General features: G+C 48.4%; 163 protein-coding genes and 1 pseudogene (1 of these 164 only partly in view). 126 read left to right on the top strand and 38 right to left on the bottom strand.

Annotated features, from left to right (window positions below; genetic code table 11):
• The first annotated feature begins 352 nt into the window (after nt 1–352).
• The 7 genes from CVT49_01990 to CVT49_01960 all read left to right on the top strand — a co-directional run bounded on the left by CVT49_01990 (nt 353) and on the right by CVT49_01960 (nt 15,795).
• Nucleotides 353–3,130, top strand: a complete 2,778-nt coding sequence (locus tag CVT49_01990) for a hypothetical protein (protein PKK84949.1) — start codon at nt 353–355, stop codon at nt 3,128–3,130.
• Between the two features lie 436 nt (nt 3,131–3,566).
• Nucleotides 3,567–5,906 carry a hypothetical protein gene (locus CVT49_01985; GenBank protein ID PKK84948.1) on the top strand — a complete coding sequence of 780 codons (2,340 nt, stop codon included), beginning with the start codon at nt 3,567–3,569 and terminating at the stop codon, nt 5,904–5,906.
• A 243-nt stretch (nt 5,907–6,149) separates the two neighbouring features.
• Entirely contained in the window at nt 6,150–8,381 is a 2,232-nt protein-coding gene (locus tag CVT49_01980; GenBank protein PKK84947.1) for a hypothetical protein, read from the top strand.
• Nucleotides 8,382–8,495: 114 nt separating this feature from the next.
• Nucleotides 8,496–9,881 carry a tRNA (N6-isopentenyl adenosine(37)-C2)-methylthiotransferase MiaB gene (gene miaB, locus CVT49_01975; GenBank protein PKK84946.1) on the top strand — a complete coding sequence of 462 codons (1,386 nt, stop codon included), beginning with the start codon at nt 8,496–8,498 and terminating at the stop codon, nt 9,879–9,881.
• A gap of 4 nt (nt 9,882–9,885) precedes the next feature.
• Entirely contained in the window at nt 9,886–12,801 is a 2,916-nt protein-coding gene (locus CVT49_01970) for a hypothetical protein (protein ID PKK84945.1), read from the top strand.
• A 41-nt stretch (nt 12,802–12,842) separates the two neighbouring features.
• On the top strand, nt 12,843–14,192 hold the full coding sequence (locus CVT49_01965; GenBank protein ID PKK84944.1) for a hypothetical protein: 1,350 nt from the start codon (nt 12,843–12,845) through the stop codon (nt 14,190–14,192).
• Between the two features lie 121 nt (nt 14,193–14,313).
• Complete coding sequence (locus CVT49_01960; protein PKK84943.1) at nt 14,314–15,795, top strand: leucyl aminopeptidase; 1,482 nt, start codon at nt 14,314–14,316, stop codon at nt 15,793–15,795.
• Between the two features lie 67 nt (nt 15,796–15,862).
• On the opposite strand, the gene CVT49_01955 is transcribed toward CVT49_01960, so the two are convergent.
• The 5 genes from CVT49_01955 to CVT49_01935 all read right to left on the bottom strand — a co-directional run bounded on the left by CVT49_01955 (nt 15,863) and on the right by CVT49_01935 (nt 22,739).
• Nucleotides 15,863–16,873: a hypothetical protein gene (locus tag CVT49_01955; protein PKK84942.1), complete on the bottom strand. Its 1,011-nt coding sequence runs from the start codon at nt 16,871–16,873 to the stop codon at nt 15,863–15,865.
• A gap of 77 nt (nt 16,874–16,950) precedes the next feature.
• Complete coding sequence (locus CVT49_01950; GenBank protein ID PKK84941.1) at nt 16,951–17,802, bottom strand: hypothetical protein; 852 nt, start codon at nt 17,800–17,802, stop codon at nt 16,951–16,953.
• Between the two features lie 188 nt (nt 17,803–17,990).
• Nucleotides 17,991–21,620, bottom strand: a complete 3,630-nt coding sequence (gene nifJ / locus CVT49_01945; GenBank protein PKK84940.1) for a pyruvate:ferredoxin (flavodoxin) oxidoreductase — start codon at nt 21,618–21,620, stop codon at nt 17,991–17,993.
• Nucleotides 21,621–21,669: 49 nt separating this feature from the next.
• On the bottom strand, nt 21,670–22,224 hold the full coding sequence (locus CVT49_01940) for a dCTP deaminase (protein ID PKK84939.1): 555 nt from the start codon (nt 22,222–22,224) through the stop codon (nt 21,670–21,672).
• A gap of 83 nt (nt 22,225–22,307) precedes the next feature.
• Nucleotides 22,308–22,739 (bottom strand): Rrf2 family transcriptional regulator, encoded by a 432-nt coding sequence (locus CVT49_01935; protein PKK84938.1) that lies wholly within the window; start codon nt 22,737–22,739, stop codon nt 22,308–22,310.
• A 259-nt stretch (nt 22,740–22,998) separates the two neighbouring features.
• On the opposite strand from CVT49_01935, the gene CVT49_01930 reads away from it, so the two are divergent.
• The 6 genes from CVT49_01930 (at nt 22,999) to CVT49_01905 (ending at nt 32,571) form a co-directional block, all read left to right on the top strand.
• The gene (locus CVT49_01930; GenBank protein ID PKK84937.1) at nt 22,999–25,680 is read left to right on the top strand and encodes a hypothetical protein; all 2,682 of its coding nucleotides are present in this window, start codon (nt 22,999–23,001) and stop codon (nt 25,678–25,680) included.
• A gap of 29 nt (nt 25,681–25,709) precedes the next feature.
• Nucleotides 25,710–26,258, top strand: a complete 549-nt coding sequence (gene cobO / locus CVT49_01925; GenBank protein ID PKK84936.1) for a cob(I)yrinic acid a,c-diamide adenosyltransferase — start codon at nt 25,710–25,712, stop codon at nt 26,256–26,258.
• Nucleotides 26,255–27,139, top strand: coding sequence for an NAD-dependent dehydratase (locus CVT49_01920; protein ID PKK84935.1), 885 nt, complete (start codon nt 26,255–26,257; stop codon nt 27,137–27,139). The genes cobO and CVT49_01920 overlap by 4 nt, the downstream gene beginning before the upstream one ends.
• 3 nt (nt 27,140–27,142) lie before the next feature.
• Entirely contained in the window at nt 27,143–28,072 is a 930-nt protein-coding gene (gene trxB / locus CVT49_01915) for a thioredoxin-disulfide reductase (protein PKK84934.1), read from the top strand.
• A 489-nt stretch (nt 28,073–28,561) separates the two neighbouring features.
• Nucleotides 28,562–30,484, top strand: coding sequence for a hypothetical protein (locus tag CVT49_01910; GenBank protein ID PKK84933.1), 1,923 nt, complete (start codon nt 28,562–28,564; stop codon nt 30,482–30,484).
• Nucleotides 30,485–30,534: 50 nt separating this feature from the next.
• Entirely contained in the window at nt 30,535–32,571 is a 2,037-nt protein-coding gene (locus tag CVT49_01905; GenBank protein ID PKK84932.1) for a hypothetical protein, read from the top strand.
• Nucleotides 32,572–32,617: 46 nt separating this feature from the next.
• On the opposite strand, the gene CVT49_01900 is transcribed toward CVT49_01905, so the two are convergent.
• The 9 genes from CVT49_01900 to CVT49_01860 form a co-directional block, all read right to left on the bottom strand.
• Nucleotides 32,618–33,892, bottom strand: coding sequence for a type I citrate synthase (locus CVT49_01900; protein ID PKK84931.1), 1,275 nt, complete (start codon nt 33,890–33,892; stop codon nt 32,618–32,620).
• 211 nt (nt 33,893–34,103) lie between these two features.
• The gene (locus tag CVT49_01895; GenBank protein ID PKK84930.1) at nt 34,104–35,459 is read right to left on the bottom strand and encodes a glycolate oxidase subunit GlcD; all 1,356 of its coding nucleotides are present in this window, start codon (nt 35,457–35,459) and stop codon (nt 34,104–34,106) included.
• 5 nt (nt 35,460–35,464) lie between these two features.
• Nucleotides 35,465–35,752, bottom strand: coding sequence for an FmdB family transcriptional regulator (locus CVT49_01890; protein ID PKK84929.1), 288 nt, complete (start codon nt 35,750–35,752; stop codon nt 35,465–35,467).
• Nucleotides 35,753–35,835: 83 nt separating this feature from the next.
• Nucleotides 35,836–37,686 (bottom strand): hypothetical protein, encoded by a 1,851-nt coding sequence (locus CVT49_01885; GenBank protein ID PKK84928.1) that lies wholly within the window; start codon nt 37,684–37,686, stop codon nt 35,836–35,838.
• A 1-nt stretch (nt 37,687) separates the two neighbouring features.
• On the bottom strand, nt 37,688–38,113 hold the full coding sequence (locus CVT49_01880; protein ID PKK84927.1) for a nucleoside-diphosphate kinase: 426 nt from the start codon (nt 38,111–38,113) through the stop codon (nt 37,688–37,690).
• Nucleotides 38,114–38,124: 11 nt separating this feature from the next.
• A complete protein-coding gene (locus tag CVT49_01875; protein ID PKK84926.1) occupies nt 38,125–40,467 on the bottom strand; it encodes an aminotransferase class I and II in 2,343 nt (780 codons plus the stop codon).
• Between the two features lie 10 nt (nt 40,468–40,477).
• Nucleotides 40,478–41,884: a flotillin gene (locus CVT49_01870; protein PKK84925.1), complete on the bottom strand. Its 1,407-nt coding sequence runs from the start codon at nt 41,882–41,884 to the stop codon at nt 40,478–40,480.
• Between the two features lie 126 nt (nt 41,885–42,010).
• Nucleotides 42,011–43,003: a phosphate acetyltransferase gene (gene pta, locus CVT49_01865; GenBank protein ID PKK84958.1), complete on the bottom strand. Its 993-nt coding sequence runs from the start codon at nt 43,001–43,003 to the stop codon at nt 42,011–42,013.
• Between the two features lie 56 nt (nt 43,004–43,059).
• Nucleotides 43,060–44,164 (bottom strand): peptide chain release factor 2 gene (locus tag CVT49_01860; GenBank protein PKK84924.1). Its coding sequence is split into 2 segments (ribosomal slippage): nt 43,060–44,109 and nt 44,111–44,164, totalling 1,104 coding nucleotides; the frame shifts between segments, so codons are not numbered across the junction.
• 225 nt (nt 44,165–44,389) lie between these two features.
• Between CVT49_01860 and CVT49_01855 the strand changes: the two genes are divergently transcribed.
• The 16 genes from CVT49_01855 to CVT49_01780 all read left to right on the top strand — a co-directional run bounded on the left by CVT49_01855 (nt 44,390) and on the right by CVT49_01780 (nt 61,098).
• On the top strand, nt 44,390–45,025 hold the full coding sequence (locus CVT49_01855; GenBank protein ID PKK84923.1) for an MBL fold metallo-hydrolase: 636 nt from the start codon (nt 44,390–44,392) through the stop codon (nt 45,023–45,025).
• A gap of 6 nt (nt 45,026–45,031) precedes the next feature.
• Nucleotides 45,032–45,859: a hypothetical protein gene (locus CVT49_01850; GenBank protein ID PKK84922.1), complete on the top strand. Its 828-nt coding sequence runs from the start codon at nt 45,032–45,034 to the stop codon at nt 45,857–45,859.
• A gap of 8 nt (nt 45,860–45,867) precedes the next feature.
• Nucleotides 45,868–46,458 carry a 3-methyladenine DNA glycosylase gene (locus CVT49_01845; GenBank protein PKK84921.1) on the top strand — a complete coding sequence of 197 codons (591 nt, stop codon included), beginning with the start codon at nt 45,868–45,870 and terminating at the stop codon, nt 46,456–46,458.
• 31 nt (nt 46,459–46,489) lie between these two features.
• Nucleotides 46,490–47,767 (top strand): amino acid dehydrogenase, encoded by a 1,278-nt coding sequence (locus tag CVT49_01840; GenBank protein ID PKK84920.1) that lies wholly within the window; start codon nt 46,490–46,492, stop codon nt 47,765–47,767.
• A gap of 50 nt (nt 47,768–47,817) precedes the next feature.
• On the top strand, nt 47,818–48,417 hold the full coding sequence (locus CVT49_01835; GenBank protein ID PKK84957.1) for a site-2 protease family protein: 600 nt from the start codon (nt 47,818–47,820) through the stop codon (nt 48,415–48,417).
• Nucleotides 48,418–49,113, top strand: a complete 696-nt coding sequence (locus tag CVT49_01830) for a hypothetical protein (protein ID PKK84919.1) — start codon at nt 48,418–48,420, stop codon at nt 49,111–49,113.
• Between the two features lie 99 nt (nt 49,114–49,212).
• Nucleotides 49,213–51,162 carry an ABC transporter ATP-binding protein gene (locus tag CVT49_01825; protein ID PKK84918.1) on the top strand — a complete coding sequence of 650 codons (1,950 nt, stop codon included), beginning with the start codon at nt 49,213–49,215 and terminating at the stop codon, nt 51,160–51,162.
• A 15-nt stretch (nt 51,163–51,177) separates the two neighbouring features.
• Complete coding sequence (locus tag CVT49_01820; protein PKK84917.1) at nt 51,178–52,311, top strand: hypothetical protein; 1,134 nt, start codon at nt 51,178–51,180, stop codon at nt 52,309–52,311.
• 13 nt (nt 52,312–52,324) lie between these two features.
• On the top strand, nt 52,325–53,083 hold the full coding sequence (locus CVT49_01815) for a hypothetical protein (GenBank protein PKK84916.1): 759 nt from the start codon (nt 52,325–52,327) through the stop codon (nt 53,081–53,083).
• The gene (locus tag CVT49_01810; protein PKK84915.1) at nt 53,040–54,155 is read left to right on the top strand and encodes a hypothetical protein; all 1,116 of its coding nucleotides are present in this window, start codon (nt 53,040–53,042) and stop codon (nt 54,153–54,155) included. The genes CVT49_01815 and CVT49_01810 overlap by 44 nt, the downstream gene beginning before the upstream one ends.
• A gap of 19 nt (nt 54,156–54,174) precedes the next feature.
• Nucleotides 54,175–56,322 carry a (p)ppGpp synthetase gene (locus tag CVT49_01805; GenBank protein ID PKK84914.1) on the top strand — a complete coding sequence of 716 codons (2,148 nt, stop codon included), beginning with the start codon at nt 54,175–54,177 and terminating at the stop codon, nt 56,320–56,322.
• Nucleotides 56,319–57,773, top strand: a complete 1,455-nt coding sequence (locus CVT49_01800) for a hypothetical protein (GenBank protein ID PKK84913.1) — start codon at nt 56,319–56,321, stop codon at nt 57,771–57,773. The genes CVT49_01805 and CVT49_01800 overlap by 4 nt, the downstream gene beginning before the upstream one ends.
• Before the next feature lie 27 nt (nt 57,774–57,800).
• The gene (locus tag CVT49_01795) at nt 57,801–58,448 is read left to right on the top strand and encodes a hypothetical protein (GenBank protein ID PKK84912.1); all 648 of its coding nucleotides are present in this window, start codon (nt 57,801–57,803) and stop codon (nt 58,446–58,448) included.
• Nucleotides 58,449–58,518: 70 nt separating this feature from the next.
• Nucleotides 58,519–59,241 carry a hypothetical protein gene (locus CVT49_01790; GenBank protein ID PKK84911.1) on the top strand — a complete coding sequence of 241 codons (723 nt, stop codon included), beginning with the start codon at nt 58,519–58,521 and terminating at the stop codon, nt 59,239–59,241.
• Nucleotides 59,222–60,169, top strand: a complete 948-nt coding sequence (locus CVT49_01785) for a tyrosine recombinase XerD (protein PKK84910.1) — start codon at nt 59,222–59,224, stop codon at nt 60,167–60,169. The genes CVT49_01790 and CVT49_01785 overlap by 20 nt, the downstream gene beginning before the upstream one ends.
• A gap of 2 nt (nt 60,170–60,171) precedes the next feature.
• The gene (locus tag CVT49_01780) at nt 60,172–61,098 is read left to right on the top strand and encodes a hypothetical protein (GenBank protein ID PKK84909.1); all 927 of its coding nucleotides are present in this window, start codon (nt 60,172–60,174) and stop codon (nt 61,096–61,098) included.
• A 2-nt stretch (nt 61,099–61,100) separates the two neighbouring features.
• On the opposite strand, the gene CVT49_01775 is transcribed toward CVT49_01780, so the two are convergent.
• Together CVT49_01775 and CVT49_01770 are read right to left on the bottom strand one after the other, a co-directional pair.
• Nucleotides 61,101–63,245 carry a hypothetical protein gene (locus CVT49_01775; protein PKK84908.1) on the bottom strand — a complete coding sequence of 715 codons (2,145 nt, stop codon included), beginning with the start codon at nt 63,243–63,245 and terminating at the stop codon, nt 61,101–61,103.
• Nucleotides 63,242–65,218, bottom strand: a complete 1,977-nt coding sequence (locus CVT49_01770) for an oligopeptide transporter, OPT family (protein ID PKK84956.1) — start codon at nt 65,216–65,218, stop codon at nt 63,242–63,244. Before CVT49_01770 ends, CVT49_01775 begins: the two co-directional genes overlap by 4 nt.
• Before the next feature lie 562 nt (nt 65,219–65,780).
• Between CVT49_01770 and CVT49_01765 the strand changes: the two genes are divergently transcribed.
• Nucleotides 65,781–66,611 (top strand): hypothetical protein, encoded by an 831-nt coding sequence (locus CVT49_01765; protein PKK84907.1) that lies wholly within the window; start codon nt 65,781–65,783, stop codon nt 66,609–66,611.
• Nucleotides 66,612–66,967: 356 nt separating this feature from the next.
• Here CVT49_01765 and CVT49_01760 read toward each other — a convergent pair whose 3' ends face one another.
• Nucleotides 66,968–67,996: a hypothetical protein gene (locus tag CVT49_01760; GenBank protein PKK84906.1), complete on the bottom strand. Its 1,029-nt coding sequence runs from the start codon at nt 67,994–67,996 to the stop codon at nt 66,968–66,970.
• Between the two features lie 157 nt (nt 67,997–68,153).
• Here CVT49_01760 and CVT49_01755 point away from each other — a divergent pair, with 157 nt between their 5' ends.
• The 3 genes from CVT49_01755 to CVT49_01745 are packed head-to-tail and all read left to right on the top strand — an operon-like array spanning nt 68,154 to nt 70,654.
• Nucleotides 68,154–68,942 carry a transporter gene (locus tag CVT49_01755; GenBank protein ID PKK84905.1) on the top strand — a complete coding sequence of 263 codons (789 nt, stop codon included), beginning with the start codon at nt 68,154–68,156 and terminating at the stop codon, nt 68,940–68,942.
• Nucleotides 68,939–69,706 carry an ABC transporter ATP-binding protein gene (locus tag CVT49_01750; protein ID PKK84904.1) on the top strand — a complete coding sequence of 256 codons (768 nt, stop codon included), beginning with the start codon at nt 68,939–68,941 and terminating at the stop codon, nt 69,704–69,706. The genes CVT49_01755 and CVT49_01750 overlap by 4 nt, the downstream gene beginning before the upstream one ends.
• Before the next feature lie 12 nt (nt 69,707–69,718).
• Entirely contained in the window at nt 69,719–70,654 is a 936-nt protein-coding gene (locus CVT49_01745; protein PKK84903.1) for a hypothetical protein, read from the top strand.
• Nucleotides 70,655–70,775: 121 nt separating this feature from the next.
• Here CVT49_01745 and CVT49_01740 read toward each other — a convergent pair whose 3' ends face one another.
• Nucleotides 70,776–71,624 carry a hypothetical protein gene (locus CVT49_01740; protein ID PKK84902.1) on the bottom strand — a complete coding sequence of 283 codons (849 nt, stop codon included), beginning with the start codon at nt 71,622–71,624 and terminating at the stop codon, nt 70,776–70,778.
• Between the two features lie 266 nt (nt 71,625–71,890).
• Between CVT49_01740 and CVT49_01735 the strand changes: the two genes are divergently transcribed.
• From CVT49_01735 to CVT49_01695, 9 genes are all read left to right on the top strand, one after another.
• Complete coding sequence (locus tag CVT49_01735; protein ID PKK84901.1) at nt 71,891–74,146, top strand: NADP-dependent malic enzyme; 2,256 nt, start codon at nt 71,891–71,893, stop codon at nt 74,144–74,146.
• A 98-nt stretch (nt 74,147–74,244) separates the two neighbouring features.
• A complete protein-coding gene (locus CVT49_01730; GenBank protein PKK84900.1) occupies nt 74,245–75,180 on the top strand; it encodes a hypothetical protein in 936 nt (311 codons plus the stop codon).
• Between the two features lie 146 nt (nt 75,181–75,326).
• Nucleotides 75,327–75,539 carry a hypothetical protein gene (locus CVT49_01725; GenBank protein PKK84899.1) on the top strand — a complete coding sequence of 71 codons (213 nt, stop codon included), beginning with the start codon at nt 75,327–75,329 and terminating at the stop codon, nt 75,537–75,539.
• Complete coding sequence (locus tag CVT49_01720; protein ID PKK84898.1) at nt 75,536–77,389, top strand: biotin attachment protein; 1,854 nt, start codon at nt 75,536–75,538, stop codon at nt 77,387–77,389. Before CVT49_01725 ends, CVT49_01720 begins: the two co-directional genes overlap by 4 nt.
• Nucleotides 77,390–77,399: 10 nt before the next feature.
• Entirely contained in the window at nt 77,400–78,527 is a 1,128-nt protein-coding gene (locus CVT49_01715) for a hypothetical protein (GenBank protein PKK84897.1), read from the top strand.
• A 234-nt stretch (nt 78,528–78,761) separates the two neighbouring features.
• Nucleotides 78,762–79,607: a hypothetical protein gene (locus CVT49_01710; protein PKK84896.1), complete on the top strand. Its 846-nt coding sequence runs from the start codon at nt 78,762–78,764 to the stop codon at nt 79,605–79,607.
• A 69-nt stretch (nt 79,608–79,676) separates the two neighbouring features.
• Nucleotides 79,677–80,699: a hypothetical protein gene (locus tag CVT49_01705; GenBank protein PKK84895.1), complete on the top strand. Its 1,023-nt coding sequence runs from the start codon at nt 79,677–79,679 to the stop codon at nt 80,697–80,699.
• Nucleotides 80,700–80,799: 100 nt separating this feature from the next.
• Nucleotides 80,800–81,150, top strand: coding sequence for a cupin domain-containing protein (locus CVT49_01700; protein ID PKK84955.1), 351 nt, complete (start codon nt 80,800–80,802; stop codon nt 81,148–81,150).
• Between the two features lie 83 nt (nt 81,151–81,233).
• Nucleotides 81,234–81,971, top strand: a complete 738-nt coding sequence (locus CVT49_01695) for a hypothetical protein (protein PKK84894.1) — start codon at nt 81,234–81,236, stop codon at nt 81,969–81,971.
• 875 nt (nt 81,972–82,846) lie between these two features.
• On the opposite strand, the gene CVT49_01690 is transcribed toward CVT49_01695, so the two are convergent.
• From CVT49_01690 to deoC, 7 genes are all read right to left on the bottom strand, one after another.
• A complete protein-coding gene (locus CVT49_01690; GenBank protein ID PKK84893.1) occupies nt 82,847–83,179 on the bottom strand; it encodes a hypothetical protein in 333 nt (110 codons plus the stop codon).
• A gap of 238 nt (nt 83,180–83,417) precedes the next feature.
• Complete coding sequence (locus CVT49_01685; protein PKK84892.1) at nt 83,418–83,909, bottom strand: hypothetical protein; 492 nt, start codon at nt 83,907–83,909, stop codon at nt 83,418–83,420.
• Between the two features lie 123 nt (nt 83,910–84,032).
• Nucleotides 84,033–84,812, bottom strand: a complete 780-nt coding sequence (locus CVT49_01680; GenBank protein PKK84891.1) for a hypothetical protein — start codon at nt 84,810–84,812, stop codon at nt 84,033–84,035.
• A 6-nt stretch (nt 84,813–84,818) separates the two neighbouring features.
• Nucleotides 84,819–87,092, bottom strand: coding sequence for an ATP-dependent helicase (locus tag CVT49_01675; GenBank protein PKK84890.1), 2,274 nt, complete (start codon nt 87,090–87,092; stop codon nt 84,819–84,821).
• A gap of 6 nt (nt 87,093–87,098) precedes the next feature.
• Nucleotides 87,099–87,641 (bottom strand): hypothetical protein, encoded by a 543-nt coding sequence (locus tag CVT49_01670; GenBank protein PKK84889.1) that lies wholly within the window; start codon nt 87,639–87,641, stop codon nt 87,099–87,101.
• 3 nt (nt 87,642–87,644) lie between these two features.
• A complete protein-coding gene (locus tag CVT49_01665; protein PKK84888.1) occupies nt 87,645–87,842 on the bottom strand; it encodes a hypothetical protein in 198 nt (65 codons plus the stop codon).
• Between the two features lie 6 nt (nt 87,843–87,848).
• Complete coding sequence (deoC, locus tag CVT49_01660) at nt 87,849–88,523, bottom strand: deoxyribose-phosphate aldolase (protein ID PKK84887.1); 675 nt, start codon at nt 88,521–88,523, stop codon at nt 87,849–87,851.
• 364 nt (nt 88,524–88,887) lie between these two features.
• Here deoC and CVT49_01655 point away from each other — a divergent pair, with 364 nt between their 5' ends.
• On the top strand, nt 88,888–91,209 hold the full coding sequence (locus CVT49_01655) for a hypothetical protein (GenBank protein PKK84886.1): 2,322 nt from the start codon (nt 88,888–88,890) through the stop codon (nt 91,207–91,209).
• 234 nt (nt 91,210–91,443) lie between these two features.
• Here CVT49_01655 and CVT49_01650 read toward each other — a convergent pair whose 3' ends face one another.
• Genes CVT49_01650 through CVT49_01640 form a run of 3 tightly spaced genes read right to left on the bottom strand, consistent with a single transcriptional unit; the run spans nt 91,444 to nt 93,422 of the window.
• Nucleotides 91,444–92,265, bottom strand: coding sequence for a hypothetical protein (locus CVT49_01650; protein ID PKK84885.1), 822 nt, complete (start codon nt 92,263–92,265; stop codon nt 91,444–91,446).
• Nucleotides 92,266–92,281: 16 nt separating this feature from the next.
• On the bottom strand, nt 92,282–92,824 hold the full coding sequence (locus CVT49_01645) for a hypothetical protein (protein ID PKK84884.1): 543 nt from the start codon (nt 92,822–92,824) through the stop codon (nt 92,282–92,284).
• Between the two features lie 37 nt (nt 92,825–92,861).
• Nucleotides 92,862–93,422, bottom strand: coding sequence for a hypothetical protein (locus CVT49_01640; protein PKK84883.1), 561 nt, complete (start codon nt 93,420–93,422; stop codon nt 92,862–92,864).
• A 152-nt stretch (nt 93,423–93,574) separates the two neighbouring features.
• On the opposite strand from CVT49_01640, the gene CVT49_01635 reads away from it, so the two are divergent.
• The 9 genes from CVT49_01635 (at nt 93,575) to CVT49_01595 (ending at nt 102,294) form a co-directional block, all read left to right on the top strand.
• Nucleotides 93,575–94,936, top strand: a complete 1,362-nt coding sequence (locus CVT49_01635; protein ID PKK84882.1) for a hypothetical protein — start codon at nt 93,575–93,577, stop codon at nt 94,934–94,936.
• Between the two features lie 62 nt (nt 94,937–94,998).
• Complete coding sequence (locus CVT49_01630) at nt 94,999–95,883, top strand: YicC family protein (GenBank protein ID PKK84881.1); 885 nt, start codon at nt 94,999–95,001, stop codon at nt 95,881–95,883.
• 11 nt (nt 95,884–95,894) lie between these two features.
• Nucleotides 95,895–96,512, top strand: coding sequence for a guanylate kinase (locus CVT49_01625; protein PKK84880.1), 618 nt, complete (start codon nt 95,895–95,897; stop codon nt 96,510–96,512).
• 23 nt (nt 96,513–96,535) lie between these two features.
• The gene (gene rpoZ, locus CVT49_01620) at nt 96,536–96,775 is read left to right on the top strand and encodes a DNA-directed RNA polymerase subunit omega (GenBank protein PKK84879.1); all 240 of its coding nucleotides are present in this window, start codon (nt 96,536–96,538) and stop codon (nt 96,773–96,775) included.
• Between the two features lie 7 nt (nt 96,776–96,782).
• Nucleotides 96,783–99,029 carry a type I DNA topoisomerase gene (locus CVT49_01615; GenBank protein PKK84878.1) on the top strand — a complete coding sequence of 749 codons (2,247 nt, stop codon included), beginning with the start codon at nt 96,783–96,785 and terminating at the stop codon, nt 99,027–99,029.
• Between the two features lie 68 nt (nt 99,030–99,097).
• Entirely contained in the window at nt 99,098–99,988 is an 891-nt protein-coding gene (locus CVT49_01610) for a hypothetical protein (protein PKK84877.1), read from the top strand.
• A 15-nt stretch (nt 99,989–100,003) separates the two neighbouring features.
• A complete protein-coding gene (locus CVT49_01605) occupies nt 100,004–100,540 on the top strand; it encodes an HslU--HslV peptidase proteolytic subunit (GenBank protein PKK84876.1) in 537 nt (178 codons plus the stop codon).
• Complete coding sequence (locus CVT49_01600) at nt 100,537–101,901, top strand: HslU--HslV peptidase ATPase subunit (GenBank protein PKK84875.1); 1,365 nt, start codon at nt 100,537–100,539, stop codon at nt 101,899–101,901. The genes CVT49_01605 and CVT49_01600 overlap by 4 nt, the downstream gene beginning before the upstream one ends.
• 45 nt (nt 101,902–101,946) lie before the next feature.
• Nucleotides 101,947–102,294, top strand: coding sequence for a hypothetical protein (locus tag CVT49_01595; GenBank protein PKK84874.1), 348 nt, complete (start codon nt 101,947–101,949; stop codon nt 102,292–102,294).
• A gap of 103 nt (nt 102,295–102,397) precedes the next feature.
• On the opposite strand, the gene CVT49_01590 is transcribed toward CVT49_01595, so the two are convergent.
• Nucleotides 102,398–102,769, bottom strand: a complete 372-nt coding sequence (locus tag CVT49_01590) for a hypothetical protein (protein PKK84873.1) — start codon at nt 102,767–102,769, stop codon at nt 102,398–102,400.
• Nucleotides 102,770–103,032: 263 nt separating this feature from the next.
• Here CVT49_01590 and CVT49_01585 point away from each other — a divergent pair, with 263 nt between their 5' ends.
• Both CVT49_01585 and CVT49_01580 read left to right on the top strand, forming a co-directional pair.
• Complete coding sequence (locus CVT49_01585) at nt 103,033–103,683, top strand: hypothetical protein (GenBank protein ID PKK84954.1); 651 nt, start codon at nt 103,033–103,035, stop codon at nt 103,681–103,683.
• Nucleotides 103,684–103,938: 255 nt separating this feature from the next.
• Nucleotides 103,939–104,688, top strand: a complete 750-nt coding sequence (locus tag CVT49_01580) for a hypothetical protein (GenBank protein PKK84872.1) — start codon at nt 103,939–103,941, stop codon at nt 104,686–104,688.
• Nucleotides 104,689–104,810: 122 nt separating this feature from the next.
• Here CVT49_01580 and CVT49_01575 read toward each other — a convergent pair whose 3' ends face one another.
• The gene (locus CVT49_01575; GenBank protein PKK84871.1) at nt 104,811–105,260 is read right to left on the bottom strand and encodes a hypothetical protein; all 450 of its coding nucleotides are present in this window, start codon (nt 105,258–105,260) and stop codon (nt 104,811–104,813) included.
• A 226-nt stretch (nt 105,261–105,486) separates the two neighbouring features.
• On the opposite strand from CVT49_01575, the gene CVT49_01570 reads away from it, so the two are divergent.
• The 3 genes from CVT49_01570 (at nt 105,487) to CVT49_01560 (ending at nt 107,460) form a co-directional block, all read left to right on the top strand.
• The gene (locus CVT49_01570) at nt 105,487–106,326 is read left to right on the top strand and encodes a hypothetical protein (GenBank protein ID PKK84870.1); all 840 of its coding nucleotides are present in this window, start codon (nt 105,487–105,489) and stop codon (nt 106,324–106,326) included.
• A gap of 14 nt (nt 106,327–106,340) precedes the next feature.
• On the top strand, nt 106,341–107,126 hold the full coding sequence (locus CVT49_01565) for a hypothetical protein (GenBank protein PKK84869.1): 786 nt from the start codon (nt 106,341–106,343) through the stop codon (nt 107,124–107,126).
• 136 nt (nt 107,127–107,262) lie between these two features.
• Entirely contained in the window at nt 107,263–107,460 is a 198-nt protein-coding gene (locus CVT49_01560) for a hypothetical protein (protein PKK84868.1), read from the top strand.
• 78 nt (nt 107,461–107,538) lie between these two features.
• On the opposite strand, the gene CVT49_01555 is transcribed toward CVT49_01560, so the two are convergent.
• Nucleotides 107,539–108,129, bottom strand: a complete 591-nt coding sequence (locus CVT49_01555) for a hypothetical protein (protein PKK84867.1) — start codon at nt 108,127–108,129, stop codon at nt 107,539–107,541.
• Between the two features lie 179 nt (nt 108,130–108,308).
• Between CVT49_01555 and argF the strand changes: the two genes are divergently transcribed.
• From argF to CVT49_01515, 8 genes are all read left to right on the top strand, one after another.
• Nucleotides 108,309–109,211 carry an ornithine carbamoyltransferase gene (gene argF / locus CVT49_01550; protein PKK84866.1) on the top strand — a complete coding sequence of 301 codons (903 nt, stop codon included), beginning with the start codon at nt 108,309–108,311 and terminating at the stop codon, nt 109,209–109,211.
• A gap of 55 nt (nt 109,212–109,266) precedes the next feature.
• Nucleotides 109,267–110,133, top strand: a complete 867-nt coding sequence (locus CVT49_01545; GenBank protein ID PKK84865.1) for a hypothetical protein — start codon at nt 109,267–109,269, stop codon at nt 110,131–110,133.
• 90 nt (nt 110,134–110,223) lie between these two features.
• Nucleotides 110,224–110,658: a thioesterase gene (locus CVT49_01540; GenBank protein PKK84864.1), complete on the top strand. Its 435-nt coding sequence runs from the start codon at nt 110,224–110,226 to the stop codon at nt 110,656–110,658.
• 137 nt (nt 110,659–110,795) lie between these two features.
• Nucleotides 110,796–113,525: a hypothetical protein gene (locus CVT49_01535; protein PKK84863.1), complete on the top strand. Its 2,730-nt coding sequence runs from the start codon at nt 110,796–110,798 to the stop codon at nt 113,523–113,525.
• 7 nt (nt 113,526–113,532) lie between these two features.
• Nucleotides 113,533–114,642, top strand: coding sequence for a hypothetical protein (locus CVT49_01530; protein ID PKK84862.1), 1,110 nt, complete (start codon nt 113,533–113,535; stop codon nt 114,640–114,642).
• Between the two features lie 186 nt (nt 114,643–114,828).
• Nucleotides 114,829–115,635, top strand: a complete 807-nt coding sequence (locus CVT49_01525) for a hypothetical protein (protein ID PKK84861.1) — start codon at nt 114,829–114,831, stop codon at nt 115,633–115,635.
• Between the two features lie 47 nt (nt 115,636–115,682).
• A complete protein-coding gene (locus CVT49_01520; GenBank protein PKK84860.1) occupies nt 115,683–115,877 on the top strand; it encodes a ferredoxin in 195 nt (64 codons plus the stop codon).
• Nucleotides 115,867–117,045 carry a digeranylgeranylglycerophospholipid reductase gene (locus CVT49_01515; protein PKK84859.1) on the top strand — a complete coding sequence of 393 codons (1,179 nt, stop codon included), beginning with the start codon at nt 115,867–115,869 and terminating at the stop codon, nt 117,043–117,045. The genes CVT49_01520 and CVT49_01515 overlap by 11 nt, the downstream gene beginning before the upstream one ends.
• An 11-nt stretch (nt 117,046–117,056) precedes the next feature.
• Here CVT49_01515 and rpsT read toward each other — a convergent pair whose 3' ends face one another.
• Nucleotides 117,057–117,335 carry a 30S ribosomal protein S20 gene (gene rpsT, locus CVT49_01510; protein PKK84858.1) on the bottom strand — a complete coding sequence of 93 codons (279 nt, stop codon included), beginning with the start codon at nt 117,333–117,335 and terminating at the stop codon, nt 117,057–117,059.
• Nucleotides 117,336–117,379: 44 nt separating this feature from the next.
• Between rpsT and mviN the strand changes: the two genes are divergently transcribed.
• The 15 genes and pseudogenes from mviN to CVT49_01435 all read left to right on the top strand — a co-directional run bounded on the left by mviN (nt 117,380) and on the right by CVT49_01435 (nt 135,428).
• A complete protein-coding gene (gene mviN, locus CVT49_01505; GenBank protein PKK84857.1) occupies nt 117,380–118,942 on the top strand; it encodes a murein biosynthesis integral membrane protein MurJ in 1,563 nt (520 codons plus the stop codon).
• Nucleotides 118,943–118,961: 19 nt separating this feature from the next.
• Nucleotides 118,962–121,274 (top strand): hypothetical protein, encoded by a 2,313-nt coding sequence (locus CVT49_01500; GenBank protein PKK84856.1) that lies wholly within the window; start codon nt 118,962–118,964, stop codon nt 121,272–121,274.
• Between the two features lie 89 nt (nt 121,275–121,363).
• Nucleotides 121,364–122,572 (top strand): hypothetical protein, encoded by a 1,209-nt coding sequence (locus CVT49_01495; GenBank protein PKK84855.1) that lies wholly within the window; start codon nt 121,364–121,366, stop codon nt 122,570–122,572.
• Entirely contained in the window at nt 122,569–122,946 is a 378-nt protein-coding gene (locus CVT49_01490) for a hypothetical protein (protein ID PKK84854.1), read from the top strand. The genes CVT49_01495 and CVT49_01490 overlap by 4 nt, the downstream gene beginning before the upstream one ends.
• 113 nt (nt 122,947–123,059) lie before the next feature.
• Nucleotides 123,060–123,926 (top strand): hypothetical protein, encoded by an 867-nt coding sequence (locus CVT49_01485; protein ID PKK84853.1) that lies wholly within the window; start codon nt 123,060–123,062, stop codon nt 123,924–123,926.
• A gap of 11 nt (nt 123,927–123,937) precedes the next feature.
• Complete coding sequence (locus CVT49_01480; protein PKK84852.1) at nt 123,938–124,906, top strand: hypothetical protein; 969 nt, start codon at nt 123,938–123,940, stop codon at nt 124,904–124,906.
• Nucleotides 124,890–125,231 (top strand): hypothetical protein, encoded by a 342-nt coding sequence (locus CVT49_01475; protein ID PKK84851.1) that lies wholly within the window; start codon nt 124,890–124,892, stop codon nt 125,229–125,231. The genes CVT49_01480 and CVT49_01475 overlap by 17 nt, the downstream gene beginning before the upstream one ends.
• Before the next feature lie 11 nt (nt 125,232–125,242).
• Nucleotides 125,243–125,827, top strand: a pseudogene (locus CVT49_01470) (gliding-motility protein MglA).
• A 670-nt stretch (nt 125,828–126,497) separates the two neighbouring features.
• A complete protein-coding gene (locus tag CVT49_01465) occupies nt 126,498–126,986 on the top strand; it encodes a dynein regulation protein LC7 (GenBank protein PKK84850.1) in 489 nt (162 codons plus the stop codon).
• A gap of 68 nt (nt 126,987–127,054) precedes the next feature.
• Complete coding sequence (pilB, locus tag CVT49_01460) at nt 127,055–128,746, top strand: type IV-A pilus assembly ATPase PilB (GenBank protein PKK84849.1); 1,692 nt, start codon at nt 127,055–127,057, stop codon at nt 128,744–128,746.
• A gap of 158 nt (nt 128,747–128,904) precedes the next feature.
• On the top strand, nt 128,905–129,981 hold the full coding sequence (locus CVT49_01455; GenBank protein PKK84848.1) for a type IV pili twitching motility protein PilT: 1,077 nt from the start codon (nt 128,905–128,907) through the stop codon (nt 129,979–129,981).
• A gap of 24 nt (nt 129,982–130,005) precedes the next feature.
• A complete protein-coding gene (locus tag CVT49_01450) occupies nt 130,006–131,202 on the top strand; it encodes a pilus assembly protein PilC (protein ID PKK84847.1) in 1,197 nt (398 codons plus the stop codon).
• A gap of 29 nt (nt 131,203–131,231) precedes the next feature.
• Nucleotides 131,232–132,944, top strand: a complete 1,713-nt coding sequence (locus CVT49_01445) for a hypothetical protein (protein ID PKK84846.1) — start codon at nt 131,232–131,234, stop codon at nt 132,942–132,944.
• Between the two features lie 100 nt (nt 132,945–133,044).
• A complete protein-coding gene (locus tag CVT49_01440; GenBank protein ID PKK84845.1) occupies nt 133,045–134,799 on the top strand; it encodes a hypothetical protein in 1,755 nt (584 codons plus the stop codon).
• A 14-nt stretch (nt 134,800–134,813) separates the two neighbouring features.
• Nucleotides 134,814–135,428 (top strand): hypothetical protein, encoded by a 615-nt coding sequence (locus CVT49_01435; GenBank protein ID PKK84844.1) that lies wholly within the window; start codon nt 134,814–134,816, stop codon nt 135,426–135,428.
• A gap of 116 nt (nt 135,429–135,544) precedes the next feature.
• On the opposite strand, the gene CVT49_01430 is transcribed toward CVT49_01435, so the two are convergent.
• Nucleotides 135,545–136,129 (bottom strand): hypothetical protein, encoded by a 585-nt coding sequence (locus tag CVT49_01430; GenBank protein ID PKK84843.1) that lies wholly within the window; start codon nt 136,127–136,129, stop codon nt 135,545–135,547.
• A gap of 135 nt (nt 136,130–136,264) precedes the next feature.
• On the opposite strand from CVT49_01430, the gene CVT49_01425 reads away from it, so the two are divergent.
• The 8 genes from CVT49_01425 (at nt 136,265) to CVT49_01390 (ending at nt 143,748) form a co-directional block, all read left to right on the top strand.
• On the top strand, nt 136,265–137,296 hold the full coding sequence (locus CVT49_01425; GenBank protein PKK84953.1) for a low specificity L-threonine aldolase: 1,032 nt from the start codon (nt 136,265–136,267) through the stop codon (nt 137,294–137,296).
• A 60-nt stretch (nt 137,297–137,356) separates the two neighbouring features.
• Nucleotides 137,357–138,664, top strand: a complete 1,308-nt coding sequence (locus CVT49_01420) for a hypothetical protein (GenBank protein ID PKK84842.1) — start codon at nt 137,357–137,359, stop codon at nt 138,662–138,664.
• A 135-nt stretch (nt 138,665–138,799) separates the two neighbouring features.
• Entirely contained in the window at nt 138,800–139,510 is a 711-nt protein-coding gene (locus CVT49_01415; protein PKK84841.1) for a hypothetical protein, read from the top strand.
• Between the two features lie 21 nt (nt 139,511–139,531).
• Entirely contained in the window at nt 139,532–140,302 is a 771-nt protein-coding gene (locus CVT49_01410; GenBank protein PKK84840.1) for a hypothetical protein, read from the top strand.
• A 227-nt stretch (nt 140,303–140,529) separates the two neighbouring features.
• A complete protein-coding gene (locus CVT49_01405) occupies nt 140,530–140,904 on the top strand; it encodes a hypothetical protein (GenBank protein ID PKK84839.1) in 375 nt (124 codons plus the stop codon).
• A complete protein-coding gene (gene sdhC / locus CVT49_01400) occupies nt 140,901–141,317 on the top strand; it encodes a succinate dehydrogenase, cytochrome b556 subunit (GenBank protein PKK84838.1) in 417 nt (138 codons plus the stop codon). Before CVT49_01405 ends, sdhC begins: the two co-directional genes overlap by 4 nt.
• Nucleotides 141,317–143,023, top strand: coding sequence for a fumarate reductase (quinol) flavoprotein subunit (locus CVT49_01395; GenBank protein ID PKK84837.1), 1,707 nt, complete (start codon nt 141,317–141,319; stop codon nt 143,021–143,023). The genes sdhC and CVT49_01395 overlap by 1 nt, the downstream gene beginning before the upstream one ends.
• Nucleotides 143,024–143,025: 2 nt before the next feature.
• Entirely contained in the window at nt 143,026–143,748 is a 723-nt protein-coding gene (locus tag CVT49_01390) for a succinate dehydrogenase iron-sulfur subunit (protein PKK84836.1), read from the top strand.
• 530 nt (nt 143,749–144,278) lie between these two features.
• Here CVT49_01390 and CVT49_01385 read toward each other — a convergent pair.
• From CVT49_01385 to CVT49_01370, 4 genes are read right to left on the bottom strand one after another with little or no spacing between them, the layout of a single operon-like run.
• Nucleotides 144,279–145,949: a succinate dehydrogenase/fumarate reductase flavoprotein subunit gene (locus CVT49_01385; GenBank protein ID PKK84835.1), complete on the bottom strand. Its 1,671-nt coding sequence runs from the start codon at nt 145,947–145,949 to the stop codon at nt 144,279–144,281.
• Nucleotides 145,950–145,989: 40 nt separating this feature from the next.
• On the bottom strand, nt 145,990–146,754 hold the full coding sequence (locus CVT49_01380; GenBank protein ID PKK84834.1) for a 4Fe-4S ferredoxin: 765 nt from the start codon (nt 146,752–146,754) through the stop codon (nt 145,990–145,992).
• 41 nt (nt 146,755–146,795) lie between these two features.
• Nucleotides 146,796–147,677, bottom strand: coding sequence for a heterodisulfide reductase, subunit B (locus CVT49_01375; GenBank protein PKK84833.1), 882 nt, complete (start codon nt 147,675–147,677; stop codon nt 146,796–146,798).
• Between the two features lie 8 nt (nt 147,678–147,685).
• Nucleotides 147,686–148,093: a heterodisulfide reductase gene (locus tag CVT49_01370; protein ID PKK84832.1), complete on the bottom strand. Its 408-nt coding sequence runs from the start codon at nt 148,091–148,093 to the stop codon at nt 147,686–147,688.
• 195 nt (nt 148,094–148,288) lie between these two features.
• On the opposite strand from CVT49_01370, the gene CVT49_01365 reads away from it, so the two are divergent.
• The 7 genes from CVT49_01365 (at nt 148,289) to CVT49_01335 (ending at nt 154,128) form a co-directional block, all read left to right on the top strand.
• Nucleotides 148,289–148,480, top strand: coding sequence for a hypothetical protein (locus CVT49_01365; GenBank protein PKK84831.1), 192 nt, complete (start codon nt 148,289–148,291; stop codon nt 148,478–148,480).
• Nucleotides 148,481–148,591: 111 nt separating this feature from the next.
• On the top strand, nt 148,592–149,791 hold the full coding sequence (locus CVT49_01360; protein ID PKK84830.1) for an ADP-forming succinate--CoA ligase subunit beta: 1,200 nt from the start codon (nt 148,592–148,594) through the stop codon (nt 149,789–149,791).
• A complete protein-coding gene (locus tag CVT49_01355; protein PKK84829.1) occupies nt 149,791–150,657 on the top strand; it encodes a succinate--CoA ligase subunit alpha in 867 nt (288 codons plus the stop codon). The genes CVT49_01360 and CVT49_01355 overlap by 1 nt, the downstream gene beginning before the upstream one ends.
• A 621-nt stretch (nt 150,658–151,278) precedes the next feature.
• A complete protein-coding gene (locus CVT49_01350; GenBank protein ID PKK84828.1) occupies nt 151,279–151,752 on the top strand; it encodes a hypothetical protein in 474 nt (157 codons plus the stop codon).
• Between the two features lie 47 nt (nt 151,753–151,799).
• Nucleotides 151,800–152,429, top strand: a complete 630-nt coding sequence (locus tag CVT49_01345) for a hypothetical protein (protein ID PKK84827.1) — start codon at nt 151,800–151,802, stop codon at nt 152,427–152,429.
• Between the two features lie 95 nt (nt 152,430–152,524).
• Nucleotides 152,525–153,049, top strand: coding sequence for a hypothetical protein (locus tag CVT49_01340; GenBank protein PKK84826.1), 525 nt, complete (start codon nt 152,525–152,527; stop codon nt 153,047–153,049).
• Between the two features lie 143 nt (nt 153,050–153,192).
• A complete protein-coding gene (locus tag CVT49_01335; protein PKK84952.1) occupies nt 153,193–154,128 on the top strand; it encodes an alcohol dehydrogenase in 936 nt (311 codons plus the stop codon).
• A 9-nt stretch (nt 154,129–154,137) separates the two neighbouring features.
• Here CVT49_01335 and CVT49_01330 read toward each other — a convergent pair whose 3' ends face one another.
• Nucleotides 154,138–154,344 carry a hypothetical protein gene (locus tag CVT49_01330; protein PKK84825.1) on the bottom strand — a complete coding sequence of 69 codons (207 nt, stop codon included), beginning with the start codon at nt 154,342–154,344 and terminating at the stop codon, nt 154,138–154,140.
• Between the two features lie 156 nt (nt 154,345–154,500).
• Here CVT49_01330 and CVT49_01325 point away from each other — a divergent pair, with 156 nt between their 5' ends.
• From CVT49_01325 to corA, 31 genes are all read left to right on the top strand, one after another.
• Nucleotides 154,501–154,926 carry a GNAT family N-acetyltransferase gene (locus tag CVT49_01325; GenBank protein ID PKK84951.1) on the top strand — a complete coding sequence of 142 codons (426 nt, stop codon included), beginning with the start codon at nt 154,501–154,503 and terminating at the stop codon, nt 154,924–154,926.
• A gap of 7 nt (nt 154,927–154,933) precedes the next feature.
• Nucleotides 154,934–155,443: a nitroreductase family protein gene (locus CVT49_01320; protein PKK84824.1), complete on the top strand. Its 510-nt coding sequence runs from the start codon at nt 154,934–154,936 to the stop codon at nt 155,441–155,443.
• Nucleotides 155,444–155,610: 167 nt separating this feature from the next.
• Nucleotides 155,611–156,849 carry a hypothetical protein gene (locus CVT49_01315; GenBank protein ID PKK84823.1) on the top strand — a complete coding sequence of 413 codons (1,239 nt, stop codon included), beginning with the start codon at nt 155,611–155,613 and terminating at the stop codon, nt 156,847–156,849.
• A 138-nt stretch (nt 156,850–156,987) separates the two neighbouring features.
• On the top strand, nt 156,988–157,737 hold the full coding sequence (locus tag CVT49_01310) for a methyltransferase type 11 (GenBank protein PKK84822.1): 750 nt from the start codon (nt 156,988–156,990) through the stop codon (nt 157,735–157,737).
• 3 nt (nt 157,738–157,740) lie between these two features.
• Nucleotides 157,741–158,520, top strand: a complete 780-nt coding sequence (locus CVT49_01305; protein ID PKK84821.1) for a hypothetical protein — start codon at nt 157,741–157,743, stop codon at nt 158,518–158,520.
• A gap of 324 nt (nt 158,521–158,844) precedes the next feature.
• Nucleotides 158,845–159,603, top strand: a complete 759-nt coding sequence (locus tag CVT49_01300) for a hypothetical protein (protein ID PKK84820.1) — start codon at nt 158,845–158,847, stop codon at nt 159,601–159,603.
• Between the two features lie 219 nt (nt 159,604–159,822).
• Entirely contained in the window at nt 159,823–160,911 is a 1,089-nt protein-coding gene (locus CVT49_01295; GenBank protein ID PKK84819.1) for an asparagine amidohydrolase, read from the top strand.
• 54 nt (nt 160,912–160,965) lie between these two features.
• A complete protein-coding gene (locus CVT49_01290; protein ID PKK84818.1) occupies nt 160,966–162,375 on the top strand; it encodes a tyrosine phenol-lyase in 1,410 nt (469 codons plus the stop codon).
• 363 nt (nt 162,376–162,738) lie between these two features.
• On the top strand, nt 162,739–166,650 hold the full coding sequence (locus tag CVT49_01285) for a hypothetical protein (GenBank protein PKK84817.1): 3,912 nt from the start codon (nt 162,739–162,741) through the stop codon (nt 166,648–166,650).
• Nucleotides 166,651–166,671: 21 nt separating this feature from the next.
• The gene (locus CVT49_01280) at nt 166,672–169,515 is read left to right on the top strand and encodes a hypothetical protein (protein ID PKK84816.1); all 2,844 of its coding nucleotides are present in this window, start codon (nt 166,672–166,674) and stop codon (nt 169,513–169,515) included.
• Between the two features lie 27 nt (nt 169,516–169,542).
• Entirely contained in the window at nt 169,543–172,821 is a 3,279-nt protein-coding gene (locus tag CVT49_01275) for a hypothetical protein (GenBank protein PKK84815.1), read from the top strand.
• A 10-nt stretch (nt 172,822–172,831) separates the two neighbouring features.
• Nucleotides 172,832–173,650 carry a hypothetical protein gene (locus CVT49_01270; GenBank protein ID PKK84814.1) on the top strand — a complete coding sequence of 273 codons (819 nt, stop codon included), beginning with the start codon at nt 172,832–172,834 and terminating at the stop codon, nt 173,648–173,650.
• Nucleotide 173,651: 1 nt separating this feature from the next.
• Nucleotides 173,652–174,455 carry a hypothetical protein gene (locus CVT49_01265; protein PKK84813.1) on the top strand — a complete coding sequence of 268 codons (804 nt, stop codon included), beginning with the start codon at nt 173,652–173,654 and terminating at the stop codon, nt 174,453–174,455.
• Entirely contained in the window at nt 174,455–175,426 is a 972-nt protein-coding gene (locus tag CVT49_01260; GenBank protein PKK84812.1) for a hypothetical protein, read from the top strand. Before CVT49_01265 ends, CVT49_01260 begins: the two co-directional genes overlap by 1 nt.
• Nucleotides 175,426–178,686, top strand: a complete 3,261-nt coding sequence (locus tag CVT49_01255; GenBank protein PKK84811.1) for a hypothetical protein — start codon at nt 175,426–175,428, stop codon at nt 178,684–178,686. Before CVT49_01260 ends, CVT49_01255 begins: the two co-directional genes overlap by 1 nt.
• On the top strand, nt 178,673–180,316 hold the full coding sequence (locus tag CVT49_01250; GenBank protein ID PKK84810.1) for a hypothetical protein: 1,644 nt from the start codon (nt 178,673–178,675) through the stop codon (nt 180,314–180,316). The genes CVT49_01255 and CVT49_01250 overlap by 14 nt, the downstream gene beginning before the upstream one ends.
• Nucleotides 180,317–180,354: 38 nt before the next feature.
• Entirely contained in the window at nt 180,355–181,206 is an 852-nt protein-coding gene (locus CVT49_01245; GenBank protein ID PKK84809.1) for a hypothetical protein, read from the top strand.
• Nucleotides 181,207–181,325: 119 nt separating this feature from the next.
• Nucleotides 181,326–182,204: a hypothetical protein gene (locus CVT49_01240; GenBank protein ID PKK84808.1), complete on the top strand. Its 879-nt coding sequence runs from the start codon at nt 181,326–181,328 to the stop codon at nt 182,202–182,204.
• A 24-nt stretch (nt 182,205–182,228) separates the two neighbouring features.
• Complete coding sequence (locus CVT49_01235; GenBank protein PKK84807.1) at nt 182,229–183,218, top strand: ATPase; 990 nt, start codon at nt 182,229–182,231, stop codon at nt 183,216–183,218.
• A gap of 18 nt (nt 183,219–183,236) precedes the next feature.
• Entirely contained in the window at nt 183,237–184,112 is an 876-nt protein-coding gene (locus CVT49_01230) for a DUF58 domain-containing protein (protein PKK84806.1), read from the top strand.
• A gap of 13 nt (nt 184,113–184,125) precedes the next feature.
• The gene (locus CVT49_01225) at nt 184,126–185,052 is read left to right on the top strand and encodes a hypothetical protein (protein ID PKK84805.1); all 927 of its coding nucleotides are present in this window, start codon (nt 184,126–184,128) and stop codon (nt 185,050–185,052) included.
• 2 nt (nt 185,053–185,054) lie between these two features.
• Nucleotides 185,055–186,527 carry a hypothetical protein gene (locus tag CVT49_01220; protein ID PKK84804.1) on the top strand — a complete coding sequence of 491 codons (1,473 nt, stop codon included), beginning with the start codon at nt 185,055–185,057 and terminating at the stop codon, nt 186,525–186,527.
• Nucleotides 186,524–188,026 carry a hypothetical protein gene (locus CVT49_01215; GenBank protein ID PKK84803.1) on the top strand — a complete coding sequence of 501 codons (1,503 nt, stop codon included), beginning with the start codon at nt 186,524–186,526 and terminating at the stop codon, nt 188,024–188,026. The genes CVT49_01220 and CVT49_01215 overlap by 4 nt, the downstream gene beginning before the upstream one ends.
• Nucleotides 188,023–189,036 carry a hypothetical protein gene (locus CVT49_01210; GenBank protein PKK84802.1) on the top strand — a complete coding sequence of 338 codons (1,014 nt, stop codon included), beginning with the start codon at nt 188,023–188,025 and terminating at the stop codon, nt 189,034–189,036. The genes CVT49_01215 and CVT49_01210 overlap by 4 nt, the downstream gene beginning before the upstream one ends.
• On the top strand, nt 189,029–190,066 hold the full coding sequence (locus CVT49_01205) for an aerotolerance regulator BatA (GenBank protein ID PKK84801.1): 1,038 nt from the start codon (nt 189,029–189,031) through the stop codon (nt 190,064–190,066). The genes CVT49_01210 and CVT49_01205 overlap by 8 nt, the downstream gene beginning before the upstream one ends.
• 25 nt (nt 190,067–190,091) lie before the next feature.
• Nucleotides 190,092–191,111 (top strand): hypothetical protein, encoded by a 1,020-nt coding sequence (locus tag CVT49_01200; GenBank protein PKK84800.1) that lies wholly within the window; start codon nt 190,092–190,094, stop codon nt 191,109–191,111.
• A complete protein-coding gene (locus tag CVT49_01195; protein ID PKK84799.1) occupies nt 191,108–191,818 on the top strand; it encodes a hypothetical protein in 711 nt (236 codons plus the stop codon). Before CVT49_01200 ends, CVT49_01195 begins: the two co-directional genes overlap by 4 nt.
• Nucleotides 191,819–191,820: 2 nt before the next feature.
• Entirely contained in the window at nt 191,821–193,620 is a 1,800-nt protein-coding gene (locus CVT49_01190; protein PKK84798.1) for a hypothetical protein, read from the top strand.
• Nucleotides 193,571–194,371 carry a hypothetical protein gene (locus CVT49_01185; GenBank protein PKK84797.1) on the top strand — a complete coding sequence of 267 codons (801 nt, stop codon included), beginning with the start codon at nt 193,571–193,573 and terminating at the stop codon, nt 194,369–194,371. The genes CVT49_01190 and CVT49_01185 overlap by 50 nt, the downstream gene beginning before the upstream one ends.
• 99 nt (nt 194,372–194,470) lie before the next feature.
• Entirely contained in the window at nt 194,471–195,514 is a 1,044-nt protein-coding gene (locus CVT49_01180; protein PKK84796.1) for a hypothetical protein, read from the top strand.
• Nucleotides 195,514–195,889, top strand: partial view of a magnesium and cobalt transport protein CorA gene (gene corA / locus CVT49_01175; protein PKK84795.1) — the 5' portion only. 611 nt of this gene lie beyond the right edge of the window; 376 of the gene's 987 nt are visible here — the first part of the coding sequence; it begins with the start codon at nt 195,514–195,516; its stop codon lies off the right edge, out of view. The genes CVT49_01180 and corA overlap by 1 nt, the downstream gene beginning before the upstream one ends.

Genomic DNA, 195,889 nt, shown 5'->3' with positions numbered 1-195,889 from the left:
AACATCTGAACACCTCCTGTCCTTCGGGACTCAGGATGAGAAAGAATCATAATAATAGTATCCTTTCTCCGTGTCCACTAAATCGGGGGAACTTCAATAATTCCCATAAAATCTTGACAAAAGCGTTAAATTCCTTAAATTTAATTGTTGAGATTGATGTACATATTTACATACCCGTTCTCATATATATTCGAGGGCGATGTCTGCATTCTTTTTGAGGGCGAAATATTTTAATTTATTGATTTACTGCTAATGTCTTAATAATATAAATCCGAAGATTTTGGCCGGATTTTGTGTTCGGTGGAGCTGTGAATTTAATTGTTACAATAGTCAAGCGGAGAGGAATGGTCCCATGAAGAAAAGTATGTTGGTTTTGATTTTAGGATTAATCATTCTGTCATCCGGTGCGGCTCAGGCCAGTACTATTCGAGCAGAGGCTTCGCCTGAGGTTGCGCCCGGCTATATTTCTATCAACCAGCCATTCACCGTCGATATATATATGAATAATACAGATGACTGGGTTCTTGGTTACAGCATGCCGTTTGCTTTCTACAGCCCCGACGGCATTACTTCCGTCACCCACCGAAATGTGGGCGGTTTTGGCCCGTTCAGCTCCATCACTTTGAGCCCGGCATATCTGGGATATTGGGCCGTTTTAAACCAATGGACCGGATTCAGCTTTGACGGAAACCTGGCCGATACAATAAATCACACCGCCGTATCGATTGCCGGGTGGCCGAGTGGTTTGGGTGAACAGCTTAATATCCAGTTCGCCATGCAGATTAATCAGGTCGGAACTTTCTGTATCGATTCGGTCAGTATTCCCAATCAAATTCCCGCGGGCAAATTCGACTGGCTATTCGATTACCCGACTACTTTCAACGGTCCTTATTGCTGGCAGATAGTCAATTATGTCGATACCGATGCCGACGGCATCCTCGATTTCGAGGACAACTGCCCGCTTGTTCCTAATCCCGGGCAGGAAGATGCCGATGGTGACGGGTTGGGGGATGTCTGCGATGAATGCCCCAATGATCCCGATAATGATGCCGACGGCGACGGTGTTTGCGGTAATGTCGATAATTGTCCGACGACCTATAATCCGGGTCAGGAGGACAATGACGGCGACGGGCTGGGAAACGTCTGCGATGATTGCCCCAATGATCCCGATAATGATGCCGATGGCGACGGTGTCTGCGGCGATATCGATAACTGCCCCACATACAATCCGGATCAGGCCGATGCCGACTCCGACAATATCGGTGATATCTGTGACAATTGTCCTGATGCCGACAATTTCGATCAGGTCAACTCCGATGGCGACAGCTTCGGCGATGCCTGTGACAACTGCCCGTTTATAACTAATGAAGATCAGGCGGATATAGATGGGGATGGGGTCGGAGATATGTGCGACAACTGTCCCGATGTTTATAATCCGGACCAGGTTGACAGTGATGTCAACGGTGTCGGCGACGCCTGTGACACTATGAATCGTGTCTGGTATGTTAAAGCCGATGGCAGCGGTGATGCCCCGACCATTCAGGCGGCGGTCGACTCCTGTATCGACGGCGATACGGTGCTGGCGGCTGACGGGATCTTTGTCGGCGAAGGTAATTACAACATTGATTTTAACGGCAAAATGATTGTGGTCATGTCCGAAAATGGCCCCGAAAATACGATAATTGATTGTGCCGGCGCCAGGGACGGAGCCCGCCGCGGTTTTCTGTTCAGGAACGACGAAGGCGCCGGTTCGATACTGAACGGCTTTACCATCAAGAACGGTTTCGGGGTGGCGGATGCCGATATCAGCAGCGGCGACATTGCGGGCGGTTTGGTCGTATTGAATGCATCACCGACGATTTTAAACTGCATTTTTCTGGACAATGAAGTTTTTCCATCAAGCGGCATATCCGATGGTGGAGCCATGTATTGCTATATAAACGGAGCGATGACTATCTCGGGCTGTAAGTTTATCGGTAATAAGGCAAATATCGGCGGAGCGATTGAATTTGCAGGCGGTTCACTCCTGGTTGAGAATTGCGAATTTGTCGGTAATAATGCCGATAACGGCCCCGGCGGCGCGCTCTATGCGGAGAATACCGATGCTGAGATAAGGGGCTGCCTGTTCTATGGCAATACGGCCCGCTCCGGATCGGCCATCAATGCCCTCGGATCTTCGATTCGGCTGGATAATGTTACCATGGCATTTAATGCCGCCGACAGTGTCGGCGATCTTAATAGTGTGATATACGCTCTGATAAACTCTACACTTACGATCAACAACAGCATAATTGCCTATAATTCTCAATGCAAGGCAATCGAGTGCTTTGATATCAATATGGAGGATATCAATATCCACTGTTCGGATATATATGGCAATGAACTTGGTGACTGGAGCGGTTGCATCGTGGGAATGGATGCGGCCAATGATAACCTTTCGACCGACCCGATGTTCTGCGATACCATGTCTTATGATCTGCACGTCGATTATATGTCGCCATGTACCCCGACACTCAGTCCTTGCGGGCAGTTGATTGGCGCTCTGGGAGCCGGTTGCGGCATAAACCGAACGACTATTGAGCCCGAAATTATGTATGTCTTTTATGCCTATGCAATTGAAACGGCGAATGCGACGGTTTACCTGTCTGACCTTGGCGGCGGCTATACCGTCAACGATATCGATTTGAGCGGGCTGATGATTAATGATGTGATTATTCCTTATGATTTCGAAGTAATTCCGGCGGAAGGTGAATCCGGAGAAAAACTTAAGATGCGTTGTTCGCTGTCCGAATTTGTCGGGTACTATGGTCCGCTGTGGGATACGACCATACAGGAATTTACTCTGGCCTGGGCATTCAATGATGAAGTGGAGTCTTCTGCGACGGGTATCTTCAAAATGATCGGACACCGCTCCGGGGATGTCAATGCCGACGGCAATATCAATCTGGGTGATATCCTTTATTTGATTCAATTTTTGTATAACGGTGGTCCGGAACCGCTTCCGATGGTGCTTGCCGGCGATGTCAATACTACCGGCACGGTCAACATGAAAGATGTGACTTATCTGATAAATTTTCTGTATAAGGGAGGACCTGCTCCAACGGCACCGCTTCTTGATGCGGAACAATAGATTAACTGTGAGTAAATCATCGGGGACAGCGATCGGCTTGTGGCTGTCCCCGATGGGATTTGCCCATCATGTTGGTAAGAGCTATGATAACCCTCTTCTCATACAAAATTAACTTGACAGATTCCTGCCAAGAGGGGTATATTAATATCGGTATTAATAGTATTTTCAGTGGAAATACTGTATTTACTTAAAATAGTCTTTCGTCATTCTCCGTATCTGCTTAAAAGTAACGGGAGTAAAGGTGACAATCAAAGTATCTGCAATTGAATTGGCGGCAAAATGAGATTTCTTGGAATAATCAGCCGGTAATCTCTTTTGCAGAAAAATAAAATTATTATGGGCTAAGACGGGGCACTGTGTCGGCGGACGGATTTTATAAAAATATGAAATATAGTTTGTTGGGAACCAATAATTGCTTTACCCAAGGAGGGTGATTATGAAGCGTTATTTGCTGCTTCTTCCAATCCTTTTAATGATTTTGACAATTCAGAGCCAGGCTGCGGTTATCAGCGCCAAAGCCTCGCCGCTACTTCTCCCCGGACTGGTTGAAATCGGACAGCCATTTACCGTGGATATTTATATGAATAACAATGACGGCACCGAGCACCTTGGCTACAGTATGCCCTTCGTCTTTTACAGCCCCCAGGGCATAACCACCGTGACTCACAGGGATGTGGGTGGTTTGGGGCCATTTAACTCCATTACGATGTCACCATCTTTCCTGTCTTATTGGTCGGTTCTGAACCAATGGACCGGTTTCAATTTTGACGGTAATCTGGGTGATACTATTAATCATACGGCCGTATCGATTTCGGGATGGCCGTTTGGTCTGGGAGAGCAAAAAAACATTCAATTTGCCCTTCAGATCAATCAGGAGGGTATTTTCTGTATTGATTCCTGCAGTATTCCCAACCAGGTACCGCCGGGGAAATTTGACTGGCTTTTTGATTTTTCCACCACTTTCAACGGCCCTTACTGCTGGGAAATTGGAGTAATGCCGGAAGATCCCGAAATAAGTGTCGCTCCTGGAAGTTTTCTATTTGAAGGGACCGCCGGTCAATCAGCCCCCAGCGCTCAGCTTCTGCATATTACCAACACCGGCGTCGGAACCCTCAACTGGACGGCCGCCTGGAATTCATCGTGGGTGGGAATGTCACCCGCTTTTGGTACTGCACCTTCCAATGTTCAGGTGTTTGTTAATACCATCGGCCTTGGGGCGGGTAATTACTATGATACCATTACGGTCAGCGATCCCAATGCTACCAATAATCCGGTTCTGATCCCGATTCATCTGATATTATCCGAGCCGCCTGCAACCATTGACCTATCGCAGACATTTTTTAGTTTTAACGCCATTGTTGATTCCGCCAATCCCTCGGACCAGTATCTTACTGTGGACAACATCGGCGGGGGAACGCTTAACTGGACCGCCACCAAGAGCAAGAGCTGGCTGACATTGACCCCCAGCAGCGGGGTGGATTATGGCGTGATAACGCTGTCAGTGGATATAACCGGGCTTTCCTACGGTTTTTATTATGATACTGTTGTGGTTTCCGCGCCCGGGGCCACCAACACTCCGCAAAAGGCGGCGGTCAGACTTCAGGTTGCATCCAGTTTGCCGATTCTCGGCTTGAATCCCGGCTATATGTTCGTGGCGGTCGATTCCGATACGCCGGTCCCGGAAACCCGTTATTTTGAGGTTTACAATGGTGGCGCCGGAGCCATGAATTTTTACCTTGAGGAAAACTCACCACGGATTGCCTCTTTGACGCCCGATTCCGGAGCGGTGCCGCAATTGGTGGCGATTACTTTTGATTCAGTTTACTGCGGATTTTCGATGTCTTACACTGATACTATTTGGGCGTATTCTCTTGAGGCGCCCAATTCGCCGCAGATGCTGATTCTTGATTATCATTGTTATTCGGATCCGGCCAAAATTATTGTCAGCAAAGATACCATTAATGCCGCCCTTTATGAATGCGGGCAGGGAATGAATCCACCGCCGCCGCCGTTTTTCACGGTTTACAATGGCGGTTCCGTGCCTTTCACCTTCGATTTAAGCTGGAATTCCGACTGGCTCATACCAAGTGACACTTCCGCCCTGGCCCCGAAAATAATCACGCTGTCATTTGATTACAAAAACATGCTCCCGGGCGTCTATTATGATACTATTGTCATTTCGGCTTATAATGCCGTCAATACCCCGGAATCGCTGACGCTGACACTCACGATAAAAGAAACCGATATTGCCCCTCTGATTTACCTGAATCGTAATAACCTCAGTTTTTATGCGCAGGAAAACCGGGTGGGCCGGCAGTTCTTTGTCACTCTTAATAATGTCCATCCCGGATGCATGGACTGGTACATTCAGGAAGATATGCCCTGGATGGATTTTGGCATTGACGTCAAAGATGAGGAACAGGAAGAAGCCTATCCCTGGAATCTCAGATTGATGCCAAATGGTTATGGGATGACGTTTGGCTATTATAAGGATACTGCCCTTATAGTTTCCGATTCGGCCAGCAATTCGCCGTACCCGCTCGTACTCGATATAAGCATCTGGAAATTCTACGGTGATGCCGACTGGAACGGGTCATTGAATATTCTGGATATCGCCTATTTGATAAAATATCTTTATAAGGGCGGGTTGGAACCCAAACCAATGAAATCAGTGGGGGACTGCAATTGCGATCTGCTGGTCAACCTGATTGATATTACAATTTTGATAGACTATATCTATCATGACGGTCAGCCAATCTGCGGAAATCCTTATTAGACAATCTCTTGGATAAATCCAAAAAGGGCCGCCCACCGGGGCGGTCTTTTTTTGCGGTTGGAGAATTATATTTTCGCGAAAGGTTTTTTCCGGCCGTAATCCATATAAACATGGATATGAAATAGCCGATATTTATATAAGTCCTTGACGTATTGGAAAATAGGATTATTTTATGAATATACTGCGATGTACCGGCAGCATTTTATTGACCAAAACCGTGTAAATGGGAGTAAATGACACGTCATGAAAAGGAAGCTCACTATAATCGCCCTGTTTGTTACCTCACTTTTTTTGTGTTCCATCACCGCCCATAGTCTCGATAAGATGGATGAATCGATTGACTACAGCAAAATGACCCCATCGGAACTACATAAAATTATGGCTGAGATGAAGGCCGGAAATCTGGAAAAATCGCGCGCCTTTGCGGCGACCGCCGATAAGGCGATATCACTTTATAATCAGAACGACTATGATGTCGGATTTTATACCGTGGACATTACCGTTCATCTTTCGGATACCACGATTTCCGGCGATGTTCTGGTTGAAGCGACAGTTGTCGCCGCGTCGGTTGATACGGTTGAACTCGATTTTTATGCCAATCTGACAACGGATTCGGTTTACAATACGACCGGGCAATTGGGCTTTTCGCATTCAGGTACAAAACTGATTGTGGCACTTGATCGTACCTACAGCAATGGCGAAGTCTTTTCATTCTCCGTCGCCTATCATGGTCGTCCTACCGGATCCGGACTGGATGGTTTCTCCTTTGATTTCCGTAACAACCAGCCGGTGATAACGACACTGTCGGAGCCGATGTCGGCCCGAACCTGGTGGCCGTGTAAGGATCGACCCGATGATAAAGCCGATTCCATGGATATTTTTGTTACCTGTGATACCAACCTTTACTGTGCCTCCAACGGGACCCTGATCGATACGGTTCGCAACGGTGATGGAACCTGGACGTTTTCTTACCAGGAAAGGTATCCGATATCGACCTACCTTTTTTCGCTGGCTATCAGCAATTACGTTGTCTGGGAAGACTGGTACCATTATGGCGATAACGATTCCATGGTCATAGTCAATCATGTATATATGGACAGGTATTCTACCTCTCTTATCGGTTATGGAATCACACCGTATGCGATTGGTGTTTTTGCCGATTTGTTCGGAGAGTATCCATTTACGAACGAAAAATACGGTCATGCGAATTTCGAATGGGGCGGAGCGATGGAACATCAGACTGTTTCATCTATGAACGGGAGCAGTTTCGGGTTCACCGAGCCGGTTGTGGTCCATGAACTTTCGCACCAGTGGTGGGGCGATATGATCACCATCGATAACTGGCATGAAATCTGGCTCAACGAAGGTTTTGCCTCTTACTGCGAGGCGCTTTATTATGAGGTCAAAGACGGCAAGGCGGCCTATCACAGCTATATGAACGACATGTTCTATACATACGGCAGCTCCATTTATGTGGTCGATACGACTGATGTCTGGAATATTTTCAGTCGGCTGGTATATGACAAAGGCGCCTGGGTGTTACATATGCTGCGGCATATCGTCGGCGATTCGGTTTTCTTCGATTGCATGCGGGCGTATTATAACAGTGATTTTCAGTATGGCAATGCCACTACCGCCGGATTCCAGGACATCTGCGAGACGGTATCCGGGAAGGATCTTGACTACTTTTTTGAAGATTGGATATACGGAACTTATTTCCCGAAATACATGTGGTCCTTCCGGAGTGAATATGATCCCTCCGACGGCCGTTATTTTACGTACCTTCAACTCAGGCAGGGGCAAACCACCGCTCCCCTGGTATTCAGGATGCCGATCGATATTGTCTTTACCAATGCCACGGGATTGGATACGACGGTAATTTTCAATGACGTTCGTGACACCATTTACATCATGAAAAACGACCAGTTACCGACGAATGTTCAGCTTGATCCTGATTCATGGATACACCGTTATAGCTATAAATCCAACTGGACCTATCATTTGATACCGTTTCCGCTGGATACGGCGCAGCAGTTCATGCCATATCTTGATTCGGTTGTTGCCAAGGGCGGAACCGATCATCACTCCTACAAAATCACGGGCGGCGCCCTGCCGCTGGGGCTGACCCTGGACAGTTTGACAGGATTTATAACCGGAATGCCCACGCAGGCCGGAACCTTCAATTTCGACGTATATGCCAAAGATTTAATGAGTTCCTATAATGAAACCCGAACATACACTCTGGTAGTAGAAGCGAGCCCTTACATACCCGGAGACGCCGATAATAGCGGCAATGTGAACCTTCTGGATATTACATTTTTAATAAACTATCTCTATAAAGGCGGGGCGGCTCCGGCGATCCCGAATGCGGTCGATGCCGACGGCTCCTGCGCCATCAATTTGCTTGATGCTTCCTATTTGATAACCTACATGTACAGGGGTGGATCCGACCCGCTGCCGGGTTGTGTGGAATAACCTGATAAGCTCTGAATATATATGCGGAATCCGGTTTATGACTGACCGGATTCCGTTTTTATTTGGCGGGGAGGGCAAAAAGTCAGTAAAAATAAGGGTTGACGCCTTTTTAGCTTGATATTTGATTTGAAAAGATTAGAATTAAATGTATCTTATGACCAGGCTATTTTACCGGCCCCGGCTGGAATTTGTGAAAAATATATGAAGCAACGAAGCTATAAAATCGTGACTTTTGGCTGTCAGATGAACCTGGCCGACTCAGGGGTTCTGGGGGCGATCCTGGATTCGCGCGGTTACCTGAAGGCGGAGACGGAAGCGGAGGCCGATATAATTATTCTGAATACTTGTTCGGTTCGGGAAAAAGCCGAAATGCGTGTTCTTGGACGACTGGCCGAGCTTTCTCATTTCAAAGAGTCAACGGATAAGAAAATAGTCGTCGTCGGCTGCATGGCGCAGCGAATGGGCGACCAGCTTTCGGCCCGCGCGCCCTATGTCGATATTATTCTTGGAACCGATCGGATTTTTGATCTGCCCCGATATCTTGAAAATGGAACCGCCTTTCCCGCCGTCAACACCGCTACCGGGCTGGAGCGGATGGCCGATGTTATCCCATCGCGCGACAGCCGTTATGCGGCCTTCGTGACCATCTCGCGGGGTTGCGATAATTTTTGCACTTACTGCATAGTCCCGTATGTGCGCGGGCGCGAAAGATCATATCCGGTTTCTCATATCTTAAAGCAGGTCAGGGCGCTGGTTGATGATGGTGTTCTGGAAGTAACCCTATTGGGACAAAATGTGAATTCATATCGGGACGGCGAGAATGATTTCCCGTCTCTTCTCAAGACGGTTGTTTCGGAATCCGCATTGAAAAGAATCAGGTTTATGACATCGCACCCGAAAGATATGTCCGATCGGTTAATCGAGACAATCGGCTCGGAGCATAAAATGATGGCGCATGTGCACCTTCCGCTGCAGTCGGGGGCCAATCGTATTCTCAGGAAGATGGGGCGCGTCTATACTATCGAGCATTATATGTCGCTGGTTGATAAATTGCGAAAAGCCGTGCCGGATATATCCCTGACGACCGACCTTATTGTCGGTTTCCCGTCGGAAACGGATGCGGAGTACCGGATGACCCTCGAGGCGGTCAGGACCATCGGTTTTGATTCGGCATTTATGTTTCGCTATTCGGTCAGGGAAGGGACGAAGGCGGCCGGACTTCAGGATGATGTTCCCGAAGAGGAAAAAATCGACCGGCTGAACGGATTGATTAATCTGCAGAAAAATGTCGCCTTTGAGAAAAATCAGGAGGAGGTCGGTCGAATCAGGTCAGTGCTGATCGACGGCCATTCCCGGCGCTCCGAGAAAGTTCTTAAGGGTAAAACCGAAGGCAACAAGACGGTCCTTTTCGATGGAGATCCCGGTTTGATTGGGACCATCAGACAGGTCAGGATAAAATCCGCCGACAGCTGGACGCTGCACGGCGAATTGACGGAGTAGAGCAATGCTGAAAATGATAACCTCACTATTATATCCTGTCATTGCACTGCTTCTATCTGCATTTGTCGTATATCGACTGAAAATCGGGCGGGATAAAGAAAGCGGCGCGGCCGGATATGTTTATTCAGGATTGATTCTAATTTTTTTCTTTACCCTGATTAATTTGTTTCAGAGCCATCCCGAATACCCGGTCTGGTTTCTCAGTCCGGTTTACCTATGGATAGACCTCGGCAAATTCATTGTCCTGACGATGGGCGCTGTTTTGTTTGTAGTGGGTTTGGTTTTGCATTTCAATTACTGGGGGGAACGGGATATCGAGGTTTCCAACCACCTCGAGAAATTGAAACTGCTTGATAGTATTCAGCAGGACAGCCGTTATCCGTTCCCAATGACGGAACTGCTTGATCGGGTTCTCAAAGGTCTCCTGGGAGGACTGGAAGAGCAGGCCGGAGCGGTTTTCCTTCTCAATCGGGCACAACGAAAATTTTTACTGGTGACCGGATCCGGGCTCTCCAAAGAAGAGACGGCGCTGCTTGAATATTATCCCTATGGAAGGAATTTGGTCAGCCAGGCCATAGAAGATGAAACGGCCATGATCTCTTCCGATTTCCGCAGCCTGGGCGGAAAGGCCCAGCTTGCCGCCTCGCGTTTTCATTCGATTATTGTCGTGCCGCTGATTTCGGGTCGAAATAAACTTGGCGCGATTCTGTTTTTTTCTGAGGAAGAGAGACGTTATTCACGCGAGTTTATTTCCATTATCTCGCCGATTGCCGACTGGCTGGCCGAAAAAATCGAAGTCAGCATGCTGACCCGTGATTTGCGCAGGAGCCAGGAAACGCTTGATGCCAAAGAACATCAAATGGCGGGCCTTACGAAGAAACTTGAAAAGGTTTTCAAATCGGATGAAGATATAACTTCACCGGCGGATTTTGCCGAACGCTGCGTTGGTCTGGCTGGGGCCGATGAGGTCTGGCTGATTGGTCTGGCGAGGGGGAGATTGATTTTTCATGGCGGGACCGGAAACAGGGCCGATTTGTCGGACAACTTCAAGGCCGCCATGATCAGTTCGCTGTCACAAAGGAAGGCGGTTATTCTGAATCAGGAGGGTACCGATGATGAAGGGCATGCTTACATTGCCCGCGCCTCATTGCTGATACCGGCCGATTCACATGGGAATGCCCTGATGCTGCGAAATAATTCCGGGACTATTAAAATCGGCGGAGATGATTTAAGAGCGCTGGAAATTATCGCATCGGTCGGTGGAATTGTCGTGGCGAAGGCTTTATCCGGCGCGGCGGGAGTATCGAAAATAAAAGGTCTGAAATTAGTCTCCGAAATTCTGCAATTAAAAATCGATCGCTCCGAACCGGCCCGCAGCGTCATATCATTCATACCACAGGTGGCCGGAGTGCTGTCAGCCGATTCACTCTTAATGGTTTTTCAGCATTGCGATGATGGATATAAGGCTATTTACTGCAATGCTGCTAATGATATCTGGCGCGAAATTATTGTCGATAACGGCGAGGGCGCGGTCGGTCGGTCTGCGGCATTGCGAACCGATTTTGTCCAATTCGATACCGCCTCGGTCGCCGAGACGCTGTCCGGTTATCATGAGGAAAACCGGGGCCGGCTTAATAATCTTTTCGGTGAGCGCAAGGTTCCTTCATTTCATGGATGCTATCCGATAACAATCGGCGAGGATGTCGATCTGGTTATTGACCTGTATGGTTTTGGCGACAGGGGTATATCGGGCGGGGAAGAGCATCAACTGATTACCCTGCTGACCGGATTGCTGAATCTTCGCCTTGGAATATTGAAATCCTCGGAACCGAAACAGCTTCCGGAGACAACATCCGAAGGGACGGCATTATCGGCCGGCCGGCTCAACGAACTGAACAATGATCTTCTGGCGATCTCCGGTTATTGCCAGCTTGCGTCACAGGATCCGAATTTGACCGGAACGGCCGAGAGTTCTTTTAAGGCTATCATGGAATTAACCGAAAAAATGGCGGCGATGTTTAAGATGCTGGTGGCTATTCCGGGAACGGCCGATGATTTATCCCGGCGTCCGGTTAGTCTGAATCAGGTTATAAAAGATATTTTCCGACGAAATGCCATTTCCGGCAATTTGCATATGATTGAAGGACGGGCGTTTACGGCCCATTTAAACTTGAAAGAGGTTCCCGGGCTGGAAATCTCGTATAATGACGCCGTTAACCTTATTAATGAAATGTGCAAGTCTTTTGTCACCCATGTGGGCGATGACGAAGTGATTACTATTAGCATTTATAGTAATGATAGATTTGTCTTTTTGGATATATCGCGGCATCGCGAGAAATTCCCGCCGGTCGAACCGGTGGTTGGATTCGGAGTATATGGCCCGGCACAGAATTATGAAAGCCGATTCCCCGAAGCTGGCTTTTTGCGGCTGCTATCGGATCATTCCGGTGAGTTTGCCTTTGACCGCTACAGCAAGACGGCCTCATATTATTCCCTGAGACTGCCCCTGAAGGCGGTCAATGCCGAGACCGGGGTGGCTTCCGGTAAAGCCCTTTCAATTCTTGCCATTGATGATCAGTCGGTTATTCTTGATTTGCTTGCGGCCATGTGCCAATCTCTGGGCTATACGATTTACACCGCCCGAAATGGTCATGATGGTATTCGAATTTTTGAAACCAGGCGGCCCGACATTGTGATTTCCGACCTTGCCATGCCGGAAATTTCCGGCTGGGAGGTGGCCTCCCGGGTAAAGGCCATTTCGCCCGAAACACCTGTAATTATCATTACCGGATGGGGCGTCACGGTTGATGAGCAAAAAATGAAGCAGGTCGGTGTGGATTACCTGCTGCATAAGCCGTTTCGTCTGGAACAGCTTTCCCAATTGATATCAAAAGCCAAAATTTCCGGTATTAAAGGCTGATTCTCGCTATATAAAAGTCTCAAAAATCCGATTATCATTATATGAATCAAGATATTAATGATCAGCCTAAGACTATCGACGTCAGGCCCATCATTGAAACGGGCCGTGACCTTTTTGCTTTGCCTGATGCCGCTGTTAAAATTCTGCAGCTGTCGGAAAAGGATGAGGTCAGTCTTGATGTCCTGGCCAAACTTATCAGTCGCGATCCGGCCCTGGCCGGGCGCCTGCTGAAAATTTCCAACTCAGCTTCTTTCGGTCTGAATCGGAAGGTTACAAGCATCCAGCACGCGGTGGTAATTCTGGGTTTGACGGCGGTGAAATGCCTGGTGCTGTCGGCCGCGCTTTTTGATCCTTTTAAGATTTCCAATGTTCTGCGGCTGGATATCAAAGGATTTTACAGTAATATAATTTCCGTTGCCACGACCTGCCGGAAACTGGCCGAGGTATGCGGGTATAAAAATCCGGGAGATGCCTTCACCTGCGGTCTTCTTTATGAAATCGGGATGCTGTTTTTTATGCAAAACTATCCCAAACAGTATCGCATGGCCATGGATCGAGCCATGATATATGGTGATCTGGTTGAAGAAGAAAAAAGGACTTTTGGGGTATCTCATATGGAAGCCGGGCGCTTGATTGCGGCCCGGTGGAAACTTCCCGAAGAATTTATTTCCGCCATAGGTAATCATCACTCCTTCGGATTTCGCGATTCCGCGAAACTTGATGATATCGTCCGTCTGTCAGTGGCCCTGAGTCTGGATTATTCCGTCGGCCCTGAAATCAGCCTTGAAGAAAAAATTGCCAAAATCAGCAGTATTTCGGCACGTCTCGGTGTCTCCAATCAGCAGCTTGATGAAATCACCGTTGCCACCATTAAAGAGACCCTTGAATTCGCCCGGGCCCTCGATATCGATATTGGTGATTTTGACACCGTTCTCAGCCGGGCCAATCAGGAGATCTTCAAGACATACATGTCAATTCAGAAATTGTTCAAGGAACGACAGGAATTGACACGAAATATTTTGACAGAAGAGCGGCAACAGGGCATTCAGGAGGCCAAACAGGTGGCAATTTCGACCCTGTCGCATTATATCAACAAGGCTTCCATGATTATATTCGGCCAGTCGCAGGTTCTCAGAATGATGCTTGACAGCAGGAGCAAAGAAGATATTGTCGGCACTCTGCCGAAGTCGCTCGATATGGTCGATGATTCCGTAAAGAAGATAGTAGCGGTTCTCGAAGAGATATCCGAATTGAACATGCTCGATGATGTCGAATATTTTGAGCAGTCGAAGATCATAAATATCGATGATCGCATCCAGGAACGGTTGACCAAACTCGCCGAGATTCAGGCCAATGGCCATGTCGCCGAGCTCCGTCCTTCGACCAGATAATCTGACGGTACATTTCCCACAATATTCCATATAAATCTATTGTCTTTCGTCCGAAATGAGCTTATTCTCGTATATATGATTAATTAAAAATCACAAGTTTCAGTGATATTAAGGAGTATCGATGAAAATCTCTTTTTCCGTATCCGACTTTGTAGCGGCGAAGGGGAATGTTCTGGTCAAATTCTGCCACCAGGACGGTTTCGCCGAAGACAAGCTGCTGAGAATTATCAACGAAAAGCTGAAAAACGGCCTAAAAAATATTTTTGATTCCGGTGAATTCGAAGGGAAACTTAATCAGACAATTGTGCTTCATGCTGTCCCCGGAATTAAGGCCGAGAGAGTCGTTCTGGCCGGCTTGGGTAAAAAGGACAAGGTCAATCATGACAGTTATCGTCAGGCGGCCGGGACGCTGTCGCGGATTCCGGCTGTGAAAAAAGCGAAATCAGTGGCCTTTTATTTTGGCGACGGGGAAGATGGGAAAATTGCGACGGCGGTGGTGGAAGGATTTCTCCTGGGACGATTTGAAATCAATGATTATAAAACCGGAAATGATGATGGGGATGATAAGCTTGAAACCATTTTCTTCCACGGCACTGATCAAAATCAGGTTAAACTATTCAAGAAGGCTGTTACCGCCGGGCAAATAATCGCCGAGGGAGTTATCCTGGCGCGGCGTCTGGCTTCCATGCCGGGCAACAGCCTCCCCCCGGAGAAGTTTGCATCCGAGGCCCGCACTCAGGCCGGGCGGCATAAAATCAAAATTACCGTTCTTAATGAGAAGCAAATAAAAACGGAAAAGATGGGCGCCCTGCTGGCAGTGGCCCAGGGGTCGGCCGAACCGCCGAGGTTTGTCATAATGGAATATAAAGGCGGCAAAGCGTCGCAGAAGCCGATTGTAATTATCGGCAAAGGTGTGACCTTTGATTCCGGCGGCATATCGCTGAAACCGGTTCAGGATATGCATAAAATGAAGGGTGATATGCAGGGCGGAGCCATAATTCTTGGCACGATGGTAACCATTGCCCGCCTTGGTCTGCCCCTCAATGTGGTCGGATTAATACCGCTTGCTGAAAATATGCCGTCTTCAAGAGCCTTAAAGCCGGGTGATATTATTACCTCGCGCAAGGGCAAGACGATTGAAATTATCAGCACCGATGCCGAGGGCCGGTTAATCCTCGCTGATGCCCTTGATTATGCCAATAAGTTCAAGCCGCAGGCTGTGATTGATATTGCCACGCTGACCGGAGGAGCCCTGTATGTGCTTGGATACAGCGGCGCCCCCATTATGGGAAATGATACCCAATTGATGGCGGCCCTTAAAAAGGCATCCGAGGCAACCGCCGAGAGAGTTTGGGAAATGCCGATCTGGGATGATTTCCGTGATCGGATGAAATCGCCGATTGCCGATTTGAAAAATTCGGGCGGGAAGCCGGCGGCGACCATGACTGCCGGCGCCTTTCTGGAGAGCTTTACAGGCGATTGGCCCTGGGCGCATATAGATGTAGCCTCGGTTGATGATGAGTTGACCGGAAAGCCTTACATCCCGGTCGGGGCATCGGGCACCGGCCTCAGGCTGCTGGTCGCGCTGTTGGAACAATGGTAACTCAACGAAAAATGCCGACATTAAAAAACCCGCCTTGTGGCGGGTTTTTTTTATCAGAAGATCTATGTTATTTATTTTTCGACCAGGCCGGGGCCGAGTTCATACCCGGTCCGCTGAGTTGCTTAAGGTTGTTTCCGGTAATGTCAATCGCCCAAATGATGCCATCGGTGGTGGCAAAGGTAATCCAATTTGAATCGGGCGACCAGGACAGCGGATGCGTCTGAAGGTTTTTGCCGACGGTCGGTCTGAATACCTCATATTTTTCCTTGAAGTCGGGCGTCGTAATATAGATTCCCTGGGTTGTAATATCGGTTTCGACATAGGCAATCCATTTTCCATCCGGAGACCAGGCCGGTGCGGTGGCTCCCTTCATGAGCTGGATACTGGTTCCTAATTCTTTCGGTGAAAGGGAGGCCTTATTGACGGGCATGACCGTCAATCCCAGCTGATTGACGCCATTATATAATACTGCAACTATCTGATCATTGGGTCCGAGCGAGGGCATGGTCACGCCTATCTCGGCCTGATTATAATCTTTTCTATATATATTTAATTTATTTCCGATGGTGTCGGTCCACGCCAGCTGGTAATTCGGCAGTTCGGCATTGACCCTATTGGCACTGATATCCTGGGTGAATACAATCATGCTGCCATCACTATTCCATTCCGGGTGCCGCGCGCCCATTTCGGTGGTTACACGGTACCAGAAGTTGGTATTCTGCGCCCTGGCGGAATCCAGATAAGCTATGAAAACATCATATACCCGGTGCGTACCGCCCAGGCCATCCGGTCCCCGCAAATCGACTTTGCCCTGTCGGGTGAAGGCGATTCTCTTGCCGTCAGGAGCCCATGAGGGTCGTCCGTTGATATTTTCCGCGGTGACGACTTTGAATTGATTACTGCCGTCCCAATTCATCACCCAGAGGTCACCGTTGCTCACGTAAGCTATCCTGCCAAGCGGAACGCCGATCTTCCCGGCTTTTTCAGCCGGTAATTTTGCGGCATATCCCGATGTCGCCAATATCATCAGAAAGATTATCAAACCCAATGTCAGCGATAGTGCAATAAACTTCTTCAAGACATCTCCTTTACGGTATAATGATCTGACTTTTAAGCCAGAATAATATGCCAAATCACTCCAGTGTCAACCCCAAATTACCACTTGAAATATTTCTTGAATTCGATTTTGCCGCGCAAACCGGAAAAATCGAGCTCGACGCGGTCCTCAGGGTTGGAAGTATACGATAAGTATAACTCTTCATCAAAATCATTATACGAATGAACGTCACTGAAGTTCAAATAAAGATAATTGACGTTGGCGCTTAACAACATACCGAAAAAGCCGGTCGGGTAATCGGCGCCGACCCAGGCTGAAAAACCGGGTGAAGTTCCTTTGAGAGGCGCGACATTTGCTTCTTCATCGGAAGTGCTGAGATTAAAGGAACTGGCTCCGCTCCAGACTTCCCACTTGCTGAAATAAATGCCGCCGCCGCCACCGACGCGAACATTAAAACCGTTGACGATCCCTTCGTTATCCGGCGGATTAAGAAGATGATAATCAACGCCGCCGGTGATGCCATAGACCTGGACTTCCGAAATTAGCTCAAAATCGGTCTGTGTTCCCAATGGGGAAATACTGAAGGTGTAATCACCATTCCTGTTATCACCCATTTTCAGCCAATAATCAAAGCCCAACTGGAATGAGGTCTTTTTTGAAATCATCATTCCCATATTAGCGGAAAGTTCCTTGGAACGCCAGATGCCGGTCATCGGATTATCCGGCCCGACATTGACATTAACATAGTTGGAATAGACGTTGTAATCGCTGCTATTGGGCAGTTTGCCATAGGAAAAAGACAGCGAACCATAATAAATTTTGTGTTTGCGATCTTTTTCCATCTTTTTCAAATATTTGGAAATGATCTCATCTTCGGTCTGACCGAAGGCCGAAGCAGCAACTGTAATTGCAAACAATGCAATAAATACCGGAATCAGTTTTTTGAACATAGATCCTCCTTGGATAGTTAAACTGATTTACCCTGTATTTATCGGTCAGAATTGATGATTCTTTAAATTAATTATTTCCGATTATTCTCGCAATAACAAGAATTGCAAAGAGTTAAGTAAAATGCCGGGAAAATAAAAAAAGGCAGGATTCTGGTCCTGCCTTATGATTTCGATGTTGTTACGATTCTCTATTCGGATGTATTTTCGTAAATTTTACTGAAATCCAACTGGGACAACATCTTGTAGTAATTGTAGTGTCGATAGGCATCAGCCTGAGCCTGCTTTATAAGTCTCTCCGCGCGCTCCGGCATACTGGCCTTAAGCGTCCGGAAACGAACCTCGCCATAGGCATAATCGGCATAATCGATTGTCGGTGGTTTGGAATCAAGCTGCAGCGGGTTTTTTCCTTCTTTGACCAGATCGGGGTTGTAACGATAGAGGATCCAGTGTCCGGAATTGACCGCCTTTTTCTGCTCCTCAAGTCCGTGGGACATGTCAATTCCATGAGCAATACAATGTGAATAAGCAATAACAATCGAGGGGCCGTCAAAAGCTTCCGCTTCCATAAGCGCCTTTACAGCCTGGTTATGGCTGGCGCCCAAAGCAATCTGCGCAACATAGACATTACCATAGGACATAAGCATCATGCCAAGGTCCTTTTTCGGCAAGGGCCTTCCGGCTGCTGCAAATTTGGCCACGGCGCCCATCGGGGAGGATTTTGACATCTGACCGCCGGTATTCGAATAAACCTCGGTATCGAGAACCAGGACATTGACATTGCGTCCCGAAGCCATGACGTGATCCAGTCCGCCATATCCGATATCATAGGCCCATCCGTCACCCCCGAAAGCCCAGACGGATTTCTTAACAAGAAAATCAATAATGTCGAGCAACCGGGATGCTTCCGGAGTTGACATGGCTTTAATCTTGTTCTTTAGTTTCATGACTTTCTGACGCTGTTTTTCGATTCCTTCCTGGGTTGACTGGTCGGTTCCGGCGATTTCATCGAAATCGGCCGGGGCAAGTTTTTGCAGCAATTCCAAGGCATGGATATTCAGCCGATCGACAGCCAGCCGCATACCCATCGAGAATTCGGCCGCATCCTCAAAGAGTGAGTTGGACCAGGCCGGCCCGCGACCGTCGCCACGGAAGGTGTAGGGCGTCGTCGGCAGATTGCCGCCATAAATGGAGGAGCATCCGGTTGCATTGCCGATTAAGGCGCGGTCGCCGAATAATTGCGTAACCAGCTTGACGTAAGGAGTCTCACCGCAGCCGGCGCAGGCTCCAGAAAACTCGAAGAGTGGTTTGACCAACTGGCTGCCCTTGGTGGTGCCGATATTGTACAGCGCCGGGTCGGTCTCGGGAATCGAGAGGAAGAAGGCGAAGTTTTCGGCCTCCCGGGCGCGAAGCGGAATCTGAGGCATCATGTAGATGGCTTTGCGATCGCTCTTGTTTCCTTGTTCATCCTTACCGTAGGCCGGGCAGGCATTGACACAAAGGACACATCCGGTGCAATCTTCCGGGGCCACCTGAAGAGTATACTTCTTACCGGCAAACGGCTTTCCGGTAGCATCAAAGGATTTGAAAGTCCCGGGGGCTCCTTTGAGAGCATTCGCATCATATATTTTCATCCGAATGGCCGCATGCGGGCAAACTATGGAACAGATGCCGCATTGAATACAGGCCCTTTCATCCCAGACGGGGATCTCCACGGCAATATTTCGTTTTTCATATTGTGTGGTTCCGGTCACGAAAGTCCCGTCATCGGGCATGGCCGATACCGGCAGCGAATCACCCTTATTGGCAATAATAGTGGCGGTAACGTACTTCACGAAATCCGGCGCATGATCGGGAACGATGGGCGGTTTTTTGATTTTACTGGTGGCCTTGCCGGAGTATTTGACTTCATGTATGTTATTGAGGGCGCCGTCAACCGCGGCGAAATTCATCTTCACGACCTTTTCACCCTTGCTGCCGTATGTTTTGACAATGGCATCCTTAATGGCCTTGATCGCTTCATCACGGGGTAGAATATCGCTGATGACAAAGAAAGCGGTTTGCATGATCATATTAATGCGGGCACCCAACCCCAGTTCCTGGGCCAGCTTGATACCGTCGATAACATAGAACTTCAATTTTTTATCGATTATCTGCTGCTGAACTTCTACCGGCATCTTGTCCCAGACTTCATTCTCGTCAAAGGGGCTGTTCAACAGGAAGATGCCGCCTTCGATAATTCCTTCCAGCATGTCATATTTTTCGAGGAATGAAAAGTTGTGACAGGCGACAAATTTGGCCTTGCGAATCAAATACGGGCTGCGGATTTCATTTTTCCCGAAACGGAGATGCGAAACCGTCACCGCGCCGGCCTTTTTGGAATCATAGACGAAATAACCCTGTGTGTAATTGTCGGTGTAGTCGCCGATAATTTTGATTGAGTTCTTATTGGCGCCCACCGTGCCATCGGCTCCGAGACCATAGAAAAGTCCCCGGAAGACATCACTGCCCTCGATATCGAAAGAATAATCGACATCAAGCGACGTATTGGTAACGTCGTCGACAATGCCAACGGTGAAATGATTTTTCGGATCGGCCAGTTTAAGATTATCCAGCACGGCCTTGGCCATCGGCGGATTGAATTCTTTGGAACTGAGCCCATATCGGCCGCCTACGATAATCGGGTATTTGGTAAAGGGCGCGATACCAAGATGCATGGCCTCGTTAATAGCGGCCTGCACGTCGGTGTACAGTGGTTCGCCCACGGCGCCCGGTTCCTTGGTGCGGTCGAGGACGCCTATTTTCTTGACTGTTTTCGGCAGGGCCGTCATCAATCCCTCAATGGAGAAGGGGCGATAGAGACGAACTTTGATCAAACCTACTTTTTCACCCTTGCTCATCATGAATTTGACGGTCTCGTGCATTGTCTCGGCGCCGGAACCCATCATTATCACGACTCTATCCGCATCGGGAGCTCCGACATAATCAAAAAGATGATATTCGCGGCCGACAAGGCGGGCGAACTTATCCATATATTTCTGGACAATTCCGGGAGCCTTCAGATAATAATTATTGACCGTTTCCCTGGCCTGGAAGAAGACATCGGGATTTTGCGATGAGCCTTTGAGGGTCGGGTGATCGGGATTGAGAGCCCGCTCCCGATGCCGGGTCACGAATTTCTCCTCGATCATATTCTTTAAATCATCGGTGGTCAATTCTTCGATTTTCTGGACCTCATGAGATGTGCGGAAGCCATCGAAGAAATGAACGAACGGCACCTGAGATTCGAGTGTCGCGGCATGGGTGATGACGGCCATGTCCATAACTTCCTGGACGGAGCCGGATGCGAGCAGTCCGAAGCCGGTCGAGCGAACCGCCATGACATCGGAATGATCGCCGAAAATCGACAATGCATGGGTTGCCACCGAGCGGGCCGAAACATGAAAAACCACCGGGGTAATTTCGCCGGCGATCTTAAACATATTGGGAATCATCAAAAGCAGTCCCTGAGACGCCGTGAAGGTGGTTGTCAGGGAGCCGGCGGTGGCGGCTCCATGGACCGCACCGGCAGCGCCCGCTTCCGACTGCATCTCGACCACGTCGGGAATTGTGCCCCAGATATTGGTCTTGCCCGCTGCTGACCTGTCATCGGCCTCTTCACCCATAACAGAAGAGGGAGTGATAGGATAAATAGCGATCACTTCACTCAGGTTATGAGCGACGTAAGCGGCGGCGGTATTGCCGTCGGTATTGATCATATTTCTTTTGTTTTTCGATCCTGCTCCCGTTTTATTAACAGCAACATCTACTTGATCTGACATGGTAACTCTACTCCGAATAAATCTATTCTTTAATTAAATTATTTGCCTCTCATATAGTCTTTGGTAAGGTAATGCTTGTCTGTCCCTGGTATTTTCCTTTTTTGTCCTTATAGGATATCTGACAGATCTCATCGGCTCCCAGAAAAAGAATTTGCGCAATACCTTCATTAGCATAAATTTTGGCCGGAAGGGGGGTGGTGTTGGAAATCTCCAATGTTGCATAGCCTTCCCATTCGGGCTCAAAGGGCGTCACATTGACAATTATGCCGCAACGGGCATAAGTTGATTTGCCCAGACAGATGGTTATGACTTCTCGTGGTATCTTAAAATACTCCACAGTTCTGGCCAGGGCGAACGAATTTGGCGGAACCAAAATTGATTTGGCCTTGACGTCGATAAAGGATTCTTTGGAGAAGTTTTTGGGGTCGATGATAGCTGAGTTGGTATTGGTGAAGATTTTAAACTCGTCGGCGACCCTGATATCATAGCCATATGACGAAAGCCCGTAACTGATGCCTTTTCTGATTTGTTTTGCCGAGAACGGACGAATCATATCGTGTTTAAGGGCCATTTCCTTTATCCAGCGATCGGACTTAACAGGCATTCACAGTACTCCTTACTCTAAAAAACAGTTCCCTATTATACGTAAATATCCGTCTCAGGCAAACCATTTTTCCGCTTTAATCCTCAGCGCGCCTTTGCTGCCCGTTGATTCCTCTCCCAGCTAATCAGGTTGGCAAGAGTATAACTGCCGAACACCTCCAAGAGCTTTTCTTCGGCCTCCTCCAAAACGGGTCGAATGGGACAAAACTCGACTTTTTCGCAGCAGTCCCGGTCAGGAAGACATTTTATCAAGTGATATGGCCCCTGGATGGCCTCGACTACGTCCTTAATGGTAATAACCTCTGGGTCTTTGGCAAGAGAAAAACCACCCTTAACCCCCCGGTGAGATTTGACAATGCCAGTCTTGGTCAGGTTTTGAAAAATCTTGGCCAGGAATTTTTCCGGAACGTCGCGAATTTCCGCAATTTCGGACAAGGGCACAATCAGCCCTTCTTCCTGGCTGGCCAAATATATAACCCCGAGAATACCATACTCTTCGGCTCTCGTAAATTGCATATTATCACCTCGGGCGCTTATGTAAAAGTTTCTTACACATTATTCTCCAATGAACATAGTTATCCTAATCAAATAATTATAGACTCGAAATGTCATATTGTCAATAGAATTTGTTATTTTTTTCACAAAATAATAATCTTTTTTATTGGCGGACTTAAGGATTTGACGGTCGGAGTAAAATAGATATATTACATCTGTAAGTGAAAGCGTATTAAAATAATAATATGCATGGTGTAATGTAAAACGTGTACTGAATCGTATGGAATTCATAAAAAGTAACATAGGCCGGACCGCTTATGCCTCGGATGGCTCCATTTATGAATTGCGGCCGGCAGCAATCGTGTCGATTAAATCCGAGGATGATATCAGGGAGGCGATCGCATATGCCCGGCATAATAATCTCAGCGTTACTCCTCGGGGAGGGGGAACCGGGTTGGCCGGAGGCGCTCTGGGGGATGGACTGATACTCGATTTCGGGAATTTAAAGGATATTATTCAAATCGATCCCGACAGGAAATCGGTTCTTACGCAGGTAGGAATAATATATGATGAGTTGAATCTTGTGCTTGCCGATTATGGGCTCTTTTTCCCGCCTGATCCTTCATCAGGCGATTCCTGTCAGATCGGCGGCATGCTGGCCAATAATTCGTCCGGTCCTAGGTCGGTCAAATATGGCTTGACCTCACATTTTGTCGAGCAGCTTCAGGTCATCGATGCCACGGGCAAAAAGCAGGTTCTTCGAAAACTTCAAATAGGTTCGGAAGAACAAAAACGGTTTTTTGCCGAGGCGCCGGAATATGCCAGGGTATATGATTTGCTCAAAGACAATGCCGCCTTAATAAAGGCACGCTGGCCGCGTCTCAAGAAGAACTCAGCGGGATATAACTTGCTGCAGGTGGTCGAAAATTTCGATCATGGGATTTATGATTTACCGGCCCTGATTGTCGGGTCCGAAGGAACCCTGGCTGTCATTGCCGCCGCCGAATTGCGCCTGCTTCCCATTCCAAAAGATAAGCTTACGATACGGCTGTATTTTAAATCATTGGTCGATGCCGGGAAGGCCGTCGAGCCGATTCTGGCGGCGGGACCTTCGGGTTTGGAGATTGTCGATGGTGCGACTCTTGATCTTATCGGCCGTGACCGTTTCGACATTCCGCCAAATGCCGCCGCTTTGTTACTGGTTGAATTCGACGATGAAATTGCCGGCAGTAGAAACCATTTCAACAGTATTGCCGGCCGGCTCGATTTGGCGGCTCGGCCCGATTTTGCTTCCGATCCCGCGGCGATGGCATCCCTCTGGAAAGCGAGAAAGGCGATTGTCCCGACCCTTTATCGGCATCACCCCACCCGCCGGCCGATATCACTGGTTGAAGATGTCTCATTGCCGTCGAATGAGATACCATCATTTATTGAATATGTTACGGCCCTTTTTGCAAAACACGACCTGACATTTGGGATATTCGGGCATATTGGTGACGGCAATCTGCATATCAGGCCGCTTTTCGATTTCAATAAAAAAGACGAATTCGAGCTGGCTCAAAAAATTTATGACCAGGTTTATGACCGGGTTATCGCAGTGGGAGGTTCCAGCACGGCCGAGCATGCCGATGGAAGGCTTCGCGCGCCGATGGTCAGGAAGGTTTATGGCGATGCGATCTACTCGATTTTCATTCAGATAAAATCATTGCTTGATGCCGACAAAATATTGTCACCCGGTTCCGTACTGAGTGAAGCGCCATTTACCGATAGAATTGATTTCGAAAAAATCAAATCATTCTGTGCGGCGTGCGGCAAGTGCAACGGATATTGTCCGGCTTATGATCATTTCCGAAGAGAGGATTTGTCTCCGAGGGGATGGTTGAGGGTCATGAATCAATCGGGCGAAACACATCAAAATTTGAAAGCATATCTGCAGTACTGTTTAAACTGCAAGAATTGCGCCACCGTCTGTCCCGCCGGTGTCGATATCGCGGCGGAAATAATAAATTTCCGCTCACAGCAGCCGACCGCCCTGTCAAAAATGGCAGTGGCTTATGCCGACAATGAAGCGCTCCTGAATCTTTCGCTGCGGCTTGGTCGGTTGGCAGAGCCGCTTCTGAAAAGCGATCTTGGGAAATCTCTGCTTCAGTTATTCGGAAAGCCGATGTTCGGCATCGACCGCACCACCGGATTCCCGGCTATCGCCAGGAAGTCACTCCGAGAGCGCTGCGCCGACCGGCGCGCCGACACCGGCGACGTGGCCTTCTTCCATGGATGCGCCGACAATCTGCTTGAATCGGCCGTAGGAGAGGCGCTGTTCAGAGTTTTTGACAAGTTTGGCGTGTCGGTTTCGATTCCCGATCAGAAATGCTGCGGGCTGCCGTATGAGGTGTATGGTCACAGGAATAATCTTATTGAAAAGGCCCGTTATAATATCGACCATCTGAGTAATTTCAAAGCTATTATTACGGGATGTGCCTCATGTCTTTTGAAATTGATGGAATATGAAAAATTGTTCGATGAAAATGATACATATAGGAAAAAAGCCGCCGAGCTTGTCGGCAAATGCTTTGATATCAGTCAGTACATTAACAGGCTTGACCCTGATACGGCACTTTTCGACACCGGGAAGCGAATAAATGTAACCTATCACAATCCATGTCATCTTCGCGCCGCCGGATTGCACGGGGAGCCGGAAAAATTGTTGAAAAAATTCGATAATATTAATATCATACATCCCGGGCATGCCGATCGCTGCTGTGCCCAGGCCGGTTCGTATGGTTTCGTGCATTTCCAGGAATCAAAAATGATGTTCAGGAAAAAAAAGGATGAGTATCAAAAAATCGGAGCCGATTTTATTATGACTTCCTGTCCGGCCTGCCAGATGAAAATAAGAGCTGAAATGGACGGGAACATCCGGGTCGTTCATCCTGTTGAAATCCTTGCTGAAATGATAAAGTAATTATGGATCATTAACCCGGGAAGGGAAGAATGACTGAAAATAAAAGCAAAGATAAGGGCCTGTTGATTGTCTATACCGGCGACGGCAAGGGCAAGACGACTGCCGCGCTCGGCATGGCTATCCGGGCCGTCGGCTATGACTGGAAAGTCGCGATAGTGCAATTTATCAAGGGCAGCTGGAAATACGGCGAGATGGATGGTCTCAAGAGGCTGGCGCCCAATGTGGAATTGAGCATAATGGGTGAAGGCTTCGTAGGAATCCTCGATGACGATAAGCCGATCGAGCAGCACCGCGAAGCGGCCAGGAAAGCTTTTGATCTGGCGCTGGAAAAAATGGAATCGGGAAAATATGAGCTGGTCATACTCGATGAGATGAATGTGGCGGTGACGCTGGGATTGATTTCCAATGATGACTTGAAGGGGCTGGTGGCCCGGAAGCCGGAAAAGCTGCACCTGGTCATAACCGGCCGAGGGGCCAGGCCGTGGTTGATCGAGCAGGCCGATCTGGTGACGGAGATGAAAGAGATAAAACATCCCTTTAAGAAAGGGATACTGGCCCAGAGGGGTGTTGATTTTTGAAAATTGCGGTGACCGGCGCCTCAGGATTTATAGGCCGGAATCTCGTCGCGGAGCTTTCGGGGCGGGGACACAGCCTGCGCCTGCTCTCGCACCGCAGGCAGCCTGCCGCCGATTCCGGGCATTCGGTTGAGATTGTCGAAGCCAATGTTCACGATTCCGATTCTCTTTCGGAAGCTTTCAAGAATATCGAAGTTGTTTATCATCTGGTCGGTATAATTGCCGAGACGAGGCGGCTTACTTTCGACAAAACGGTGGTGGAGGGGACATATAATGTCGTTTCCGCCTGCAGAGAACAGGGTGTCAAGCGGTTGATTTATCTGTCGGCGGCCGGCGCCTCCGCCGACGCACGATCAAAATATCATCAGAGTAAATGGAAGGCGGAAGAGGCGGTCAGGAATTCCGGCCTGGATTACACCATTTTCCGTCCGTCGGTGGTGTTCGGCGAGGGGGATGGTTTTGTGGGCATGCTGGTCGGAATGATCGGCCGTTTTCCGCTGATACCGGTCATCGGCAATGGAAGATATGAACTGCAGCCGGTATATATAAATGATTTGACAAAAGTGATGTCGGACACGCTTGAAAACCGGCAGACTGTCAACCGGATATTTGAGATAGGCGGTCCCGAGGTCTTGGAATATCGGCAGATTATCACTATATTAAAAAGGGTCTTGAATAAACGGCGCGGAAGCTTATATTTACCGTTGTGGCTGATGAAAATTAATGCGGCCATACTGGAGAAAATAATGAAACCGGCACCTGTTACAAAAGATCAATTGATAATGCTGGAGGCCGGTAATAGGGCGGACAATAGCCGGTTGATTAAAATATTTGATATTAAACTTACTTCTTTTGAAGATGGTATAAGAAAATATATGAGGTAATCGATGGCTGAAAAGAACTATGATATTGTAATTGTCGGGGGCGGGCCGGGCGGCCTGACGGCCGGATTGTATGGAGCCAGAGCCAACCAAAAGACCGTTTTAATCGAGAAATACATGCCCGGCGGTCAAATTGCCAACACCCATGAGGTTGAGGATTACCCCGGATTCGATTTGATCTCGGGTCCGGAATTATCCATGAAGATGACCGAGCATGCCAAACGGTTCGGGCTGGAAATAATCTCGGACGAGGTCGTCGAAGTTTACAGCGAAGGACATGATCGCGTTGTCGCCTGCGCTTCCGGTGATATCTACCGGGCCAAAGCGGTTATAGTCTCCACCGGCGGATCACCCCACAAGTTGAACGTTCCGGGAGAAAAAGAATTCAGCGGGCGGGGTGTCTCATATTGCGCCATCTGCGATGGGGCCTTTTTCAAGGACCAAATTATTGCCGTATCCGGCGGCGGCGATGCCGCGGTCGAGGAGGGCATGTTTCTGACCAAATTCGGGAAGAAAGTGATCGTGATTCATCGCCGTGATCAGCTCCGGGCTCAAAAGATTATTCAGGATCGGGCCTTCAAGAATCCAAAAATGGAATTTATCTGGGATTCAGTCGTCGAGAGTATCAATGGTGATGAGAAGGTAAACAGCCTGACCCTGAAAAATGTGAAAACGGGAAAGACATCGGAACTCGAGGTCGGCGCAATTTTTGTTTTTATAGGGTTTGTGCCGAATTCGAATATTTTCCGCGAAGAGCTAAAGAAGGACGCCGGGGGGTATATAATCACCAATGATCGCATGGAAACATCGATCAAGGGCATATATGCCTGCGGCGATGTCCGATCGCAGCTCGTTCGTCAGATTACGAATGCGGTCGGCGACGGCACCACTGCGGCTGTCGCGGCGGATAAATATATCGAAGAACTGGAAGGCTGAAGCCATTAATTACCAGCCGGTTCGGGGAGTAAAATACAAAAGGCCGTACCTCACACGGACGGCTTTTTATTTTTATAACGTGTATAAAGAAATCTTCTATTTGCAGGTAATGTGAACGATTTTGCACACACACTATTGGGATAATAATTAATGCGTTTGAGGCCCTGTGAGGCAAGATGGTGTAAATGCGCTAAAACTATTGAATATCATCGGGATATAAAGATATTTGCCAAATGTGCTTTTACCGGCACAGATATTGCTTTTTAGGGGGGCATGAAATTGAACTTATGTTCTTATTGAGTTGTTAGAGATTTAGGGAGTGGTGTGTGCTGGTTTTCCAGCCACCTGACGTTAGAGTCGGGCATCCCCCCTCCACCACTCCCTATTTTTTTCCTCTTTTTATTCAACATCTAATATTCTTAAGTCATCCTGCCGATACCGATAATATTAGACAACATCCGGGTTTTTTGATGACGAAAGAATATTATTATGCGTTTTAGAAGTCCCAGTCTCCTTATCAGAGTTTCCCATTTAATATTGATTCAAATAGTCTTTATCTTTTCCGCTCTGGCGCTGGTGTTGTTTTATCCCCAGGAAGATAGCGGTCACCAGATGTACGCCAATCTTAATAATCAGGTCAAGATTACGGCAGAAAAGGTCTTTCCCCTGCTTGAGTCGTCGGAGATATCGTTTGATATGCCGATGGATGTTGTCGCCAAAATTCAGAATATCGCCGATGACAATGAATATATAACGGATATCAATCTTCTTTATCATGATACCCTGACAGGCAAAGACAGCCTTATTTGTTTCGGCATCACCGAAAGGGAAAAGATTTTCATTGATTCAAGCCGAGTTCCATTACGCGCGATTTTTGATCTTCTCAGGGCCAGCCGGGAAAAATATGTCACGACTCTCGGCCGGGACGGAAGCCATATTATCTATGCAGTGGGGCCGGAAAATGAATCAGAAAATTATGCTTTGATTATCGCGGCGCCGAATGCCGCCGCAAAAATTGCGCAAAACAATCGCGCCTATTTGCTTTTTGTCCTATTCTTGATTTCGGCGCTGATATCTCTCTTGATCATAAACCTCATATTCAAAGGCATCAAACGGCCCTTGAGTGAGCTTCTTGACGGTTTCGAAAAGACCGCTTCCGGCAAGGAAGTGCATCTGGAAGTGACCGGGGATAGATCGGTTCAAGGGCTGCTGGTCGGTTTCAATGAGATGTCACGGAAATTGTCGGAAAATAGAAGAGATCTGGCCAATGCCAATGAGCGGCTTATTAAAGCCAACCAATCGCTGGTGGAATCGGAATCGATACTCACTTCTTTGGTGGATTATTCTCCCGACGCCATCATCGTGACCGATCTCGATGATCAGGTTATTATCTATAACCAGGCGGCGGCCCGAGATTTCGGCTGCAATCAATCCAACATGCTCGGCAAGAAGATATCCAGTCTGATTCCGGTTCTTAATATGGACAAATCATCGATTGATAAAGCCGAATCCCTGGAAAGCCAGGAAGTGATATGTCGCCGTCAGGATGGCGTCCGGTTCCCGGCGGTACTGGTTCACACCCCGCTCGGGCCCGAGGGCGGCCGCCCCATGGCCATGCTTTACTTTATTAAGAGTATTTCCGAGAGCGCCAATTATCAGGGTATGATTCTTAAGCTGGACCGAATTGCTTCCAGAGGTAAGATGGCCCGCGATATTGCCCATGAAATTAATAACTACCTCGCGATTCTTCAGGGGAACCTGGAGTTGATTCCCATGTTCATAGCCAAAAATGATTCCGAAAAGGTCGACAAAAAACTGGCCATCATGAAAGATACTGTCAGCCGGATCTCGACGTTTACCGATGGTTTGACTCGTTTCAGTGATGAAAACAGTGAATTTACCAAAGAAGATCTGAATCAATTGGCGGAGAACCTGATTGCCTTCCTCAAACCGCAAAACAAATTTGACAATATTTTTATCTGCACCAATCTCTCCGAGAACCTGCCGCTGGTCGAAATCGACGCCAGTCAGATTCAGCATTTGCTGGTTCATCTGGTCACCAATGCTGCCGAAGCCATGGCCAAGGTCAAGGATAATCGCTGGATGGTCATCAGCACGGCTGCCGATGAATCATCAAATATGGCGATAATCAAGATTGCCGATGGCGGCCCGGGTGTTCCGCCGGAGAAAATCGGTAATCTCTTCATAAAACGATTCAGCACCAAGCGCGACGGTACCGGCCTGGGGCTCATCACCTGCAAAAACATCGTCGACAATCATAATGGAGAGCTATCATATCACAGCGGTGAAGATTCCATGTCTATTTTCGAAATAAAGATTCCCATCAGCCGGCCACAGGATGTAAATGCCGGCAATATCTCCGAGAAAACAGAGAAGACCGTTCCGGTATAATTGCCCAAATATATATTGACCGGATATATCAAAAAATCTAATTTAAGGCCATGCCGAGCTCTAAGACTGATCATTTGTCGGGATTCGGCAGGGCCAAATTCATTCTTCCTCTAATTGCAATATTTGGCGTCCTGCTTTTTATTCTGACTTATCTGGGAATAGAAAAAAGTCGCAGCGACAATCTGCAACTGTTGCGCCGTCAGGGCGCTGCCCTGATCGAAAGTCTGGTATTATCGTCAGATAACGCCATCAAGGCCAACTCTTTTTTCGATCTGCTGGTTCGGGAAAAGCTGTCCGACCTGGCCGGGTTTCTTGAGACCCGTCCAAATCTTGATTTCTCGGCACCCGAGCTGGCTGATTTTGCTTCGGGCTACGGTGTTGATGCCATCCTTATTTTTGACAAAGATATGCATCTTATCGCCTCGGGAGCGAGGGGCGTTTTTATCAATACGAATGAGATTTACGGTTATGTTATCCCCGAACTCGAAGAACTTCTGGCCGACACCATTAATTTAAGCAGCTTTCAATTCGTGGAAGGCAGTCTCCCTGGTGATGTCCGCCTTTATTATCTGACCCGCACCGCCGACCAGAATAATGTCATTGTCATTGCTTCCGATGCACTGTTTTTTGTTCAGGCCAAGGAAAATATCGGTATCGGTTTTCTGGTCCAGAATATCGCCCGTGAAGTTGGCGTGGAGTACATCATCTTCCAAACGATGGACGGCATCGTCTTCTCCTCACGAAAAATCGGCCCGATACTGAAAATCGAGAAAGATCCTTTTCTCAAGGAGGCGCTCACGGCTGATTCGGTCGTCTGGCGCGAGTATGAATCCGAGGGTCGCCCGATTCTGGAAATGGTCAAGAAGTTTTCATCGGTCGAATATCCCGAAGGTATCTTCCGCTTGGGCATACCCCTCGACAAATATTATGAAATCGTTGCCGGTTATAATCGCCAGATGATTCTCCTGAGTCTCCTGATTTTCGCGGCCCTGGTGCTGTCGGCGATGTATTTAAGCGGCAAACAAAAGCGAATATTCCTGGATCAATCGTTTCGCAAAATCCGGTCATTGTCCGAAAAGGTTTTCGACAGTATCAATGCCGGATTAATTGCGGTCGGCCGTGACGGTAAAGTCGAAATGGTCAACCGGCAATTCCTGAATATCTTTCATTGCGAAGAGAAGGATATTGTCGGCCGGATGTGGCCCGATCTGGAGGTCAGCGGGATCGTCCCGTTCGATAAGGTTCTGGCGGGCGAAAAAGAAACAGGTGATGCGGAGACGACATTTCAGATGCCGGCCGGGAAAATGTATCTATTGATTAACACCGGCCGGATATATGATGAAAAACAGAATGTGAGCGGGGCGGTGGCGGTTATCTATGATTACACCCATATAAAGGAACTCGAAGAAACGGCGCAGCGGCGGGAGCGCCTGACTGAACTTGGCGATCTGGCGGCGGGTGTGGCGCATGAGATACGCAACCCGCTTAATGCGATTTCAATAGCGGCACAGCGGCTGCTGGGAGAGTTTGAGCCGAAGGAGAATGTCGAGGAGTTCAATAATTTTGCGCGGCAGATAAAATCCGAAGCCGGCCGTCTCAATGAAATCGTGACCCGGTTTTTGTCCATGGCCAGGGATAAGGGGAAATCCGGTAAATTGGTGAATCTCACCCGCATCGTTTCGGAAACAGTCAGTCTTATCTCCCTGAGCAATCAACGCGATGATATAAAAATATTGACTCAAATCGAACCGGAGGTTTCTGCGCCGATATCCGAGGACAGATTAAAGCAGCTTCTGATAAACCTGATTCGTAATGCGATTCAGGCCTGTGAAAAATACGGCGGTGAGGTTGTCATTTCCCTCGCCAGGGAAAAGGATGGCATATTTTTATTGGTCAGGGACAGCGGGCCGGGCATCCCCGAAGAAATAAGCCATAAGATTTTCACACCATATTTTACAACACGGGACAAGGGAACCGGGCTGGGGCTTTCCATCGTGCATCAGATAGTCGAAGAGTTCAAGGGGAGCATTGAAGTGATTTCACCACCCGGGGGCGGAGCCGAATTCAGGGTGAAAATTCCTCAATAAAAAACGGCGGCTGACAGCCGCCGTTTCAAATCAATAAGAAATAATCTTACTGAATATTCTGCTTGATCCACTCGGTGCTGACTGATTTCGGACGAGTGATGGCGGTGCCGACGGCACGGTTGATAATCAACTGTGACAGCATACCCATGGCACGCGAAACCGAGAAGAGGACAGTGTAGTAAGGGAATTCGGTCAAGCCGAAATGATACAGCAGAGCGCCGGAACCGGCATCGACATTGGGCCACGGATTCTTGGCCTTGCCGTGCTTCTTGAGAACTTCCGGAACGATGTCATAAACTTTGGCAACCGTCTGGAAGACCGGGCTTTCCGGCAGGTTTTCTTTACCGAAGGCCAGGAAGGCGCTGAATCTCGGGTCAGTCACGCGGAGAACGGCATGGCCGTATCCCGGAATAACTTTGCCGCCATTCAGGGTTTCCCATGCGTATTTGTCAATCTGCTCGTCGGACGGAACACCATTGAATTTTTTCATGGTATCCAGAACCCAGCCGAGACATTCCTGATTGGCCAAACCGTGCAGAGGGCCGGCCAATCCGTTCAGACCTGCTGAAACGGCATAATAGGCATCGGACAGGGCCGAACCGACAGTATGACAACTGAAGGCACTGACATTGCCGCCTTCATGGTCGCAATGCAGGGTCAGGTACAGTTGAATCAGCTTGGTGAAGACGCCCGATTTGTCCTTGATGCCGAGCATGTTGGCATAATTGGCGCCCCAGTCGAGGTCTTTTTTGTAGGCGATTCTGTTGCCCTTGTTGAAACGCATACGGTAAACGCCGGCGGCGATTCCGGGCAGCTTGGCCAGGAGATTCAGGGAATCTTCCAACATCGGTTTCCAGTAATCGGTTTTGGCCATACCCTTGTCGTATGCTTTTTTGAATTCGGATTCGCGCTGCATGACCAGGATAGCGGTATTTAGCATAGCCATCGGATGCGAATCCTTGGGCATCGCTTCAAGGACTTTCCAAACATAGGTCGGAACTTTTGATCTTTCGGCGTATTCTTTCTGCAGAGCCTTGAGAGCGGTTTTGTCGGGAAGTTCTCCGGTGCACAGCAGATAGAAAATTTCCTCGGGCAGTTTATCCCGCAAATCCATAATCGGGATTCCGCGAATAATCAGACCTTTGTCCGGATAAACGACCGAAGTGTCACAGATCATGGCCTTCACGCCGCGCATACCACCGTATGCCTGGCCCACGGTCACGTCGGAGATCTTCTTGTCTCCGTGTAATTTGCCAAGTTCTTTCAGTTCATCTCGCAACTGAGGAATCATCTTGGCAAGTTTGTTTTGTAATGTGGCCATCAATATACTCCTATTTTGATTTATAAAGATTGATTTTGATGATCGACAGATTCACTTGTTACACATCCCCATATTATTGAAATGACATATTAAATTATTTGCCGCGACTTGTCAATAGTTCTCCAAGCGATTTCGTGAATTTTTTCACTTTTATTCAATATTTTTTTGGAAATGGGTTCTGATTATATAATTGCGAGCAGCGAGGTATTAATTACGAATTTGAAAATAATTTCCCCGGATTCAGCAGATGGTAGGGATCGAAGGCATTTCTAATCTTTTTCATGTGGTCGAGAGTCGGCTCGTCGAATTCGAGATGCAGGAAATCCCTTTTCGTCAAACCGATGCCATGTTCTCCGGTCAGGGTTCCGCCAAGTCGGAGTGTTTTATCGAAAAGCTGTTTTATTCCTTCATCGATCAGGGCCAACTCATGATTGTCATCGCTTTGGGCCAGGAAATTCACATGAAGGTTGCCGTCGCCGGCATGACCATAAGAATTTATGCGTATCGGTGATTTTTCATTGAGTTGGGCCACAAAGTGAACAAGTTCCGGCAGCTTCGAGGGCGGCACACAGACATCTTCCGATATTTTGTGGCGGGCCGCTTCTTTGACGGCTTTGGACAAATTCCGCCTGATTTTCCAGAGCTTTTCCGCTTTTCCTCGATTGTTTTCTCTGGTCAAAAATATAACTCTGAACCGGCGGCAGATATCTTCAATTTGCTCCGCCTCCGACAGACATTTATCCCCCGATGTTTCAAACAGCAAAATCGCGGCGGCATTATCGATTTCAATCGATTTCTCATAATCATTCGAGCAGGCCACCGAATCGCCATCCATGTATTCCATTACCGATGGCACGATGCCGCATCTGGTGATTTCGGCAACGGTTTGCGCAGCATCTTCGGGATCGCCGAAGGCGGCCAGAATGGTTGGGCCGAAAGTGGGAAGTTCGATCAGTCGGGCAGCAATCTCGGTGACGGCAGCCAAAAGCCCCTCGGAACCAATAATGATTCCTGATAAATCAAAGATATCGCCATTAGAATAGACGCCGGTTTCGATAATTTTTCCATCTATTGTAACCGCCCTGAGGCCGATGATATAATCCTTGGTAACGCCATACTTTTTGCAATGCAGCCCGCCGGCGCATTCGGCGACATTGCCGCCCAGGGTCGATTCATCATAGCTGGCCGGGTCGGGCGGATAAAAAAGATTATGTTTTTCCGCCGCCTTCATCAAATCGATGGTAATAATGCCGGGGCCGCAGAAGGCCCGTTTTTGTTTTGGATCCAGCTCCAGTTTCTTCAAATGTTCCAGCGAAAGCACCAGCCCATCGGGCACCGGAACGGCGCCGCCGGTATAGCCGGTTCCGGCCCCGCGAAAGACGACAGGAATCCCGCCTTCGCGGCAAAGACTCATGATTTCAACAACTTCGGTTTCATTATCCGGAAAAATTATGGCGGGAGCTTTGACGCGAATTTCTGAAGCATCGCGGGAATAATCGGGAAAAGAATCGGTCTCAAGAATAAGTCTTTTGCCAAACCTATTCCTGAGACCGTCAAAGTTATGCATAAATCTCAGACCTTTTTTTCAGTGCTTTTGGCCGGAGAATCCGATTTACTTTCAGTTTTGGCCGGCGCCGTAACGTCGGTTTTATATTTCTGCTCGCCCTTTTTATAGGAATTGCTGCGATAATCAGTCGAGTAGAAGCCGGAGCCTTTGAGGAGGAAGCCCGCGCCGCCGGTTATTATCCGCTCGGTGTAACCGCTGCACTCGGGGCAGACCGAAACAGGATCGTCGGAGATCGGCTGAAATTTCTCAAACTCGTGTTCACATTCCGTGCATCTATATTGATAAGTAGGCATATTCAAAAAACCCCATAAATTACAAAATAATTAACTATTCATTATAACAGCGACAGCAGAAAAAAGTTCACCGGCAACAGGCATCATCCGTAGCGCCAGCCGCGGTCCCTGGCCAATCGCGGATTGGGTTTCCAATCGGTCAGTTTTGCGGCGGTTTCTTTTTTGGGTGGAGGCGGTTCTTTTTTCGTGGTCGACATATATACTTTGGTTTCTTTCGGCGTGGCGATTCCGTATGATTCCTCTGCCGCGCGAATAATCTCCGGCATTAAACCTTCCTCAGCCACTTTTTCGGTAAACTTGCGCCGTCCGTCGACCAGATCACGCAGGTAATTATCGATCTGGTCCTGGGAGTAGTATTTCTTCGGGTCATAAGCACTCAGATCGGTGCCCTCGGCCTTGACGATAACTTCGGTACCAAGGAAGCTGTTAACATAGTCATTGGTGCCGCGCAAGTCACCGCGCTGAATAGCAGCCATGGTATCAATCGGGACGCGTTCGGTTTTGCGGACCATTTTCTTGCCGCCGTCGGGGAGCATTTCGATAATCTCGCCCATGCCGCCGGTGTTGTACTGGTAAAAAGCCACTTTATCCGGGTAGTTGGCTGCCAAGTCCATGATTATCTTATAGAAAAAGTTGACCTTTTGCGCCCTCGAACCGACGATAAACGGGTCGGTGCCGACGGTGCGGACCGATTCGCCAGCTTTGGCCGGATTGGAGGCATAGCTATGACTGGATTCACCCCACAAATAAGCGAGGGCCGCCTGGATGGGGGTCAATCTCTGCGAAAAGGTCATGATGGTATTGCGCCGGGTTATAAAGGCAAAGACGATGCCGTCGAGATCGTCAATAGGCGGCAGGTTAAGAGAGGGATACCAGATATCTTTCATGGCGAACGGCCAGTGACCGCGTTTGATTTTGAGCTGCTTGCGCATAATCACCGCTCGGCCGTTGCCGCAAAGGTTTTCGTCCAGAAAATCAGGCTGCCCGTTGGCGTTGATCATGACATTTTCGTACATGGCACTCTTATGGACGAGCGCATTGTACATCGATTCCTGAAGTTTTTTATCGACATCGGTTTTGACGAAGTAGTTGAACTCGGAGCCGTATGCCGATCCGTCATTTTTTAAAAAGCAGATATCATCCTGGCAAACCATGGTCCTCTCGCCTTTGAACCAGTCGAGACCAAGCTGGTGACAGGACCAGGTACTCTTGCCGGTTGCCGACAGCCCGAAGAGCAAGACGCCATATTTTTTCAGCTTATTGGTCTTGACATCGCGGATAATTACGACCTTGGTCCCGGCATGAAGACCCAGCATGCCCAGGTCACCGGCGGCATGCATGCCGTTGCGCAGGAACCCCTTTTTGTCCTCGCCCATATAGTCGGAACCTAGAACGACGGTGATATTATGGTCGGGCAGCATCAACACCTGCTGGCGGATCTGATGTTCCTCGGGAATATGAATAAGTGTGAATTCCGGGCCGGGCGCTTTGGTTACCGGGCCCATGGTATGTCCCCACATAAGTGCCTGCCGATGGTTTTTCAGATCGGCCACCGACATGTACAAATTACACTTGGGATTAAATTCGGAATTGCTGCCCATCTGACGCCGCAATCTGACAAAGGGGAGAGTCTCCATGAGATGAAGCACCTTCTCAAGTTCCTCCGGCGCCTTTTCGATTATTTTCTTCTTATTATCAGACAGGCTGTGTTCGCGGACCTTTTCCGAACCGAGATAGACCGTTTTTTCACCGATGCGGCTGGAAATGACGGAACGCCACCCCCAGGAACCGAATTTGGTCTGCATCCCGCTATGGATGGCCGGTTCGCGTAGATCTTCAAGTTTCATGTCCTTGATATTCGGGCCGTTGATACGGCGCTGCAGATCCCGCGCGAATCGGGCATATGTGCCGGTATCATAAATCGAATCTGACATCTTAAACACCCTTTGGCAAAATTTCGTCTTGGTCGAAGAAGAAGGCCACTTCGATCTTGGCGGTTGCTTCACCGTCAGAACCATGAACAACATTCTTCTCGATTGAGGTGCCATATTCACGGCGGATAGTATTGTATTTTGCTTTGGCCGGATCGGTGGCGCCCATCAAATCGCGCCAGTGCTCGATGGCGCCATGTCCGCCGATTACCATAACTACAACCGGGCCGGAAGTCATAAATTCCACAAGTGATTTATAGAAGGGTCTGCTCTCGTGGACGGCGTAGAATCTTTCCGCCTGCTCGCGGTCGATTTTGAGGACTTTCATTCCCCGAATGATCAGGCCGGCACCTTCAATTTTGCTGATGATTTTCCCGACCAGCTTGCGCCGGACACCGTCCGGTTTGATTATACCGAGTGTATTAGCCAACCTGACCTCCTTTAAACCAATTCCCGGAGACGGGATTTAATCGTCTCGGGCGGAATTGATGCTATATTCACTTTGTATGCCGTTGTTACGCGGAACAACTGGTGGAAATTGCGGCGCTGCAAATCTTCCTGCTCAACCGAAGTGCCCAGAATATAAGGATTGAAGAACGGCTGCGTTTTATATGGTGTCATGCCGGCTCCGGAAGCAGAGCGGTATTTTCCCTGAGTGACATAATCGAGGGCGGCTTCCACTGACAGTTTTTCCACTGCCGGGGTATTGGGCTCGTAGCATAGCAACGCGACCGTTTTCAGATGCGAGCGTTTGATGTACTTTTGCGGGCCGCCGATCCAGGCCGGATCGACCAGCGCTCTCGAATCGAGGCTGCCCCAGTAGCAGTATGGCTCGCCCAGATCGAGAGGGCATTCATCAACAAGTTCTTTCATGTTGGTCCAGTCGGACCGGGTCGTCACGACATTTTCGCATTTGCTGCGATCGAAGATTCGGGCATACCGCGGAAAGTTCTTGGCGCTCTCGGTTTTAAAATAAAATTTGCGTTCGGGAGCATCGGCAATGGCTTCATTGCCGCGATAACGTACGAACAGCCAGTCATTGGTCAGGAAGCGGGCTTTTTCATCCTCGAGCAATCGTAAAAGTGATGAGCCGCGTTTCATGCCTTTGGCGCCCACAAGGAGCAGGCCCTTGCCGCCGAAATCGACGCCGGCCGCCCGAATACCATGCACATCGAGAAGCCGCTCGCTGGCCTGGGCCACCATGCCCAGAGCGATGCTTCGGATCTGACCGTAATAACTGGTGTTGAACAAAATCGCGGTTCTCATTTCCGGGCAATAGTAGCCATATGATGTCCGTCCGGGGACGCCGTCGACGGCATAAATAATGCCGTGGGGTTCCAGGTCGGATTCAAGCTGCGCCGGGTACCAGTTCTCCACCCAGAAATCATAGAGGTGTGGCACGTTGGTCCGCAATTGAATGATAATGCCGTTAATATTGGCATTCCATTCGAAGTAGCGGTCGAAGGGAAGATTGGCTTCGGCTTCCTGCACCAGAGCATCACGCTCCTCGACGGATACGGCTGTATCTATCTCGACATTCCCTTTGGGATAGGTCATGACATTCTGCAAAGCGACCCGTTTGTATTTCGGCGATTCCTTCAGTTTCAGCATGGCTTCGATGATGCGATCGGTTCCCTTTTCGATTTTGTCCATCGAGGTGGCATATGACAGCCTGATATTATCGTCGGCACCGAAGGCGCTTCCGGGCACCAGCGCCACAGCCGCTTCTTTCAATAAGTAATATGACAGACCGTACGAGTTTCTGATTTTCATGCCGCCGTATTCGGTGTTGTAGTAGGCCGAGGTGTTGGGGAAGAGATAGAAAGCGCCCTGAGGCTGATAGCAGGATATGTTCGGTATCCGATTCAGTTTGCTCATCATGTAATTCCGCCGGGTTTGGAACTCGGCCACCATCCGGTTGATCTCCGACTGGTTGCCGGACAGGGCGGCCGCGGCCGCTTTCTGGGCGATGGAATTGGCGTTCGAGGTCGTATGCGACTGGATGATGCCCATCGCCGAGATCAATTCGCGCGGGCCGATAGCATACCCGATACGCCAGCCGGTCATGGAATATGATTTGGAAACACCATTGATAAGAACTGTCTTGGCTTTTATTTTATCGCTCAGTGAGGCCACCGATGTGAAACGGTACCCGTCATAGATAACCTTCTCATAAATTTCATCGGCGACAATAATCAATCCTTCCTCGGCCGCAATTTCACAAATCTCCATCAGCTGTTCCCGGGTGTAGGCGGCGCCGGTCGGATTGCTTGGATTATTAATAATGATTGCCTTGGTATTAAAATTGAGATTGGCTTTTAATTCGTCGGCAGTGAGACGGAAGCCGTTCTCTTCTTTGGTCTGCACAATGACCGGTTTTCCCTTAACCATGAGCACCTGCTGGGGGTAGGAAACCCAGTACGGCGCCGGGATAATCACTTCCTCATCACGGTTAAGAATCGCCATGAACAGATTATAGAGACCCTGTTTGGCGCCGGACGAAACGATTATTTCATTGTTGGCATATTCAAGGCCGTGGTCCTCTTTGAGCCGGGCGCGAATAGCCGACTTCAATTCCGGGATACCATCATTGGCGGTATATTTGGTAAAGTTATCGTCGATTGCCTTTTTGCCGGCTTCTTTTATATCGGCCGGTGTGGGAAAGTCGGGCTCCCCGACGGAGAAATCAATGACATCAATGCCCTCGGCCTTCATTGCCTTGGCCTTGGCATTGATGCGCAGAGTCGGGGAAAGCTCCAGACGTCCGATTCTATTGGAAATCATCGCTTACCCCTTATTTCTGGCCGTCTGCCGAGGACGATTTATGAGAGGTCTCGGTCTTCGCTTCCTTTTTCTTCTCCGAAAGCTTTTGCAGCCAATCTTCAAGGTCGAATCCGGAGAGAGACTTAACCACAGTCGGCAATTGCGACATCATCGAAGCCACCTCGCCGGTTATCTTTGATGATCCCACTTTGCCGTCATTGGAGACCATAACAATTTTATCCACTTTTGAAAGAGGCGTAGCCATCTCGCGGGCCAGTTCAGGCAATTTATCGAAGATCATCTGAAGCACCGCCGGCTGAGAGTAAGAATTGTATGATTCCGCTTTGCGGCGCATGGAATCGGCTTCAGCCTGACCGATCTTCTCGATCAGTTCGGCTTCGATCAATCCCTGAATACGCTTGGCCTCGGCCATACCTTTGGCCTCGGCTTCAAGACGGAACTGCTCGGCTTCGGCCGGCTTGCGGACCTTGGCTTCGAGTTCCTGCTCCACCCGGGCGATTTCCTTTTTCTCCAAGGCGATGGCGGAATCTTTCTCGATGATCTTGACCTTGGCTTCCTCGGCCTTTAATTCCTGATTCAATTTATGCCGCTGCAGTTCATAGGCAAAATCAGCGTCGGCTTTCTTGAAATTGAGAGCCTTCTGGAGTTCGGCGCGATTAAGCTCAAAAGACTGGTTGGCGTTGGCCACTTTGGTCTCGGCTATGATCTTGGCGATATCTCCCTCTTTTTTGGCATCGGCCGACTTAATGATGGCATCACGAGCCGCTTCCGCCTCGGCCACCTCGGCGTCACGTCTGGCCTGGACGATTTTCGGACGTCCGAGCGCTTCCAGGTAACCCGAGGGGTCGGTGATCTCTTTCAGGTTGAAGGAAAGCAATTTCAGGCCCATATTGGCGAAATAGGCGCCGACATCGTCAAAGACCGCTTTGGCAAAGTCTTTCCGGTTTTTGTTAATCGATTCGAGATTCATGGTCCCGATCAAAGCGCGGGTCGAACCTTCCAGGGTTCTCAGGGCGACGTCACGGATGTCAGGCAGAGGTTTGCCAAGAAACTGTTCGGCAGCCAGATGGATCGAAGCTTCATCGCCGGCGATTTTTACTTCGGCGGTCCCTTTTACAGTCGAACGGATGCCGTTGGTCGAGATGGCATCATCAACCTTTATTTCCATCGGGATGATTTCGAGGGGAAGAATCTGTGCCTGCTCGACAAACGGCTTGACAAAAGTACCGCCGCCGATACGGAACCGGTATCCCACCTGCCGTGATGACCCATCCGGCAGAGTAATCGTGCGTTTTCTGCCTCCGGAAATAATCAGCACCTCATTGGGGCCGACCTTGCGATAGTTCTTGAAAATAATTAGCACTATTGCCGCGGCAACGACAACAGTAGCAATGATGATTATAATGAGGGAACTCACAACTGCACTCTCCTACCAGAATGATTTAAGCGGCTTTTAACGGCCGCCGGATTCCTAAATTAAAGTCAAAAGAAACATTTTCCCACCGGCAATGTCAAACGATATTTTGACTCCATCGCCGGCGATCTATCCTTTCATAAGTACAGCAATCGCTGAGACATCAACAATATCCTGGGCCGAGCAGCCGCGCGACAAATCGTTCATCGGCAGCCGCAGACCCTGCACAATCGGCCCGGTCGCGGTGGCCCCGGCCAGCCTCTCGGTCAGTTTGTAGCCGATATTGCCGGCATCGAGATCGGGGAATATAAGCACATTGGCTTTGCCGGCAACATCCGATCCCGGCGCTTTGCGCGAGGCGATTTCGGGAATGATGGCGGCGTCGAGTTGCATTTCGCCGTCGACCTTGAGTTCAGGATGCTCTTTGCGGACCAGGGCCAGAGCCTCCAGAACTTTGTCAACATCCTCATGTTTGGCCGATCCCCTGGTGGAAAATGAAAGCATCGCCACCCGCGGTTCCTGTCCCGTCAGTTTGTACATCGTTTCGGCAGTCGAAACCGCGATCGAGGCCAGTTGCGCCGCATCCGGATTGGGGACCACGGCGGAATCGGCATACATAAATATCTTGTTTTCCTCATCGCGGAATTTAGGCAGCACCATCATAAAGGCACCAGAAACGGTGTTGATACCCGGCGCCAGGCCGATCACCTGGATCGCCGCCCGCATGACATCACCGGTGGTATTGACGGAGCCTGCCACACAGCCGTCCACCATGCCTTTTTCAACCATCATGGCGCCGAAAAAGAGGACGTTTTTGACGGTCTCAGTCGCCTGGGCCTCAGTGATACCCTTATGTTTTCTTTTTTCGAATAAGGTCTTGGCGAAATCGGGGATTAATTCCGATACGGAGGGATCGATTACGCGAACCAGGCTCAGATTCAGTTCTGCCTCGGCGGCCAGTCGGCCGATTTCGTCTTTATTGCCGAGAAGTACCACCGATGCGATTTTCTGCTCGACAAGTATTTTGGCAGCTTTGATAACCCGCGGTTCGGTACCTTCGGGAAGGACCACCTTTCTCTTTTTAGCCCGTGCCTTTTCCTTTATGGAATCAAGAATATTCAGTGAACCGCCTGACATAGGATGCACTCCTCAACTATATAAAAAATTATCCTGCGACATTAGTTATCTTTAAAATCGGGATCGGACAGATAGGCCTCGATAAAACGATCAATGGCACCGTCCATGACCGCCTGGATATTGGAGGTCTCGACGCTGGTCCGGTGATCCTTGACCATATTATAAGGGTGAAAGACATAACTGCGTATCTGGGATCCCCATTCTATTTTCTTTTTTGACTGTTCCATCTGCTGTTTCTTTTTGCGCTGCTCTTCCAACTCCATTTGATACAGACGGGAGCGCAACATTTTCATTGCCGTTGACCGGTTTTTTATCTGGCTGCGTTCATTCTGGCACTGGACGACAATACCGGTCGGTAAATGAGTAAGGCGCACTGCCGAGGAGGTCTTGTTGACATGCTGTCCGCCGGCTCCGGATGCGCGATAGGTGTCGACGCGAAGATCATCATCATTAATCTCAATCTCAATGGTATCGTCCACCTCAGGAAAAACGTATATGGAGACAAAGGAGGTGTGCCGACGGCTATTGGCGTCGAACGGCGAAATGCGAACCAACCGATGAACGCCCGATTCGGCCTTGAGATAGCCGAAAGCATATTCACCTTCGACCTCCATCGTGGCCGATTTCAACCCGGCTTCTTCACCCGGCTGGTAGTCGAGCAAAGTCACTTTGAATCCCCGAATTTCACACCAGCGATTGTACATACGAAACAACATGTCGGCCCAATCCTGCGATTCGGTGCCTCCGGCGCCGGGATGAATCGTGAGAATGGCATTGCGGGCATCATCAGGGCCGGATAGCTGAGTGGTGAACTCAAGACTCCCGACGGCTGTCTCAAGAACAGTAAGCGAGCTGCGAATTTCATCCTGATCGGAAATGTCTTCATCTTCGATCATGGCAGCAAGTTCTTTCAGATCAGAAAGCTCGGAGTTAAGCTTATCGATTTTTTCGAGCCATTTTTTGTGCTCGGAAATTTCCTTGAGCACCGCCTGCGCCGCCTGATTATCGTTCCAAAAGTCGGGCGCGGCCGTTTTTTCTTCTAATTTGTTAATTTTTTCACGACGTTTATCGAGGTCAAAGAAACCTCGCAAGTTTGGAAAGTCGTGTCTCCAAATCACTTATGCTATCTCTTATGTCGTTTATCATATTGTTTACCTCACCGATATTATATACATTCTTTTTCCCAAATGTCAATTGCTATTATAGCATAAATAGTGGATAATTGTAAAACAATTTCTGCCTGATTTCTGTGAAGAATTGCCATTCCTGTTGCCCTGATCCAAAATCAGATGGTTATAACATTTAATTGACAAAAGGTTGTTTATGGATATTTTACGCCGTAAACTAATAAATACAACTCGTATAAAGACTATGCAGATTGAAACCATTGTCGTAAGTCCATTTGAGACTAATTGTTATCTGGTCTGGAGTGAAAACAGTCGCGATGGCGTTATTATCGATCCGGGCGATGAGGACGAAAGAATCCTCGAAAGAATAGAAAAACAGGGGATTAACCCCCGGGCAGTTTTGCTGACTCACGGACATGGCGACCATATTGCCGCCGTTGATCAGGTCAAAAAGAAATTGAATATCCCGCTTTATATCGGGCGGGGCGACGAAACAATGCTGGGGTCCCCATCGGCCAATGTCTCGGCCATGTTTGGATTTCAGATATCCTGTCCTCCCGCCGACCACATCATCAGCGACAGTGACGTAATCAAAATCGGCCCGCTTACATTTACGGTTTTTGCCACCCCCGGCCATTCGCCGGGCGGGGTCTGTTATTTCGCCGAAAATATCCTTTTTTGCGGCGATACGCTTTTCTATGGCTCAATCGGTCGCACCGACTTGCCTGGAGGGAGTTTTCAGCAATTAATAGATTCCATCGATCGCAATATCCTGACACTTCCCGATGACATCATTTGCTACCCGGGTCATGGACCCGCTACAAGTGTCGGTCAGGAAAGAAGAAATAATCCATTTTTGACCGGAAACAAATTTGTATAAAAGGTAATGAGAATGTTTAATGACGATTTTGCTCTGGCAGACTATCATGTGCATCCCAATTTCTCGGTCGATGCCGAAGGGGCAATCGAGGATTTTTGCGCCTCGGCGAGGGAGAAGAGTATCTGCGAAATATGCTTCACGACCCATTTTGACACCAATCCGGCCTCATCCGAGTGGGGGCGGTCCATCAGGGTCAATGGTGAACTGAAAATAAATTCGGTTGAGAATTTCGGACATTATGTCAGGGCCATAGAAAAGGCCGGTGAAGATTCGCCGATGGTTATCAAGTGTGGTGTCGAGGTCGGCTATTATCCCGGTTGCGAAGATGAAATCAGGGAACTGACTGAAACTTACCCGATCGAATACAAGCTCGGAGCAGTGCATGAGATCGGGGATTTTGATATTTGTACGGAAAAAGATATCAAGCGCGTCAGCGCCAATATGCCCCTGGAAAAGCTGGCCGACGATTATTTCGGATTGGTCAAAAAAATGGTGGAGACGGGCCTTTTTGATGCGGTCGCGCATATGGATATGTATAAATGGTATGGTCTCAAATATTTTGGTGATAATATCCTGACGATTCATCGCGGTCGTATCGAGAATGTTTTCGAGTCCATGGTTCGGCATAATGTCGGAATGGAGATTAACACGGCCGCGCTGCGCAAGGGACATGCGGAATATTACCCGTCAATGGAGATTGTCAACATGGCCCGCAAAACCGGTGTGCGGATTGCCGCCATCGGCTCCGACGCTCATCGCCCGTCGGAAATAGGTTTTGACTTTGATGCGGCCAAAATGGTCGCGTATGATCTTTTCCCATATACGAATGAGTAGTAAAAACCATGAGTTTGACCGCCGTAAAACTTGACCGGGCCTTTTATCTTCGCCCGACGCTGGAAGTGGCGCGGGATTTGATCGGCAAATATCTCGTTTCGGCAATCGACGGCCGGATTTTGGCGGCCCGTCTGGTCGAAGTCGAAGCATATATCGGTGAAAACGACCCGGCCTGCCATGCCGCTGTCGGCAGGACCGCCCGCAATGAAATCATGTACGGACAGGGCGGATTCAGTTATATCTATTTTATCTATGGCATGTATCATTGCCTGAATGTCGTCACCGAAAAAGAGGGATTCCCGGCGGCGGTTCTGATTCGCGGCGCCGAACCGATCGACGGCGTGGAAGTGATGACATCGCGATTTGCCGGCGGTAATTCCAACAGACTGACCGATGGGCCGGGTAAACTATGTAAAGCCTTCGGACTGACCCGGGATCATAATGGAAAAGATTTTCTCGGCAGTGAACTTTATATCGAAGATCGCGGTTATATTCCCAAAAAGATAGACCGTTCGGGTCGTATTGGAATCAAGAAAGCGGCCGATAAAAAATGGCGTTTTTTTGAGTCCGGTTCGCCATATGTATCGGCCGGGAAATAGGTTATTTTTATAAACTGGAGAGCTCCTCGTAATGGCTAAAAAAGAGCGTCTAAAATCGATTACTATTCCGGTATCGACTTTTGAAAATGTAATGAAGCAGTTTGATCAGGCTGCGGTGAAATTAAAAATCGATCCAGGATTGATGGAATTTCTTAAGTATCCGGGCAAGAGCACGATTGTCAAGCTGCCGGTCAGGATGGATGACGGCAGTTTTAAGATGTTCACCGGTTATCGGGTCCAGCACAGTATTGTCCGCTGTCCGGCCAAGGGTGGCATCAGGTATCATCCCGATGTCGATCTTGATGAAGTTCAGGCATTGGCTTCGTGGATGACCTGGAAATGCGCCATCGTCAATATTCCGTTCGGCGGTGGTAAAGGCGGGATTGCTTGTGACCCGTCCAGTATGTCACAGGGTGAACTGGAACGTCTGACCCGCCGATATACATCGGCGCTTCTGGATATGCTCGGCCCGGAAAAGGACGTCCCCGCGCCTGACGTCAACACCAACGAGCAGACCATGGCCTGGATTATGGATACGGTCTCGATGCACGCCAAACACACGGTCACTTCGGTTGTGACCGGTAAGCCGGTTATTCTGGGGGGCTCGCTGGGGCGGCGAGAGGCCACGGGAGCGGGGGTTGTCATCACTGTCAGGGAAGCGCTGAAGCATTTGAAGATGAAGCCGGAGAATTCAACGGCTGCAGTCCAGGGTTTTGGAAATGTCGGTTCGGTGACGGCGATGTTTTTGCACCGGCTGGGTGTGAAGGTGACCCATGTCTGCGACGTGTTTGGAGGACTTCATAATCCGGAGGGCATCGATATCAATGCCCTGATTGAATATGTCAAACAAAATAAGAAGGTGGTCGGGTTTCCCGGCGCCAAGGCGTTTGATAAAGACGAGATTTTGTACAAGAAAGTTGACATTCTGGTACCGGCCGCTCTGGAAAATCAGATAACAGCCGAGAATGCCTTCCATATCAAGGCCAAAATTGTGGCCGAGGGCGCCAATGGGCCGGTGACCCCTGACGCCGATCCTATTTTACAGGAGAACGGTGTTTTTGTTATCCCGGATATTCTTTGCAATGCGGGCGGAGTTACTGTATCTTACTTCGAATGGGTTCAGGACAGGATGGGCTTTTTCTGGACCGAGGAAGAGGTTAATGCCCGGCTGGAGCAGTTTATGACAAAAGCCTTTAATGGCGTTTTGGAGGTGGCCCTGCAAAATAAGGTGCATTTGAGACTTGCGGCCTTCATGGTGGCTATCCAGCGGGTAGTGGATGTGGTTCACTTGCGAGGAATCTACGCTTAAAATGACAGGCGGTGATATAGTTGTTTGATTCTGATTTTCTCAGGCGCGCTTTGATTGCGGCGCCCGCAATATTTTTCTCATTGACGGTGCATGAATTCTTTCATGCTTATATCGCCTATCGTTTCGGCGATTCGACGGCCAAAGATATGGGCCGGCTGACCCTTAATCCGCTGGCTCACCTTGACTTAATGGGAACCGCCATGATGTTCCTCTCGGGTTTTAGATTCGGGTGGGCCAAACCGGTCCCGATAAATCCATACAACCTGCGAAATCCGAGGCAGGCCGATTTATGGATATCGGCGGCCGGCCCGTTGTCTAATTTTGGACTCGGTTTGATTTTTGCCATTCTGTTTCGATTGGCTTACGGCGGTTATGTAACTGTCCCGCAACCAATTGTCGAATTTCTTCTGGTTGGAGTTATAATAAATGTATCGCTGGGCTTTTTTAATCTGATTCCGCTCTTTCCGCTTGATGGTTCGCATATTCTTCGCTCTTTGTTGCCGCCGGAATATGGCCCCAGATTGGATTCCTTCGAGCGATTCGCGCCTTTTTTGCTGATGCTGTTAATTATTGTTGGTGGATTCTGGCTTATTTTGGGTCCGTTTATCAGTTTTCTGGTCAATCTTTATACCGGCGTGAGAATCTACTAAATGACTAATTCATTCCGGCCAAAATTTGCCGTTTTGATTTTTCTAACACTCTTATTAAGTGGCTGTAATTTGGCCTCCCGCAGGACCGCCGGGCCGTCAGTTATCGAATCGGAATTTCGCTATGACCAGGGTCAGGGTGATGCCTTTCTATATGATGTAAAAATTTACCGGGAGGGCAAAAAAAACTCGGTTCGACTTGATGTTTATCGAACCGGTGATCGGCTTGCAATATTTGCCAGAGGTTATCTCGGCAAGGGCGTCTTAAAGGGTTTGGTCCTGCCGGATTCGATAATTATTTATTTCCCGACCGAAAATGAATTCTATTCAGGGAAATTGAATGAATTGATATCCAAGAGCTGCTCCGAAAAAAATAATCTGGAGCGGATGCTGATCGATCTTTTTGTCAAGCGGCCGGTCGAAATCGATTATTCCATGACCGATTTCTATGTAAGTATTCTCAGCGATAAAGGCAAAAAGCAACAGTTCCGACTGGAATCGACCAGCTGTGCCGAAAGCGCTGAACTGCAGTATGATTTTCTGGAAAGCCGGTTTATTCTGGAAAAAATCGATTTTTCCAATCGGGATGAATCGTTCCGTTTCAAGGCCGAAAGGCGGAAACAGCGGCTGAATGTCAACATTCCCGCCGAAAAGCTCGACCTTTCCATTCCAGACGACGCCGTCAGAATCAATCTTTAGGTGATTCAAGCGGTTGACTTTTTCCAATCAATTTGCATATTAAAAGATTATAATTTTTTAAAAGGGTGATTGCCCTTAAAAGGATGTGTTTGTAACTGTATGAATCTGCTGCGCAGGACATTTGGCCGGTTAAAACCATATTGGCATTATGTGGTTATCTCCTCGCTTTCGGCGGCGATTCATGCCCTATTTGCCGGACTGCTGGTCTGGATGGCCGGACCGCTTCTTATGACGCTTTTCCAGACGACCGATATCGGCGGCCGCACTCCCGAGACGACCCCGGCTATCCAGAATGTTCAGGCGTCAGATACGACAGCGGCGCTGGATGACGGCAATGTAGCCAAGAAACTGGGAGATAAGCTGGATTTTCTGGCCCGAACCAAGAACAGCCTGAAGAATAAGCTAAATGAGTTTCTTGCGTCCGACAGCCGCAAGGGAACCCTGATTAATTTTTGTCTTATGATCATTTTTATTGCGGTCGGCGCAAATTTATTCATATATGTCCAGGGTTTCTTCATGGCTTATGTCCAGCAATCGGTCGTACGAGATTTTCGGAATGACCTGTTTGTCAAGTACCAGGAGTTATCCATAAGCTTTTTTCACCGCCAGCGGACCGGACAATTGGTTTCCCGTGTTACCAATGATGTCATTGTTCTCAACGAGACGGTTGATCTTGGTTTTAACCGGCTGGTCATCGATTCACTGACAGTTTTGCTCCTGGCTCTGTTTTTAATACTACTGTCATGGAAGCTGACGCTTCTGGCAGCCCTGGTAATGCCCATAGTCTTTGGCTTTATTTATTGGATGGGGAAGAAACTCCGCAAGTATTCGACCCGCTCTCAGGAAAAAATGGCCGATGTCAATTCGGTCCTGGAGGAGACTGTTTCCAATATCAGGATTGTCAAAGCTTATGCCATGGAGACATTCGAAATCAAGAAATTTTTCAAGGCAACCAATGACTATTTCAGGGCCCTGGTACGGATGACCCGAATCCGCCACCTGGCCTCGCCGGTCAGTGAAGTGCTGATTGTATGCGCCGGTATTACTATTCTGCTTTATGCCGGGACCAGGATTATCGAAGGGGGCGGCGAAATGGACGCCGGCGATTTTATGACTTTTATCATTGCCATGTTCACGATGATCAAGCCGGTCAAGAATCTTTTTGCCATCCATATTAAAATACAGGAGGGTATGGCGGCCGCGGAAAGAATCTTCAACATTATCGACACGCCGATTCAGGTTGAGGAGTCTTCCAATTCACGAAATATTGATCAATTCAAATCGAATATAAAGTTTGAAGATGTCTCATTCTCATATAATGGGCGTGAGCAGATTATTGAAAATGTCTCTTTCGAAGTGAAAAAAGGGGAAGTGGTGGCGCTGGTCGGTCCGTCGGGCGCGGGGAAATCGACGCTGTTTGATCTTGTGCCGCGGTTTTATGATCCGCAGCAGGGCCGGATATGCATTGACGGCATCGATATCCGGGAGCTTTCTCTCAATTCGCTCCGCAGTCTTCTGGGCATCGTCACTCAGGAAACTTATTTGTTCAACGATACCATCCGCCACAATATTGCCTATGGTCTGGAGAATGTCACTGATAATGAGGTAATCAGCGCCGCCAGGGCGGCCAATTCCCATGACTTTATTTCGGAATTCGAAAACGGCTATGATACGATTGTCGGCAATCGCGGTGTCCGTCTCTCCGGCGGGCAGCGGCAGCGGATTGCCATCGCACGCGCCCTTCTGAAAAATCCGCAAATTTTGATATTCGATGAAGCGACATCGGCGCTGGATACCGAATCGGAGTTGCTGGTGCAGGAAGCCATCGATCGTCTGATGAAAGACCGGACGACCCTGGTGATAGCCCACCGGTTATCGACCGTTATAAATGCCAGCCGGATTATGGTCATCAATCGCGGGCGAATTGTCGAAGAAGGCCGTCACGACGAACTGATGAAGCTTAATGGGATGTATCGAAAACTGTATTTGTTGCAGTTTAAAAACGGCGTAAATCAAAAAGATACGGTCGGGACGACCCCGGCCGAGTAAACGATTTTTTTAGCCATGCCTCCACGAATAATCAAGCATATCGAGCATCTTTTCAAACGGATTCTCAACCTGCCTTTTTATATTCTGATCGGGAAAGGCGATGTCGCACGGATTCCGGTTAATGCCGAAAATATAAAGTCGGTTTTGTTCCTGCGACCGGATAAACTGGGTGATATGATTGCCACCATCCCGGCCATGCATGCCGTAAAGGAACATTTTCCCCATATTCGCGTGGAGGTCCTGGCCTCGCCCAAAAATTACAGCATGATTGCCGGTGACCCCGGCATCGATCAGGTGCATCTTTATACCAAGAATGTATTGAAAGATCTGCTGACTATCAGGCGGTTGCGAAAAAAGCGCTTTGACCTCGTTTATGATCCGATCTGTCATGATTCGACCACCGGCCTGCTTCTGACCAAGCTGATCGGCAAAAAGGCGGTTCATGCTGCGGCGCGCAAATTGTCGCTTCGCCGCTATTATGATTTTTGCCGGCCGTATGAACCGGACGGCGACGATCACAATATCGACAACGGCTTGCTTATATTCGAGGCCTTTGGTATTGACCCGCAAACAGTGAATCCCTTCCTGCCGGTATTTATTTCCGAGAAGTCGCGCTCGAAGGCCGACAGGTTTTACTCCGGTCTGCCCGATGACAACCATTATCTCGTGGGAGTGAACATTTCGGCCGGAAGTCCCACCCGAACATTGTCGATGGATAAATACGCCCGAATCATAAACGAAATTAATCGAAGGCATAAAGATTTTCGATTTATTATATTTTGCGTTATGGAGCAGCGCGGTGAAGCCGGTGAATTGATAAAAAAGTGTGGGGCCGATGCCAGGCTGATTCCGGAAAACCTCTCATTATTGGATATCGGCGCAATAATGAACCGCCTCGATATCTTAATCAGCCCGGATACATCGATGGTGCATATTGCCGGGACCATGCAAATCCCGGTCGTCGGGCTGTATTCCGGGCATTTGCGTAATTTTCGTTTTTGGCGGCCATATCGTCAAGAATTCGGGGCCGTGGTGGCAAAGAACATCCAGAATCTCTTTGATATCGAACCGGAAAACGTGGTGGATGAATTCGAAAGACTTTATGAGAGCCTGATGTCAAAGGCGGCCGCCGATTCGAAACAGGATTAAGATCGGTACTTATATGAGCAAAATATCAGCAGTTATAATAACGAAGAATGAAGAAGCCAATATCGAGCGATGTCTAAAATCGGTCGATTGGGTCGATGAGATAATTGTTGTCGATACGGATTCGACCGACAAAACGCGCCGGATTGCCACAGAAGCCGGAGCCAGGGTATTCCAAGTCGAATGGCAGGGGTTCGGCCACGCCAAAGGCTTTGGTGTCGAGAAGGCCTCGCATGACTGGATCTTATCGATTGATGCCGATGAAGAAATCGGTGAGCGGCTGGCCTCGGAGATTAAAGGCGTGATTGCCTCGGATAGGGCCGAAAACGGCTTTGAGATTCCCCGAAGGACAAGTTTTCTGGGGCGATGGATAAAATATTCGCGCTGGTACCCTGATTATGTGTTGCGCCTGTTCAAGAAAAATTCCGGTCGGTTCAATGACTCGCTGGTGCATGAAAAGGTCATGATTGAAGGATCGATCGGCAGATTGGCCAATCCTATATTGCACTATTCCTATCCCGACATCGACACTTATTTTATTAAATTCGAAAAGTACACTTCACTGGCGGCTCAGGAGTTGTACAATAAGGGAAAGCGGTTCCACCTTGCGGCACTTATTTTCAAGCCGATAGCTTCATTTTTCAGACATTATGTTACTGGTCTGGGATTCCTTGACGGCGTCGAGGGATTCCTGATAGCCGTGCTTTCCGCGTTCGGCGTCGTTACCAGATATGTCAAACTTCGCTCACTGGAAAAGGCCTCGCGGCATGATTAAGGTGCTTCATATCGACACCGGCTTATCGTACCGCGGCGGTCAACGGCAGGTGGCCTTATTAATCAATAAACTGGCCGCTTATGATGTCCGGCAGTACCTGGCCTGCCCCGATAAATCGCCCCTGACAGAGAAAACATTTTATTCCGTCGAAAAAAGATTTTCATTGTCGAAGACAAATTTCATGAGGTTTCTCGAACGGCGGGAACTGCGGCATTTTATTGAGGATCATGGCATAAATCTGATCCATGCTCATGACTCGCATTCACATTCATTGGCGGTAATTCTGGCCGGGAAGGGAAGGCTGCGCATAGTCGTTACCCGGCGTAGTTCGGGAAAAATAGGATTCGGGAGCCGGACCAAATACCTGGGACATAATATAAAATATATAGCCATATCGAATTATATCCGGAGCATGCTGATCGAAGACGGCATCCCGGAAGAAGATATAGCTGTAATAAATTCAATGATCGATATTGGCCGGTTCGATTATTGCCATGGCAAGATGGCCGGGATCGGGGAAAAACAAGGGAAAATAATAATCATTTCCGCCGGTGCGTTCGACAGCCAGAAAGGCTTTCACGATGCCATCGCCGCCATATCTGCGGCCACAAGACAAAGGAGTGATTTTAATTATATTCTGTATGGTGATGGGCCGGAAAAGGACAGGCTTTTGAAAGAAATCTCGAAAAACAAGCTTGGGGACAGAATCAGCCTGCCCGGCTGGCATGAGGATCCTTCGAAATACCAGCGAGAGGCCGATATTTTCGTGTCGACTTCATACTCGGAAGGATTGAATATGTCCATAGTGGAAGCCATGGCGGCAGGGACGGCCGTCATCGCCACCGATATCCCGCCGCACCGAGAAAATATTGAACATGAGAGAACCGGTCTGCTCTTTTCGCCGGGAGACAGCGAAAAACTGGCGGCAAATTTGATTCGACTGGTGGAAAATCATCAGCTTCGCCGGGAAATTGCCAAGTGTGCCAGAATTGTCGCCGAAAAATATGACAGCCATTCGATCTCAGAAAAGGTTTATAGGCTTTATGGTGAAGTTGTTGCCGAACGCGCCTGATTAGCGTATTATATGGAATATGAATTTAGCTGAGTTTATAATCGGGATAGAGGCTTTCAACGCCAACGTCGATATTGCCCTGTTGAGAAGGGCCTATGAATTCTCCGATCGGGCGCATCAGGGGCAGAAGCGCGAATCAGGGGAGAGGTATGTCGAACACTGCCTGAATGTCGCCTTTATTCTGGCCGAGTTGCATCTTGATTCCGATACCATCGCCGCTTCGGTTATGCATGATGTTGTCGAAGATACCGGGGTCACGCTTGATGAAATAAAAAATGAATTCAATGAGGATATTGCCGCTTTGGTGGATGGTGTCACCAAGATCAGTTCGGTGGAGTATATATCCCGTGAAGAGCAGCAGATAGAGTATTTTCGGAAGATGCTTCTTTCGATGGCGCGCGACATCCGTGTAATATTGATCAAGCTCTCCGACCGCTTAAATAACATGCGTACCCTGCAATATCTCGATCGCGAGAAACAGATCAGAATCGCCGAGGAAACCCGCGACGTCTATGCCCCTCTTGCGCACCGATTCGGGATCTCGAAAATCAAACAGGAACTGGAAGACCTGTCCTTGAAATTTCTGGAACCAAAGGCTTATGTCGATATTGCCCATAAGATTGAATTAAGTCGCGAAGAACGTGTAGCTTATATTATTGCCTTCGTCAAGCCGATCAAGGAGGCGTTATCGCGGGAAGGTATCAAGGCCGAGGTGTATGGCCGCGCCAAGCATATCGACTCCATCTATCGCAAGATAAAAATCCGCAACGTTGAATTTGAAAATATAGCCGATTTGCTGGCTATCAGAATCCTGGTAAAAACCAAGGCGGAATGTTATCACGTTATGGGCGTTGTCCATGAGTTGTGGACACCGGTGATGGCCAAGTTTGCCGATTATATTGCCTCGCCGAAACCCAACAATTATCAATCTTTGCATACCGCAGTAATCGGACCGGGCAAGAAAGTGGTGGAAATACAAATTCGGACCCATGAGATGCATCGCGTGGCCGAAAATGGAATCGCGGCACACTGGCTTTATAAGGAAGGCCGCCATCAACTGGACAAGAGCGACCGCCAGATGATGTGGCTTCGGGACGTTCTGGACTGGCAGAAGGACATGACCAATCCGTCGGAATTCCTCGAATATCTTAAGATCGACCTTTTCGCCGATGACATTTATGTTTTCACACCGATGGGTGAAATCAAGCATCTACCGGCTGGCGCTACCTTGCTCGATTTTGCCTTCGCCATTCATACCGAAGTCGGTCTTCATTGCAGCGGGGCCAAGATCAATGGGCGGATTTCTCCCCTGACGACCAAGCTGAAATCGGGGGATGAGGTCGCCATTCTGACCAGCCCCCATCGTCAACCATCGCGAGACTGGCTGAATATCGCCACAACCTCTCAGGCGCGAGCCCGTATCCGCCGCTGGCTCAAACAAACCGGATTCGATCAATCGGTGGCTCTTGGCCGCGAATTGCTTGACAGGGAGTTGAAAAAACTACGTACAGCAGTTCCGTCGGATGAGGATCTTCTCAATATCGCCCAGGGGCTTTCCTATACATCGGCCGCAAATATGCTGAATGCTCTCGGCAACGGCTCGCTTTCGGCACAACAGGTAGTGTCGCGCATCGTCCCCGAAGTGGAAACCGAGAAGCAACCCATTGTCGGCAAAGTTCTCGAGCGGTTCCGACATGAGCGCGGGATAAAAATCGAGGGCATGGGCAATATGATGTTTCGCTTTGCCAAATGTTGCCAGCCCATCCCCGGTGAGCATGTTATCGGCTATATTACCCGCGGCCGCGGTGTGACCATACATCGAATCGACTGTCCGGCCGCCCAGGAATTGATAGAACAGCCCGAGAGAACTATACCGGTAAGCTGGGATGTTTCCAAAGACCAGACTTTCGTGGTTACGCTGCAGGTTCATGTGGAGCCCAGAAAGAATATTCTCGTCGAAATTACCGAGTCGATTGCTGACAATGATACTAATGTCCGGGGGGCGGATATAAATATAGGTGACACGACTTCGATCGGTTTCATTGTCGTTGAAGTAAATAATCTGAATCAGCTTGAGAAAGTCATAAAAAGAATTAAGAAAGTTAAGGGTGTTCTCTCGGTGGGCCGCGCCCGCGGCGGAAGATTCAAAGATACAAATCCGGAATGAGTAATAAAAGATTAAATTATTTTCTGGTTTCAATCCTTATTTTTTTAATATTTTCGGCGGTCTTCTGGAGCTATTCGATCGACGACGCTTTTGTGACATTCCGCTATGCCGAAAATTTTGCCGATGGCCATGGTCTCACTTTTAATCCGGGCGACAGGCCGGTCGAGGGGTACTCGAACTTTCTCTGGCTTCTGATTCTAAGCCTGGCATATCTGATCGGGTTGCCGACATATTTTACCGCAAAAATTCTGGGTGTTGCCTGTTTCCTGATGGCCGGGATTGTCTGGTACCGCAATCTGTCCGGTGACGACCGTGAATTTCTCTGGCTGGCGCCATTGTTTTTTCTGGCTAATCCATACACTGCCTTTTGGGCGGTCAGCGGCCTTGAACTCGGACTGTATGCCTTAATACTGGCCTTGCTGGCGGTCGGGGTCATTAAGCGCGCCTATTGGTCATATTTTATGCTGCCCCTCCTGATTTTGATCCGACCCGAAGGATTTGTTATTGCCATTGTGATTATAATTGCCGGCTGGTTCGAGGGTCTGCTTAAAAAAGAGATACAATGGAAATATTATATATTCGCGCTGGGTATTATTATCCTGACCTTTGGTCTTTTGATTGTTTTTCGGATGTCCGCCTTCGGTTATCCGATGCCGAATACATTTTATGTAAAATCGACATTGGCCATACATGGATTTTTGCGCCTGGTCAAAGGCATGATCTATTATCTCCCATTGGCATTTCTCTTCATGATTGCCATGTATAAAATTTTTCGAAATCTCCGTAACAATGGCGGATATTTATTTTATGCGACCGTTTTCCTGGCCATGGCTTTGATCAACTGCCTGGCCGATGCAATAATGAATTTTCATTTTAGATATTTGATTGCCTTTTTGCCCTTTTTTCTGCTGACAGCGTTTTATGGGCTGAATCATCTGAAAGCTGAAAAAATCAAGGTTGCGGCCATAATTCTTTCGGCCGTCTCGATTCTTATTCCGACAATTCCCGTTTATGCCAGTGTCGTTCAGGAACGGAAAATCTGGGGGGCGCAGAAGAATCTCATTGAGTTTGTAAACAGGCAGCCGGAGCAAATCCGCATTTCCCTGACCGATGTCGGGCGGATTCCTTATTATACCAAAGCCCGCTATAATGACATCTGGGGGCTGGTTTCGGCCGATATCGGCCATGAGGGCTTCAATCCGCTGCGCGAATATATGAGATTTCCCGATTATTTCGTATTTGTGGGTTATTCCTGGGGAAATAAAATCATCCTCAGATTCGGCAAAGAAAGATTAATTGCTCAATGCAAAGGGTTTGATCAAACGTATCAGTATATTGGCGCCGGAGTGCCGGATGGAGGAAATCTTAATGAAGATGGCTATAATTACTTGATTTACCAAAAAAATCAGAATGCGGTTGATTCGTTGCTGCGATTGCATCCGATCAATTAGCTTTTCTCATATTAAGGAGATTCATTTGTGGCGAAAAATGATATTGAAATAGAAGTCTGCCCATCGTGTGGAATGGCGCTGAGCAAAAAAAATAGCTTCTGCTCCGGGTGTGGAGCCGCATTTTCAAAGCCGACTAAAGGGACCCGCAGCCAGACCCTGATCCTGGGCGCCTTTGTTATTCTTTTTGGCCTGCTTTATCTGGCCATTGCGTCCAGCCCGGAAAAGGCGGCGGCGGACAGCCCTAAAGGCCAGATGGAATCCAAAATGCCCGATGATATGAGCCAGTTTCAGGCCATGGTTGACCGTCTGCCGACTGATTACGGCAAACTGGTCGCGATGGGGAATCAGTTAATGGATGAGGGTTCCTACCATCTGGCTATCGAAGCCTATAAAAGGGCGCTGGCCATTGATTCCACCGACCCCAATATTCTGACCGACCTTGGCGCCTGTTACCATGCTCTCGGCAGCGCCGACAAGGCGGTGGTGCTTTTTGAAAAAGCGATCGCAATCAACCCCGATCATACCATTGCCTTATTTAATTTGGGGATTGCCTATCGGGATATCAATGACAAAGACAAAGTGCGAAAATATTGGAGCCGTTTGATAGAATTGTATCCCAATCAACCTCTTGCGGATACGGTTAAAAAATATATGGATCGGCTCGAAAATAATTAACCGTATTTGGGGCAGGATTTCGCGGCTGAAAATATTTGTCCTTTGGGTAAAAACAGTATAAATTTACCCTGTGATCGAAAAATCAGACATATTGGATAAAATCGGCTTGAACGGGCTAATCGATTTTATTTATCCGCCGGTATGTTTATGTTGTGACGGCTTTTTGGATAACGGCAGACTCCCGGTTTGCCCGGATTGTTTTGAAAAAATAGCCCAAATAGAGCTTCCCTTCTGCATTAATTGCCGACAATTCCTGGAAAAAAGTGTTATCTGCCGCGATTGCGGTGAATTGGCCATGGCCGTTTTTTGTCTCGGACATTTCACTGATAACCTTCAAAAAATGATACATCAATTCAAATATCATGGTTTCAAAAGGCTTGGCGCGAATCTGGCTGTTCGTTTGGCAGACAAATTCCTGCCCGCTTTGACTAAGCTCAAAGCTGATGTTATCGTTCCGGTTCCCCTGCACAGCATTCGGGAAAAATCCCGAGGTTTTAATCAGGCAGCGATTCTAGCCGATATTATAGGAAAAAGAATCGATGTCCCCGTGGCAACAGAGACGCTATTGAAACAAAAACGTACCAAAGACCAGGCCAAATTGAATCCGGAACAAAGAAGGGAAAATATCAAAGACGCGTTCAGATTACCCGGTTCTGAAGTGGCCGGCAAAAGAATTATCATTGTCGATGATGTTGTTACCACCGGGGCCACGGTAAATGAGGCGGCGTTGACACTACGGCGGGCAGGGGGAATTCCTGTTGCTGTTTGCGCCATTGCTGCAGCGGGGTTTTGATTTTGATATGCAGACAGTTTTAAAACAGGACAGCATTATTGATCAGTATTTGCAGTATCAGGAACTGGAATGCGGGTTGTCGGCGAACAGTCTTTCAGCTTATCGAAGAGATATTTTGGAATTCAAAAAATTTCTCAAAGCGACGACCAGCTTTGATATTACTCATCGCAACGTCAACGAGTATATTCATCATCTTACCGGCTTGAACCGCAAACCGGCATCGATTGCGCGAAAATTGTCATCACTCAAAAATTTCTATAAGTATCTTCATGAAAAGTCGGTGGTCAAGGAGAACTTTTTCGCTTTTGCCCGCGCCCCGAAAATATCAAGGTATCATCCTGATTACCTGAGTGTCGAAGAGATTCAAAAAATCCTTGAAGCCCCGAATTTGAAAACCGAAAAGGGCATTCGGGATAGAGCCATGCTCGAGCTCCTGTATGGAGCCGGGATGAGAATATCGGAATTGATCAATCTTAAGATGTCGGCAGTCTATGATGAGATCGGGTTCATTAAAATAGTCGGCAAGGGTAACAAGGAGCGCCTGGTGCCGTTTGGAAGCTTTGCGCGAAAAGCGGTTGAATGTTACCTGACCGAAGCCAGAGAGAGAAAGCGGACCGAGACCGAAACCGACATTTTATTTTTATCAAGCCGCAATCGGAAATTCTCCCGAACCGGGGCCTGGAAAATGATAAGAAACTATGCGTTGATGACCGGAATAAAAAAAGATGTAACACCGCACACCTTTCGACACAGTTTTGCCACCCATCTTATCGAAGGCGGCGCCGATTTGCGGGTGGTCCAGGAGTTGCTGGGACATTCCAGCATCACTACCACTCAAATATATACACAGGTTGATAAAGAGTATCTTTTGTCGATACATAGAGAATATCACCCTCGCGAAAGAAAAGCCAGGGATCGGATTGATTAGTTATGTTTCATTGTGCCTGCAGACAGGAAGGAGTAGATATTGCTTATCGGATAGAACGATTCTATCCTGATGGTCATTTATCTTTTCATTTCTTCCATACTCTGGATGAACTGCTGATCTTATCTCAGCGGTTTCACCTTGATCTGGCCATCATCGGCGGGTCCGGCGAATTCATGAAAGAGCTGGAACTTGTCAGGCTGATGAAAAGCCATATTTTCCTTTCAATAATTCCGGCCGTCTTGTATCATCCCGATCCTAAGGAAAGTGTTTTAATCGCCGGATTCCAGAACGGGGCGGATGAGTTTCTTCATGGTGAATGGAAAGACAAGCTGTTCGATGTGCGGCTTAAAATGGTGGCGGAGAGAAGCAGCCGCGATATATCATTCAATCCCTCCACCGCCCTGCCGGGGCCGGGGCTGATCGATAAGGAGATCGAACGGTTGTTGAAGCTCGAAGCCGATTTTGCGGTCTGCTATGCCGATATCGATGATTTTAAGGCCTACAACGATTATCACGGTTATTATTACGGCGATCGCATGATCCGCCTGACGGCAAGGATTATCCGCGATGTCGTTTTCGATATCTGCAGAGAAGGTTTTGTCGGGCATATTGGAGGAGATGATTTCATGTTTATTATCCCCCCGGAGAAAGTCGGCCCGATTTGTGAGAATATTATCAAGACCTTCGATACCATCGCGCCGTTTCGCTATGCCGAGGAAGATCGGATTCGAGGGACAATCCAGACCAGAAACCGCAAAGGGGAGTTGGAGACGTTTTCGCTGCTATCGCTTTCCATTGCGGTATTGATAAATCATCATAACACCTTCACTCATGTGGGAGAAATGTCTCACATGCTGGCCGACCTCAAGAAATACTCCAAATCGCTCAAGGGATCCAATTTTGTCGTGGAACGGCGCAAGAAGTATTGAAATCAGCGGCCGCTGTTAATTCTCTGAAGAAGCTCCCGGGCCGGCTGGAAATCCGGATTGATCCTCAATAATTTCTGCAGATAGAATCTGGCCGAATCAGCCGGATAATCGTAATTGGCAAATGTCAGCGCCATATTAAAATAGGCCTGGGTAGAGGTCGAATCCTGGCCGACCGCGCGGTGATACAGGTCAAGCGCCGCCTGCGGTTGGCGGGTTGCGTAATAAATATTTCCCCAGTTGACATAATCGATGGAACGCGGCGGACCCAGTTCCGAGCCGCGGCGGAACATGGTTTCAGCTTCGGTAAATTTTTTCATGCGGCCGTACAAACCGCCCAGTTTGAAATAGATATCTTTATTATCAGGTGCTATTTTAAGGGCCTCGTTGTACATTTTTTCGGCCCCGGCATAATCATTCTGCCCGAGATATAAGTCACCCATATTTATGTATGCCTGGAAAAGCTTCGGATCAAGTGTCAGGGCCTGCTGATAGTATCGCAGGGCATTATCAAGATCGCCGCGTTCTTCATAAATAAGACCGAGATTATTGTAGGCATCGGCGAAATCGGGTTCGGAACGAATGGCCTGCTGAAAATAATTCGAAGCTTCATCATATCGCCCGGTGCGATACAGCAAATTGCCGAGGTTGTTCAATGTGGTCGCCGAGTACGGATATTCCTCCAGAGCGGCCCGATACTCTTTTTCCGCGGAGGCCAGGTCGCCCTGCCGTTCATAGGTAAGGGCCAGGTTGAAATGAGTTTGAAAAACATTTTCAAAACCGATGTCGAAATAAGTTCGATTCGTCACGAAAAGGACGGCTATGAATATTGACAGATAAAGCGCCAGTGTGCGCCATTTCTTTTTCTTCCAATATTCCCACAAGGCCAGGACCGCAAATGCCGCGAACATAATCAGAAAGGGAATGATTGTCAGGCGATGCCGGGCCGTGACCAAAAATAACACTACCGTGGGTATATATCCGATAATAAAAATATAGAAGATGGCCAATTCTTTTCGCTTTGGCCAGCAGAGGATCATTCCAATCAGTCCCAGCGGCAGGATTAATCCGAACGGGAAATATATCGGTTTTTTCCAGATCAGGATCGACAGCAGGGATGAGTAGGCTCGGCTCTGGTAAATATCGGTCTGATCAGAATTTTCGTATCCCAGCACAAAGTACAACGTTTTCTTGAGAGTGATGGCGATAAATGCCCCCGGATTTTTCCGGATAAATGTCATGGCCTTCCCGGTCCAGAAGGATGATTCTTCGCCGGCCGTAAGTTTATGGCCGGCCTCTTTTTCGGCGGCCTCGCGGGTTGCCATCGTGAATTCATCCCAGGGAAGCGCCTCATTGAGCTTGACCTCCGGCATGAGCATGGTCAGGCCCTCGGTATCCGGATTGTTGCCGATGTACAGGTTAACGCCGCCCTGCGAGGAGATCAGGACCGGCTCGCCGGTGATGATCAGGTTACGAGTGGTGACGGAGAAAACCGGGATCAGGATGCCGATTAAGTATATAAATGGGATAAGCAGTCTTTTCTTAATTTCCCGTATATGCAGAAATCCGATATAAATCCAAATTAAAAACAACGGGACCAGGAGAAGGATGTTGGGACGGGCAATGGCCGAAAGGCCGACCACCAGCCCGGCCAGGAACCATCGTTTGGGATTATAGTCACCTTTGTATTTCAGTAAGAGGTAAATCGCCGATAAGTTGAGAAAAATAAACAGAACCGGAATCAGGAACATTGCTTCATAAAAAATAATTGTCCCATAAGCGGCGTAAGCCAGTCCGGAAATAATGCCGATTTTCTCAGAAAAGGCTTTTCGGCCGATTGAGAATACCAAGATCGCAGAAAGTGAAGCCAGGATAATTTGCAGCACCCTTACCATGAAAATAGATTTTCCCGTAATAAGCAGCATGAAGGCCAGCAGATAAGGGTACAACGGCCCCCTGAAATACGCTTCTTTGCCCCAGAAATCGCCCCCGATAATCTCATTGGCCCAGTTGAGATGCCAGAGCTCATCCACCATCGGGTAGTTGAACATCGGGTTAAAGCGGTACTGAATTAGATAAATCAGTCTCAGTAAAAAGGCCGCCGAGAAAATAATCAGCGGCCATTTATATCTTTTGATAAATTTTTTCATTTATCAGAATTGTTGGTTGAGCCAAACGATCTGGCCAAATAATAGAACAAAATACTCAAAAGCGCAAATGCAATCAGCGACACCCATGGCCCGAAGGATCCGGTCAGTGATGACAACATGCCTTCATGTCCATCGAAGAATGTCCTGAATCCGCCCCAGCTTGAGATCAGGAATGCCGTCACCACCGCCACCAGAGCATCGCCCGCAACCAGTCCCGAGCCGAACAGGATGCCCATCTGGAAGCGCGAATTTGATAATTTCTTATCTCTGGAAGATTTCTTTATTAACATGGCCAGAACGCCGCCGGCCATGATCGGGGTGGATAATGACAGCGGCAAATAAAGACCGATTGCGAACGGCAGGGATTGAATACCGAGCAGTTCGACTGCCAGGGCAACCATGCCGCCGACAAGAATCGGCTGCCAGGGGATGTTGGAGTTCATGACTCCCTGCACAACAGTAGCCATGACATTTGCCTGCGGAGCCAGAAGCGGATGGGGGGTCTGCTCGGTTGCCACGAATCCGAAAGCGTCACCCAGCATATACAAGGTAAAGCCCATGGCGATAGCCGGGAAGAGAAGGCCGATGAATTCGGTCCATTGTTGCTTGGCCGGGGTGGCCCCCAGTAAATAGCCCGTTTTTAAATCCTGTGCAATATCACCCGAAAGGCAGACCGCAATGCACACGACCGTTCCAACCGACATGGCCGTAACCATACCCTTGACACCGGACACACCAAAAGTTAATAAAACAAGGCAGGTCACCAGCAATGTGGCGATGGTCATTCCCGAGACAGGGGAAGATGATGATCCGACAATTCCGACAATCCGTGCCGCCACCACCACAAAGAAGAAGCCGAAAATGACGGCCAGGACCGCGCCCATAAAATGCATCTCTGTTCCCGGATAAGCCCAGATAGCGACGATGATCAAAAAGGTTCCGATCAGCACATATGACATGGGCATATCCCGGTCGGTTCTCAGTTTGCTGTCTCTCGATGCGCGGGAGCTTACCAGTTCTTTGGCGCCGGCGGCAAAGGAGTGAAATATTACCGGGATCGATTTGGCCAGCGAAACGAAACCGCCGAGTGCAACCGCCCCGACGCCGAGATATTTAATATAGGCATCACGAAGTTGTGCCGGATCCATGTCACTCAAAGGGATGGTCCCGGGCGCTATAATTATACCCGGAATCTGATCGCCGATAAATGACAGCAACGGGCTGATTCCGAGATAACCCAGAACCGCTCCGGCCATCATCAGGGCGGCAATACGAGGGCCGATTATATATCCGACACCCAGCAGGACCGGGGTGGCATCCATCCCGATCGTTCCTCCCTTGAGCCATTTTTTAAAGTTGTACCCCGGTGATTCGGACCACAGCCGCAGAGTATAGAATATCGCCTTATATAATGCGCCGATTCCGATGCCAAGAAAGACTGTTTTAGCCTTTTTCCCGCCCTCATCGCCCGCGACAATAATTTCGGCACAGGCGGTGCCTTCCGGGAAGGCCAGCTTACCATGCTCCTTTTCGACAAGATATTTTCGCAGGGGAATCATCAGCAAAATGCCCAGCCCCCCGCCCAGCATCGACAACCAGAAGATTTGCATTTTACTTATTTCGTGATGATAACCAGCAGCCACCAGTTGGCTGTTGGCTGCCCAGATGAAAAAGGCCGGTATGGTGAAAATGATTCCGGCAGCAAGTGATTCGCCGGCCGACCCGACGGTCTGGACAATATTGTTTTCAAGGACGGTTGCGCGTTTGCGCCGGAATAAAGTTCGCAGAACCGCCATCGATATTACCGCGGCGGGAATCGACGCCGAAACCGTCATGCCATATTTGAGTCCGATGTAGGCATTGGCCACGCCAAAAATCACGGATAAAATACTGCCAAGGACAATGGCTCTAACCGTAACCTCCGCGACAGATTCACCGGCCGAGATATATGGCTTGAAAGTTTCATTTTCCAAATTATTATTCTCGGACACTTTACCTCCTGTAAAATATTACTCTAGGATTGTCTAAAGCTAACCTGTTGACAGACAACTGTCAAGAAAAATATGGTCATTCCCCTCTGCATGAATGGCGGCGCAAAAATTGCCTTTGTCGTAAAAAAAATGGTTTTTTTTAATTTTTAATATAATAAATGATAGAAATCGGAACCTTTATAAATGAGGTTGTTATAAGATATGGAGGATGATAAATCTGGAAAAAGGCATGGTCCGGGGATTTTCTTCTCAAAACAGAGTCTGTAATTTATCATTTTGCCCCGCATAATCAGGACGAAAAGCTCGGACTTATACGATTAAACAGAATTGAAACAGGCAATTATTTCTTGACAAAGTTGCGTAATAGGATTAATATGAATATGGGCAATCCTCACTCGAATTTTCAGCGCCGTTTTATCACTGGCAAGAGTAACTATCAAGTATTGCGGATGAACAGCGGTTACTTAGCAAGACAAGGAGCGTTTGCTATGACAAAACCGTTAGATAGTCTTAAACCTTTAACCCTAACGGGGGGTGAGTGTCTATGAAGCATTATGGCATCATCACGATTGCCTTGGTACTCCTGGTTTGTACTTCGGTATATTCTGCGGAATCGAATTCGCTTATGGCACCTAAAGTCCGATATGAAGCGGACCGAGTTGTTGTTCCCATTGAATTAAACAATGCGGTTGCCATGACTGCCCTGGATCTTCCTTTGGAATTCTCCGAGGGAGTTACCTTGGAAGAGGTCATCTTTGAAGGCACGAGGTCAGAAGGCTTCGACTTCAAATGGGCCAACATTAATAACGACGAAAGGACCGTCGTACTGGGTTTCATTCCCGCACTGGATGGGGAGAAACCCGATTTGGCTCCCGGAAGCGGGCCTATTGCCAATCTTGTCTTCAGCTTCGATGATCCATCGAGCAGCAAAGCGATCGATATTACGCCTATTGAGCTGGAGAATCCGAATCACAGTCTGATGCTTGTTTATACTGAAGTTGTCGATGGTTCTTCCAATTGTTTAAGCCTGACTCCGGAATTCGCGGGAATTAATTTCGCACCATCTCCAGTCGTGCCCGAGGACAATCTTCTTCCGAAATCATTCTCTTTGGCTCAGAATGCTCCGAATCCTTTTAACCCGCAGACTCGGATTGCTTATGACCTTCCGAATGCAGCCAAAGTGAGACTGGAAATCTATAATGTCCTGGGTCAGCAGATCAAAACCCTGGTTGACGAATTCCAGGAAGCCGGTTCCAAGTCGGTCATTTGGGACGGCCGTGATAATTCCGGCACGACGGTTGCGAGCGGCATTTATTTCTATCGTATGGATGCAGGAGATTTTTCCGATACCCGGAAGATGATGATGCTGAAGTAACGAAAAAGATATTGCCTTTCCAACAGCAAGTGAGGACCCCTCTTCGATAGAAGAGGGGTTTTTTTTGACCGTGTGCACGTAAATGGCTGTCCCACAAAAGTTGCGCCACTTTCGGGCCTAAACGCAAATGATGCGATATTAACCGGCAAGATCGCCACCCAAATGGTGGCTAAAACACTCCAACATGTTACTATTCAATGTCTTAAGTTGTCATTGATGATTGTGGCATATGATTTGTTATACTATATATATGTCAGACCAATTGTAGCAAGCAGCGAGTATTTGGCGGTATAGCTGCTGGTTTACACGCTCAAGGAGAGTTGGGCTCCCCCGGGGACGGCGGGAGTCCAATTTTTTTATATAAGATTGTCTCTATGTTTTTGCGGCGTGACAACCAGCTCTGCGAGGATTTTGCCGGTGCCGGCCTCGGTACATATCACCCGGACCTCGGCTTTATACTTTTCATTCGAATATCGGGCTGTTAGTTCGGCCGCTTTCTCCAAATTTGCACGATCGGCGTTGCCGATCAGAAGCGTGGTGGGGGAGCCGGCGTCAGGAACCTCCAGTTTCACATAGTCAGCCTGCGCATATTTATCGAGATTAATATTATCACTTTCATGGCGACCGACGATTACCTTGGTTTTGTCATCAAAGCGAAAATGCCGCCCATAGCGAAGCAGGGAAACAGCAGGTTTGTCGAAAACATCGGAATGGTCAAAGAGATCCTTCAACCGCCGGCAATAATTCACATCGGTCAGAAGGCAGCCCCCCGCCGGCGACCCGAATTCTTCAAGACCGAATTCTGCGGCCAGTTCCAACTGACGTTTACGCGAGCGGCCGGAAATTGACTCCAGTTCGCTTCTGTCGAGCAAACCATTTTTCTCCGGAATCGTCTCATCCATCAGTCCCGCCGACAGCGGCCTGACCAGCAGGCCCTTAAGGCCTGCCATCTTCTCTACCAGGTTAATACTGCTGCGCATCTGGGACATCGGCCGCTGACCCAGCACTTCACCGGTGATTATAAAATCCGCCCCCAGTTTTTCCATATATTCTTTGGCTCTGTTAAGCATCATAATGCGGCAATCGACACACGGGTTCAGATTTTTGCCGTATCCATGGACGGGTGATCTGACAATATCGATAAATTCAGCGCCAAGTCGAAGATGAATCACATCAAAACCGTATTTTTTGCCGACTTCAATCGGATCGACCCCCGGATTGGAGCGTTCCGAATCGACACAGCTGAAATCATGGGAAAAAGTCAGGGCGGTCACTTTTATCCCCTGGCGCATGATTAGAAGGATAGATAGGGACGAGTCTAGACCCCCTGAATAAAGAGCGATGGCATGTCCTTTATAATCTCTATTTTCCAAATTCACATCCATTTCCGGCGCAAAGCGCGATAATAACACAATTAACGTATAAACATCGGGCTATGATAGGAATCTTTTGCACAAATATCAAGACCCCTCAAAAGTGTCTTGACAACAATCCTCAAGGTTTCTACCATTAAGCCTTAACAGATTTTACAGGAGATTACATTTGGTCTTAATAAAATTTCTTCATGACTGGCTCAAGCATTTTATTGTTGAGACTCAGAAGCTATTTTACTTCTCGATTAGAATGATCGGTTCCTTGTTCGGTCGCCCGATTTATCCGGCGGAGACATTCGAGCAAATGTATATAATCGGGGTAGGGTCTTTATTTTTGGTCGTTCTGACCGGTATTTCGGCCGGGCAGGGCATGGCCCTGGAATTCGCCAATGAACTGGCCGATTTCGGAAGCAAGAATTATCTGGGAAGAGTCATGGTTTTGGCCATTGTCCGCGAACTGGGGCCGATTTTGACCGGTATCATGGTCGCTTCCCGCGTTGCCGCGGGCATCACGGCCGAAATCGGATCGATGAAATCGTCCAATCAGATTGACGCCATGATTGCTTTCGGGATCGATCCGATGAGAAAGCTGGCTGCGCCCCGTCTGATTTCGCTGCTGGTCATGGTACCCGCCCTGACCATTGTCTGCGATATTATTTCACTTTTCGGCGGCTGGGTTATTGCCGTTTTCCTTGCTCATATCAGCTCCCTGACATACTGGACGGCGGTGAAAGAAAAGCTTATTTTCGGAAATATTTTTGTGGGAATTTTTAAGCCTTTTTTCTTTGCCCTCGTCATTGCCTTTGTCTCCTGTTATAAGGGATTCACTTCCGAGGGCGGGACCAAAGGAGTCGGCCGGGCGACGACCGAGTCGGTGATGGTCTCATCGATCACGATTCTAATCTCCAATTTTGTCATCACCAAGTTTATTTCCGGCTATTTGAAGGGATATTTATGATCGAATTTCGCAACGTAAATTATTCCATAGAAGATAAACAGATATTGAAAAACGTCTCATTTCTTGTTCCCGACGGCGAGTCACGGGTGATTATGGGACATTCCGGCTCCGGGAAATCGACCATTCTTCGCCTGATACTTGGCCTGGCTTGTCCAAATAGCGGCGAAATATTTATTGATGGCAAAAATATCTGCAAACTCAAGGAAAAGCACTTAAGAGAAATCCGCAAACAGATCGGCATGGTTTTTCAGGACGGGGCGCTGTTTGATTCGCTGACAGTCGGTGAAAATGTCGGGTATTATCTCTTTGAACATACCAGGATGAAGATGGAAGAAATCGATGCTAAGGTCCGCGAAATGCTTGGGTTTGTCGGTCTGTCGGACGAAATAATCGATAATCTTCCCGACCAGCTTTCGGGCGGGATGCAGCGACGGGTGGCGATCGGGCGGGCTCTTCTTTCGACCAATCCCAGGATCATGCTTTATGATGAGCCGACCACCGGTCTGGATCCGCAGATGACCAGGAATATTATTATTCTGATTAACCATCTGGCCGAAGTAAAACAGGTCACATCCATCGTCGTGACACATCAAATTTCGGATGCTTTTGAACTCGCGGAAAAATTTATTATTATTGATGACGGCCGGATCGCTTTTGACGGGTCGCTTGGAGAACTCCGCAATGAGGAGGGCCCGCTGGTAGTGGACTTCCTTCAGCCCTTCCGCGATGCGATCAAAAATGTAAAAAAAATAGACTTTATATAGATAGAGGATGAAATGAAACGAACTACAAAAATAAAATGGGGCGAATTGAGGGTCGGTATCCTCCTGGCCATAGCCATAGCGGTTTTGCTCTGGGCCTCTTTTTCGGGAGGCGGAACTTCCATATTCGACAGCAAAGTTAAATATAAAGCATATTTCAAGAATGTTAATGGTTTGGTGACAGGCAGCCCGGTTTGGGTTGCAGGTATAGAGGTCGGGAATGTTTATAAGGTTGAATTCGTTCATCTCGATGACATGCGCCAGGTCGAAGTCAAATTTCGTATTTTGAAGTCTGTCACCAAGATGGTCACAACCGATGCCTCTATCAAGGTCGGGACAATCGGATTTATCGGTGATAAATATATTGAGATTATCCCGGGTTCATATGCCAACCCGATACTGCCCGAAGGCTCCGTCATTCCGAGCACCGAACCGGGCGATCTCTCGGCTGTCTTTACGGAGGGCGAGGCGGTCATGTCCAAGGCCAAGGACCTGACCAGCAATCTGACCGAACTGACCGGCCGCCTGAATCGGGGGGAGGGTTCGGTTGGAAAGATGTTTACCGAGGAGACGCTGTATAATGAAATGACGCGCCTGATGTCCTCGCTGACAATTTTGATCAATGATATGCAGGAGAGTCAGAAGAAAATTGTTTCATCGCTGGAGAGTCTGACGGATAACATCGATGGCATCGCCGAGAAGGCCAATAAGAATGAAGGGACGATAGGTAAATTGCTTTCGGATCCCGGGCTGTATGACAATATTCATGCCTCAAGCGGACGAATCGATTCGATTCTGGCCAAGATCAACCAGGGGCAGGGGACGGCCGGGGCGATGGTCAATGATGACGAATTGTATCAGGAGATAAAGAATCTGATTGTCCGCGTTGAGAATCTGGTTACCGATATCGAGAACAATCCCCGCAAGTATTTCAAGTTTTCGGTGTTTTAGCGCACCGCCCGAATCTATTTCATAAAAAGAACCCGGTGATTGGATCACCGGGTTCGGGTGAGGTCTGAGGCTGGGGTGGGGCCGCCGAAGCGGCCCCGATGACTATATGTAAAAAGGAATGTTATATCTCCAAAATATTGATATTTCCGGCGGAAGTCCTTAAATACAGCTCCGGACCGCCTTCGTTAATTTGTCCCTTCAAGGATGATTTACGAACTTTTCCGCGGATTGTTACAGGAAAATCGGTTTCAACATGACCGGCACTGGTGCTGGCGTCGATATCGACATTGATGTTGCGGCTGAGATATACGGTCACACCGCCGCCGGAAGTGCTTAATCGGCAGTCATCTTCGGGCTGACCTTCGATTCTGGCGGTGATGCTGCCTCCGGAAGTTTTTACATCGACATCACCAACGCAGCTTTCCAGTCTGATACTGCCGCCTGAGGTTTTTCCCTCGATGAGACCCTTGATTTCCCGGAATCTAAGGCTGCCGCCTGAGGTCTCGACGCGGGCCTCCCCGGTTAAGTTGTTCACATCAATGCTGCCGCCGGCAGTGAAGAGATCAAGATTATATTCTTCGGGGACGGAAATATGAAATTCCAATCCCAGCGATGACCCTCTGCTGCCCCATAACGACCAGATATTGCGGTTTTTAAATTCGGCAAAAATAGACACATCATCGCCATCCTGTTCGAATTCCAATTTCAGATTTTCAAGAATTTCTTCGGTTTTCCGCTCGCTCCGGGTGTCCAGTTTGGCGGCAATCTCTATCTCGACTTTATTGGCGGTATTGGTTTCTATATAAATCGAGCCGATATCCGACTCGATGTAAAGGGTCCCGCCCGAATTGGCATTATATGATTCTTCCCAGGTCTGAACGATGCCGGCGAAGGTGTCAATTGAGGAAGCCAGCAAACAGCCAAAAGTAAGGAGAGTCGTCAAAAATAAGGTTTTGAGGGTGAATTTCATCTATTCCTCCCATAAAATATAATTATAGCCATTCTCTATTAGTTCTTTACGAGAAGTCGGTGGAAAGGTTTCCAAAAAGCCAATAAACCAATTCAAAAGCCAAAACCGGGTTGGAAAGAATTCTCAATTTGAGGTGTTTGACCGGCGCAAAAAGCTTGAATGGAAGAAGTCGGCCAAAAACGCTTGACTATTGATTTTAAACAATTATATATGACCCGTTACGGGAGGACTAAACTTAATGGGTTTAAAGTAGGAGCTTAACTCATATGATAACGAAACAACAAGCCCTTGATTATCACAGCATGGGAAAGCCGGGCAAAGTCGAAGTGAATCCGACCAAGCCCTGCGTGACACAGCTTGATTTATCATTGGCTTATACTCCGGGCGTGGCTCAGCCGTGTCTTGAGATTCACGCCAATCCGGGTGATGTATATAAATACACCGCCAAAGGCAACCTGGTGGCGGTGGTTTCGAATGGGACTGCTGTTCTTGGGCTGGGGAATATCGGGGCTGCGGCCGGTAAGCCGGTCATGGAAGGAAAAGGCGTTCTGTTTAAACGATTCGGCGACGTCGATGTTTTTGACATCGAACTCGATACGGAAGATCCGGATGAAATCATAAAATGCTGCCAGCTTCTCGAACCGACTTTCGGCGGCATAAATCTTGAAGACATAAAGGCCCCGGAGTGCTTCTACATCGAAGAAACACTCAAACGGACCATGAAAATACCGGTCTTTCATGATGATCAGCACGGCACCGCCATTATTTCCGGTGCGGCATTGTTGAATGCGCTGGAACTGGTAAAAAAGGATATCGCCAAAGTGCGGGTCGTTTTTTGCGGCGCCGGCGCCGCAGGAATTGCCTGTGCCAAGCTTTATTGCACTCTCGGTGTCAAGCATGAAAATATCCTGATGGTCGATACCAAAGGTGTCATATATAAGGGGCGCGGCGATAAATTGAATAAGTATAAAGCCGAATTCGAGCGTGAATCCAAATGCCGGACTCTTGAAGATGCCATGAAGGATGCCGACGTTTTTGTCGGTGTCTCCGCCAAGGATATGGTAACCAAGGAAATGGTCAAATCAATGGCGCGTGATCCGATCATTTTTGCCATGGCCAATCCTGATCCCGAAATTTCCTATCCTGATGCGGTCGCGGCCAGGAAAGATGTTATCATGGCGACCGGACGTTCGGATTATCCCAATCAGGTCAATAATGTTCTGGGATTCCCGTTCATTTTCCGGGGTGCTCTTGATGTCCATGCCACCGCGATCAATGATGAAATGAAAATTGCAGCGGTCAAGGCGCTGGCGAAGCTGGCCAAAGAAGATGTTCCCGATGAAGTCGCCCGGGCTTATGGGGTCGATCATTTTAAGTTCGGCCGCGAGTACATAATTCCCAAGCCTTTCGATCACCGGGTGCTCACCTGGGAGGCCGGAGCAGTCGCCCAGGCTGCCATGGATTCCGGCGTTGCTCTGAATAAGGTCGATATTGAGGAATATAAACGTTCCCTTGAGCGCCGAATCGGCAAGGGCCGGATCATAATGAGCGCAGTCACTGATAAGGCCCGCAAGAGTCCCAAGCGAATAGTCTTTCCTGAAGGCGATTCGGATCGAATTCTTCGTGCCGCGCATATCGTCGTCAGCGAAGGTATCGCCAAGCCGATACTTCTGGGTGATCCCGAAAATGTCAAGATGGCGGCAGACGCACTTGAAGTCAGTCTCGACGGGATTGAGATTATTAATCCGATTACTTCTGACAAGCGCAAGCCGTATTCCGAGAGATTTTATGAAAAACGCTGCCGGCGTGGTATCACCAAGGAACAGGCTCTCTGGACCCTGCGTGACCGCACCTACTTCGGTCTTATGATGCTCGAGATGGGTGACTGTGACGGCGTTCTTTCAGGGGTTACATCGACATATCCGACGACCATTCGGCCCGCGCTGGAAATAATTCCGCTTAATGAGGGAATCCACCGCGTGTCCGGACTGTTCGCTATGATTCAGAAGGACAAGGTTTATATGTTTGCCGACACGACGGTGAATATTAACCCTGATGCCGAAGAACTCGCCGAAATCGCTGTCAGCGCTTCGCATGTTGCCAGGGCCTTCGATATTGAGCCGAAGATTGCCATGCTTTCATTCTCGAATTTCGGTTCGGCTCGATACCCGGAATCGGATAAAGTAGCCAAGGCGGTTGAGCTGGTTCGTAAGAAAGATCCGACATTGGTGGTCGAAGGTGAGATGCAGGCTGATACCGCCATGATGCCGGATTTCATGCAGAAATACTTCCCCTTCTCCAAGCTGAAGGAGGAAGCCAATGTCTTCATATTCCCCGATCTTAACTCGGGCAATATCGCCTACAAACTGGTTCAGCGGATGGGCGGCCTGATTGCCGTCGGTCCGATTTTGATGGGCTTCTCCAGACCGGTGCATGTGCTTCATCGCACTCATGACGTCAATCAAATCGTTGATATGGCGGCCATTGCGGTGGTCGATGCCCAGCAAAATGGAAGAAAGTAATCACTTTGTTGATTGCCAGGCCGGGGTCAATGCCCCGGCTTTTTTTTTGAAGGAAAATTTCTGTTGCCATTGGCCGGTGCAGCCGGTAATTTCACTGAATGATTGTTTACACCGACGACATTCAATACGCCGAATATGTTTTGGGAGAATCGCTGTCTTTTCAGCGTGTCGAAATCGGCAGTGAACCTGTTGTCTATCATCGACTTCTTGGAAAGTTGTTCGAATCAAAGACGTTTTTTCGGGTAGAATACGGTCTTTCGACATTTTGGAAATATCTTTTTATTGTAAAGGTGGCTTCTTGTTCTCATTATGATCTGGTGTCCGAATTTTGCCGGGAAAATGTTCCAATCCCTGACGGTTCTCTTTTTCTGGCCGATTCCGGTGGAGGATTCCATGGATTTAAAGGTCGACCCTGGGCCGGTTTGGCCGGAAATATTCATCTTGTGGCTTATTTTGAGCCAAATCGGGTTATTGAACAGATTGCGGTCAGTCTTACCGTTCTGGCCACGGTCTCAGTTGTTGAGACAATTGATACGATTGAAAGCCTGGCGGGTCGGGCCGAAATCAAGTGGATTAACGATGTTTTGATAGATAATTCCAAAGTTGCGGGTGTCCTGGCCTTCACCCAGGCCGAGGGTGATATTATTACCGCCGCGGCCGTCGGTATCGGCTTGAATGTGGAAAAAACGCCCCATATACCGGTCTCCGACTTTGTGCCGCGGGCCGGATCTGTTTGGCAGTTTGAGCCAAATCCAGGCAAAGCCCGATTTAATTATATATTTGCCAATCTCATACTTGCTCTCGAAAGAAACATTGAAAACCTGCTTTTTGGAAAATATTGCCGGTTAATTGACCAATACCGCCGCCGATCGGCTATAATCGGCAAAAAAGTCGTGATTCGGCCCGACACCGATGATGCCGAGGACGATGAAATTTGCTCCGGCCGCGTATTGGCCATTGGGGACGATCTTTATCTTCACCTTGAAGGGGTGTCGCGGCCGGTATCAACCGGGCGCCTGGTTCTGATTTCCTGAATTTCCTTGACATTAATACCGTTATTGTGTTAATTTTGAGCGGGTACACCTGAAGAGAAAACTTAATAGTATTTATTACGACGTTTTTTTGTAATGTCGCGATAACTATTGCCGGGAAGCCGGCAATAGCATTTTGGGGGATTTATATGAATTCACCTGATCTACTATCTATTTGTATTTCCGCTTTTATCGCGGTTTTTGTTCTGCTATCCGTGCTGGCCGTCTTAATGCGCATGACCTCCTGGATATTTGCGCATAAGGAGGTAACCACTGATGCGGCTGTTCTGGCGGCCGTGGCGTCCGCCATGAACACTATCTATCCCGGAACCATTATTACCAAGGTTGAGGAGGTAAAATGATCTTCACCAAGACTGCCAAGAAAATCAGAGTGCAGTTTATGCCGTTTCGCGATGGCTTGCAAAGTTCTTTTGGGGGTAAGGTCAGATTAAATGATTTTCTGCCTGCTATGAAAAGGGCAGCCGAATTGGGAATTCATCATTTCGAGTTCGGGGGCGGGGCCAGGTATCAGGCACCTTTCTTTTACCTGGGTGAGGATCCTTTCGAGGATATGAAAGCTATTCGTGACGCGGTCGGTCCGGATGTCGATCTGCAAATTCTTACGCGATCGGTTTCGGGAGTGACCCTTACGACACAATCTCCCGAAGGGCTCCAGCTTCAGGCCAGGTTAATGAAGCAGTATGGTACAACATGGGATAGAAATTTCGATTACATGAATGATGTCGAGAACCTGATTCGTACCGGTAAGCCGATTGTTGATGCAGGGATGCACCATCAGGTCTGCATTGCTTTAATGGGCTTGCCTTTTAAGTCGAATAAGGTACACACGGCGGAATTTTATATAAATATCGGGAAACGTCTGTTGGAAGACGGTATTCATATAGACAGCATTTGCCTTAAGGATGCCAGCGGCACGACCGATCCCAAGACTATTTATGATACGGCGATAGGTTTAAGGAAGCTTATGCCGCCGGAGATGCCGTTGTGGATGCATACTCATGATACGGCCAGTATGGCGGTGGCCTGCTATATGGCGGCTATTGCCGGCGGCGCCGATGGTGTCGATCTCTCCGTAAGGCCGATGGCGAGCGGGACGGTGCAACCGGATGCTCGTTCGCTGGATCATGCTTTGAAAGGAACCGGCTATGCGCTTGACATCGACGTTTCCAAACTGTCGGAAATCGAGGAGATGCTTAACGAATTGATGAAGGATTATGATTTCAACCCGACAACCACGACGGCTGATGCCCGGGTGCTTGGTTTCCCGATGCCGGGGGGCGCTATCGGGCCCAATGTGCACATGATGGTTAAAGCCGGTATTCTTGAAAAGTATGGTGACGTTCTGGCCGAATTCCCGGTGGTTGTCGAGGCCGGAGGCGCTTGGACATCGGTCACGCCCGGCTCGCAGCAGTACTGGCTGCAGGCTTTCAATAATGTCATGTACGGTCGCTGGAAAAAAATCGATGCCGGATACGGACGCGCCGTCCTGGGATATTTCGGCAAGACGCCGCTTCCTCCCGATCCCGAGGTCATCAAAGTTGCTTCGGAGCAGCTTAACCTGCCGGTCTTCACCGGTAATGCGCTGGATGCGGCTCCCAAGAATATTGAGCCGGCCAAAAAAGCGCTGGAAGAAAGAGGTCTGCCGGTCAACGATAAGAATATTTTCCTTGTCGTGTCGGCCATGGTTCCTGGCAAAAAGATGGAGCTTAATGAGGGCATTCGTTTCCTGATGGGCAATGCCAAAATCGATGTCCCACTTAAGAAGAAAGAAGAACCTAAGCCGGCAGAAGTACCTGCCGCTGCTCCCGTTATTGCCGCTGCGATTAACGGGCCGGTAACATCACGGTGCGTGGTGCAGGAAGGCGCAGTCACCCGGACCTTTATGGTAACGGTTGAGCCGGCGGCTGCTTCCGGAAATCCGAGCCCGGCTCCGGCTGCCGCGGTGAATAATCCCACACCGGCGCCGACAGGGGGAACGTCGGTATTTTCAACCTTTGCCGGTTTTGTCGAGGTTGTTGATATTCTGGTTAAAGTAGGAGAATCGGTAAACAGAGGGCATGTCGTGGCGGCGGTTGAAGCCATGAAGGCCAAGCATGATATAAAAGCGCCGGTTGACGGAAAGGTGACCGCCATACATGTCAAGATCGGCGATGAGATTGATGCTTCCAAACCGATCATGACCATCGCATAAGGGGTGGCTTATGGAATCGTTTTTGGAGCTTTTGTCAAAATCGGGTTTTGCATTTTTCAGCTGGGGAAACCTGCTGATGTTTATCGTCGCCGGGGTCCTCATTTATCTGGCTATTACGAAATATTACGAACCGCTTCTTCTGATCCCTATCGGTTTCGGTATAATTCTGGCCAATCTGCCTCTGGCCCAAATGGGCTCGTACGGTGAAGGAATTATTCAAATCATCTACGACAGTGGTATCAAGACGGAACTGCTCCCGCCCATTATTTTTCTGGGAATAGGTGTTTTGACGGATTTCAGACCATTACTGGGGCGGCCGCTGACCTTTTTGCTGGGAGCGGCGGCGCAGCTGGGTATTTTTGTCGCCGCGCTTGGAGCATACTATCTGCTCGACTTTACGCCGAAAGAAGCGGCCAGTATCGGGATTATCGGTGGTGCCGACGGGCCGACCTCGATTTACCTTGCCAGCCAGCTGGCTCCCGATCTTCTCGGTCCGATTGCCGTGGCCGCCTACAGCTATATGTCGCTGGTACCGATCATACAGCCGCCCATCATGCGTCTGCTGACTACTCATAAGGAACGAGCCATTGATATGCCCCAGGCGAAGCCGGTTTCAAAGACGGCGGTGGTTCTTTTTCCGATCGTTACCGGCATAGTTGCATCGCTGGCCATTCCCTCCGCGGGACCGCTGATCGGCATGCTGATGTTCGGAAATCTCATCCGCGAGAGCGGTGTCACCGAGCGACTCAAGAAAACCGCGGGCGGCGCCATGATCGATATCGTTACCATCTTCCTGGGATTGACGGTCGGCGCCACCATGGACGCGCCGCACTTCCTGAATGTCAGGACACTGATGGTACTGGTGCTGGGCGCCGTGGCCTTTGCTTTCAGTACGGCCGGGGGGGTGCTGTTCGCCAAGATTCTTAATTTGTTTTTGTCGCATAAACATAAAATTAATCCGTGTATCGGTGCGGCCGGTGTTTCGGCGGTACCGATGGCAGCTCGTGTGGTGCAGAAATTCGTGTCGGATGCAACCGACGGCCAGGTCAATCCGCTGATGCCGGCAATGGGCCCGAATGTGGCCGGAGTTATCGGTTCGGCGGTGGCAGCCGGTGTGTTTCTGGCATTTCTATTGTAGCATCAAAATGCAAGCTGCAACACTTTCGTAAGGCCGGGGCGCCCGCCCCGGCCGTTTTTTTATGATATATAATTAAGCGATTACGAGAGACTAATCCGGCGGTTCATCCGGTTTAGGAAATATTTGATAATCGTTGACAATTTATTCTAAAATGTCTATTTTATAAATATCCGGGAAGTCGGTATATAGTTGAAAGCAATCTAAAACAAATTTAATCAAGAAAGGTGTAGGATTATGTCAATTCGAATACTGCAACGTGTGACTATCCTTATTAGCTGCCTGGTAGTAATATCAGGATTAGTGGCTGATGGTCTTTATGCTCAGTGTATTCAACCCCCATCAAATATGTTAGCCTGGTGGCCGGGCGATATTCATTCACGCGATCTTGTATCCAGAAAGACCGCCTTATGGCACGGCACGCCCGGCTATATAACGGGGATGGTTGACCAAGCCTTTGATTTCGACGGCAACTCTTATCTGGAAGTGCCGGAAGAATCCGCTTCACTTGAAATCGATGAGAGTAGTTTCTCAATTGACCTGTGGTTTCAATATGGCTATCAGGGAGGGCTGGTCAGCAGGTATGATCCCCAGTCGCATTTAGGATATGAATTAAGTATTACTCAGATAGTCGGCCCGGCTCCGTGGCAACTGGTCTTCACGATAAACGGCACTTCATACAGCGGAGATCTCCCGGATCCATCAAGCGGCTGGATACATGCTGTTGTAGTGGTAAATAAATCCGCTCAAAACGGAGGCATAATATATATCAATAACCAAATAATGGCCTATTTCGATGCCCAGAGTGTTCAAAGCGTTAGTAGTAATGTATCTTTCAAAATCGGTACCAATTCATTTGACAACCGTCATCAGGGGCCGATTGATGAAGTCGAAGTATTTAAGCGGGCCCTTGATGCATCGGAGGTTGCGGCTTTGTATAATGCCGGCAGCGACGGCAAATGCAAAGATGTACAATTTCAGGTGCCCGTAACTAATAATGTAGGGCTGATAATCTTAGTGACATTATTAGCTGCGGCTGCTATAATCGTGATTGGACGTCGTCGAGCGATAACAATAAGTTAATTATTATCAAAATACTGTCTGTCCTCAAATTCATATTGTCTAATCAGGGTATTGTGCTATATTTATCCCATGTTCAAAATAATCTCAATCGACGGTCCCGAATTTACCGACGAGAAATGGATAGCCTGTCAGGAGCTGCTTGTTGCTCTGCGCAGGAAATACAACAGTTTTTTCTTCGACATCCCATGGCAGCGATTAAAAGAGCAGCATCTTTCACTTTTACAGACCGATAAACATCAATACCGATATGGTGTTTTTGATGAAGGCAAAGCGGTCGGATGGGTGATTGCCCAGGGCCGCGATATCGGCGGGACGGATCCGTCGCTGGTCTCGAATCTGGATGCCGATTATGACCTGATACCCCGTAAATTCTCAATGACCGTCGGCGCTGAGTTGGAGAAACTGCTCGAAAATTATGGTCTGCAGGAACTGGAATATATGGCGAACTGCCGGAGGACCATCAAGCCGGCGGAACACTGGATGGGAATACGGGTGAATATTTTGAACCGTTTCCAGCTTGAGAGAATAATCGCACATAAGGATCTTATAGATAATTGGCTGCAGGAATTTCCCACAAGATATCCGTCATTGCGGCTGGAGTTTCATAAGATTATTCCTGATAAATATTTAGTGCGGTTTGCCGAATTGTTTACGCAGTTTTTGAATGAAATGCCAAGGGAAAGAGATCGCGGCAGAAACTACCATATTACGCCGGAAATATTCAGGGTTCATGACGAGTGGCGGCGAAAGAATGATCGCTTCCTATATATTTTCACCATGCATGATGACCGGGATAATATGACAGGGTTTACTAATGCCATGGTCGCAGGCCATGATCCATCCAATGCCTACCAGGCCATGACCGGAGTAATCAGCGAGTACCGCGGAAAGGGGCTTTCGAAATGGCTCAAGGCGGCGCTGTTCAGAAAAATCGGGGAGGATTTCCCGGGCAACAAATACATGACAACCGATATGCGGGCGGTGAATTTCCCCATACAAAAGGTCAACGAGCAGATGGGTTATAAATTAATCAGCGAAGGCGCCGAGTACAGCGTATCTCTGGAAAATCTCAAGCAATCACTGATGAAATAAAATCGTGCAGTCGAGATTGCGATATGACCCCATTATTTGGATGCGTTAGTATGACAAAATCAGGGAGGTAAGTGTTTTGGAAAAGAGTAATGAAAGAAAACTGGAGAAGTTATTTCCGCAATTAAAAGCATATTATTCTCCCAAAGTCATCGGTGAAGTGAACGATGTTTTTGTGAAAGTCACCAAAGTCAAGGGACAGGATGTTCCCTGGCATATTCATGACAACGAAGATGAAATGTTTTATATGGTCAAGGGTTCCCTGGTGATGCAGATCGAGAATGAGGATGATTTCACGCTGGGCGAGGGTGAATATTATATCGTGAAAAAAGGCATCAAGCACCGTGTTCATTCGGAGCAGGAATGCTGGATTCTGCTCATAGAGCCCAGGGCGACCAAACATACCGGCGACGTCAAATCGACCATAACCAGGACGATTGAAGAGCAGTTGTAGCGGCTTCAAATCCACCGCTTTATTTCCTGTCTATTACTGCCGATAATTAGATAAATAGTCACATTTTCGACAGGGTTATAATTATGTACATTGTATTGGGATTTATATTGCTCTTCGTTTTTGTCATATCGTTGGCCGTTCGCGCCGAGAAGCGTCGCCGCGAGAAGCTGGATAATACACTTCGAATGCGCGGACTGGTGCCGAGGGAACGGCTTGATGACGATCTGATGAAGTCGATATGCGAGCTTCACCGGATCCAGGAAAAGGGACGGGGGATTAAGAATATTTATGAATATGCGCGGTTCGGATACAAGATATACAGGTTCGATATCGCCGGCAATCATGATCGGCAGCAGTATTCGGTCGCTTACACGCTGGTCAATCAATACATGAAATTGCCTCGGTTCGCCATAATGCCGCATCCGAAACTTCCCGGTTTTCTGAGTAAGATCTGGGATGCGGTTTTCCAGAAGATTGTCGCGCGGATTGGACTGAGCGAGATTCGGCCTATGGAGTGTCCGAAATTCAACGAGAAATATTCGCTCTTCGCCGACAAGGGCGACCAGACCATCGGGCAGTTTCCGCGCACGGTTTGGGATCAGTTCGCGGCGATAGATGATTATCTTATTGTCGAGGCCAAGTCGGGTGTTCTCATGTATCAGCAGATGAACCTCGGCAAGCGGGGTCGGCGGACACGATCCAGCCAGGATATCGAGCAGGAGTTGACGATAAATCTGATGCTGGGCGAGAAACTTCATGACATTTTCGCCGATGTGAGCCGCTGGGCGAGGGCTGAGGCAGTGGTGCAGGCGGAAGGTTGAGGAGGTTTCCGCATTATTGGCAGAGTCCTTCAGCGCCATCGCCAAACAACTTTCAACACTTTGTATTGAAATTTGTTTGAGGCTGCCACACTCTTCGAACGCGAAACGGATTACGTATAAAATTGCGTAGCAAATTACCATCAAATTACTATCGTTTTTGCAGCGATTTTAGCGAAAATTTCATTGTACTAAATTTACTTTCATTGAATTACACGGAATTGGGTTCGTTTTCCTATTTTTAAAGTTTCGACTTCATTTTGTTAGTAAAATTGGACGTAGTGGCGCCTTTTGGCCTTCGGTCTGCCATAGCGATGATGCCTGCGTGAAAGAAACCCGACATATCTTATGCGATAATTCATGTATATTTTCCTGTAATAGACGATGCATAATGGACTTACACGAAATTGGCTTTGTTTTTGCGTTTTTAAAAAAATGAAATAACCATTCCCCTGCCAAGAGCCTTTTAAGCAGGGCAGGAACCGAAATTCCGCCTGCGACGGAAAGAGCGATTCGGCCTACTCTTATAGTGGATAAGGAACCGACAATTCCAATTTTTGACGCTCGCATAGCCATAATTATAAAAAGTCTCCTCTATAAGACCCCTCGGATGGAATTACCATCAAATTGATGTGGTTTTTTCAGAGATTGGATGTAATATCAAGGAAGGGGCCGGCATCCCCAGGCGAGTTTTTTTACAAAACTCACTTGAGACTGCCATACTGGATTATTTTGTAATCCCGCCCCAAACAAGATTGGCGCGGGCACCCGACCGCAACCATTCATAGCGGCCACCCAAGCCGTCAGGTCACAATTCCCCGATTTTGGTCGGGGAATCAAGACCTGACGCAACTCGGAAAATAGGAATATTAACCGCTTTAATCTGAATAGTATGTGACTTTTATTGAAAAATTAAGTTGGTTGTCATTCTCTAATAACAGATTTGTTCCTTTATACACAGTCATAGGATAGCTACCTTTTCCGTATAAAGTATACTTTATCCCTGTTTTTAAATCTGTAACAATAAGTTTGTCATCCAGCCAGTTTATTCCTTTTAGCACAGCCTGACTGCAATTTTTTGGGAGTGACCAATGAAGAGATTTCCCGCCTTCGACAACGATTGTCTCACTCCAAATCTGAGTAGAATTGACCGTCAATGCAAAGAGAATTGACAAGAAAACAGTCAGGAATAAAATTGATTTGAGCCGCATAACGTCCTCCGATTTCAAAGTTTAGGACTTAATGTTTGAGTAAAAGGTTTCTTTTATTCTATTGTTTAACCTGTAATAGTTGCAAATTGGCGCATGTGCAGAAAATTATTTTTATATGAAAAAAATAGGTCAGAATATTTGAAAGATTAATTTATAAAGAGAGTGAGCCCTTTTTATGGTGGCTTCAATTATTACCCTAACCAATTGGAGTGGCCAACCAGACCGGCGAGACTTGACATTAGAGCAACTTATTCAATATTTTTATTACAATTTTTATGATAAGTTCCGCATCCTCTTCTCTTATTTGTCGTGTTAAATCGTGAACAAGTTCATTTCTGTCAAGCCTTAATCCATGTAAATAGTGGACCTCACTTTTGGAAATAATTCCGTTTTCACACGCTGCATCAATCAGCCCTGAGAAATCGCTGTTTTTTAATCTTTTCCTTAGTATATACTCCATTAGAGAAGCGGCATAAATTGTTGAACCTCTATAAAATCCATATATAAACATATTGACCGATTCAATAAATGCATGTTCTATAATGGGATCTGTCCGTATTCGCTCAACATTAGGCAACTTACCCAAGGCATTTATTCTTATCAATAGCCTTTGTTTTGAAAGCCTATATTGATTCAATTCGTCCTTGTCTTCCTTTTTTGGAGATGCGATTGCAGCTCCAAATAATCCACCAAGAACTACTCCCCAAAAACCGTCAGCCTCTTGTGACATCAATAATCTCCCTAACAGTCTTTATAGTTATTTAAATCCGAAATAAAATATTTCTTAATCTCGCGAAGGAAACATGTGAAAAGATCATAATCCATTGATAAAATATATGGCTATCTACAGAACTTAATCTTGACTATTAAATGGATTGCTGCTGTTCGAATATACCTTTTCATATTCAATTATTTCCAGGACGTCCCACCAAGCAACGTCACCAAAATCCAAAACTTCTTTCGAGGGATCCCAACGAAAGGCGACTCTTATAGATAATGTCTCACCATTTCTTTCGGACGCTTCTGTCAATGCAAATCTTTTAATCCTAGATTTCTCCAATCGTTTTATAAGATCATTCTCAAGCCAATCACATAATTCATAATACTTATAAGGTGCATTGGGTGGCCTATCATAACTAGCCGCAAAGTCATTGACATGTATTCCAAAAGTTGCAACCCATGTCGTTATTCCTGTGATCGGCTTACTGGATGGTAACTGACTTAATTTAGCAATAAGAATATCGACTGTGTCAAATATACCTTCTTTTCGTAAATCTATATATATTTTATCAATAGCCAATTGGTCAAAATTTACATCATCCAGAAGTATCGGTAATATAAATTCACTTTTCCTTGTTTCTTCTTCTTTTAAAGCACTGACATATTCTCTTTTTGTCCAATATTTATTAACATAGTGTTTCGATATTATAGGGACACAAAAGCAGGATAACGGACCATAGATTTGCGTGGTCTCACTAGACAATTTTTTTCCAACAAGAAATGGCTTATTGGATCTATCGAAGTAAATCTTTGCGCCGTTATCAAGTAGTAGCTTGCAAATATCCCTTACCAATCCCACATCTTCACCAGCGTAAGAAATCGCAAAATCGAATTTAAATTTATCCTTTTTCATCAAATGCTATACCCCCATCCCCAGCATCCACTTCAGTAATTTGACAGTGCCGGATTTGCCGGATTCGCCGACTTCCATCTCGGGGCCGACACATGACGGGCAGCCGCTCTGGCAAGGACAGTTCTCGACCTGGTCGAGACAGGCGCGGAATAAATCATCGGAAATATTGAACAGCTTTTCGGAATAACCGACGCCGTCGGGGATATTCTCATAGATATAAATAGTCGGTAGTTCGGTGAACGGCGAGCGCACCTGTGAAATCGAGCGGAGGTCATGCGGGTCACACATCATCCACAACGGTGCAATCTTGCCGAGGATGTTGGCGACACCGCGCAAAGCGCCGCCGAACTGCTCGCCATCGAGATTAATCTTGAAGCGGATGTCGCCGGGGAAGGAATACCAATAGGAATTAGTATGCAGCTCCAACTCCGGCAGTTCGATCTTGCCCCAGCCGACATTTTCATGCGTGTGGAACTTGATCTTTTTATAGAGCACGGTCACCGAAGTCACGGTCACTTCGCCCCATGACAGCCGGGCCTCATATTTGGCCTTTTCATCGGTGACGGAGAGCACTTTCAGATCGGTTTTGGTTTCGGCATCGGTGTAATAATCGACATCGGTTTCTTTGACGTAAGCTTTGCGTCCTTCCCAGTCCAGTTCGGTCACCTGGTACTGGTCGGCATCATGCAAATAAATCGCTTCCGGGTGCAAAAAGATCGGCGCCGAATAATAATCGACCTCGCCGATGACGCGGTTGTTGTCGGTCTGGTTGAGGATGACGAAATTCTCGGGCGAAGCCGACCGCAATGAGACCTGCTGGGCCGGGTAGATTTCGGAGGCCCAGTGATATTTGCCGCCGGCCTGGCGGACCACTTTTTGCGATTCGAGGTAATCGAGGATTTCCTCGGTGCCGTCATGGCGGAATTTTTCGCCGACGGATAGCGGCAGTTCAAAGCTGGCGCATTTGATATGATTGGCCGAGATGATCAGGTTGTCGGGGTCGATAATGCCCATCTCCGGGGTCTTCTTGAAAAGATACGTCGGGTCCTTGGCCAGAAACTGGTTGATGGCCGAACTGTTGGCGACGAAAATCGTTACCGAAACATCGGCGCGCCGTCCGGCCCGTCCGGCCTGCTGCCAGACCGAGGAGATCGATCCGGGATAGCCGCAGATAATTGAAACATCGAGCGCCCCGATATCGATGCCCAGTTCCAGGGCGTTGGTCGAGACGACGCCGGTGATGGCGCCGCTGCGGAGGCCCTGCTCGATATCGCGCCTTTGATTTGGAAGGTAGCCGCCGCGATAGCCGGCCACCTTGATATTTTTCCCGAAAGGCTCTTTGAATTTCTCGCGAAGGTATGATAAGAGCACTTCCACCTGAAGGCGGTATTGGGCAAAGACAATGGTCTGGATTCTTTCGCGAATAAACCGCTCGGCCAGATTAAATGACTCGCCCAGCGCCGATTTTCGGATACCGAGCTGTTTGTTGATGACCGGAGGGTTATATATGATAAAGTGTTTTTCGCCGGTCGGGGCGCCGTTTTTGTCCACCAGATTGACTTTTTTGCCGGTGATTCGTTCGGCCAGTTCGGCCGGGTTGGCGATGGTGGCGGATGAACAGATGAAGATGGGATCGGAGCCGTAAAAGTTGCACACCCGCCGCAGGCGGCGGACGACATTGGCCAGATGCGAGCCGAAAATTCCGCGGTAATGATGGATTTCATCGATGACGACAAATTTCAAATTCTCGAACAGCTTGATCCACTTGGTATGGTGCGGCAGGATGCCGGCATGAAGCATATCGGGGTTGGTCACGACAATATGTCCGGCGGAGCGGATCAATCGCCGGGCGGTCTGCGGCGTGTCGCCGTCGAAAGTATAAGTCTTGATATCGACGTCAAGCGTGTCGATCAAGCCGGTCAGTTCGGCCAACTGATCCTGTGAAAGCGCTTTGGTGGGGAAGAGGTACATGGCGCGGTCGGAATGGTTTTTCATGATGCTGTCGAGGACCGGGAGATTGTAGCAGAGGGTTTTACCGGAGGCGGTGGGGGTGACAATGACGGTGTTATGGCCGGCATGAATCGAATCGACCGCTTCGCGCTGGTGCGAATATAATTTTTGGATGCCGCGCCTTTTCATCACCGAAACCAGTTTTTCGTCCAGGTAATCCGGATAATCTTCATAGACTCCTGCGCGGGGCGGGAAGACCTGCCATTTGGCGATGTTGGGCGCGATGGCGCGGTCGGTTTTGAACGATTCAAGCAACTGGATCAGGTTCATATCGTTTTATTTCTTGTCCACAAGCTGGCGTTTGCAAATATCGCAGAATTTTTCGCCCTTGGCGTCGATGTCGAACATATCCTGGCTGTAGTAATTAACACATCTCGGGTTTCGGCAACTGGTCATTCCGGTCAAATGGGCCACCTGATGCACCGCCTGCTTGAAGAGGCGGGTGTAAATTTTCATATCATCCTCGGGCAGTCCATAAAACTCCTGGCGGATACGAAAGAGCGAGATCACCGCCGTACCCAGCACGATATCGGAATTGCCGAGAATGTAGGTTTCATCGGGAAGATAAAGATCTTCCTCACAAATGCCCATCACAAGTTCTTTGGGGTTGGCTTTGACCCGCTCCAGTTTGGCAAGGATGATGCTTCCATAATGTTGATTGCGAATGACGTTAAAAGCTTCTTCGGGGACCTTCATACCCTTGAGAATATCAACCGACCGTCCGAAGACGGGACCGATCGAGGTGGCCAGGCGGTTGACCATCATGAAATCAACATCTCCCAGCGGCACGACGACTATTTTTGATTTTTTCTGAAGCATTATCTATTCAGCAGTAAAAAATCTTCTTTTCGATCCTGTCGGCGACACTTTGATTTCCAGTTTTGCCGAACACCTGGGGCACCAGCCGACAAAGGCATCGCCCTTTTTGTTAAGATATATCCTGGAGTAAATATGGCAACACTTAAAAACGATGCCGATATGCGGCCGGCCAATTGTATCATTTTTTTCTTTCTCGGCCATTCCGGTTTACTTCGAAGCCGCTTTTGCGGCGAAGGATTCCTCCATAATGGCGACCGAGGCCGACGAGCCGATCCGATCGGCGCCGGCTCTTATCAATTCCATGGCATCAGCCAGAGTTCTGATACCTCCGGAAGCCTTCACTTTGATCTGACCGTTGGCGGTCCGTTTCAGACGTTCGACCATTTTGACGGTTGCCCCGCCAAAAAATCCGGTGGCGGTTTTAACAAAATCGGCTCCGGCATTGATTATGGCCTTGACCGCCTCGACCTGGGCGACCGCGGAGAGTTTGGGAGCCTCGATGATTACTTTTAAGATAATATGGCCAGGGAGCGCCTTCTTAATTTGATATATCTCATCTTCAACTTTGTTGAATTTCCCCGAAACCATCAGGCCAACATTGGCCACCATGTCGATCTCATCCGCCCCGTCATCGACTCCCTTTACCGCTTCGGCCACTTTAATATCGGTCGTGTTGGCCGAAAGCGGAAAACCGGAAACCGAAACGATTTTAATATCAGAACCGGACAATTGTTTTTTGGCATATTTGACCCAATATGGATTTATGGCGATTCCATAAAATGCGTATTTTTTGGCTTCACGGCAGAGTTTTTCAATCGCTTTTTGATCCGTCTCGGGAGTAAGGATCGAATGGTCGAAATATCTATTCAAGTTTTCTATCATTTAATCTCCTCAAGGTCCCCAATGCTTAAATCATATCAATTTATTGCAGTTAATCCACCGGTTTATTATAGCTTATTAAAAGCGTTTAGGCAAGGGGTGGAAATTACGGTCAATCAGTCAAAAAAATTCAATTTGAAACGGGTGTCCATACTCCCGAAGCATAATGGGGCGGGACAGTGATGTCAATCACATCCCGGCAAAAGCACAAAATCTGAAGATTCTAGTTGATTATAGGCAAGAAAAATACTTTTTTGAAAATTTTAAGGGTTTGAGCTTTGCAAACGTAATTAGTACTTATTTATTGAAGTGAGAAATAGTTGTCTTTTATGGCAATTCTTTGATAATTAGAAAGGAACTACAACCAATGGCCGTTGAAAATTCGGGTGAAATCCTGAAAAAGGCAGAGAAGGGCATCGCCAATTTTCTTAAGACTTCCCGAGATGCCGGGCGCATCGATGACCAACTGTATCAAATAGCTCTTAATAATACATTCAAAAAGCTGAAATTATGGCTTGAGGATCCCAATATCGATATTATTTCGCCCCTTTTGAAAAAGGGGATAATTGATACAATAAATTCAGGCGACTGGGAAAAGGTCGTCAATGCTTTCAGGCAGAATGTTCGTTTTGGCACCGGCGGTATTCGGGGCATGATGGCCTTCGACAGGGAGTCGATTCGACGGATGAAGGACGGCCGGGACGGCATCGGGTCGGCTGTTTTCAAGGGCCCGAATACTATCAATGATCTTGTCATGCTGATGACGACCGCCGGAGTGGCGCAGTTCGGCAGGGCTCAGAAACCGGTGTTGGAGAAAGTGGTGGTTGGGTATGACAGCCGGGTTCGGGGCCATGATTTTGCGCGGGCCGTTGCCGAAGTCTTCCTTGGCTATGGTTATACGGTGTATTTTTTCGACGCGCCCTGTCCCTATCCCGAGGTGACCTTTGCCATACCGCATGAGGATGTCAAAGCGGATATCGGGGTGCTGATTTCGGCCAGTCATAACGATTATCGATACAATGGATATAAGCTTTCGTGCGCCAACGGCTCGCAGTTCGATCCCGAGGAGAGGGACGAGATGTACCATGACTATATCCAGAAAATCGAGCCGAAAGATATCGTCGGGCATATCTGCAAGTTTAAAGATGCCGGAAAGGACAAGCTGTATTTTCTTGGCGGCGACGAGCTGCTCGATGATTTTGATTATTCCGGCAAGGAAATGAATTTGATCAATATGCACCGGGCACATCGCCGGCACATGCAATCCTTTCTTATGACGGAGAATCTTCCGGAGCAACAGAAGAAGAGCAAGAATCCGCTTAATATAGCCTTTTGTCCGTTTCACGGGGCCGGTTACAAGGCGGTTCCAAGACTGTTGCAGAATGTGGGCTTTCTTCCGGAGAATATTAAGTCAATCGACGGGACATCCGAAAATATGGGACTTAATGAGCTCAACGGGATGTTCCCCGCTTTTTGCAGTGACCCCGGCCGCGAGCAGCAGCCCGATCCGGGGGATCCCCGCGCCGCCCGGACGGCGGTAAAAGCTTTCAAGCTGGATTACGGGGAAAAGGCATTCAAGGATGTCGATATTCTGATCGGGACCGATCCTGATGCCGACCGATGCGGTATTGTCGTTAAAATCCCCGAAAAGCAGAGGCATATTTACAGCTTTAATAAAGAGGATTATTACCTGCTTCCGGCCGATGATATGTGGACCCTGGTGGTCTGGTATCGGCTTCAGCGCGAAATTGAGCGATTCGGCAAGATTAAAGACGCTGAAAAGAAGTTCATAGTCCTGTCGCATACTACTTCCGACAGCATCACACGGCTGGCTCTGAAATATGGACTCGGCGTGGTCAAGACCTGGGTCGGTTTTGCGGCGCTGGCGGCGGCTACCCGAGATACCTGGGACGGCAAGGCGCGGGAAATGGCCGGGTTAAAAAATGGCCATGATGAAAAATATATCGAATTATGCCATCCGTTTATATGCGAAACCTACGGTATGACCGAAGGCAAGCGTTCTATCAACTATGCCGCAATGGAGCAGAGCAACGGTTTTTCCATATTGGGCGGGCCGCCTCCCGATGGACGGTCATTGGGGGTGGGCGGTCATGTCCGCGATAAAGACGGCACTTTTGCAGCACTGCTGGTGGCCGAAATTGCGGCCTGGGCCAAGGAAAAAGGAACCGATATTATCGGATTGCTTGATAAGGACATTTATCTTGATCCCGATATCGGGCTGTTTGCGACGTTTTATGAACCGGACCCGCTCGATGGGGAGTACCCCGGAATCGAGGGTGATCGAATCAAGAAAAATATTCTGATTAAGGCGTATGATTTGTACGACCAGGCTCTTGGCGGCAAGCTGGTAATCGCCGGCCGGAAAGTCAAGGCGGCGGCGGTATATCGGACCGGTAAGTATGACGAGATTTATCCGCCTGAAAAGGATTTTGTTTTTCCCGATGAGGGAATCAGGCTATTTTTCGAAGATGATCCGGCGAGGCAGGAGCATATTACGATCAGGCCCTCCGGAACCGGCAACTCGCTGCGGTTTCATATCCAGTTGCATGATTTCGCCAGGGCGGACAATTTGAATGAAGCCAAGAATAGACTGCGCAATCCCAAGGACGGTCTCGGCATCAGGATAATGAATGAATTAAGGGAGCGGCTTGACGCGCCAAGAAGGTGACGGTATTTTAGAATCATGAAGAAAAAGAACGACCCAAAATGAATTTTCCGGTCAATGTTCTTACCAGCGTTGTGGCTATTATGTTCTACTTGAGGCAGTATTTGCTTACCGACATCCCCTTTTCCAAAAAGGGACTGATGGTGAGCGAGCCGCCTCACCAATTGAGATAAAGTTATATTGAAATGATCGGGGTTTGATCCGGGATTCGGTACGGGCAATTTTGAGAAGTCCGAATCAATTCTTCTTCTCTATTTCTTTCAGTATAGTTTGCCTTTTGCGATCTTCCTCTATCCTGAAATTAATTGATTTTCCGCTTTTAAGGATACTTCCCTCGCGCAGCAGATGCGAGGTTTCCTGTTCCTTGATGATGATGCCTTCGGCATAAGCGAAATAAGAAACCCCTTCGACTTCTATTTTATCGGTCCCGCTGATTTTTGCATCAGGAGCATCTCCGGGCCCTTTACTCAGCGGAATATACATGGTTCCCTTATATTCAATGACAGCGCAGTTATAACCGGCTTCGCGAACGATCGCCCTGAGTTTATAGGTGGTCGCGGCATCGGTGTTGCCCTCGGCAAGAAGGACCTTGACCGTGTTGTTCCAGCTAAAGCCGGGTGAAATCGGCTCATCGGGATAAACCGGCGCCGCTTGTTCCATCAGTTTCCGATAGTAATCGAGCGATTGTCCGGAGCTGTCATTCTGCATCCCGAAGCCGATTACGCGGCCGTCAGACGACATGACAAATTCATTGCTCCAGGTTTCCGGTTTTTCCAGATTATTCGATGTATAGGTAAAACGGACATTGGCTTTGGTACCGTCTATGATGGAGACAGTTTCCTGAGTATAGAGAATTTCCAGCGATTTGTCACCGCGGTGGACGACTTTATCATTTTCGAACATGGTTGATTTCGACCGGCTGTCGAATTTATAATGATATATTTTATCCGGGTTGAACTTGTAGGTCAGGATGACATTTTGTTCACCGGTTCCACAACCGGAAAGCAGGACGCTTCCCGCAATCAACACCGCCATTATTATAAACATTATTCTTTTCATTCTCTATTTATCCTTTCTATGGCATCTCAATCTCGCCGATCGATATGGTCCGCAGCGGAGAACCCGGCGGGGACAATACTATCGATCCGAGACGATCAGACTGCAGATATTCTTCCATAAATAATAGCGTTTCATCCTCTGAGAAATCCTGATCCATACTTATTTCGGCCATCATGGACGGGGCCGGGCCGATGGCCAGGTTGCTGAAGGATAAAAACATCAGTGCCAATGAGGCCGCCAGCGGAACGAGGTATGCTGCCAGCCGGTGAGTCAGAGCCGGTTTTTCCCGGTAATCGCTTTCAATGGTATCGGGGCGGCGTTCGAAAGTTCTGGCCAGAATGGATTTTTCAAGATAGTTCCAGTATCCTTCACCCGGATCGGTGACCACTTCCTTTTTTAATAGAACAGACAGTCGGCGATCCTGCTCGGCCCGAATACGGCAGCTTTCACATTCGGCCAGATGCTCTTCGAACCTTCGGATATCCGGTTCGCCCAGGCGGCCAACCAGATAATCATCGATTATATGTTCATATTCGCGGCAGTTCATCGAATTTTCCATTTTGATCCAAGTTTAATTAATTGCGTCAATAGTCTCATTAAAATATTTTCTTCAGCCATTTTTTCAATTTTGTTCTCGCAATGTGCAAATTCGATCGGACTGTTGCCTGGGGACACCCCAGAGCATTGGCAATTTCCAGTTTAGAGTACCCCTCGATATCATGAAGAATAATCGCCATCTTCTGTCGCGGCGGCAGTTTCTGGATGGCATCCATAACCGCCTGCAAAATTTCCGCATCCTCGAGGTTTTTGTCCGGGCTATGAATCCGATCGGCCAGTTCCACCTGTACTTCAGGCAAAAAGGCCAGTTCATCAACGGAAATATTTTTCTTCTGTTTCCTCCTCAAGAGGTCGATCGAATAGTTGCTCGCAATTCGCAAGATGAAGCTGGAGAAGTATTTAACCGATCCCAACTCATGTCGTTTTTCAAAGATTCGAACAAATGTCTCCTGCGTCACTTCATCGGCATCGAGGTGGTTTCCCAGCATCCGAAAGGCGATCCCGTAAATCTTTTTTCTGTACCTCCGTACCAATTCGGCAAATGCTTCAGCGTCATCATCTGCCAGTCTGGCAATAAGTTCGGGTAATTCAGTATTCATTTAAACCGGCATTCCTGTCGGCATTTATATAGACGCCGGGGCCAAGTTCATGTTCAAAATTAAATCGTTGACTCAATAAGGAAGAAAGATTATCATTCCAACCTGTAATGTCAAACCTTTTTTATGCCAAGGCATTTTAAAGCCGACAAGAAATGAACATGGAAAACCTTTCCCGTTATAAATATAAATCGTTGGTTATAACCGGGCTCGGCACGCTGATGGGCACTCTTGATGCCTCGATTGTCAATGTGTCGCTGCCGACCATCAGCCGGGAATTGAACACAACCGTCAGTATGGTTGCCTGGGTGGTGCTGGCCTATTCGATTGCGGTCTTTCCGCTGTTGATGGTTTTCGGGGCGGTCTCCGAAAAAAAAGGGTTCCAGTTTTCATACAGGTATGGCTACCTGATTTTCATGACCGGCTCGATTCTCTGCGGTCTTTCGGTCAACATTTATATGCTGATAATTTCGCGGGTTATTCAAGGGGTCGGGGCGGCGTTGCTGGTAGCGGTGGGGCCGGCTCTGGTGACCCGAAGTTTTCCCGATGCCGAGCGGGGACGCGGTCTGAGTATTATTGCCATGGTGGTTTCGGTCGGTTTGATGCTGGGCCCGCCATTGGGCGGTTTTATTATCGGTTTGGCCGGCTGGCGATGGATATTTTTTGTCAATATCCCCGTTAGTATTCTGGGCTTTTATTTCACGGTCAAATTTCTGGGTGATTTTCCAATCAGTAATCCTCACAAGAAAATCGGTGTTCCGGGAGCGGCAAGTCTTCTGCTGGGTATGCTGACCCTGATGCTGACGCTTCTTTTGTACAGCCGCGGGCAGCTCGGCACGGCGCTTTCGGCCGGGTTACTTCTGGTTTCGGGACTTTTGTTTGCGATGTTTTTCTATTTTGAGAATAACCCGGCCACCCGGCTGATCGGAATCGAAATATTTAAAAACCGGGTTTTCGTCTTTTCGGGGGCGGCGATGCTGATGGTTTTTATTGCCCTGATTTCGGTGACCATTCTGATGCCGTTCTATTTGGAAGAGGTTAAATTATATCAGCCGGAGCAGGTTGGTTTCTTCCTGATGATTACTTCGGTCTGCGGATTTATGCTGGCTCCGCTGGCCGGATATCTGTCCGACCGGATCCAGGCGCGGGTTATTTCCACGGCCGGGGCGGCGATTATGTTTATCGGTTTTCTATTTATTCGGCGGCTCGACGGGCAGACTTCGATGTGGGGCATAGCCCTGCCATTGGCTATAATCGGGGTCGGCATGGCCATATTCGGCACCCCGAATACGTCGGGTATTATGGGGTCGGTGGCCAAGCATCAGCTTGGCAGCGCCTCGGGCATGATCGCTACTTTACGGACCCTGGGAATTGCGCTTGGGGCCGGTTTTTCGGGTCAGGACGCCTTTCTCAGCGCCTATCAATCGGTATATAATATTACCATATTTATCCTTTTGGCGGCCATCGTCTTCAGTCTTGTCAGAGGACGAAATTCCAGTGCCGCAAGAGGACATTAAGTCATTAGAGTTGACAAAACGATTTTTCTTAATATTTTAACAGGCTAACTTATAAAGCCGGGATGGTGTACATGAATTCAATGACGGGATATGGAAAAGCGGATTTGAAGACCAAAAATCTGGGTGTGGCGGTTGAGCTCTCGTCCGTCAACAGCCGTTATCTGGAGTATTCATTTCGTTTTCCCAAACAATTGTCGTTTCTGGAGCCCGCGGTCAAGGAGTTGATTGCGGCCAAAATATCCCGGGGCAAAGTGACCATGTCGATAAATTATGAGGATCACGGGATCGGTATCGACAAGCTGGTCGTCAACACCACGCTCGCCGACGAAGTTTTCAAGCAGCTTAAAACATTAAAAGAAAAGTATAGCCTATCGGGCGAAATTACCTTAAAAGAATTTCTGTCTATTCCGGATCTATTCAAGGTGGACAAGGCGGAGAATATCGAGGACAAGATCTGGCCCTGTATCAAGACCGCGGTCAATCGGGCCCTGGCCGATCTGGCGGCGATGCGAAAGCAGGAAGGTGACAATCTCAAAAAGGACCTGATGAAAAGATTGCGTCTTCTCGCCGACGGCATCGGTCAGATCGAGAAAATCTGCCCGGATAATGTGGCTATTCATCGGGAAAAGCTGACGCAGAAGATAAAAGGCGTGCTTAATGGGGTTCCGACCGACCCCACGCGTCTCGAAGAAGAGGTCGCATATATCGCCGAGCGCTGCGATATAACCGAGGAATGTGTCCGTTTCGGCAGTCATATCAAGCAGTTTGGCAGCACCCTCCGAAAGGCCGATGCAGTGGGCAAACGGTTGAACTTTCTGCTTCAGGAGTTAAATCGCGAGGCCAACACGATCGGCGCCAAAGCCAGCGATGCCAAAATCTCGCATCTGGTGGTGGAATTAAAGGAAGAAATCGAAAAGATGCGGGAACAGGTCCAGAATATTGAATAAAGGGGGGGGGAATGGCTCAGCGTAAGGTAAAAGGGAAAATCATTATTATTTCCTCGCCGTCAGGCGGCGGCAAGACATCTATCTGCAATGAGCTTCTCAGGCGAAACAAAAGCTGGAAATTTTCGATATCGGTGACAACGCGCAAAAAGCGGCCAAATGAAAAGAATGGACGCGAATACTGGTTTGCGGAGCACGCCGATTTTTTGAAAATGCGGGATCGGGGAGAATTTGCGGAATGGTGTAAGGTCCACAGTTTTCTTTACGGCACACCCAGGCGGCCGATGGAGTCGGTTTTGTTCAACGGCGGGATCATGCTGCTGGACGTCGATGTCAAAGGGGCCAAGAAGCTTAAGAAGATTTACCGTGAGGCGGCGACTATTTTTGTCCTGCCGCCGGCAAGAGCCGAGCTCAAGCGGCGCCTAAAGAAGCGGGGTACCGAAGACGATAAGCACTTTAAGATACGCCAGAGCCGGGCGTTGAGCGAAATGAAACTATTTAAACAGTTTGAATATACTGTCATAAACAGGAATCTTGAAACGGCTGTTAATGAGGTGGAGATGATTATCAAGTCGCTTCACTGCCGAAAAAGCAATCTTGATTTGGAACAAATTAACCGTATCGTCGGTTAACGCATTAAATCATAGGAGGAGTTATGCCCAAGTTTACCTTTGAGGATATCGACAAATTGACAAGGAATCGGTATGAGGCGGTTCTGATTGCGGCGCAACGCGCGCGCCAGATAAATTCCATGAGGCTGGCCCAGTTGGAGCGGATGGCCGAAGAAGATATTACGATCGACGGCCGCAAGGTGACAACCATTGCCATACAGGATCTTGCCGCGGGCAGAATCAAATATAAAAAAGTAGCCATCCCGCCGATAATCGAGGAATAATTAATTCATGGCAAAAAATCTTCTAATCGTCGAGTCGCCGGCCAAATCCAAGACGCTTAAAAAATTTTTGGGCAGGGATTTTGAGATTCTGGCCACTATCGGTCATATAAAGGATCTTCCAAAGTCCAAGCTCGGAGTTGATACCGACAATGGTTTCAGCGTTCATTATGAAACCATCAAGGGCAAGACAAAAGTAATTAAGCAGCTCAAGGATTCGGCCAAGAAGTCACAGATGATTTACCTTGCGCCCGACCCTGATCGGGAGGGCGAAGCTATTGCCTGGCATGTGGCTCGCGAATTGAAGACAAGCGATAAAATTGTTCGCGTAACGTTTAACGAAATTACCAAAAACGCCGTTCTGGATGCCTTACAGAACACGCGGGATATCGATGAAAACCTGGTCAATGCCCAGCAGGCCAGACGGGTTCTGGATCGACTGGTGGGTTATAAAGTCTCTCCATTTCTCTGGAAGACAATTACTTATGGTCTTTCGGCCGGCCGCGTTCAATCGGTTGCTCTCAGAATAGTATGTGAGCGCGAAAAAGAAATCTCCGATTTTGTTATCGAAGAATATTGGGAACTGGAAGCCGATCTGGCTGATAAGAAGAATGCCCATTTCCGGGCCAAACTGACAAAAATTGACGGCGAAAAGCCAAAAATCGAAAACGGCGACAGCGCCGATAAAATTACCGCGGATGTCCGCAAACAGACTTTTGTCGTTGACTCGATCAAGAAATCGGAACGAAAAAGGAAACCGTCGCCGCCGTTTATCACCAGTACGCTTCAACAGGAAGCGGCCCGGTATTTTTATTTCACGCCCAAGAAAACGATGATGATCGCCCAGCAATTGTATGAAGGGGTTGAACTTGGGGATGAAGGCGCCACCGGATTGATCACTTATATGAGAACCGACTCGACCAGAATAGCCGAATCGGCGCTGGCCGCAGTCAGGGAGCATATTGATCAGAACTACGGCGGAGAATATCTTCCGGCCAAAGCGGTCAGGTATGCCTCGAAGAAGGGCAGCCAGGATGCGCATGAGGCGATCCGACCGACATACCTGGAGCTTCCTCCGGAGAAATTAAAAAAATATCTCACGAAAGATCAGTTGAAGCTTTACACACTGATCTGGAATCGTTTTGTGGCCTGCCAGATGAACCCGGCCGTTTATGATACCACGACCGTCGATATTAACGCCGGGAAATATATTTTCCATGCGGCGGCGCAGGCATTGAAATTCGATGGATTTCTCAAAGTGTATCAGGAAGCCAAAGAGAACGGCAATGGGAACGGAAGCGGGAACGGCGAAAATGGTCTGGTTGATTTCATCCCGGATATAAAGGAAGGCGACAAGCTTAAGCTGGTGGAACTGTTCCCATCGCAGCATTTTACCAAACCTCCGGCGCGTTATACGCAGGCATCATTGGTTAAAATGCTGGAATCGGAGGGGATCGGGCGGCCGTCAACTTATGCGACCATCATTTCGACGCTTCTGGACAGAAAATATGTGGAAGCCAAAGAACGGCGTCTTTTTGCCACCGAGCTTGGGCAGACGGTCAACAAGATTCTGGTCGAATCATTCCCGACCATTTTCAGCGTCCAATTTACGGCTCATATGGAGGACGATCTGGATCAGATCGAGACCGGAAAGGCCGATTGGGTCGATGTTATAAAAGAGTTTTATGGACCGTTCGACGAACGTCTCAGTAAGCTTTCGTCCATGCAAAAAGAGATAAAGGAGTCATTGACCGAAGCGACCGAGGATGTTTGCGAAAACTGCGGCTCTCCGATGGTTATAAAGTGGGGCCGCAATGGACGTTTCCTGGCCTGCACCGCATATCCGGAATGCAAAACGACCAAGCCTCTCAATGGGGCCGAAGAAGTTGTGGAAACCGATGAAAAATGCGAAAAATGCGGTTCACCAATGGTAGTAAAAAGCGGTCGTTTTGGTAAATTTCTGGCCTGCTCAGCCTATCCCAAATGCAAAAGTACCAAACCGCTTTCGACCGGAGTTAAATGTCCCAAAGACGGCTGCGGCGGCAATATCGTCGAAAAGCGTTCCAAAAAAGGCAAATCGTTTTTTGGCTGCAGCAATTACCCCAAATGCGATTTTGTCGCCTGGTATAAACCGGCCACCACGCCCTGTCCGGAGTGCCGCAGCCCCTATATGCTGGAGAAAGTCTCCCAGAAGCGGGGGGCGTATCTGTCCTGCCCTGACTGCAAACACAAGATCTATCAGGATAATCAGCAGTAAGACAAACCGGCGGCCATCGCGTATCCAATTTTAATTGACCTCTTCCATATTTTAGCCTATTATGCGGCATGCTAAAAAAGATGCTGCACAACTATTTCAAGCATTTGGTTGAGAAGCGGGGACTGTCGGCCGGAACGATCCGGACCTACCGGAACAATCTGATGCCGTGGGTGGAGTTCCTGGAAAACGAGTATAAATCGACTTCGCCCGATCCGAATATAAATTCCATCCTGCTGAGAAAATACCTGGCCGGCAGAAGACAAAAGTCGATTTCGGTTCGCACTCTGGCCGGTTTTATTTCGGCTCTTTCCGGTTTCCAGCGTTATTTGCTTCAGGAGAAAAAGGAAACGCAGTATATCTGTAAATTGAGCAAACTTAAATATACCGAGAAGGTCCCGGATTTCCTGTCGCAGAAAGAGGCGGCGGAACTGGCGGAGTTGATCGAAAAGGACAACTATCTGGCCTGGCGCGATTATATAATGGTTTCGATTTTCTACCTTTCCGGCATGCGCAGGGCCGAACTGGCCATGTTGAGGTTGCATGATATAGATTTAAAGAAACATCTTATCAACGTTATTGGAAAAGGCAACAAACAGCGGTTTGTGCCGCTGGGTGATGTTATTTCCGATGATTTGAAATTTTATACTAATCTTCGTAATAGTTTTGTTACCGGCAAGAGCGCCCATAAAGGTTACCTGTTTCTCAATTACCGGGGAGAACCTCTGACGATGCGCTCTATCGACAGAATTGTCAAAAAGTACTGTTCGCGACTCGGCAAACGGGTGACACCCCATATGCTGCGGCACAGTTTTGCCACCCATATGCTTGAAAACGGCGCGGACATACTGGCCATAAAAGAAATTCTTGGTCACAGTTCCCTGGCGACAACCCAGAAATACACGCATTTGACCACGGAACAACTGAAAGTGATTTACAAAAAAGCCCATCCCAGGGCATAATAGAGGGGACAGGTCATGAAGGTCAGATCAACGACAATATTATGTTTGCGATACAAGGGATCGGTTGCCATTGGAGGCGACGGTCAAGTGACATTTGATGACACCATAATGAAAGCCAAGGCGGTAAAAATTCGGAAAATATATAATGACACCATTCTGACCGGTTTTGCCGGGGCGGCGGCCGATGCCCTGGCCCTTTTCGAAAGATTCGAGAGCAAGATTGATGAATTTTCCGGGAATCTTCCCCGGGCGGCGGTCGAGCTGGCCAAAGACTGGCGGACCGATAAGTATCTGCAGAAGCTTGAGGCCCTATTGGCGGTCGCCGATAAAAAAAATTCGCTGCTTATTTCCGGCACCGGCGAAGTGGTTGAGCCGGATGACGGCATTCTTGCCATCGGCTCGGGAGGTCCTTATGCGCTGGCGGCGGCGAGATCGCTGGTGTCGGTCAATTCGAAGATGAACGCCGAAGAGATAGTTCGGAAAGCGCTGATGATTGCAGCAGATATTTGCATTTATACCAACAGCAATATAACGGTGGAATCGATAAAATGATCAATAAAGAAACCAAAACTCCCAGAGAGATTGTCGAGCATCTCGACAAATATATTATCGGACAGGAAAGGGCAAAAAAGGCGGTTGCCATTGCCCTGCGTAATCGCTGGCGGAGACAGGAAGCTCCTGAAGAAATCAGAAGGGAAATTCTGCCCAACAACATTTTGATGATCGGGCCGACCGGAGTCGGGAAAACCGAGATTGCCCGCCGACTGGCCGAAATGACCGGCGCCCCGTTCCTGAAGGTTGAAGCATCGAAGTTCACCGAAGTCGGATACGTTGGGCGCGATGTCGAATCGATGGTGCGTGATCTGGTTGATCTGGCGGTTAATATGATTAAACAGGATACCGCCGAAAAAATTTCCGAGAAGGCCAAAGAAAGCACTATTGAAAAGCTGCTGGATTATCTTTTGCCGCCGCCTCCGACCACCAAGACAATCGGCCCGGCCGGCAGTGAAATAACGGTTGAAGTGGAAAAGCCGGATAAAAACAGCCGCCAGAAGATGCGGGAAAAACTATTGACCGGCAAGCTCGATGACCGCACGATCGAGATGGATACGCCGCAGGACCGGTATCCGGTGGTGGAAATATTCTCGCCGATGGGCATGGAAGAACTTGGTATCAACTTTCAGGAGATGTTTTCCGGCCTGATGCCCAAGAAGACCAAACGTCGGAAGATGACGGTGTCGGAGGCACGCAAGTTTATTTATTCGGAAGAGCTTTCCAAGTTGATCAATATGGATGATGTAATCACGGTGGCCCTGGATCGGACCCAGCAGTCCGGCATCATTTTTATCGACGAGATCGACAAGATTGTCGGTGAGAAATCCAAGACCGGACCGGATGTTTCCCGCGAAGGTGTCCAGCGCGATATCCTTCCGATTATCGAAGGTTCGGCGGTAATGACGAAATACGGCATGGTCGTAACCGATCACATTTTGTTTATCTCGGCCGGGGCCTTTCATTCATCTCGGCCGTCCGACCTGATCCCGGAACTTCAGGGGCGTTTTCCCATCCGGGTCGAGCTTGATTCGCTGACCGCCGATGATTTCGTGCGTATCTTGGCGGAGCCGAAGAATGCTCTTATCAAGCAGTACATTGCGCTGATGGCTTCAGAGGGGGTGAATCTATCATTCGACAAGGGGGCGCTGAAACGCATTGCCGAGATAGCCGAGCAGGTTAATACTTCGACCGAAAATATCGGGGCGCGCAGGCTGCATACAATCATGACGACGCTGCTCGAGGACATCATGTTCGAGGCCCCCAATAAGAGGAAAAATATTCGAATCACGGCGGCGATTGTCGATAAGATGCTTTCGGAAATTCTCGAAAGCGAGGATCTGAGCAGATATATTTTATAAGGGGCATTTATGGCAGGTGTAAGATTTGCGGCTGTTATTAATTGTATGGATGGCCGGACACAGATGCCGGTTATCGAGGTCATGAAAAAATATTACGCGGTCGATTATGTCGATATGATTACCGAGCCGGGGCCATCAAAAGTCCTTTCGGATAATGCCAATCAGAGCCAGATTGATTCAATCAAATATCGGCTGGGAATATCGGTGGAGAAGCATGGCTCGAAAACGGTCGGCGTCGTGGCGCATTTTGACTGTGCCGCCAATCCGGTCGAGGAAAAGCAGCATTTGAAGGAACTGGATCAATCGGTTCAGTTGATAAAAAGCTGGGGACTGGGATTGACGGTAGTAAAAATCTGGATAGATGAACATTGGAAGGCGCACGTTCTCAGTTGAAACCGGCATGACAGCATATTATCATGTCGAAATAATATAGACATTAGAGATCAAGAGATCCCCCCTTTAAATACCGTGCACCATAATCGGCCGAAAATGTATTTCAGGTCGAGGAGGGCACGTAATTGGTCATATTCTGGAATTCCCGGGTTCTGACCAGTGCCTCGATTATTTTTTGATCTTTCGGTGATACATTGCGCAGCTTGAATCCGGCTTTATTATAGTACGATTCCGGGTCGCTTTTGCACCACATACTCTCGGCGTCAAGAGAGATCTCGCGCTCACCCTCGATTTCGACGGGGAGTTGCAGGCGAAGCTGATAGCTGCCGTCTCTCATGATTAATTTCTCCCCGATCAGCATCATGCCCTGCGCGGAAATATCGGCCAGGTAACCGAAAAGCTCGTTAGTGTCGCGGCTATAGACATTGATTTTGATGCCGGGGCGGATTCTGTCCTGATGGCGTCTTTCATTCATGTCCGACTCCTTAAACCTCACAAATAAAGGTTTGAAAACTACTTTGATTCAACTGCCGAAGCCCAAAAGGGCCGGAATAATAGAATTATTATTCCATATATTTTAATCGGCAGATAAATTTTGCTCTTTACAAAAGAGATCAATATTGTCTTATTAGGATTACTTATCGTTTGTAGTCCCGGCGGCCGGTTGCGTATAGAGAATATATAAATAAGGATCAGGTCAGTGATATGATGGAAGATGATGAGAAAACAGCGATAGAAATGAAAGAGAGGGGCGAAGGCGAAGAGTCCGAAGAGGAAGGATTTGGTGAACTTATCAAATTTACTCTTCCCGGATTCATCAGCGCCATAATCGCCGGAGTCCTTTTCGATTATTTCGGCTTGCAGTTGAGCGCAGTGGGGCAGTGGATTGTCCGCACCCTGGCGGGCGAAGGGGAGTCGATTTTCGAGGGGATTTACTCGATTCGCAAAAGACTCTCGAAAGCGGCCGGCTCGATGGCCGAAGCGTACGGTTGGGGGAAGCTTGTCGGCATGATGCTGCCATGGGTGGTTGACTGGGGTTCGCGTTTGGCGGGGGTCGATGTTTATGCGATCGAGGGATTTTATATTCCGTTTTTCTATGCCATGTCGGACCAGATCGGGGCCAACATTTCCGGCTCGATATATCTTCGAAAAAAAGAAGGAAGCTGGGGAAATGCTTTCAAAGTCTATTTCCGTCACCCGGTTATGTTGACCAGCCTGGCGGTTATTTTGATTGTTCCGGTCGGCCTGTTGATGGCGCGTTTGCTTGGTTTCAGTCCGACCAATCAGAAATACACCGCACTCGAAACAATCGCGGCCAATCTCTGCTGGCTCCCGGTCGTGATCGGCTGGCTGGCGGGAAGGCGAAAAAAGCAAGCGGGTGAGGTGTAGTGTCGGCTGTATGATTAATCTTGACAGCCAATGTTGAGTATGTTATGCTTGAAGTTGTTTTTAGCGGTTCTATTTACAAATTTACTTTAATGATTTGATAGGTATGGCTAGAGTGTGCCGTTTGGAGGATCCATGAAAGGTATAATTGTCGTGTTGTTCGCCGCGGTGATTATTTTTATCGCCGGTTGCTACCAATAAGAAGAGAATCTTATTATAAACAAAGACGGGTCGGGCGTTCTTAAAATGCATTTCGTAATGAGTACCGATTATATCCGCGAGATGCAGGCGATGTTTGCGGCAGTCGAGGCGGAAGCTCCCAAAGAAGAGGGCGAGATTTACTCTGTTAAGACCATATTCGACCGGGCCGCTATCGAGAAAAATCTCGAAAACTGTCGGTGCGGTATCAAGCTGACCGGCTTCAATATGCTTGAGACGGAGGATACTACGGCGTGGGATATGGAATTCACCCTGGGTGATGTCAATAAAATATATGAATTGAATCAGGCTCTTTATCCGGAGGAAGAGTTGGCGATTGGTGAAGATGACATGCCTGTTGACGAAGATGAGCCGGCCGTGCCGCCGATTTATTCCAGGCAGGATGACGGGACATGGGTCTATACGCGGTGGCTCGATGAGGTGGCGGCGGCCAATAAGGATGAGAGCGCCATGTATGACGGCGATTACTCGGCATGGATGGATGAGAATACGATTGACTCCGAGATGATATATGACGACAGCGACATGGTATTTGGCGAGACCGGCGATATATTTTATGATTCGGCGATGTCGATGATGCCGGATGACTCAATGGGAGCCTATATGGATCAGTTTTCGGGAATGGCCGAGTCGATGATGAGCTACAAAATGCGGTTCACGGTTACATTTCCGGGGGCAATCTCCGAGACTAATGCATCTTTGACCGAAGGCAAAAAGGCAACCTGGGAGATTGGTTTCGCTGATATGAACAACCGGGCGCCGGTCATGAAAGCGGTTATTAAGAAGTAGTATTGCCGAAGAATATTCTGCAGTCGGCATATTCGTTCCCATACATGTTTGTAAAATGGGATCGGGTCGGAAAATCGACTGCAAGCCGACCGTTGATTCCGGCGGCATCCGCCGTGCAAGGGTCAGGCGGTATTATCCAAAAAAAAAGTAATGATAATGGTAGCAAGCCAGCCCGCAGCAAAAAGACCATACATGATTCGGAATGCATGCCGCTGACGAAGTGCCATCCGGCTCTTGATATGCTCATTGCCGCCGCCAAGTAATTTCTCAAGCCGGTGGGCCTCTTTGACCCAGCCGATCAATGGTTCGGCGGAGCGATACTCGATAATAAAGAAGCATGTGGTGAATAGAAACCCGACTATCAGGATGACAAGACTCATCGACCCTGAATGCAAATATTTCTGGGTAAAACCGACTCCGGCGAACAACAGGGCGGTCGAATAAAGGTAGGTGGACAGCCTTTTCCAACGCAGTTCGTCATAATGTTTGACCGCTTCGCGGCTGGCTTTGTACAACTCCACAGTTAATTCTATATCGATCTTCTCAGGCTTATCATCATCAGACTGCGCCATAGTATATTTCTCCTAAAAGGATTTATTCGATTTATGATATTTGCCAATATAATACTTTCCGATACAAAATGAAACAAATTACCAGGCGGGAATAAAAACCGTCGGACCGGGCATCGCGGTATCAGTGTCGATGGAGCAGTCGAATGCTCCGGCCGGATTATTTAACTGACAATTTGATGTTGATTTCGGCGGATTTCTCGTATTATGATAAAAAGGGAACTTAAATATGGAGTGGTTGATGCGAGAGGATTACCTGAGAATTGACAATAAATTGCTGTTTTGCAGGCATAATGGAGTCGATCCGAAACGAATATCCATTCTGTTCGTCCACGGTCTGGGCGATTCGGGGCTGAGTTTTGAGGACCCCTTCAGAGACGATCGGTTCGGGCAATTCAATCTCATTGTGCCGGACCTGATCGGCTACGGCCGCTCATCCGGGGCGGCTGATATCGGTGATTACGGCTATGAGGCGCATGTCGGGCGGTTGTGGCGGCTGATTAAGGAACTGGGACTGAAGGAATTAATCGTGGTCGGGCACTCGATGGGGGGCGACCTGACGACGCTTCTGTGCGCCTCCGATAAGCATAAGATAATCAAGAAGTATGTCAGCATCGAAGGTGATGTGACGCAATATGATTTGACAATTTCGAGAGCGGCGGTAAAGGCGCATGATAAGGGCAATTTCGAAAAGTGGTTCGAGAATGATTTCAAGGAGAAGTTGGTCTGGGGCAAGCTGGGGGAGCTCAGATCGGGGCGGCTGTATTATGTAGGGGTCAGCATGTGCCGCCGGGAAGCCTTTCTCGCGAATGCACTCGAACTGGTGCGGCGGAATACTTCGCTCGACGGCAAGTACAAAAGCGAAATCGGACAGATTTTTCTATCGCTCAAAATACCGAAGCTATTTTGTTATGGAACCAAAAGCCTGGCGCGGTCAACCCTGAAATTTCTGGAAGAGAACGATATTGCGAAGCGTGCCTTCGAGGGAGCGGGGCATTGCCCGATGACCGATGCTTCGGGTGAATTTTACGACCATTTGTTTCAATATATAACAGGGAGCGGATTATAATCTCTGGTCTCAATATGGCTCCTATGCATCAAAATAAAAGCAAAGAAGGAAAATACGAGGAGCATCGGACCTATTTCGAAGAGTTCTATACCCAGACACCTTTTTGGGGAGCCCTGACCGATGAGCGGACGACGACTGAGGTGCGGGAGCTTACGGCGCTGTGTCAATTCGCAAAAAATGAGATGATTCTTGATGTCGGCTGCGGGCAGGGAAGACATTGTCTTAAACTGAGAGCCGTCAGATACCATGCTTTCGGGCTCGATTATTCGCGAACGCTAATCAATATTGCCGGTTCCGAAGCCGCAAAAAAAAATATTCGGGCGCCCTTTGTCCGCGGGAATATGAGGAGTCTGCCGTTCCGCGCGGCTGTTTTCGACTGGGCATTATCGCTCTTCGGCAGTTTCGGTTTTCTGAGCGATGAGGATAACGAGAAGACAATAATTGAGATCGGTCGGGTGCTCAAGCCGGGCGGGAAATTGCTTCTTGAGATCTGGAACAAGGATTTTGCCCTGAAGCGTGACGGGGACGAAACGAGATATGAACTGGGTGGGGATCGATATCTGGTTCAAAAATCGAGCTTTTCCCGGAAAACCAAGCGGATGACGGTCAAGAGGCTATTTATAGATAATGATAAAGCGAACGAAATATCCATTTGTTACCGCATATTCACCGTTCCGGAAATTTCGGATCTGCTGGAAAACAGGGGATTCCAGGTGGAAGATGTCAGGGGCAGTTTGTCCTCAAAAAAGTTGAGTCCTGATTCCAGAAGTATGGTCATTTACTGCAGGAAGGCACTGTAAGTCAAGCGCTTACAAAGTCTCCCCATTATTTAATTGGCGTCTTTCAAAAAATATTCCATTAAATGAATATCTTACGAAACATATATAGCTATATATGCATATAATAATATATCGAAATTGAAAGGAGGTGGTATGAGTGGAAAAAGAATGCGCGACGATCAAATGTGTGGAAACCGATGATGGTTTCCGCATCGAGGTCACCGGCAAAAAGATGAAGGAGATGATGGCCTGTTGCGGGATGCCGATGATTAAAATCGTGCAGGGCGACAAATCGGAATGCTGCCCTCCGACCGAAGGAAAATCGGATTGCTGCCCGTCTGATAAGAAAGAGTAGTCGAAAGAGTAGTCGAAGTAACAGGCCGGATTCCATTTTTGTCAGGCTCAACACTCCCGGAATCCGGCCCGTTTTATTTTATGCCCGGTAGATTTTTACGTCGCCGAAAGTGGTCCCCGCCGAAATATGAACTTTGGCCGAGGCTGAATCATAGCCGTCGGTCTGATTCTGAAGGCTGTTGGAGATGCCTGATTCCGATTTTCCGAGAATAAACAGGTCGCCGAAAGTGGTTGAACCGTAGGCGAAGACTTCCATATTGGCCGGAACGATTATCGTGATATCACCGAATACACCGGAGACGCGGATTCTGTTGATACCGCTTTTCAGTCTGGCCCCGGCCAGGCTGATGGTGTTGTCGCCAAAGGTATTTGAGGTGCTGAAACCATCGATCTCGCGGTCCTTGAAGTCGGCTCTGATATCGCCGAAGGTTTTGGAAATATGGCCGGTCATGGTCTGATCGGATGACATTTGAAAAGATCCCCCGGTTTCCGTTTCTCGTTTGGTGGCGTGGCGGATAATCATCGCGATACCAATGATAACCAGAATAAGCGGCCAGAGGTCACGCAGGAAATGCCGGACGGAATAGTCAAAAATATGAAAATTGCTCAAAAGCAGAACAATTCCCACGATTAAAATAAGAAATCCCCAAAATTCGCGTTTATTCGTCATAAGGATTTTCCTCCCTTAAACAGGCTTACGCTAAGATTACGAATTTTGTTGCAATTGGCAAGACAAACAGGGAGTTACCGGGAATATCGTTCAAGGGGGACAAACGACGCTTGACAGAAGCCCAACTAAAATATAATATGCGGCGGTTTATTAAACAGGAACATAAGAAAGGAGCGTATATGCCGAGATCATTAACCGAAATTACCGACCTCACCAAGAAAGAGGTTTGGGAAGTATTTGATTTGTGCCGCGAAATGAAAAGCGGCGCGAAGGCCCCCAAGCCGCTGGCCGGCAAATCGGCGGCCTGTATTTTCACCAAGCCCTCGTTGCGGACCCGGGTTTCTTTTGAGGTGGGAATTAACGAATTGGGGGGGAACGCCCTTTACATCACCGACAAGGAGATCAAGATCGGCGAGAGGGAATCGATCCACGATATCGCCAAGGTGTTGTCGCGCTATGTCGGGCTGATTATGATACGCACATTTGCCCACAGCGATGTAACCGGGCTGGCCAAATATGCCGATGTGCCGGTAGTTAACGGCCTGACCGACCTGGTGCACCCATGCCAGATAATGGGCGATTATTTCACGATTCTGGAACACCGCAAAAAAGATATATTTAAAATTGCCTATCTTGGTGACGGAAATAATGTTGCCAACAGCTGGCTTAATCTAACCAGCCTGATTCCGATTGATCTGAGAATCGGAACCTCTCCGGCCACTCTCCCTGACAAGGCCATCCTGGAGAGGGCCAGACGGAATAAAGAGAGCTCGGTCCTGATCACCCACGATCCTAAAGAAGCCGTTAAGGATGCCGATGTTATCTATACTGACGTCTGGGCCTCAATGGGCCAGAAAGATCAGATTAAGGAGAAAGAAGAACAATTACGTAACTTTCAGTTAAATACGGCGCTTCTGTCCGGAGCATGCCCTGATTATGTTGTCATGCATTGTTTGCCGGCCGAAAGAGGGAGGGAAATCACGGATGAAGTTATGGATGGACCTCACTCCATCGTGTTCGACGAAGCGGAAAACAGGCTGCATATTCAGAAGGCGATAATGGCCTTTTTGCTTCAGCATTAAGTCACTGTCGATAAGGGCCGGCCCCGGTCGGAAAAGCTGCGAAAGGAGAGGCAATATGCATCCTAAAATCAGTCTTCCGGGAATCGGCCTTTTATTGCTGGCCGCGATGTTATTCCTGATGCCGGGTTGCTCCGATGACAAGAATCCGGTCCCGTCGACCGGCTTCACCGCCGGCGATCTGGAAAATCCCGAATTCCTGCTTGTTCAGGACCAGATTAACAATTTCCTTCATTCGACCGAGGAAACTTTCCTTCTGGGATTTGAGAATGTTTATCAACTTCCCACCGACACCGAGTATGTCCGCAATCATTATGGTCCGATGGGTCCCGATGATATCGTCGAGTACAATTACATCGAAGGCTGGCATATCACCTATATCGCTCATTTCAATCCTTATGCCGACGATTATTTCAGAGACTCGGTTCAATTTCAGATTGCTTCCGAGCCGGTCGAAGATCCCGAAGGTTTGGATGCGTTGTATTATATCCGCCACTGGGGTTACACCAGCAATGAGGTCGATGTCACCCATACCAACAGAAGCGGATATGCCAATTTGCAGTTCACCGAACTGGATCAGGACTTCGGCGTCGTCAACGGCGTCAATAACTCGATTGTCGAGTGGAATTATATAAGTGAAGATTCAACGGTGGAAGCGGTCTATAACATTGAAATGAATATCAATGATATTACGGTCGGCCGCGTGGCGACTTATGGCTGGGTTTCCGGATGTCCGCGCGAAGGGCGCGTCAATCTGACAGTTGATCAGGCCTACAGTGTCAATTACGGCGAAAGCAGTGATTTTTGGGTTCGCAACTGGGATGTTCGGATCACCTTCGAGAATGGTCTCGCCAATGTTAACATCTCCAGCGAAAATCAAGTCTGGAATTATGAGTATGAAGTCTGCAATCCGGCAGGCGCATAATATATAAGAAGAACAATTTGGAGCCCGGCCGGTCGCCGGGCTTTTTTTTGTTCTGTTGACAGATTCGATTATTTTGCTAAATTACCAATTATGAAGGAAGTTGCGAGATATTCCGGCTGTTTTGTGTGCGGCCAGGAAAACCATGTCGGTCTCAAAGCCAGATTTTTTTATGAAGGGGGAAAGGTTTCCACCGAATATACTGCCGAAAAGCGGTTCGAGGGTTATCACGGTGTCTTTCACGGAGGGATCACGGCGACGCTTCTTGACGAGGTTATGATCAAGGCCCTTCTGGCCCGGGATATATATGCCATGACGGTCGAGTTGACGGTGCGCTTTCACAAACCGGTAAGTACAGGCCAGAGGCTGTCTCTGACCGGATCACTCGATCAACAGAAGGGGCGATTGTTTATGACAACAGGCGAAGTTACCAATGATGCCGGAGAATTGGTGGCTTCGGCAACCGGTAAATATCTTGAGGTCAGGACCGAATTAAAAGATAAGTTGTTGGAATCGCTTGAATTCTAAACAAACCTGGCGGATAATCGTCATATTATTGACAAAATACCGCTAAATTGAAATAGATTAGATATTTATGCGTATAATCCACTGTAAAGACAGAAAATCAAATACTTATATCATGGCCTTATAAAGGGGTTACAGCAATGAATAAATCAGCCATTATCCTGGCGACCGTCATACTGTGTTTTACCTTTGGCAGCGCATTCGCAGTTGATTTGTATCTTTTGAACATTAATAGTCCGGATGACCTGAAGACCGCGCTTTCAGTCGTCGATCATGCCCGGGGAAAACTCGGGGATGATTTTATCGTGGAACTGGATAGCGCCGGATACGACCGGCTGACGGCCGCCGGGCTTGTGCCCAGACGGATCGCAGAGGACATTAATCCTGAGCGCATTTATATTTTGTCGCCTGAGTCGGAACGCGCACAAAAAAGTATCATTGACTTCCAGCCGCTGGCTTCCGACAAAGATGTTGCCCTGGTCGAGCTTGAGGTCAGCAGTGTCGATGTGGCCAGAAAAAGCGGCTATATGGCGGTTCGGTTGAGCGGCCTTGAGACGCCCCTGTTTTATAATCCGCCGATAGTCGCCGCCGTGTCGGATGATTTCTATCCGCTTGACTCGATGGCCGATCATGTCAGCCAGGATTCGCTATATAGTTATGATACCCGTTTGGAGCAATTTTATACGCGCTATTATTCCACCGATTCCATTCTTGCGGCCCGCGACTGGATTATGGATAAATTTATTGAATTCGGATACAATGAAGTCGGTGTCAATGTGGGCATTGATACCTTTTATTATTATGGTTATCCGTGCCACAATGTCATTTGTTTCAAAGAGGGGACGACCGAGCCTAATAAGGTTATTGTCATCGGCGGCCATTATGATTCCTACAATGGAGAGACCAGCCCGCTGCTTTATGCACCGGGGGCCGATGATAATGCCAGCGGAACGGCGGTGGCCATGGAACTGGCCCGAATATATAAAAATGTTCAGACAAAGAAATCGATTATGTTCGTGGCTTTTTCAGCCGAGGAGGTCGGGCTTGTCGGCTCCGATTACCTGGCTAACAAATTGTATTATCAGGGCACTGATGTGGAATGCATGCTCAATTTCGACATGGTGGCATACAATCCGGATACAATAAATAATCTTACACTTTTCAACGGCACCTCTCCGGTTTATTCATATGTTATGCGGGATGCCGCTCACCGGGTCACCCCGCTTCTCCCGGCCCTGCAGGGTTCCAGCGGCGGTTCGGATCATGCTTCTTTCGCAAATTACGATTTTCTTGTTTCCTATGCCCAGGAAGGGGATTTTAACACCCCCGGCTGGCACACCAATATTGATATCTCCTCGCGTCTTAATTTCCCCTATTTCGAGCAGGTTGTACGGATGGCGGCGGCCGCGGTCGGGCATATCGATGTGGCGGCAGGGGCAACGCCGATAAACGCAGTGTATGATGCGGGAGACGGGCAAGGTTTACGGCTTGTCTGGAATAATTGCATTCCCAATTACACTTATAAGGTATTGATGGGATCGGAGTCGCAGATTTATACCGACACGCTGGATGTTACGCCCGGCGATTGCTTCTATGATGTGAGCGGCCTCATGACGGGGCAGACCTATTATTTTGCCATGCTGGCGGTAAATGAGGATGGTATCGGGCCGCTTTACATGATCGAAAACAGCGGTGTTTCTTATGTCGAACCGCGGATGCCGCAGGATGTTGCGCTGGAGCCGGAATATCAAAAATTGTTTATATCATGGGCCCCCAACATGGAACTGGATCTGGATCATTATCGTCTTCTCCGAAGACCGCAGGGCGGACAGTGGTCGGTCATTTCCGATGATCTTAGCGACACCCAGTATGAGGATCTGACGGCTCAGGCCCATGTGGTTTATGAGTATCGTCTCCTGGCCATAGATCAGGACATGATAATGTCGGACAGTTCATCGATTGTAACCGGGATGGCGGCGACGTTTGATTATCCGCTGTTGTTTGTAGACGAGACCGTATCCGGCGGCATAAATCCCTCGGAGGTAGCCCAGGCGGCCTTTTATGACAGTATCTTCGGCGATCTGCCGTATGAAACATATGCCGTCAGCACCGATCCTGACCGGATCAACCGCATGGAAGCCGGGCAGTACAAAAACATTTTATGGTTTGATGATGACCTTTCGGTAAAGCGGTTTGCGAGTTCGGAGGATACGATCAGCTGGTTCCTTGATTTTAATACCAACTTCTGTCTGGCCGGATGGCAGACCATTTATTATCTGACGGGCGGGACCTATACCTCGCCCGGGGATTTTGCTTATGACGATCTGAGGATATCGCAGGTCGATATCAACACCAATTTTGATTTTACGGGGGCAACCGGGCAGAACGGCTGGCCGAATCTTCAAACCAGGAACTCGACCTTCGGCGGCCTGCTTCCCAGTATCACCATCATGGAGCCGGCTCCCGGCGGAGAAGTTATTCTGACATATAACTCCAGTTCGTCCGATCCCAATTTTGACGGCCACCCGGTGGGTATCATCTATGATTCCGGAAGCGGCAAGCGAATTGCGCTCGGTTTTCCGATTTATCATCTGACCGAGAGCAGTGCGGCCGCACTGATGGCGAAAATTGCGGAGTATTTCGGAATCGAGGCGGTTATTCATTATGGTGACGCCACCGGGGATGACAAGGTCAACCTGCTGGATATCCTTTATATTATCAATTATTTGTATCATGCAGGCCCTCCACCGCCGTATCAAAACCTGGCTGATGTCGATGGAAGCTGCAATATCACTTTGCTCGATGTAACCTATCTGATAAACTACCTGTATCGGGGCGGCGCTCAACCTCTGCCCGGATGTGTCGAATAGGAATATTATGATTTTAAGACAGTTATTTTTTCTGATTATTTGCTGTGTCCTGATCCTGCCGGCGATTGCCTCGGGTATCAGCTTAAAGGAATTGGGTCGTTTTGCGGTTGGTGATGACGACCATGTCTTTGGGCAGTCATCGGGTAATATAATTGTTACCGATGGTTCCTCGATAAAATTCCATGATCGCCGCTGGAAGGTAAGAAGTACTGTCAAGCTTGACAGCGGCCAATCGGCCATCGTGGCTGAAAACGGCCTCTATTATGCCATTGTAGAAGCGCGACAGGAGCCGGATTCCAATGCCGTCGGAGGCATTGTGAATGTTTATGATCTTCGACAGACGCCCCTCTGGGGAGCCTTTGATATGCGAAAAGGCGATCATTACCTGTCGCCATCGGGTGACTATATCGTGACCGTCACCGGCACGCCCGGCTGGCTGGATTATGAGGTTCATATTTATCACAAGAACCATCCTCCGGTTGATTACAAAATTGAGTTTTTCGAGGATTTATATTTTTCGGATAATGGTGAGTTCTTTCTGGTTGATTGCGGCCTGAAGGGCGGGCGCCTTATCAATTCCAGCGGTGAACTGGTGGACAGTACCGGTGTTTTTCAGGGCTGCGCCTTTTCAGAAAAGGGAGAGCTTTTCGCTTTGTATGATAAAGGCATTATTAATGTTTATAAGGGCAGGAAATTGTATGCCGATCATGATTTTCAGCAGTTGCTTATCAAGAGAATGGTCGTCCGAAAAGAGGTGAATCTTCTGGTGTCGGCTTTTCATGATATGATCGTGGTTAATCGTCTCGACAACGGGGAGAATCTGTGGCGGTACAATACCGAAAAGGAGAACGGTCGTTTTGTCTCTATGGATGTTTCGCCCGACAATAAGTTTGTCGCCTGCGGAGTAGATGTCAATGTCGGAAGAAAAGTGGTCAAAGAGAAAAGACATGTTCAGGGTTTTCTTTATGTCTATGACATCGGGGGACAGGTGGTTGAGATGAAAGAATTCAGATACACGACCTATATTGAGGGGACCCCGGAAGTCAGTTTCGGTCCTGACGGGCGGACGATTTTTGTACGCACCAGCGGATTGATTTATGTTATCGGCGTGTTTTAATTAATGAATTTCGTTGCATAATATATATTTAATTTTAAGCCGGCCGTTCAGCCGGCTTTTATTTTTGCCCTATATTTTGACGTAATCCATTGATTATTATTCGCTTAACGATCGGATGAGTAATTTGGCCCCATCCGGCATTATGCTTGCTGATTATTTTGCCAAAGCAACAAACCGAGGTAATTTATGAAGCCAGCCCTGAAGATTGTCAAACTGACCGATATTGTTCCGCTCATGGAAGCCGATTCGGCGAAAGTCGAATATCTGAAGCGTATTATTAAGAGTACCGGGACCATCCGACATCCTCTTGCCCTGGCGGCTTTACCCGGGAATAAATTCATCCTGCTTGAAGATGCCTCGGTCCTGGAAGCGATCCATAGTCTTAGAATCAATTATATTCCGGCCCAGGTGATAAAGTGCCGCGATACGCTGAAGTTTAATGCCGGCCTCACCGCGGGAAAAGTGGTCCTGTCGGATGTAAGGTTGTTTTCGGATATGTTTCCCCGCGCGCTGCATACGGCCGATAAGGAAATCTCCGGTTTTTGTGACGCCGCCAGAGTGAGAATCAACAGGAAAGATGATGCCGGTGTAATAGTATACTTTTTCAGAAATAAGGCGGGACAACTTCCGCCGGCCCTGTTTACATTTCTCAAATATCTGCGGGGGCACTGGAGCTTTTGCAGTGGTCTGATGCCGGGGAGAATAAGGGCCTTTAATGTCAAATGCGGAACGGATAACTGGCTTCTGAGTATTGACGACCTGTCGATAAAAGATATTCTTTACGCCGCTCAAAATGAACTGTTGTTTCCTCCGGGTCTGCTCAAGTTTAACTTCGGCAATCGGATAATCGGCATCGAGTACCCGGTCGATGTCCTGAATGAAAATGTCCCGGTCGGCCAGAAGGAGCAGTTCCTTCATGATCTGGTCAATCTTCGATTAAATTCCGGATTTTCGGATTTCATAAAAAACGGTGTCTATCTTCTGAATTATTAAACCGCCGGCAAAAAGTAGTTGTATCGCTTACTGCGGGCATATAGATTATGCCCGTGATACTGGTGATCAATAATTCAATATGCCTTCAATGCGGCGGCTGTGTTCCTCTCTGCCCGGAGGATGCCTTATTCCTGACATTCGATCATCTCAAGTACGATACCGATCTGTGCACGCTATGTGGAATCTGTATCCGGTTCTGCCCGGTTGCCGCCATCTCCGAGGAGGACCGAATTGCGATATGATGCCGTGGTAGTCGGCGCCGGCCCGGCGGGATCGATGGCTGCCTATGAAATCGCGTCGGCCGGTCATTCGGTCCTGATGCTCGAGAAACATAGTCGTCCGGGAATTCCGGTCTGCTGTGCCGAAGGAGTGGGAAGTCGCGGTCTCGATAAATTAATCAAGCCCAGACCGGAATGGATCTCCGCTGTTATAAACAGGGTCAGAGTAATCGCGCCGGATGGTTCTCATACGACCGTGACTCTTTCGGGAGGAGGATATGTCCTTGACCGGAAGAAATTCGACTATGACCTGGCCGGCCGGGCAGTCGAGGCCGGAGGCCGCCTTGAGTGCGGGACCATCGGCCTGAATTTGACGGGGCATAATAATCATTTTGATACGATCAATATTCAGCGTTCCTCAGGAGGCAGCGAGAAGATCGAGGCCCGAATATTCATTGCCGCTGACGGTGTCGAATCAAGAATCGCCCGGATGGCCGGAATGGATACCTTGGTCGAACTTGATGAAGTGGAAACCCTTCTGGAATATCGTCTCGAAAACATTACTGTCTCCCCGGATTTGATCGAGTTTTATGTGGGCAACAAGGTGGCTCCCAAAGGGTACCTCTGGGTTTTCCCCAAGTCCGGGAGTTCGGCCAATATCGGCATTGGAATTATTACCGACGGTGCACGGGGCGACGATGCCATGCGTCTGCTCGACACTTTCGTCGATCAGCATTATCCCGGTGGCGTCGTCACTGAGAAAATGGGCGGACTGACGCCCAAGTACCGGAGCAAGGGCCAGTTTCGACTGGGCAACCTTCTGGTTGCAGGTGATGCCGCCCGGGCGCTGGATTCACTGACTGGCGCCGGTATTGTCAATGCCATGATGTCCGGCCGTTATGCAGGATTGGCGGCGGTGGAATATTTATCGGGCCGGATCGGCCATATCGATGACATCGACAGGTTTTATCCGGGCTGTTTTCTCGAAGAAAAAGATGAGGAATTGTCGAGGTATCGGCGGCTGAAAAATATGTACACACGCCTTGAGGACGATGACTTTATTGACATCGTCAAGGCGTTGAAAATTCATTTTGCGGAAAATTCTACTGATGGGATAAATGCCGGCAAGCTGCTGGCCAGGATAATTAAAACCCGGCCTCGTCTGATCCGGCTGGTCAGGTATATTTTATGAGTTACCGGATTTTAGCTGGTAAGCCGGGTGACCATGGCCATCAGTCTGGATTTATCGCGGGCGGCTTTTTTCTTATGAATAATATTTTTATGAGCGGCCTTATCGATAACGCAGACGACATCAGAAATCATTTTTTCCGCTTCGGCGCGAGTCTGGCAGCTGCGAATCGCCTTAACCGATTTCTTCATATTGGAACGGAGGGCACGATTGCGCTCCCTGGCCAGGGCCGATGTTTTAATCCGTTTCTTACAGGACTTATGATGCGGCAATTTTTTCCCTTTCAACCTTATGTTTTTTTTAGCCTTTTAATATATAGATAATTTATATTTTGTCAATGGATAATAATACCGGTAAATCAATTGCCTCCACGGCCGGAACCGTTTCGGCGGCCACGGCGGTTTCCCGAATTCTGGGGCTGGTCAGGGAACAGGTCGTCGCCTTTTTCTTCGGGGCCGGTATGGCCACCGATGCCTTTGTGGCCGCTTTCCGCATACCCAATTTGCTTCGCGACCTGTTTGCGGAGGGGGCGCTTTCTTCGGCTTTTGTTCCGGTTTTTAAGGAGAAGATAGTCAAGAACGGCCAGGCGGAAGCGTTTCGGTTGGCCAATCTGACCATTTCGGCCCTGCTTCTGATTGTCGGCGCAGTTGTAGCCATTGGTATAATTGCAACTCCTGCAATAGTATACGCTTCAGCGAAGGGGTTCACGGCAGATCCAGCCAAGTTTGCTCTGACCGTCAACCTGACAAGGATAATGTTCATTTATCTCCTGATGGTATCCATCTCGGCGGTCCTGATGGGTATTCTTAATTCTGTCGGCCGTTTCGGGATACCGGCCCTGTCGCCCGCTCTTTTTAATATCGGCATGATTTTGGCCCCGCTGTTGTTAAATGAGTATTTCGACGTCCCCATTTATACGCTGGCGCTGGGCGTGATAGTTGGCGGAATCGGGCAACTGGTTTTTCAGATCCCGTCACTGCTTAGAATAGGCTTTCGCTTCAAATTTATGCTCGATTTTGCCGACTCCGGAATCCGAAGGATAATCCGTCTGATTTCCCCGATGGTTCTGGGATTGTCGGCTTCAAGGCTGAATATTCTGATCAGTACACTGCTGGCCTCGCTTTTGATGGAGGGGGCGATGTCCTATTTGAACTATGCCTATCGGCTGATGCATTTTCCCCTGGGAGTTTTTGGTGTGGCGCTCGGAACGGTCACACTGCCGAAGGTCTCCGATGATGCGGCGCGCAATGATACGGCGCAGCTTGTCAGGACTTTCAAGGAAGCAATCGGGCTGACCATGTTTCTGGTGATTCCTTCGGCGGCCTATCTGGCGGGGTTCAGCGATGATCTGGTTCGGCTCATTTATCAGCGGGGGGCATTCGGACCGGAAGCCACCGCTCATACCGCCAGGGCGCTATATTTTTACGCTTTCGGACTGGTCGGTTTTGCGGGGGTTCGGGTGGCGGCCCCGGTATTCTATGCCCTCGATGACGCCAGACGGCCGATGTTCTATTCGATAATTTCCGTGGCGGCCAACATAGTCTTGAATTTTGCTTTTATACCATTGTGGGGATTTGCCGGGCTGGCGGCGGCCAATTCGGTGGCCGGTTTGATGAATCTTTTCCTGCTGGTATTCAATATGAAAAAGAAGATTACCGGAATCAACTATTTATATTTTATGATTCCGACCATAAAAATTATCTTGGGTTCTGTCGCCGCAGTGATTATAATGAAGGCGATAAATATTGACTATTTTATATCATCTGGAAATCTCATCGGGAAAATTTTGAATGTCGGACTGCAGATAACCGGCATGAGCGTGATCTATATCGTTCTCATGTTGCTGCTGAGAGTCGATGAAGTCAAGAGACTATTGGCGGTGTTGCACTTGAAGAAATAATCAAAAAGTCGGGGCCCGGTTGGCGAGAAAAAATCCGGCCATAATTGCACTGGTTGCAGTGGTCTCCGGGATAGTCTTTGCCGACACCTTTGAAATCGCATCCTGGATATTTTTATTGGCGGCGTTATCCCTGTTGCCGTTGCTGGTCTTTTATCATACCTCGCGGAAATTTTTGGCCGCAGGCGCGGCCGGTCTGGGAGTGCTGCTTTTATTCTCCGCCTATAATTACACCTTTCGGATGAAGACGTTTCCGCCCGGGCATGTCATTCATTACGCCGAAATAGATAAAATCTGCACCATTTACGGAGAGGTCGACGATTGGCCGGTGATTTCGGAAAACCGAACCGGCATTTTTGTGGCGGTCGATTCGATCGAATGTGAAGGGAGAAGAGAACGATCATTGGGGCGGTTGTTGCTTAGAATCAACACGGAGACAACGGTCATAAATTATGGGGACCGGATATTTTTCAATGCGGTCATTTACCCGGTCAGGGACGGGAAAAATCCGGTCGGATTCGATTATAAAAGATATCTGAATCTCAGAAGTGTTTTCGGAACCTGCTACCTGCCCAATCAATACACCATACAGATCGATCCGGCGGGGCAGGGGGATGTCTTTACGCTGATCGATCGAATGCGTCGCTTTATCCTTGAAACATTCCGGGAATCACTGGGCCGGGATGCTTCGGCCATGTCGGCCGGTTTTCTTATTGGATATACCCGGGATATCTCGACGGAAGTTTACGGTTACTTCCGGGACAGCGGCACTTTGCATCTTCTGGCGGTATCGGGATCGAATGTGGGACTGGTGGCGGTGTTGTTTGTCTTTCTGTTGCGGGCGTCTTCGATGAAACTTCCGGCTAGAACCTTATTATTGCTGCTGATTATTATTGTGTTCTCGTTTCTGGCTTATAACCAGCCATCGGTGGTCCGTGCGTCGGTCATGGCCTCGCTGGTGCTGATCGGGCGGGCGCTTCAGCGAAGGGTGGATCTCAATAATATAATAGCCTCAGCGGCCCTGATTATTCTGTTGTTTAAACCCGGCGATCTTTTCGATATCGGTTTCCAGCTTTCGTTTGTGACGGCCTGGGGGCTGATATTTTTTGTGCCCAGGCTGACGGTGCCATTCAAGGATTATAAGACAAGGTGGTACTATAAATACATGATATTCCCGCTGATTGTCTGCATTACGGCGCAGCTGGTTTCATTACCCATGTGTGCCTTTTATTTCCAACGATTGCCGATGATATCGTTTCTTTCGAATCTGGTCATTGTCCCTCTGGTAAGCGTGATTGTAATCGCGGAGATTATTCTCATATTGGCATATCTCCTATTGCCTTATGCCGGGCTTATGGTGGGGGCGTTGCTTGATCCGTTGATAAGGTTCACGCTGATGCTGCTTCGTTTTTTCGGAACCGGCGATGTCGGTTTTGTTTTCAAATATAATCTGCCAGGGGCCATGCTAATTTTGTATTATATGTTTCTACTTGTCTTCGTGTCCGCATTATTTTCTCGATTGTACCGTCGTATGATAGTTCTTCTTGTACTGTTGACGGCCAATGTGATTCTCGTGATGGGCCTAATCGGCAACGACAAATCGCCGCGTCTCGATATCTTCTCTGTCCCCGGGGGAATTGCGGCAGTAAGTCAAATCGGGCCGGCGCATTTGATTTTGAGTGATTTAGCTGTAAAGGATTACCTTATTGCCGAAAAAATGATCGCACCGTTTCTGGACAGCAGATCGATCAAACCCGATAAGATATTCATCCTTTCGGCCGATTACCACAGCCTGAAAGAAGCTTACTCTTTAATGAATAAATATGATTCTCTTTCGGCATTTGCGCCGGCCAGCGCCCGCGGTTCCATGAATGATATTATCGGCCCGGGCCGAACACCCTTTGATTCGGGGAGAATTATTTATTATGACGAGGCGGCCTATCCAATCGGCCGGGAAAACTATGAGTCGGCGGTCCGCGGACGATCCATGATATACAGATTTGATTCTTCCAGCATTATTTTCGCAGGGAACCACAGTGATCCTGATTGGCTGGCAGGGGTGATTGATGAAGGCGGCGATTTATGGGTCGTGGTGAAGGCAAGAGTGGATGTTGAGGATTTGAACAGGCTGTCAGTGGTCACTTCTGGGAAAATACAACTTATTATATGTAACCGGCTTACCCCGAAAGCAAGACAATTTGTCAAAGAGCGGATGCATATTTGCAGTGACTTCCCCGAACTGATTGAGACTTCGCAGGTTGGCGCAGTCGAGCTGGTGGTGGTCAACGGGCGGGTTGAAATCAGGAATAAAAAAATCCGCATAATTGACGGTTAAGATTAGACCGCAATTTCCCGATAAAATTAAAGAAATACAAGAATTACAGGGATTTCCCGGTTCGCATCCGGGATAGATGAAGATATGCTATGAGTTTAACTGGGAATCTAAAAACGGTATCCTTTTCGGATATTCTGCAATTACTGGCGACCGGTAAGAAAACCGGAATATTGCAGGTCATGACAAAAGCGCGTCAGAAGGAGATTGCCTTCAAGGACGGCAATATTGTCCATGCCTCATCAATAAACTCCAGCGAGGATTTGCTGGGGAATCTCTTATTGAAACGAGGCAAGATCTCCAAGTCGGACCTGGAAAAGGCCATCACGCTGCACAAACAGACAGGACGCCAGCTTGGAACGACTCTGGTCGATATGGATCTCTTCGACAAGGAAGAAATTCTCGACTGCCTTAAGATGCAGATTGAGGAAATCGTGTATAATCTTTTCAGCTGGCAGGAGGGGGATTTCAAGTTTCTTGAAAATGCCCAGCCCAAACGAATCCTTCTGCCGATCGAACTGAGCACCATGAATGTCATCATGGAAGGGACGCGCCGTATCGATGAATGGGTCGAGATTCAGAAGATTCTTCCGCCCGACGACGTCAAGCTGCGATTGTCGCCGTCTCCGAAGACGAAAAAGGATGAAGTCCGAATCACGCTCGACGAATTCAAAATTCTCTCTCTTATTAACGGTGATCGAACCCTGCCCGATATCATTGAGATCTCGCCGATCGGCGAGTTTGTTACCTGCCGGGCGATGTATAAGCTGATTTTGGGCGGGTTGGTGCAGTCGGCCGGAAAATTGACTGCTGAAAATCAGGTGGTCGAGAACGAGGAAGAAGTCATCCTGTCCATCCTGTTTTCACTTTATAACAGTTGTTTTTACCGGATTCGCTCCATAGTCGAAGAAATCGTCGGCGAGCAGAATCCCATGTTTAACAAGTATCTGTCGAGTTTCCGCAACGGTTTCCTGATGTATTTCCCGGGATTCGATCCGGGTGCCGATTTGACCCCGCCTTTTGATAAATTTTACATGGAGATTCTTAAAATACCGGCGCCGGTCAGGATGCATGTCGTTATGAGCGCACTGGAAAATATGCTCAGTAATCAGCTCGAATATGTATTCTATTTCCTTGGCGTGGGCGTCTACCGCCGGACCGCGGGCCAGATCAAGAAAGAGATTACCGCGCCGATGGCCATGAGACGCGAACTTGTCAAGAGATATAAAATTGGCGATAATCTTATAAACTCAGTGAAAAAAGCTGACCGGGTCGTAAAGCTGGTGAAAGGTGCATCATGATAAAAAAACTATTAAACATTATATATTTATTTATCATATTGGGGATTATGACAACAAGCCCGGCTTATGCCTCATTCAGCCCCAATGCGATTTATTCCACCACGGCGATGATCAATATCGTGGTGCTGGTTTGCGCCGCCGTCTGCCTTGCCTGGGCGCTTAAGATTCTCACCCTGGTTAAGGGCGGCTTGATTTCGAAAAGCTGGCAGATGTTTGTCATCGGATTTTGCTTTTTAATAGCTGCCCAGTTGGCGGTTGTTGGAGAAAAAGTCGGCCTGATTATGATGCCGACCTATATCTCGACCGCTTTATATCTATTAATGACAATAACTTGGTTGGCGGGACTGTATCAAACACGAAAAGTGTTGGGATGATTTTATTTGATTGACATAAGTTATATTGGGAGTTATAATTATAAATTATATAAAATGACTCATATTAATTCTATGAATATCAATGGCTTGTCAACCATAATGGAGCTTAAATCATGGCTCAGGTAACGGAACTGGACGATAGAATAGCCAAATGCAACAAGATTCTGAATGAGAATCCCAATTCTCAGATTTTTGCGGCATTGGCTGAAGCTTATAGAAAGAAGGGCGAGATTGATAAAGCCTTTCGAATATGCCAGACCGGGTTGAAGATTCATCCGGGTTATGGATCGGCCCATATGGTGATGGCGAAGATCAATTTTGATAAGGGCCTCTTTGACTGGGCCGAGATGGAAATACAAAAGGCGGTCGAACTGGACGGCACCAGTCACGCCACCGAACTGGCCCTGGCCGAAATCCATATCCATCGCGGCGAATTCGCCAAAGCGGCCAAAATATTGAATAAGCTTCTGGAGTCGGATCCGGGTAACAAGCATGTTCAAAAACTACTGGATCTGACCAAAAAGCTGCCCCTCGAATCTCCGATCAGGGCTTATGAAGAATCCCCTGTCCCTCGGGCTGTCGCTTCGGAAGATGACGGGCCGGAGCCGGCTCCACGGCCGGAAAGAAAGATCACGTATAAAGAGTTGCTGGACTTTGTCGCCGGGGTGGCCGGGGTTAACGGTGTTTTGCTGATAAATCGCGAGGGTTTGGTGGCGGATCAGCGATGGGATGAGCCGGGGTCGCCGGAATTGTATGGGGCGGTGGCCCGGGATATCGAAAAGACGATTCAATCTCAAATTGAGATATCGGACTTTGGTGAATATGAGAATATTCTGCTCGAAGCGGATGATTTGATATTGAAGTTAATACCTTTGCACGGTAACCTTTTGCTTATAAAAGCCAATAAACAGATTAATCTGGGAACACTCAGGTTGAGGCTGCCGAAGCTTTTGAGCAGATTGGAACATGATCTTAGCTGATAGGTTTAATTATGATTGGAAACAAAAAATTTGCTCAGGTCATACTGTTTTCGGCGTTGCTGATTGTAGTACCGATGTTTTATTTCCCGGCAAGATTCGGCATGGAACTGGCGACCGGTTCATTTGCATATTCCATGTTTGAGGTCGTTTTCTACGGTTTCCTGTTTTATATCTTTCGTCCCGGATCATCGCTTCTGCAGCTCTTTGCAGGCGCGGGTCTGACATTTTTATATCGCATCGTAATGGGAACAATATTGGGAGTATTTCTATCGATATTCTACTCTATGGATTTCTCGGTATCGCTGGCCCTGGGAGTTTCCCGCTATTTACCGGCGATAGTACTGCACGTTCTGGCTGCGCCATTTGTTATGAGGCCGTTCTTTCTGGCCATTGCCGATGAACCGGCATATTCCCCGCGGCGTCGTCCCGTGGCCGGCCGGCCGGCCGCCGGCAATCGGGAGAATGATGTTATTACCCAGCCGTACCTTCCCAGATCCGAAGGCCGTCCGACAGTCGATTCATCTGAGCGTGTAACCGAAGCAAAAGGCGGGACAGTCATGTTAGGAGAAAGCGATGGTTTCCACCGCGCGGTTCGATACATCGGCGAACATCATGCGGTATTACTCGCGGCGGTGGTCGATTTCGAAGGGCTGACGATGGCGACGTTTCAGCGGGACGGATGCGACCCCGAGTTGTGGGCGCCGTATTCGCTGCTGTTTCGAGAAGCCAACGACAGATTACTGAAGAAAATTAATGACGACAACGGAGTCGGGCGGCTGGATTTGATATTCGGTCCGCGCCGGCTTGTCATAGTAAATGTGGATAGTGTCAATCTGCTGGTTCTGTTCCGGCATGAGGATGATGAATTGCTCGGTATCAGAATTATGCAGGCGGCCGATATGATCAGGAAATATGTGTCCGAACGCTACGGCCATCTGAAGCCGTCAAGTACGGAGGAAAGATATGTATCAAATTCTTGAAGAACTCAATAAAACCAGTGGAATTACCGGCTCGATGATTGTCGGTGATGACGGTATTGTCATTGCGTCCGACCTCCATACTTCCTTCGAAGAGGATACCATTGGAGCACTGGCGGCATCAATTACCAGCAACATACAGAAGTCGATGGACCGATTGCAGCAGGCTGCATTATCGCAGGTTACAATTGAGGCCGGTTCGGGCAAACTCTTTTTCTCACATGCCGGGATCGGCATCCTTGTCGTGACCGCCGAGCCGGATGTGAACATCGGCTTGATTCGCCTGGAGATTAAGAACGCAGTCGGCAAGATAAACAGCAATAACTAATAAAGGGAATTATGGTTTCTATAAATTACGCAACCAGGGAAGTGACCTGTAAAATTGTCTATTACGGGCCGGGTTTGTCCGGCAAGACGACAAATTTGCAGTACATTCATGATAAAGTTCCCGGCGATACGCGGGGAAAGCTGATCTCCCTGGCCACGGAAGCGGACAGAACCCTTTATTTTGATTTTCTGCCTATTAATATAGGTAAAATCAGCGGTCTGACCGCCAAGTTCCAGTTGTATACCGTTCCGGGCCAGGTGTATTACAATGCTACCAGGAAGCTGGTGTTGCGCGGCGCCGACGGGCTAGTCTTTGTCGCCGACAGCCAGCCGGATAAAATGGATGAGAATATCGAATCTATCAATAACATGAAAGAAAATTTGGCTGAATACGGATATGATATCAATGAGATGCCGATCGTGATCCAGTACAACAAGCGCGACCTGCCCAATGTTCTGTCGGTGGCGGAACTTGAGGCCCAGCTGAATCCCTACGGCTGGAAATGTTTTGAAGGGGAAGCGGTCAACGGCCGGGGCGTTTTTGATACTCTTAAAATGAGCATAAAGCTGGTACTCGACAAGGCGCGCCGCGGGCAGTCATCTTCCGGCGCCAAGAAGGAAGCGGCGGCGGAACCGAAACATGCCGAGGTCAAAGCAGCGACGGCCGAACAGGCCGGGATGAAGGCTCCGACGGCCGGAACGGCCGTGGAGACAACGGCGAAAGTGGCTCCGGCGCCGATCGAGGATATGGATGCGGTCAGGGAGTCGGCTTATGATGTCGACAAGGAAGATACGGAAAACCCGTCCGCAGTCGAGGACGGAGAGATTGCCGATGTCGGTCAGACCGCTTTCGAGCACAGCGAAATCAACGGTGACGCGATGAATGGAGGTCATTCTCCGGTCGATCGAGCGCCCGCAACGAATGAGAAACCGGCTTCTCCCGTGGAGGAAAAAGTCATATCCGCAGGGAGCGACAGTTATCTTCAGGAGCCCGAACCTGAACCGGATAACTGGGGACAGGACCGCCCATTTCCGGGTTCGACTTCAAAATTGGGCCGGCGGGGGAGAAGGATCACGGTGTCCGATTTCCAGCGATCGACGAAGCCGGATGATGTTGAAGATTTTGAGGCGGATTCCGATGATGAATCGAGCGATGGCTACCAGGACTGGCACATGCCCACAATGGCGCCTTCGACACGCATCATTAAGAAAAAACGCGGTTTCTTCAAACGCCTGTTTGGAATAAAGTAGTAAAGGAGGTGGTGTCATGAACGAAGATAATCTGATTATTTACGAAGAAGAAATAGAGAAGATCGATCTCATACTGGCCAGAATGTTGAAGGGAGCCGAAGCGAAATGTGCCCTGCTGGTCGACAAGGACGGTCATCTGATCACCCGACAGGGTTTTACCCACTCGCTGGATACGACCGCGCTGGCGGCTCTACTGGCCGGTTCATTTGCCTCCACCAAGGAAATAGCCAGGCTGGTCGGCGAATCGGAATTTTCCGTCCTTTTCCATCAAGGGAAAAAGGACCACATACATATGTCCCTGGTCGGGGATCGTTCGATTCTGGCGGTTGTCTTTGATGATCGCACGACGATCGGAATGGTCCGGCTGTACGCCAAGGAAACCGCAACCGAGTTGGCCAAAATATTTATTTCATTAAAGGCCAAGGCCCATGATGAGGGGCCGGGATTGACCGATGAGTTTGCGGCCTCGGCCGGTGATAAACTGGATGATATTTTTCAAGACTGATCGTCCGTGTTTGCCTGTAAATCCGACTCCGGGGGATAAATTATAAAAATGCGTACCGCGGTATGAGTATGTCTACTGAATTGGGAGCAATGCTGGTCAAGGCCGGCAAGATATCCGACGAACAGCTTCAGAGGGCTCTGACCCTCGTTAAAGATAAAGACCAGAAGTTCGGCCAGGCACTGGTCACGATCGGTGCCGTGACTTCCGAAGACGAGTTGAGCGGTTTTATCGGAAAACAGCTCAATATGGGAACTTTGAGGCTTTCCGACGTCGAGCTTAATCCGGAAATAGTCAAGCTGATCCCGGTTGATATTGCGCGTAAATTCAACGTTATCGCTATCTCCAAGCTGAATAAAAATCTCATTGTCGCCATCTCCGATCCGAACAATATTTATGTTCTCGACGCCATCAAATTTATCACCGGCTGTTCCATTCAACCGGTCATTTCTCCTGAGAAATCAATCGAGAAGGCCATTGAGACTTATTATCGCGATGACAGCGCTTTCTCGACCATAATCAAGGGTCTCGAAGACGATATGAGCCTGGAACTGGTCGAAACCGAGGAAGGGTTGTCCGAGGCCGATCTGCAGTCGGCCATCCAGGATAAGCCGCTGGTCAAGCTGGTCGATTCGATTATTGCCGATGCGATTCGAAGCGGAGCCTCGGATATTCACTTCGAAACCTATGAGAAACGTATCCGGGTTCGTTACCGCATAGACGGTGATTTGCGCGAGATGCCGCCGCTTCCGTTTAAATATCGGGCGGCCATTGTTTCGCGACTGAAGGTTATGGCGGATCTTGATATTTCGGAGAGAAGGCTGCCTCAGGATGGTCGAATAAAAGTTAAAATCGGGGATCGAACAGTCGATTTGCGTGTCTCGGTGCTGCCCACCATTTTCGGCGAAAAGGTGGTTATGCGAATTCTCGATCCCAAGGCGCTAATGGTGGATATGACCAAACTGGGCTTTGTGGCGGACTCGTTGAAGCGTTTTGACGATGCCATTCACCTTCCTTACGGCATCATCCTGGTAACCGGGCCGACCGGTTCGGGTAAAACAACGACGCTGTATTCGGCCCTGAAACAGATTAACACGATCGATGTCAACATCATGACAGCCGAGGACCCGGTCGAGTTCAATTTCGAAGGTATCAACCAGGTGGCGGTGAAAACAGATATCGGGTTGACCTTCGCGGCCGCCCTGAGGTCTTTTCTGCGTCAGGACCCTGATATTATCATGGTCGGTGAGATTCGAGACTCGGAAACGGCGGAGATCGCCATTCGTTCGGCGTTGACCGGTCACCTTGTTTTTTCCACCCTGCATACCAACGATGCGCCGTCATCGATTAATCGTTTGGTCGATATGGGTATTCCCAATTATCTCGTGGCCGGTGCCACCAGACTGATCATGGCCCAGCGAATGACCCGTAAAATCTGCAACGGCTGCCGGGAAGAATATAAACTGACCGATGAGCAGATCGAGGCCCTCCATGTTCCCGATGAACTGTTGAAGGATATCAAGGCCTTCCGGGGTAAGGGATGCAGTGAGTGCAACGGCTCCGGGCTTTCCGGGCGGGCCGGTATTTTTGAGGTTATGCCGATTACACGGGAAATTGAGCGGATGATTCTGGCCAATGCCCCCGAGAGTGAACTGCGCGATCAGGCCATAAAAGAGGGCATGCTGACTTTGCGGATGGCCGCAGTGGCTAAAATGAAGTTGGGTAGTATTTCGATTGAGGAAGTTTTTGCGGTAACTTCCTGATATTCCCCGGCGGCTTCGGCTGTATATCCTGAATTCCTTATAGTTCATAGAGTTAACTCCAAAAAGATATAAATTTAGTCTTCAAGATTATTCCATTTCTTCCGATATAGAATATGATGACTTATCTGAAGAAACACTTTTAGATATCGGGAGATATTATGGTTGGACTACGTCAGCTTCTGGAAGAAATGGTCAAAATGGACGCTTCCGATTTGCATATTACCGTCGGTTCTCCGCCTGTCTGCAGAGTGGATGGCAAGCTGGTGAGAATGCCTTATGATATATTAAACCCGGATGATACGAAAAAGCTGGCCTATTCAATAATGAATGAGAAGCAACGACTGAAATTCGAAACCAGTTCCGAGCTTGATCTGTCTTTCGGTATAGAACAGATGAGTCGTTTTCGGTGCAATGTTTTTATGCAGCGCGGCAACGTCGCCGTGGCCCTGCGCCAGATACCTTACAAAATACGTACCTTCGAAAGCCTCGGGTTGCCGAAGGTCATCGCCGAGATGGCCAAACTTCCGCGAGGTCTGGTTCTGGTAACCGGTCCGACCGGTTCGGGTAAATCGACAACGCTGGCGGCCATTATCGACAAGATTAACAGGGAGCGACAAGTCCATATTATTACGGTCGAGGATCCGATCGAGTATCTGCATCGTCATCAGCATTCGATCGTAAATCAACGCGAGGTATACAGCGACACGCAGTCGTTTTCATCGGCGCTGAAATATGCTCTGCGAGAGGATCCCGATGTGGTTCTGATCGGTGAGATGCGCGACCTCGAAACCATCGAATCGGCGCTTAATATCGCCGAGACGGGACATCTGGCCTTTGCGACACTGCACACCAACTCAACTTCGGAATCCATTAACCGCATCATTGACGTTTTTCCGACCAACCAGCAGGAGCAGGTTCGTATTTCGCTGTCATTCAGTTTACAGGCGGTGATTTCGCAGTGTTTGATTCCGAAAATCGGCGGCGGCCGCGTCATGTCGCTGGAAATAATGGTTTGCACCCCCGCCATAAGAGCATTAGTACGTGATGATAAAGTACACCAGTTATACAGCATGATACAGTCGGGCCAGAAATACGGCATGGCGACAATGAATCAGTCACTGGCCAATCTGTATAATTCCGGCAAAATCACCATCGGTGATGCCATGAGTTTCAGTTCCAATATTCAGGAACTGAATGAAATGTTATCGAGGACAAAATCACCGGCGATGGCTTAGGCCCGGTTTGCGAAGGGAGCAATTATGCCCGTCTTTGAATACAAAGGAAAAACCCTGGCAGGTTCCCCGGTACAGGGTGATCTCACTGCCAAGGATAGATCCGATCTTGAAAGAATTCTGCGCCGTAACCGAATCCTGGTAACGAGCATCCGTAAAAAACCGACCGAGCTAAAAATTAAAATCGGCACCGGGATAAAGAAAGTCGAGATATCAAGATTTACGCGCCAGTTTGCAACCATGATCGGCGCCGGTTTGCCTATGGTGCAGTGCCTTGACATTCTGGCGAACCAGATGGAAAACAAAGAGCTGTGCCGCATTATTTCGGATGTCAAGCAATCCGTCGAAGGCGGGTCGACCCTGTCCGAGGCGATGAGGAAGCATAAAAAGGTATTTGACGATTTGTATGTAAACATGGTGGAATCCGGTGAAATGGGCGGCGCCCTCGACACCATTCTGGTCCGTCTGGCCGTCTATCGTGAAAAATCGGATGCCCTGATCCGCAAGGTCAAAGGGGCCATGGTATATCCGTCGGTTATCGTGGTCGTAGCCACAGGCGTAACGATTGCCATGTTGACCTTTATCGTGCCGGTTTTTGCCAATATGTTCGGCAGTCTGGGCGCCGAATTGCCGAAGCCGACTCAGATAATTCTGGACATCAGTAATTTCCTGAGGTCTAATTTTCTCTTCCTGGCCATGGGTATTATTGGCGGCGCGATAGCCTTTGTATACTGGGTGAAGACGCCGGGCGGGAAAGCCACTTTTGACACATTCCTGATTAAGTCCCCGGTTTTTGGCAACCTCGTTCGAAAATCGGCGGTGGCCAGATTTACGCGGACGCTGGGAACGCTGCTTTCATCGGGCGTATCCATTCTCGACGCCCTCGACATCACGGCCAAGACGGCCGGGAACACGGTCATCTCCAATGCCATCAAAAAGTCGGTGCTTTCGATTGCCGAGGGCGATACGATCACGGCGCCATTGAAGGAATCCGGCGTATTTCCGCCGATGGTGACGCAAATGATTTCGGTCGGTGAAAAGACCGGCGGTCTTGACGACATGCTCCGGAAAATCGCCGATTTCTATGATGAGGAAGTCGATGAGGCGGTCAGCGCCCTGACTTCGCTGATCGAGCCGCTGATCATTGTCGTTATGGGTGTCGTAATCGGCGGTATGCTGGTGGCGATGTATCTGCCGATGTTCGATATTATTGGAAAGATATAAAAGGAACCGACAATATTAAGGGCGCCGGCATGGCGCCCTTTTATTTTGATATGGACAGCAGAACAATATCAATCAAAGCCGGGTGGCTGCTTTCGCTGAGGCTGGCAACCTATGTCCTGATATCGGGCGTGGTTATTTACTGGCTGCGTTACCCTAATTTCCTGAGTTTCCCGTTTTTCGCCTATTCGTTGCTGACATTGATGCTGCCCCTGATGTTCATTTTTAAGAGATATTTTGACCTGAAATTTCTTCAAAAGGCAATTCCAATCGTTCAGATTATTTCGGAAATTATTGTCGAAATCGGGATAATATATTTAACGGGGAATATCAGTTCCGGCTTCTCCGGCATATTCGTTCTGACAATCATTTCCGCGGCGCTGGTCACCAATCTGGCCGGGACCCTTGGGATCGCTTCACTGGTCTCACTGGCCTACGCCTTTATCGTTTGGTTCGGTCTGGCGGCCGGGAGCGGGCAAGGCTCATCGATAAAGGCCCTGGAGACAATATTTTCGACTGAAGATGCGGCCTTTTACAATATTTTTCTGCATATTCTGACTTTCTACCTGATTGCCTTTATTTCAGGATTTCTGGTGGAGCGACTGAAGCGTAAGGATCGCGAGCTGGCGGACACCTCGCTGGCGTTAAAGCAGGCCAAACTGGAAACCGACGATATTCTGAAGCACCTCAATTCCGGCCTGTTTACCATTAATCGCGACGGCCGGATTATATATTTCAACCGGACCGCCGAGGAAATCCTTGGCTATTATGAATCGGAGGCTAAAGGAAAGGATATCAGGGAGCTTTTTATCAGCAGGATGCCCCAGCTTGTTGAAATTCTTCTGGATGTATTGAATTCCCAGAAACAATCTCCCAGAAACGAGATAGAAATAACCAATCGGGAAGGTTTGAGAATTCCACTGGGCCTGTCGACCTCACTTCTTCTGGATACAAACCGGACCATTCGCGGCGTAATTGCCATTTTCCAGGACCTGACCGAGACGAAAAAACTTGAGGAAAAAATCCGGGCGGCCGATAAGCTGGCGGCGGTGGGGGAACTCTCGGCGGCAATAGCGCATGAAATCAGGAATCCGCTGGCCGCGATTTCGGGATCGGTGGAGGTTCTGAAAAGCGAAATGGATGTTACCGGAGAGAATCGCCGACTGCTTGATTTGATTCTGATCGAGTCCAATCGGCTTAATAATATCCTGACCGATTTCCTGCTGTATGCCCGCACCAAAAGGACGGTTTTCACCAGAGTCGAACTGTGCCATCTTATCAGCGAAGTTATCGATGTCGTGAAACATCATCCGGCTCACGCCGAAAATATTTCCCTGCGGATGACTTCCAACGAATCGGTCATTTATATATATGGAGATGATGACCAGATTAAGCAGATCCTGATAAATCTGGTCGTCAATGCTTTTGAAGCTCTGGAAAATATTCCGGGTGAGGTGACCATTTCACTGGAATCCAGCCGTGAAAATGGGGTGACGGTTTGTATTGCCGATGACGGTCCCGGTATCGAAAGGGATACCGCAGCCAAAATATTTGACCCATTCTATTCGACAAAAAAATACGGCACCGGGCTGGGGCTGTCCATTGTGCAGCGTCTGGCCAAAAACCTCGACATTGATCTTTCCTGTGAGTCGGAACCGGGCAAGGGAACCTCATTTATATTAAGATTCCATCAGGTTCCCGACAAGAAGCGATTTGATCCGGATTATTCAGCCGTAACCGCATGAAATCCAGCCTTTAAGCCATTTCAATCTAATTTGGCTTGATTTTCCATTTTCATTGTATAAATTAGAAAATCCTTAAAACTTGAAAGGCAGGTTTTTTGATATGCATTTAAGAAATTTGATAATTGCCCCGTTATTCCTGATCACTGTCATCTTTTTTATCAGCGGCTGTAAAGTCAGCTCGTTAACCCGCGATGAAATTGTGGCGAATGATTTCCCCATTGCAATCATTGATTCCGACACTCCGGTCCTGGCTTCCAGTCTATACTACCGTCTGGCAAACAGCGATCTTCTTGAAGACGGCGGGGATCTCGATTCCACGCACTATTTTGACACGCTGAATGCAATAATCTTTGACTCGCTGATATCACTGGAGGCGGGCCAGGTCGATCTCAAAGAAGATCCGGCACTTTATCGAAATTTCTTCATGCTATATAAGAATTTTTATTTGAAGTATCTTTATGAACGTTTGGTTTTGGATTCTATTCCCACCGATTCCTCGTTTATCATTGAATATTACAAATCGCACTCGGATGTTTTCTTTTACCGGGAGCAGGTTCGCGCCAAGCATTTGGTTGTCTCTGCCGAAGGGTTGAAATACGGCAAGGATTCATTGCAATATAAAGATTATTCTCTTGAGCAGCTTGATTCAGTTGCGCGCGCAAAAGTATATTCTTACAGGGCCCAGATCGATTCCGGGGCCGATCTGGGAAATCTTGCCTACGATCATTCGGTGCATCGCGAGTCGGGCAAAAAGCTGGGCGAGCTGGGGTATTTCTTCCGGCACACTTATAATGATGTCTTCGACAGCGTCGCCTTTACGCTTCCGGAGGGGACAATTTCGGATCCATTTAGGACACGGGACGGCTGGCATATTGTTGAGGTCATTGATCATATTGATTCGGGTCTGGCCGATTTGACGCCGGAGATATATGAGCAGGCCACCCAGGGTTATCTGGCCGAAAAATCCCGCGGTATATATGAGCATTTTATGGATTCAATTTTTGCGGCCGCAAAGATCGTTTATAATGATGCCGAATTAAGCGGAAATCTCCATGAGGTTCCTGATTCGATGTGGGCGGCGATAATTAACAATACCGACACGATTACATTTTATCGGCTTCCTGATTACCTTCACCAATACAAATCCTCGGTTGGGCGCGACAGTGTCGATTTGCCGCTGATTCATGATATGCTTACTTATCGATCCATCGAATATGTCCTGATGCAGGCGGGCGATAATCTGGGTTTTGGAAATGACCCCGAAGTTGTCAAAGAGAAACATAATATATATTCCAAATATGCCAAGGTTTTTGTCATGAAAGGGAGCCGGGACCCTGATTACCAACCCCCCGACAGCCTGATAGAACGATATTATGATGCGCATAAGGAGAAATATGTCGTCGAGAAGCCGATTTATGTCCAGCATATAATTGTCAACGATTCCTTATATGGCGAGTTTCTGCGGGATCAGGCGCTGTCGGGAATAGATTTCCTTGAACTGGCCAAGGAGAATTATCCCGGAGCCGAGGAGATCAGGGTAGCCGCGGCCGATTTGGGATATATTGGTCCGAACGAGATGCCGGAGGCGTTTTACAGCAGGGCCATCGCTACGCCGGTAAACGGGATTTCACATCCTGTCAAAACCGAGTATGGCTATCATATCATAAAAGTTATCGATAAGCTCTATAACCGTTCCATCGAGCAAATGCGCCCGACTATCATCAGTGCATTGGTGAAACAGCATGCCGAAGAGTTCCGTAAACAATGGAAGCAGGATATGTTCAAGCGGCATAAAATTGAATATTATCTGGAAAAAGTCAAAAAAATGGAGTTGGCGTCCAAGAATCGACGTTAGCCGAAATATTACGAGTGGATAACAGGGATTCCAAACATCTTCCCCTAAGAGGTGAGCTTCTCCGCAAGCTGACCCATCTCTGTGCCATCGTTATTCCCGGCGGATATTATTTTTTGGGAATGACGCGAGGCGAGTTTCTGGCGATTATGATCCCGATAGCGGTGATTATGATAATCATCGATATAAGCCGGCTGCGGGATTGGAAACTGTGGTATCTTGTCAGGAAATTGATCTCGCCGATGGTGCGTGCCTCCGAGACCAGCGGCGATTTTACGGGAGCCACCTATATTCTGACGACCGCCTGTCTGACAGTGGCGCTTTTTTCAAAACCGGTAGCAGTTGCGGCCCTGGCTTTTATTGTAGTCGGCGACCCGGCTTCAGCGTTGATTGGACGCCGCTATGGAAAGCATCGGTTCCGCACCAAATCTCTCGAGGGATCGACTGCTTTTCTAATTCCCGCCCTGATGGTAGGCGTATTTTCGCCGGAACTGCCGCTGGCCGTTGGTTTGCTGGGAGCGGTTGTGGCCACCGTGACCGAGGCGGTCTCTTTCACTGTTGACGACAATACGACGGTCCCGCTGATATCGGGGCTTTTTATGACCCTGATGCTAAAAATATTCTTCAGTTGATAAATCGATCAATCAAGCGGGATCGCATACATCAATCCGGCCGAAAGGCTCAGTGTATTGGCCCCGAGGCCGCCGCTTATTTCCATCTTATCTCCGACACCCTCGACGTTGCTGATTTATTGCAGCCGGTACATCAGGTTAAAATTAAGAAAGACTCTGGGACTGACATATAGATCCGCCCCGGCGCCAAGATTGACTCCGATTCCGCTGTATTTGGCATCCTCGACAAAGGTGCCATCGGACGCGGCATTTTTGACATTGATATACGGGACCGAAAATCCGAGCAGCATGTAGGGCTGAATTTTTTCGGCACCATATACGCCCTTGAAGTTGAAGTCGATAATCATGACCGTGGCGTCATCAACCTTTGTGAGGAGCGGAAATTCATATTCATGGGTTGTCCTTGAAAAAACCATTTCGGCGCTGTAATGAAAAACGGGGGTGAATTTTCCCGAGACTCCCGCCGTAAGGCCGAACCCGGCTCCGCCTTTGATTTCCGGGAGGAGAATGGTTTCCGATCCGTTGGCCAGAACATGGTCGGCGTCAAAATCGCCGCCGACTGTATTATAGGCGAAACTTGCACCCAAATATATCTGCTTGTCGGCCTTCTTAAATGTTTTATCGACGGCCCCTGCCGTCCCGGCACAGAGCAGGAGAGTCATAACTATAAAGACGAAGGTCGAAGATATTGTTTTACACATAAAGCCGCCCTTTCCTAATGTTAAATGAATGTGATCGGCACCCAATAATAGCGGAACGCCTGAGGATATGTCAAGGGGGAATATTTTGATTATTTTTGACTGGATTGATTGGTACCGACCATATATATTGGCATTATGAAATATATAGACTTCAGATCAGACACAATAACCAAGCCGTCGCCGGCGATGCGGAAGGCCATTGCCGAAGCGGAAGTGGGCGATGATGTATTTCGCGACGATCCGACCGTTTTGCGGCTGGAGGCCCTGGTTGCCGAAATGTTCGGCAAAGAAGCAGCGCTGTATGTTCCATCGGGTACGATGGGGAATCAGGTGGCTCTCAAGACCATTTCCGAGCCGGGGTGGGAAATTATCTGCGAGCGGGATTGCCATATAGTCAACTATGAAACGGCCGGGCCGGCCATTCACTCCTCGCTGCTGGTCAACATGATAACCACGGAGTACGGGGTAATGACGGCTGAGCAAATCGAGCAGTCGGTGCGCGAACCGAATATTCACAGTCCCATTACCAAAATCGTGGAGATTGAAAATACGCACAATCGTCATGGCGGCACGATCTGCCCGCTGGATGAGATAAAGAAAATCAGGGGAGTGGCCGATCGGCATAACCTGCTGATGCATCTTGACGGCGCCCGTATCTGGAATGCGCATGTTGCCACCGGAATCCCTCTGGCGGACTGGGTCAGGCCCTTTGATTCGGTCTCGGTCTGTCTTTCGAAAGGACTGGGGGCGCCGGTTGGTTCGATGATTCTCGGATCGAAGGATTTTATAGGCAAAGCATTGCGGACAAGAAAACTTTTCGGCGGCGGGATGCGGCAGGCGGGAATTGTCGCCGCGGCGGGGCTATATGCCGTCGAAAACAACATCCCGCGTCTGGCCGAGGATCATGCCAATGCCGGAGTCTTGGCCGAGGGGTTAGGGCGCATTGACGGCTTTGCGGTCGATATGAAACGGGTGCAGACCAATATCATCCTGGTCGATATCGCCGGAACAGGGAAGAAGCCGGTCGAAATCCTGTCGGCCATGAAAGAAAAAGGCGTTCTGGCGGTGCCGTTCGGGCGGACCAGATTGCGTTTTGTGACACATCTCGATGTGAGCCGCGAAGACTGCGAAAAGGCAATTAAGATAATCTCTGATATAAAATTATAGGGCGGCGACCGCAATTGCCGCCTGCCGGTTCTTGCATTTCAAATCACGGGAGGACGCATTATGCAGGAATCTCCGGGGATGAATTCCGGGGTTGCTCCGGTTCGCGGGGCGGAGCGTATTGCTTCCGTCGATATTCTTCGCGGTGTCGCCGTGCTCGGCATTCTTGGGATCAATATTTATTTCTTTGCCCTGCCGGGCGCCGTCATGTTCAATCCCTCTGTTGCCGGCGGCTTTCTGGGATTGAATCTGCTGACGTGGCAGTTTACGTCACTGCTTTTTCTTCAAAAGATGATGGGGATTTTTTCGATGCTTTTCGGAGCCGGTATTATCATGATGTATGATAAAGCCGAAAAAGCGGGGCGCAAGTTTGGCGGAATTCATTATCGCCGTATGCTGTGGCTTCTGGTTTTAGGTCTTGCGCATGCTTACCTGATCTGGCATGGCGATGTCCTGGTGACTTATGCCGTCTGCGGAATGATTCTTTTTCTTTTCCGTCGGCGTTCGCCCCGAACGCTTATCATATTGAGCCTTATCGTATTCATATTCGGTATCCTGATGCAACTCGGCGCCAGTTTCAATTTCGCCGTTATGAAGGAAAGCGCCGCGGCGGCAGAGCAATCGAGACGGGCAGGGAAGGAAATCAGCCCATCGCAGGAAAAAATGATCATCGTTTGGGAAGAAATAAATAATGTCTTCAGTCCCCCCGACGAGGCAATACGAACGGAGATCGATGCCTATCGCGGCAAATATCTCGATGTTCTGAAATTCAGAATGCCGGTTACCCTGATGATGCAGACGCAGGCGCTATTCTTCATAATAATCTGGAGGGCACTGGGATTAATGCTGCTGGGAATGGCTTTGATGAAACTCGGTGTTTTTTCGGCTCTCCGCTCCATCAGGTTCTATATATTTATGACTGTTATCGGTTTTGGAATCGGTCTGCCTGTGGTTATTTACGGGATCAAGGGGCTCATGGCTCATAATTTTGATTTTATTTATCAGTTCCGCGAAGGATTGCATTATAACTATATCGGCAGCATCCTGACGGCGCTGGGGCATGTCGGCCTGATAATGTTGATTTATAAATTCGGTATTTTGAGATGGTTGACACGATGTCTGGCGGCAGTCGGGCGGACGGCGTTATCCAATTACTTGCTCCATTCAATCGTATTTACTACAATATTTTATGGTTATGGCCTGGGGCTGTTCGGTCGGATTGAGCGGTTTTATTTGATGTGGTTTGTAGTCGTGATGTGGATCATTAATTTGACAGTAAGTCCGCTCTGGCTGAGACATTTCCGCTTCGGCCCGGCCGAATGGCTATGGCGGACGCTGACTTACCGAAAGAGACAACCGATGAGAGTATGAATCTAATGAATAATAGGCTATTGTTTTCTATTTGAATTAAGATATATTAATTCAAACAATATATATTTATAAAAAAATATGCCTTGGCAATTTGCAAAATATGCTGGTCGTTCCTTTCAGCAATTATTTTATGGAATGGATCACTTTTTATCGGAATCCGAAAAATTATATGAAGAGATTCATGCACAGGACCCCACTAAGCCGGAGGCCTTCAACCCAAGGATATTTTACTCCGAAAAAATAATTGCCAAAGCAAGCTTTTTAATGGGAATGACTGCTATTGAGGCATTTGCAAATTTTATCCTAAAGGATTATTCGGTCAGGGATAAGAAGGATTTACCAAAAGAGCTATTAAATAAGGCTCAAATCTCACAAAAAATCGATCGTTGGCCACTTGCTAGCAAGATTTATTTCCTGCCCACTTTATGCAATCCTTTGCTTGAACCTCCAGCATTTTATTTTAATATGGATTCTATAGCTTATAAGACTTTTAGGGAACTGGTAGAAATTAGGAATGGAATGTTGCATATTACCCCGCAAACATGGATAGTTCTAATAAAATTAAAGACAAATAAAAGACATGAACTTCATGATGACTTCCCCGAAAATTTCTGGCCAGTCTCCCACATATTTAGAGATTACTCAGCATTTAATTATATAGCAGCAAAAATTGCGCGAGACAATATCTGCTGGGTAAGAGATTCTTTATTAAGTTTTATTGAGAAAATTGACAAGAAGTATCTCAATGAGGAGAAATACCATTTGATTAGTGGTATAATACCTGAAGAAGGCAATAGCAAAGAAATCCTGATAGATAATTGGCAAAAATACGTTAACGAGAAATGAACTGCAGTTTATAGGAATATTATGAATTTATCAATTACCATCCTCGGATCCGGATCGGGCAACCCTTCGGCAGAGCGAAGCAGTTCCGGTTATGTTCTGGAATATAACGGCAGGCTGCTGTTGTTCGACTGCGGCAGCGGGGTGTCATCATCATTCGTCCGGTCGGCTTTCGAGCCGGCAAAAGTCGATGCTATTTTTATCTCGCATATGCATCCCGATCATGTATCGGATTTACCGGTGTTTATCCAATTGCTGTATCTGGCCGATCGCCTGGAACCGCTGACCGTGTATCTTCCGGCGGAAGCGGTTAAGCCGGTCAAAAAATATCTCAACGCGTGTTATCTTTTCGATGAGAAGCTGCCCTTCAAGCTGGAACTGAAGGCGATCGATGCACCTGTCACCGTTTTGGGCCGCGAGGTTGAGGTTAAGCCGATAGTCAACTTGCATCTTATGACCAATTCGGAAATAATCGAAGCGACCGAATATCCCAATAAAATGGAGTGTTATTCGTATCTGGTGAAGATCGGCGGCAAAAAATTACTGTATACGGCCGACATCGTTTCGATCGATGAAATGGAAAATTATCTGGAAAAACTCGATCTTTTGATTACCGAGACGACTCACGTCGATACCGACCAACTACCGTCACTGATAGAAAAAAAGCAGATAGCCAAAGTGGTACTGTCGCATATCGGCGATGATAAAATATCCGAAATGCTGAAATTTGCCGGGGCCCAAGCCGCCGGCGGGAAAATAATTGTCGGAAAAGATAACCTGACAATTAAGATATAATAAGGTTGTGTTCATTGTTAAGTCCAATATCCGGCGCCGCCGACCGGGGCGGTATCCGCGGGAAATCGGATAAATCTGTACTTATATTTCCAATATCACACAATATAGACCTGAGAAATCGATATATTGCCGAAAAATGCAGATAACCCTTGACATCAGGGGGCAAAATCTCATAATTTTGCAAACTAGATTAATTAGAACCATATTTTAGTGCCAAGGAGGTTCGGATGGCCGAAAGAGTGTCAAATCAAAGTGTGCTGACATGGTTCCTGCAGCGAATCTCGGGAATCCTGCTGGCATTTTTTCTGATAACGCACCTTAATGTCCATCATTTGTTTCATGATATAACGGTATCGGGCATAATCAATTTTGCCGGGGTCAGGGAAAATCTTCAATCCTCGGTCTGGTGGAAAATTTACTATATCGCCTTTGTGCCTTTTGTCGTTTTTCATGCGCTCAACGGTTTCTGGCAGATTATTGCCGATTTCCGTCTCAAAGCGGGAGCCGCTGTTTTTATGAAGACCGTATTCTGGATTCTGGGAATCATATTGATCGTTACGGCGGTCATGACTCTCAACAATCTTTTAGGAGGAGGGGCATGATGGCGAAGGAATCGAAACTTCAGGGGATGGTCAAAGATGCCGGGCTGAACAAGAACATCGGCAATTATTCCTACTGGATTCATCGGATTACCGGTATCGGCCTGTCGGTATATCTGATAATGCATACGTTTGTTCTTTCCTCGGCCATCAGTGGACCGCAGGCATTCGACGATCGAATGGGGACGGTTCAGAATCCGTTTTTCGCGATTCTGGAAGTTCTTTTGATCGCCGGGGTATTCATGCATATGCTGAACGGGCTGCGTATCACGATAACCGACTTTTTCAACTGGTCCCGCGGCCATAAGATTCTTTTCTGGATCGCCGCAATCCTGTTCGTGATACTGATGATTATTGCCATCGAACTCCAATGGCCGAAATTTTTCATTAACAATTACGGCGTGGGAGGGCACTGATCATGTTTTATGATATTGTCATTGTCGGCGGTGGATTATCCGGATTACGCGCGGCTATAGCCGCTCATGATGCCGGAGTGAAATCGGTGGCCCTCATTTCCAAGATTCATCCGGTGCGGTCGCATTCGGGTGCGGCCCAGGGCGGAATAAACGCGGCGCTGGGCAACCACCCGGAGGGGCGCGACGACAGTCCCGATAGACATGCTTATGATACTATCAAAGGATCCGATTTTCTGGCCGACCAGAATGCGGTCGAAATCATGACCGCCGATGCTCCGGGTATCATTTATGAAATGGATCACTGGGGTTGTCCGTTTTCGCGCTTCGAAGACGGTTCTATCGCCCAGCGGCCGTTCGGCGGCGGGGGATTTCCCCGCACCTGTTACGGTGCCGACCGGACCGGCCTGTATCTCCTGCATGCGCTTTATGAACAGGTGGTCAAGAGAAATATAGAGGTTCTTTACGAGCGGTTCGTGACAAAGCTGGCGATTCGCGACGGGCATTGCGCCGGTGTTGTGATAATGAATCTGCATACCGGCGAGCTGCAAACGATCGGCGCGAAAATCGTCATTTTTGCGACCGGCGGTTCGGGCCGGGTGTACTCGGTCAATACAACCAATGCTCATGCTTCGACCGGGCTTGGCGTGGCCATGCCGTACTGGGCCGGTATTCCGTTAAAGGACATGGAATTTATTCAGTTCCATCCAACGGGACTTGACGGATCATCGATTCTTATGACCGAAGGCTGCCGCGGCGAGGGCGGTTATCTGCTCAACAACAAGGGCGAGCGTTTCATGAAGAACTATGTTTCCGAGAAAATCATGGAACTGGCGCCGCGGGATATTGTCGCCCGTTCGATGCAGACCGAGATTAATGAGGGGAGAGGTTTTGAGGACCGTTATCTTCAGCTCGACCTGAGGCATCTGGGCGCCGAGAAAATTATGGAGCGCCTTCCGGGTATTCGGGAAATCGCCATGGACTTCCGCAATATCGATCCCATCAAGGAACCGATTCCGGTGCATCCGGCCATGCATTACACCATGGGCGGGATAGACTGCGACAAGGATGGTTTGACGGCGGTTGACGGTTTTTATGCGGTCGGCGAATGCGCCTGTGTTTCGGTTCACGGGGCCAATCGATTGGGCGGTAATTCGCTTCTTGACACGATCGTCTTCGGCGCCCGGGCGGGCCGGCATGCCGCCGCGCGCCTGAAAGATATGTCCGGATCGGCTGACGATGAGACATTGAACAAGGCGCTTAAAGAGGAGAAGGAGCGGTACCAGAAGCTGCGGACATCGAGCGGCAAGGAAAATCCGTACGATATCAAGAACGAACTCGCCCGGGCCATGATGGATAAGATCGGTATCTTCCGCACGAAGGACGACATGGAAAGCGCTGTCGACACCGTCAAGCAACTGCGCGAAAGGTTCGAGAAGATCAGGGCCATACCGGATACGGGTAAATTTAATTATGATTTTCTCTGGGTGACCGAAATTGCCGGGAATATCGATACCGCCCTTGCCATTGCCATGGGGGCGGTCAACCGAACCGAATCGCGCGGTTCGCATTTCCGGAGAGATTTTCCAAAGCGTCTGGACGAGCAATGGTTGAAACATACCATCTATAATTTCAAAGACGGGGCGCCCGAGATTTCGTATAAACCTGTAACACTCGGTAAGTACGAACCTGAAGAAAGGAAGTATTAAAAATGGCGATATTCAAGGTTTTTAGATACACTCCCGAATCAGATTCGATGGCCCGTTTTCAAGAATATAATCTGCCGGATACGAAGTCGATGACGGTTCTTGAAGGGCTGTACTATATTCTTGAAAACCTCGATCCGACGCTGGCTTTCAGGTCATCCTGCCGGATGGGAGTCTGCGGCTCATGTGCGATGCATATCAACGGAGAGTACCGCCTGGCCTGCGAGACACAGGTTTCGGAGATGGGCGGCACGGTGACGGTGCGGCCGCTGGCGCATATGACAATCATCCGCGACCTGGTGGTTGACCTGACACCGTTCTTCGATAATTACGAAAAGATCAAACCGTATCTGATTCATAACGGCGAAATTCCGACAAAGGAATTCAGGCAGTCGCCCAGGGATCGCAAAAAAATCGATTTTCATGTCGATTGCATTCTCTGCGGCGCCTGTTATGGTTCATGTCCGGTTATTTCGACCGACCCGGATTACCTGGGGCCGCATGCGCTGCTGAAGGCGCTGCGGTTTGTCGATGACTCGCGCGATAACGCCACGTATGAGCGGCTGGCCTACCTGGCCACCGATTACGGCGTTTTCCGCTGCCATACCATATTCAACTGCCAGCAGGTCTGCCCGAAGGATCTTGATCCGACCGGCGCCATCGGCAAGTTGAAAATGAAGGCGGTCAAGGCGAAACTGCTGGGTAAACTGAAAAAGACGGGGTCATAAGTTATAATTTGCGAATAGACATGCAATCAGGCATTTTTGCGGGTCAGGACCCTTGCGGTCCTGACTTTTTTATATGGTTGCTATAAATAATGTCAGGAGTGCAAGACTCCTGACCTACGACTGCCATTAATATTATTACTTACGACTCTAATTTGATAAAACTGCTGACCACACTCTGTTCCTCAGTACTTACTTTAACATTTTTTGCATTTTTTATTGGACGATGCTCAAAAAACAGACCGTCTATGGTTCGGAGCCTCATAGAAAGAAATCGGTACATATGGAAAGAGACCTTTTTGCTAATGCAAGAGGAAGCAGTCAAATAATAAAAGATCATTAAGTAATAAATTCGAAGAGTTCAAATTTATTGACAAGTACGCAAGTCACATAAAATATCATTCGACCCCAGGTTTGCTTACTCAATAATATTAGAAAGCGACTCATCAGGGAATTCAATTATAGTAAAAGCCGCCGGGCTCAGCAGCGCCCGGCGGCTTTTTATAGTCCGGGAGGACTAAGGATTATAATCGTTATCTCATCGTGCCGACATAATGCGAGGTCAACTGGCGAGCGCGGATGCGCGGGTCGGTGTAGTCGGGGAGAAGCATCGGTGCCACTTTTTCAGCGGAAATGCCGGCGTCGGCCACTTCCTTATTGTATTTTACCACATGCTCCAGCGACAGCTTGCCCTCTTTGGCACTGGTTTTGGCATAGATCGCGGCGTTCTTGCCGGCGATGCGTCCGAAGACCATGATATCCAGAAGCGAGTTGCCCATCAGGCGGTTTTCGCCGTGAATGCCGCCGCCCACTTCGCCGGCCACAAACAGGCCGGGAACAGCGGTGTCGCCGGTGTTCTTGAATTCCAGTCCGCCGTTCTGGTAGTGCAGAGTGGGGTAGATGAGCATCGGCTCTTTGGATATGTCGATGCCGAACCGTTTATACAGAATGTATTTGCCGGGGAACTCGCGCTCGACGGTGCCTTCGCCCGAAAGCGTATCGATCATCGGCGAATCGAGCCAGATGCCGAGCTTGCCGGTCGGGGTCGGGATGCCCTTGCCCTTGACGACACATTCCTTGATAATAGAGGCCGCCTCGACATCACGCGGCTCGCGCTCGTTGACAAACTGGTTGCCTTCGATGTTAACCAGGTTGGCGCCGGACCCCCGGAACTTTTCCGTGATCAGGATCCCCTCGGCCTGTTCAGGGAAAACGATTCCGGTGGGGTGGTACTGCACGGTATGCAGGAAACAGACCGGAACGCCCGCTCTGTAACCCATAACAATGCCGTCGGCGGTCGCGCCGTAATGGTTCGTGGTCATGAAGCCCTGTATATGAAGGCGTCCCGAACCGCCGGTCGCCATAACAACCGCTTTGGCCTTAACGATCAGGTATTCTTCGGTTTCCATGTTGTACAGTACCGCGCCGGCGCAATGCCCCTGGTCATTCAGAATGAGTTCCACCGCCGGCGAGAACTCGATAACTTTGATATCGTTGATGCGGTTGCGCGCCTCATCGCGGATTGTGCGCATCATCTCGGCCCCGGTGATATCGGCGGCATAATGCATCCGCTTGCGGCAGGTCCCGCCGCCGTGGATAGTATGCAGGGTGCCATCGGGGAACTTGGAGAAGTTGCATCCGAGCGATTCCAGCCACTTGATGACATCGGGCGCTTCGGTGACAAGTTTCTCGACCAGTTCGGGCGTATTCTTGAAATGACCGCCGCCCATGACATCGAGATAATGGTAGTACGGCGAATCTTTGTGGCCTTTGGTAGCGGCCTGGATGCCGCCTTCGGCCATCATGGTGTTGGCGTCGCCGTGGCGCAGTTTGGTGGCGATAATGACTTTCGCCCCCTGTTCCTGGGCCAGCAGTGCGGCCGAAGTGCCGGCGCCGCCGCCGCCGATGATAAGCACATCGGTTTCATAGTCGATTTTGGAAAGGTCGATGGCCTCCGGATTGACCCGGCTGCGGGCCTCGAGCATTTCGCACATCTCGTGCGCGATACGATAACCTTTGGAGGGTCCGACCAATAACGCGCGGCGGCCTTCCTCTTTGAAATCGGGATGATAGTTGAGCATCTCGTGGCGATCATCCAGCGACAGGAAGGGAACCTCCTCGTTGTGCTTCTTGCGTTCGACACGCTCGGCGCGGGTGCTCTCGACAACCTTTATAAGATTTATTAATTCCTCTGGATACGGCATATCTAACCTCTTTTCATATTCGTTTCATCGACGCCGCATATCACAAATATATGGGGTCTTTGGGGGTCCAGTCCTCGCCCGCGGTGGCGGGTTCCATCTCGCGCTCGGTATAGACTTTCTTGAGCGTGTTCTCATCCGATGCTTTCAACTTATTCAGCGCATCATCGAACCGTCCGGCCTGGATATTGGCCACCATCGTTTTGAGATGTTCGGCCTTCGGAGTCAGATAGGCGCCGTTGATACGCCGGGCCAGTTGAGCGATATGGTACTGCGGCAGTTCTCCCATGCAGCGGCTGGCGCACAGCCCGCACTGGATGCAGTCGAACGAGATTTGCGCGGCTGCTTTGATATCGCCGCGTTTGAGCGCCGCGATATAGTCCATCACCTCGACATCCATCGGACAGACTTTGGAACAGGCGTTGCATGCGACACAGCGGAACAGCTCCTGGTACAGCTGGAAAATCTCTTCGGGCTTGCCTTCCAGCTCATAGAAGTTGTATGTCGCCCGCATGGCGGGGTAGAAGGGAAGCTGGGTTAGATACATGTCCGGCTCGACCACCGTCTGGCAGGCGAGGCCGGTATAGATTTTGTAGTCATTCGGTTTGCGATAAACGGTGCTGCAGGCGCCGCAGACTCCCCCCCGGCAGCCGCAGCCTCGAATATACTTATACCCGGCATACTCCATCGCTTTCATGATGGTGAGTGTCTCGGGCACTTCGTATTTCTTACCCATGATATAAATGGGAATGAGCCTGGCTTGAATCGCAGCCGATTTGCTTTCTTTGTCCTCGGTCGTAGTGCTCATGGTCACCTCATTTATCTCACAATATTGTTATTTTTTCCTGTTTATGCCTTAATCATATTCTTTGTCTTAAGAAGCTCCCGGGCGCTCTCGCGGTTGAGCTCCAGATGCGATACTTCGGGCGCAATTCCCAATGCAAGCGCCAGAAGCTGCGTGAAATAGTACACCGGCAGGTCCTGCGCGCCTTCGTATTTTTCTAACATCTGATCCTGCCGTTTGCCCATATTGTAATCGCACAGCGGGCAGGTCAGGGCGAGCGCTTCAGCGCCGTTTTTGACGGCATCGCTGATAATCTCGTATGATACCTGCAGGGCGGCGTCGGGTGCACCCAGCACCTGATAAGCGCCGCAGCATTTGGTCGCCGACGGAAAATCGATCACCTCGGCGCCCAGCGCCTCGATGAATTGATGAAGGACCTGCGGGTTATCCGGGCGGTCGAGCGCAACCTCTTTGGGGCGCAGAAGAGTGCATCCGTAGTACGGGGCCACCTTCATGCCGGTCAAAGGTTTCGTGATTTTATCTTTTAATTTATCGAAGCCGTAATTGTCGCGGATGAAGTCAAGGAAATGCACGACTTTGACATTACCTTCGTAATCGGGCTCCTCATCCATGAAATCATTGATCGTCTTGCGCTTTTCCTCGTCGTTTTTCATCAGGTCGTTGGCGCGGGCCAGGGTGTTATAGCACATCGAGCAGAGCGTCAGGACCGTATCCTCGCCGCGTTCCTGGACGCGGATCAAATCGCGCACCGGTGCAACCATGTGAATCAGATCATCATCGGCGAGCGAGAAAACCGCACCGCAGCAGTTCCAACGGGGGAGTTCTTCGTATTCGATGCCAAGGGCATCAAGACAGGCCAGAGCCGACATCTCGAGATTTTTGGCCTTGGTCTTAAGCGTACATCCGGGATAATAAGCAATCTTCATAGCTCACCTCATGATGTCATCTTGCGGAACCCGGACACCATCGCAATTTGCGGCATCTCGGCCACTTGATCCGGTTTGAGTTTTTTTGGCTCGATGTGGTCGATGTTCTGGCGTAGTTTGATCAGGCGCAGCGCTTCCATGACCTTGGTAATGTCGATACCACGAGGGCAGCGAACCATGCAGGTGTGGCATGAAGCACAAACCCACGGGGTGTTGGCCTCTTCCAGCGCCTTGCGGTTGCCCAGTTGCAGAAGGGCCATGATCCGGCGGGGGAAGACGGTAATATGGTCGACCATGGGGCATGAGCCGGAGCATGTTCCGCACTGGTAGCACTGCTGGAAATTCTGTCCGCTGATTTCCATTACTTTTTTGCGAAGCTGATCGTCTGATTCGCGCGTTGATATGAATATTGGCATCAGGACCTCATATCTGACTGGTTATTCTTTCCAAGTTTCGAACCGACGTCTATTTTCATAAAAATGGACTTTTTCCACACCAATAAATGACTTCAGACTGTTGCGAAGTCGAACCTCATTTTCGTGAATATTTTCACAATTCACCATTCACGGTCACCATTTAATATACACAGTTTGAGTCAAGAAAACAAGGACTTGGCGAAAAATTTCACAAAATATTTATTGACCCTGCTTCGTAACGCTCAATTATTCATATTTTTACAGATTATTCAGAAAAAATATAAAATCAAAACATTTCGCATCTTTATTAATCATAAATTTGACTTTCAGTCAAAAAAAGGGATGTTTCGGGCCGTGGCCATAAGTTCTTGCCGTTTTTTTGATTAGTTTTATGGGGGAATATCGAATGATATTGACTTTTGCCGATGATATAATAAATTGCCATTCTTACAGACCGTTTTTTGACAATAAATTTATTGAGAATAGAGGTTTTTTATCATGCGTCTTTATGAATATGAGGGCAAAGGGCTCTTCGCCAAGTCCCGGATTCCGATCCCTGAGGGCCGCCTGGCGGCAACCCCGGCCGAGGCGGAAGCCATTGCCGCCGAATGGAATAAGCCGGTGGTGCTGAAATCCCAGGTGCTCACCGGAGGGCGGGGCAAGGCGGGCGGTATCAAAATTGCCGAGACCGTGGCTGATGCCAAAGCGACCGCCGAAAAATTGTTTCAATTGAAAATCAAAGGTTTCCCCGTGGAAAAAATCCTGATCGAGCCGAAACTCAATATCGCCAGGGAATTTTATGTGGGGGTTACGATCGACCGGCTCAATTACAAGCTGGTGGTGATTGCCTCAGGAGAGGGCGGGGTCGACATTGAAGAAACGGCCGAGAAGCATCCCGAGAAAATTTTCCGCAAGTCTTTCGATATCGATCAGAAGCTTTACAATTTCGATGGTGTTGAAATCGCCAAGTCGCTTGGACTGGATGCCGATCACGCAAAAGTTGCGGCCGGCATTATCCTGAATTTGTATGATCTTTTCAAAAAATATGATGCCAAGCTGGCCGAAATCAATCCGCTGGTTCTTACGGCCGAGGGGAAACTGATTGCCGCCGACAGCCGGATATCGCTTGATGATGATGCGGTTTTCCGGCATCCGGAACTGGCCGAGATGGGTATCGAGAAACGGCATGAAGAAGGTGAGATGACGCCTCGCGAGCAGCAGGCGACCGAATGGGGAATTCCATATCTCGATCTTGACGGCAATATCGGGATGTTTCCGGGCGGGGCCGGGTTCGGTATCATGGGCAATGATTTTATTCATTATTACGGCGGCAAACCGGCCAATTTTATGGATTCGGGCGGCGGCCCGACCCCGGAGCGGCTGGCCAAGATGCTGGTGCTTCTGGACGAGAACCCGAATGTCAAGGCGATTTTCGGCGCCCGGTTCGGCGGGATATCGCGCTGTGATGATTTTGCCAAGGGTGTTATCATGTTTCTCAAGGAACATGGCCTGTCCAAGCCGATGGTTTGCCGGATGACCGGCAACATGTGGCAGGAGGGGGTCCGGTTGTTCGAAGAGGCCAAAAAGGAAAATTCAAAGTTGTTTGAGCATTTCGAATTTCATGGTATCGAGACGCCGATCGAGGTTATTTCCAAGCGGGCCGTGGAACTGGCGAATGAAGCGGAAGGGGGCAAGTGATGGCTATTCTGGTTGACAAAAATTCGAAAGTGATGGTGCAGGGGATAACCGGCGGAGCCGGCGCCTTTCATACCAAGCGAATGATCGCATACGGAACCAATATTGTCGGCGGGACATCGCCGGGTAAGGGCGGCCAGATGGTCGAGGGCAAGCCAGTGTTCGATCTGGTCGCGGAGTGTGTTGCGGCGACCGGCGCCGATACCTCGGTGATTTTTCTCCCGGCCAGGTTCGTGATGGAAGCGGCGATTGAAGCTATCCGTGCCGGTGTCAAATTTGTCGTGGTCATCCCGGAGCATATTCCGATTCATGACATGCTTCGTGTCCGCAAGGAAGCGATGGCGCACGGCGCCACGGTGCTTGGCGGCAACACCGCCGGTATCATCACGCCGGGTGAGGCCAATCTGGGTATTATGCCGGATATCGCTTTCATGCCGGGGCGGGTCGGGACGGTCAGCCGGTCGGGCTCGATCACGTACTATATCGCCGATACGCTGACGCGGTCAAATTACGGTGAGACGACCTGTGTCGGGCTGGGCGGCGATCCGATTCTGGGTTCGACATTCGATGAGATACTGTGGATGTTCGAGAAGGATGAGAAGACCAAAGCGGTGGTGATGACCGGTGAGATCGGCGGGGTGTATGAAGAACGGGCGTGCGATACGATCACGAAGATGAAGACGCCGGTGATCGCGATGATCGGTGGGATCTTTGCACCTCCGGGTAAGCGGATGGGTCATGCCGGGGCGATTGTCGAAGGCAGGATGGGCACGGCCAAAGAGAAGCTGGATAAGCTGACGGCGGCGGGGGCGCATCCGGCGAAGACATTCAAGGACATCCCGGAGATATTGAAGAAGCTGGGAGTGTAGAAAACGTGCTGCCGGGTCTCTGTACCCGGCAGTCTTCAAATAAGGCCGGAATCAATCTGCCAGGTTTCGGCTCCTTTCGTTAGGGCGGGGCGTGGACACACGCCCCTTTTTTTTATTTTAATTTATTCGTGGGCGGCAGATGTGGACAGGCCTCCTGAATCCTGCGGGCCCTGAGCTTCGATAGGAAGGATCTGTCGCCCGCAATCGTAGGGGCGTATTGATATACGCCCTTCTTCCGATCGACAGTTCGAAGCCCGGGCGTATTTCAATACGCCCCTACCGTTTCCATTGAAAATTTCAGCAAAAACCTTATTTAATTTTTATATAAAAATTCATATTAATATAGTGGCCGTATAATAATCGGAGGAGTGGTGACTATTCCGGATAAAATGAGGGCGATGGTGTTTCGGAAGGCGGGAGAATCGCTCGAATTGATGAATCTTCCGGTGCCGAAGCCGAATAAAGATCAATTGCTGATTAACGTGCATGCCTGCGGTATATTGTGAACGGCGAATTGACCGCGCCGAAAGAGATGCTGATTCCCGGTCATGAAATTGTCGGGACAGTGGTGCAAATTGGCGATCATGTGGCTGATTAAGTGCCAGTAGTATTAAGTATATTATGCCCCCTGCAAGTTCTTACTACTTGGACGATAATTATGATATTGCCGTAGTTCGATTGGGCGCTCTTTCGCAATTACTTGATGTCGTCGTAATACCAGAATCAGTGATAGGAGATGATTCGATGATAGTTGCAGGAAGGGAAGTGTTCTTTTTAGGATATCCAAAAGGTATGACTGGCTATGACGCGAATATACCATTAGTCAGACAAGGCTTGATTGCTGGTGATCGAATGCATGAAATAATATTGGATGGGAATTTTTTTGGTGGTAGCAGTGGCAGCCCAATATTCTTAAATCCGGATTTGGAAAATAATGTGATGTCGCAGAGGTTAATCGGTGTGGTCGCCGAGCAACGCACAATTGCCATTAAGCGATTTCCAATGTTGGAGGAAAACATGGGAATAGGAATAGGCATAAAAATCGGCTACATAATCCAAACAGTTGACAAGAGTATTAAAGAATTAAATAAATAACAATAATAATTTGAAAAAAAGCTAATTGTTTTTAGTCGAGGTGAAGAATGCAAGTATTATGCATGACTTTTATAGATTATATTTATTATATTAAGGAATTTGAACCGCTAATAGGCTTATTGACTTTGATCTTTCTGGGTGTTTATGTTTATAAGACATGGCATATAGCCACATCGACACGCGAATCAGTAAATGAAATGAGAGCACAGCGGCAACAGCAATCTACACCATTTGTTGTCGTGTTTTTTGACTTTAATTATTCAAAGAATTTTATTGAGATTGTTATAAAGAATATGGGATTAGGCCTTGCGGAAATGGTTAGAGTAAAATTCAATCCACAATTGGAAAGTTCACTTATAAAAAATATGAATGAAGCAATCTGGCTTACTGACGGGATAGGAACACTGCCCCCGGGAAGTGAATTTAGAACTATATTTGACTCTACTATAGGTAGGTTTGAAAAGGATTTAGCTCTCACTTATACTGCAAATATTTCATATAGAGATAATTATAATGATCTCAACCTGAGTCAAACCATTGTATTAGACTTAAGCCCCTATAAAAATGTTATTTATTCCAAAGAAAATAATATTGGCGATTTATGTAAAATTGGTGATACTTTAAAAGGGGAATTAACAAATATAAGTAAGTCTATAGATAATTTGGGGAAAAAGTAATATTTACTTCGACACACTTTTCATATTACTGTACCGTGGGCGGCAGATGTCCACATCTGCCCCTGAAAGAAGCATGCTATCTGATAAAATAAGACATGGTCGTTCGTAAAAGATTAAAATTGTATGGAAATGTCTTGGTATTCGTTACGACAACTGTTCATGAATGGACACCTATATTCAGGAAAGAAGAGCCAGCGTTACTGATTATCCGCCAATTAAAAGAAACACTTGATTATTTTGATGTTTCTCTTGTCGGATATGTTCTAATGCCGTCTCATTTGCACATGTTGTTGGGATTCAAAAGAGTGGAATTATTATCCAAGTTCATGCAGAGCTTCAAAATTCTAAGTTCTAAATTGATAAAAGAAACAGCACCTGCTGTGATTTCAAGGCAACTTTCGAACAAAAATCGATTTCGGCTATGGAGGCCGCGTTTTGATGATTTAATAATCACCTCCGAAGAACAACTCCGCATCAAACTCAATTATATACATTATAATCCAGTTAAGTCCGGTTTAGTTGAAAAGCCCGAGGATTGGAGATATTCAAGCGCTTGTGATTGGATATCTGGAATTCCGGGATTATTGCCGATAGACAAGGATTTTGCCTGGACAGACTGATGTACGGGGCAGATGTGGACATCTGCCGCCCACAAAAGCTTCTCTGATAATTTCGGAAAAAACCCTGTTTGATTTTCTTATAATAATTTATATAAATACTGTTACTATAAATAATCGGAGGAGTGGTGACTATTCCGGATAAAATGGGGGCGATGGTGTTGCGGAAGGCGGGGGAGCCGCTTGAGTTGATGCATCTTACGGTGCCGAAGCCGAATAATATTGTGAACGGCGAATTGACCGCGCCGAAAGAGATGCTGATTCCCGGTCATGAAATTGTCGGGACAGTGGTGCAAATTGGCGATCATGTGGCTGATTTCAAGATTGGTGATAAGGTGGGGGTGCCATGGCTGGGGTACTCATGCGGCGAGTGCTCATACTGTCTTAAGGGAAAAGAGAATCTCTGCGACAATCCGGGTTTTACCGGCTACACGCTCGACGGCGGTTATGCCGAATACACTGTTGCCGACAGGCGTTACTGTTTTCGAATACCGGCCGGATATGATGACTATAAAGCGGCGCCGCTTCTGTGCGCCGGGTTGATCGGGTATCGGTCGTATCGGATGTGCGGCGATAATTTCGAGAAACTCGGTATCTATGGTTTTGGCGGGGCGGCGCATATTATCGCGCAAATAGCGGTATATCAGGGCAAGAAAGTATATGCGTTCACGCGCCCCGGTGATAAAGCGGCGCAACAGTTTTCGCTTCGGCTGGGAGCGGTCTGGGCGGGCGATTCGGATCAAAAGCCGCCGGAGTTACTTGACGCCGCTATCATTTTCGCGCCGGTCGGCGCGCTGGTGCCGGCAGCGTTACGGGTGGTGGCAAAGGGCGGTATTGTGGTCTGCGGCGGGATACATATGAGCGATATCCCGCAATTCCCGTACACCATCCTCTGGGAAGAGCGGAAAGTTGTATCGGTAGCCAGTCTGACCCGCCGCGACGGTGAAGAATTGATGGCGATCGCGCCAAAAGTGCCGGTTAAGACTTCGGTGCAAATATTCACACTTGAGAATGCCAACGAAGCGCTGCAGCTTCTGCGTGCCGGCAAGATCGAGGGCGCCGCCGTCCTGAAAATAGAATAAAACTATCGCTTATGGCGCCTGAATCAGTCTTAATTCAATCCGGAGAGATGAGACATCATCATAACCGGCATGGTAATGCCACACCATAACTTCATAAGTTCCCTTATCACGAATATCAACCTTCATCCCGGTATAAAGCGGAATAGAAAGTAATTCCTTTTCCTGCCAGAGCGTCGTGCCGGAGATATCAATAAATTCCGTTTTGGGATATGACATCTTTGCCTCCATAATTATTAAAGATTGGCTGTTGACGATTATACTGCGGAGCCCATTTAAATAATGCGATTTCAGTCCTGTTTTGTCAATGTTTTTGATTTTGTAATAATTTGTAATATATTATATGTCGTCTGTATTTCATGAGAGGAAATTATGATTCAATATAAGGACAGTATTAACGGTATAACTGCCGATATGCTGAAAGGTTTTTTTGTCGGCTGGCCGAATCCGCCGTCGCCCGAAGTTCATCTCGAGATTCTTATTAAGAGCAGCCATATAGTCCTGGCAATCGACACGGTCACCGAAAAGGTAATAGGATTTATTACTGCCATCAGCGATGATATTATCAGCGCTTATATGCCGTTGCTGGAAGTGCTGCCGGAGTATAAGGGGAAAGGGATCGGAACCGAGCTGATGCGACGGATGATGCAAAAGCTTAAGGGCTTATATATGATTGATCTGATTTGCGACAAAGATAAAGTTTCTTTTTATGAGAAATTCGGATTAAGCAGCGCGACGAAATTTGGCGTCGAAGCGATGATTATGCGTATTTTTGAATCACAATCGGGAAAGAAGGAGTAGTCGAAATATGAATACTTTTGAAGCCATCAGGACGCGCCGGAGTATCCGTAAATATACCGGTCAACCGGTTGATAAGGAAACGGTTGACAAATTACTCCGGGCGGCGATGAGCGCGCCATCGGCCTGCAATCAGCAGCCGTGGAGGTTTATCGTTATCGATAAGCGGGAAATTCTGGATCGGATACCGGAGATTCATAAGGATGCCCCGATGTGCCGCGAGGCCGCGGTGGCGATATTAGTCTGTGCCGACCCGAGTCTGGAAACCTGCCCCGGCTATTGGATCCAGGATTGTGCGGCGGCGACGATGAATCTTCTGCTGGCGGCACATGAGCTTGGGCTGGGGGCGGTTTGGACAGGGGTCTATCCCAGGGAGCAAAAGGTGGCCGATATCGGAAAGATGTTTGGCCTGCCGGATGGGATTATTCCCTTTGCGCTGGTGCCAATAGGTTATCCGAATGAAAATATTGCCCCGGAAGATCGTTATAAAGAGGACCGTATAAAGTTTAATCGCTGGTGAGTGTTTAAATCGGAGAATTTTGGCGTATTTATTTTGGATTGAACATTTTATGTATTCGGGCGTCGCCTTGATATAGGTTCGCGAAAAAATGGTTGCAACCCTGTGATCGGGCTGTATGTTTAATATATCATTATAAAAATAAAGGCTAATGTCCGAGGAGGGAAAAGATGCCGAAAAAAATGAGTTTATTGATTATTCTCGGGGCATTGCTGTTTCTGCAATGTTCCGGATCAACCGAGCCTGATCCAAAGCCGAATCCCGAGCCGACACCGATCGATATCACCCAGGTTGAAAAAGAAATTCTTCAATCATCGAATCTGTTCGGGTTCAAGCTTTTCAAGAGTATTGCCGACGAGACCGGGCCCGGCGAAAATATTTTTATATCGCCATTGTCGGCATCATTTGCACTGGGCATGGTCTGGGACGGTGCGGCTGGAGAGACCAAGGACGCAATGGCACAAACGCTTGAAATGTCGAATCTAACAGACGAACAAGCCAATCAGGCGTATCAGAGCCTGATGTCGGTACTTCCGGCGGCCGATCCGGAGGTTTTATTCAAAATCGCCAACTCTATATGGTACAGAACCGGGAAAGCGGTCAGGCAGGATTATATAAACATTTGCCGGACCTATTTCGACGCGCTGGTCGAAGAAGTCAATTTCCAGGATCCGGCTACGCCCACCAGGATTAATAACTGGGTGGATGAAAACACCAATGGCAAGATCACCAAGATAATCGATCCGCCGATTTCGGATGCGGTGGCCATGATGCTTCTGAATGCCATATACTTCAAAGGGACCTGGACCCATCTGTTCGATACGGCCGATACGTACGATGCCGAGTTTCATCTTGAAGACGGCTCGACCATCGCATGCCGAATGATGACGCTTGAAGACACAATTTCCTTTTTCAGTAATGATATTTTTCAGGCGATTGATCTTCCCTATGGCGATGGTTCCTTCAGCATGACGTTATTTCTGCCCAATTATAATAAGACAGTCGATGATGTATTGCAGCAGATGTCAGGGGAAAACTGGGCAACATGGATGGGCAGTTTTCAGCGGTCGGAAATGTCAATTGGTGTTCCCAGATTCAAGTTTGAATATCAGGTGGAACTGACCGATATTTTGAAGGCCATGGGGATGTCGATCGCCTTCACGCCCTCGGCCGATTTCAGCAAAATGTTTGCGGACGGTGTCGGCTGGATCGATGTGGTGAAGCAGAAGACATTTGTTCAGGTGGATGAGCAGGGAACCGAGGCGGCGGCGGTAACGATTGTCATAATGATCGATAGTATCGGCCCCGGATTTGTTCTCAACCGGCCTTTCTTCTTTGTAATTCAGGAACATCAGACGGGCGCCATTTTGTTCATAGGCAAAATCGCTAACCCGGTCTGGGACGAATAAGCGCAAATTTTTCGTTATTCCAAGCCGGGTTGATTGCCCGGCTTTTTATTTTGCTTGATTTAATAAGTCCTGTTTCGATAGATTAAAGAGAGCGGTTCGCTTATTTATTTGATTCGGATAATTTAGGGAGATTTTAAAATGAATGAAAGTAGACTCTGGTATGATCGTGATGATGTCTGGGCCGATATCGAGCCGGCAATATTTTCGAGCATAAGCATCAGCAGGGCGGCCGAACATATCGACAACATTGTCAAATTGTTCAATCTGAATCAGGATATGCAAATTCTTGATCTTTGCTGCGGGGTCGGGCGGCATACGATGGAACTGGCCCGGCGTGGATTTAACGTGGTCGCCGTGGACAGGAACGAAATATTTCTGCAAAAGGCGAAAGACAAGGCCGTGAAAGAAAATCTGAATATTGAATTTATTCGGGAGGATATGCGAAGATTCCGCCGACCGGATAAATTCGATGTTGTTATCAACATAAATACATCTTTTGGATATTTTGAGGATCCGGAGGATGATAAGGTTGTCGTCAGAAATATATATGATTCACTTAAGGGCGGTGGACAATTTCTGATCGAAATGTCGAGTAAAGAAATTATTGCGGGAATGTTTCGTGAGAGGGATTGGGATGAGTATGATGATATGATCTTGTTACAGGAGCGAAAAGTCGAGGATAACTGGAGCAGCATGTTCATGCGCTGGATAATCATAAAAGCCGGGCAGATAAAAGAAGTAAAAATGACAGTCCGCCTTTTTTCAGCGAGCGAGATGCGCGATTTGCTGATTGGGTGCGGTTTCGGGAAGGTTGATGTTTACGGCTCGCTGGAGGGCATTCCCTATGACCAGAACGCCAAGCGAATGGTAGTTGTTGCCCGGAAATGAAATATGGAGACTGAAATGACTGAGTTGTATGAAAATCCTAAATATTATGAAATAGCTTTTGCCTGGAGAGATATTATTTCCGAGACCGATCTGTTCGAAAAGTGTATCGAGAAATATTCGGATATCCCGGTCAATTCGGTTTTGGAGATATGCTGCGGGAACAGTCCCCATATGGAAGAACTGGTTCGGCGCGGCTACCGGTATACCGGGCTCGATTTAAGCCGGGCAATGCTTGACTACAGCACCGAACGAGCCACGCGAAATGGGATTGAGGCGAAATTTATTCATGCGAATATGGTGGATTTTGAGATTTCTATAAAATATGACTTTGCCTTTATCATGCTGGGTTCATTTTTTGCAACCAGCACGGTTGAAGTATATTCGCACTTTAAATCGGTCGCCCGGACGCTGAAGAAAGGAGGGTTGTATCTCCTTGACTGGTGCGTGCAATTCGAGCCTCCCTGGCAAACGAAAGGCGCCAGCAGTTGGGATATGGAACGTGACGGTATCAGGGTGAAAACAACGGTGGAATGGGTCCCGATCAAACTGGCCCGACAGACTTTCCGGGAGACCATAATTCTGGATGTCGAGGAAAACGGGCGCAAGTTCGAGATTAAAGGGACCAATGTGCATCGGGCCATATATCCGCAGGAATTTTTGCGCATGATGGAGAGTTCCCCGGATTTTGAATTTGTCGGCTGGTGGAACAACTGGAACCTGGAACAGTCGCTTGATTTTGTGGATAGGATCTCACGACCGATAATATTAATCAAGAGAAAATAAAAAAAGGCATAGAAAAATATAGAACCAAGCGTCGACGGTAGAATCCATTATTAGCGGTTAAGGCATTTTACAGTTCTGCTTTTACTCAAAGTATATTCGATTGAACTGCGGTCGTTCATTTGTTTCAATCCTGACTGTGAAAAATTATAAATACTTTACTTTTTTGTTAACATTCCAGTCTTTAAATATTATATTAGAGTCGCAATCCGCCATATAGAGAGGTCTTACTGGTATCGGCTGATGGATGTCAATCCGACATCCGCTGCTGCAACACATAACCATATACTAAAGGGAGTCTGAAGAATGCGTACCTCTCTTCTTTTAATGGTCATTGCAATCTTCCTGATGGCGGGCTGTTCCGGAGATAATCCGGCACAGCCACAGATGGTGGATGAGGAAAAGGTTTCCGGGGAGCTGCTGGGGGGGAATCCCGGCCATGGCAGTTTCACGCTCGAGGCCAAATTCTCGCATATTGACAGTTATCCAAAAGGCGGCGGTATTTTTATTTTGAAAGTAGTTCCGGGTGAGGATATGGTCGGTGATGTCTCCTTGACGCTTAATGCGAACACAAGGCTGAATGCCGAACTGTATCGAACAGTTGTCAATGCCGGGACACCGATCACCGAGGTTTCTGTCGGCCCAAGCAATTCCATTCCCATCGGTTATCACTATATCGAAGTGACGGCAAGTAACATGGAGCATTCCGAAACCATCACGCTCGAGGTCGAGGTTGTTAACTGGGATGGAACCGGGAGCATGGGATATGCCCGGGAAAAACTGGATGAATTCGTTGTCTGGCTCGAAGGCAACTATCCGGAACTGGGAACTTTTTCCGACCGTCAGTGGAGTGTTTATGGGACATATCCCGGTATTCTGGTTGTGATGCATTACACATTTCTTGATATAGATTGGGAACTGCGCCTCTGTTATCATGTCATGATACCGCCATATGATTGGTCGAAGATTCTTCTCCGCCCGCGCGGCGAGTGGGATCCGACCCTGGCGGCCAAACGTGAATGTGTTGACGGCGTCAATTATGAAATTTTCGAAATACCAGTGGAGGATTATGGAGTGCTGTATTAGTTGACCGTTTTGCGGACAGGTCAATTTTGTCTATTTACACCAAACCCAAAGGCGGGAGCATGCGGCTCCCGCCTTTTCATATGTGGAAATCGGCCATACGATTACGCAAAACAGGATTATACGGGATTCGGGATAATAAATAATTTCATAGCAATAGACTTACTTCTCTGGCTTTACCCGGCTGATTTATATATATTCCAAGCAGGGCCGCCCGCTCCAATGCGGAAGCGGTCGATTAATCGGGGCGATTTTGTCCCGGATTTTTTTGAAGTTGGAACTATTACGAAAGAGCATGATATGTCAACATTAGTGGCCAAAGTTTACCGCGGGAAGAGGGAAGAGTCGGTCCATTACGGCTCGATCGCGGTCGTCGATAATAAAGGGAGGCTGACCCATTACGCCGGTGATCCGGAATTTTTTACCTTTATCCGGTCATCGGCCAAGCCGTTTCAACTGATGCCGCTGGTCATAACCGGCGCCGCCGATAAATACGGCTTTTCCAATAAGCAACTGGCTATAATGTGCGGCTCGCATACCGGCACCGATCATCACCGCGATGTTGTCCGGGCCAATCTCGAAGCGGCCGGCAACAAGCCGGAAAATCTCAAATGCGGCACCCATCTGCCGATTTCCATGACGCAATCGGGCGAATATCCTCAGCACGATGAGCATAAAGATGTTTTGCGGCATAATTGTTCCGGGAAACACTCCGGTTTCCTGGCGCTGGCCAGATTTCTGGGGGATGATATCGGCGAATATCTCAACCCGGAATCAAAGGCACAGCAGTTGGTTCTTGATGCCGTATCGCGCCTTTATGAATATCCGAAAGATAAGATTGCTATGGGAACCGATGGTTGTTCGGCGCCCAATTTCGGCATGCCGTTAATCCATAGTGCTGTGGCTTTCATGAAGCTGGCCAATGGTCAGGGGTGGGATGACGAGGAATCATCGGTGCTGAATCGGATCAGAGAAGCCATGACCGAATTTCCGGAAATGTTTTCCGGGGAGGGCCGCTTTGACCTGGCCCTGATGCGTTCGTTCCCCGGCAATATTATCACCAAAGGGGGAGCGGAAGCTATTCAGGGGATCGGTTTTTCCAATCCGCAAATGGGTATTGCTATCAAGGTCGAGGACGGCAATGCGCGGGCGCTTTACCCGGTGTGTATAGAGACGCTCCGCCAGCTTGGAATTATCGATGATGTCAATAAATATAAGCACCTGTTGCCGTTTCATAAATCCGAACTTCGTAACAATGCCAATCTGCTGACCGGCCATATAAAGGCTGAATTCGACTTGAAAAAGGCCTGAGTAATTGTTACATTGGATTAATTTGTCAATGGGAACTAATATTGCGGAGGAACTGTGAATAAATATAAACATCCTGCCGAACCATTCAGAATCAAATCAGTCGAGCCGATTACGCTGCTTCCGCAGGCGGTCCGCGAACAGGTCCTGAGAAGAGCCCGATACAATATTTTCAAGATAAAAGCCGAGGAAATTTATATCGACCTTTTGACCGATTCCGGCACCGGCGCCATGTCCACCGAACAATGGGCGGCACTGATGCGCGGCGATGAATCATATGCCGGAGCCAGATCATATTACCGGTTCGAAGAGACCATCAAGGAAATAACCGGCAAGGAATTTATAATCCCGACCCACCAGGGACGGGTGGCCGAGAATGTTTTCTTTTCATCGGTGCTGAAAAAAGGGGATTACGTCCCCAACAATACTCATTTCGACACCACCAGAGCCAATGTGATGCACAAAGGCGGCATCGCCGTTGATATGCCCTGCCCGGAAGCGGAGACCGACGAAGAACTGCCCTTTAAGGGAAATATCGATACCCATCGCCTCGAGAATTTTATCAATGAAAAAGGGGTGGACAAGATTCCGGTGGTATTCATGACGGTCACCAATAATTCCAGCGGCGGTCTGCCGGTGTCAATGTCCAATATAAAAGAGACTTCAGCAATTTGCCGGAAGCACGGCATAATGTTTTTCTTCGACTGCGCCCGGTTTGCCGAAAATGCCTATTTTATCAAGCGCGATGAGCCCGGATATGAAAGCAAAAGTGTCAAAGAAATCGCGCAGGAAATGTTCTCATATGCCGATGGCGCCCTGATGTCGGCCAAGAAAGACGGTTTGGCCAATATGGGCGGTTTTGTGGCGGTGAACGATGAAGATTTGTATCGAAAAATCACCGAACTGCTGATAGTTATCGAGGGCTTTATCACCTATGGCGGGATGTCGGGACGCGATATTGAAACGGTTGCGGCCGGATTGCGTGAAGTCTTGAATGAAGATTATTTGGCTTATCGTATCGGACAGATGGAATATTTCGGAAAAATCATCGAGCAGGCCGGGGCGCCGATTGTCAAGCCGACCGGCGGCCATGCCATTTTTATCGATGCCGGAAAATTTCTTCCGCAGATTCCGCCGGAGCAATTTCCGGGTCAGTCGCTGACGGTGGAGTTGTATCGTGCCGGCGGCATCCGTGCGGTCGAAATCGGGACCCTGATGTTCGGCGGCAAAGATCCGGAAACCGGCAAAATATATAATGCCCCGCGTGAGCTAGTCCGCCTGGCGGTGCCGCGGCGTGTTTATACCGGCAGCCATCTGGACTATGTGGCCGATATAATCGCCCAGATCAGCAAGGTGAAGAACTCACTCAAGGGATTCAAGGTTGCGCGCGAAGCCAAGTTTCTGCGTCATTTCACGGTGGAGCTGGAAGAATTGACCGAAAAGAAGGTCGGCATTGGAAAGGAGTAATCGGTCGTTTTCGCTGATTTGTCGAAGTCAAAGTGCGAAAAATTGTAAGCAAATTGTGAAAAACGTTTCGCCAATGGCATGATGAACAAAGATGCAATAAATAATCAAAGGTTGTAACTTCCTGCTAATCAATAGATTCGTTGATTTTATATGTTAAAAGCGGGATTGGCCGGATTTTTGCGGTTATTTTAGCTGGAAAAGTTGACTTTTTTGCGGGAACTTTATATATTCTAAAAGCTTATAACAAGAGGAGGAATGGTATAGAATAAACGGTTAAAGGACGTATAATTAGTTTAGGTTTGATGCGAAATTTATAACTTTAGAAACGGCCTTGTAACTGTGAGTTCTGGTATTCCTTTTTTTGTGTACAGATCGGGATCTTCTCGAAAATTATCCGCTAATCCTCTCAAGTATATCCATTTTTTAATTTTCCTGATAATAATTTTGTCCGGTTCTCTTCTCGCCTCGCCTCTTTATAAAGATATTGAAATAATTAACTCGGATGATAATGGGATTGCCTTCCGTCTCAATATTGTTAACCCGGACAAATATATATCACTGGCTGCGGAAGCGAAAGGTGATATATTCTCAATTCCGGTTTTGATCGCTTTACCTCCCGGCACTGTTCCCTTTGTGACTAATGCCACGGCATCAAAGGCCATCACGCCGGGCTCAAACATATCGTCGTACTCCGGCAGCACAATTCTTGCGCACATTTCAGGTACCACGGAAATCCGCGGGCGCAGTATTGCCACGATCGAAATTTTTCCGTTTTATCAGGGGGCCTTTTACGGGCGGGTTGATGTCGAGGTGGAATTCCGGCGTCAGGCTGCCGCCGTCCCCGCCAATGACGTTTATGCTGCCATCGAAGGCAAGGTTTTTAATCGCATATTCGATTACACCATCCTCAACTTTGAGCAGGCGGGCAGCTGGCCGGTATATAAGTCGCGGCCCGCGGCCAAGATGTCTCAGGATGTTTTTGTTCTGGCCGATGAATGGTACAAAATCAGCACCTCAGGTGGCCATATCGTTAAGATCACCGGCACGCAGCTTCGCACCGCCGGGCTCACTTTGAATTCCATCCGGAGTGATTCGCTGCATTTGTTCTACGGGCAGGGGAAACCTCTTCCAATAAGAAACATCGATCCGCGACCGCAGCTTGAAGAAGTGGCCATAAAAATTTATGACGGCGGCGACAATATTTTTGATGCAAACGACTACTTTATCTTTTTTGCCGAAGCGGCCGACCGCTGGGATTACCGGACAGGGGGGACGCCGGAGTATATTCAGAATCCATACACCGATATCAATTGTTACTGGCTGGGCATATCGGGCGGTTTCGGCACCGCCGGGTTACGGATAGTCGATCGGGACGGCTCGCCGACAGATTCGCCGGACACGGTCGTTCAGTCCACGATATTTTACAGCCGGTCCGAAAAAAATAAAATGCTCTTTACCGAGAATGACGGCCAGGTAACCGACTATTATGAATGGTACTGGTCCGACCAGAATAAAGACTCTTTTTATGTCAGTCTGCCGAATGCCACGCCGCTTGAACCGGCCAGCGTTAAATTACGGGCCATTGCCCTTGACACCTACGGTGCGGTCACTCTGACGGTTAACGGTATTGCCGCCTCCAAGATTTCATCCCAGTCACCGGTGTTCACCTTCGAGACCAATCGACTTGCCGCAGGCGTCCTGAATAAATTCGTTTATACGGTCGGTGATAATTATCAGGCCCCGCCCTATTTCGATTACTGCGAAGTCGCCTGTGCCGGGAGTCTTAAACCATCCGGCGATATTCTGGATGCGGCCGTTTCCGGTTTGTCCGGGCTCGGGGAGTTTATTATTACCGATGGTTTCTCCGGTGCACCAATGATATTCGACATCAGCGAGATGTCCAGCCCGGTGAACATCATTAATTATAATGAAAATTCGGGTGAAATCGTTTTTCAATCGCCTGCCGGGGGGATTGATCCGGCAAGATTTTATTTGTGTCCTCCCTCAAAATTTTATACCGGGGCCGTTATAGAAAAAGTCACGGCGCCGCTTTTGACGGAAAACCTGGTCCAGACCGATATGATTATTATTGCTCCGCGCCAGTTTGTCCCAATGCTGGACGATTATAAACAATACCGCGAGAATCGTTCAGATATAAGAGTATCGATCGTGGCACTGGAAAATATTATCAATCAATTTTCATATGGTTTGTATGATCCGACCGCGATTCGTGATTTTCTTCGATTCGCCTACCTGAATTTCCCGGAGCCCGCGCCGTCGGCGGTATTATTGGTCGGCGATGCCAGCTACGATTTCGAGGATAATTTATTGACGGGGACGTCTAATTATATTCCGCCTTTCATTCACGAGCTTGACCATACCGCGTCCGATGACAATTATGTATACTTCGGCGAATTCGGTTTTCTTGACGGCGACAGTACTTATCTCGACGGCAATGATGATCGCGGCTATGACATGATGGTGGCGCGCTGGCCGGTTCGTAATTCCGCCGATCTCAATACGATTTATGATAAAGTCCGTTCGTATGAATCATCGACCAATTACGATACCTGGCGAACCACCATAACTCTCGTAGCCGATGATGAATATGGTTCGGGCGGCCACTATGAAGGGTTGACACATACCAGGCAAACCGAAACGCTTGAAAACGGGCATCTTCCCGCCGCCTTCAGGCGCAACAAAATATACAGCTGGGAGTACCCCTTCAATTCCGAGCGCGCCAAACCGGATATAAATGAAGCCATCGTTAAAAGCGTCAATCAGGGAACCCTGCTGATCAACTATGTCGGCCACGGTAATCCCGACACCTGGGCGCATGAGCGCATTTTCCTGAAGGGAACCGACCTGCCCCGGCTTTCCAACAACGGGCGGCTGTCATTGTTCTATGCGGCCTCATGTTCGATCGGGCTTTTTGACGATCCCCGGCGGGAGGGAATGGCCGAGGAACTGCTCCGCATGCCCGGCGGGGGAGCTATCGGCGTTATGGCCGCGACCAGGCTGGTTTATTCGGGCGATAACGGAGCTCTTAACCGCCAGGTTTTCGACATCCTTTTTTATGTCGATGACCTTTCAATTTGCCAGGCGCTATATGCCGCCAAAACATATCGGCAGTACAGCAGCGGTTTTCTGCAGCAGAGACTGAATGACCGGAAATTCGCTTATCTCGGAGACCCGATGCTTTATCTGGGAACACCCCGATATAAATTGTCATTCAGGGAATATCCCGAGATGCTCAGGGCGCTGGATACGCCGTATGTGGCGGGGGAGATTATTGAGGCGGCCTCGGGGAATCATGTCAATATGAACGGCCGCGCCGAAATATTTATACATGACTCGGAACTCAAGAAAACACATCTGGGTGTCAATGACAACGGCGATGTGGTCGACAGCCTCACCTACGCAAAAAGCGGCCCGCTTGTATACAAGGGATCGGTGGAAATTGTCGACGGCTATTTTGATTTCTCTTTTATCGTGCCGCTGGACATTGGTTATGGCGGCGCCGGGGCGGCCATTTTTGCCTATGCCGTTTCCGACCTATTCGATGGTTTCGGGCTGGTGGATTCGATTCCGGTTTCTTCGGAAGTCGTGGTTCCGCAGGACAGCCTGGGGCCGGTTATTTCCTACAGTTTCGGGAACCGAGAAAATTTCATTTCCGGGGATAATATCTCGGCCGACGAGCCGCTGGTTCTCCGGCTGGCCGATTCTATCGGCATAAACCTGACCGGGGGCGCGGGTCACGGAATTACGCTTTGCATTGACAATGCCGTTGAAAATATAATAAATTTGACCGATCTTTTTCAGTATGATGCCGGGAGCTATATTTCCGGCGAAATTAGATATGAAATTACGGGTTTGAACCCGGGGAGACATTTGTTCAAGGTGAAGGCATGGGATAACGCCAATAACTCGGCCACGGCCGAATTCGAGGCGGCCGTCGCCGAACCCGGCGACTTTGCCTTGATGGATGTGCTGAATTATCCCAACCCGATGGAGGAACGGACGACATTTTCATTTTCGCTTTCATTCCCGGCCCGAAGAGTCAGCTTGGAAGTGTTTACTTTGTCGGGCAGGAAAATTATGAATTATGAGGAAAACATGGTTTCGGCCGACTATCATGAGTTCTATACCTGGAACGGTCATGATGCCGACGGTGATCGTGTTGCGACCGGAGTATATATTTATAAGGTTACAGCTTTTTCGATGAATACTGATGATGTAATAGAGTCATTTGGGAAAGTTGTTGTTGTCAATTAACGCTGTTCGGAGGAAGTTTTGATGCGAAGACTTACAGGCATAATCATAATTGCTCTGGCAATTGTATCTTTTGGCGCTAATGCCTATGCTCAAATATCAAGTGCTGCGGTTTTGTTTCTGCGCATTGCAGCCGGAGCGAGAGCCGCCGGAATGGGAGAGGCGTTTGTCGCCATCGCCGATGACGCCACCGCCACCCACTGGAACCCGGCCGGTCTCGGTCAATATCCTCTGTCGGACAAATGGGATGAGGTGGAATTACCCGACAGCCTTCGCCCATTGACCGCCATCACTCTTTATAAGGGCGAAGGCCCCGAGTCGGATTATCGCAAATTCGATATCTGGGCGATTTCTTCCAAGGGGCTGGTACGCTATGCCGACGGCGAGTGGGTGCGATATGATGTCGTCGAGACCAAATCCGACCAAACAGTGGAATCGATAATACGAAAATATACCGGCCTGATCGGCGATATCAACGATGAGAACCTGGCCGTCATGATGAACCGGGTCGGGGAATTAAACAATGAATTTCCGAGAGAGCAGATAGACACGCTGGAAAGCATTGTGAGCACTTTTCTGGCCAAGGATTACCCGGACACTTCCGGAATATACAATGCGTTTGATTCTCTCAAGACACTCTATAATATGTGCCGGGTCGACGGCGAAAAGCTTGACGAGGCCTCGATTATGATAAAAAAGGCGGTCAAGGATTCCGTGATTCGCGAAACGGAAGCCGACAAAATCCTGTTTGCTCTGGAAAAAGCGATCTGGAAATATATCCCGAGGGACCTGACGATTCCCTACAATATAAATTTCACCGGCAAGTTAAATGATGTTGCCTCCGACGGCAAATATCTCTGGGTGGCAACCGATTCAGGATTGTTCCGATATCGAGACGGCTGGCAAAAGCTCGGCATTGATTATGGTTTCCCCACGAACAGCATAAAAAACATCACCCTGTATAAAAAGCTGGCCTTCCTGGGGACAGATACCGGGCTGGTTCTGTATGATGCCGGCGCCGTCACCTACTTCGGCGCTGAGCATGGCCTGCCGCATCTTCCGGTATCGGGAGTAGCGGTTGACAATGAAAAGCGCGTCTGGGCGGTAATCGGCGACGATTTGTACCAATACGACGGAGCCGTGTGGAGGAATTATATCGAAGCCCCCATGTCTTCAATGCCCGGAACGGATAAGGTTTACGATCTTATGAAGATTTTTGATACCCCGGCCGAACGGGAGCGATATCTGGGGAAATACAAAGACTTCAACCCCGAACTGCCGGATCTTTTCGAGCAGACTGCCGACAACATGAGTGATTCGATTATGGTCACTGACAGTTCGGCTATGATCACCGACAGCTCTGTCATGGTCACAGATAGTCTGGCAATGGTGAGTGATTCAGCCGGGGCAAAAGTGCCGGCGGATTCCTCGATGCAGGCGACGGTCGCAAGGTTGAAAGAGGCCGCCAAGGCGGAAGTAAAATCGGAACAAAAAGTCAAAATCCCGCTTACGGCCGGCCTGAAATTTAAAGTATATTCGATGGAAGTCGATCATTTCGGCAGTCTCTGGGTCGGTACTGAATACGGCGTTCTGAAATTTACCGGCAAGAGTTGGAAGCGTTATGGTTACCGCAAGTATCCGATCGAAAATGATATCACTGTTTTTGATCTGGCTCTCAGCAAAGTAAAGGGAGATTCCACCCGCGCCCAGCGTTTGGCGGAGAATATTTATAGCGTCAATGATCTTCAATCGGATACACTTAAGGCGGGGACGACAATCGATATATATGCCAATCCGGCCGGCGCCCGCATATACGATATTCATTCCTCCGGAAGTAAGGTCGTCTTTGCCACCGGTAATGGAACCATTTATTTCGACGGCATATGGGGATTTTATGATGCTCACGGTCTCGGCGACAGGATCGTTTATTCAATCAATGAAGAAAGCGATAACCTGTGGTTCCTGGGCCGGGATAAAATCGATATTAATGCCGATGCCACCAGTGAAATAACACTGATGCATGTCAACTGGCTGCCGGAATTGGCCAATGATATCTATTATGAATTTTTTGGTTTTGTCCAAAATGTCGAGGGGTGGGGGACGATAGGTGGCAATATTACCTATTTAACCTATGGCAAAATAATTCGGACTACAGAAACCGGCGTTGAGGAAGGTGACTTTACGGCCTATGATGTGGCTCTTACCCTATCCTATGGTATTCCGCTGACATCATCGCTTTCGGGAGGGATTTCGGCCAAGGTGATTTATTCGCATTTGTCGGAACTCGGCGCCGCCGCCGAGAAGGGGAGTGGCACCTCGACCGGTCTGGCACTTGACCTGGGCCTGCTATATCGAATCGATCCGCGCATGACGCTTGGCCTGGCGCTGACCAATCTGGGGCCGGATATTTCCTATATCGATGTTTCGCAGGCCGACCCGCTTCCGCGAAATCTGGCCGTCGGTCTGGCATGGAAAATGATACAATCGCAGTACAATGAAGTGCTTTTCACCATCGAAGCCAATAAATCGCTGGCCGATCGCGACAAATCAATTCTCCAGGATTTCCGTGATGTTGTCGCCAATCCGCAGGATGAGCTTAAAGGATTTATAGCCAATCCTTTTACCATCGGCGGCCTCAGCAAGGAATTCAAAGGCGTAATTATCAACGGCGGTATTGAGTACAAGTACAGTTCCTTTATCGCTTTCAGGGCAGGGTATATTCATGATGAAGAAGGCGAGGTCAACACGCCGACCCTCGGCTTCGGACTGGCATATAACATGTTCAAGTTTGATTTCGCATATATTCCCTCCAGTGAAGATGTTCCGCTGGCCAATACCATGAGGTATTCGCTCTCGGTGAGGTGGTAATCATCATGAAACGGAGCGAATAAGACCATGAAAAAAACAGGATTATATACAGTACTACTGGCAGTGATGGCCCTGTCATCGTCTGTTTTCGGCGACGGGACAAAGGTACTGGAGCCTCTCTCAATAGAACAAAAGGCGATCGATCCAAATGATCCGCGCGTCGTCTTAAACGGTTTCCATTCGAAGCCGTCGCCGCGCAATATCCTGAATCTTGAACGTGAGCACCCCTGGTCGCTTCCCAAGATGAATGCCGCCGCCGCGGCCGTGGATACGATCAGACTTCTGGGCCTGAGGTTCGATTTTCTGAATGAGAGTCCGGATAATCCTCTGACGACCGGCCGCGGAAAGTTCGATCTGCGCGACACTCTTGCTTTCCAGCAGGAATTCGGGCATATGATCGATCCGTCGCCGCACGATAAAAAATATTTTGACAAACATTTCGAGGCCCTGCGTAATTATTATTTCTTCGTTTCAGACGGCAGGATAGAATTGGTCTGGGACATTTATCCGCAGGCCGACTCGGAGGCTTATCATCTTAACAATACCATGGGATATTATGGCTCGCAGAACCCATACTTGGGCCTGACCGAATATTTTATAGACTGTTTCAGGTTAGTCGATACTATCGATGCTAATGTTCGATTTGCCGATTATGATTCATACTTCCTGTTTCATGCCGGTTCCGACCGGCAGAATGATATCGGTTTTCCCTCGACTCCTTCCGATTTTTACACCGGTTATATTTTCCTGATTGACTCGGCCCTCTATCTCGACAATAACGGGATCGACTCAACGGCGGTCGTCGATGCCCTGATTATGCCGGAGACGGCCAGCCAGGATAACCGGGCCACCGCTCTTAATGCGGTCATAGCCCACGAGTTCGGACACCAGCTGGGGCTGATTGATCTTTATCGAACCGACAATTTTTTCACCATGATCGGCGATTTCGGTCTAATGGATAATAACGGATTCGGAACCGGGGTCGATTTTGGTTTCGAGGTCGGCCGCGCCTTCGGGACATCGCCGATATACCCGATGGCCTGGTCTCGGGCCTTTCTTGGGTTCGATGATCCGGTGGTTTTCAGGCAGGGGACATCCATCGAAGTTGCGGCCGCGGAAATGGCCTCGGCCGGTACCAGAATCGGCAAACTGCCGATTTCGGAATTTGAATATTTCCTGATTGAAAACCGTCAGGAAGATATTGACGGCAAGACCACCGTTATTCTGGCCGATTCGACGACTTCGGTCATACTGGGGCCGAGTGACATCCAGCGTAACCTTACCGGTGAATATGATTTCCTGTTGCCGGGTTCGGGGATGCTGATCTGGAAAGTCGATGAGATTGTGGCATATTTGGATTATAATCGCAACGGATATAATAATTTCTTTGACAATCAGCTTCAACTGGATCCCGACCGCCCGTTTGTCAAGCTTATGGAGGCCGACGGACTGGTCAATTTCGGCGGTATTTACTATTCCGGTTACGGCACCGCAAAAGATATGTACTATGCCGGCAACAATACATCATTTACGCCCAATACGAACCCGCCGGCTGAAGGATATGGCCGAACCAATTCACATATTTATGTCAGCAATATTTCGGAGTCGGGAACGACCATGACCTTTGATCTGGAGCGTGATTTTGTGTCGGATGGTTTCCCGCAGCGGGCCGGATCGCCCGTTTACAGTTTGTCGCCGATTGCGGCCGATCTTGATAAAGACGGAACGACCGAGTTAATAGCGGCATCGGGAAGGAACGTAATCGTGGTGAATGAAGACAGCACCGATATTACACCGTCGTACGGCCCGCCGTTTCTCGATACATCATATGTCCTGAATATCGCAAATTATTACCTCTACTCGGACCCGATATCGGCATCACCGCCGGTTCAGGATTTCGGCGGCAATAATCCGGTTTATCCGGTGCCGATATTCGCCCGGACGCCGGAAAATATCACGGCCGGACCGGCCGTCGGTAATTTCGGACTTGATACCGATTCGCTGTTTGTGGCGGTGGCGGCCGGGAGATGGCTCTATGTTTATTCCACAAATGATGCCAACCTGGACGGCATGGCGGAGCGTAAATTCGATTCACTGAGCTATGGAAACCGGCCGATTGTCTGGATTTCATTCGGGGATTCACTGACGTTTGCCGCAGTAGATACAGCATTATCCAATGTTCGCCTGATTAATATTCCCGAAAGCGGAGGCCTGACCATGCCGGCATCGCCTATTATTGACGAGCCTGAATTCTATGGGGCGTCCAATATTGACTATAAGTATGCCCTGCTGGCTGGGGATTCTTTGGTTGTCAGGATGTACTATATTTACAGTGATACCGATTTTATCAGTTACGATCTCGAGGGACAGTACACTCTCGGCCCGGTGGCGGCGGATCTGAATCGCGACGATCTTCCAGAGGTTATTATGGCCACTCCTGAAGGCGACGTCAAAATAGTGACGATAGACGCGGCAAACAATTCTTTGAGTCTTTATAATTCGATCAGCCTCGGTGATTCCATTTTTGTAAATCCAATCGTGTCCGATCTCGATGAAGACGGTTATCCCGATATTATTTTCGGTGGCAGAAATAAGATACTTGCGCTTGACAGAAATCTGGTAAATCTCATGAATTTCCCGCTGGTAATTGACCGGAGCTTTCCCAATTCTTATGTGATTTCATCGCCGGTTGTTGGCGATATCAACAGGGACGGCGTCAAGGATATCGTGGTCTCTACTTCCGGCGGGCGCTGTTATGCCTTCAGCAGCAAATATTCATTCGATGAAGCGTTGTTATTCGGTTTCCCGCTGGCAGCGGGGGGGTTGGAGATCGGTTCGCCCGTACTGTTCAAGAAAACCAACGGCGGCGGCCTGGGTTTTCTGGGAATCGACGGCTGGTTTTACTCATATGATGTGAGTTTTGATTCGGCTAAAGCTGACTGGCCGATGGCCGGCGGCGGGCCGACACACCAGTACTATCTTCCTGACAGCAGGCTCAAACCGGTGGCGACCTATGCCGATAAGCTGCCCGATGACAAATTTTTCTGTTATCCCAACCCGACTTATGACGGCCGGACCACTATCCGCTTCTTTGTCGGGGACGATGCTGATGTCACCATGAACATTTATGATATGTCGGGCAAAAAAGTTTCCGACGAATATAATTTGACCGGCCGGGCCGGTTCATATGAAGAAATGATGTGGGATGGTTCGTCGCTTCCATCCGGCGTTTATCGCTGTGTCATCGAAGCCGATTTTGCCGGGGAAACGTTGACCTCATTTACCGATATAGCAATCATTAAGTAGGAGAGATAAAATGAAAAAGGTACTTTTAACCGTTATGATGCTGGCCCTGCTGCAAGTACCGGTCCTGGCCTATGATTTGGAAAACAGTCAGCTGGAGCTGCAAATACAGGATTTGCGCAGCGGGGGAGCCGAGTATGTCAATACCTTTACCGGCGAGGGACAGCAGGGAGATGATTTCACTTTTGGTTTCGATGAGGCCGAGACTATTTATGAATATGATTTCAAATCGCCCAAGAAGGCCTTTATATATTCGCTTCTGGTTCCGGGACTGGGAGAACGGTACACCAAGTCCAATGTTTTGAAATCACTGTTCTTCCTTGGTGTCGAGGCCGGAATGTGGATGGGTTATTTTAATTATCATAATGACGGCCAGAAATTGTCGGATGATTTCGAGAATTATGCTGATGGCAATTGGAATGAGCAGGCTTATCGTGACTGGCTGGCTGCAAATAATTTCAATGAGGAAGACCTGACGCATCAACTCCCGGAAACAAGAGATCAGCAATACTATGAAATGATCGGTAAATACGATCAATTCAGGGCGGGGTGGAGTGATTTTGATCCGGATTTATATGACTCGACCGAATCGCCGGTGCGGCTCACTTACAATCTTGATCGGCAGAAGGCCAACGACAAGCTTGACCAGGCCAATAATTTTATTATTCTGTCGATGGTGAATCATCTGCTTTCGGCCTTTGATTCCGCTCTTGCGGCCAAACGTCATAACAAGAGTAAATCCGCCGAGATGTGGCTTTCGGTCAGGGCCGATATGCAAAAATATTCAGCCACAGAATCTATACCAATCTTAAAGATTTCATGCAGGTTCTGATATGAAGATATTTTGCAGAATAGCAGTCATAACGGTTTTCTCTATTCTCACGGTCGCCATAGCCGGCCGTAATTGCCGGGCCAAAATCGACCTGCCGATCTCTCCACTTTATGGGCCGGTCGAAATGGCCGTCAATGATAATTTTCAGATGAAGAAATTTGATGTTCCTGGGGATGAGCCGGCGGCGGCTCCGGCCGGGTCAAAATCCATTTCGAAAAGCAAGGCCGTCTTCCTGTCATTGCTTATGCCCGGCGCGGGTCACTTTTATCTCGAGGAAAAGGGGCGGGGTGAGGTGTTTGTGGGTGCCGAAGTTGTTTCATGGGCTGGGGTAGCGGCTTTTCAGATTTACGGCAAATGGAAAGAAAACGACTATATCAATTACGCCGAGAAACATGCCGGAATTGATCCGGCCGGGAAGAATGAAGATTTTTACAAAAATCTGACTTTCTATGATTCACGCGAAGATTATAATACGGCCGGACGTGTTATTGATCCAGGCGATCCCTACTATTACAACACCGCCTCTTTTTATTGGGACTGGGACACCGATAACAGCCGGAATTCGTACCGCGGGATGCGCAACGACAGCGAAACCGCCTATCGCAACCGTGATTTCATGATCGGAATGGCGGTATTGAACCGGATTATTGCCGGTATCGATGCCTTCCGCCTGGCGCGGAAAAAACTTAATTCTCGGGTCGATAAATTCCGAGGTGATCTTGGCAATGATGTCAAACTGAGTTTTAAAGCTAATCCTTTTGGAAGCAACCCCAAAGTTTCAATAAAATTGACCAGACGATTTTAATGACAAAAAGGTCATTGACGCATATTTTTCTTCTCCTGCTGGCGCTTCAGGGATTAATATCTGCCGGATGCCGGCCAAAGTCGGGTCCCGGTGAGGAAGCGCCATTCGCCGGTAAACCATATGCGATCATCTATGAAAATCGAATTACGACTGATGTCATCGGCCAGAAACTTTCCGATCCAATCGGGCTGGCTTCCGATGATGCCGGAAACCTGTATGTCGTGGATGCCGGAAATAATCGCTTGGTAAAATTCGATCGCGAATTGAAACCGATGAGAGAAACCGGCGGATACGGGATTTCGGAGACTTTGTTCAACTCCCCCAACTATATTTCAATCGACAATAATTTGAATCTCTATGTTGCGGATGCCGGCAACAGGCGAATCTCAATCTATGATACCCGCCTGAATTATGTAAACATGATTGATTTTTTCGATGCCGATGATCCCGCCAGGTTCGGCCGTCCGGGAGGTCTGGCCATCAATGAATACGGCGAACTTTGGATATCCGATCCCGACAACTCGCGGGTGGCTGTTTTCGACAGCAATACCGAGTTTGACCGGTTTGTCGGCGATGTCCGGACATATTCCGGCCTTCTGCTGACGCCGGGGGCGGTTGCCCGCGGCCTTAAGGGGCGGATCCTGGTCAGCGATGAAGGCAAGGGAAGAGTCTATGCCTTCGACAGTTTTGGAATTTATCTTTTCGATTTTGGCTATGATGTTTTCAAGCGTCCGGCGGGGTTGAAGGTCGATAAATATGGTAATATTTGGGTGGTCGATTCCAAACTGTCTTCGGTTTTTTGTTTTGACCGCGATGGAATATTGCTTTATTCTGTCGGGGAGTATGGCACCAGCGGCGAATATGAATTGAACCAGCCGGGCGATGTGGCGCTTCTCCCGGGTGATCGTATTGCGGTAAGTGATACCGGTAATGATCGAATCATGATTTATAAGATTATCTATCCGGAGTAATGTCCAGAGATAACAAAATTCCTTATCAGCCTGCCGCCCTGATATTTCTGATTATTCTTATATTCTTTCAAAACATAAACGGGGCTGTCAGGATTTTAAAGGCGGATGAGGTCAAATCGCGGATCAGATTGCATAACGGTCCGATTGTTAGTGACTCCGACAGCCTGATCGCCGATGGTCTTCTGCTTGTGCGGGATGCCGATTATAAGATCGACTACATCGAGGGAGTCCTGACATTATCATCGCCTCATAATGAATATCAGCAACTAACAATTTACTATACCCCGCTTCCGGCGTGGCTCAAGAAACAATACGGCATAATGCCGGGTCAGGCCGACAGACCGCTCCCGAGCGTTGAACCGCCCGTAACTTCGCTTACGGTTCCGGGAAAGGCCCGCGATGAGGCCTTGGTATCTATTAGCGGGGCCAAGAAGTTTTCCATTATTTCCCAGACCGGGGGGACCTCGCAATTTAATCAATCATTGGAAATGACGATTCGGGGTGAAATCTCGCCCGGCCTGGAGATAGCCGGGTCGGTCGCCGATCGCGGATATGACCCGGCTTATGGCGCCATAAACAGCCGCATAAGCGAATTGGATAAACTGAATCTGAAAATTTACTCCAAGACTTTTTATTCCGAAATCGGAAATTTGGAATTCAATCAATCATCCGCATATGGCGGTTCGCCGCCAAAACAGGTCAGCGGTATCAAGGCCGCGGTTAAGACCGGTCACTATGATGTTTCGACCATGTTCGGCCGTCCCAGGGGCAGATTTAAGACAGTCAGGTTTCAAGGGCAGGATCGAATCCAGGGACCATATCGAGTCGCCGCTGAAAATCGGTCCGAGGCCATTGTACCCGGTTCCGAAAAGGCCTGGGTCGATGGACAGCTACTTGAGCGCGGCGCGGATAAAGACTACATTATGGATTATCCTGCCGCGACCATAACTTTCACCCCCCGCATTCTGGTTGATTCGCGATCGCGAATCGAAATCGATTTCGAACCGCTGACCTCGGATTATCAACGGGAAATATATCAGGCTTCTGGCGGCGTAATGTCCGCAGATTCGACCGTATTTTTCAAAACGGGCTTTATTCGCGAGGGCGACAGCCGTGACCGTCTGAAGGTGGGCGAGCTTGGCGCCGAAGATATTGCTTTGCTTGAAAATATCGGCGATTCGGTTTCATTCAACACCAGAGACGGCGCCGTTTTTGACACCAACGGTTCCTACATGGAAAGGTTCGATACAACCGGAGACCGCTATTTTGAATATGTCGGGGACAGTGCCGGAGAGTACCGGGTGGCTTTCAGTCCGGTCGGCAGCGGCGATTATCTTTTTGACGGTAATGACATCTACCGTTATGTGGGGAGGAACAATGGCGACTATCTGCCGGTGATCAAAATACCGGTCCCCGAGCGTGAAGATTATTTTGAAACGGAACTGGGTTTAAAGCCGTGGGAGAGCAGTCGTTTCAATATTATAATGCGACATAGCAGTTATGATCGGAATCTGTATTCTGCTTTAAATGATAATAATAATATCGGCGGGCAGTATCTTTTCCTGGCCGGTGTCGGCGGCAGGCCGACCCTCTATCCCGATAAATCCGGCCTTGATTTTTCCGCCAATATAATTAATAAAAATTTCAAAGCCCGAACCCGTCGCAACCGGCCGGACAGGGATAGGGAATTTCTTATTCCGGATAATTTGAGGCCGCTGGGTGATGAAAGGGAATATGATCTGGCATCCTCGATTATAATTCCAGGGCCATACAATTTCCATTTTAATTCGGCCCTGCTTGATTATGATAATCAATTCAATTCCTACTATGGCGCCGTAATGCTGTCGCCGGATAATATCAGTTCGCTGCTTCCCATGTTGAGATATCGGAGGCTGACGGCGCGGTATGACACGGCCGATGTCGCGCTTGAGGGAGTGAATGAGACCTATAATGTGGGCTTGAACTATGATATCACCGATAAATCCGGCGTCACAGCCGGATTTGGTCATGACCGGCGGCAGAATCAGTATTATGGCACGTTAAGAGGAACTACCGAAAAGAAGTACAATATTGCATATCGATACGGGCCGGCCCGGATCGAGCTGGAAAAATATGATGAAGATACGCTGCTTGCGGACTGGAAAAATATTGTCGCACGCCACCAGGGGAGACTGACCATCCTGGGCAAGATCGGGGATGTGGGCGGTGAAGTTTATCTTACGGCGCGGCAAGTCAATTACGGTGATCTGATCGAGGAGCAGTTGATGGCTCGAGTGAGGGGAACCTATTCACCGGTCAGACAAAATCTGGTGGTTGGCGCTTCATATGCCCTATCCGACGAAAACCGGTTTGAACGGGGGGTTCGTTATATCGAGGTCGAATCGGGGCAGGGGCAGTTCATTCTTGTCGATGGTCAGTACATACCGGACGCCGACGGCAATTACATCGAAATCGAGGAAATTCATTCTTCGCAGGCGCAAGTGAGCAAGGGCGAGAAATCGTTTCAGTTTTTCTATAATCCGACCGATGTGTATTTGAAATTGACGACCAACAGTACCGAGGATTTGCTCGAATCGGGGAACCGGACACTGCTCTGGATGCTGCCTTTTTATTCCGACGGAGATCAGCCATATTTACTGCGCCGATTATCGTACCAGGGAGAAACCAAGCTGCTGCATTATGCCGACTACTACTTTTTCAATCTGACGTCGTCATATAATTTTGAGAGCCGGCGAATCGGCGGTTCCGACTTTAATAAATCCGAATCAGCAATTAAGGGCGCCTTGAATGAGGCTTCCGGTGAATGGCGTTTTATTGAGGAGGGGAATTATTTCAGGTATAAGCACGACAGTTATTATTCTTCACCGGACAACATCGATGGCTATAAGGTTCAGATGAATGTCATCAGGATTTTTTCGGGCGGACAGCTTAACGGATCGGCGGCATATCGCTTTGCCGAAGATGAGAACGGCGCCAGAAGCAAGCAGTACATTGTCACCGTTAATCCCCGGTTGCGATTGGTTGCGGGCGGGGAAACATCGATCAAACTGGAGGGATACCGGCAGGATATCAAAGCAGCGGGATTTGTCTCATACCGCCTGATTGATAACAGATATGGCGGCCGGGGGTTCATCTGGTCGATTCGCTCCGATTACAGAGTCAAAAAAGACCTGCGAATAAACATCTCCTTCAGCGGGCGGCATTCCGACGACAGAAAACCAAGAATCACCGGACGGGGAGAGATCATTGCGAGCTTTTAAATACATAATATTGATCAGCCTGATCGCTTGTGCTGCCCTTGCCGGAGATGTTCGCGTTGTCTTCATGGACGGTGAAGCGGGATGGAAACGAAAGGTCGAAAGTAATGCCCGCGGTATGAAAAATCCGGAAGATTCTCTGTCGCTGTTCCTCACCGAGCAGGGTTTTCTTGATAATGAAATACAGTTTTCCGATGGCGATACCGGGATGTTATTAAATGTTCGATTCGGCCCCCGGTACTATATCGGGAAAATTATTATTGAAGGCGAAATAAGTGATACAATTACGATTGAGTCGCCGCTTTCCTACGGAATTATCAGCAGTACGCTTGATGAATTTCTTAGACCCTATCAGGAAAGCGGGCGATATTATGTGTCGATGATTCCGGCACGATTCGAGAAATATAATGACAAAATTGATGTTTATATGAAAGCGGCCGAGGGACCGCTGGTCCATGTCTCGAATATCGAATTTGTCGGACTGAAGAGAACCGATGTTGATTTTATGAGAAAGCTTGTCGGCATTAACCGGGGCGATATCATCTCCATGGATAATATCGACCGGTCACAGAGTATTCTGGGACAACTTGACTTTGCAGGACTGACCGGCCCGCCTGAAGTTATTCCTGATGCGGGCTATGAGACGGCTCGCATCCGGTATAGCCTGAGTGAAAAGCAGCAATTTTATTTTGAAGGGGCGGCCGGGTATATTCCTGAAGATGACGGCTACTATGTCTGGTATCTAGATATAAAAGGCAGAAATCTCTTTGGGCGAGGGCAGAGGGCCGGGTTGCTGGGTGATTCCCGGGAAAAATATAAATCTATTTTCCGGGTGTACTACGGACAGCCGCTCTTCCTGCTTGGACCGGGGAATATCCAGTTGAATATTCAGACGCGTGATTATCGCGACCAATTTTATGAATTCGCACTCGGCGCCAGATATGAGTTGTCAGCCGGGATCGGGCTGATGCTCAATACCGAGTTGGGTTGGAAAAATGTAGAGCCATCATCGGCCCTGCTTCGATCATTTCGCGTGTACGAAGTCGGAGTGGGCGCAAAAGCCGGCCGAATCGATAACAGCTGCGGCGCCCCGGTTTCATTTGCACTTGAGTGGCAGGTTAAGTACTCCGGACGAAGGTACCGCCAGAAGGCCGACTCGGTCTCGCTGGAAAGGGCCATTTATAATGATTCCCGGGCCTTTCTTAAGGCCGAAGCGGCTGCCACCGCGCTTGGTGTTTTCGGCGGCTATCAGGCCGGCGCGGTTTATGATATTGAGAGTTCCGAAAAGCCGCTGCCGGTATCGGAGCTGGTTCTTTTCGGCGGACCGGGAACGCTTCGGGGCTATCGTAACGATCAATTCTCGGCCCAGCGGCTGATACTGTCCACGTCAGAAATTAGACTGTTTTTCGCCCGAAGCGATTACGTTTATCCTTTTGTCGACGGCGCATATTATGAGAGATATGTTCTTGATCAGGAAAATATATATGTCAAAGAGGATGATATTAAATTCGGTTACGGTATCGGCATCAAACTGACATCAGGCAGTCGCGACCTCAAGCTTGAATTTTCATGGGCGGAAGGCGCAAAATTCGCCGAACCGCGTCTGATAGTCTCGTTTTCGGGACAGTTTTAATTATTGACTAATGATGCCTTCGATCTTATCGTGGGCAGGTGTATAAACTTTTTTCCGTTCTGCAATTGGTCAGGTTTCACAATTGCCTTCTGGCGGGCGCCGGCGTATGGGTCGGCGGATACCTGACAATCCTTCCGGATCGCGAGATCAGTCTTTACCTGGCTTCGCTGGCGGTTGCTCTGGTATGTGGGGCGGGAAACGCTTTCAATGATTACCGGGATATCGAATCCGACCGCATCAATCATCCCGGGCGGCCCCTGCCGTCAGGCAAGCTGTTGCCGTCCGAGGCGTTGTTGACTGCAGGCGTGCTGGCCGTTTTTTCAATAATAATTTCTGCTTTGGTCGGCCCGGTTCTGCTGTCAGTTATCATCGCGCTTATTTTATTATTATTTCTATATAGCCTTAAAATTAAGAAAATGCCGTTTTGGGGAAATCTGACGGTGGCCGTTGCAGGGGCCACTTCTTTTGTCGTCGGGGGAATCCCGGCAGGAAAGGCAGCTTTGACGATGTTTCCCGGTGTCTGGATCCCGGCCCTTTTTGCGCTGATTTTTCATTTCGGCCGGGAAATGGTAAAGGATGTTGCCGATCTGGAAGGCGATATGAAGGAAAACATAAGGTCGCTTCCGGCAATATTATCCACATGCGCGGCACTGGGAATCATGACTTTCGTAATATTTGTGTTGATAATCTTAACAATTGTGCCATTACTATTTAATTGGTATAATCAAACTTATGGATATATCGCCATATTTTTGGTCGATATTCCGCTGGTCCTGATAATTGCGTTTTTGTGGGTTTCGAAGAGGCAGAATCGTTTTGGACGGGCCGCGACCCTGTTTAAGTTGTTGATGCTTGTCGGGTTAATTGCATTCGTGGCGGGAAAAAGTTAGGAAAATTTTGAAACCGACAAAAACTGTTGTGGTATAAGATACATTATAACGATGGGTAAGCCGTAACGAAAACGACTTTGTTGCTGTCTAACCGGAGATTAGTATTGGGCTTGCTTTAAATGAATGAAGATAAACATAAATATAGACGAATAATTATTATCCTGATTCTGGCGACGGCGCTCTCTGTTACATCAGCCGCTGCTTCAGAGATCAGCCTGACCGGAAGCGTCAATAAAACCGATATCGCTTTCGAAGACAGTGTGACGTTGACGGTCGAGATCAAATGGCTCGGTGATATCACCGCCTACAATTTTCAGGTTCTGCCACTTCCCACTTGTGAAAATCTGAAGGTTGCCGGTACCAGTTCATCGATTTCCAGCAAGACAAGTGAAGGGCAGGGCATCACTATCAGGACATTTAAATATGTTTTGCGGCCGACCCAAGCCGGAGTAGGAACAATCGAGCCGGTAACACTTGACTATGTACATGTGCCCGACTCCACGACCGGCCAGCTTGCCACCCAGCAATTTAAGGTTCTTATCGCGGCTCCGTTGCTGAGGGGCAACGAAACCAACCTGCCTTGGTTTGCCAAAATTTTGATTTTGCTGGCGGCACTGGTGGTGGTTGTTGTAGTTATCATCATCATTGTGAGGAAAAAGTCGGTCCGGGTAGAACCGGAGATTACGCCCGGTCAGAAATTTTTGGAAGAGCTGGAAAATGTCAAGCGAGATTTTTCCAACGATCGCAAACAGTTTTTCACTCGTTTGCATCGAATTCTTGTGATTTATCTGGAAAACAGCCACAATCTTAACTTGTCAGGAAAGACCACGCAGTTGATGCTGGCTGAAATGGAGCCGCTTGAAATGCCGGTCGTTTTGAAGGAGAAGATCGGGCAGTGGCTGATGCAGGCCGACAAGGAGAAATTTGCACCCGGAACCGGTTCGCCGGGCGATGTGGTTCGGCTGGCGACAGAGATTGATGATATATTCAGAAAATAAATGTTGTCATAAATTGGAGGCAAAATGAACAAGGACATTGAACAGATTCAGGCGGTTGTCGAGAAGGAATCGGTATTTGTCGAAAAATTGCTTTCACAAATCAGTAACGTAATTGTCGGCCAGAAATATATGGTGGAGCGACTGCTGATGGGCATTCTGGCCGACGGCCATGTGCTGCTGGAAGGTGTCCCCGGTCTGGCCAAGACCCTTTCGGTTAAGACCTTGTCGGATGCCATTGATACGAAATTCCGGCGCATACAATTTACGCCCGATCTTCTCCCGGCCGATCTTATCGGCACCATGATATATAATCCCCAGAAGGGGGAATTTTCGGTCAAGAAGGGTCCGATATTTTCGAATATCATCCTGGCCGATGAAATCAACCGTGCTCCCGCCAAGGTGCAGTCGGCCTTGCTGGAAGCAATGCAGGAGCGCCAGGTGACAATCGGGGATAATACATATAAGCTGGATGAGCCGTTTCTGGTCCTGGCTACCCAGAACCCGATTGAGCAGGAAGGCACTTATCCGCTTCCGGAAGCGCAGGTCGACCGTTTTATGCTCAAGCTGAAAGTTACCTACCCGACCCCATCCGAGGAGCGTGAAATAATGGACCGGATGACCACCGGCAAACCGATCAAGGTCGATAAAGTGATTACACCCCAGGATATTGTCAACGCCAGAAAAGTCATTTCGGAAATTTATGTCGATGACAAGGTCAAGAAATATATCCTGAATATCGTCTTTGCCACTCGCGAACCGGAAAAATACGGTCTGGCATCAATAAAGGACTTTATCAGTTACGGCGCATCACCCCGCGCCACCATATATCTGAACCTGGCGGCCAAGGCGCATGCTTTCCTCAGGGGCCGGGGATACATCACGCCCGAGGATATCAAAGCTATCGGTCCCGATGTCCTGCGACACCGGATAATTATCACCTATGAGGCCGAAGCCGAGGAAAAGACCTCGGATGATATCGTACAGCAGTTGTTTGACACTATTGAAGTGCCATGATCGGCCGGAGAGCGCGCCATGGATCAGAAAGAGCTTTTCAAGAAAATCAGGCGGATCGAAATCCGTACCAAACGGCTGGTAAATGATCTTTTCTCGGGTGAGTACCATTCCACCTTCAAAGGGCAGGGAATGGAATTCGAGGAGGTCCGGCAATACCAGCCGGGCGATGATATTCGCCTGATTGACTGGAACGTCACCGCCCGAACGGGCTACCCCCACGTGAAGAAATTTCGCGAGGAGCGTGAACTTTCGGTTATCTTTCTGGTCGATGCTTCATCATCGGGCGCTTTCGGTACCCGCGAGCGGTACAAAGCCGACGCCGCCGCCGAACTTTGTGCCGTGCTTTCATTCTCGGCGGTCAAGAACAACGATAAGGTCGGGATGATAATTTTTACCGACAAGATCGAGAAATTCATCCCGCCCAAAAAAGGGAAGTCGCATGTTCTTCGCCTGGTCAGAGAGGTCCTTCATTTCAAGCCTGAGGGGACGCGGACCGACATATCCGGTGCGCTGGAATATTTCAATCGGGTCATCAAGAAAAAGTCGGTGGTGTTCCTGATTTCGGATTTCCTGTCGGAGGATTACATGACGCCGCTTCGGATCGCCAACCGCAAACATGATGTGATTGCCCTTAAGATATCCGACCCGCGCGAATTGCAGTTCGAAAATGTCGGGTTGATTGAACTTGAGGATGCCGAAACGGGGGAGACACTTCTGATTGATACGGCTTCGGACGCCTTCCGAAGCGATTTTGCGGCTCAGGCCGAGGCGGATAATTTCGGTTTGAAGCGATCATTGCGACTGATAAACCTGGATTTTATCCAAATTATCACCAATCAGTCGTACATACTGCCGCTGATCAACTTTTTCAAAATGAGGGAGAAAAGGCATTAATAGAGGCAAAGATATGGCTAACGGAAAATCATCAGCAATAATTATACTGCTTGTGAGCGTGATTACGCTGTGCCTGGTGGCGTACATGGTATTCATTTCATCAAGTAACGGCTCCGGGAGTGATTATCGGACCGAAAAGAACCTGGCCGGCGAGCTGGCCGACAACAACCTATACCAGGCGGCAATAGATGAGTACAATACAATCCTGACCGACCGCGCCCTCGACCCGGAAACCCGTGCCAATATCAATTATCTGATCGCCAAAATTTATTTTGACAATCTTCGGGATTATGAAAACGCGGCGGCGCATTATGTCAAGGCACGTTCGCTCAATCAGGACGGGAGTTTTTATGCCGAAGCCGGTAAAAACCTGGTTGCTTCGCTGGAAAAGATGGGACGGATTGTCGATGCCAAACGAGAACTCGATAAAAGCACCAATATCGACTCTGTCTATGCCGGGCATGAGGGCGATAAGATGGTGGCCAAGATAGGCGATGTGCCGATTTTTCTGTCGCAGTTGAATGAAGAGATACAGACGCTTCCGACCGAGGCGCAGAAGCAATTTGTCGGCAAAGAAGGCAAGAGGCTGTTTCTTAACCAGTACATCGGGATGGAGTTGATGTATCGCGCGGCGATACGCGAAGGGATGGAAAACGACCCTGATATTGCAAAGAAAAAAGAAATGCTCGAAAAGCAGCTTTTGATCGAGAAATATGCGGTCGAAAAGGTTATGCCGCAGATCAATATAGATACCACCGACATGAAAAATTATTATAAGGCCAATAAAGACGGCAAATTCGAGGGTAAACCGTACGATGAAGTGAAGGCGCAGGTGCTTATGAGCTATCAGCAGGAAAAGGCTCAGCAGGCTTTCGGAGAATATGTCGCCAAACTCTCGGCAGCCGAAAATGTGAAGATATTTGAGGAGAATGTAAAATAGCGGTGAGAAAGCATCTTCGAACCATTTTTTTGTTGCTTGCGATTCATGTCGTTTTGCTGGCGGTTTTTGCCGCTGTCCGGCTGACCGACCATGATGAGGGCCTGTATGCCATTGCTACCCGCATGGTGCATCTTGGGATGCAGCCGTATTCGGATTTCTTTTATATGCAGATGTCGATGATGCCGTCGCTCTTTGCACCCTTCGGAGCCGGTGGCTGGGAGTCGTTTTACCTCCTTCGCGGGTTCGCCGTGCTGGCCGGGCTTCTCTCCGCTATAATTTTAACGATCACAGTACATAAGATGACCGGTGATTCGAAGGCGACATTAGCGGCTCTATTCCTGTACGTTTTCAGCGGGCTGTTTATCGCCTGGCATTCGACATTCAAGACCCTGCCGTTTACGCATTTCTTTTCTCTGGCGACCTTTTTCTTCTGGCTGAGATATTATGAAAATAGAAAAGTGACAGATTTAATTCTAACCGGGCTTCTGCTTTCAGCTCTGATTAATTTCAGATCAGTATTCATCGTACTTCTACCGCTTTACATAATTTCAATTCTCGCTTTATCGCAGGGTATCAGAGTCCGGAACGTTTTAATTTTCCTGGTTTCTTTGATGCCGTTTACCGGACCGACTCTAATTAGAATATATGATTCATCGGCCAATTTCTTTTATGGCAACCTCATGTTCCATCTTTACAAAGATGTCGACAGGAGTTTTGTATCAATAATTGGAAGTAAACTGGAAGTACTGGCGAAGGCGGTGATTGATCCTCAACTGCTAATTTTGATGATACTGGCAGTATTCTCGATTGGATATCTCTTACGTTCAGGAATGAAGCTGCCGGGGGATTTGGTTAAAACACCGAAGGGAATGGCGCTGATGAATTTTGCCCTGATCTTTGGGGTTTATGTTTTGCCGCACCCCATGACCCGCCAGTACATCGAACAATATCTTGGATTTGCCATTATAATAATAGTCCTGGCTTTGCCGGTCCTGTTAAGAAGGCTCGAAGAACGAATTCGGCCGGTTTATGGAAAAAGTCTGGTGACGGCGGTGGCTGCAGTGTATGTTCTCGGCCTTATACCATATTTTGTCATTTTCATATTCGGGGTTCGTGCGCATGACAATCGGTATCGCATTTCGGAAATAAAAAAGGTGACCTCTGAAATGCTGGCGCTGGGCGGCGAAGCCGATACCGTTCTGTCGGAATGGCCGGGATACCTGTTTTTTACGCGGCAGACACCTCTTCGATATACCGAACTGGTGGCGCATGAATATAATCTACCCTTGGAGCATAAAGAGTTTCTCAAACATAAGTTATGCGACAGGACATATTTGCGCGAAAAACTTGGTGAGAAATCGCCGTCACTGGTCGTGAATGTTTATGATACGCCGGAGTACTATGCCGATATCCTGGAGTTGAATTATGAAAAGGCGTACCAATCCGATGTGGTCAGTATTTATAAGAGACGTTGAATATAATAATGTATAGTGATCAGACAAAAAAATATAAATACATAATTCCGGCGATATTGTCAGTCCATTTGATATTGCTGGGGATATTCGCCGCTTATCGGATAATCGACGCCGATGAGGGCTTTTACCTCAATGCATCACGAATGATTGCCGATGGCATGGCGCCGTATGCCGACTTTTTCTACACGCAATTCGCGGGCCTTCCGCTGGTGTTCTCATCGGTGGCCTCGGGCGGCTGGGACTCATTTTATACTATGTGCGCTTTCGCCGTATTGGCCGGCTTTCTCTCGGCGGGGTTTTTGACATTGATAGTCTATAAAGTAACCGGAGACCTCAGGATTGCGGCCATTGCCCTGTTCATGTACGCCTTTTCCGGGATGTCATTGGCCTGGCATTCGACTTTCAAAGTAATACCCTTTACCGGTTTCTTTTCGCTGGCGACATTTTATTTCTGGCTGTTGTTCAGAGACAGCCAGCGGCTGTTATATCTGATCATTTCGGGATTATTCCTATCCTTGCTTATCAGTTTTCGATCCCTTTTCATGGTACTATTGCCGGCTTATGTCCTTTCGGTTTATTATCTGTCGCAGGAACACCGACGGCGCAACTTTTGGATTATGATTTTGTCGATGATACCGTTATCACTTCCAAACGCCCTGGTTATTGCCAATTCGTTTGAGAAGTTTTATTACGGAAATGTTATATTTCAAATGACCCGTGACATTAACCGCTCGCTGGGCGATATAGTAATGAATCGTCTCGTCACTCTCTATCGGGTTCTGATTGACCCGCATTTGCTGATTATTTTTACACTGGCTGTTGTATCTGTAATATTTCTTTTTAGAAAGAAGAAAATTGTCAGGCTCAAAGACCTGTTTATCAAAGCTGAAGGTATGGCAGTACTAAATCTTGCCCTGATAGCCATTGTCTTTACAATACCGCATCCGATGGCCAGAAGATATGTCGATAATTATCTGATGTTTGCCATTATTGTCGGGGCGTTCAGTATTCAATTCTTGTCGGAATGGTTCAAAGAGAAGGTCAAGCCGGCGACAGTTAAAATAATGATTGGCGGAGCGACGGCGCTTTATGTTGTTTCGCTGGTGCCATATTTTGCCATCTTTCTTTTCGGCATGAGGGGTCATGATCAGATATTCCGGATAACGAATGTCAGGGAGGTTACCGATCATATGCTGGCGGTTGCCTCAGAGACGGATACGGTTTTCTCAGGATGGGCGGGATATACATTCATTACCGGGCAGACACCGCTCAGATATACGGAAATTGTCGGCTATGACCTGGGCATACCGTTATCGCATGAAGAGTATTTGAAGTGCAACTTGTGCGACGGGATTTATTTGAAAGACCAGGTTGCGCAAAAAATTCCGAATTTAGTTGTTTTGCAAAACAGTGAGCAGCCATATTATGCCGATTTAATGGCGGAAAATTATGACAGAACGTATAAATCCGACGTAGCCGCGGTGTATAAAAGAAAATGAAACGATTGATTTACATAATGGCTATTCTGGCGGTATTGTCGCCTCTAACGGTCAGGGCGCAGGATATTGAAGCGGTCGATACGGTAACTTCGGCGCCGGGGATTACCATCGAGACCTCGGTCGATCGCGCCGAAATTTATATCGGCGACCTGATTACCTATAGTCTGGCCATCATCCATGATTCCGATGTCATCCTGACACCGCCGCCGATCGGCGCCAACCTGGGCTCTTTCGATGTGAAAAACTATGAGGATCTTCCCGAAAAACGTCTGGAGGATGGCAGTATCCGAACCGAAAGCCGGTTCATGCTGACAACTTTCACAACAGGGGATTATCTTATTCCTCCGATACCGGTTGAATTCATGCTTTCCGACAGCACGCGAAAGGTTCTTATTTCCGAGCCGGTCCCGATAAAAGTCAGGTCACTTCTGGCCGAAGGCGCCGACACCACCGATATCCGCGATCTTAAGGCTCCGATCGATTTTAAGTCGAAATGGCCATGGTGGTACTATGCCGCGGCGGGTGCGATTTTTATCCTCATAGTCGGTCTCATATTATGGCGCATTTTCCGGCATAAAGAGGAGGAGAAAGCGCCGGTCGATACCCGAAAACCGTGGGAAATTGCCTTTGAACAATTGGCCTTTCTTAAAGAGAAGAATTATCCTGCCGCCGGTGAATTCAAGCTTTTTTATGTTGAGTTGTCCGATATTGTCCGGGAATTTTTGCAGCGTGTCTATAATGTCCCGGTCCTTGATATGACCACTTATGAGTTCACATCAATGATGAATGATATAGATATCGAGCCGCCCACGGCCGCAAGAGTAAAGAGTTTTCTGGAATTTGCCGACCTGGTCAAATTTGCCAAATATATTCCGGAAACGGCCAAGGCGAATGTCGATTTTGATGAGGCCTGCGCCATAATTGATGTCGTTAGAAATTATGAGCGTACCAAAGTCGTGCCGGCGGTGGCTATTGCAACGGCGGAGGGGCCGGGAGGCGGTAATGTTTAGATTTGCCGGCTTCCATATAACATTATTCGAGCAGGATATTTATATCCCGGCTCTGGTTATTTTTGCAGTCTGCGCGACCATAATCGCCTTGATGATTTATTTCAATCTAAAGAAGCGGCGGTATCATTCGGCATCGATAAAATATTCCGATTTGAAAATAGTCAAAAGATCAGTCAGAACCGGCCGCCAGAAACTTCGCTTTATTCTGCCTATTCTGAGGATATTGGCGCTGGTTTTGTTCGTCGTCGCTTTCGCCCGTCCGCAGGCCGGGACCGAGAATCGTGAGGTTTCATCCGAGGGAATCGATATCATGCTGGCGCTTGATGTCTCCGGCTCGATGAAGGCGGAAGATTTCAAGCCGCATAATCGGCTGTATGTGGCCAAGGAAGAGATCAAGAAATTCGTGCAGAAACGAACCAGTGACCGGATCGGTTTGGTAATATTCTCCCAGTCGTCATTTACGCAGTGCCCGCTGACTCTTGATTACGGTATCCTGCTGAATTTCCTCGATCAGGTTAAATTCGGCATGATCAAGGACGGCACCGCCATCGGCATGGCGCTGGCCAACTGCGTTAACCGCCTGCGGGAATCGCCGTCCAAGTCAAAAGTGATAATTTTGCTTACTGATGGCGTCAATAATGCCGGCCAGATCGATCCGCTTACCGCGGCCACCATTGCCAAGACGATGAATGTTAAAATTTATACGATCGGCGCCGGCAAGCCGGGTAATGCCATGTATCCGGTCGATGATCCGATTTTCGGTAAACGTTATATATATATGCCGAATGAGATTGATGAAGAGACCCTTCAGCAGATAGCACAGAAGACGGGCGGCAAATATTTTCGCGCCCGCTCGGAAAAAGAACTTGAAGATATTTATTCTGAGATTGACAGTATGGAAAAAACCGAGATCAAAGTCAGCGAGTATGTTCAGTATCGAGAGCTGTTTTCCATGTTTGTCATGTTTGGCTTCGGTTTGCTGGTTCTGGAAATGTTCCTGAGCCAGACAGTATTCAGGAAAATACCGTAATAATAGTAAGATTGTATACTATGTTATGAGATTTGCAGCACCACATTATCTGGCCCTTATGGGATTGATTGTTGTTCTGGCCATATTCTATATATGGAGTATAAGCCGCAAGAAAAAGATTCTGGAGCGTTTCGGAGATCTGTTCTTGCTGCTGAAAACCTCACCGTATATATCATTCGCCCGACAGGGCGGCAAGGCGGCCATGCTGCTGGCCGGGGTTCTGTTTCTGGTGGTGACTCTTTCGCAGCTTCAGTGCGGCACGCATATGGAAATGATGAAGCGCGAGGGGATCGATATTGTTATCGCCATCGACGTTTCCAATTCCATGCTGGCTGAGGACATGAAGCCGAGCCGAATCGACAAGGCCCGCCAGGAGGTCCGGGGAATCATTGACCGTCTTCAGGGCGACCGGATCGGGCTGGTGGCTTTTGCCGGTGAGGCTTTTATTCAGTGTCCGCTGACCCTTGATTACACCGCGGCCCAGATTTTTCTCGATGTGGTGGATGTCGGGCTTATCCCGCAACAAGGGACGGCCATCGGCGATGCGATCGATAAAGCGACGGAAGCTTTTGAAACCCAGGAACGTAAACATAAAGTACTGATCCTTCTAACCGACGGCGAGGATCAGACGCAGAAGGCGATTCCGGCGGCTGATGAGGCCCGGAAGCAGGGGATAAAAATTTTCCCGATCGGCATCGGTTCCACAGTTGGCGAACCGATCCCGGTCACCGACCGTCAGGGGAACAGGGTCGGTTATAAGAAGGATCAAAAGGGTGAAGTTATCGTTACCAAACTTGATGAAATAACCCTTCAGAAAGTGGCCATGGCGACGGGCGGAAAATATTATCACGCCACGGCCGGCGAGATGGAACTGGACAAAGTCTACGATGAAATCAGCAAGATGGAAAAAAAGGAGCTGGAAGGCAAAATGATGATGCAATATGAGGACCGGTTCCAGTATCCCCTGATTCTCGCCATTCTGCTGATTGTGCTGGAGTTTTTCGTTTCCGAGAAGAGAAAGCCGGGGAGAATCGAAGAACGATGAGACTGAATAAATGCATTTTTATGGCGGGCCTGCTGGTGCTGATTGCCGGCGCACTCCGGGCCGATGATTTTTCCGATATGGTGACGAGAGGAAATAAGGCCTATAAGGAGGGAAACTACCAGTCGGCGCTGGATTATTATCATCAGGCCGAAGTGGAACGCCCCGAAACACCTGGGCTCGATTACAATATCGGCACGGCCCTTTGTAATGAGCAAAAGTACGAGGAAGCGGTCGATAAACTGCAGAAATCGCTTGTGACGGATAATGTTGAAAATGAGGCGCTGGCGCATTATAATCTGGGTAACGTTTATTATAAAATGGGAGATTATCAAAACGCGATCATGTCATTTCAGCGGTCGCTGGAAATCAATCCTGATGATATCGATGCGAAGTATAATCTCGAATTGGCGCGAAAAATGCTTAAGGAGCAGATGAAGCCGGAACAACAGGATCAGCAACAACAACAGCAGCAACAAAAGGAACAGGACAAACAGGATCAGGAGCAGCAGCAGCCGGAGGAGCAGGAAGACCAACAGCAGAATCAGGAGCAGCAGCAACAACAGCCGCAGGAACCGAAAGATCAGAATGAAATGTCCGAGGAAGACGCCGAGCGGATTCTTAATGCTCTTAAAGATGATGAAAAAGACTTGCAGAAAGAACAGGAACGGTTTAAGGTACAGGGTGACTATCAGGGAAATGACTGGTAATTATGTTTAGACGTCTGCTATTTATGGTCTTTTTACTGGTGCCGGCCCTGGTCGCGGCCCAGGATGAAATCTCGGTTGAGATGACGGTCAGCCGGGATGTTATTGCGCTTGGCGAGCAGACCTACCTGACAGTTAAAATATCCGGCCCCCAGCAGAATCTTCCTCAGCCGCAAATGCCCAATATGGCCATGTTCGATGCTTATTCGCAGGGAACTTCAACCAATATTTCAATTGTCAACGGGCGGGTTGAATCATCGTTGTCATATAATTATCTGCTCATGCCGAAAAAAGAGGGGACCTTTGTCATCAAGCCGGCGGCGGTAACTTATAATCATAAGAGATACGAATCGAATGAAGTCACCATCAAGGTAGTTGGCGCCGGGGCCACAACGCCGTATGAGGCGGAGGCGCAGGCGGCTCCCAATGACGGCCAGACGCGCGACCTGTTTCTCACCGCCGAAGTGGACAAGAAAAAAGCATATGTGAATGAACAATTGACGCTGACAATCAAGTTTTATCATGCCGTTCAGCTTTTGTCTCAGCCCGATTATACCGCGCCCCAGACCACCGACTTCTGGGCCGATATGCTTGGAGAGCAGAAAACATATTACCAGGTAGTCAACGGCAAACGATATAAAGTTATTGAAATTACGATGTCACTTTTTCCCACCCGCTCCGGGGATCTGCAAATCGGCCCGGCCATGATCGAAGTGCAAATACCCGCACCTCGGCAGACAAGGCGCACCAATCCGTTTTCTCTATTCGATGACATGTTTACCCAGGGACAAATGGCCACCGTCAGGTCCAAGCCGGTAAATATCAATATTCTGCCGCTTCCCGAAGAAGGCAAACCGGAAAATTTCAGCGGTACCGTCGGCAAATATACTTTGTTATCATCCGCCGACAAGACAACGGTTGATGTCAATCAACCGGTCACGGTCACCTATAAAATAAGCGGCACCGGCAATATCAAGACAATCGCGGAACCGGCTATCGGCGACCTGAAGGATTTCCGGGTTTACAGAGCGACGTCCGACGAAAAAACAACCCAGGTGGACGGAGTGGTCGGGGGAACCAAAGTTTTCGAGGAAGTCTATATTCCAAAGCGGGCCGGGCAGTTGACAATCCCCCCGGTGGAGTTCAATTATTTCAATCCGGCCACCAGAAAGTATAATTCTTTTGCCACCAAACCGGTCGTGCTGACTGTCAATGCCGTCGAAGAAGGTGAATATACGGACTTGCCATATCAACCGGTGGCGGGCAGAGTGGTAGACCCGAACGCCCGCGACATCCGTTTTATTAAGACAAGTTTCGACGATCTGACCGTTAGAAAGCCGCTGATTATTTTTAGACCGTATTATTTCATTTTAAATCTGGCGCCGGTTCTGGTTCTGGCCTTTGTCTGGATCAGCAGCAAGAGAAGGGAGAAACTTCAAAAGGATGTCGGCTATGCGCGCTCACTCCGGGCCAAAAAAATGGCCCGTAAGCGGCTGGGAGCGGCCAGTAAACTGGCCGGAACCGGTCAGCCCGATAAATTTTATGCCGAAATCAGACTGGCCATATTTTCGTATGTGGCCGACAAATTGAATATTTCGCCGCATGGCATGACCGGTGATACCCTTATGGAAGTGATAAAAAGATCGGGAGCGGCGGATGAGCTGATTCAAAAAGCGTCGGTATTGCTGAGGCATGCCGATTTTGCCCAGTACTCATCCTCAACCGTATCTCAGGATGCAATTGGGCAATCTCTGAATGATGCCGAGGAAATTCTTGTCCGGCTGGAGGAAATCAAACTTGTATAAAAGACTGGCTGTCATAATAATTTTTGCTGTTCTCTCTTCCGTCGGAATCAGCGCGGCCTCGGAACTGGATTCGTTGTTTCTTCAGGCCAAGCAGTACTATGAGAGTAACGAGTTCGATCAGGCTCTGGCGGTATATACTGATATAATCAATCGCGGCTATGAGTCACCGGCGCTTTATTTTAACGCCGGAAACTGCTATTTCAAGAAGGGTGAGTTGGGCTTTGCCATTTTATATTATCTTCGCGCCCAAAGACTTGATCCCAACGATGACGACATCAACTCAAATCTGGCTTTTGCCCGGCAGTTTATACCGAGCCGCCTTGAGGGAGTCAAGATAAATCCTGTGACAGAGTTTTTCGGCACCGTTACTTCCCCGTTCACACTGGATCTATTGGCCTGGCTGTCATCCATATTATTTATCCTCCTGGTCTTATCGTTGAGTGGAATAATATATTTTCAGATGCGCAGTCTGGGAACCAAATTGACAGTTTATGTTTTGATTACGTTGTTTGTAATTTCGGCCGGTTTGACGACATATAAATATCGCAATGAATATCTCACAAAAAGGGGAGTAATCGTGGCCAGAGAGGCCAAAGTCTATAGTGCCCCGACTGAGAACAGCGACGTTGAATTTGTTGGCACATTTGGACTTACGTTCGAAGTCGGACGGGCCGTGGATGATTATTATCTGGTCATCTTTGAGAATAAGCGAAAGGGCTGGATAAAAACCGAATTGGTCAATATTATCTGAAAATCTGTCATTCGATGATTTTGATTGACACTTTTTTTTAATTACTCTATCTTATATTTTTATTAACCGGCTCGGGCCGGTTTAATTTTTGGAAGTGAAATGCGAACATTTTATAAACGAAAAGAGTTCTACGGGACTATTATTGCCTTGGTTTTGCTGGGCTTCTTCGTCAAGGATATTAACCTTCACGATGTCAATTTATTGCTGCACCGGGTTAATTATTATTTTCTGATACCGGCCCTGTTGGGGGAGTTTCTGCTGATAGTCCTCAAGGCGGTTCGATGGAAGACCATTGTCGAAAAGACCAAGAAGCTTAGAGTTTTGCCGGTGATTCCGCTTTATTCCGCGGGTCAGGTTATAAATATTGTCATGCCGGCGCTGACCGGCCAGGTCGGCCGTTTGCTTCTTTTCTCGAAAAAAGCCGGTCTGACAAAAAGCTATGTGTTTTCGACCATTTTACTGGAAGTCCTTTTTGATGCTATCAGCCTGTTGGTGCTGATTTTTCTACTGTCGATGGCTTTTGTTTTTCCCGAGGAATACCGTTCTCTTAGCTATATAATTGCAGTAGTTACTGTTGCGGTTTTTTTAATCCTGTATGGGATTCTTCAATTCAAGGATCAACTGGGCGACCTTGCCCGCAAATGCCTTCGAAGCCGCTGGCCCGGGTTCTATATTACTTTGCGGAAATTTGCCCGTTCCTTTTATCGGGGTATCGATCTTCTTCGTTCGACCCAGTATTTCTTTCGAACCTTGATGTATTCCTTTGCTTCATGGTTTGCCCATATTCTGGTCATATTTTTCCTTATAAAGTCATTCGGCTTCGAGCTTCATTTTGTCACCGCCATTATGGTTATGGTCATAAACACGATTGCCTTGATGATTCCCATTACTCCCGGAAATGCCGGGACCTTCGAATGGGCGGTGGCGGTGCCGCTGATGGCTTTTAAGATTCCCAAGTCGGATGCGGTTCTTTATGCCCTTGCTTTACATATTCTTGATTTAATACCGATATTCGTTATGGGTCTCTTTTTCTTCAAAACGGAACGTATGAGTCTTAAAGAGATTACTGAGGAAGGCGAGAAAGAGGAAGTTTTGGATGAGGTCGGCGAAGAAATGGTGGCCGACCCGGGGAAAGAATCATAATGATCAGATCGCTTTTATGGAGACCGGGTCAGCCGGTCGAGAAAATCGATGGTATCGCTGATTTTGATGCCATGTTTGCCCAGCCCGAGGCGGTTTTATGGGTCGATATGATAGATCCCAATGACCAGGAGTCATTTATTCTGACGCATGATTTCCATTTTCACCCTCTGGCCATCGAAGACGTTATCGAGGAAGAAGATGCGATATCGGAACTGTCGCGTTCCAAGATCGATGATTATAAGAATTATATATATGCCGAATTCTCGCTGACCGACGGGATAACTCATGATGAGGGAATAAAACTCCAGGAAGTCCATCTCTTCCTGACAAAAAATACCGTTGTAACCGTCCGCGACGAGAATCATCGAATATTTA

The sequence above is a fragment of the candidate division Zixibacteria bacterium HGW-Zixibacteria-1 genome (assembly GCA_002838945.1).
GTDB lineage: Bacteria > Zixibacteria > MSB-5A5 > GN15 > PGXB01 > PGXB01.
Note: the sequence above shows the minus strand (reverse complement) of the source record. Positions and strands in the feature narration are given on the sequence as shown.

Excerpts from the sequence above, each read along its gene's own strand:
- CVT49_01990 (PKK84949.1), top strand. The coding sequence starts at position 353 with ATGAAGAAAAGTATGTTGGTTTTGATTTTAGGATTAATCATTCTGTCA.
- CVT49_01985 (PKK84948.1), top strand. The coding sequence starts at position 3,567 with ATGAAGCGTTATTTGCTGCTTCTTCCAATCCTTTTAATGATTTTGACA.
- CVT49_01980 (PKK84947.1), top strand. The coding sequence starts at position 6,150 with ATGAAAAGGAAGCTCACTATAATCGCCCTGTTTGTTACCTCACTTTTT.
- CVT49_01970 (PKK84945.1), top strand. The coding sequence starts at position 9,886 with ATGCTGAAAATGATAACCTCACTATTATATCCTGTCATTGCACTGCTT.
- CVT49_01965 (PKK84944.1), top strand. The coding sequence starts at position 12,843 with ATGAATCAAGATATTAATGATCAGCCTAAGACTATCGACGTCAGGCCC.
- CVT49_01960 (PKK84943.1), top strand. The coding sequence starts at position 14,314 with ATGAAAATCTCTTTTTCCGTATCCGACTTTGTAGCGGCGAAGGGGAAT.
- CVT49_01950 (PKK84941.1), bottom strand. The coding sequence starts at position 17,802 with ATGTTCAAAAAACTGATTCCGGTATTTATTGCATTGTTTGCAATTACA.
- nifJ (PKK84940.1), bottom strand. The coding sequence starts at position 21,620 with ATGTCAGATCAAGTAGATGTTGCTGTTAATAAAACGGGAGCAGGATCG.
- CVT49_01940 (PKK84939.1), bottom strand. The coding sequence starts at position 22,224 with ATGCCTGTTAAGTCCGATCGCTGGATAAAGGAAATGGCCCTTAAACAC.
- CVT49_01935 (PKK84938.1), bottom strand. The coding sequence starts at position 22,739 with ATGCAATTTACGAGAGCCGAAGAGTATGGTATTCTCGGGGTTATATAT.
- CVT49_01930 (PKK84937.1), top strand. The coding sequence starts at position 22,999 with ATGGAATTCATAAAAAGTAACATAGGCCGGACCGCTTATGCCTCGGAT.
- cobO (PKK84936.1), top strand. The coding sequence starts at position 25,710 with ATGACTGAAAATAAAAGCAAAGATAAGGGCCTGTTGATTGTCTATACC.
- trxB (PKK84934.1), top strand. The coding sequence starts at position 27,143 with ATGGCTGAAAAGAACTATGATATTGTAATTGTCGGGGGCGGGCCGGGC.
- CVT49_01910 (PKK84933.1), top strand. The coding sequence starts at position 28,562 with ATGCGTTTTAGAAGTCCCAGTCTCCTTATCAGAGTTTCCCATTTAATA.
- CVT49_01905 (PKK84932.1), top strand. The coding sequence starts at position 30,535 with ATGCCGAGCTCTAAGACTGATCATTTGTCGGGATTCGGCAGGGCCAAA.
- CVT49_01900 (PKK84931.1), bottom strand. The coding sequence starts at position 33,892 with ATGGCCACATTACAAAACAAACTTGCCAAGATGATTCCTCAGTTGCGA.
- CVT49_01895 (PKK84930.1), bottom strand. The coding sequence starts at position 35,459 with ATGCATAACTTTGACGGTCTCAGGAATAGGTTTGGCAAAAGACTTATT.
- CVT49_01890 (PKK84929.1), bottom strand. The coding sequence starts at position 35,752 with ATGCCTACTTATCAATATAGATGCACGGAATGTGAACACGAGTTTGAG.
- CVT49_01885 (PKK84928.1), bottom strand. The coding sequence starts at position 37,686 with ATGTCAGATTCGATTTATGATACCGGCACATATGCCCGATTCGCGCGG.
- CVT49_01875 (PKK84926.1), bottom strand. The coding sequence starts at position 40,467 with ATGATTTCCAATAGAATCGGACGTCTGGAGCTTTCCCCGACTCTGCGC.
- CVT49_01855 (PKK84923.1), top strand. The coding sequence starts at position 44,390 with ATGCAGATTGAAACCATTGTCGTAAGTCCATTTGAGACTAATTGTTAT.
- CVT49_01850 (PKK84922.1), top strand. The coding sequence starts at position 45,032 with ATGAGAATGTTTAATGACGATTTTGCTCTGGCAGACTATCATGTGCAT.
- CVT49_01845 (PKK84921.1), top strand. The coding sequence starts at position 45,868 with ATGAGTTTGACCGCCGTAAAACTTGACCGGGCCTTTTATCTTCGCCCG.
- CVT49_01840 (PKK84920.1), top strand. The coding sequence starts at position 46,490 with ATGGCTAAAAAAGAGCGTCTAAAATCGATTACTATTCCGGTATCGACT.
- CVT49_01830 (PKK84919.1), top strand. The coding sequence starts at position 48,418 with ATGACTAATTCATTCCGGCCAAAATTTGCCGTTTTGATTTTTCTAACA.
- CVT49_01825 (PKK84918.1), top strand. The coding sequence starts at position 49,213 with ATGAATCTGCTGCGCAGGACATTTGGCCGGTTAAAACCATATTGGCAT.
- CVT49_01820 (PKK84917.1), top strand. The coding sequence starts at position 51,178 with ATGCCTCCACGAATAATCAAGCATATCGAGCATCTTTTCAAACGGATT.
- CVT49_01815 (PKK84916.1), top strand. The coding sequence starts at position 52,325 with ATGAGCAAAATATCAGCAGTTATAATAACGAAGAATGAAGAAGCCAAT.
- CVT49_01810 (PKK84915.1), top strand. The coding sequence starts at position 53,040 with ATGTCAAACTTCGCTCACTGGAAAAGGCCTCGCGGCATGATTAAGGTG.
- CVT49_01805 (PKK84914.1), top strand. The coding sequence starts at position 54,175 with ATGAATTTAGCTGAGTTTATAATCGGGATAGAGGCTTTCAACGCCAAC.
- CVT49_01800 (PKK84913.1), top strand. The coding sequence starts at position 56,319 with ATGAGTAATAAAAGATTAAATTATTTTCTGGTTTCAATCCTTATTTTT.
- CVT49_01780 (PKK84909.1), top strand. The coding sequence starts at position 60,172 with ATGTTTCATTGTGCCTGCAGACAGGAAGGAGTAGATATTGCTTATCGG.
- CVT49_01775 (PKK84908.1), bottom strand. The coding sequence starts at position 63,245 with ATGAAAAAATTTATCAAAAGATATAAATGGCCGCTGATTATTTTCTCG.
- CVT49_01765 (PKK84907.1), top strand. The coding sequence starts at position 65,781 with ATGAAGCATTATGGCATCATCACGATTGCCTTGGTACTCCTGGTTTGT.
- CVT49_01760 (PKK84906.1), bottom strand. The coding sequence starts at position 67,996 with ATGGATGTGAATTTGGAAAATAGAGATTATAAAGGACATGCCATCGCT.
- CVT49_01750 (PKK84904.1), top strand. The coding sequence starts at position 68,939 with ATGATCGAATTTCGCAACGTAAATTATTCCATAGAAGATAAACAGATA.
- CVT49_01745 (PKK84903.1), top strand. The coding sequence starts at position 69,719 with ATGAAACGAACTACAAAAATAAAATGGGGCGAATTGAGGGTCGGTATC.
- CVT49_01740 (PKK84902.1), bottom strand. The coding sequence starts at position 71,624 with ATGAAATTCACCCTCAAAACCTTATTTTTGACGACTCTCCTTACTTTT.
- CVT49_01735 (PKK84901.1), top strand. The coding sequence starts at position 71,891 with ATGATAACGAAACAACAAGCCCTTGATTATCACAGCATGGGAAAGCCG.
- CVT49_01730 (PKK84900.1), top strand. The coding sequence starts at position 74,245 with ATGATTGTTTACACCGACGACATTCAATACGCCGAATATGTTTTGGGA.
- CVT49_01725 (PKK84899.1), top strand. The coding sequence starts at position 75,327 with ATGAATTCACCTGATCTACTATCTATTTGTATTTCCGCTTTTATCGCG.
- CVT49_01720 (PKK84898.1), top strand. The coding sequence starts at position 75,536 with ATGATCTTCACCAAGACTGCCAAGAAAATCAGAGTGCAGTTTATGCCG.
- CVT49_01715 (PKK84897.1), top strand. The coding sequence starts at position 77,400 with ATGGAATCGTTTTTGGAGCTTTTGTCAAAATCGGGTTTTGCATTTTTC.
- CVT49_01710 (PKK84896.1), top strand. The coding sequence starts at position 78,762 with ATGTCAATTCGAATACTGCAACGTGTGACTATCCTTATTAGCTGCCTG.
- CVT49_01705 (PKK84895.1), top strand. The coding sequence starts at position 79,677 with ATGTTCAAAATAATCTCAATCGACGGTCCCGAATTTACCGACGAGAAA.
- CVT49_01695 (PKK84894.1), top strand. The coding sequence starts at position 81,234 with ATGTACATTGTATTGGGATTTATATTGCTCTTCGTTTTTGTCATATCG.
- CVT49_01690 (PKK84893.1), bottom strand. The coding sequence starts at position 83,179 with ATGCGGCTCAAATCAATTTTATTCCTGACTGTTTTCTTGTCAATTCTC.
- CVT49_01685 (PKK84892.1), bottom strand. The coding sequence starts at position 83,909 with ATGTCACAAGAGGCTGACGGTTTTTGGGGAGTAGTTCTTGGTGGATTA.
- CVT49_01680 (PKK84891.1), bottom strand. The coding sequence starts at position 84,812 with ATGAAAAAGGATAAATTTAAATTCGATTTTGCGATTTCTTACGCTGGT.
- CVT49_01675 (PKK84890.1), bottom strand. The coding sequence starts at position 87,092 with ATGAACCTGATCCAGTTGCTTGAATCGTTCAAAACCGACCGCGCCATC.
- CVT49_01670 (PKK84889.1), bottom strand. The coding sequence starts at position 87,641 with ATGCTTCAGAAAAAATCAAAAATAGTCGTCGTGCCGCTGGGAGATGTT.
- CVT49_01665 (PKK84888.1), bottom strand. The coding sequence starts at position 87,842 with ATGGCCGAGAAAGAAAAAAATGATACAATTGGCCGGCCGCATATCGGC.
- deoC (PKK84887.1), bottom strand. The coding sequence starts at position 88,523 with ATGATAGAAAACTTGAATAGATATTTCGACCATTCGATCCTTACTCCC.
- CVT49_01655 (PKK84886.1), top strand. The coding sequence starts at position 88,888 with ATGGCCGTTGAAAATTCGGGTGAAATCCTGAAAAAGGCAGAGAAGGGC.
- CVT49_01650 (PKK84885.1), bottom strand. The coding sequence starts at position 92,265 with ATGAAAAGAATAATGTTTATAATAATGGCGGTGTTGATTGCGGGAAGC.
- CVT49_01645 (PKK84884.1), bottom strand. The coding sequence starts at position 92,824 with ATGGAAAATTCGATGAACTGCCGCGAATATGAACATATAATCGATGAT.
- CVT49_01640 (PKK84883.1), bottom strand. The coding sequence starts at position 93,422 with ATGAATACTGAATTACCCGAACTTATTGCCAGACTGGCAGATGATGAC.
- CVT49_01635 (PKK84882.1), top strand. The coding sequence starts at position 93,575 with ATGAACATGGAAAACCTTTCCCGTTATAAATATAAATCGTTGGTTATA.
- CVT49_01630 (PKK84881.1), top strand. The coding sequence starts at position 94,999 with ATGGTGTACATGAATTCAATGACGGGATATGGAAAAGCGGATTTGAAG.
- CVT49_01625 (PKK84880.1), top strand. The coding sequence starts at position 95,895 with ATGGCTCAGCGTAAGGTAAAAGGGAAAATCATTATTATTTCCTCGCCG.
- rpoZ (PKK84879.1), top strand. The coding sequence starts at position 96,536 with ATGCCCAAGTTTACCTTTGAGGATATCGACAAATTGACAAGGAATCGG.
- CVT49_01615 (PKK84878.1), top strand. The coding sequence starts at position 96,783 with ATGGCAAAAAATCTTCTAATCGTCGAGTCGCCGGCCAAATCCAAGACG.
- CVT49_01610 (PKK84877.1), top strand. The coding sequence starts at position 99,098 with ATGCTAAAAAAGATGCTGCACAACTATTTCAAGCATTTGGTTGAGAAG.
- CVT49_01605 (PKK84876.1), top strand. The coding sequence starts at position 100,004 with ATGAAGGTCAGATCAACGACAATATTATGTTTGCGATACAAGGGATCG.
- CVT49_01600 (PKK84875.1), top strand. The coding sequence starts at position 100,537 with ATGATCAATAAAGAAACCAAAACTCCCAGAGAGATTGTCGAGCATCTC.
- CVT49_01595 (PKK84874.1), top strand. The coding sequence starts at position 101,947 with ATGGATGGCCGGACACAGATGCCGGTTATCGAGGTCATGAAAAAATAT.
- CVT49_01590 (PKK84873.1), bottom strand. The coding sequence starts at position 102,769 with ATGAATGAAAGACGCCATCAGGACAGAATCCGCCCCGGCATCAAAATC.
- CVT49_01585 (PKK84954.1), top strand. The coding sequence starts at position 103,033 with ATGAAAGAGAGGGGCGAAGGCGAAGAGTCCGAAGAGGAAGGATTTGGT.
- CVT49_01580 (PKK84872.1), top strand. The coding sequence starts at position 103,939 with ATGAGTACCGATTATATCCGCGAGATGCAGGCGATGTTTGCGGCAGTC.
- CVT49_01575 (PKK84871.1), bottom strand. The coding sequence starts at position 105,260 with ATGGCGCAGTCTGATGATGATAAGCCTGAGAAGATCGATATAGAATTA.
- CVT49_01570 (PKK84870.1), top strand. The coding sequence starts at position 105,487 with ATGGAGTGGTTGATGCGAGAGGATTACCTGAGAATTGACAATAAATTG.
- CVT49_01565 (PKK84869.1), top strand. The coding sequence starts at position 106,341 with ATGGCTCCTATGCATCAAAATAAAAGCAAAGAAGGAAAATACGAGGAG.
- CVT49_01555 (PKK84867.1), bottom strand. The coding sequence starts at position 108,129 with ATGACGAATAAACGCGAATTTTGGGGATTTCTTATTTTAATCGTGGGA.
- argF (PKK84866.1), top strand. The coding sequence starts at position 108,309 with ATGCCGAGATCATTAACCGAAATTACCGACCTCACCAAGAAAGAGGTT.
- CVT49_01545 (PKK84865.1), top strand. The coding sequence starts at position 109,267 with ATGCATCCTAAAATCAGTCTTCCGGGAATCGGCCTTTTATTGCTGGCC.
- CVT49_01540 (PKK84864.1), top strand. The coding sequence starts at position 110,224 with ATGAAGGAAGTTGCGAGATATTCCGGCTGTTTTGTGTGCGGCCAGGAA.
- CVT49_01535 (PKK84863.1), top strand. The coding sequence starts at position 110,796 with ATGAATAAATCAGCCATTATCCTGGCGACCGTCATACTGTGTTTTACC.
- CVT49_01530 (PKK84862.1), top strand. The coding sequence starts at position 113,533 with ATGATTTTAAGACAGTTATTTTTTCTGATTATTTGCTGTGTCCTGATC.
- CVT49_01525 (PKK84861.1), top strand. The coding sequence starts at position 114,829 with ATGAAGCCAGCCCTGAAGATTGTCAAACTGACCGATATTGTTCCGCTC.
- CVT49_01520 (PKK84860.1), top strand. The coding sequence starts at position 115,683 with ATGCCCGTGATACTGGTGATCAATAATTCAATATGCCTTCAATGCGGC.
- mviN (PKK84857.1), top strand. The coding sequence starts at position 117,380 with ATGGATAATAATACCGGTAAATCAATTGCCTCCACGGCCGGAACCGTT.
- CVT49_01495 (PKK84855.1), top strand. The coding sequence starts at position 121,364 with ATGAGTTTAACTGGGAATCTAAAAACGGTATCCTTTTCGGATATTCTG.
- CVT49_01490 (PKK84854.1), top strand. The coding sequence starts at position 122,569 with ATGATAAAAAAACTATTAAACATTATATATTTATTTATCATATTGGGG.
- CVT49_01485 (PKK84853.1), top strand. The coding sequence starts at position 123,060 with ATGGCTCAGGTAACGGAACTGGACGATAGAATAGCCAAATGCAACAAG.
- CVT49_01480 (PKK84852.1), top strand. The coding sequence starts at position 123,938 with ATGATTGGAAACAAAAAATTTGCTCAGGTCATACTGTTTTCGGCGTTG.
- CVT49_01475 (PKK84851.1), top strand. The coding sequence starts at position 124,890 with ATGTATCAAATTCTTGAAGAACTCAATAAAACCAGTGGAATTACCGGC.
- CVT49_01465 (PKK84850.1), top strand. The coding sequence starts at position 126,498 with ATGAACGAAGATAATCTGATTATTTACGAAGAAGAAATAGAGAAGATC.
- pilB (PKK84849.1), top strand. The coding sequence starts at position 127,055 with ATGTCTACTGAATTGGGAGCAATGCTGGTCAAGGCCGGCAAGATATCC.
- CVT49_01455 (PKK84848.1), top strand. The coding sequence starts at position 128,905 with ATGGTTGGACTACGTCAGCTTCTGGAAGAAATGGTCAAAATGGACGCT.
- CVT49_01450 (PKK84847.1), top strand. The coding sequence starts at position 130,006 with ATGCCCGTCTTTGAATACAAAGGAAAAACCCTGGCAGGTTCCCCGGTA.
- CVT49_01445 (PKK84846.1), top strand. The coding sequence starts at position 131,232 with ATGGCGCCCTTTTATTTTGATATGGACAGCAGAACAATATCAATCAAA.
- CVT49_01440 (PKK84845.1), top strand. The coding sequence starts at position 133,045 with ATGCATTTAAGAAATTTGATAATTGCCCCGTTATTCCTGATCACTGTC.
- CVT49_01430 (PKK84843.1), bottom strand. The coding sequence starts at position 136,129 with ATGTGTAAAACAATATCTTCGACCTTCGTCTTTATAGTTATGACTCTC.
- CVT49_01425 (PKK84953.1), top strand. The coding sequence starts at position 136,265 with ATGAAATATATAGACTTCAGATCAGACACAATAACCAAGCCGTCGCCG.
- CVT49_01420 (PKK84842.1), top strand. The coding sequence starts at position 137,357 with ATGCAGGAATCTCCGGGGATGAATTCCGGGGTTGCTCCGGTTCGCGGG.
- CVT49_01415 (PKK84841.1), top strand. The coding sequence starts at position 138,800 with ATGGATCACTTTTTATCGGAATCCGAAAAATTATATGAAGAGATTCAT.
- CVT49_01410 (PKK84840.1), top strand. The coding sequence starts at position 139,532 with ATGAATTTATCAATTACCATCCTCGGATCCGGATCGGGCAACCCTTCG.
- CVT49_01405 (PKK84839.1), top strand. The coding sequence starts at position 140,530 with ATGGCCGAAAGAGTGTCAAATCAAAGTGTGCTGACATGGTTCCTGCAG.
- sdhC (PKK84838.1), top strand. The coding sequence starts at position 140,901 with ATGATGGCGAAGGAATCGAAACTTCAGGGGATGGTCAAAGATGCCGGG.
- CVT49_01390 (PKK84836.1), top strand. The coding sequence starts at position 143,026 with ATGGCGATATTCAAGGTTTTTAGATACACTCCCGAATCAGATTCGATG.
- CVT49_01385 (PKK84835.1), bottom strand. The coding sequence starts at position 145,949 with ATGCCGTATCCAGAGGAATTAATAAATCTTATAAAGGTTGTCGAGAGC.
- CVT49_01380 (PKK84834.1), bottom strand. The coding sequence starts at position 146,754 with ATGAGCACTACGACCGAGGACAAAGAAAGCAAATCGGCTGCGATTCAA.
- CVT49_01375 (PKK84833.1), bottom strand. The coding sequence starts at position 147,677 with ATGAAGATTGCTTATTATCCCGGATGTACGCTTAAGACCAAGGCCAAA.
- CVT49_01370 (PKK84832.1), bottom strand. The coding sequence starts at position 148,093 with ATGCCAATATTCATATCAACGCGCGAATCAGACGATCAGCTTCGCAAA.
- CVT49_01360 (PKK84830.1), top strand. The coding sequence starts at position 148,592 with ATGCGTCTTTATGAATATGAGGGCAAAGGGCTCTTCGCCAAGTCCCGG.
- CVT49_01355 (PKK84829.1), top strand. The coding sequence starts at position 149,791 with ATGGCTATTCTGGTTGACAAAAATTCGAAAGTGATGGTGCAGGGGATA.
- CVT49_01350 (PKK84828.1), top strand. The coding sequence starts at position 151,279 with ATGCCCCCTGCAAGTTCTTACTACTTGGACGATAATTATGATATTGCC.
- CVT49_01345 (PKK84827.1), top strand. The coding sequence starts at position 151,800 with ATGCAAGTATTATGCATGACTTTTATAGATTATATTTATTATATTAAG.
- CVT49_01340 (PKK84826.1), top strand. The coding sequence starts at position 152,525 with ATGGTCGTTCGTAAAAGATTAAAATTGTATGGAAATGTCTTGGTATTC.
- CVT49_01335 (PKK84952.1), top strand. The coding sequence starts at position 153,193 with ATGGGGGCGATGGTGTTGCGGAAGGCGGGGGAGCCGCTTGAGTTGATG.
- CVT49_01330 (PKK84825.1), bottom strand. The coding sequence starts at position 154,344 with ATGTCATATCCCAAAACGGAATTTATTGATATCTCCGGCACGACGCTC.
- CVT49_01320 (PKK84824.1), top strand. The coding sequence starts at position 154,934 with ATGAATACTTTTGAAGCCATCAGGACGCGCCGGAGTATCCGTAAATAT.
- CVT49_01315 (PKK84823.1), top strand. The coding sequence starts at position 155,611 with ATGCCGAAAAAAATGAGTTTATTGATTATTCTCGGGGCATTGCTGTTT.
- CVT49_01310 (PKK84822.1), top strand. The coding sequence starts at position 156,988 with ATGAATGAAAGTAGACTCTGGTATGATCGTGATGATGTCTGGGCCGAT.
- CVT49_01305 (PKK84821.1), top strand. The coding sequence starts at position 157,741 with ATGGAGACTGAAATGACTGAGTTGTATGAAAATCCTAAATATTATGAA.
- CVT49_01300 (PKK84820.1), top strand. The coding sequence starts at position 158,845 with ATGGTCATTGCAATCTTCCTGATGGCGGGCTGTTCCGGAGATAATCCG.
- CVT49_01295 (PKK84819.1), top strand. The coding sequence starts at position 159,823 with ATGCGGAAGCGGTCGATTAATCGGGGCGATTTTGTCCCGGATTTTTTT.
- CVT49_01280 (PKK84816.1), top strand. The coding sequence starts at position 166,672 with ATGCGAAGACTTACAGGCATAATCATAATTGCTCTGGCAATTGTATCT.
- CVT49_01275 (PKK84815.1), top strand. The coding sequence starts at position 169,543 with ATGAAAAAAACAGGATTATATACAGTACTACTGGCAGTGATGGCCCTG.
- CVT49_01270 (PKK84814.1), top strand. The coding sequence starts at position 172,832 with ATGAAAAAGGTACTTTTAACCGTTATGATGCTGGCCCTGCTGCAAGTA.
- CVT49_01265 (PKK84813.1), top strand. The coding sequence starts at position 173,652 with ATGAAGATATTTTGCAGAATAGCAGTCATAACGGTTTTCTCTATTCTC.
- CVT49_01260 (PKK84812.1), top strand. The coding sequence starts at position 174,455 with ATGACAAAAAGGTCATTGACGCATATTTTTCTTCTCCTGCTGGCGCTT.
- CVT49_01255 (PKK84811.1), top strand. The coding sequence starts at position 175,426 with ATGTCCAGAGATAACAAAATTCCTTATCAGCCTGCCGCCCTGATATTT.
- CVT49_01240 (PKK84808.1), top strand. The coding sequence starts at position 181,326 with ATGAATGAAGATAAACATAAATATAGACGAATAATTATTATCCTGATT.
- CVT49_01235 (PKK84807.1), top strand. The coding sequence starts at position 182,229 with ATGAACAAGGACATTGAACAGATTCAGGCGGTTGTCGAGAAGGAATCG.
- CVT49_01230 (PKK84806.1), top strand. The coding sequence starts at position 183,237 with ATGGATCAGAAAGAGCTTTTCAAGAAAATCAGGCGGATCGAAATCCGT.
- CVT49_01225 (PKK84805.1), top strand. The coding sequence starts at position 184,126 with ATGGCTAACGGAAAATCATCAGCAATAATTATACTGCTTGTGAGCGTG.
- CVT49_01210 (PKK84802.1), top strand. The coding sequence starts at position 188,023 with ATGAAACGATTGATTTACATAATGGCTATTCTGGCGGTATTGTCGCCT.
- CVT49_01205 (PKK84801.1), top strand. The coding sequence starts at position 189,029 with ATGTTTAGATTTGCCGGCTTCCATATAACATTATTCGAGCAGGATATT.
- CVT49_01200 (PKK84800.1), top strand. The coding sequence starts at position 190,092 with ATGAGATTTGCAGCACCACATTATCTGGCCCTTATGGGATTGATTGTT.
- CVT49_01195 (PKK84799.1), top strand. The coding sequence starts at position 191,108 with ATGAGACTGAATAAATGCATTTTTATGGCGGGCCTGCTGGTGCTGATT.
- CVT49_01190 (PKK84798.1), top strand. The coding sequence starts at position 191,821 with ATGTTTAGACGTCTGCTATTTATGGTCTTTTTACTGGTGCCGGCCCTG.
- CVT49_01185 (PKK84797.1), top strand. The coding sequence starts at position 193,571 with ATGATGCCGAGGAAATTCTTGTCCGGCTGGAGGAAATCAAACTTGTAT.
- CVT49_01180 (PKK84796.1), top strand. The coding sequence starts at position 194,471 with ATGCGAACATTTTATAAACGAAAAGAGTTCTACGGGACTATTATTGCC.